Annotated in this window: 190 protein-coding genes, 3 tRNA genes and 1 pseudogene (2 of these 194 running past the window's edge); 70 read left to right on the forward strand and 124 right to left on the reverse strand. The window is 65.0% G+C overall.

What is annotated here, in order from left to right; translation table 11 throughout:
• Window positions 1-716, reverse strand: the 5' portion of a protein-coding gene (locus tag RQP53_RS01040) for a TRAP transporter substrate-binding protein (RefSeq protein WP_315648096.1). The gene continues 367 nt to the left of window position 1, outside the view; only the first 716 of its 1,083 coding nucleotides appear in the window; its start codon is at window positions 714-716; the stop codon falls past the left edge of the window.
• Window positions 717-917: 201 nt separating this feature from the next.
• Window positions 918-2,306, reverse strand: coding sequence for a metalloprotease PmbA (gene pmbA, locus RQP53_RS01045; RefSeq protein WP_315648097.1), 1,389 nt, complete (start codon window positions 2,304-2,306; stop codon window positions 918-920).
• A 131-nt stretch (window positions 2,307-2,437) separates the two neighbouring features.
• Between pmbA and yjgA the strand changes: the two genes are divergently transcribed.
• Both yjgA and mog read left to right on the forward strand, forming a co-directional pair.
• Complete coding sequence (yjgA, locus tag RQP53_RS01050; protein ID WP_315648099.1) at window positions 2,438-3,022, forward strand: ribosome biogenesis factor YjgA; 585 nt, start codon at window positions 2,438-2,440, stop codon at window positions 3,020-3,022.
• Window positions 3,015-3,632 carry a molybdopterin adenylyltransferase gene (mog, locus tag RQP53_RS01055; protein WP_315648102.1) on the forward strand — a complete coding sequence of 206 codons (618 nt, stop codon included), beginning with the start codon at window positions 3,015-3,017 and terminating at the stop codon, window positions 3,630-3,632. Before yjgA ends, mog begins: the two co-directional genes overlap by 8 nt.
• Window positions 3,633-3,640: 8 nt before the next feature.
• Here mog and cysE read toward each other — a convergent pair whose 3' ends face one another.
• Window positions 3,641-4,408, reverse strand: a complete 768-nt coding sequence (cysE, locus tag RQP53_RS01060; protein WP_315648103.1) for a serine O-acetyltransferase — start codon at window positions 4,406-4,408, stop codon at window positions 3,641-3,643.
• Between the two features lie 64 nt (window positions 4,409-4,472).
• A complete protein-coding gene (locus RQP53_RS01065; RefSeq protein WP_315648104.1) occupies window positions 4,473-5,210 on the reverse strand; it encodes an RNA methyltransferase in 738 nt (245 codons plus the stop codon).
• Window positions 5,211-5,331: 121 nt separating this feature from the next.
• Here RQP53_RS01065 and RQP53_RS01070 point away from each other — a divergent pair, with 121 nt between their 5' ends.
• From RQP53_RS01070 to RQP53_RS01135, 14 genes are all read left to right on the forward strand, one after another.
• Window positions 5,332-6,282 carry an inositol monophosphatase family protein gene (locus RQP53_RS01070; RefSeq protein WP_315648105.1) on the forward strand — a complete coding sequence of 317 codons (951 nt, stop codon included), beginning with the start codon at window positions 5,332-5,334 and terminating at the stop codon, window positions 6,280-6,282.
• A 455-nt stretch (window positions 6,283-6,737) separates the two neighbouring features.
• Window positions 6,738-6,926, forward strand: a complete 189-nt coding sequence (locus RQP53_RS01075; protein WP_315648106.1) for a DUF6229 family protein — start codon at window positions 6,738-6,740, stop codon at window positions 6,924-6,926.
• A 154-nt stretch (window positions 6,927-7,080) separates the two neighbouring features.
• On the forward strand, window positions 7,081-9,939 hold the full coding sequence (locus RQP53_RS01080) for a type 2 lanthipeptide synthetase LanM family protein (RefSeq protein ID WP_315648108.1): 2,859 nt from the start codon (window positions 7,081-7,083) through the stop codon (window positions 9,937-9,939).
• Between the two features lie 75 nt (window positions 9,940-10,014).
• Window positions 10,015-12,030 carry an ATP-binding cassette domain-containing protein gene (locus RQP53_RS01085; RefSeq protein ID WP_315648109.1) on the forward strand — a complete coding sequence of 672 codons (2,016 nt, stop codon included), beginning with the start codon at window positions 10,015-10,017 and terminating at the stop codon, window positions 12,028-12,030.
• A 99-nt stretch (window positions 12,031-12,129) separates the two neighbouring features.
• A complete protein-coding gene (gene mutS, locus RQP53_RS01090; RefSeq protein WP_315648110.1) occupies window positions 12,130-14,733 on the forward strand; it encodes a DNA mismatch repair protein MutS in 2,604 nt (867 codons plus the stop codon).
• Window positions 14,730-15,617, forward strand: a complete 888-nt coding sequence (locus RQP53_RS01095; protein WP_315648111.1) for an alpha/beta hydrolase — start codon at window positions 14,730-14,732, stop codon at window positions 15,615-15,617. The genes mutS and RQP53_RS01095 overlap by 4 nt, the downstream gene beginning before the upstream one ends.
• Window positions 15,618-15,701: 84 nt before the next feature.
• Window positions 15,702-17,348 carry a CTP synthase gene (pyrG, locus tag RQP53_RS01100; protein WP_315648112.1) on the forward strand — a complete coding sequence of 549 codons (1,647 nt, stop codon included), beginning with the start codon at window positions 15,702-15,704 and terminating at the stop codon, window positions 17,346-17,348.
• A gap of 34 nt (window positions 17,349-17,382) precedes the next feature.
• A complete protein-coding gene (gene kdsA / locus RQP53_RS01105) occupies window positions 17,383-18,240 on the forward strand; it encodes a 3-deoxy-8-phosphooctulonate synthase (protein WP_315648114.1) in 858 nt (285 codons plus the stop codon).
• A gap of 59 nt (window positions 18,241-18,299) precedes the next feature.
• A complete protein-coding gene (locus RQP53_RS01110; RefSeq protein WP_315648115.1) occupies window positions 18,300-18,590 on the forward strand; it encodes a DUF1330 domain-containing protein in 291 nt (96 codons plus the stop codon).
• Between the two features lie 100 nt (window positions 18,591-18,690).
• Window positions 18,691-19,977, forward strand: coding sequence for a phosphopyruvate hydratase (eno, locus tag RQP53_RS01115; protein WP_315648116.1), 1,287 nt, complete (start codon window positions 18,691-18,693; stop codon window positions 19,975-19,977).
• Between the two features lie 92 nt (window positions 19,978-20,069).
• Window positions 20,070-20,339 (forward strand): cell division protein FtsB, encoded by a 270-nt coding sequence (gene ftsB, locus RQP53_RS01120; RefSeq protein WP_315648118.1) that lies wholly within the window; start codon window positions 20,070-20,072, stop codon window positions 20,337-20,339.
• Between the two features lie 69 nt (window positions 20,340-20,408).
• Window positions 20,409-21,065 (forward strand): nicotinamide riboside transporter PnuC, encoded by a 657-nt coding sequence (gene pnuC, locus RQP53_RS01125; protein WP_315648119.1) that lies wholly within the window; start codon window positions 20,409-20,411, stop codon window positions 21,063-21,065.
• A 19-nt stretch (window positions 21,066-21,084) separates the two neighbouring features.
• On the forward strand, window positions 21,085-21,756 hold the full coding sequence (locus RQP53_RS01130) for an AAA family ATPase (RefSeq protein WP_315648120.1): 672 nt from the start codon (window positions 21,085-21,087) through the stop codon (window positions 21,754-21,756).
• A gap of 246 nt (window positions 21,757-22,002) precedes the next feature.
• Entirely contained in the window at window positions 22,003-23,730 is a 1,728-nt protein-coding gene (locus tag RQP53_RS01135) for a bifunctional metallophosphatase/5'-nucleotidase (RefSeq protein ID WP_315648121.1), read from the forward strand.
• Window position 23,731: 1 nt separating this feature from the next.
• Here RQP53_RS01135 and RQP53_RS01140 read toward each other — a convergent pair whose 3' ends face one another.
• From RQP53_RS01140 to RQP53_RS01155, 4 genes are all read right to left on the reverse strand, one after another.
• Window positions 23,732-27,274 carry a hypothetical protein gene (locus tag RQP53_RS01140; protein ID WP_315648122.1) on the reverse strand — a complete coding sequence of 1,181 codons (3,543 nt, stop codon included), beginning with the start codon at window positions 27,272-27,274 and terminating at the stop codon, window positions 23,732-23,734.
• 147 nt (window positions 27,275-27,421) lie between these two features.
• Window positions 27,422-28,384 (reverse strand): Hsp33 family molecular chaperone HslO, encoded by a 963-nt coding sequence (gene hslO, locus RQP53_RS01145; protein ID WP_315648123.1) that lies wholly within the window; start codon window positions 28,382-28,384, stop codon window positions 27,422-27,424.
• A complete protein-coding gene (locus RQP53_RS01150; protein ID WP_315648124.1) occupies window positions 28,384-28,908 on the reverse strand; it encodes a gamma carbonic anhydrase family protein in 525 nt (174 codons plus the stop codon). The genes hslO and RQP53_RS01150 overlap by 1 nt, the downstream gene beginning before the upstream one ends.
• A gap of 100 nt (window positions 28,909-29,008) precedes the next feature.
• Window positions 29,009-29,791, reverse strand: a complete 783-nt coding sequence (locus RQP53_RS01155) for a ferritin-like domain-containing protein (protein ID WP_315648126.1) — start codon at window positions 29,789-29,791, stop codon at window positions 29,009-29,011.
• Between the two features lie 109 nt (window positions 29,792-29,900).
• On the opposite strand from RQP53_RS01155, the gene RQP53_RS01160 reads away from it, so the two are divergent.
• Window positions 29,901-30,791, forward strand: coding sequence for a DMT family transporter (locus RQP53_RS01160; RefSeq protein WP_315648127.1), 891 nt, complete (start codon window positions 29,901-29,903; stop codon window positions 30,789-30,791).
• A 245-nt stretch (window positions 30,792-31,036) separates the two neighbouring features.
• A complete protein-coding gene (locus RQP53_RS01165; protein ID WP_315648128.1) occupies window positions 31,037-31,246 on the forward strand; it encodes a hypothetical protein in 210 nt (69 codons plus the stop codon).
• 15 nt (window positions 31,247-31,261) lie between these two features.
• Here RQP53_RS01165 and RQP53_RS01170 read toward each other — a convergent pair whose 3' ends face one another.
• Complete coding sequence (locus RQP53_RS01170; protein ID WP_315648129.1) at window positions 31,262-31,732, reverse strand: Lrp/AsnC family transcriptional regulator; 471 nt, start codon at window positions 31,730-31,732, stop codon at window positions 31,262-31,264.
• 171 nt (window positions 31,733-31,903) lie between these two features.
• Here RQP53_RS01170 and aptA point away from each other — a divergent pair, with 171 nt between their 5' ends.
• The 6 genes from aptA (at window position 31,904) to RQP53_RS01200 (ending at window position 37,831) form a co-directional block, all read left to right on the forward strand.
• Window positions 31,904-33,232 carry an omega-aminotransferase AptA gene (gene aptA, locus RQP53_RS01175; protein WP_315648130.1) on the forward strand — a complete coding sequence of 443 codons (1,329 nt, stop codon included), beginning with the start codon at window positions 31,904-31,906 and terminating at the stop codon, window positions 33,230-33,232.
• Window positions 33,233-33,234: 2 nt separating this feature from the next.
• Window positions 33,235-34,044, forward strand: a complete 810-nt coding sequence (locus tag RQP53_RS01180; protein ID WP_315648132.1) for a gamma-glutamyl-gamma-aminobutyrate hydrolase family protein — start codon at window positions 33,235-33,237, stop codon at window positions 34,042-34,044.
• Complete coding sequence (locus RQP53_RS01185) at window positions 34,041-34,967, forward strand: DMT family transporter (RefSeq protein WP_315648133.1); 927 nt, start codon at window positions 34,041-34,043, stop codon at window positions 34,965-34,967. The genes RQP53_RS01180 and RQP53_RS01185 overlap by 4 nt, the downstream gene beginning before the upstream one ends.
• Window positions 34,968-35,053: 86 nt before the next feature.
• Window positions 35,054-35,983 (forward strand): PIG-L deacetylase family protein, encoded by a 930-nt coding sequence (locus RQP53_RS01190; protein WP_315648135.1) that lies wholly within the window; start codon window positions 35,054-35,056, stop codon window positions 35,981-35,983.
• Window positions 35,984-36,076: 93 nt separating this feature from the next.
• Window positions 36,077-36,748 carry a DsbA family oxidoreductase gene (locus tag RQP53_RS01195; RefSeq protein WP_315648136.1) on the forward strand — a complete coding sequence of 224 codons (672 nt, stop codon included), beginning with the start codon at window positions 36,077-36,079 and terminating at the stop codon, window positions 36,746-36,748.
• An 84-nt stretch (window positions 36,749-36,832) separates the two neighbouring features.
• Complete coding sequence (locus RQP53_RS01200) at window positions 36,833-37,831, forward strand: recombination-associated protein RdgC (protein ID WP_315648138.1); 999 nt, start codon at window positions 36,833-36,835, stop codon at window positions 37,829-37,831.
• Between the two features lie 13 nt (window positions 37,832-37,844).
• On the opposite strand, the gene RQP53_RS01205 is transcribed toward RQP53_RS01200, so the two are convergent.
• The 8 genes from RQP53_RS01205 to dusA all read right to left on the reverse strand — a co-directional run bounded on the left by RQP53_RS01205 (window position 37,845) and on the right by dusA (window position 45,373).
• Window positions 37,845-38,282, reverse strand: a complete 438-nt coding sequence (locus RQP53_RS01205; protein ID WP_315648139.1) for a hypothetical protein — start codon at window positions 38,280-38,282, stop codon at window positions 37,845-37,847.
• Entirely contained in the window at window positions 38,279-39,049 is a 771-nt protein-coding gene (locus RQP53_RS01210) for an FAD:protein FMN transferase (RefSeq protein WP_315648140.1), read from the reverse strand. The genes RQP53_RS01205 and RQP53_RS01210 overlap by 4 nt, the downstream gene beginning before the upstream one ends.
• Before the next feature lie 10 nt (window positions 39,050-39,059).
• The gene (locus tag RQP53_RS01215; RefSeq protein WP_315648141.1) at window positions 39,060-39,617 is read right to left on the reverse strand and encodes an FMN-binding protein; all 558 of its coding nucleotides are present in this window, start codon (window positions 39,615-39,617) and stop codon (window positions 39,060-39,062) included.
• Window positions 39,617-40,912: a hypothetical protein gene (locus tag RQP53_RS01220; protein ID WP_315648142.1), complete on the reverse strand. Its 1,296-nt coding sequence runs from the start codon at window positions 40,910-40,912 to the stop codon at window positions 39,617-39,619. Before RQP53_RS01220 ends, RQP53_RS01215 begins: the two co-directional genes overlap by 1 nt.
• 120 nt (window positions 40,913-41,032) lie before the next feature.
• Window positions 41,033-42,184 carry a cytochrome-c peroxidase gene (locus RQP53_RS01225; protein ID WP_315648143.1) on the reverse strand — a complete coding sequence of 384 codons (1,152 nt, stop codon included), beginning with the start codon at window positions 42,182-42,184 and terminating at the stop codon, window positions 41,033-41,035.
• A gap of 261 nt (window positions 42,185-42,445) precedes the next feature.
• Entirely contained in the window at window positions 42,446-43,006 is a 561-nt protein-coding gene (locus tag RQP53_RS01230) for a methylated-DNA--[protein]-cysteine S-methyltransferase (RefSeq protein WP_315648145.1), read from the reverse strand.
• Between the two features lie 7 nt (window positions 43,007-43,013).
• On the reverse strand, window positions 43,014-44,015 hold the full coding sequence (locus RQP53_RS01235; protein ID WP_315648146.1) for an MBL fold metallo-hydrolase: 1,002 nt from the start codon (window positions 44,013-44,015) through the stop codon (window positions 43,014-43,016).
• A gap of 389 nt (window positions 44,016-44,404) precedes the next feature.
• Window positions 44,405-45,373 (reverse strand): tRNA dihydrouridine(20/20a) synthase DusA, encoded by a 969-nt coding sequence (dusA, locus tag RQP53_RS01240; protein WP_434064054.1) that lies wholly within the window; start codon window positions 45,371-45,373, stop codon window positions 44,405-44,407.
• Between the two features lie 551 nt (window positions 45,374-45,924).
• Between dusA and RQP53_RS01245 the strand changes: the two genes are divergently transcribed.
• The gene (locus RQP53_RS01245) at window positions 45,925-46,164 is read left to right on the forward strand and encodes a hypothetical protein (protein ID WP_315648149.1); all 240 of its coding nucleotides are present in this window, start codon (window positions 45,925-45,927) and stop codon (window positions 46,162-46,164) included.
• Window positions 46,165-46,252: 88 nt separating this feature from the next.
• Here RQP53_RS01245 and RQP53_RS01250 read toward each other — a convergent pair whose 3' ends face one another.
• The 4 genes from RQP53_RS01250 to RQP53_RS01265 form a co-directional block, all read right to left on the reverse strand.
• A complete protein-coding gene (locus RQP53_RS01250; RefSeq protein ID WP_315648151.1) occupies window positions 46,253-46,720 on the reverse strand; it encodes a hypothetical protein in 468 nt (155 codons plus the stop codon).
• Entirely contained in the window at window positions 46,717-47,001 is a 285-nt protein-coding gene (locus RQP53_RS01255; RefSeq protein WP_315648153.1) for a hypothetical protein, read from the reverse strand. The genes RQP53_RS01250 and RQP53_RS01255 overlap by 4 nt, the downstream gene beginning before the upstream one ends.
• A gap of 72 nt (window positions 47,002-47,073) precedes the next feature.
• On the reverse strand, window positions 47,074-47,325 hold the full coding sequence (locus tag RQP53_RS01260; protein ID WP_315648155.1) for a hypothetical protein: 252 nt from the start codon (window positions 47,323-47,325) through the stop codon (window positions 47,074-47,076).
• A gap of 608 nt (window positions 47,326-47,933) precedes the next feature.
• The gene (locus RQP53_RS01265) at window positions 47,934-48,590 is read right to left on the reverse strand and encodes a LuxR C-terminal-related transcriptional regulator (protein WP_315648157.1); all 657 of its coding nucleotides are present in this window, start codon (window positions 48,588-48,590) and stop codon (window positions 47,934-47,936) included.
• Between RQP53_RS01265 and RQP53_RS01270 the strand changes: the two genes are divergently transcribed.
• From RQP53_RS01270 to RQP53_RS01290, 5 genes are all read left to right on the forward strand, one after another.
• Window positions 48,589-50,508, forward strand: a complete 1,920-nt coding sequence (locus RQP53_RS01270; protein ID WP_315648158.1) for a sensor histidine kinase — start codon at window positions 48,589-48,591, stop codon at window positions 50,506-50,508. The genes RQP53_RS01265 and RQP53_RS01270 overlap by 2 nt on opposite strands.
• Before the next feature lie 143 nt (window positions 50,509-50,651).
• Window positions 50,652-51,833 carry an NAD(P)-binding domain-containing protein gene (locus tag RQP53_RS01275; RefSeq protein ID WP_315648159.1) on the forward strand — a complete coding sequence of 394 codons (1,182 nt, stop codon included), beginning with the start codon at window positions 50,652-50,654 and terminating at the stop codon, window positions 51,831-51,833.
• A gap of 39 nt (window positions 51,834-51,872) precedes the next feature.
• The gene (locus RQP53_RS01280; RefSeq protein WP_315648160.1) at window positions 51,873-54,467 is read left to right on the forward strand and encodes an RND transporter family protein; all 2,595 of its coding nucleotides are present in this window, start codon (window positions 51,873-51,875) and stop codon (window positions 54,465-54,467) included.
• Between the two features lie 3 nt (window positions 54,468-54,470).
• A complete protein-coding gene (locus tag RQP53_RS01285) occupies window positions 54,471-55,283 on the forward strand; it encodes an outer membrane lipoprotein-sorting protein (RefSeq protein WP_315648161.1) in 813 nt (270 codons plus the stop codon).
• The gene (locus RQP53_RS01290; RefSeq protein ID WP_315648163.1) at window positions 55,280-56,530 is read left to right on the forward strand and encodes a hypothetical protein; all 1,251 of its coding nucleotides are present in this window, start codon (window positions 55,280-55,282) and stop codon (window positions 56,528-56,530) included. Before RQP53_RS01285 ends, RQP53_RS01290 begins: the two co-directional genes overlap by 4 nt.
• Window positions 56,531-56,546: 16 nt before the next feature.
• Here the strand turns inward: RQP53_RS01290 and RQP53_RS01295 are convergent, their stop codons facing one another.
• From RQP53_RS01295 to rimP, 13 genes and pseudogenes are all read right to left on the reverse strand, one after another.
• Complete coding sequence (locus RQP53_RS01295; protein ID WP_315648164.1) at window positions 56,547-57,137, reverse strand: hypothetical protein; 591 nt, start codon at window positions 57,135-57,137, stop codon at window positions 56,547-56,549.
• Complete coding sequence (locus tag RQP53_RS01300; protein WP_315648165.1) at window positions 57,134-58,408, reverse strand: MFS transporter; 1,275 nt, start codon at window positions 58,406-58,408, stop codon at window positions 57,134-57,136. The genes RQP53_RS01295 and RQP53_RS01300 overlap by 4 nt, the downstream gene beginning before the upstream one ends.
• An 81-nt stretch (window positions 58,409-58,489) precedes the next feature.
• A complete protein-coding gene (locus RQP53_RS01305) occupies window positions 58,490-58,861 on the reverse strand; it encodes a hypothetical protein (protein WP_315648166.1) in 372 nt (123 codons plus the stop codon).
• A gap of 139 nt (window positions 58,862-59,000) precedes the next feature.
• Window positions 59,001-61,304, reverse strand: coding sequence for a M14 family zinc carboxypeptidase (locus tag RQP53_RS01310; protein WP_315648167.1), 2,304 nt, complete (start codon window positions 61,302-61,304; stop codon window positions 59,001-59,003).
• A 370-nt stretch (window positions 61,305-61,674) separates the two neighbouring features.
• Complete coding sequence (locus RQP53_RS01315) at window positions 61,675-63,342, reverse strand: formate--tetrahydrofolate ligase (RefSeq protein ID WP_315648168.1); 1,668 nt, start codon at window positions 63,340-63,342, stop codon at window positions 61,675-61,677.
• A 110-nt stretch (window positions 63,343-63,452) separates the two neighbouring features.
• Window positions 63,453-64,571, reverse strand: coding sequence for an enoyl-CoA hydratase/isomerase family protein (locus RQP53_RS01320; RefSeq protein WP_315648169.1), 1,119 nt, complete (start codon window positions 64,569-64,571; stop codon window positions 63,453-63,455).
• 28 nt (window positions 64,572-64,599) lie between these two features.
• Complete coding sequence (locus RQP53_RS01325) at window positions 64,600-65,496, reverse strand: DMT family transporter (protein ID WP_315648170.1); 897 nt, start codon at window positions 65,494-65,496, stop codon at window positions 64,600-64,602.
• A 159-nt stretch (window positions 65,497-65,655) separates the two neighbouring features.
• Complete coding sequence (gene typA / locus RQP53_RS01330) at window positions 65,656-67,488, reverse strand: translational GTPase TypA (RefSeq protein WP_315648171.1); 1,833 nt, start codon at window positions 67,486-67,488, stop codon at window positions 65,656-65,658.
• Between the two features lie 26 nt (window positions 67,489-67,514).
• Window positions 67,515-68,525, reverse strand: coding sequence for a tRNA pseudouridine(55) synthase TruB (truB, locus tag RQP53_RS01335; protein WP_434064055.1), 1,011 nt, complete (start codon window positions 68,523-68,525; stop codon window positions 67,515-67,517).
• Window positions 68,526-68,582: 57 nt separating this feature from the next.
• Window positions 68,583-68,966 (reverse strand): 30S ribosome-binding factor RbfA, encoded by a 384-nt coding sequence (gene rbfA, locus RQP53_RS01340; RefSeq protein ID WP_315648172.1) that lies wholly within the window; start codon window positions 68,964-68,966, stop codon window positions 68,583-68,585.
• 144 nt (window positions 68,967-69,110) lie between these two features.
• The gene (gene infB / locus RQP53_RS01345) at window positions 69,111-72,119 is read right to left on the reverse strand and encodes a translation initiation factor IF-2 (protein WP_315648173.1); all 3,009 of its coding nucleotides are present in this window, start codon (window positions 72,117-72,119) and stop codon (window positions 69,111-69,113) included.
• 57 nt (window positions 72,120-72,176) lie between these two features.
• Entirely contained in the window at window positions 72,177-73,655 is a 1,479-nt protein-coding gene (gene nusA / locus RQP53_RS01350) for a transcription termination factor NusA (protein WP_315648174.1), read from the reverse strand.
• A 173-nt stretch (window positions 73,656-73,828) separates the two neighbouring features.
• Window positions 73,829-74,335 (reverse strand): annotated as a pseudogene (rimP, locus tag RQP53_RS01355) (ribosome maturation factor RimP); the annotation flags it as partial.
• Between the two features lie 303 nt (window positions 74,336-74,638).
• Here rimP and fabI point away from each other — a divergent pair.
• Window positions 74,639-75,418, forward strand: a complete 780-nt coding sequence (gene fabI / locus RQP53_RS01360; RefSeq protein WP_315648175.1) for an enoyl-ACP reductase FabI — start codon at window positions 74,639-74,641, stop codon at window positions 75,416-75,418.
• 280 nt (window positions 75,419-75,698) lie between these two features.
• On the opposite strand, the gene RQP53_RS01365 is transcribed toward fabI, so the two are convergent.
• The gene (locus RQP53_RS01365; RefSeq protein WP_315648176.1) at window positions 75,699-77,957 is read right to left on the reverse strand and encodes an Orn/Lys/Arg family decarboxylase; all 2,259 of its coding nucleotides are present in this window, start codon (window positions 77,955-77,957) and stop codon (window positions 75,699-75,701) included.
• 176 nt (window positions 77,958-78,133) lie between these two features.
• Between RQP53_RS01365 and RQP53_RS01370 the strand changes: the two genes are divergently transcribed.
• The 3 genes from RQP53_RS01370 (at window position 78,134) to RQP53_RS01380 (ending at window position 79,727) form a co-directional block, all read left to right on the forward strand.
• Complete coding sequence (locus tag RQP53_RS01370) at window positions 78,134-78,568, forward strand: NfeD family protein (RefSeq protein WP_315648177.1); 435 nt, start codon at window positions 78,134-78,136, stop codon at window positions 78,566-78,568.
• A gap of 54 nt (window positions 78,569-78,622) precedes the next feature.
• Window positions 78,623-79,540, forward strand: a complete 918-nt coding sequence (locus RQP53_RS01375) for an SPFH domain-containing protein (protein WP_315648178.1) — start codon at window positions 78,623-78,625, stop codon at window positions 79,538-79,540.
• A 97-nt stretch (window positions 79,541-79,637) separates the two neighbouring features.
• A tRNA-Ser gene (locus RQP53_RS01380) sits at window positions 79,638-79,727 on the forward strand.
• A gap of 166 nt (window positions 79,728-79,893) precedes the next feature.
• Here RQP53_RS01380 and RQP53_RS01385 read toward each other — a convergent pair.
• A complete protein-coding gene (locus RQP53_RS01385; RefSeq protein ID WP_315648179.1) occupies window positions 79,894-81,150 on the reverse strand; it encodes a pyridoxal-dependent decarboxylase, exosortase A system-associated in 1,257 nt (418 codons plus the stop codon).
• Between the two features lie 77 nt (window positions 81,151-81,227).
• On the reverse strand, window positions 81,228-82,829 hold the full coding sequence (locus RQP53_RS01390) for an acyl-CoA ligase (AMP-forming), exosortase A system-associated (RefSeq protein WP_315648180.1): 1,602 nt from the start codon (window positions 82,827-82,829) through the stop codon (window positions 81,228-81,230).
• A 336-nt stretch (window positions 82,830-83,165) separates the two neighbouring features.
• On the opposite strand from RQP53_RS01390, the gene RQP53_RS01395 reads away from it, so the two are divergent.
• From RQP53_RS01395 to RQP53_RS01440, 10 genes are all read left to right on the forward strand, one after another.
• Window positions 83,166-83,417 carry an acyl carrier protein gene (locus RQP53_RS01395; protein ID WP_315648181.1) on the forward strand — a complete coding sequence of 84 codons (252 nt, stop codon included), beginning with the start codon at window positions 83,166-83,168 and terminating at the stop codon, window positions 83,415-83,417.
• A 23-nt stretch (window positions 83,418-83,440) separates the two neighbouring features.
• Window positions 83,441-84,304 carry a hydrolase 2, exosortase A system-associated gene (locus RQP53_RS01400; protein WP_315648182.1) on the forward strand — a complete coding sequence of 288 codons (864 nt, stop codon included), beginning with the start codon at window positions 83,441-83,443 and terminating at the stop codon, window positions 84,302-84,304.
• Complete coding sequence (locus RQP53_RS01405) at window positions 84,301-85,248, forward strand: hydrolase 1, exosortase A system-associated (RefSeq protein ID WP_315648183.1); 948 nt, start codon at window positions 84,301-84,303, stop codon at window positions 85,246-85,248. Before RQP53_RS01400 ends, RQP53_RS01405 begins: the two co-directional genes overlap by 4 nt.
• A complete protein-coding gene (locus tag RQP53_RS01410; protein WP_315648184.1) occupies window positions 85,245-85,961 on the forward strand; it encodes a tetratricopeptide repeat protein in 717 nt (238 codons plus the stop codon). The genes RQP53_RS01405 and RQP53_RS01410 overlap by 4 nt, the downstream gene beginning before the upstream one ends.
• A 64-nt stretch (window positions 85,962-86,025) precedes the next feature.
• Window positions 86,026-87,210, forward strand: a complete 1,185-nt coding sequence (locus tag RQP53_RS01415; protein WP_315648185.1) for a prenyltransferase/squalene oxidase repeat-containing protein — start codon at window positions 86,026-86,028, stop codon at window positions 87,208-87,210.
• Complete coding sequence (locus RQP53_RS01420) at window positions 87,203-88,168, forward strand: AAC(3) family N-acetyltransferase (protein ID WP_315648187.1); 966 nt, start codon at window positions 87,203-87,205, stop codon at window positions 88,166-88,168. The genes RQP53_RS01415 and RQP53_RS01420 overlap by 8 nt, the downstream gene beginning before the upstream one ends.
• The gene (locus RQP53_RS01425) at window positions 88,165-89,610 is read left to right on the forward strand and encodes a lipopolysaccharide biosynthesis protein (RefSeq protein WP_315648188.1); all 1,446 of its coding nucleotides are present in this window, start codon (window positions 88,165-88,167) and stop codon (window positions 89,608-89,610) included. Before RQP53_RS01420 ends, RQP53_RS01425 begins: the two co-directional genes overlap by 4 nt.
• Complete coding sequence (locus RQP53_RS01430; RefSeq protein ID WP_315648189.1) at window positions 89,607-90,932, forward strand: acyltransferase family protein; 1,326 nt, start codon at window positions 89,607-89,609, stop codon at window positions 90,930-90,932. Before RQP53_RS01425 ends, RQP53_RS01430 begins: the two co-directional genes overlap by 4 nt.
• Window positions 90,933-90,952: 20 nt before the next feature.
• Window positions 90,953-92,203, forward strand: coding sequence for a glycosyltransferase family protein (locus RQP53_RS01435; RefSeq protein ID WP_315648190.1), 1,251 nt, complete (start codon window positions 90,953-90,955; stop codon window positions 92,201-92,203).
• Window positions 92,204-92,573: 370 nt separating this feature from the next.
• Window positions 92,574-93,623, forward strand: a complete 1,050-nt coding sequence (locus tag RQP53_RS01440) for a M23 family metallopeptidase (protein WP_315648191.1) — start codon at window positions 92,574-92,576, stop codon at window positions 93,621-93,623.
• Window positions 93,624-93,929: 306 nt separating this feature from the next.
• On the opposite strand, the gene RQP53_RS01445 is transcribed toward RQP53_RS01440, so the two are convergent.
• From RQP53_RS01445 to RQP53_RS01545, 21 genes are all read right to left on the reverse strand, one after another.
• Window positions 93,930-95,597, reverse strand: coding sequence for an asparagine synthetase B family protein (locus RQP53_RS01445; protein WP_315648192.1), 1,668 nt, complete (start codon window positions 95,595-95,597; stop codon window positions 93,930-93,932).
• 53 nt (window positions 95,598-95,650) lie between these two features.
• Window positions 95,651-98,035, reverse strand: coding sequence for a GNAT family N-acetyltransferase (locus tag RQP53_RS01450; protein WP_315648193.1), 2,385 nt, complete (start codon window positions 98,033-98,035; stop codon window positions 95,651-95,653).
• Entirely contained in the window at window positions 98,032-99,210 is a 1,179-nt protein-coding gene (locus RQP53_RS01455; RefSeq protein WP_315648194.1) for a DegT/DnrJ/EryC1/StrS family aminotransferase, read from the reverse strand. Before RQP53_RS01455 ends, RQP53_RS01450 begins: the two co-directional genes overlap by 4 nt.
• Before the next feature lie 12 nt (window positions 99,211-99,222).
• Entirely contained in the window at window positions 99,223-100,173 is a 951-nt protein-coding gene (locus RQP53_RS01460; RefSeq protein WP_315648195.1) for a polysaccharide deacetylase family protein, read from the reverse strand.
• Window positions 100,170-101,519 (reverse strand): putative O-glycosylation ligase, exosortase A system-associated, encoded by a 1,350-nt coding sequence (locus RQP53_RS01465; RefSeq protein WP_315648196.1) that lies wholly within the window; start codon window positions 101,517-101,519, stop codon window positions 100,170-100,172. The genes RQP53_RS01460 and RQP53_RS01465 overlap by 4 nt, the downstream gene beginning before the upstream one ends.
• A gap of 42 nt (window positions 101,520-101,561) precedes the next feature.
• Window positions 101,562-102,911 carry a phenylacetate--CoA ligase family protein gene (locus RQP53_RS01470; RefSeq protein ID WP_315648197.1) on the reverse strand — a complete coding sequence of 450 codons (1,350 nt, stop codon included), beginning with the start codon at window positions 102,909-102,911 and terminating at the stop codon, window positions 101,562-101,564.
• A 49-nt stretch (window positions 102,912-102,960) separates the two neighbouring features.
• Entirely contained in the window at window positions 102,961-104,073 is a 1,113-nt protein-coding gene (locus RQP53_RS01475; protein ID WP_315648199.1) for a glycosyltransferase family 4 protein, read from the reverse strand.
• Window positions 104,070-105,296 (reverse strand): TIGR04063 family PEP-CTERM/XrtA system glycosyltransferase, encoded by a 1,227-nt coding sequence (locus tag RQP53_RS01480; RefSeq protein WP_315649174.1) that lies wholly within the window; start codon window positions 105,294-105,296, stop codon window positions 104,070-104,072. The genes RQP53_RS01475 and RQP53_RS01480 overlap by 4 nt, the downstream gene beginning before the upstream one ends.
• Window positions 105,297-105,298: 2 nt before the next feature.
• Complete coding sequence (locus RQP53_RS01485; RefSeq protein WP_315648200.1) at window positions 105,299-107,254, reverse strand: XrtA/PEP-CTERM system amidotransferase; 1,956 nt, start codon at window positions 107,252-107,254, stop codon at window positions 105,299-105,301.
• Window positions 107,255-107,259: 5 nt separating this feature from the next.
• Complete coding sequence (locus RQP53_RS01490; RefSeq protein WP_315648201.1) at window positions 107,260-108,444, reverse strand: TIGR03088 family PEP-CTERM/XrtA system glycosyltransferase; 1,185 nt, start codon at window positions 108,442-108,444, stop codon at window positions 107,260-107,262.
• Window positions 108,445-108,473: 29 nt separating this feature from the next.
• Window positions 108,474-109,754, reverse strand: coding sequence for a nucleotide sugar dehydrogenase (locus RQP53_RS01495; RefSeq protein WP_315648202.1), 1,281 nt, complete (start codon window positions 109,752-109,754; stop codon window positions 108,474-108,476).
• Between the two features lie 75 nt (window positions 109,755-109,829).
• On the reverse strand, window positions 109,830-111,404 hold the full coding sequence (xrtA, locus tag RQP53_RS01500; protein ID WP_315648204.1) for an exosortase A: 1,575 nt from the start codon (window positions 111,402-111,404) through the stop codon (window positions 109,830-109,832).
• The gene (locus tag RQP53_RS01505; RefSeq protein WP_315648205.1) at window positions 111,401-112,597 is read right to left on the reverse strand and encodes a TIGR03087 family PEP-CTERM/XrtA system glycosyltransferase; all 1,197 of its coding nucleotides are present in this window, start codon (window positions 112,595-112,597) and stop codon (window positions 111,401-111,403) included. Before RQP53_RS01505 ends, xrtA begins: the two co-directional genes overlap by 4 nt.
• 4 nt (window positions 112,598-112,601) lie before the next feature.
• Window positions 112,602-113,648 carry a FemAB family XrtA/PEP-CTERM system-associated protein gene (locus RQP53_RS01510; RefSeq protein WP_315648206.1) on the reverse strand — a complete coding sequence of 349 codons (1,047 nt, stop codon included), beginning with the start codon at window positions 113,646-113,648 and terminating at the stop codon, window positions 112,602-112,604.
• The gene (locus RQP53_RS01515) at window positions 113,649-114,545 is read right to left on the reverse strand and encodes an XrtA system polysaccharide deacetylase (RefSeq protein ID WP_315648208.1); all 897 of its coding nucleotides are present in this window, start codon (window positions 114,543-114,545) and stop codon (window positions 113,649-113,651) included. It abuts the gene before it with no gap.
• 2 nt (window positions 114,546-114,547) lie between these two features.
• Window positions 114,548-115,645 carry an XrtA/PEP-CTERM system-associated ATPase gene (locus RQP53_RS01520; RefSeq protein WP_315648209.1) on the reverse strand — a complete coding sequence of 366 codons (1,098 nt, stop codon included), beginning with the start codon at window positions 115,643-115,645 and terminating at the stop codon, window positions 114,548-114,550.
• A gap of 20 nt (window positions 115,646-115,665) precedes the next feature.
• Window positions 115,666-117,198 carry a TIGR03016 family PEP-CTERM system-associated outer membrane protein gene (locus RQP53_RS01525; protein ID WP_315648210.1) on the reverse strand — a complete coding sequence of 511 codons (1,533 nt, stop codon included), beginning with the start codon at window positions 117,196-117,198 and terminating at the stop codon, window positions 115,666-115,668.
• 4 nt (window positions 117,199-117,202) lie between these two features.
• Window positions 117,203-118,150 carry an XrtA-associated tyrosine autokinase gene (locus tag RQP53_RS01530; RefSeq protein ID WP_315648212.1) on the reverse strand — a complete coding sequence of 316 codons (948 nt, stop codon included), beginning with the start codon at window positions 118,148-118,150 and terminating at the stop codon, window positions 117,203-117,205.
• Window position 118,151: 1 nt separating this feature from the next.
• Window positions 118,152-119,732 (reverse strand): XrtA system polysaccharide chain length determinant, encoded by a 1,581-nt coding sequence (locus tag RQP53_RS01535; RefSeq protein WP_315648213.1) that lies wholly within the window; start codon window positions 119,730-119,732, stop codon window positions 118,152-118,154.
• A gap of 91 nt (window positions 119,733-119,823) precedes the next feature.
• Window positions 119,824-120,459, reverse strand: a complete 636-nt coding sequence (locus tag RQP53_RS01540) for an XrtA/PEP-CTERM system exopolysaccharide export protein (RefSeq protein ID WP_315648215.1) — start codon at window positions 120,457-120,459, stop codon at window positions 119,824-119,826.
• Window positions 120,460-120,923: 464 nt separating this feature from the next.
• Complete coding sequence (locus RQP53_RS01545; RefSeq protein ID WP_315648216.1) at window positions 120,924-121,802, reverse strand: ThiF family adenylyltransferase; 879 nt, start codon at window positions 121,800-121,802, stop codon at window positions 120,924-120,926.
• A gap of 146 nt (window positions 121,803-121,948) precedes the next feature.
• On the opposite strand from RQP53_RS01545, the gene RQP53_RS01550 reads away from it, so the two are divergent.
• Complete coding sequence (locus tag RQP53_RS01550) at window positions 121,949-123,040, forward strand: nitroreductase family protein (RefSeq protein WP_315648218.1); 1,092 nt, start codon at window positions 121,949-121,951, stop codon at window positions 123,038-123,040.
• Window positions 123,041-123,257: 217 nt separating this feature from the next.
• On the opposite strand, the gene RQP53_RS01555 is transcribed toward RQP53_RS01550, so the two are convergent.
• From RQP53_RS01555 to prsT, 4 genes are all read right to left on the reverse strand, one after another.
• A complete protein-coding gene (locus RQP53_RS01555) occupies window positions 123,258-124,079 on the reverse strand; it encodes a PEP-CTERM sorting domain-containing protein (protein ID WP_315648219.1) in 822 nt (273 codons plus the stop codon).
• A gap of 181 nt (window positions 124,080-124,260) precedes the next feature.
• The gene (locus tag RQP53_RS01560; protein WP_315649175.1) at window positions 124,261-125,040 is read right to left on the reverse strand and encodes a S1C family serine protease; all 780 of its coding nucleotides are present in this window, start codon (window positions 125,038-125,040) and stop codon (window positions 124,261-124,263) included.
• 2 nt (window positions 125,041-125,042) lie between these two features.
• Window positions 125,043-126,284: a GNAT family N-acetyltransferase gene (locus tag RQP53_RS01565; RefSeq protein ID WP_315648221.1), complete on the reverse strand. Its 1,242-nt coding sequence runs from the start codon at window positions 126,282-126,284 to the stop codon at window positions 125,043-125,045.
• 213 nt (window positions 126,285-126,497) lie between these two features.
• A complete protein-coding gene (gene prsT / locus RQP53_RS01570) occupies window positions 126,498-129,185 on the reverse strand; it encodes an XrtA/PEP-CTERM system TPR-repeat protein PrsT (protein ID WP_315649176.1) in 2,688 nt (895 codons plus the stop codon).
• Between prsT and RQP53_RS01575 the strand changes: the two genes are divergently transcribed.
• Window positions 129,105-129,305: a hypothetical protein gene (locus RQP53_RS01575; RefSeq protein ID WP_315649201.1), complete on the forward strand. Its 201-nt coding sequence runs from the start codon at window positions 129,105-129,107 to the stop codon at window positions 129,303-129,305. The two genes, prsT and RQP53_RS01575, sit on opposite strands and share 81 nt — an antisense overlap.
• Here RQP53_RS01575 and prsR read toward each other — a convergent pair.
• The 7 genes from prsR to RQP53_RS01610 form a co-directional block, all read right to left on the reverse strand.
• The gene (gene prsR, locus RQP53_RS01580; RefSeq protein WP_315648222.1) at window positions 129,298-130,662 is read right to left on the reverse strand and encodes a PEP-CTERM-box response regulator transcription factor; all 1,365 of its coding nucleotides are present in this window, start codon (window positions 130,660-130,662) and stop codon (window positions 129,298-129,300) included. The two genes, RQP53_RS01575 and prsR, sit on opposite strands and share 8 nt — an antisense overlap.
• Window positions 130,659-132,776 carry an XrtA/PEP-CTERM system histidine kinase PrsK gene (prsK, locus tag RQP53_RS01585; protein WP_315648224.1) on the reverse strand — a complete coding sequence of 706 codons (2,118 nt, stop codon included), beginning with the start codon at window positions 132,774-132,776 and terminating at the stop codon, window positions 130,659-130,661. The genes prsR and prsK overlap by 4 nt, the downstream gene beginning before the upstream one ends.
• Before the next feature lie 84 nt (window positions 132,777-132,860).
• Complete coding sequence (locus RQP53_RS01590) at window positions 132,861-134,177, reverse strand: TIGR03013 family XrtA/PEP-CTERM system glycosyltransferase (protein ID WP_315648225.1); 1,317 nt, start codon at window positions 134,175-134,177, stop codon at window positions 132,861-132,863.
• Between the two features lie 542 nt (window positions 134,178-134,719).
• Window positions 134,720-135,862, reverse strand: a complete 1,143-nt coding sequence (locus RQP53_RS01595) for a branched-chain amino acid ABC transporter substrate-binding protein (RefSeq protein WP_315648226.1) — start codon at window positions 135,860-135,862, stop codon at window positions 134,720-134,722.
• A 231-nt stretch (window positions 135,863-136,093) separates the two neighbouring features.
• Window positions 136,094-136,999: a hypothetical protein gene (locus tag RQP53_RS01600; protein WP_315648227.1), complete on the reverse strand. Its 906-nt coding sequence runs from the start codon at window positions 136,997-136,999 to the stop codon at window positions 136,094-136,096.
• Window positions 136,996-137,424 (reverse strand): DNA polymerase III subunit chi, encoded by a 429-nt coding sequence (locus tag RQP53_RS01605; RefSeq protein ID WP_315648229.1) that lies wholly within the window; start codon window positions 137,422-137,424, stop codon window positions 136,996-136,998. Before RQP53_RS01605 ends, RQP53_RS01600 begins: the two co-directional genes overlap by 4 nt.
• Before the next feature lie 49 nt (window positions 137,425-137,473).
• Window positions 137,474-138,934 (reverse strand): leucyl aminopeptidase, encoded by a 1,461-nt coding sequence (locus tag RQP53_RS01610; RefSeq protein ID WP_315648230.1) that lies wholly within the window; start codon window positions 138,932-138,934, stop codon window positions 137,474-137,476.
• A gap of 28 nt (window positions 138,935-138,962) precedes the next feature.
• Here RQP53_RS01610 and lptF point away from each other — a divergent pair, with 28 nt between their 5' ends.
• Genes lptF through RQP53_RS01635 form a run of 5 tightly spaced genes read left to right on the forward strand, consistent with a single transcriptional unit; the run spans window position 138,963 to window position 143,706 of the window.
• Complete coding sequence (gene lptF, locus RQP53_RS01615; protein ID WP_315648231.1) at window positions 138,963-140,075, forward strand: LPS export ABC transporter permease LptF; 1,113 nt, start codon at window positions 138,963-138,965, stop codon at window positions 140,073-140,075.
• On the forward strand, window positions 140,072-141,175 hold the full coding sequence (lptG, locus tag RQP53_RS01620; RefSeq protein ID WP_315648232.1) for an LPS export ABC transporter permease LptG: 1,104 nt from the start codon (window positions 140,072-140,074) through the stop codon (window positions 141,173-141,175). The genes lptF and lptG overlap by 4 nt, the downstream gene beginning before the upstream one ends.
• A 23-nt stretch (window positions 141,176-141,198) precedes the next feature.
• Window positions 141,199-141,582, forward strand: a complete 384-nt coding sequence (locus tag RQP53_RS01625; protein WP_315648233.1) for a sirohydrochlorin chelatase — start codon at window positions 141,199-141,201, stop codon at window positions 141,580-141,582.
• On the forward strand, window positions 141,579-142,523 hold the full coding sequence (locus tag RQP53_RS01630; protein ID WP_315648235.1) for a CysB family HTH-type transcriptional regulator: 945 nt from the start codon (window positions 141,579-141,581) through the stop codon (window positions 142,521-142,523). Before RQP53_RS01625 ends, RQP53_RS01630 begins: the two co-directional genes overlap by 4 nt.
• 13 nt (window positions 142,524-142,536) lie before the next feature.
• A complete protein-coding gene (locus RQP53_RS01635) occupies window positions 142,537-143,706 on the forward strand; it encodes a pyridoxal phosphate-dependent aminotransferase (protein ID WP_315648237.1) in 1,170 nt (389 codons plus the stop codon).
• 13 nt (window positions 143,707-143,719) lie between these two features.
• Here RQP53_RS01635 and RQP53_RS01640 read toward each other — a convergent pair whose 3' ends face one another.
• Window positions 143,720-145,807 (reverse strand): type IV pilus assembly protein FimV, encoded by a 2,088-nt coding sequence (locus RQP53_RS01640; RefSeq protein WP_315648238.1) that lies wholly within the window; start codon window positions 145,805-145,807, stop codon window positions 143,720-143,722.
• A 267-nt stretch (window positions 145,808-146,074) separates the two neighbouring features.
• On the opposite strand from RQP53_RS01640, the gene RQP53_RS01645 reads away from it, so the two are divergent.
• Window positions 146,075-146,779: a Crp/Fnr family transcriptional regulator gene (locus tag RQP53_RS01645; protein WP_315648239.1), complete on the forward strand. Its 705-nt coding sequence runs from the start codon at window positions 146,075-146,077 to the stop codon at window positions 146,777-146,779.
• A 42-nt stretch (window positions 146,780-146,821) separates the two neighbouring features.
• Entirely contained in the window at window positions 146,822-147,901 is a 1,080-nt protein-coding gene (locus RQP53_RS01650) for a phosphotransferase family protein (RefSeq protein ID WP_315648240.1), read from the forward strand.
• A 13-nt stretch (window positions 147,902-147,914) separates the two neighbouring features.
• Here the strand turns inward: RQP53_RS01650 and RQP53_RS01655 are convergent, their stop codons facing one another.
• A complete protein-coding gene (locus RQP53_RS01655; protein WP_315648241.1) occupies window positions 147,915-148,652 on the reverse strand; it encodes a hypothetical protein in 738 nt (245 codons plus the stop codon).
• Window positions 148,653-148,720: 68 nt separating this feature from the next.
• On the opposite strand from RQP53_RS01655, the gene RQP53_RS01660 reads away from it, so the two are divergent.
• On the forward strand, window positions 148,721-149,413 hold the full coding sequence (locus tag RQP53_RS01660) for a glutathione binding-like protein (RefSeq protein ID WP_315648242.1): 693 nt from the start codon (window positions 148,721-148,723) through the stop codon (window positions 149,411-149,413).
• A 20-nt stretch (window positions 149,414-149,433) separates the two neighbouring features.
• Here the strand turns inward: RQP53_RS01660 and RQP53_RS01665 are convergent.
• From RQP53_RS01665 to RQP53_RS01685, 5 genes are all read right to left on the reverse strand, one after another.
• Window positions 149,434-149,510: transfer RNA gene (locus RQP53_RS01665), tRNA-Arg, on the reverse strand.
• A 102-nt stretch (window positions 149,511-149,612) separates the two neighbouring features.
• On the reverse strand, window positions 149,613-151,604 hold the full coding sequence (locus RQP53_RS01670) for an OPT family oligopeptide transporter (protein ID WP_315648244.1): 1,992 nt from the start codon (window positions 151,602-151,604) through the stop codon (window positions 149,613-149,615).
• A gap of 256 nt (window positions 151,605-151,860) precedes the next feature.
• Window positions 151,861-151,937 (reverse strand) — tRNA-Pro (locus RQP53_RS01675).
• 52 nt (window positions 151,938-151,989) lie between these two features.
• Window positions 151,990-155,478 carry a UvrD-helicase domain-containing protein gene (locus tag RQP53_RS01680; RefSeq protein WP_315648245.1) on the reverse strand — a complete coding sequence of 1,163 codons (3,489 nt, stop codon included), beginning with the start codon at window positions 155,476-155,478 and terminating at the stop codon, window positions 151,990-151,992.
• The gene (locus tag RQP53_RS01685; protein WP_315648246.1) at window positions 155,475-158,153 is read right to left on the reverse strand and encodes a PD-(D/E)XK nuclease family protein; all 2,679 of its coding nucleotides are present in this window, start codon (window positions 158,151-158,153) and stop codon (window positions 155,475-155,477) included. Before RQP53_RS01685 ends, RQP53_RS01680 begins: the two co-directional genes overlap by 4 nt.
• Window positions 158,154-158,336: 183 nt before the next feature.
• On the opposite strand from RQP53_RS01685, the gene trxA reads away from it, so the two are divergent.
• From trxA to RQP53_RS01705, 4 genes are all read left to right on the forward strand, one after another.
• On the forward strand, window positions 158,337-158,666 hold the full coding sequence (trxA, locus tag RQP53_RS01690) for a thioredoxin TrxA (protein WP_315648248.1): 330 nt from the start codon (window positions 158,337-158,339) through the stop codon (window positions 158,664-158,666).
• A 241-nt stretch (window positions 158,667-158,907) separates the two neighbouring features.
• Window positions 158,908-160,170: a transcription termination factor Rho gene (rho, locus tag RQP53_RS01695; RefSeq protein ID WP_315648249.1), complete on the forward strand. Its 1,263-nt coding sequence runs from the start codon at window positions 158,908-158,910 to the stop codon at window positions 160,168-160,170.
• Window positions 160,171-160,347: 177 nt separating this feature from the next.
• On the forward strand, window positions 160,348-160,608 hold the full coding sequence (locus RQP53_RS01700; protein ID WP_315648251.1) for a type B 50S ribosomal protein L31: 261 nt from the start codon (window positions 160,348-160,350) through the stop codon (window positions 160,606-160,608).
• Window positions 160,609-160,786: 178 nt separating this feature from the next.
• Complete coding sequence (locus tag RQP53_RS01705; protein WP_315648253.1) at window positions 160,787-162,478, forward strand: hypothetical protein; 1,692 nt, start codon at window positions 160,787-160,789, stop codon at window positions 162,476-162,478.
• Here the strand turns inward: RQP53_RS01705 and phoR are convergent.
• The 7 genes from phoR to pstS all read right to left on the reverse strand — a co-directional run bounded on the left by phoR (window position 162,442) and on the right by pstS (window position 169,172).
• Window positions 162,442-163,815 (reverse strand): phosphate regulon sensor histidine kinase PhoR, encoded by a 1,374-nt coding sequence (phoR, locus tag RQP53_RS01710; protein ID WP_315648254.1) that lies wholly within the window; start codon window positions 163,813-163,815, stop codon window positions 162,442-162,444. The genes RQP53_RS01705 and phoR overlap by 37 nt on opposite strands.
• Before the next feature lie 16 nt (window positions 163,816-163,831).
• On the reverse strand, window positions 163,832-164,533 hold the full coding sequence (phoB, locus tag RQP53_RS01715; protein WP_315648255.1) for a phosphate regulon transcriptional regulator PhoB: 702 nt from the start codon (window positions 164,531-164,533) through the stop codon (window positions 163,832-163,834).
• A gap of 20 nt (window positions 164,534-164,553) precedes the next feature.
• Entirely contained in the window at window positions 164,554-165,264 is a 711-nt protein-coding gene (gene phoU / locus RQP53_RS01720; protein WP_315648256.1) for a phosphate signaling complex protein PhoU, read from the reverse strand.
• A 90-nt stretch (window positions 165,265-165,354) separates the two neighbouring features.
• Complete coding sequence (gene pstB, locus RQP53_RS01725; protein ID WP_315648257.1) at window positions 165,355-166,140, reverse strand: phosphate ABC transporter ATP-binding protein PstB; 786 nt, start codon at window positions 166,138-166,140, stop codon at window positions 165,355-165,357.
• A gap of 13 nt (window positions 166,141-166,153) precedes the next feature.
• Window positions 166,154-167,023 (reverse strand): phosphate ABC transporter permease PstA, encoded by an 870-nt coding sequence (gene pstA, locus RQP53_RS01730; RefSeq protein WP_315648258.1) that lies wholly within the window; start codon window positions 167,021-167,023, stop codon window positions 166,154-166,156.
• Window positions 167,020-167,985 (reverse strand): phosphate ABC transporter permease PstC, encoded by a 966-nt coding sequence (pstC, locus tag RQP53_RS01735; RefSeq protein ID WP_315649177.1) that lies wholly within the window; start codon window positions 167,983-167,985, stop codon window positions 167,020-167,022. The genes pstA and pstC overlap by 4 nt, the downstream gene beginning before the upstream one ends.
• Before the next feature lie 143 nt (window positions 167,986-168,128).
• Entirely contained in the window at window positions 168,129-169,172 is a 1,044-nt protein-coding gene (pstS, locus tag RQP53_RS01740) for a phosphate ABC transporter substrate-binding protein PstS (protein WP_315648259.1), read from the reverse strand.
• Window positions 169,173-169,647: 475 nt separating this feature from the next.
• Here pstS and RQP53_RS01745 point away from each other — a divergent pair, with 475 nt between their 5' ends.
• A complete protein-coding gene (locus tag RQP53_RS01745; RefSeq protein WP_315648260.1) occupies window positions 169,648-170,130 on the forward strand; it encodes a fasciclin domain-containing protein in 483 nt (160 codons plus the stop codon).
• A gap of 96 nt (window positions 170,131-170,226) precedes the next feature.
• Here RQP53_RS01745 and glmM read toward each other — a convergent pair whose 3' ends face one another.
• The 4 genes from glmM to RQP53_RS01765 form a co-directional block, all read right to left on the reverse strand.
• Window positions 170,227-171,561 (reverse strand): phosphoglucosamine mutase, encoded by a 1,335-nt coding sequence (glmM, locus tag RQP53_RS01750; protein ID WP_315648261.1) that lies wholly within the window; start codon window positions 171,559-171,561, stop codon window positions 170,227-170,229.
• Entirely contained in the window at window positions 171,558-172,439 is an 882-nt protein-coding gene (gene folP, locus RQP53_RS01755; RefSeq protein ID WP_315648262.1) for a dihydropteroate synthase, read from the reverse strand. Before folP ends, glmM begins: the two co-directional genes overlap by 4 nt.
• A gap of 124 nt (window positions 172,440-172,563) precedes the next feature.
• On the reverse strand, window positions 172,564-174,465 hold the full coding sequence (ftsH, locus tag RQP53_RS01760; protein WP_315648263.1) for an ATP-dependent zinc metalloprotease FtsH: 1,902 nt from the start codon (window positions 174,463-174,465) through the stop codon (window positions 172,564-172,566).
• 158 nt (window positions 174,466-174,623) lie between these two features.
• Window positions 174,624-175,292 (reverse strand): RlmE family RNA methyltransferase, encoded by a 669-nt coding sequence (locus tag RQP53_RS01765; RefSeq protein WP_315648264.1) that lies wholly within the window; start codon window positions 175,290-175,292, stop codon window positions 174,624-174,626.
• A gap of 31 nt (window positions 175,293-175,323) precedes the next feature.
• On the opposite strand from RQP53_RS01765, the gene RQP53_RS01770 reads away from it, so the two are divergent.
• Window positions 175,324-175,797, forward strand: coding sequence for a YhbY family RNA-binding protein (locus RQP53_RS01770; protein WP_315648265.1), 474 nt, complete (start codon window positions 175,324-175,326; stop codon window positions 175,795-175,797).
• On the opposite strand, the gene RQP53_RS01775 is transcribed toward RQP53_RS01770, so the two are convergent.
• The 5 genes from RQP53_RS01775 to RQP53_RS01795 all read right to left on the reverse strand — a co-directional run bounded on the left by RQP53_RS01775 (window position 175,775) and on the right by RQP53_RS01795 (window position 181,950).
• Window positions 175,775-176,251: a DUF4149 domain-containing protein gene (locus RQP53_RS01775; RefSeq protein WP_315648266.1), complete on the reverse strand. Its 477-nt coding sequence runs from the start codon at window positions 176,249-176,251 to the stop codon at window positions 175,775-175,777. The two genes, RQP53_RS01770 and RQP53_RS01775, sit on opposite strands and share 23 nt — an antisense overlap.
• 10 nt (window positions 176,252-176,261) lie before the next feature.
• Entirely contained in the window at window positions 176,262-176,738 is a 477-nt protein-coding gene (gene greA / locus RQP53_RS01780) for a transcription elongation factor GreA (RefSeq protein WP_315648268.1), read from the reverse strand.
• A gap of 86 nt (window positions 176,739-176,824) precedes the next feature.
• Complete coding sequence (gene carB / locus RQP53_RS01785) at window positions 176,825-180,091, reverse strand: carbamoyl-phosphate synthase large subunit (RefSeq protein WP_315648270.1); 3,267 nt, start codon at window positions 180,089-180,091, stop codon at window positions 176,825-176,827.
• 24 nt (window positions 180,092-180,115) lie between these two features.
• A complete protein-coding gene (gene carA, locus RQP53_RS01790) occupies window positions 180,116-181,288 on the reverse strand; it encodes a glutamine-hydrolyzing carbamoyl-phosphate synthase small subunit (RefSeq protein ID WP_315648271.1) in 1,173 nt (390 codons plus the stop codon).
• A gap of 257 nt (window positions 181,289-181,545) precedes the next feature.
• On the reverse strand, window positions 181,546-181,950 hold the full coding sequence (locus RQP53_RS01795; RefSeq protein WP_315648272.1) for a GlcG/HbpS family heme-binding protein: 405 nt from the start codon (window positions 181,948-181,950) through the stop codon (window positions 181,546-181,548).
• 168 nt (window positions 181,951-182,118) lie between these two features.
• Between RQP53_RS01795 and RQP53_RS01800 the strand changes: the two genes are divergently transcribed.
• Window positions 182,119-182,811, forward strand: coding sequence for a Bax inhibitor-1/YccA family protein (locus tag RQP53_RS01800; protein ID WP_315648273.1), 693 nt, complete (start codon window positions 182,119-182,121; stop codon window positions 182,809-182,811).
• Window positions 182,812-182,959: 148 nt separating this feature from the next.
• Here the strand turns inward: RQP53_RS01800 and rlmD are convergent, their stop codons facing one another.
• The 5 genes from rlmD to surE all read right to left on the reverse strand — a co-directional run bounded on the left by rlmD (window position 182,960) and on the right by surE (window position 187,995).
• Window positions 182,960-184,324 (reverse strand): 23S rRNA (uracil(1939)-C(5))-methyltransferase RlmD, encoded by a 1,365-nt coding sequence (rlmD, locus tag RQP53_RS01805; RefSeq protein WP_315648274.1) that lies wholly within the window; start codon window positions 184,322-184,324, stop codon window positions 182,960-182,962.
• Between the two features lie 86 nt (window positions 184,325-184,410).
• Window positions 184,411-185,388 (reverse strand): RNA polymerase sigma factor RpoS, encoded by a 978-nt coding sequence (gene rpoS / locus RQP53_RS01810; protein ID WP_434064036.1) that lies wholly within the window; start codon window positions 185,386-185,388, stop codon window positions 184,411-184,413.
• Between the two features lie 26 nt (window positions 185,389-185,414).
• Window positions 185,415-186,338, reverse strand: coding sequence for a peptidoglycan DD-metalloendopeptidase family protein (locus RQP53_RS01815; RefSeq protein WP_315648275.1), 924 nt, complete (start codon window positions 186,336-186,338; stop codon window positions 185,415-185,417).
• A gap of 59 nt (window positions 186,339-186,397) precedes the next feature.
• Entirely contained in the window at window positions 186,398-187,243 is an 846-nt protein-coding gene (locus tag RQP53_RS01820) for a protein-L-isoaspartate(D-aspartate) O-methyltransferase (RefSeq protein WP_315648277.1), read from the reverse strand.
• Window positions 187,240-187,995, reverse strand: a complete 756-nt coding sequence (gene surE, locus RQP53_RS01825) for a 5'/3'-nucleotidase SurE (RefSeq protein WP_315648278.1) — start codon at window positions 187,993-187,995, stop codon at window positions 187,240-187,242. The genes RQP53_RS01820 and surE overlap by 4 nt, the downstream gene beginning before the upstream one ends.
• A 140-nt stretch (window positions 187,996-188,135) precedes the next feature.
• Here surE and RQP53_RS01830 point away from each other — a divergent pair, with 140 nt between their 5' ends.
• Window positions 188,136-189,119, forward strand: coding sequence for an NADPH:quinone oxidoreductase family protein (locus RQP53_RS01830; protein WP_315648279.1), 984 nt, complete (start codon window positions 188,136-188,138; stop codon window positions 189,117-189,119).
• 209 nt (window positions 189,120-189,328) lie between these two features.
• Window positions 189,329-190,072: a LuxR C-terminal-related transcriptional regulator gene (locus RQP53_RS01835; protein WP_315648281.1), complete on the forward strand. Its 744-nt coding sequence runs from the start codon at window positions 189,329-189,331 to the stop codon at window positions 190,070-190,072.
• A 52-nt stretch (window positions 190,073-190,124) separates the two neighbouring features.
• On the opposite strand, the gene RQP53_RS01840 is transcribed toward RQP53_RS01835, so the two are convergent.
• The 9 genes from RQP53_RS01840 to RQP53_RS01880 form a co-directional block, all read right to left on the reverse strand.
• Window positions 190,125-190,343 carry a hypothetical protein gene (locus RQP53_RS01840; RefSeq protein WP_315648282.1) on the reverse strand — a complete coding sequence of 73 codons (219 nt, stop codon included), beginning with the start codon at window positions 190,341-190,343 and terminating at the stop codon, window positions 190,125-190,127.
• Window positions 190,344-190,621: 278 nt separating this feature from the next.
• A complete protein-coding gene (locus RQP53_RS01845) occupies window positions 190,622-191,317 on the reverse strand; it encodes a carbonic anhydrase (RefSeq protein ID WP_315648284.1) in 696 nt (231 codons plus the stop codon).
• Between the two features lie 13 nt (window positions 191,318-191,330).
• Entirely contained in the window at window positions 191,331-192,209 is an 879-nt protein-coding gene (locus RQP53_RS01850) for a peptidylprolyl isomerase (RefSeq protein WP_315648285.1), read from the reverse strand.
• A gap of 110 nt (window positions 192,210-192,319) precedes the next feature.
• Window positions 192,320-193,009 (reverse strand): respiratory nitrate reductase subunit gamma, encoded by a 690-nt coding sequence (narI, locus tag RQP53_RS01855; RefSeq protein WP_315648287.1) that lies wholly within the window; start codon window positions 193,007-193,009, stop codon window positions 192,320-192,322.
• The gene (gene narJ / locus RQP53_RS01860) at window positions 193,006-193,695 is read right to left on the reverse strand and encodes a nitrate reductase molybdenum cofactor assembly chaperone (protein ID WP_315648289.1); all 690 of its coding nucleotides are present in this window, start codon (window positions 193,693-193,695) and stop codon (window positions 193,006-193,008) included. Before narJ ends, narI begins: the two co-directional genes overlap by 4 nt.
• Before the next feature lie 14 nt (window positions 193,696-193,709).
• A complete protein-coding gene (gene narH / locus RQP53_RS01865) occupies window positions 193,710-195,233 on the reverse strand; it encodes a nitrate reductase subunit beta (RefSeq protein ID WP_315648290.1) in 1,524 nt (507 codons plus the stop codon).
• A 103-nt stretch (window positions 195,234-195,336) separates the two neighbouring features.
• A complete protein-coding gene (locus RQP53_RS01870; protein WP_315648292.1) occupies window positions 195,337-199,107 on the reverse strand; it encodes a nitrate reductase subunit alpha in 3,771 nt (1,256 codons plus the stop codon).
• 113 nt (window positions 199,108-199,220) lie between these two features.
• Window positions 199,221-200,870, reverse strand: coding sequence for an MFS transporter (locus RQP53_RS01875; protein WP_315648293.1), 1,650 nt, complete (start codon window positions 200,868-200,870; stop codon window positions 199,221-199,223).
• 115 nt (window positions 200,871-200,985) lie between these two features.
• Window positions 200,986-202,251: an MFS transporter gene (locus RQP53_RS01880; protein WP_315648294.1), complete on the reverse strand. Its 1,266-nt coding sequence runs from the start codon at window positions 202,249-202,251 to the stop codon at window positions 200,986-200,988.
• A 216-nt stretch (window positions 202,252-202,467) separates the two neighbouring features.
• On the opposite strand from RQP53_RS01880, the gene RQP53_RS01885 reads away from it, so the two are divergent.
• Window positions 202,468-203,328 (forward strand): Crp/Fnr family transcriptional regulator, encoded by an 861-nt coding sequence (locus RQP53_RS01885; protein WP_315648295.1) that lies wholly within the window; start codon window positions 202,468-202,470, stop codon window positions 203,326-203,328.
• Window positions 203,329-203,356: 28 nt separating this feature from the next.
• On the opposite strand, the gene RQP53_RS01890 is transcribed toward RQP53_RS01885, so the two are convergent.
• The 7 genes from RQP53_RS01890 to nosZ form a co-directional block, all read right to left on the reverse strand.
• A complete protein-coding gene (locus tag RQP53_RS01890; protein WP_315648296.1) occupies window positions 203,357-203,977 on the reverse strand; it encodes a nitrous oxide reductase accessory protein NosL in 621 nt (206 codons plus the stop codon).
• Between the two features lie 8 nt (window positions 203,978-203,985).
• Window positions 203,986-204,549, reverse strand: a complete 564-nt coding sequence (locus RQP53_RS01895) for a nitrous oxide reductase accessory protein NosL (protein ID WP_315648297.1) — start codon at window positions 204,547-204,549, stop codon at window positions 203,986-203,988.
• Window positions 204,546-205,385, reverse strand: coding sequence for an ABC transporter permease (locus tag RQP53_RS01900; protein ID WP_315648298.1), 840 nt, complete (start codon window positions 205,383-205,385; stop codon window positions 204,546-204,548). The genes RQP53_RS01895 and RQP53_RS01900 overlap by 4 nt, the downstream gene beginning before the upstream one ends.
• Entirely contained in the window at window positions 205,382-206,326 is a 945-nt protein-coding gene (locus tag RQP53_RS01905) for an ABC transporter ATP-binding protein (RefSeq protein WP_434064037.1), read from the reverse strand. Before RQP53_RS01905 ends, RQP53_RS01900 begins: the two co-directional genes overlap by 4 nt.
• The gene (locus RQP53_RS01910) at window positions 206,307-207,599 is read right to left on the reverse strand and encodes a nitrous oxide reductase family maturation protein NosD (RefSeq protein ID WP_434064038.1); all 1,293 of its coding nucleotides are present in this window, start codon (window positions 207,597-207,599) and stop codon (window positions 206,307-206,309) included. The genes RQP53_RS01905 and RQP53_RS01910 overlap by 20 nt, the downstream gene beginning before the upstream one ends.
• Window positions 207,596-210,256, reverse strand: coding sequence for a 4Fe-4S binding protein (locus RQP53_RS01915; protein WP_315648300.1), 2,661 nt, complete (start codon window positions 210,254-210,256; stop codon window positions 207,596-207,598). Before RQP53_RS01915 ends, RQP53_RS01910 begins: the two co-directional genes overlap by 4 nt.
• A gap of 169 nt (window positions 210,257-210,425) precedes the next feature.
• Window positions 210,426-212,351, reverse strand: coding sequence for a TAT-dependent nitrous-oxide reductase (gene nosZ, locus RQP53_RS01920; RefSeq protein WP_315648301.1), 1,926 nt, complete (start codon window positions 212,349-212,351; stop codon window positions 210,426-210,428).
• 260 nt (window positions 212,352-212,611) lie between these two features.
• Here nosZ and RQP53_RS01925 point away from each other — a divergent pair, with 260 nt between their 5' ends.
• Window positions 212,612-213,025 carry a c-type cytochrome gene (locus RQP53_RS01925; protein ID WP_315648302.1) on the forward strand — a complete coding sequence of 138 codons (414 nt, stop codon included), beginning with the start codon at window positions 212,612-212,614 and terminating at the stop codon, window positions 213,023-213,025.
• A gap of 8 nt (window positions 213,026-213,033) precedes the next feature.
• Window positions 213,034-214,095 carry an FAD:protein FMN transferase gene (locus tag RQP53_RS01930; RefSeq protein WP_315648303.1) on the forward strand — a complete coding sequence of 354 codons (1,062 nt, stop codon included), beginning with the start codon at window positions 213,034-213,036 and terminating at the stop codon, window positions 214,093-214,095.
• Here the strand turns inward: RQP53_RS01930 and RQP53_RS01935 are convergent.
• Genes RQP53_RS01935 through RQP53_RS01955 form a run of 5 tightly spaced genes read right to left on the reverse strand, consistent with a single transcriptional unit; the run spans window position 214,062 to window position 218,552 of the window.
• Complete coding sequence (locus RQP53_RS01935) at window positions 214,062-215,117, reverse strand: NnrS family protein (protein WP_315648304.1); 1,056 nt, start codon at window positions 215,115-215,117, stop codon at window positions 214,062-214,064. The genes RQP53_RS01930 and RQP53_RS01935 overlap by 34 nt on opposite strands.
• Window positions 215,118-215,126: 9 nt before the next feature.
• Entirely contained in the window at window positions 215,127-216,554 is a 1,428-nt protein-coding gene (ccoG, locus tag RQP53_RS01940; protein WP_315648305.1) for a cytochrome c oxidase accessory protein CcoG, read from the reverse strand.
• Between the two features lie 5 nt (window positions 216,555-216,559).
• Window positions 216,560-217,015: an RrF2 family transcriptional regulator gene (locus RQP53_RS01945; protein WP_315648306.1), complete on the reverse strand. Its 456-nt coding sequence runs from the start codon at window positions 217,013-217,015 to the stop codon at window positions 216,560-216,562.
• Window positions 217,016-217,025: 10 nt separating this feature from the next.
• Window positions 217,026-218,213, reverse strand: coding sequence for an NnrS family protein (locus tag RQP53_RS01950; RefSeq protein WP_315648308.1), 1,188 nt, complete (start codon window positions 218,211-218,213; stop codon window positions 217,026-217,028).
• 57 nt (window positions 218,214-218,270) lie between these two features.
• Window positions 218,271-218,552, reverse strand: a complete 282-nt coding sequence (locus RQP53_RS01955; protein ID WP_315648309.1) for a DUF2249 domain-containing protein — start codon at window positions 218,550-218,552, stop codon at window positions 218,271-218,273.
• A gap of 156 nt (window positions 218,553-218,708) precedes the next feature.
• Between RQP53_RS01955 and RQP53_RS01960 the strand changes: the two genes are divergently transcribed.
• Window positions 218,709-219,134: a putative zinc-binding protein gene (locus RQP53_RS01960; RefSeq protein ID WP_315648311.1), complete on the forward strand. Its 426-nt coding sequence runs from the start codon at window positions 218,709-218,711 to the stop codon at window positions 219,132-219,134.
• Window positions 219,135-219,230: 96 nt separating this feature from the next.
• Here RQP53_RS01960 and RQP53_RS01965 read toward each other — a convergent pair whose 3' ends face one another.
• The gene (locus RQP53_RS01965; RefSeq protein ID WP_315648312.1) at window positions 219,231-219,644 is read right to left on the reverse strand and encodes a SirB2 family protein; all 414 of its coding nucleotides are present in this window, start codon (window positions 219,642-219,644) and stop codon (window positions 219,231-219,233) included.
• A gap of 133 nt (window positions 219,645-219,777) precedes the next feature.
• Between RQP53_RS01965 and RQP53_RS01970 the strand changes: the two genes are divergently transcribed.
• The 3 genes from RQP53_RS01970 to RQP53_RS01980 all read left to right on the forward strand — a co-directional run bounded on the left by RQP53_RS01970 (window position 219,778) and on the right by RQP53_RS01980 (window position 226,034).
• The gene (locus RQP53_RS01970) at window positions 219,778-221,502 is read left to right on the forward strand and encodes a cytochrome D1 domain-containing protein (protein WP_491572047.1); all 1,725 of its coding nucleotides are present in this window, start codon (window positions 219,778-219,780) and stop codon (window positions 221,500-221,502) included.
• Window positions 221,503-221,633: 131 nt separating this feature from the next.
• The gene (locus RQP53_RS01975; protein WP_315648315.1) at window positions 221,634-221,948 is read left to right on the forward strand and encodes a c-type cytochrome; all 315 of its coding nucleotides are present in this window, start codon (window positions 221,634-221,636) and stop codon (window positions 221,946-221,948) included.
• Window positions 221,949-223,208: 1,260 nt separating this feature from the next.
• A complete protein-coding gene (locus tag RQP53_RS01980) occupies window positions 223,209-226,034 on the forward strand; it encodes a TonB-dependent receptor domain-containing protein (RefSeq protein WP_315648316.1) in 2,826 nt (941 codons plus the stop codon).
• Between the two features lie 68 nt (window positions 226,035-226,102).
• Here RQP53_RS01980 and RQP53_RS01985 read toward each other — a convergent pair whose 3' ends face one another.
• The 5 genes in view from RQP53_RS01985 to ahbB (RQP53_RS02005) are tightly spaced (at most 7 nt apart) and all read right to left on the reverse strand, a layout consistent with a single transcriptional unit that may run on beyond the window.
• Window positions 226,103-227,701 (reverse strand): cytochrome D1 domain-containing protein, encoded by a 1,599-nt coding sequence (locus RQP53_RS01985; protein ID WP_315648317.1) that lies wholly within the window; start codon window positions 227,699-227,701, stop codon window positions 226,103-226,105.
• A 1-nt stretch (window position 227,702) separates the two neighbouring features.
• Entirely contained in the window at window positions 227,703-228,950 is a 1,248-nt protein-coding gene (nirJ, locus tag RQP53_RS01990) for a heme d1 biosynthesis radical SAM protein NirJ (protein ID WP_315648318.1), read from the reverse strand.
• 7 nt (window positions 228,951-228,957) lie between these two features.
• Window positions 228,958-229,446, reverse strand: a complete 489-nt coding sequence (gene ahbB, locus RQP53_RS01995) for a siroheme decarboxylase subunit beta (protein WP_315648319.1) — start codon at window positions 229,444-229,446, stop codon at window positions 228,958-228,960.
• Window positions 229,439-229,942: an Lrp/AsnC family transcriptional regulator gene (locus RQP53_RS02000; RefSeq protein ID WP_315648320.1), complete on the reverse strand. Its 504-nt coding sequence runs from the start codon at window positions 229,940-229,942 to the stop codon at window positions 229,439-229,441. Before RQP53_RS02000 ends, ahbB (RQP53_RS01995) begins: the two co-directional genes overlap by 8 nt.
• Window positions 229,929-230,686 carry the 3' portion of a siroheme decarboxylase subunit beta gene (gene ahbB, locus RQP53_RS02005; protein ID WP_315648322.1) on the reverse strand. It continues 325 nt past the right edge of the window, so 758 of the gene's 1,083 nt are visible here — the last part of the coding sequence; its start codon lies off the right edge, out of view; its stop codon occupies window positions 229,929-229,931. Before ahbB (RQP53_RS02005) ends, RQP53_RS02000 begins: the two co-directional genes overlap by 14 nt.

The following is a 230,686-nucleotide window of genomic DNA, read 5'->3' on the forward strand; positions in this document are numbered from 1 at the left end:
TCCCACCAGGCCGGATAGGCGTAGAACGGTGCCACCTTGTTGAAGCCCAGCTTCTGATCGTCATATGGGCCGACCCACTCCGCCGCGTCGATGGTGCCCTTTTCCAGCGCCTGGTAGATCTCGCCACCAGGAATGTTTTGCGGCACCCCGCCAATGCGCTCCAGCACGCGACCAGCGAAACCGCCGATGCGCATCTTCTGACCCTTGATGTCGGCCAGGCTCTTCACTTCCTTGCGATACCAGCCGCCCATTTGCGCGCCGGTATTGCCGCCGAGGAAGTTGATGATGTTGTAGTTGCGATAGAACTCACGCATCAGCTTCAGGCCATTGCCTTCAACCATCCACGCCGTGTTTTGGCGACTGTTCAGGCCGAAGGGAATGGCGCAGCCGAGTGCAAAGGTCTCGTCCTTGCCGAAGAAGTAGTAAGGAGCCGTGTGGGCAATCTCAACCGTGCCTTCCTTGACGGCGTCGACGACGCCGAACGGTGGCATCAACTCGCCACCGGCATGCACCGAGATCTGGAACTTGCCGCCGGTCATCTCGCCAACCTTCTTGGCGAAGACATCAGCGGCACCGAAGATGGTGTCCAGCGACTTCGGGAAACTCGAGGCCAGGCGCCAGCGGATATTCGCCTGCGCGTGGACAACGGCCGGCGCAACGCCAGCGGCCAGAACGCCAGCCAGACCGGCCTGGCGAACGAAGGAACGACGTTCCATGTGGAGACTCCTTGGATGGTATTGCACAGAGAGGCAAAACGATTCTAGAAGTGCACCAAGCACGCGCTCCGAGTGAAAACCCGGCAGCCCATGCACCGACGAACCAGCATTCGCCCCATGCCAGGGTGCCGGCGTCGCCAAACTGTCTGCCAGCTTACAAAACCTGCCACCCGTGCTCGACACTGTGCACGGGCTAACGACTCAACTGCCCGCCAGCTTCATTCTGCCGATCAGCACCGATCCGACCGTTTTGCTGCCAAAGGTATAGCGGTCGGTGCCGATGCCGATGATGTCCTGAAACATCTGCGGCAGGGTGCCGGCAATGGTGACCTCATGGACCGGGTAAGCGATCTCGCCGTTCTCCACCCAGTAGCCACTGGCGCCACGCGAATAGTCGCCGGTCACGTAGTTGACGCCCTGCCCCATCAGCTCGGTCACGAAGAGGCCGGTGCCCAGGCGCTTGAGCATGGTGTTGAGATCGTCACCAGGTGCCGTCAGCCGGCTGCTCATATGCAGATTGTGCGAGCCGCCGGCATGGCCGGTGGTGCGCAGGCCAAGCTTGCGCGCCGAATAAGTCGACAGGAAATAGCCTTGCAGCACACCAGCCTCGACAACGCTGCGCGGTCGGGTCACAACACCCTCGTCATCAAACGGTGTGCTGCCCTTGCCCTTGAGCTCATGCGGGTCTTCGCGTACGTCGATGTGCGAAGCCAGCACCGGCTTGCCCAGGCTGTCGACCAGGAAGCTGGCCTTGCGGTACAGCGCACCACCGCTGGTGGCCTGCACCAGCGCGCCGAGCAGTCCGGCGGCCACCGTGCTTTCAAACAGCACCGGCACCTCGGCCGTCTTGACCTTGCGCGCCTTCAGGCGCGACAGCGCGCGCTCGGCGGCATAGCGGCCAATGCTCTCCGGCGAGGCCAGCTCGCCGGCATCGCGCATCGAGCTGTACCAGGCGTCGCGCTGCATGCCGGCGCCACGGCCGGCGATGGGTGCGACCGACACCGAATGACGCGAGCTGGCATAGCCGCCGATGAAGCCGCGTGTGTTGCCGGCGACGAAATGCGATTGCTGCGCCGACACGGCAGCACCCTCTGAATTGCTGATGCGCTTGTCTACCGCAAAAGCCGCCGCTTCGCAGCGCAGCGCCAGTTGGGCAGCGCCAGCGGCATCGAGATCCCAAGGGTGGAACAGGTCCAGCTCGGGCCGGCTGGCGGCGTCGAGGGACAGGTCTTGCTCATCGGGCAGGCCGGCCACCGGATCTTCGGCGGTGAAGCGTGCGATGTCGAAGGCAGCACGCACGGTGTCTTTCAGCGCTTGGGACGAGAAGTCCGAGGTACTTGCATTGCCGCGGCGCTGGCCGAGATAGACGGAGATGCCCAAGGACTTGTCGCGGTTGCGCTCGACGTTTTCCAGCTCGCCGCGGCGCACCGAGACCGACAGGCCGCAGCCCTCGGACACCTCGGCGCCGGCATCGCTGGCGCCCAGGCGCTTGGCCTCGGTCAGCACCTCGTCGACGAGCTGGCGGAAATGTTCCTGGCTGTAGGCGAAACCATGCACGGCGTTGTCGGACTGGCGGGGGCTTTGCGTCATGTCGGTGGGCTGCTCTAGCTGTTCAGCAAATTCGTCTGCCGGGCGAACCCGGGTCGGGCGACTATCATACGGGGCTGTGCATGTGCACAGCGCCCGCGTCGCGACATCAGGCCGATAAACGCTAGAACACCATGCCCTACCCCCAAGAAGAACCGTTTGGCGACGACGAATTCGACCGCCCCAGCAAGAGCCAGAAGAAGCGCGAGATGCACGATCTGCAATCGCTGGGCGAAGACCTGCTGACCCTGCCGGCCAGCCGCCTGAAGCCGCTGGATCTGCCCGAGATCCTGGCCGATGCGATTGCCGATGCGAAGAAGATCAGCAATTTCGAAGGCCGTCGCCGCCAGATGCAGTACATCGGCAAGCTGATGCGCAAGGTCGATCCCGAGCCGCTGCGCCAGGCAGTGGCCGATTTCAAGCTCGGCCGCGCCCAGGACAGCCTGACCCTGCATCAGAGCGAACGCTGGCGCGAGCGCTTGCTGGCCGAAGACGAGGCGCTGCAGGCCTTCATCGCCGAGCACCCCGGCGTCGATGTACAGCAGCTGCGCAGCCTCGTGCGCGCCGCGCGCAAGGATGCGGCAGCGGCGCCCGAGCAACGCAGCGGCCGGGCGTTTCGCGAGCTGTTCCAGTTCATCAAGGCCGAGGCCAAGCGCATCGAGGGCGAAGACGCCAGTGCTGTCACGAAAGACGCCGATGACGAGGGCGACGATGAGTGAGCCGGCCTTCGAGGCGGTGCGCATCGGCATCGTCTCGATCAGCGACCGCGCCTCTAGCGGCGTCTATGAGGACAAGGGCCTGCCGGCGCTGCAAGCCTGGCTGAGCGGAGCGCTGCACAACCCGATCCACTTTGAGTCGCGACTGATTCCCGATGAACGAGCCCTGATCGCCGCCACGCTGCGCGAACTGATCGACACGGCGGGCTGTCATCTCGTGCTGACCACCGGTGGCACCGGGCCGGCGCTGCGCGATGTCACCCCGGAAGCCACGCTCGACGTCGCTGATCGCGAGATGCCCGGTTTTGGCGAGCAGATGCGGCAGATCTCGCTGCGCTTTGTGCCCACCGCCATCCTGTCGCGGCAGGTCGCGGTGATCCGGGGTCAGGCCTTGATCATCAACCTGCCCGGCCAACCCAAGGCGATCGCCGAAACGCTGGAAGGCCTGAAGTCCGCGGACGGGGAGCTCCTGGTGCCCGGCATCTTTGCCGCCGTGCCTTACTGCATCGACCTGATCGGCGGCCCCTATCTGGAAACGCGTGACGAGGTGCTCAAGGCCTTCCGGCCAAAATCGGCCCAGCGGCCCTCGGCTGCCAAGCCAACAAGCGCCTGAGCACTCGGCTATTTGACCAGCCGGCTCAGCCTGGCGGCGTCGAAAGGCTCACCCTGCTGCGCGTCGTCGGGCACGCAGTCGCGGCGTTCGCCCTCGCTGAGCTTGGCCACCGCCTGCCACAGCAAGGCAATCTGGTGCTCGTGCAGGCTGGCGTTGTCGATCAAACCCTTCATCGCCAGCGCCACCGGGTCGTCGCCCTGGGTCACGCCGTAGGCCGAGAAGCCCATTCGCGCGGCAACTTGCTCGCGCTCGGCATCGGCCTGTGCCTCGATGACGCGCGCCGGGTTGCCGACTGCCGTGGCACCGGCCGGCACCGGCTTGGTCACCACCGCGCCTGAACCAATACGCGCGCCGGCGCCGACGGTAAAGCCGCCCAGCACACAGGCATTGGCGCCGACGATCACGCCAGCCTCCAGCGTCGGATGGCGCTTGGCGCCCTTGACCAGCGAGGTACCGCCCAGCGTCACACCCTGGTAGATCGTGCAGCCCTCGCCAATCTCGGCCATCTCGCCGATGACGATGCCCATGCCGTGGTCGATGAAAACCCGGCGGGCAATCGTTGCACCTGGGTGTATCTCGATGCCGGTGAGAAATCGAGCCCAGTGCGAGATGAAGCGACCCAGCCAGCGCAGGCCATGCCTCCAGCACCAGTGGGCCCAGCGATGCATCATCAAGGCATGCAGGCCCGGGTAACAGGTCAGCACCTCCCAGGCCGAGCGGGCGGCGGGGTCGCGCTCAAGAATCAGGGCAATGTCTTCGCGAAGGCGCAGGAACATGGGGCAAGCGATGGCCCAGCATGGGGCCAAGAGGCATAGGGGTCAGGCAGTTTAGCGGCGGCTTTCAATCTTCGCTGGCGGCGTGCTTGACCATGCTGCGCGCGATGCCACGCAGGATGTGCACCTCCTCCACGGTCAGCTGGGCGCGATTGAATAGCTGATTCAGGCGCGGCATCAGTTTCTTCGGCGCGGCCGGGTCCAGGTGGCCGATGGTCTCCAGCGAGGCCTGCAAATGCGTCAGCAGGCCTTGTACCGCTTGCGCGTCGGCCAGCCGTGGATCGGTCGTGCGCGCGGCGACCTCAAAGCCGCCCAGGGCCTGGCGCCAGTCATAGGCCAGCAGTTGCACGGCCTGGGCGAGGTTGAGCGATCCGTAATCGGGATGGGTGGGAATCGACAGCACCGCATGGCAGCGGTAGACGTCCTCGTTGGCCATGCCGTAGCGCTCAGAGCCGAACACCAGGGCCAGCTTGTGAGCTTGCCCCGCCAGCTCGGCGAAGAGCGCCCTGGGCTCGCGGGTGGGCGGGCCGAAATCGCGTGGCGTCATGGCGGTAGCGCAGGCAAAGGTCACGCCGTCCAGCGCTTCTTCCAGTGTTTCAACGATGCGGGCGCGGGCCAGGATGTCGGCGGCGCCGCTGGCCATGGCCACCGTTTCTTCCTGGCACAGCACATCGGCAAAGCGGGGCTTGACCAAGACCAAATCCGAGAAGCCCATCACCTTCATCGCCCTGGCAGTGGCGCCGACATTGCCCGGGTGGCTGGTCTGAATCAGAACAAAACGTGTGGAATCCACATTGGCGACCATGGGCGACTCGGTTAAAATGCTCGATTATCCGCGCTAGGCCCACGCTCACCCTGTGAGACACGGGCAGTGCCACCGCTCTTTACATCCGCCAGTCCACCTCTAACGTTTGCAGGTTCAACGCATGACGCAAGCTTCGCTCCATCCCATGCTCAACGTCGCCATCAAGGCGGCGCGCGCGGCAGGTTCCATCATCAACCGCGCCTCGCTGGACCTCGACATCCTGAAGATCAACACCAAGTCGCCCAATGACTTCGTGACCGAGGTGGACCAGGCCGCTGAGCAGGTGATCATCGAGACGCTGCTGCAGGCCTACCCCGACCACGCCATCCTGGCCGAAGAGTCGGGCCGCACGCACGGTGCCAAGCATTCCGAATTCCAATGGATCATCGACCCGCTCGATGGCACCACCAATTTCATCCACGGACTGCCGGTCTACTGCGTGTCGATCGCGCTGGCGCATCGCGGCATCGTGCAGCAGGCGGTCGTCTACGACCCGACCCGCAATGACCTGTTCTATGCCACCCGTGGCCGCGGCGCGTTCCTGAACGACCGCCGCCTGCGCGTGTCCAAGCGCACCCGGATGGGCGATGCATTGATCGGCACCGGCTTCCCCTTCCGCCGTGGCGACAATTTCAAGCGCTATATGAAGATCTTTGAAGAGGTCTCGCAGCAGTGCGCCGGCCTGCGTCGTCCCGGTGCCGCCGCGCTGGACCTCTGCTACGTGGCTGCAGGCTATTACGATGCCTTCTTCGAGACCGGTCTGAACCCCTGGGACATCGCTGCCGGCTCGCTGATCATCACCGAGGCTGGCGGATTGGTGGGCAACTTCACCGGTGAATCCGACTTCATGCACCAGCGTGAAATCGTCGCTGGCAGTCCGCGCATCTATGGCCAGCTGGTGCAGATTCTGGCTCCCTACACCCGCGTCATCAAGGCCGACGACGAAGCAGCCGCCGAAGCCCAGCCGGCCAAACCCAGCGCTGCCGATGTGCTGGCAGGCGCCGCTGAAGCCGCGCCCAAGAAACGTGCCGCGGTGCGTATCAAGAAGACAGCTGGCGACCAGCAGGTCTGAGCGCGGCACCATCGTCCGCCTCTTCGCGTACCAGACAGTCCCCTTTCGGGGGCTTTTTTTTTGCGCCTGCATGACGCACCATTTAAGCGTTAACAGATGCGCGGCCAGCGCAATTCGATGTAAGCGCTTGTATCTTCCCGGCCCGTTCCGTGCAAACGAGGCGCGTTGCTTTTGCGCGCTGCCCACCCTGTCAGGTCTTACAGGTTTTGTGCGCAGACCCGCCAATCCCCCATGCCGCCAGTCATGAGTCAAGGGATTGCCCCGAGTTCGGCCACACCCCTGGGCCATTAGCCTGCGGCCACCCTGTGACGAAAACCCGCCTACCCCGGCGCAAGAAGCAGGCTGTTATGCAGGTGCCACGGCACAGGTGTTCGGCTTGTCGATTGCATGCTCCATAGGGATGCAAGGTTGCACGCTCACAAGGTCATCAACCTCAACCTGTAAAGGAGTTTCGTATGACTGAAATCACCAGCGCCCTGCTGCAAGTCGAACAATGGCTGCAAGACGAATCCGCCGCCAACCCGGCCGGCCCGCTGTTCTCCGGTGGCGTCTACAGCGAAGCTGAAATCGCTGGCGATGTCTCGCGCGAAACCCGCGCCGGCTGCTCGAGCTGCTCCGGCTCGCGCACCATTCAGTGCTGCTAAGCCACTGAGAAGCCGCGGCGCCGCCCTTGCGGCGTGCACCGCGGCTTTTTGACTCGTCTGACGACGAGTGCCGTCAGACGGCCATCAGCGCCAAGCGCTGATTGATGCCCGCCATACGCTCCGCTGCGAGCCTGCCAGATACCGAGTCCTCCCCATGCAGCAAGCCCCCGACTTCGTGCCCTGTCTCGAGCGCTGGATCACGCCGGCCATCAGCCTCCTCGGCCAACGCTTGCAGGCCCAGAACGGCCTCGACGATCACGAGCGGCCGATCATCCTCGACGCGGCACGCCTGCACCTCGAACAGCAGTTGCACAGCAAGGTCGCGCGAACATTGGTGCTGGACATCAATGCGCTGCGCGTGCAGGGGCGCCTGCAGGCCGACGGCGCCGAGGCTCGCTGGGACGAATACCTGCAGATCGCCGCCAGCCCGGCCCACTGGCAGACGCTGGGCGCCCAGTACCCAACGCTGCTGGAACGGCTGCAATGGATCGTCGATCACAAGCTCGCCTTCATTGAACGTGTCGCGGCGCACTTTGCCACCGACCGTGAGCGGCTGGCCGATTTGCTGGGGCAAGCCAGCGGCGCACTGCTGGCAGTCGAATGGGCCAAGGGCGACAGCCACAACGGCGGCGCTGGCGTGGCCCTGATCCGCTGTACAGGTGGCACCGTGGTCTACAAGCCAAGGCCGCTGAATACCGATATCGCGCTGGCTGGGTTCCTTGATGTCGCGCTCGCCGAGGTGCCGGTACACCGCCGCGTACGCGTGCCTGCCGTGCTCGATCGTGGCAGCTACGGCTGGAGCGCCTTTGTCGAACACCGCCATGCCAATGGTGAGCAGGAGTTGAAGGACTTCTATCGCAATATGGGCCACTGGCTGGCCATCATGCGGCTGCTCGGCGGCACCGATTTCCACGGCGAGAACGTCATCGCCCAGGGCTGCCTGCCCATCATCGTCGACTGCGAAACACTGTTCTGCCCGCGCACCGAGCTGAAGCCTTCCGGCTTTGGCGAGGCCATCGATCGCGCCGACGAAGCGCTCTTTGCCTCACTGATGAAGACCGGCTTGCTGCCCGGTCGCGGCGCCTCGCTGGGCTGGCGCGGCGTTGACAACTCCGGCATGGGCAATATCCGCCAGCAACAGCCGCGTATCAGTGTGCCGACCTTGGTCGACGCCGGCCGCGACACCGTCAAGCTCGGTCAGGCCATGGTCGAGGTCGAGATCGCCAAAAACCATCCCTGCGAAGAACCGATGCTGGAGCGCTACTGGGGCCAGGTGCTGGAGGGCTACGACGAGATCACCGCACGGCTCCGAGCCATGCATCAAAGCGGCGGGCTCGCGCCACTGCTGGATGCGTTCAAGCCTTGCCATGTGCGCCTGGTGCCGCGCGCCACCGAGGTCTATGCTGAGCTGGTACGCATGCTCTGGCACCCGATTTCACTGGCCGACGAGGGCCAGGCGCGCGTCCGTGCCCGCGCTCTGCTGGGCCGCGCCGCCGCGGTCATTTCGACCGCGCCGTCCGACCCCAAGGTGATCGAGGCCGAAATCGACGACATGCTGCGCGGCGACATCCCCTATTTCCACAGCACCGCCGGGCACGGCCAGATGCAGGGCCCTGGTGGCACGCACTGGCTGCCCGTCTGCGATCTGGTCCAGCACTGCCTGGACGACTGGCTGAACTCAGACCAGGTGCTGGACCGTGACATCATCAAGGGCTCGCTGCTCAGTGCCTATCTGAACGATGGCTGGATGCCCAGCGAGATCTCCTTCCGAGTCGCCTCGCCGTCGAGCGACGATCTTGATGCCCGGCGGCGCCGCTGGGCCCGAGAGATCGTCGAGCGCTTCATCAGCACGGCGATTCGCGGCCGCGATGGCAGCGTGACCTGGATCGCGCCAACGCTCGGCGCCACCGGCTGGGGCATACAGGCGATCGACCAGAACCTCTACGGCGGCAATGCCGGCGTGGCCTTGTTCCTGGCTGCCTATCAGACGGAAGCCGCTGCGGGCCGCGCCGATGCGGTGCCCGGCGTCACGCCCCTGCTCGATGCCGTCTTGCAGACGATGAAGCAAGGCCTGTACCGCCAGGTCGAGCTGCAACGCGCCGCCGGCAAGGTGCGGCCACACCAGCCCGGCGCCTACCTCGGCATTGGCTCGCAGATTTGGGGCTGGCTGAAGCTGGAGGCGCTGGGCGTGGCCAAGCCCTATGCGCTGGAATGCGCGGCTCTGGTGGCCGAGTACATGCAGGGCTCGATCGAGGCCGACCAAACCTACGACATCCTGGCCGGCGCGGCCGGTGCCATTCCCGCGCTGCTCGCCTTGGCGCAGCGCAGCGGCCAGGCCGCCCATCTGGACCTGGCCCGTGCCGCCGGCGATCACCTGCTGGCCGCCGCACGGCGCAGCGAGGGCCGCGCCTGCTGGCCCACAGCGCCGGCGCCCGAGGGCATGGGCGGCTTTGGCCACGGCGCAGCCGGTATTGGCTGGGCACTGCTGAAACTGCACCAGGGCTGCGGCGAAGCACGATTCTTCGACGGCGCCCGCGAAGCGCTGGCCTTTGAGGAATCGCTGTTCGATCCGGCCGACGCCAACTGGCGCGACCTGCGCCATCTGGATGGCGTCAATTGCTCGACCGCCTGGTGCCACGGCGCCGTCGGCAACGGCCTGGCCTATCTGGATCTGGTGCCGCTGCTGGGCGAAGAACTGGTGCGCCAACGGGTACGCCAGGCCGCTGGCGTCAGTCACCGGCTGGGCCTGGGCTGGAACCATTGCGCCTGCCACGGCGACGCCAGCGTGCTGGAGCTGCTGCAGGAAGCGGCCGATCGCGGGCTGGCGCCCAGAGGCGTCAGCCGCGACAGTGCGCTGGCCGAGCTGCTGTCCAGCCTGGATGCACATGGCAGCCGCTGCGGCATCACCAACGAGGTATTCTCGCCCTCGCTGATGACCGGCCCGGGCGGCATTGCCTACCAGCTGCTGCGCGCCCACCCGGATGCCGAGCTGCCCTCCTTTGTTCGCCCCTAGTCACCCGGCGCATTCATTCAACCGGCCCGCTCAACGCGCCGTTCAACCCGTCTACCAACCGGCATCAAGCTGACCATGACTGCGCGCCCGGCCAACGCTGCTGACGCCAAGCCCGATGCCGGCGGCGACCCCTTCATCGCCACCGAGAACCCCTATTGGGAGCTGGGCCCCGACAGCGGCGGCCTCGACAGCTATCGCGCCTTTTTCCGCCGCGTCGGCCGCGCGCTGCCGGCCGTGTTGGCCCTGCTGCGGCGTGCCAGCGGGAGCCGCCTGCTGGCTTTGTTGGGCTGCCAACTGGCGGCCGGCTCGCTCTGGGCCTACAGCCTGGTGCTGGGAGCCCGGCTGATAGAAAGCCTGCTGCGCACACCTCAGGCACTGTCAGCACCGCTGCTGCCTCTCGATGGACAGGTGCCCCAGCCACTCGCACTGACGCTGCTGAGTCTGATCGCAGCCTATCTGGCCAAGCTCGGCATCGACGCGCTGGCCGAGCATTTGCGCGCCCGACTCAGCCCGACGCTGATCGCGCTGGCCGAGCAGGATTTTGTCGATGCGTGCCTGCGGGCACCGTTGCAGCGCTTCGACGATCCTGACTTCGTCGACCGGATGCACCGGGCCCGCGACCGCGGCCTGCACTATGTCGAGAGTGTTGTCGATCAGGCGGTGGCACTGTCGGCGGCATTGATGGGCTTGCTGTCCGGCGTCGCGGCACTGGCAATGCTGCATCTGGCGCTGCTGCCCGTGTTGCTGCTGTGCCTGCTGCCCCAGGCCTGGAGTTCGGCCCGGGCGCTGCTGTGCGTACAAAGCCATTGGGATCACAGCATGGCGCTGTCGCGGCAATCCTGGATGCTGCAGGAACTGGCCAGCCAGGCCGAGCCGGCAGCTGAATTGCGTTCGCTGCAGATGGAGGGCTTGCTCAGCCAGCGGCATCGCCAGGTCGGTGAGGCGTTGCGCACCAGCCTGAGCCGACTGAAAAGCGCTGTCGCCCGCACCCGCGCCTGGGGCGCCGTGCTCAGCGGCATCGCCCAAGGCCTGGCCTATCTCTGGCTGCTGCTGCTGGTGCAGCGCGGCGTGCTCGGCCCAGGTCTGGCTGGTGCCGCTGCCCTGGGCCTGCGCGCCAGCCTCGACGCCGTCGGCCGGCTCGTCCAGGCGCTCGATCAGATGGCCGAGAAAGCGCTTTACCTCGATGATTTCTTTGCCTTTGTTCAGCAGAGCCAGGCCGAGGCCAAGGCCCGCGGTCCAGCGCTGCCGCCGGCCCAAGCGCCGCAATGCATCAGCCTGCATGGGCTTGGCTTTGCCTATGCCGGTGCCCCAGAGCGGCCCGTGTTGCAAGACATCGAACTCAGCATTCGACGTGGCACGACGGTGGCACTGGTCGGTGAGAACGGCTCCGGCAAATCGACACTGGCCAAGCTGCTGGCCGGGCTCTATGTACCGAGCCAGGGCAGCATCTGCTGGGATGGCGTCGATTGCCAACTGCTCGACCTGCAGAGCCGGCTGGCGCAGACCATGATTGTTCAGCAGCATCCGCTGCGCTGGCCCTACAGCGCCGAGCAGAATGTGCGGCTCGGTCGCATCGACGCCGAAGCGCTGGATCCGGCAGAGGCTGACCAGCGGCTGCAGGCCGCCGCGGTTCGCGCCCAGGCCGACGCCGTCATCGCGCAGTTGCCGCAGCGCTGGCAGACGCTGCTGAACCGGCTGTTCAAGGGCGGCTTGGAGCTCTCGGCTGGCCAGTGGCAGCGTCTGGCGGTCGCGCGTGGCCTCTATCGCGATGCGCCGCTGATGATCTGGGACGAGCCCACGGCCCCATTGGATGCACGCGCCGAAGCCGCCGTCTACGAAAGCCTGGCCAGCCTGCGCCGCCAGCGCACCGTGGTGCTGATCAGCCACCGCCTGGCCAGTGTGCGTGGCGCCGACATGATCTTCTTCCTGCGTCAGGGCCGCATCACCGAGCGCGGCACCCATCAACAGCTGATGGCGCTGAATGGTGATTACGCCCAGCTCTACCAGTTGCAGCTGCGCCTGACGGAAGCCGCCGACGATGCCGGGCAGACGCCGGCACCTGCAGAGCCGGAGCAGCGCGCCGCTGCCTGAACCCGCTGGGCAATGCCCTTAAACTCGCCCCGTTCTCTCGAATCAACGACAAAGCCCTCTTGCCGAGGGCTTTGTCCTTCCCGCCCTCTCCGTCCTTCAATGAACGCTAGCCCTGCAGTGCCGGATTTCTCGGCCCATACCCCCGTGATGGCGCAATACCTGCGCATCAAGCACCAGCATCCGGACGATTTGGTGTTTTTCCGCATGGGCGACTTCTACGAGGTGTTCTTCGACGACGCCCGCAAGGCCAATGCGCTGCTGGACATCACGCTGACCACCCGCGGCCAAAGCGCCGGTGAGCCGGTGGTGATGGCCGGTGTGCCGGTGCATGCGCTGGAGTCTTACCTGGCCAAGCTGATCAAGCTGGGCGAGGCGGTGGCGATTGCCGAACAGGTGGGCGATGTGGCCACGGCCAAGGGCCCGGTCGAACGCAAGGTGGTGCGGGTCGTCACGCCCGGCACCGTCACCGATACCGAGTTGCTGGCCGACAAGCAGGACTCCATCCTGCTGGCCGTCGTCCATCAGGGCAAGACGCTGGGCCTGGCCTGGCTGTCGCTGACGCAGGGCCAGCTGGGCCTGGCCGAGTGCAGCGAGCGCGAGCTGCCGTCCTGGCTGGCACGGCTGTCGCCGGCCGAGGTGCTGGTCGACCGCGAACGCCAGCCCGCCGGTGTGCTGGCCGCCCGGCTGCCCATCACCAACCGCCCCGGCTGGCAGTTCGACAGCGCACTCGGTGCGCGCAAGCTTTGCGAACAGCTGGGTGTCGCCAGCCTGCAAGGCCTGAACGCGCAGGAGCTGAAGAGCGCCCATGCCGCCGCCGCCGCCCTGCTCAGCTATGCCGAGCACACCCAGGGTCGGGCGCTGGCTCATGTGAAGACCCTGCAGGTGCAGCGCAGCAGCGATCTGCTTGATCTGCCGCCGGCCACCCAGCGCAATCTGGAGCTGACGGTCACGCTGCGTGGCGAGACCGCTCCGACGCTGCTGTCGGTACTGGACAGCTGCCGCACCGGCATGGGCAGCCGGGCGCTGCGCCACTGGCTGCTGCACCCGCGCCGCGACCGCGCCGAAGCAACGGCCCGCCACGAGGCCATTGCCGCCCTGCTCGCTCACGGCGGCGAGGCCTTGCGCGATGGCCTGCGCCATGTGTCCGACGTCGAGCGCATCGCTGCCCGGGTCGCGCTGCGCCAGGTGCGCCCGCGCGAGCTGGCCGGCCTGCGCGCCACGCTGCAGATCCTGCCCCAGCTGCAGGCCACGCTGCCACGCGGGGCCTGCGTGCTGCTCGATCAGCTGGCCGCCGGGCTGCTGGCCTCGCCGCATCTGGAGGAACTGCTCAGCCGCGCCATTGCCGAAGAGCCGGCGGTGCTGTTGCGTGATGGCGGCGTGATTGCCAGCGGCTTCGATGCCGAGCTGGACGAACTGCGCGCGATCAGCCAGAACTGCGACACCTTCCTGCTTGATCTGGAGACCCGCGAGCGCGCGCGAACCGGCATTGCCAATCTGCGCGTGCAGTTCAACAAGGTGCATGGCTTCTACATCGAAGTCACCCAGGGCCAGGTCGACAAGGTGCCAATGGACTACCAGCGCCGCCAGACGCTGAAGAATGCCGAGCGCTACATCACGCCGGAGCTGAAGGCCTTTGAGGACAAGGCGCTGTCGGCCCAGGAGCGCTCGCTGGCGCGCGAGAAGCTGCTCTACGAGGCCGTCGTCGATCAGTTGATCGAGGACCTGCAAGCGCTGACGCAGCTCGGCCGCTCGCTGGCCAGCCTGGACGCGCTGGCCGCACTGGCCGAGCGCGCCGGCACGCTGAACTGGTGCCGCCCCGAGTTCGTGCCCCAACCCTGCATCGACATCACGGCGGGCCGGCATCCGGTGGTCGAGATGCGCTTGCGCGAGACCGGCGCCGGCGAGTTCATGGCCAATGATTGCCGGCTCGATGCGCGGACGCGGATGCAGGTCATCACCGGCCCGAATATGGGCGGCAAGAGCACCTTCATGCGCCAGGTGGCGCTGATCAGCCTGCTGGCGGCCATCGGCTCCTATGTGCCGGCCGGCGCCTGCCGGCTCGGGCCCATGGACGCCATCCACACCCGCATCGGCGCGGCCGACGATCTGGCCAATGCGCAGTCCACCTTCATGCTGGAGATGACCGAGGCCGCGGCCATCCTGCACGGCGCGACCGAGCAGTCGCTGGTGCTGATGGACGAGATCGGCCGCGGCACCTCGACCTTCGACGGCCTGGCGTTGGCCGGCGCCATCGCCAGCCATCTGCACGACAAGTGCCGCGCCTTCACGCTGTTTGCCACCCACTACTTCGAGCTGACCGAGTTCCCGAGCAAGCACAGCCAGGCCGTCAATATGCATGTGGCAGCGGCCGAGAGCGGCGACGACATCGTCTTCCTGCACGAGATCCAAGCCGGCCCGGCCAGCCGCAGCTATGGCGTGCAGGTGGCACGGCTGGCAGGCATGCCGGCCTCGCTGGTGCGCCAGGCCCGCGCCACGCTGGAAGCGCTGGAAGCCAAGGCCAGCGCCAGCGAGGCGCAGATCGACCTGTTCGCCGCGCCGCCCGAGCCCCAGCTTGTCGCCGAGGCGACCAGCCCGGCGCTGGATGCGCTGCATGATCTGGACCCGGATGCGCTGAGCCCACGCGAGGCGCTGGATGCGCTCTACAAGCTCAAGGCCATGGCCAAGATCAGCCGCCCTGCATGAACACCGCCCCGTCGCAGGCGAACGCCGCCCCATTCCCAACGCCGACGCCGACGCCAACCATCGTCTTCTCGCACGCCAACGGCTTTCCGGCCGGCTGCTACCGGCTGCATTTCGAGGCCTGGCGGCGTGCCGGCTGGCAGGTCCATGCGCTGCCGCGCATCGGCCATGACCCGCGTTATCCGGTCAGCAGCAACTGGCCCCATCTGCGCGACGAACTGATCGCCTTCATCACCGAACAGGTGCAGCCACAGATGGCGGTGCCGGGTCCGGTGATGCTGGTCGGCCATTCGCTGGGTGGCATGTTGAGCCTCTTGGTCGCCTGCCGCCGGCCCGAGCTGGTCAGCGGCCTGGTGCTGCTGGACTCGCCGGTGGTCAGCGGCTGGCGTGCTCACAGCGTGCAGGTGATGAAGAGCGCACGGCTGATCCATCGTTTCTCGCCCGGCAAGGTCTCCAGCCAGCGGCGCCACCAATGGCCCAACCGGGCGGCAGTGCTGGAACATTTCGCCAGCAAGCACAAGTTCGCTCGCTGGGACCCGCGTGTGCTGGCCGACTACGTGGACTGTGGCTTCGATGAGCGCGACGGCGCCGTCCAGCTCGGCTTCAAGCGCGAGGTCGAGACCCGCATCTACAACACCCTGCCCCACCATCTGGAGCGCCTGCTGAAGCGCCACCCGCCGCAATGCCCGCTGGCCTTTGTCGGCGGCACTCAGTCCGACGAGCTGCGCCAGGCCGGTGCGGCCGCCTCCAAGGCACTGGCCCGGCACAACTTCCACTGGATGGAAGGCAGCCACCTCTACCCCTTCGAGCGCCCCGACGACACCGCGGCCCTGGTGCTGCAACTGCTGCAAACGCTGCAGGCCGAAGCCGCACTGTCAGCGAGATAAAGCCAGCGAGCTGAAGCAGCCTCCACGGCATCGCTATAATCGCGCTTTACCATCACAGCGTTCTTGCACCGGACGCTGCAAGACATGACCAAGTTCGTCTTCGTCACAGGCGGTGTGGTGTCCTCACTCGGCAAGGGCATCGCATCGGCCTCACTGGCTGCCATCCTCGAATCGCGCGGCCTCAAAGTCACCCTCATCAAGCTGGATCCGTACATCAACGTCGATCCAGGCACGATGTCCCCCTTCCAGCACGGCGAGGTTTTCGTCACCGACGACGGTGCCGAGACCGATCTGGACCTGGGTCACTACGAGCGCTTCATCACCACGCGGATGAAGAAGAGCAACAACTTCACCACTGGCCAGATCTACAAGTCGGTGCTGGAGAAGGAGCGCCGTGGCGACTATCTGGGCAAGACCGTGCAGGTGATTCCGCACATCACCAACGAGATTCAGGATTTCGTCCGCCGCGGTGCCGGTGTCGGCACGCCGGAAGAAGTTGATGTGGCCATCGTTGAAATCGGCGGCACCGTTGGCGACATCGAATCGCTGCCCTTCCTGGAAGCGGCTCGCCAGATGAGCCTGCGCGCCGGCCCGACCAACACCGCCTTCGTGCACCTGACCTATGTGCCCTGGATCGCGGCTGCCGGCGAGCTGAAGACCAAGCCGACCCAGCACACGGTGCAGAAGCTGCGCGAGATCGGCGTTCAGCCGGACGCGCTGCTGTGCCGCGCCGACCGCCGCATTCCCGACGACGAGCGCGAGAAGATCTCGCTGTTCACCAATGTGCCCGAGTACGGTGTCATCTCGATGTGGGATGTGAACACCATCTACAAGGTGCCGCGCATGCTGCACGAGCAGGGTCTGGACCAGCTGATCTGCACCAAGCTGCAGCTCAACACCAAGTCCACCGATCTGAAGCGCTGGGACAGCCTGGTCTACGAGGTCGAGAACCCCAAGACCGAAGTCACCATCGCCATGTGCGGCAAGTACACCGATCTGTCAGACTCGTACAAGTCGCTCAACGAGGCGCTGCGCCACGCCGGCATCCACAACCATGCCCGCGTCAATATCGAGTACATCGATTCCGAGCTGCTGGAGCGCGAGAACATCTCGCAGCTGGCCAAGTTTGACGCCATCCTGGTGCCAGGCGGCTTCGGCAAGCGCGGTGTCGAAGGCAAGATCCTTGCCGCCCAATACGCCCGTGAGCACAAGCTGCCCTACCTGGGCATCTGCCTGGGCATGCAGGTCGCCACGATCGAGTACGCCCGCCACATGGCTGGCCTCGATGGTGCCAACTCGACCGAGTTTGATGCCGACGCACCGCACAAGGTGATCGCGCTGATCGACGAATGGCAGGACGCCGACGGCTCGATCCAGAAGCGCGACGAGAAGAGCGATCTGGGCGGCACCATGCGCCTGGGTGCGCAGAGCTCGGACGTCAAGCCCGGCACGTTGGCCCACGACATCTATGGACCGGTCGTCACCGAACGCCATCGCCACCGCTACGAAGCCAACGAGCACTACCTCGACCGCCTGCAGCAGGCCGGCCTGGTGATCTCGGCGATCACCCAGCGCGAAAAGCTGACCGAAATGGTCGAGCTGCCGCGCGAGGTGCACCCCTGGTATGTCGGCGTGCAGTTCCACCCCGAGTTCAAGTCGACACCCTGGGATGGTCATCCGCTGTTCACCGCCTTCATCAAGGCGGCACTGAACCATAAGCAAGCCGCCTGAACCCCGCTCTCGCGCCACTGAAGGAACCCAGTCCATGAAGCTCTGCGGCTTTGATGTCGGTCTCGACAAGCCTTTCTTTCTGATCGCGGGCACCTGCTCGATCGAAAGCCAGGAGCTCTCGATCGAGGTCGCGGGTCAGCTCAAGGAAGCTTGCCTTGCCCTCGGCATTCCGCTGATCTACAAGGGCTCGTTCGACAAGGCCAACCGCTCGTCTGGCGGCAGCAAGCGGGGCGTTGGCATTGACGCCGGGCTGAAGATCCTGGACGAAGTGCGTCGTCAGCTGCAGCTGCCCATCCTGACCGACGTCCATGACGAAGCCCAGGTTGAACCGGTGGCCAGCGTTGTTGATGTGCTGCAGACGCCGGCCTTCCTGTGCCGCCAGACCGATTTCATCCGTGCAGTGGCCAAGTCGGGCAAGCCGGTGAACATCAAGAAAGGCCAGTTCCTGGCGCCCTGGGACATGAAGAACGTCATCGACAAGGCCCGGGAAGCCGCGCGCGAGGCCGGCCTGTCCGAGGACCGCTTCCTGGCCTGCGAACGCGGCGTGAGCTTTGGCTACAACAACCTCGTTGCCGATATGTGCAGCCTGGCCGAGATGCGCAAGAGCGGCGCGCCGGTGGTGTTTGACGTCACCCACTCGGTGCAGAAGCCTGGTGGTCAAGGCGCCACCAGCGGCGGCGCCCGTGAGATGGTGCCGGTGCTGGCGCGTGCCGGCGTTGGCGTGGGTGTGGCGGGCCTCTTCATGGAAACCCACCCTCGCCCTGCCGAAGCCTGGTCCGATGGCCCGAACGCCGTTCCCCTAAACCGCATGCGGTCGCTGCTTGAGCAACTCGTGGCGCTGGACCGCGTGGTCAAGAGCCAGCCGCTGCTTGAGAACGACTTCTCCGCCTGAGCCAGAAAATACCGGCGCGGTCCTTCACAGGTCGCGCCGCTTCTTCATCAAGGATGCACATGCCCGCCGCCTACGTGATCGCCGACGTCACCGTCACCAATCCCGAGCAGATGGCCAAGTACCGCGAATGGAGCACCAAGGCGATGCAGGAGCATGGCGCCGAGATCCTGGTGCGCGGCGGGGCGATCGAAGTGCTGGAAGGCGACTGGCAGCCCACGCGCCTGGTGCTGCTGCGCTTTGCCGACCACGCGACGGCCCGTGCCTTCTACGATTCAGAGACCTACCAGCATGCCCGCAGCCTGCGTGAAAACGCCGGCGTGATGCGCATGCTGATTGTTGATGGGGTGTGAACACAGCCCCGTCGACGATTGTTCAGCGCGCGTAACTCTTTGCTGGCAACATGCGCGCCGAACGTAACAAAGTTACCAACTTCCTATCGGAGACTCCTCAATGAGCGCCATTGTTGACATCGTCGGACGCGAAATCCTGGACAGCCGCGGCAACCCCACCGTGGAATGTGATGTGCTGCTGGAATCGGGTGTGATGGGCCGCGCCGCTGTGCCCAGCGGCGCCTCGACCGGCTCGCGCGAAGCCATCGAACTGCGTGACGGCGACAAGAGCCGTTACCTGGGCAAGGGTGTGCTCAAGGCCGTTGAGCACATCAACACCGAGATTTCCGAGGCCGTGCTCGGCCTGGACGCCTCCGAGCAGGCCTTCCTGGACAAGACCCTGATCGACCTGGACGGCACCGAGAACAAGAGCCGCCTGGGCGCCAATGCGATGCTGGCCGTCTCGATGGCCGTGGCCCGCGCCGCTGCCGAAGAATCTGGCCTGCCGCTGTATCGCTACTTCGGTGGCATGGGCGGCCTGCAGCTGCCGGTGCCGATGATGAACGTCATCAACGGCGGCGCCCACGCCAACAACAGCCTTGACCTGCAAGAGCTGATGATCATCCCCGTGGGCGCACCGAGCTTCCGCGAAGCCCTGCGCTGGGGCGCCGAGGTCTTCCATGCGCTGAAGAAGATCCTGCACGACAAGGGCATCTCCACCGCCGTTGGTGACGAAGGCGGCTTCGCCCCCAGCGTCGAGAGCCACGAGGCTGCGATCCAGCTGATCCTGCAAGCGATCGACAAGGCTGGCTACACCGCCGGTGAACAGATCGCCCTGGGTCTGGACTGCGCTGCCAGCGAGTTCTACAAGGACGGCAAGTACGTGCTCGAAGGCGAAGGCGGCATCCAGCTGACGGCCCAGGAATGGACCTCGATGCTGGCCAGCTGGGTCGACAAGTACCCCATCATCTCGATCGAAGACGGCATGGCCGAAGGCGATTGGGACGGCTGGAAGCATCTGACCGAAGCGCTGGGCCAGAAGGTGCAGCTGGTGGGCGACGATCTGTTCGTCACCAACACCAAGATCCTGAAGGAAGGCATCGACAAGGGCATTGCCAACTCGATCCTGATCAAGATCAACCAGATCGGCACCTTGACCGAGACCTTCGCCGCCATCGAAATGGCCAAGCGCGCCGGCTACACCGCCGTGATCTCGCACCGCTCCGGCGAAACCGAAGACTCGACCATTTCTGATATCGCCGTCGGCCTGAACGCCGGCCAGATCAAGACCGGTTCGCTGTCGCGCTCGGACCGCATGGCCAAGTACAACCAGCTGCTGCGCATCGAAGAAGACCTGGGCGATGTCGCCTACTACCCCGGCCGTTCGGCGTTCTACAACCTGAAGTAAGGCCAGTGCGCCAGCCCGCTTGCGGGTTGGCCCCAGTGCCCGATGGCGAGGACGCCTTTCGACAGCATCCGCAAAGCCGCTAAACTGCGCGCGTGAAAGTCCTCGCCATCATCCTCAGCGCCTTCTTGATTGCCATTCAGGCACAGCTCTGGTTCGGCAAGGGCGGCCTGGCCCGTGGCGTTCAGCTGCGCGCCCAATTGCAGACTCAGCAGCAGGCCAATGCCGAAGCCAGCGCGCGCAATGCGCAGCTGCAGGCCGAGTTGCGCGATCTGCGTGAGGGCCTGGAGATGGTCGAAGAAAAGGCGCGGATGGAGCTCGGCATGATCAAGCCGGACGAGATCTACGTTCAGCTGCGCCACTGACCCCGCATGCGTTTCTTCCCGCCCGCTTGACGCCAGCGGCGCCTCTGCCTCCCAAGACCTCTCCCCACCATGGACGCGCTGCTGAGCTGGCTGCAACCGCTATTCCTGCCGGCCTTCGAGCTGCTTGGCAGCCCCATCACCTGGCTGGAAGTACTGGCCTTTGTGCTGGCCGTCTGGATGGTGATCTGCAATATGCGCGTGCAGGTCCTGGCCTGGCCGCTGGCGCTGATCAGCTCCCTGCTCTACTTCCTGCTGTTCTGGAGCGGCAAGCTTTATGGCGAAGCCTCGCTTCAACTCCTGTTTGCCGCGCTGGCGCTGTGGGGCTGGTGGCAGTGGTTGCGTGGGCGCACTGCCGAGGGTCAGGTCTTGCGCGTGCGCAGCCTGAGTCAACGTGGCCGCTGGCTGGCGGCCGCCGCCACGCTGGCTCTCTGGCCTGTGCTGGGCCTGTTTCTGCAGAAGGTCACGGATTCCACTCTGCCCTTCTGGGATGCCTTCCCCACCATCGCCAGCCTGCTGGGCCAATGGCTGCTGGGCCGCAAGTACCAGGAGAACTGGCCGGTCTGGATCATCGTCAACGTCGCCAGCGTGGCGCTGTTTGCGATCAAGGGCTACTGGCTGACGGTCTTGCTTTACGCCGTCTTTGTGCCGATGTCCATGGCCGGCTGGAGAGCCTGGCTGCAGCAGATGCGGGGCGGATTTGGCGCTGCCGCGGGCAACACCGCTTGAGCCTCGGCGTCGTGTGTCGATGAGCGCACTGCGCATCGCCCTGCTGGGCGCCGAGAGTACCGGCAAGAGCCACATGGCCCTGAGCCTGCAGCAGCATTTGCAAACCCAGACCGGGCTGCGGGTGGCTCGCGTCGATGAATGGCTGCGTGAATGGTGCGATCGTGAGCAACGCACACCGCGGCCGGACGAACAGGCCGCCATCGCGGCCGAGCAAGCCCGTCGCATCGATGCCGCCAGCCAGCAGGCGGATCTCGTGATCTGCGACACCACGCCCTTGATGACTGCCATCTACAGCGAGCTGTTGTTCAACGATATGTCGTTAAACGCCGCCGCCCTGGCGTTTCAGCAGCGCTGTAGCTTGACGTTGTTGATGGCGCTGGATTTGCCTTGGGTGGACGATGGGCTGCAGCGCGACGGCCCGCAGGTCCAGCAGCCGGTCGACGCCCTGCTTCGCCGCCATCTGCGCCAGGGCGGTCTGCAATGGAGTGTGGTCGCCGGCCAGGGAGAGGCACGCGTGAACGCGGCGCTGGACGCCATCACCCCATTGGTCCAGCCGCTGCAGCCGCCACGTGCGGGCCTGTTCTCGCGCTTGATGGAGCGGCAAAGCAGCCTCGGCGAGGCGCGGCTGATTTGCGAGTTCTGCGACGTGCCGGAATGCGAGCATGCCCTACGTCGATCCGGGGCAGCCTGAACAGCGCTTCTGCAGCCGAAATGTGCCGTCGCAGGCATCAGCGTGCAGCACAGACAAACTGAACTGCATCCTCTCGAGGGCTCTACAGGCCCAAGCCGTGCCCATCGCTGATCCTTCCTATTGACGCCAGCATCCACAGTCCTCAGACTTCGGCAAACAGCACGCAAACGTTTGGCAGTTCGCTGCGTGGGCTGCGACACGGGCACCCATTGACACACCGATTGCCGATCTCCACATAACCCAGCCATGACACCCACGCCCCAGCCTGAGCCTCAAGCCCGCCGATGCATCCGCACTGCATTCAGGCGTGCGCTGGCTGCCACACTCGCCCTGCCCTTGCTGGCCTGCAGCAGCCTGCCCGCCAGCGATGCCACAGGCGCCCGGCCAGCAGCGCCGCCGGTCTCGCTCAAGCTGCTGGCCATCAATGACTTCCACGGCAATCTGAAGCCGCCGTCCGGCGGCATCCAGATCCGCGATCCTCTGCACCCGGACAAGAACTTGACGGTGGACGCCGGCGGCGCCGAGTACCTGGCCACGGCCGCCCGCGAATTGCGCGCCGCCCATCCCAACCACGTGTTCGTGGCCGCCGGCGATCTGGTCGGCGGCAGCCCCTTGCTGTCCGCCATGTTCAATGACGAACCCAGCGTTGAATCGTTGAGCCTGATGGGCCTCGAACTGAGCGCCGTCGGCAATCACGAATTCGACCAAGGCCTGGCCGAGTTGCTGCGCAAGCAGCACGGCGGCTGTCATCCGAGCAAGGGATGCAGTGGCGCTCAGCCCTTCAAGGGCGCGGCCTACCAGTACCTGGCTGCCAGCACCTGGGACGAAAGCACCGGCAAGACCATTTTTCCGGCCTACAAGATTCGCCATTTTGAAGGCGTGCCGGTCGCCTTCATCGGCCTGGCCTTGAAGGGCACGCCGGACATCGTCATTCCGAGCGCCGTTCGCGGCCTGCGCTTTGATGACGAGGCCGAGACCGTCAACCGCCTGGTGCCGGAGTTGCGTGCCCAGGGCGTGAACACCATCGTGCTGCTGATCCATGAGGGCGGGTTTCCCGAGGGCGACTACAACGAGTGCCCCGGCATCTCCGGCCCCATCGTCGACATCGTCAAGCGGCTGGATCGCGCCGTGGGTGTCGTCGTCAGTGGCCATACGCATCGCGCCTACAACTGTGTGATCGACCAGCGCCTCGTCACCAGCGGCGACAAATATGGCACCGTAATCACCGACATCGATCTGCAACTGGACCGCCAGAGCGGCAAGCTGCTCTCGGCCCGTGCCAACAACACCCTGGTGCGCAATGACCGCTATGCGAAAGACGCGGCCCAGGCCGCGCTGATCGCCGGCTACGAGCAGCTGTCGCAAGTGCAGACCGGGCGCATTGTCGGCCATATCAGCGAGAGCTTCAGCCGCGATGAATGGGCCGGGCCCAGCGGTGCCACCACCATGGGTCAGTTGGTTGCCGATGCCCAGCTGGCGGCCACTGCCGACGACGCCCAGATCGCCATCACCAATATCGGCGGCATCCGCGCCGGCCTGCCCAAACAGGGCGACGGCGCGATCACCTTTGGTGAGGTGTTCACCGCACAGCCCTTCAGCAACCAGCTGGTGACGATCACGCTGAGCGGCAGCCAATTGCTGGCGGTACTGGAGCAGCAGTGGAGCGGCCAACCCAAGTTCAGGCCGCTGCAGTTCTCGCAAGGCTTCAGCTATGCCTGGGATGCCGCGCGCCCCGTGGGTCAGCGTGTCGTTGCCGAATCGGTGCGCATCCGGGGTCAGGTCTTGCGTCCGGAGGCGCGCTATCGGGTCACCATCAACAACTTCCTGTTCAACGGTGGCGATGGCTTCAAGGCCTTCAGCGCGGGCACCGAGCCGCGCATGGGCATGATGGACAGCGAGGCGTTGGTGCAGCTGCTGCAGTCACAACCGCTGACACGGCCCAGCGCGCTGGACCGCGTCGTGCGCCGCAACTGATTCAGATCGAGGCCAGGTACTCCAGCAGCTGCGCGCCGCCAGCGCTGCCCAGCGGTACCAGCAGGGCGCGCAGCAAAGGCTGCTCGAAGAAGCCGGCAAAGGCACCGGCGCGCATGTCTCGCACCTGCTCGATCAGCTTTTCGAACGGCTGTATCAAGTCCTTCCAATCGGCGCCGGCACCGCGCAGCCAGCGCAGATCGGCCTGCATGCTGGCCAGCGCCCGACTGCGCGCCTGCTCGACCACATGCTTGAGCAGCGCACTCATCAGCATCAACCAGAGTAAGAAAGCGCTGGCAGCCACGGCCACTGCAAGATTGATCGACCAGTTGTCAAACACCCGGCTGCGCGCCACCAGCAGAATGGCGAGCACCACGAAGGGCCCGATCACCAGCGGCGCCACTGTGGCCGTGCGGCGGGCGATCAGTTGCATGTCCAGCCAGTCATCCAAGAGGCTGTGATCGCCGGTGCGCCCCTTCTCCAGCCGCTGCTGCGGCAAGGCGGCAATGCCTTGCTGCCATTGCGGCGCCTGCGCCGCTCCGAGGCTCAGCGCAAAGCGCTTGATGCAAGTGGGCGGATAGACGCTGCGCCCCTTGTTCAGGTGCTGAACAAAGCGGCAGGCCAGCAGCGTGGCATCGGCAGCCGCCATGATCAGCATGGGTAACAGCAGCAACACCAGATACAGGCAGGCGCCAACCAGTTCGCGGTGCGTCGCCCCGCGGACGGGAATCGCCAGCGCGCTGCCTTGCGAGAAGAAATGGATCGCCGTCGCCCCCAAGACCAGACTGAGCAAAAAGCCGGCCAGGATGCGCAGCCCACGTGGCAAGGGAGCGCCGCGCAAGGCATATTCGGTCCAGAGACTTTGAAAGTCGCAGCTCAGTCCATCCGGCCGTGGCCAGCGCAGCACGCTGAGCCGGCGCAGGCCACCAGCCCATGAACGGGTCTGCTGGGCCGTGCATTGCGGCCGGACCTGCAGCCAGTCGCTGTCCTCGGCGAGCGAGTTCAGGCTGACATCCCAGATCAAGTCCCAACTCAGCACCAAGACCACCAGCGCAGCCAGCTGCAGCAGCAGCGACGGCCAGGCACTGACGCCTTCGAACCAGAGCAACGGTTCACAGTCGGTGCAGACCTTGCCGCCCAAGGGCAGCTGCACGAGCAGCAGTCCGCAAGCCAGCAATGCCAGTACGCCCACCCTCAGATGCATTCGCCTGAACCATTTCAGCGCCAGCGCCGAGCGCAGGATGGCAAAGCTCAACAGCGACAAGCCCAGTGCCATCACGCCCATCGCCAGTGGCGTCGCGGGACTTGCTGAAACGAAGCCGCGGAGGCTGCTGGCCACCAGACCCAGCACCCCGATATGCATGGCGCAGATGGCCGCAACACTGGCGCGCAGGCTGCCCTGCCCTTCCTTGCTCAGCGCCAGCCGCAGAGCGCGCAAGGCCGGTGTCGACGGCCAGACGAACAAGGCCGTCAAGAGCAGTCCGAACAAAAGCCCAGCCACGCGCCCCTGCCAACGCTCGGACCAGCTGTCCTCGGCAGTCTTGGACGCAGCGTCCAGGCCGACCGCGCGGCTGCGCCCCAGCTCATACAAGCGCGGCTGTTTCAGCATTGGCGCCACGGCACGGGCCTCGGCGTCGCGGCAGTTATCGTCGGCGCAGGCGGCGCTGCGAGCGGCCAGATACGAGGCCGTCTGGTACGAGTCGCGCAGCGGCGGCGTGCCCTGGCGCAGATCGGGCGTCCCGGCATCGCCGCCCAGCGGCAGCTCAAGCGGCAGGCTGCTGGCCACGATCAGATTGCGGGTGAAGGGCAAAGCGCGCGGATGCAGCAGACGGGCATCCATGTCGGTGGTGAAGAAGACCTTGTCACTGAAGCTGTCGTGCAGTGCCTGCAACACCAGCAGCTTGTCGTGCACATCAAAGCCGATCACGCCGATGGCACTGATGCGCCCATTGAAGCCCGAGCTTCGATCCATCTCGCTGCGCTGCAACTGCCCCGCCATCCGGCGCAGATAGTCGAGCTGATCACGCGCCTCCGGCCATTCGATGCGGCTGGCGTCATTGGCGTTGGGCGGTGCGGGCTTGTCGCCAGTGCCTCCGCCACTGTCCTTGCCGGTCACGCCATCGAGGCCGCGAAAGTAGTACATGACCTGAAGCTGCCAAAACTTTTCCTCGCCCGGCATGGCGGCGGTCAATTGGCTGCGTAACTCGGCAACCAGGGCCTGGGCATAGCGCGAGTCGCGCTCGGCCACCAGCACGATGCGCTGCCGATGTGTGGGCGACAGCCTCTGCTGCAACTCATTGACCAGGCGCTTGATCAGCAGATCGTCGGTCGCGATGGTGCGGGTGAAGCTGATCTTGGGCCGCTGGCGCTGGCCCTCCCGCATTGGCAGCAGCGGTTCCAGCACCTGGCCGAACTGCTCGGACAAAAAGTCGTCCACATCGGCCTTGGCCCCCAGTTCGCTCAGAAAGCGCGCTGGGGCTGTGGAAGCGGCGCTGAAGAAACGGGTGCGCGCCAGTTCGGCATAGCCCAGGCGCAAATCGTTGTGCCCCGCCGGCAAGTTCAGCCGGGTGGCCAGACATTGGCCACGCTCGCTCTTGTGCGGGTAGTCCTTGACGGTCAGGCTGGCTCGATCCAGATCGGCCAGCGCGGTGCGCAGCGCATCCGTCGACGAGGGGCCGATGACGGCGAAGTCCGCCAGTCGCTGCCGCTGGCAGGCTGGCTCGCCAGGCTGATCCTCGGACCGAACGCCAAGCAGGCGGACCGCCAGCAGGGCCAGGGCATTGAGCTTGGGCTGCGGCAGGGCACTCTCATCAATCCATAGCAGCAGAACACGTCGGTAGCGCTGATTGCCAGCCTTGGGCGCCCATTCGGCCGATAGCTCAAATTGCTCAAAAGGCAGCTGGAACAGTGCGGGCGCCCGCCCCTGATCGGCGTTGCCTGGCTTGCTGCGAATGGCCGTGCTGGCGATGGCCGCCGCTTCCGCGCCAGACAGCAGTTCGGCGCGCGGCACGCTGAGTAGCCCCAGGCGCTCGGCCTCGGTGGGCACATAGCCGACCGACTGCAGACCCGCCAAGATGGCATAGCGCGTGCGGCGCCGGCTCTCCTCAGCGCCGACAAAGGGATTGCCTGGTACCAATGCAGCCAGCACCAAAGTTTCGGGGCGGACCTCCGAGCCCCCACGCTTTTCAGGCGCGGCCAGGCTGGCGGGTGTGGCGGCTACCGCCGACGCGGCGCCTCTATCCCGCGGCGCCAGCAAGCGCAGCTGCTCATTCACCGTCTCCTGCCTGCAATCGAGCTGGTCCTGCGGCGCCTTGCTGCGCTTCTCGCAGCGCTCATTGCGCTCGCTCTCGTAGCGCCGGAGCGCCGCGAACGGGTCTTCCCACAGCCGTGCATCAATGGGGAACTGGCTCCCGATGGCGGCCTGGGCGCGCTCCTTCTCGGGCGGGCGAAGCGGCTCGAACACATGCGGCACCAGCTGAGTGCTCATCACAAAGGCGGCCAGCACCGCCAGGCTGGTCCAGGGCAGACCGGACTTCGCATCGCTCATTCAGGCTCCACGCCGCGTGGCTGCGGCACTGGAGGCTGACAGTCTCAGCTCTGCGCGCTCAGGTCAAGCGCAGATGTCCTTCGCCTTAGGGATGCCGCCACAACGCAGACTGCAACACAGCCATCGCGGCCCGCATGAGCGACAGGCTCAGTGCATCGCCCCGGCAGCCGGAGGCAGCTCGCCGCCGCCTTGCTGGCCGGCGAATAGACCGCCGACGTCCACTGCATCAAAGTGGTAGTGCAGGCCGCAGAAGTCGCAGGAGATCTCGACAATGCCGCGTTCGGCCAGCACGCCGTCGATCTCCTCGCGGCCGAGGCCCTTCAGCATATTGCCGACCCGCTCGCGTGAGCAGCTGCAGGCAAAGCGCGGGCTCAGCGGCTCGAAGCGGCGCACCGTTTCTTCCCAGAACAGCCGACGCAGAATGGTCTCGGCGTCCAGGCCGAGCAGCTCTTCGCTGGTCAGCGTGGCGGCCAGCATGCTGATGCGGTTGAAGGCGTCAGACAGGCCGATATCGTCCTCGTTGCGCGCCCCCAGATTGCCCTCGCCCTCGATGGGCAGGCGCTGGATCAGCAGGCCGGCAGCGATCTCATCGTTCGCGGCCAGCACCAGCTTGGTGTCCAGCTGCTCCGACTGCAGCATGTAGTGCTCCAGCACCTCGGAGAGCTTTTGCAAGGGTTCGCGCTGATCGCCGTGTAAGGGCACCACGCCCTGGTAAGGCTGCTGGCCGGGGAATTTGTCCTTGGGGTCCAGCGTGATGGCGCAGCGGCCCTGGCCCCCGACGTTGAGCATGGCCTCCAGCTGCGCACCGGCCGGCACCTCGCCAACCACCTTGGCGGTGCTGCGGAAGCTCAGGTCCGGCTGCACTTCGGCCACTGCCAGCTTGACCGGGCCGTCGCCCAGCACCTGCAGGATCAGCGAGCCATTGAACTTGATATTCGACTGCATCAGCACACCAGCGGCGGCCATCTCGCCCATCAACGCGCGCACCTCGGCCGGCGTCTGGGCCGAGGAATCGCGGCGGCGCAGCACTTCCTTCCAGCTGTCGGTCAGGCGCACCAGCATGCCGCGAACCGGCAGGCCTTCGAACAGAAACTTGTGCAGCTCACTCATCACTTCAACTTCTTCAGTTCGGCCGCATAACGCTGACCGTTGCGCACATAGTGCGCGGCACTGGCCGACAGGCCAGCAATCTGTTCGGGCGACAGCGGCCGCACGACCTTGGCCGGCACGCCCATGATCAGGCTGCCATCCGGGAATTCCTTGCCTTCGGTCACCAGCGAGCCGGCGCCGACCAGGCAGTTGCGTCCGATCCGCGCGCCATTGAGCACCACCGCGCCAATGCCGATCAGCGAGTTGTCGCCCACCGTGCAGCCATGCAGCATCACCTTGTGGCCCACGGTGACGTTTTCGCCCAGCTGCAGCGGATAGCCGGTGTCGGCATGCAGCACCGAGCCGTCCTGGATGTTGCTGCCGCGGCCAATCGTCAGGCTGTCGCTGTCACCGCGCAGCACGGCCTGGAACCAGATGCTGACGTCCTCCGCCAGACTGACACGGCCGATCACCTCGGCACTGTCGGCCACCCAGGCGCTGTCGGCCACGTCGGGGCAGTGTTCGCCCAGTTGGTAGATTGCCATCGCTGTACTCCCGGGCTCGCTGCCGCAAAGCCCACCATTTTAGAGAGAAGCGGCGCCGGCCGCTCGGGAACGCATGAGCACTGCAATCACTGTGCGGCGCTCAAGGCGCCGCCAGCCGTTCCAGTTCTTCCTCGCTGAATCCAGCGGCGCGGCGCGCCGCCAGATTGAAGGGCGCTCGCGGCCGCGGCGCCTCGTAACGCTGCACCAGCGCCTCATAGCTCAGCACCGGGTCCAGCCCGCGCTGGCTGCAGACCCAGCGATACCAACGATTGCCGGCCGCCACATGGCCAATCTCGTCTCGCAGGATCACATCCAGGATCTCGCCGGCCCGCAGATCGCCGGCGCCAACCAGCTTGCGCTTGACCGCCGGCGAGGCGTCCAAGCCACGCGCCTCCAGCGTGCGCGGCACCAGGGCAATCCGGGCCAGGATGTCGTCCTGCGTGCGCATCGCCATCTCCCACAGGGCGTTGTGGGCCTGGAAGTCGCCGTAGTCAAAGCCCAGCATCAGCAGATGCTCGCGCAGCAGCGTGAAGTGCTGGGCTTCCTCCTTGGCGATGGCAATCCAGTCGCGATAGAAGGCCTCGGGCAGATCCGGGAAACGCCAGACGATGTCCAGCGCCAGGTCGATCGCATTGAGCTCGATATGGGCGATCGAGTGAATCAGCGCGGCGCGGCCCTCGACGGTACGCAGCGAACGCTGGGCCAGCTGCACATGAGCCACCAATTCGGGGCGTGCCGGCCGCCCCGGAATGCCGGCGACCGCAGGCAGGACTTCCGCGGCGCCGACGGGCAGGCTGGCATCGAGAGCCAGGGTGAGCTGCGCCTTTTGCACCGCATCGGTGGCCAGCAGGGGCGCCAGAGCGGCGGTTCTGAGAGAGAGCATCTGCGCATTTTACGAAGCCCCGCCGGGCGACTTTCCCGCCCCGCCACCTATGATGCCGGGTTTTGCCCGCCAGCATTCCCGGCCGGCACCGCCTTGCGAAAGCCCTCTCGTGACCCGTGTCCAAGCCAATTTGCTGCTGCTCGTCATCGCTCTGATCTGGGGTTCGGCCTTCGTCGCTCAGGCCCAGGGCATGGGCGTGATCGGGCCGATGATGTTCACCGGCATTCGCTTCCTGGTCGGCGCGCTAGTTGTTGCCCCGCTGGCCTGGCGCGAGTGGCAGCAATTGAACGCCCAGCAGCGTGCGCCAGGCCGGCGCGAGGCCGGCAAGATCACCGCCTTGGGCGTTCTGATGCTGATGGGCGCGGCCATGCAGCAGATTGGCATCGTCCACACCTCGGTCACCAATGCCGGCTTTCTGACCGCGCTTTACGTGCCGCTGGTGCCGGTGCTGGGCATCTTCTTTCACCGCCACTGGCCGCATTGGTCGGTCTGGCCGGGCGGGCTGGCCTGCCTGGTGGGTGCCTTCCTGCTGTCCGGCGCCAGCTCGCTGCAGATCGGCGTGGGCGATGCCTGGGTGATTGCCAGCGCCCTGCCCTGGGCGGTTCATGTGCTGATGGTCGGCCGCGTGGCCGACAAGATGGCGGCCCCCTTCTGTGTCGCCAGCGGCCAGTTCTTCGTCACCGGCCTGATGGCGCTGCTGTGGGCGCTGGCCTTCGAGCCGGCCACGCTGCAAGCCGTGCAGGCCGCCGCCTGGCCGATCCTCTATACCGGTGTGATGTCGGTGGGCGTGGCCTTCACCGCGCAGGTGGTCGCGCAGCGCTATGCCCATGCAGCCGATGCCGCCATCATCCTGTCGTCGGAAACCGTCTTCGCCGCGCTGTTTGGCTACTGGATGATGGGCGAGCGGCTGAGCCCTTCGGGCCTGGCCGGCTGCTCGCTGATCTTCATCAGCATGACCTTGATTCAACTGATTCCGGTGCTCAAGCGGCGGTATTCGTGATGGTTATGCAAGAAAGTACGGGTTTACCCCACAACTTGTCATAGGGTTTTCACCAATCCCTGCGACACTTACGCCTGTGACGCCCTGGAGGGCATCACAAGGCCTGAGGCAGCAGACAGATCCTGCTGCCGACCGCCAAAACCGATCGGCATGAGGACGTGCCGCCCGGCTTGGTGAGGGTGCAGCCGCCAACGGCCACCCGCAAGGTCTTCTCAACCACAGTCCATCAGACCATGAGAAGCTCCATGTTTGCATTCAAGAATTTCATTGCCCCCGTCGCCACCCTGGCCCCGCTGCGCAGCAGCTTCGTTGCCACCACGCTGGTCGCCGGTACCGACATCCAGACCACGCCCGCCGAAGACGTCTTTGCCACCTCGCGCCTGGAAGAAGTCGGCCTGATGGCCGTCAACGGCCTGTTCGGCCTGACCCTGCTGATCGCGCTGATCGGCGGCTGAGCCCCGAGCCCCAGCTCACAACTCGAAGGCGGTCGTTTTCTTGATCGTGCGCAGCACCAGCATCGAGTTGGAGCGCGCCACTTCGGGCAGGTGCATCAACACCGCGGTGTGCATGCGCTCCAAGTCCTCCGAATCACGGTAGGCAAAACGGATCAGGTAGTCGTTGGTTCCCGCCACGTAGAAGCAGTCCAGGATGTCCGGACTGTCCTGAACCGCCTGCTCGAAAGCCGCCAGCGCCGCTGGCGACACGCGCTCCAGATTGATGATGGTGTAGCTGCTGCCCTGTTTGCCGACGGCCTTCGGGTTGACCAGCGCCACATACTGCGCAATCACCCCGCTCTCCTCCAGCTGCTTCACCCGCCTCAGGCAGGCCGAGGGCGACAGATGGACACGCTGCGCCAGCTCCACATTGGAGAGCCGGCCGTCACGCTGCAGCTCGTTCAGAATCGCGCGATCAATCGCATCCAGTTTCACTTCTGCCGCCATCGTTCGAATTTCCTGCGAAAACCAGCCAGAAGTATCGCAGCAAGTTGCAAACCCGCCCGTGACGCAGCGACGAAAGCGCAAGCACATTGCGCCGATTGCTGCATAGACTGTGGGACCGGCGGGCAGCGCAAGACCTGACCCCGCCTTGACCGACAGCGAGGAGCACAGGCGATGAGCGAAGACACAAAGACCGCGGGCCCGGCCATGGATGCCTATTGGATGCCGTTCACCGCGAACCGGCAGTTCAAGAAATCGCCCCGGCTGCTGACCCGCGCCGACGGCATGTATTTCGTCGACGACAAGGGCCGCCAGGTGCTCGACGGCATCGCCGGCCTGTGGTGCGTCAACGCCGGCCACAACCGGCCGCGCATCGTCTCGGCGATCCAGCAGCAGGCGGCCGAACTCGATTTCGCCCCGCCCTTCCAGATGGGCCATCCCAAGGCCTTTGAGCTGGCCGAGCGTCTGGCCGCGCTGACCCCAGCCGGCCTGAACAAGGTGTTTTTCACCAACTCCGGCTCCGAATCGGTGGACACGGCGCTGAAGATGGCCATCGCCTACCACCGTGTCCGCGGCGAGGGCGCGCGCACCCGTTTGATCGGCCGCGAGCGCGGCTATCACGGCGTGAATTTCGGTGGCATCTCGGTCGGTGGCATGGTCGCCAACCGCAAGATGTTCGGCACCATGCTGGGCGGCGTCGACCACATCCGCCACACCCACGATCCGGTGCGCAACAGCTACTCGGTCGGCCAGCCGGCCCATGGCGCCGAGTTTGCCGACGATCTGGAGCGCCTGGTCGCGCTGCACGATGCGTCGACGATTGCCGCCGTCATCGTCGAGCCGGTGGCTGGCTCAACCGGTGTGCTGATCCCGCCGCAAGGCTATCTGCAGCGCCTGCGCGAGATCTGCGACAAGCACGGCATCCTGCTGATCTTCGACGAGGTCATCACCGGTTTCGGCCGCACCGGCCATCCCTTTGCGGCCCAGACCTTTGGCGTCACGCCTGATCTGATGACCGTCGCCAAGGGCCTGACCAATGGCTGCGTGCCCATGGGCGCGGTGTTCGCCAAGCAGCAGATCCACGACACCTTCATGAACGGGCCCGAGCACCTGATCGAGTTCTTCCATGGCTACACCTACTCGGCCCATCCGCTGGCCTGCGCCGCTGCGCTGGGCACACTGGACACTTATGCCGAGGAAGGCCTGCTGACGCGCGCCGGCGAGATGCAGGCCTACTTCGCCGAATGCCTGCACAGCCTGAAGGGTGAGCCGCATGTGATCGATGTGCGCAATATCGGCCTGGTCGGCGGCGTCGAGCTCTCGCCGCTGCCGGGCGAGCCGGCCAAGCGGGCCTTCTCGATTTTCCTGGACTGCTGGGAGCAAGGCCTGTTGATCCGCACCACCGGCGACACCATTGCGCTGAGCCCGCCACTGATCATCGAACGCAGCCATATCGATCGCATCATCGACACGCTGCGCGCCGCGCTGCGCCGGGCCGCCTGACGATGGGGGCAGCATCAGCTCCCCCGGTGGTGCTGCTGCCGGCCGACCATAGGCGGCTTGGCGAGCAGCGGGTGCAGTTGGTCGTCACCCAGTATGTCGAGGCCGTGCGACTGGCCGGCTGTCTGCCCCTGGTCGTGCCGGCAGCACGGCCCGAGGAGCTGGAGGTGTTGCTTGAGATGGCCGACGGCGTGCTGCTGACTGGCTCGCCGTCCAATGTTCACCCCAGCCATTTCGGCGAGCCCGTCCATGACGAGAGCCTGCCGCTGGACCCGGCGCGCGACGCCTGGACCCTGCCGCTGATTCGCCTGGCGCTGCAGCGCGGCGTGCCGCTCTTGGGCATCTGCCGCGGTTTTCAGGAAGTCAATGTGGCGCTGGGTGGTTCGCTGCACCAGGCGGTGCAGGAGCAGCCGGGCCTGCAGGACCACCGCGCCAGGCCGGCGCCGGCGACCCTGGCCGAGCAGTACAGCCCGGCACACGAGATCGCCATTGCGCCTGATGGCCTGCTGGGGCAACTCCTGCCAGCTCCGCGCTTGTTGGTCAATTCGCTGCATGGTCAGGGCATCAAACGCCTGGCCGATGGTCTGCAGATCGAGGCACGGGCCGACGATGGCCTGATCGAGGCCTTCAGCGTGCCGGGCAGTGCCGGCTTTGCGCTCTGCCTGCAATGGCATCCGGAATGGCAGGCGGCTGACAACCCGGCCTCGATGCAGCTGCTCAGCGCTTTTGGCGCGGCCTGTCGCCAGCGACAGCGTGAACGTGAGCGTGAGCATCAGCGCCACGCCGCGACCCTGACCGATCGGCAAGCGCTGTGAGGGCCGGCCTGCCCTGGCTGGCCTATGGCTGCCTGGCGCTGTCGACCAGCCTGGTCGGCAGCTATGTGGGTCTGAGCAAGCTGCTGCTGCTCAGCTTCCCTGTCTTTTTGCTGGCCTGGCTGCGCTTCGGCCTGGCGGCGGTGCTGATGCTGGGCTGGCTGCGCCGTCGCGCGGATGAGCCGCCATTGGACGGGCGCACGCGTGGCCTGCTGTTTCTTGAATCGCTGCTCGGCAATTTTCTGTTTTCGATCTGCCTGCTCTACGGCCTGCGGCAGAGCAGCGCCGTCGTCGCCGCCATCGTGATGGCCGGCATCCCGGCCGCCGTGGCCTTGCTGAGTCGCATCTTTCTGGACGAGCAACTGCGGCCGCGCAGCCTCGCCGGTATTGCCCTGAGCGTGGCCGGCATTGCCTGGATCGGCCTCGCACGCGTCGACGCCGGCGCTGGCGCCGCACTGGCGCAGCCGCCAAGCAGCGGACTGGGCGTGCTGCTCTTGCTGGCTGCGGTGTTTTGCGAAGCCTGCTACGTCGTCATCGGCAAGCGCCTGACGCAAGACCTGCCCCCACGCCGCATCAGCGCGCTGATCAATCTCTGGGGCCTGCTGCTGGTCACGCCACTGGGCCTGAGGCAGGCGCTGGACTTTGATTTCGCTGCTGTCAGCACGAGCGCCTGGCTCTTGCTGCTCTTTTACGCGGCCGCTGCCAGCATGATCACCGTCTGGCTGTGGATGGCCGGGCTGCGCCGGGTGCCGGCCGCCCAGGCCGGTGTGTTCATGGTCTTTCTGCCGATGGCGACCACGGCCGTGGGCGTGCTGGTGCTGGGCGAGTCCTTGAGCGCGGGACTGCTACCCGCCATGCTGCTGGCCCTGGCCGGCGTGCTGCTGGCCACCTGGCCCGAAGCCCAACCGCAGCCGCGTTTGCCCTGACGTAGTTTTCCTACGCTTGCACTAATATCCGGCCTCAAGGCCTTGTGCAGCCGCGCACAACAGGCAGCAGACCTGAGAAGTATCTGATGTTGTCCCTTCCCCAGCAGCGCGCTGCGCACATTGACACCCTGACCGGCACCCTGACCGATGCCGCCAATGAGTTTCAGCACTGGCATGACTGGGTCTGCCAGTTCGCCCGGCTGATGCAAGTCAGCGATGCCGAGCCCCCGCTGCCTCAGGCCAAGAGCCAGGCCCCGGGCGGCCACTGCATGATTTTTTCTCCGCACCCCGACGACGAATGCATCGTCGGCGCCCTGCCGCTGCGCCTGCGTCAGGAGGGGCAATGGCGGGTCAGCAATATCGCCGTCACCTTGGGCAGCCGGCTTGATCGCCGTGCCGGCCGCTGGAGCGAATTGCAGCAGGCCTGCGAACTGCTGGGCTTTGACACCCGCAAACTGGGTGACGATGGCCTGGAGCAGGTCAAGCCCGAGACACAAGACCTGGCGCCCACGCTGTGGCGCTCGCATGTCGAGCGGGTTGCGCAGTTGATCGCCGACGAGCGCCCGGAGCTGATCCTGCTGCCCCATGCCGGCGATGGCATCGCCACCCATATGGGCGTGCACCACCTGGTCACCCAGGCGCTGGCACGCAGCAGCCATCGCTGCGTGCTCGGCCAGACGGAGTACTGGGCCACCCAATCCAGCCCGAACTGCATGATAGAAACCAGCTGCGCCGATACCGCCCGGCTGGTGCAGGCCCTGGCCCAACACCGCGGCGAGGTCGAGCGCAACCCCTACCACCTGCGCCTGCCGGCCTGGATGGCCGACAACGTGCGCCGCGGCGGCGAAATGATCGGCGGGGCCGGCTCAGCACCGCCCGATTTCGGCTTTGCCACGCTGTACCAGCTCAGCCTCTGGGGCGGCGGCGCCTGGCGCCAGGATCTCAGCCCCAGGCTCTGCCCGGCCAAGGAACGCTTGAACGGCAACTGGTTGCGCGCCACGGCGGTGGCACGCTGAGCCGATACAGCCGAGCCGCCTCCGCGGCTTCGCTCGATGCAGCGGCAAGACCTGGCCTGGGCAAGTGAATGCTGCATCGGCTAGAGTCCCGCCATGAAGATCGATTTTGTTTCCGACGTGTCCTGCCCCTGGTGCGTCATTGGCCTGAAGTCGCTGGAAAAGGCGATTGATCGCCTCGGCCCCGAGTTCAGCTACACGCTGCAATTCCAGCCCTTCGAGCTGAACCCGCGCATGGCCGACGAAGGTCAGGATCTCGAGGAGCATCTGCAGCAGAAATACGGCAGCACGCCTGCGCAGGGCGCCGCGGTGCGCGAGGCGATTCGAAAGCGCGGTGCCGAGCTCGGCTTCACCTTCGACCTGCAGGCGCGCAGCCGCATCTACAACACCTTCGACTGCCACCGCCTGCTGCACTGGGCGGGAACCCAAAGCGCCAGCGCTCAGCACGACCTGAAGCTGGCCCTGTTCAGCGCCTATTTCAGCGAAGGCAAGAAGCCAAGCGACCATGGCCTGATGCTGGAGAAAGTGGTGGCACTGGGCCTCGATGTGGCCGAGGCGCAAGCGGTGCTGAGCAGCGATCGCTACGCCGCCGAGGTGCGCGAGCAGGAAGACTTCTATCACGCCCAGGGCATTCACTCGGTGCCCTCCATCATCATCAACGACATGCACCTGATCCAGGGCGGTCAGGAGCCCGAGGTCTTCGAGCAGTTGCTGCGCCAGGTGGCCAGCGCCAGCGACCTGCCGTCCCAGGTTCCCCGCGAGGGTTGAGAGACAATAGCGCCAAGCGTTTTCAGAGCAACACAGACGCCCGCCACCGCGGGCGTCTTCTTTTTCCACAGAGCAGGATTGGCCGTGTTCAAGAACCTGATGGTGTATCGCTGCGGCGCCGGCTGGCAGCCGACGGCAGCGCAGATTGAAGAAGCCCTGGACCAGGGCCGTTTTGTCGAATGTGGCGCCACGCAGGCGATCTCGGTCGGTTGGGTCGAGCCGCGCGGCATCAAGCATGGGCCGCTGGTCGAGGACATCGGCGGCCATTGGCTGCTCAAGCTGGCGGTCGAGCAGCGGGTGCTGCCGGGCTCGGTGGTCAAGCGTCGGGTCGACGAACTGGCCGCGCGCATCGAGCAGGAAACCGGGCGCAAGCCGGGCAAGAAGGCCAGCAAGGAGCTGAAGGAGCAGGTCACCCAGGAACTGCTGCCGCAGGCTTTCACCAAGCAGAGCAGCATCCGCATCTGGATCAATCCCCAGCAAGGCCTGCTGATGATCGACGCCAGCTCGCCGGCCCGCGCCGACGAGGTCGTCACCCTGCTGATCAAGGCCTGCGAGGGCCTGTCCTTGCAGCTGGTGCAGACGGCAGAATCGCCGGCGGTCTGCATGGCCGCCTGGCTGATGGACGGCGTCGCACCCGAGGGCTTCAGCATCGATCGCGAATGCGAGTTGAAGAGCGAGGACGAGATGAAGTCGGTCGTCCGCTATGCCCGCCATGCGCTGGACATCGAGGAGGTGCGCCAGCACCTGCAATGCGGCAAGGCGCCAACCAAGCTGGCGCTGACCTGGCGTGATCGCGTGTCCTTCATGCTGACCGACACGCTGCAGATCAAGAAGATCAGCTTCCTCGATCTGGTCTTCGAGGGCCGCGACAAGGCCAGCAAGGACGAGGCCTTTGACGCCGACGCGGCCATCGCCACCATCGAGCTGGGCAAGCTGATTCCCGAGCTGATCGACGGCCTCGGCGGCGAGCACGATTTCGCCGCTGGCGGCGCCCTGCCGAGCGAGCTGCCCAGCAGCCTCGCACTCAGCCCCGCTGCCGACAGCACGGCTGAGGCAGCCCTCGAAAAGGCGCCTTGGGACTGAGCCGGCTAACGCTTCAGATCCTCTGGCGCCGCGGCCGGTGCAGCCACCAGCCCAGCAGTGCAAACACACCGAGGCCGGCGTGCAGCCCGCCCAGGCCAGCGTGCCAGGTCTCGGGCACGAGGTAGTACAGCGCATAGGCGCTGAGCACCGCAGCGCCCAACAGCGCCGACAGCAGCAGGCCCGTCGCGCGCTGGCGCGCTCGGCGATGGCGCCGGGCCAGCCGCCAGCCGGCCGGCACATGCTGACCGGCCAGCGCCCCCAGCACCAGCAGGGCCAGCATCGAGGCCAGGCCGTGCAGGCGCATCAGCCAGCCTTCGGCTGGCAGCGGCAGCTCGTCGTCAGCGCGACCGTAGTGCAGCAGCAGCCAGGCCAGGCCACTGAGCGTCAGCACGGCCAGGCAAAAATAGGCAGCACGCTTTTGCCAGCGCGGCAGGCGGAGCAAGGGATTCACGTCGTTTCTCCATGCAGCCAGGCCTGTGCCTGCAGCCGCGACAAGAGCGGATGGCTGGCATCACCGCTGGCCGCCACGATCTTGCACAGCGCATCGGCCCACAGGCAGCGCGGCGCCGCCACGCTGACATGCCGGGCCGGTGATCGCTGGCCAGCAGCGGCCTGAAACAAGCGGCTGCGGCTGTGTGGCAGGTAGCAGCTGGTGGCAAAGCTGCCGTTGCAAAGCTCGGCAAATGGTCGCACGGCGCCCTGCTCTTCATCGCGCAGCTGCAGCGCCACGGGCCGCGGGCCGGACACCCGCAGATCACCGCCGGCATTCACAGCCACCCAAGCCGCTCCACAGCGACGCAGCGCCGCCACCGCCCGATCAACGGCGTAGCCCTTGGCCAGGCCACCCAGGTCCAGCGCCACCTCGCTGGCCAGCTTGTGCAGACGCCCGCCTTGCAAACGCCAGCCCTGTGGCGCGCTGCCCTGGCTGATGTCGAACAGCCCCTCGCTCTGCGCTTGCAGCCAGGCGGCCGCGGCGAACACCCGCTGGCTGAGCGGCTGCAAGGCCAGCGATTCGCCAGTGGCGAGGGCGTGAAAGCGACTCAGCTCGCTGTCCGGCTCGAAGCGTGACAAGGCACCTTGCACCTGGCCAATGGCCGCAAAGGCTGCCTCAAAGCAGGCCGGCGAGACCTCGGCCGGCAAGCTGATCTCGACCAGGGTGCCGAGCAGCGGGCGGGCCCGCCTTTGCACATCCGCGCCCTGATCGTGCAGCTCGCTCATGCCGCTTCACTCATGCCAGCACAGCGCTGCGCCGGGCCAGCTCAATCACCTGCACGATGCGCTTCACGCCCTCGGTGACATGGCCGCAGCTGAGCGTCGCGCCGGAGATGTTGGCGATGTCATCGCCGAGCTTGATCGGTGCGGCGGCTGTCTTGCCGACGAACTGCTTGCGCCAGGCCGGCAGCCGGATTTCGCTGCCGTGGCTCTCGCGGTAGGCCAGGATTTCGACGCCCTTGAGCACCCCATCGGCGCCCACGCCGACCGCATAGCTGATCAGCTCGAACTTGCCGATCACCTCGTCGGCCACCAGCACGCCGAGCAGTTCCTTGCCGCGCCAGGCCAGTCGCAGCGTCCAGCGTGCGCTGCGCGGCTTGACGCCACTGGCGGCGAGCTTTTGCAGCTGCTCGGCATCCAGCTGCCAGTAGCGCTGCTCGAAGCGATCGGCCTCGGCAAACAGCAGCTTGCCGGCCTGCTCCACCGTCAGGTAATTGACGGCAAAGGCCGAGGCCGGCGCCAACGCCGCGCCGACCAGGGCCGGTGCCGCGAGCAGCACGCTCATCCGCGCCATCAGAAGCTCCAGCCCAGGCCGAGGTTGAAGCGGTCCAGATCACTGTTCTCGCGGAAGCGCTGCCAATCCGCCTTGAAGACCACGCCCGGCGTCAGCTGGAAGTTGGCGCCCAGGGTGATGACGCGCTCGGCAGGCGCCACCGCCGGGGTCAGGCCTTGCCCCAGATCGGCATAGCGGCTGGCCGTGTTGAACTGCTCCCAGCGCACAAACGGCGTCAGCGCATAGCTGCCCTGCTCCCACAGCTTGTAGCCGGCCTGCGCATACCAGCCTTCGAAGCGCGAGGGGATCAGCGTGACACCACCGACAAGCGGCAGGTTCAGCTGCGCCGTCTTGCTGATGCTGCCGCGTGTGTAGACACCGGACAGATCCCAGGCGCCGGGCGTCCAGCGGGCGTGCACGTCCCACAGCGTGATGCGCGAATCAACAGCCGTTTGCTTGTGCGTCGCCTGGCCGCTGAACAACGAGGCGCCCAGCAGCAGGCCCGGCACGCCACGCCAGTTGGCAGCGCCGAACAGCGCCAGATCGCGCGAGCGGGCCTGGGCCATTTCCTGGTGGATGGCACCCAGCGGCGACTCGCGGCCTTCGCTGCTACCGGCGTCCCATTTGTTCAGATCGAAGCTCGTCGAGATGCCGCCCTGCAGCGTCAGGCCGTTGTCCAGCGTGGCCACCAGCTGCAGCCCGCCTTCGCGCCAGGTGCTGGGGATGATGGCCGTCTCAACAAAATTGCGCTCGACGCCCAGATAGGCCGAGGGTTCGTGGTTCTCGTTCAAGAGGCCCATGGGCATCAGGAACAAGCCGCCATGCAGCGCCAGGCTGGGGCTCAGCTGGTGCTCGATATAGGCCTGTTCGATGGCGACTTCGCCGGCATCGTCGGCAGAAGCGACTGCATGCTCGACCTCGATCTCGGCCACCACCTTGGTCTTCTCGTCAAAGCGGTGCTGATAGCCCAGCACCAGGCGGCGCAGATCGGCGCTGGCGTCCTTGCTCGACTTGCTCGGGCGGTTGTAGTTCAGCTCGGCATAACCACTCAAGACAGTGGCCGGCTGGGCGGGCGGCAGCTCGGCGCTGCTCAGGGTCGCCGGCGGCGGCTGGACCGCTGCGGTGGCCACTTTGGCCTGCGCCGCTTGTGCAGCCTGGGCCTGCTGCAGCTGCCCCAGCTCGGCGCGCACCTTGTTCAGCTCGGTGGCCAGCTGGTCGAGCCGACGCATCAGCTCCTGTTCGGTGGCGCTTTGCGCCTGACTGCTCGCGGCTCCCAGGCTGAGCGCCAGGGCCAGGCTCAGGCGGGTCAGGGACAAGCGCGGAGAGGAGGTGTTCTTTGCAGACATAATCGATGGAATGATTTGAAGCTTGAAGAGGCTGATGAGCGGCGTCGTGCCGGCCGTGCCAATGAAGAGGAAGGCTGCGATGCGGGCGCCTCAGCGGCGATAGCCATCGCTGAGCGTGGCCAGGAAGGCCAGCACATCGTCGATCTCGGCCTCGCTGAGCGCCGGCGCCTGGCCGGGCACGCGGTTGTAGGGGCCTTCCGTGACGTTGACATTGGCCTTGAAGGCCTCGGGCAGATCGTCGAACTTGTTGACGCTGCCATCGGCATTGCGGCTGTACCAGCGCTCGGGATCAGTGTCGCGGCTGACGTAGAAGCTCAGCACCTCGCGCAGTGAGTCGAAGCGGCCGTTGTGGAAGAACACCTGGCGCAGCGCCACGTTGCGCAGCGAGGGCACCTTGAACTTGCCGCACAGATCGCTGCGCGCGGCCAAATCGCCGCCATCACGCGCGCACAGGCCCAGATCGAAGAAGCCGGCATCGGCGTTCTGCTGCAGCTTGGGGTTGCGCGGCACGCCCAGCGCGTCGTAGGTGAAATCGGTGAACAGCGGGAAGCTGCCATCAGTCCCCTTGGCCGAGGGGTGGCAGGCGGCGCAGTTGCCCTTGTCCTTGGCATTGAACAGCGCCAAGCCGCGCAGTTCCTGCGCGTTCAGGGCGGTTTCGCCGCGCAGGAAGGCATCGTATTTGCTGCTGTAGGCGCGGAACTCGCCGTCTTGCAGCTGATAGGCCTGCAAGAGCAGACCCAGGCGCTGCACGGCCTGCTCGGGCTGGTTCAGGATGTCGGCCCCGAACATGGCCTTGAACTCGGCCGCGTAAGGCGCCTTGGCCAGACGCGCCACCAGGTCTGCGGCGCTGGCATTGGCCATTTCCTTGGGATTGAAGAAGGGTTTGGTGGCCTGGTCCTGCAAGGAAGCGGCGCGTCCGTCCCAGAAGAAGCCGCCGGTGGGCGTGCCTTCCTTGTTGAAATGAAAGGGGGTATTGCTGGCCAGATAGCGGATGCCTGGGCTGGAACGCCCGCCCTGCTGATCCAGCCCGGCACCGCCCAACTGGGCCGACAGGCTGTTGGCGCCGGCATGGCCGGTGGCCGGCGCATGGCAGCTGATGCAGGCCTGCGCGCCGGAGGCCGACAGACTGACGTCCTTGAACACCTTCTCGCCCAGCGCTGCCTGCGCGCTCAGATCCGGCGTGGGCACTGCATTGCTGGCACCGCCGCCGCCGCAAGCGCTCAGGGCGAGCAGCAAGGCCATGGAAGCGGCAATAGAAGTGGCTGTAGAAAAGGCAAAGCTAGCGCTGCGGGCGCCACCTGCCGCCCGTGCGGGAACCAGACTGGGGAACATGGAAGAACTCGTTATCGAATATGCCAATGATAACGATTCGCATCTACATATTCCATCCGACAAGCGCCTGTAGTTGATGCAGCGCAATATTTTTTGGCGCAAGCGCGCTTCCGCCCGCGCAAGGCCCCCCGGCGACGTCGCCGCGCAAGCGGCTTCAGTGGCCCGCGCGATTCAAAACAGCGCGCCCTGCTCCCCCGCCAATTGCCCGCAGGCGCGGGCCTCAATGGCCAGCAGCCGGCGCTTGGTTTCGACCCCGCCATGGGCCGAGAACCCAACCGCCGCGCCGCCACTGCCCATCACCCGATGGCAAGGCACGATGGGCGCAAACGGGTTGGCCCCTTCGGCCTGACCGACCGCTCGCGCCGCGCCAGGCACGCCCAGCGCCACGGCCAGTTCACCGTAGCTGCGCGTCTGGCCGACGGGGATCTGCCGCGTCAGCGCATGAACGCGGCGATTGAACGGCGGCACCCGGCGTTCATCGAGGGGGATTTCCAGCAGATCACGCAACTCGCCGCTCAGCAGCGCCTGGATGCCCGCCACTGCTGCGCCCATCGCGGCGGGCAAGTCGGCCGTCTCGCAGGCTCCCGGGAATCGCGCCAGCATCCGCTGCCGGGTCGCCTCTGGCGAATCCTCTGGCAGCTGCGACCCGACCACACCAAGGGGCGTCCAGGCGATGGCGCAGCAGCCAAGCGCGGTGTCAAAGCAGTGAAAGTGCAGCGTCTCGATACTCATCGCGGTTTCAGTGTCGTTCAGGCAAGCCGGCAGATTCAGGCGCGCAAAAGCGAAGCCGCTGCTTTTCACTTCGCAGACTGTGCTCGAGATAGTAGGCGAGCATCTGCCGCGCCCGCGGCTGCTCTTCGGCAGCCACCAACGGCCCCAGGGCGGACAACCAGGCCTCGCCACACTGCGCAGCCGTCGACTCACTCGCAGCACAGCGCAGCAAACCAGCATAGGCTGCCCGGTAGCGATCGAAGTCCACCCGCGCCAGCACCGGGCCATGGCCGGGGATGACACGCTCGAACCGCTCTTCAGCCAGTGCGTCCAGCGCCCTCAGCCACCCCTCCGGGCAGGCGGTATCAAGGAACGGAACCGGCAGCGTCAGCAGATCCCCGCTGATCAAGGTGTTCGTCTCGAGATCAAGCACCCAGACATCGCCGCCACTGACCGCCGTGCCCAGCACGCCAACGCGCAAGCGCCGCCCGGCCAGTGTCAGCGGCTGCGGACCGCCCTCGATGAGGTGGTCCGGCCGCAAGGCCTGAGCCTGCTGCAGCAAAGCCAGATCAATGTCCGCGCTGGCGCGGCTGACCGGGTCGAGATCGCCGCTCGCCAGCAGGCCTTCGAGCTGCCGCTGGTAGTCAGCCAGCCAGCCCTGCAGCGCTTTGCCAAGCGCTGCACTGGCATAGGCTTGCAGCCCAGGGCGCGCGCGGCGCAACAAGGCATTGCCGCCCAAGTGGTCCAGATGCCAGTGGCTGTTGATGATGAAGAGCGGCTGCTCGCCATGCTCATCGCCTGTGCTGATGAAGTCCAGCAGCGCCTGCGTGTGCACGGCATGCCGGCCGCTATCAACGATCACCCAGCCACTGGCGCCACGCAGCAGCACGCTATTGCCGTCAGGCTGAGCCCCCGGCGCATGGTGGCCGGGCAGCCAGAACAGGCCCGGTGCCAGTGCCATCGTTTGCGCACCTAGGCCTGATGGCAGCATGGCGAACAGCAGCACGAACAGAGCAGCAATGATGCGCATGGCCCTGCTCCTCATTGGAATCAATGGCCTAGGGAAGGTCTGCATAAGTCGGCGTGGGCCGTGGTTGAGAGCAAAGGGGCGGCCCTACAGCAATGATTTACGGCGCGCTGCGAAGGTCGGGCTGGTGGCCCGACAGCCGAGCAGCGCAACGCCCGTGGGGGCCCCTTTTCTCTCAACCCGCAGGGCAAGCACCAGCCACGCCCTGCCGGTGTTGCGAGCCTTGCGCAGGCCACCAGCCTGAGCTGCGGCTCGCGCCTAGGCAGGCCCCGGCTGGTGCTTGCCACGGCCCACGCCGACTTATGCAGGCCTTCCCAAGCATGCCGGGCGCCCGCAAACGCAGCCAGTGCCGGCCGCCATGCCTGAGCTATGCCATACCGCCCTTCAAGGCCTCAGGCGGCGCGCGCTTGCTCCAGATGGGCTTGCACGCCCAGCCGCGCGGCCGTGGCCTGGGCCTGCACCTCGCGCGGCGGCAGCGTCTTCAGCTTGTGGTCGGACCACACCTGGCGCCAGCGTCGGGCGCCGGCCGCGCCATTCCACAGCCCCAGCGCATGGCGCATCGCCTGCGGCCAGCCACGGCCCTGAGCCTGCACGCGTTCCAGATAGTCCATCCAGGCAGCCTCGACCGCCTCACGACTCTCAGCCGGGCCGTTCTGCCCATAGAAGCGCTGATCCCAGCCGGCCATCTGCCAAGGCTCGTGATAGGCCTGACGGCCGACCATCACGCCATCGACATGCTGCAGCTGCTCGGCGATCTCATCGTCGCTCTTGATGCCGCCGTTCAGCACGATGGTCAGCGCCGGGAACTCACGCTTGAGCTGGTGCACCAGCTCATAGCGCAGCGGCGGCACCTCGCGGTTTTCCTTGGGCGACAGGCCCTGCAGCCAAGCATTGCGGGCATGAACGATGAAGACCTCGCATCCCGCCTCGGCGATCTGGCCGACGAAATCGCGGACGAAGTCATAGCTCTCGATGCGGTCGATGCCAATGCGGTGCTTGACCGTCACCGGAATGCCGCAGGCATCACGCATCGCCTTGACGCCATCGGCCACCAGGCCCGGCTCGGCCATCAGGCAGGCGCCGAAGGCACCGCGCTGCACCCGTTCGCTCGGGCAGCCGCAGTTCAGATTGACCTCGTCATAACCCCAGCGCTCGGCCAGCTTGGCACAGGCTGCCAGGTCGGCAGGCTCGGAGCCGCCCAGCTGCAGCGCCACCGGGTGCTCCTCAGCATTGAAGTCCAGATGCCGCGGCTGATCGCCATGCAGCAGCGCACCGGTGGTGACCATCTCGGTGTAGAGGCGCGTCTGGCGCGTCAGCAGGCGGTGGAAGTAGCGGCAATGCCGATCGGTCCAGTCCAACATGGGCGCGACCGAGAGGCGCCAGGGGTTCAGCGTTTCTTGCACCCGCCGATTATCTCTGAGCCCCAAAAGCGAACACCAGGCAAGGCATCACGGCGGTGGCATTCCGTCTCCAACTGATCAAACACCAATCGAAAGCAGCGAGCGCCATAAACGAACAGCAGGCGCGCGCCGAACTGCTTGCCCAGCAACTGAGCCCACGCCGGCCGCTCGCGAAGAACTAAAGATGAAGCTCATCCCTGCCCGCTGAAACGAGTTTCGCCAACCGACCATCCAGTCGATCGAAGACGGCTCCAAGCTGCGGATTCACTGCAATCAAGTGGCCCCACTGAATACCAACGTTCGTATGCCGTGGCCAATAGCCGTTTGTCGAGTGGAGCGTGACCCCAGGGGTTCCCGCGCTGGGTTCCTGTGTGCGGTGGCTGGCCTGCTCACCGCCGCGCCGTCGCTGGCCCGCGCTCGGGAAGCTGCCCTGAAGACCGTCGCACTGGCCAGTATCCCGAAGCTGAGGAGGCCGCCCGCGAGGCGCTGCGCATGAGCTTGGAGTTCAAGTGATGAGCGACGACCAGACCACTACCACCGCCCCGCGCACCGGCCCATGGTGGGTGCAGTCCTCGGTGTGGCACACAGGCAAGGACTCGGCCTTTGTGTTGACCACGCCCAACAGCCCCAAGGATCGCGGCGCACTGATGGCCCGCGTGTACGTCGCCCACCCGGACGGTGAATGCGATGCAGCCCGCGCCGTCTTCGCCACGCAGGCCGCCCAGGTCGCCGGTGCCCAGGTGTTGATCTAGGCACTGCGCTCGGCTGTCGGTAGCGGCTCGCTGCCCCCGGAGGTGGCCCAGGCGGTGCGGTATGCGCTGGCTGCGGCGGGCGGTTAGGTCAGTCGCCGATCAAGTCCGGGCGATGCTTGTAGACCCACTCGGCGAACAACAGCCGATTGCCAATGAACTCGTGACGCAACTTCACTGAGTTGCCGATGGCCCGCGTAATCATGTAGATCGCTTGCGTCTCAAGCGGCACCGAGAACTCCGCTTGATCGGACACCTTGCGGTCCTTCATCTTGTGCTTTAGCAGGTTCCGGGTGAAGTTGAAAACTTCGTCCTTGAGTTGCTTTTCGGACGCTCCTTGCGGCTCTGCGGCGCGAATCTGTGCAACGTGGTCATCGAGTGCCGTTGGATGCCCGGCTGTCTTTAGCATCTCACCCAGGATTCCGTCTGCTGCGCCAGCCAAAGTCAGGGCGCAGAGGTAGTCGCGCTCGTTGATGAAAAGCGCGATGGCCCGGTCAAGCTGATGCATGGCCGCTTCCTCTTGTCGGAAGACGATCTTGCTGTCGCCGATGCTTGTCATAGCGTGCAGTAAGCGATGCCGATCTGTGGCCCCGTGTCCTTGCGGCAGACCATAGCGCCCGGCGTGGACTTGCTATCGCAGAGCATGTCTGCCCAGTCCTTGTGACTTTGGCAACTGCCCATGTCTTTGAAGCGAGCGCCGACAAAGCAGTTCGTCACGCCTTGACCGCAGATGACGTAGCGAACAGGGGTGTCGCCCTTCGCGCCCTTGATCCCGCCGTCCGAACTGCCGCCGCAGCCCGACAGCGTGAGCGCCAAGCCCATGCAAATTAGTAGCCTCATGAATCGCCTCCCTGGCGCGAGTACTCGATCCGCTTCTGTAAGGGGCTGGGCCTCACATCGTGCTTGGCGAGCCTAGAAGATCGGCTGCGTTGCTGGTCCACATGTGCCGAAGTGAATCAAACCACCTTTGCCCACGCGGATGGTGGTTTGCAACTCTCCGGTGAATCTATTGATGGTCAGCGACTCTGCATACCGACTATTGCCGATCTCGTAACTCACATCAGCCGACAGCTCCGCTTCCGTCATGGTGCCCGTAAACTGGGCGCCGAGCCCCTGCTTTTGCACCGCGATTTTTGAGTCCCCAAGCCGCAGGACGGTAAACAACGCCTCACCACTCGTCGCACTCCGCTTCCCTTGGTCATCGATGGTGTGGGAATACTTGCAGACCAAACGGATGGGTTTCGTTTCTCCCGCTGCTGCACTGACGGCTGGTAGGCCAAAGTAGAGCGGAACGAACGAAAGCAAAGCTGGGAGTAGACGTCGCATGCAATTGCCCGGTAGCAGGGGGAGTGTTGTCAATGTTAGCGAGCAGAAAGATGCAGACGCTTGACCTAGCAACACGAGGCAAGGTCACCGGCACGCCAGGCACGCGCCTGGGCGCTGTTCGCCCGATTGGTCGGGGGTAGGTACGGGGCCCCGCTGGCGAACGCCGGTAGACCCGCCCTACCCCGATTTGCCGGTCACGCCCTGGCAGTCCAGAACTGCGTTGGACCGACTACGGGCAGGGCACACGGGCCATGTGTAGGGCATCGCAAGCGCACGGCCAACTACACACCAGTTACACACAGCTCCCCGCTAGGCCCCGTATTTCCTAGCTTTGCCGTCCAGTCGAGCATGGGCGCGACCGAGAGGCGCCAGGGGTTCGGGGTCGTTGTCGTTTCTTGCACCGACGGATTATCCCAAAGGAAGATCTGCCACCGCGCGGCAGCCCGTCACGGCGCCGGCGATTCCGTCTCCAGCAGCTTCAGCGCGTAGACCTTCTTGACCAGCTGCGTGACGTTGTTGACCTCCATCTTGCGCATCAGGTTCTCGCGGTGCTTGTCCACCGTCTTGGGCGAAAGGCTGAGGTTCACGGCGATCTCGCTATTGGACAGGCCGTCGTAGATCAGCTTCATCACCTGCAGCTCGCGTGGCGTCAAGGCCAGCGAGGCCTGCTCGATGCGCTGCTGCACCGCCTCGGTGACCACCTTGCCGCCCGCCAGCACCATGCGCAGGCTGGCCAGCAATTCCTCGCCGCTGCCCTGCTTGAGCAGCACCGCATCGGCGCCCAGATCAACCAGCTGGCGCAAGAGCAGCGGCGACTGCGCGCCGGTCAGCATGACGATCTTCAGCTCTGGATAGCGCTGGCGGAAATAGCCCAGCAGCGCGGCGGTATCGCCGCCAGGCATGTGGTAGTCCAGCAGCAAGAGCTCGGGCTGCAGGCTTTGCACCAGGCTTTTCAGCTCGGTCAGGCCATCAGTCTCGGCAACAATCTGCAGCTCGGGCAGGCTGGCCTGCAAGAGCAGCTTCAGCCCCTCGCGAAAGATCAGGTGATCATCGGCGAGAAGAACCTTGATCGGGGCCGTGCTTGTGGGTGTGTGGACTGCCATGGTGAAACTGCTGGGCCGGCTGCTGCCGGCGCTGCTGGCATTTTATGGGCTGGGCCCGATGGCCATGGCGCAGGCGCCGCTGGCTACCAACACCCCGGCGTGCGAGATCAGCGCCGAGCTCGAACGGCTGAGCCTGCGCGGCTGCAGCGAAGACAGCGTCGCCCCCCCGCTGCTCAAGCCCTTCACCGCCAACGCGACGCCGCATCGGTTGCTGATCCGGCTGCAGGTGCGCGGCAGCGCCGGGGCGGACACCGTCAACGGCCTGCTCAGCCTCGGGGTGCCCGACGCCTTCGAGCTGCGCGGTTGGTTGATTGACGCCGCCGGCCACCGCCAGGCGCTGCCCGAGCTGGACGAGCAATCGCACTACCGCGACCGACCGGTCGCCAGCCCGCGCCTCTACCTGCCGCTGGCTTTGCCCCCAGGCGCGCAAGCGATCGAGCTGCACTACCGCATCCAGGGTCAGGGCCGACTGCAACCGCAATGGCTGAGCCGCGCCGCGATGGAAGCCGATGGCACGGCCGACGATGTGATCAATGGCGCCATCACCGGCATCATGTTGACGCTGTTCGGCGTGGTGATGGTCTATCGCTATGTTGGCGGTTCCAGCGCCTACATCGCCTATGCCGCGCTGCTGCTCAGCGAGCTGCTGATCCTGGTGCAGGCCGAGGGCTATGGCTTTGCCTTTTTCTGGCCCGACGCGCCGCGCTGGAACGCGGCCGCCCCGCCCGCATTCACCACGCTGGTGATGGCGTTTCATGCGCTGTTCGCGGTCACCTTTCTGCAGCTTCGCCAGCGCTATCCGCGCCTCTACCGCGCCCATCAACTGGGCCTCGTGCTGCTGGCCCTGAACCTGCTGCAATGGGGCCATGAAAGCATGGCCGGCGCGCTGGTGCTGTGGACGCTGGCCTATTCGGCGCTGGCACTCAGCACCGGCTGGCGCGCCGCACTGGACCGCGTGCCCGGCGCCCCGCTCTATCTGCTTGGTGCCAGCGCGCTGATCGTCTTTGGCTTCCTGCTCTTCCTGCTGGGCGTGATCGGCCTCAACCCCTTCCCGGCGATCAATTTCTTCCACTACCCAAAGTTCGCCCTGCTGCTGGAGGCCGGCTTCTTCTCCGCAGCGCTGATCAACCGGGTGCGCCAGCATCAGGAGCAGCTGGCCGAGGCCCGCGTGCGCCGGCTGGCCGAGACCGAAGAGTTGCTGCGTGCAGAGGCCGAACGCCGCGCCGCGCTGGAGCAGGCGCAGCAGCAAAGCCTGCAGCTGGCCAGCGCCAGCCACGACATCTCGCAGCCGCTGGCCTCGCTGCGTTTTGCCATCACGGCGCTGAAGGCCAGCAGCGCCCCCGGGGGCGCGGCCCAGCCGATTGCGCTGCACCTGGATCGCACGCTGAGCTATGCCGAGACGCTGCTGAAAGACATCATCAGCGAAACCCGCGATACGCTGCCGGCGCAGCCGGAACGCGTGCCCCTCGGCGCGCTGTTCGAGCAGCTGGCGGCCGAGCACCGCGCGCAGGCCGAGGCCCGCGGCCTGCGGCTGCGCGTGGCGCGCTGCGGCGCCAGCGTCGACGGCTCGGCGCTGATCCTGGCCCGCATCCTCAACAACCTGCTCAGCAATGCGCTGCGCTACACGCCCAGCCATGGCGGGCGGGGTCAGGTCTTGCTGGGTGCAAGGCGGCGCGCTGGCGGCATCGAGCTGCAGGTGCTGGACACCGGCCCGGGCCTGCTGCCCACGCAGCTGCAAACGCTGATGCAGCCCTTCCGCCAGGGCGAGCAGGCGGCCAGCCAGGGCTTTGGCCTGGGGCTGTTCATCGTCAAGTCGCTGTGCGAGCAAGGCGGCTTTCGCTTCAGCGTGCGCTCAGAGCTGAATCGCGGCAGCTGCTTCGCGGTCTTCATTCCAAGCAACTCTCCAGTTGTGAACTAGTTCGCGAACCGCCCCCGCGCCTGCGGGGGCCGCCACGCCAACTACGGTGCTTACCGTATCGGCCGAATCGGCGCCGATTCCTAGCATGCGAAGCAGTTCAACCCATGGGCCGGTTCGCCGGCTCCAGCGAAGGAATCTGCCCCATGCTCGCAACCCTCTGGCGTGCTCTCCTGGCCGTCTGCGATGTTCGCCGCGCGCTGCGCCTCTTGACCGACAAGCCGCGTCTGGACGTCGTCTTCGTCACCAATATCCGCGACGAGGCCGAGCGCCGCCGCTTCTTCAGCGCCTCGGCCAACCGCATGCAACATGCCAGCGGCCCACGCATGCATCTGGGCGGCGTGGCGGCGCAGGTGCGCGGCATCAACTTCACCGCCGAGGAGATGGTCAGCCGGGAGGGCCGCAAGAAGGCCAAGCTGGTCTTCATCGAGGCGGTCAAGTGGGCCGAGGCGCAAGGCGCTCGAGTCGTCTTGCTGGCGGCTTCGACCAAACGGCTGTTCGGCCGCGATGGTGCCGAGCTGAAGGCGCTGTTTCCCAAGCTGGTCTTCACCATCGGTGACAACGGCACGGCGCAGCTGCTCTGCGCGGACATCGACCGCGCCATCGAACAAAGCGGCCTGAAGCGCCTGCGCCCGCGCATCCTGGTGATCGGCCCCTACGGCATCCTCGGCTCGGCGGTCTCGCGCCATCTGATGAAGGCCGGCCATGAGGTCGTCGGCTTCGGCAGCACGCCCAAGCTGCTGAACGACTTTGCCGCCGAGACTGGCATGAAGGTCTGCCACGAGCTGCGTGAGGCCGGCCATTTCGACATGGTCGTCGCCTGCACCCACAGCGCCGAGGCCAAGCTGACGCTGGAGCAAGTGCAATGGCTGCGCCGCGCACAGCGCAAGCTGCTCGTCGTCGACGTTGCCGAGCCGGCCAATCTGGACGCGCCGACCTACGCCCGCTGCCGCAGCGCCGTGCTGCGCCAGGACGCCGGCAACGGCCATTCGCCGCTGCTGCGCTATGTGGCCGGGCCGCTGAGCTGGAGCAAGCTGCAGCTCTCGCGCGGCACGGTGTTCGGCTGCTTTGCCGAAGCGATGGCGCTGTATCACGCGATCTATCGCGAACACAGCCCAGTGGCACTGACGCGCGACTGGTTCGTCGTTGACGAGCGCAACACCGCGCTGGTGCGCGAGGCCTTTGCCTCGCTGCAGATCGGCCTGCCGGCACCGCATTGCTTCGGTCGCCCGGTACACAGCTTTGACCTGAAACAGCAGCGGCCCGAGTTGCCGAAGCAACCGGCCTTGCTGGGCCAAGGCAGCAGCAGCTCGAACAGCAGTTTCTGACCGCGCCCCGCCCTGCGCAGACATCCCCCGAGAAGTCCCATGAATCGATCACTCAGCCACAACGCCGCACGCGCGATCTGCGTGCTGGCCCTGCTCATCACCGCCTGGTTTGCGCTCCTGAACCTGCGCGTGCCCAGCGCCGGCATCGTCCAGGACGCCCTGCTGGATCACAGCAATCGCTACGACCAGTGGCAACGCGATGCCGCCAGCATCAAGAGCATCAACAAAGGCGACACCCTGTCCTTTGTGCTCGCCTTCCCCGGCGGCATCGATGGCGCCGGCATGGCGCAGATCGTGCGCATGAGCGAGGAGGTTCGCGCCCTGTTTCCCGAAGCCACGGTCTGGAGCCTGTCCAGCAATGCGGTCGACTACCGCGTGCAGGACGGCCAGCTGCAGAGCAGCCCCTACCTCGGCAAGAGCCTGTTCAGCGGCGACGGCCAGCTGCGCAGCGACTTCACCTTGGCGCGCTGGAAGCAGGCCGTCAAGGACGACGCCAGCATCTACGGCACGCTGATCGGCCGCGAGTTCGACTACGCGCAGATCTTCGTCTTCCTGCCCGAGGACTACAGCGAGCAAGGAATCGTCGACCGCGTCGCTCAATACCTGGAGCAGCGCCCGATTTCGCAGCTGGAATGGCTGCTCTACAAGGGCGATATCAAACCGGCCAAGGCCTATGCCAATGTCAGCCTGGGCGGCTGGTCTGTGGCGCGCGGCCTGATGCATTACGCGCTGATCTCCGACGTGATGTTTTATTCGACCACCGGCCTTTTGATCGCCACGCTGGCCGCGGTGTTCTCGCTGGGCTCCTGGCGGCAGGCGTTGCAGGTCACCGGCGTGATCTTCGTCTCCTTTGTGCTGGTGCGCGGCAGCATCCCGCTGCTGGCCGATCTGGGCCTGAGCTTCTACGGTCAGCCGGTCTATGAGCGGGTGTACTTCCTGCTCGTGCTGTCGGCGCTGATCGTCTCCGGCATCTCCTTCAATGTTCGCGCCTTCGAGGCCTTCAACGATGTCTGGGCCGAACATCCCGAGCTCGATCGCGCCACGCTGTGGCGGCTGACCGCCCCGATTGCCGTCAAGCTCAATGTGGTGGCGGCGATTGCCGTCCTGAACTTCGCCACGCTGCCGCAGATTGGCATTCGCGGCATTCTGGAGGTCGGCGTGCTGTCGGCGCTGGGCATCGTCATCCAGCGCGTGCTGGTCGTCACCTTGCTGCCGGCCCTGCACATCTGCATCGGCGGCCTGCCCAGCGATGCCAGGCACTCGCGCCTGGCACCCTGGTTCGAGCGCTATAAGCGCCTGATCGACTGGCTGCCACAGCAGGCCTGCCGCCAGCTGCTGGCGATGAGCCCGCGCCGCAGCCTGGGCGTTTCGCTGGCCATCACCGCCAGCGCGCTCACGGCCGCCTTGATCGTTGTCGTGCACGACCTCAGCCAGCGCGACAAATGGATTCTGGTGCAGGAGCGGCCGATCGACTACCTGCCCCACACCATCGTTGATCGCGGCCGCGCGCTCTTGAACCAGCCCGGTGGCGCCGGCTTTGCGCGGCTGAGCTATCTGGTGCTGCCGCGCAGCGAAGGGCATGAACTGGCGGCCAGCGAGGACCCGGCATTCATCGCCCGCGTCCAGGCTTTTCAGCAGCGTGTGGCCGCCCTGCCGGGCGCGATGCCGGTGCGTTCCATCATCGACAAGCTGAGCCAGGTGTCCGCGCGCAGCCCCGATGTCGGCCAGCCCTTGCCAGCCACCCGCCAGCAGGCCCACGAGCTGCTGCAGCTGATGCGCTGGGATCTCGATGGCCCACGACTGGCCGACAATTTCTGGTCCAAGGACGGCTTTGTGATCTACGCCGCCCACGCCGCCGACAACTCGCGCAGCCTGCGTGAATTCGCTGACGCGACGATGCGCGTCGCCGCCGAAGATTTCCCCGATCTGCGTGTGCTGCCCTTCGGCCGCCTGCACACCTATCACCAGACCGACGAGTACATCAGCCAGGGCAAGCCGCTCAATGTGCTGAGCTCCTTCCCGCTGGTCATCGTCATCTGCGCCGGCTGGCTGTGCTGGCACAACCGCCGCCGTGCCAAGGCGCCGCCGCGCGCCCGGCTGCACCCGTTGTGGACGGCGCTGGCCATCAGCCTGCCCTTTCTGTTCGCCTATGCGCTGATCGTCGTGCTGATGGCCTTGCTGGCCATCCCGCTGGACCAGGCCACCGCCTGCGCCACGGCGCTGGGCATCAATGCCGCGATCGACTTCGACATCTATGTGGTGGACGACTTCATGCAAGCGCTGCAGCGCGACGCCAGCCCCGACGAGGCGCTCCACCAGGCGTTGCATGAGCGCGGCCGGGTGACGCTGATCGACGCCAAGCTCAATGCCATCTGCTTCAGCTTCCTGATGCTCTCGCCCTTTCTGCCCATTCAGCGCCTGGGCCTCTTGATGATCGTGATGCTGGCCGCCTGTGCCTTCGGCGCGCTGGTGCTGATGACCGGCGTGCTGCGCAGCTGTGTGCGCCCGCCGCGGCCGCGCCCGGTGCCCGTCGCGCGCGAACTGCCGGCTCCGACCGACAGCAGCTTCGCTGCAGCCGATGCGCAAACCAGCACCACCGCTACCGCCACCACCCTGGCCACCGAAAAGCTCTGAGCCATGAAGACGCCCTATCTCGCCCGCCGTCGGCACTTCCTCACCACGGCCACGGCCCTCGCCTTCACGCTCACTTTCGCCGCCCCCACAAGCCAGGCTGCGGAGCCCGACGCCAGCAGCCTGATCCAGGAGGCTTGGGCGCGCTACCGCCTGGGCGGCGGCACCGAGCAGGAAAGCATCAAGCTGCGCATGGAGCGCCCCAAGCAAGCCGCCGAGCTCAAGCAGCTGAGCCGCTGGACTCGCTTTCAAGCGCACGGCGAGCGGGTGCTGATCCGCTTCAAGGCGCCGCAGGAAGACCGCGGCCTGGCCCTGCTGATCAGCCGCGACAGCAGCGCCGAGCCCAGCCAGATGTGGTTGCGCATGCCGTCCTGGCCACAGGCGCGGCGCATCTCGGCCGATCGCGAGAACCGCTATTTCGGCGGCACCGACCTGAGCTTTGAAGACAACCGCCAGCTGCTCGGCGAGGCCATCGCCGGCTTCCAGTACAAGCTGCTCAAGAGCAGCCCAGAGGCCTGGCAGATCGAGGCCACGCCACGTGAAGGCACGTCCAGCGCCTATGCCAAACGGCGCATCACCGTCAGCGCGGGCAGCCTGGCCGTCACCGAGATCCTGTACTTCGATGCCGAGGGCAGCTTGTTGAAGACCCAGCGCCAGGAGGAGATCAAGCTCGAGCCCAGCGGCCGTTGGCGCGCCGGACGGGTCATTGTTGATAACCACAAGGAGGCGCGGCGCAGCGTGTTCGAGATCGAGCAGCGCCAGTTCGGCGCTGCCCTGCCCGAGCGTCTGTTCAGCCCGGCCGGCATGGTGGAGCCATGAGCTGCGGAGCATTCGCTGGCCCCAAGCCTTGGCTGCTGACGCTGTGCCTGTTGCTAATGGCCGGCCAGGCCTTCGCCGAGGCAGACCTCACCAACGAGACGGAACTGGAGACCGACTCGCTGCTGCAGCTGCGCTTTGGACCTGCCCTGCACGCTGACGCGGGCCAAGAGCAGCTGGCCAGCGCGCAGGCCGGGCTCAGCCTCAAGCGCGCCGCTGGGCATGAGACCTGGCGGTTGCGCCTGCAAGCCGAGGCGCGGCACAGCGATGCCGGCGACCAAGCGAGCGTCGGTGAGGCCTATCTGGCCCATCAGCAAGGCCGCTGGAGCTGGCGCCTGGGCCGCCAACGCTTTGAATGGGCCATCACGGACACCGTCTCGCCCAGTGACCTGCTGAACGCCCGTGATTGGCGCGACCTGAGCCGGCCTCAGAAGCTGGCGCGAACGGCATTCAGCCTGCGCCAGGACAGCGGCGACAGCAGCCTTGAATGGGTGCTGGCGCCCCGTGCCGCCCCGTCCGAACTCCCGGCAGGCGTGTGGGCGCAGCCACTGCCGCCCGGCTTGAGCCAAGCCCCGGTCGACGCCGGCAACTCGCGCTGGACCACGGCCCTGCGCTGGAGCGCCCGGCTGGATGAGCAGGAGTTCAGCCTGGTCGCCTTTCACGGCCAGTCTTACGCACCAATGGCCAGCCTGGCAGCAGCGGCGGACGGCAGGGGCTGGCTGCTGCAACCGCGCCAAGACGGTATGGACGCGCTGAGCCTGGGTCTGACCCGGCCGTTGTGGAGCGGCTCGCTGCTGCGCGCCGAGGCCGCCCTGCTGAACCATCAACGCAGCCAACGCTTTGCCCAATGGGTGATCAGCATCGACCACGAGCGCTTTGCCCCTTTCGCTGCCGACGACAGCCTCTACCTGCTGCTTCAGCTGCAGGGCGAACGGCTCATTGGTGAGCGCCGCGACGCGCCCGCGGGTTGGTGGGACTTTCGTCGTGTGTTTGCCAACAGCCTGATGACGCGGCTGCAGTACAAGCCCGGCGAGCAGTCACGCTGGCAATGGGCGCTGGAGGCCAACTGGCGGCCGCGCCAGGGTGGCACGGCCAGCGAGCACTTTGCCCGCATGAGCCTGACGCGCCAGCTCGGCGAGGGCCTGCAACTCGAACTCAGCGCCACCAGCATCGGCGGGCCGCCGGCCAGCTTCTGGGGCAGCTATGCGCGCCAGGACAGGCTGAGCCTCGCCTTGCAATGGCGGCGCTGATTCTTCTGCGTAGCGCTCACGGGCAGCGCTGCGCTGCGGCCAAACCACGCAGATAGCCACGCCGCACCCAGCCGGCACGCAGGGCGCTGGCGATTTCGCGGTCGCGCTTGTCGGCGCCGCTGAGCCGGCGCAGCCAGCCGCGAAACGGCAGAATGCCCTCGGCCGCGCCGCGCAGGCCGCTGATTGCCGCATCGCCCAGTGCATCGCCGCCGCGCTCCAGCAGGTCACGCTCGCCCTGCACCTCGGGGCTGTCCAGATCGGGGCCGAGCAGATCGTCCAAGACCTGGATGCTCAGCTGCAGCCCGGCGCAGCTGCCATCGCTGGGCGGCGCATAGGGGTGGCGGCGCGCCTCCTGCAGCAACTCAGGTAGCTTCTCGCCGACCAGGTTCAAATCGGACAGCGGCGACGTTGCCGCCTCGCCGATGCGGCTGCCGGCATCGCGCTTGACAGCCGGCCCTGCCGTGGCTGCGTGGCCAGCGCTGGGCGCGCTGGGCGCGCTGGCGGCGGCGCCAGCGGCCTGAGGCGCCGCAGCAGGCGGCTGGTTTGCCGCACAGGCCGACAGCAAGGCTGCGATCAGCACCGCCGCCAGGCCATGGCGCGGGCTCAAGCAAACAGGTGCGGATGCTGCTTTGCGTACCATTCCTTCACCTCCTCGTGATCCAGCGCGAGCATCTCGCGCAAGCCCGGCACCAACAAGAGCCCCAGCGCACTCACCGAGCCGGCCAGACCCAGGCCGATATAGACCGCATCGACCGACGCCCGGGCCAGACCGATGCCGGCCAAGGCCGGCCCCAGCGCGCTGGCGATTTGCAAGGACATCATGCTGACCGCATTCAGCCGCGAACGGAAGTGCGCCGGAATGGCCAGCATCCGGTGCGTCTGTCCAACCAGCACGCCGCAGGAGTTCGCGAAGCCCACGACAAACAGTGCCAGCACGATCACCACGCCCTGAGCGGTCCAACCGGCCAGCGCCAGACCCAGGCCCTGAATCACCGTCGACAAAAACCGTGTCTGGAATCGGCCCAGCCATTTGGCGACCCAGAGATTGCCGCCCAAGGCACCGCTGAGCATGCCCAGCGCCAGTCCGGTCTCAGCCGCGCCCAGCCAGCCGCTGGACAGACCCAGCGACTGCAGCTTCAGCGGCACCAGCATCGAAAAACCAGGCAGGAGGAACACCGTGCCGATCAGCCCCACCAGCGTCCAGCCGCGCTCGACCGGCACCGCCCAGGCCGCCCGAAGGCCCTGCGCCAGTTCGCGCCGCCAGGGGCCACGCGCCGGGCCGTCGGCATGGCCGCTGGCCGCGGGAATGGAACGCACCGCCCAGGCCGCACCCAGCAACAAGCCGCACTGCGCCCACAGCGCCACGCCGGTTCCCAGGCTGACCAGCGCACCGCCCAGCGCCGGGCCCAGCACCCGGCCCAGCGACTGCGCACTGCGCTGCAGGCTGAGCGCCTCGGGCAGCTGCGCGGCTGGCACCAGCTCGGCGGCGATGCTCATCGTCGCCGGCATCAGCACGCCGGAAGCGGCGGCGCCGAGCACGCCCAAGGCCATCACCAGCGCCAGCCGGTAGGCATCAAGCTGGATCATCAGCGCATAGCCGCAGGCGCCCAGTGAAAGCACCATCAGCGAAGCCATCATCAAGCGCTGCTTCGGCCAGCGATCGCCCAGCGGCGACAAGAGCGGCATCAGCAGAAAGGACGCAATGGCGACGACAACGCCATTGAGGGCCAGGTCTTGCCCGCCGCCATGCTGGGCCACCCACCAGGGCACGGCCACATAGCCGACCATCAGCGCCAGCACGGTGGCCACCTCGCTGGCCATCAGCCCCTGCATCGGTCGACCCAGGGCCGTCGCCCGGGCCCGCATCTTCTTGATCAATCCTGCCTCCGTCAGCGGTCGCCCGAGTGGGATGTTCGGCGAGCTCCTCTTGTCGGCGCAGCGTAGCACGAGCGCGCGTGGCTACTGGATCACCGACCAGGCCTCAGCCCAGCGGTCGAGCTCGGCCACCCGGCTCTTCTTGCCGGCAAAGTTCAGCGCCTGGCGGCTCTTGCCGTGCGGCTCCTTCAAGGGCTGCAGCGCCGGCGCCGGCAGCACATAGACGATGGGATAGCTGCGCGCCTCAGCGAAGCGCTTGTAGTTCAGGAGCACGTAGACCGCGTCCTCGCGTGCACTCTCGTCCTCGCTGTTGACCAGCCAGCGGCCGCTGTCAGCCACACCGCGAACAATCAACTCATAGCGGCGCCCGCTGGCGCTCTTGAGCATCAGCTCCGCCCCCTGCATGCCGCCCAGACAGGGCACGACCTCATGGCCCTGGCGGATCAGCTGACTCATGACAAAAAACTCTGCGGCGCGGCTGACCACGCGTTCGGTACTGCTTCGGGACAAACCAGACTCCTCGGCTGCTTGCGGCTCAAAACAAAAACGCCCCCGCCCATGTCCGGCACGGGCGGGGGCGCGATTGTGCAACAAATCAGGGCGTGTAATTCACAGTCAGCTGAGCGTTGCTATAGGCCGCGTAGCCATAGACGCCGATGTACAACCAGCCTGAGGGCGGATTGGCAATCGTGCAGGTCTCGGCATTGGTCGAGCCTTGCTTGCGGCAGCTGTAGCTGCTGCTGGTCGGCTGCGCGCCGGAGCGGGTGAAGAGGTCCAGATCGCCGCTGCCGCCGCTGGTGGCCACCGTCAGGCTGCTCGTGCCGGCCGGCACCGCGACCTTCCAGTAGCGCCAGCTGGCCCGGGCACCGGCGAGTCCCGTCAAGACCTGACCCTTGGCCAGCACGGGCACGCCGTCGTCGCTGAGTTGCAGCAGCTTCGAGGTGCTGGCGCTCTGCCCGTCGTTGTCGGTCACCGTCAGCTGCACCGTGTAGCTGCCGGCAGCGGCGTAGCTGTGGCTGGCGGGTGTACCGTTGCCACTGCTGCCGTCACCGAACTGCCATTGCCGGCCGACGATGCTGCCATCGTCGGTGCTGCGATCATTGAACTGCACGGCAAGGCCATTGACGGTCCAGTCAAAGGCGGCCTGCGGCGGCAGGCCTCCGCCACTGCCGATCTCCAGGAAAACCGCACTGAAGGCGCCCCAGTTGCCGGCGGCGTCGCGGCCGCGCACATAGACGATGTGCCGACCATTGCTCCAGCCGCTGGTATCGAGCTGGCCGCGCACCGCTTCGGCACTGCTGTTGAAGCTGCCATCGGTAGCCGCCAGGGCGATCGCCGTGGCGCCGGCCAGCCACGGTGGCGTGTCGACATAGGCTTCGGCCGCGGCAATGTTCTGGGTCGGCTCGGCACCATTGCTCTGTCTGTAGCGGGTGTCGTCGAGCTGCGCATTCAAGGTCACCGGCGTACCGGCCGTGACCTTGGCAGCAGACAGGCTCAGCTGCGTCACGTCCGGCCCTGCCGGCGTCTGGTATGGCGTGCGTACCACCTTGGCCGCATACATCAGGGCCGGCATATTGCCCGGCAGCAGCGTGTTCGTGTAATAGCTGCACTGTTCGAAGAAGGCCGTGCCCAGCTCGAAGGTGAAGGCCGCCACCCCGAGCTCGCCATAGCTCGGGCCATCGCTGGTGCCGTCGGTCTCATAGAGGTCCAGCGAGCGTTCGGGCGTATGGCCATTGAAGTAGGCGAACTTGCGGCCCAGCGTGGCCAGCTGCTTGTCGTTGCCGGCCACGCTGCCGTTCGTGCCCCAGGGCCAGAGCAGCAAGCGGCCGTGGCTGTGGATGTCCAGATGGATGCCGCTGGTATCGAGCGGTGCGGGGTCGGTGCGATTGGGGCCGCGACGGTCGGTCCACAGCGAGCGGATATAGGCCTCGACCGCACGGGTCTCGGGCTCGGAGGCGGCGCTGGCGCCGCGGTAGGTCTCGTCACAGCTGTTGCCGCTGGAGCCGCTGCCACCGGTGCTGTTCCAGCCGAAGCCGAAGTTGCGATTCAGGTCGGCACCTCGGCTGTTGCTCGTAGCGCCGCAGTAGGCGGTGTTGGTGTTCTTGCGCCACAGGAGGCCGGTCTCGGCCTTCTTGCGACCATCCGGGTTGGTGGCCAGCAGCAGGTGGATCTCGTGGTGATCTAGGATCCAGGTCGCATCGGCATCGACGCCATAGCCGTTGAACAGCTTGCGGGCGAATTCCAGCACCAGCGGCGTGGTCGCGTACTCGCGCGCATGGATGCCGGCGTTGACAAAGAGCTTGGGCTTGGCGCCGGTGATGGCGCTGTTGCTGAGCTTGAGCACACGCAGGTCATAGCCACCGCTGCCGCGGCTCTTTTCCCAGGAGTCGCCAATGTCGATCCAGCTGGCCAGCTGCGGCTTGGCCGTCACCATGGCCTGGGCGGCGCTGAATACCTCTTCGACGGTCGGGTAGCAGCTGTAGCTGGGTATGCCGGCCAGCGCCTGCAAGTCCCCACGCGCCTCGCTGAGCCGCCGCCGCTCGCCGCTCTCCATCCTGGCCTGTTCCAATTGCTGGCTTTCCCAGTGGGCATCGACTTCCAGCCGGAAACCCATGGCACGCAACTCACGCGCCTCGGCATCGTTCACCTGCACGATCAGATAGCCGAGCTCGTAGGGCGAGGCCAGTGTTTCGAAGCGGCTGTGGGCAATCGCCCGGGCCTTGCGAATGTCGTCGAAATGGGCGCGCATCGTTTGACGCGGCGCCGACTCGCGACCGGCGATGGTCGCGTTGCCGACGGCTGGCGGCGCCGTCTGCGCCGAAGCGACCGGCACTGCGCCTTGCAACAAGACGGCCAGCGCACTGGCCATCAGTGCTTGAGAAAAATGTGCTTGCTTCAACTCGATCTCCCGAGCATGAGCAAGCCGCATATCCGGCACCTCCGACACCACCCGGAACTGCAGCGGGGCCGGCCGCTGCACTGCGGCCCGCTCGCGGGCCGCACGCCCATTCGCATCCACGCGGCGAGGGCGGCCCAGGTTCATGAAAGATGCCGCACGGGCCACGCCTTGAGGCGAGGCACCGGGAGGCATCCCGGCAAGTTCCCCTGGTCCGCACGCCGCTGCGGGCGCCGACGCTACCTTGATCTGTTGTTCTGGCTTCGACGTGGCCTCTGTCGAGGCCGGCCGTCGCACTCGGCGCAAGCGCCGTGGCGACGGCGAAGTATCAAGCTTGTTGGCCGCGCTGGCGAGTGTGTGGCTGCAACAGCGTTCAGAACAGGCCGTGGATGCGGCCCTGATCGTCCAGGCCTATCCGTTCGGCCGCCGGCACCTTGGGCAGCCCCGGCATGGTCATGATGTCGCCGCAGATTGCCGTCACAAAGCCGGCGCCGGCATTGAGGCGCAGCTCGCGCACCCGCAGCACATGGCCGATGGGCGCGCCGAGCAGGCTGGCGTCGCTGCTGAACGAGTACTGCGTCTTGGCGATGCAGACCGGCAGATGACCCCAGCCCTGAGCATTCAAGTCCTTCAGCTGCTGCGCCGCGCGCGGCTCGAAGGCCACAGAATCGGCACGGTAGATCTTGCGCGCCACGGCGCTGATCTTGGCTTCCAATGGCTCGGCATCGTCATACAGAAAGCGCGGCGTGCCGGGAGCGTTCTCGCACTGCTGAACGACAGCCTCGGCCAGCGCGGCTGCACCGGCACCGCCCTCGGCCCAGTGGCTGGCCAGCACGCAGCGCACCCCCAAGTCGGTGCAGCAGGCCTCGATCAACGCTATTTCCTCGGCGCTGTCGCTGTCGAAGCGATTGATGGACACGATGGCCGGCAGGCCGTAGTGCTCTTGCACGTTCTCGATATGGCGGCGCAGATTCGCGAGGCCGGACTGCAGCGCCTGCAGTGCTGGCTGGGCAGCGCCACCGCCGTGATGCTTGAGCGCCCGCACGGTGGCCACGATGACGGCACAGGCGGGTTTCAAGCCGCCCTTGCGGCATTTGATATCGATGAACTTCTCGGCGCCCAGATCAGCGCCAAAGCCGGCCTCGGTGACCACATAGTCAGCCAGCTTCAACGCGGCACGCGTCGCCATCAGGCTGTTGCAGCCGTGGGCAATATTGGCAAAGGGCCCGCCGTGGACAAAGGCCGGCGTGCCTTCCAGCGTCTGCACGAGGTTCGGCGACATCGCATCCTTCAGCAGCGCCGCCATCGCGCCATCAGCCTTCAGATCGCGGGCAGTGATGGCCCGCTTGTCAGCGGTGTAGCCGACCACGATATTGCCCAGCCGCTGCTTCAGATCGGCCAGCGAGTCGGCCAGGCAAAGAATGGCCATCACCTCGGACGCGACGACGATGTCAAAACCATCCTCGCGTGGATAGCCATTGCCCGGCCCGCCCAGTGCCACGGTGATCTGGCGCAGGGCGCGGTCGTTCATGTCGACAACACGGCGCCAGCTGATGCGGCGCACGTCGAGGCCCAGCGCATTGCCGTGGTGGATGTGGTTGTCCAGCAGCGCGGCGAGCAGGTTGTTGGCCAGCGCGATCGCATGGAAGTCGCCGGTGAAGTGCAGATTGATGTCCTCCATCGGCACCACCTGGGCATAGCCGCCACCGGCCGCCCCGCCCTTCATGCCGAAGCAGGGACCCAGCGAGGGTTCGCGCAGGCAGATCATCGCCTTCTTGCCGATATGGCTGAGGCCGTCGCCCAGTCCCACCGTCGTCGTCGTCTTGCCTTCGCCAGGGGGCGTTGGCGATATCGCAGTGACCAGCACCAGATGGCCCTGCTGCGGGCGTTCGGCGAGCTGCTGCAGATGGGGCAGGCTGATCTTGGCCTTGTAGTGCCCATAGGGGACCAGGGCGTCTTCGGGGATGCCAAGCCGCTCGGCGGCCAGGGGCAAGATCTTGCGCAGCGTCGCCGCCTGGGCGATCTCGATATCGGTCGGCATTCAGACTCCTCGTGGGCTGCCCTCTTCTGGTGGGCGCACAAACAAAAACGCGGCTGGTCCGGTAGGACCTGCCGCGATTATCTGCCTGCCATGGCCCACTGGGGGTCAGGTCATGCCAGGGCTTTCAAGGGGTGCTGATCTGGCGCCCAGGGGCTCTTGAAAAAGGCCTGAACCAGCTCGGCGCTGACATCCTCGATGCGGGCCGGATTCCAGCGCGGGCTGTGGTCCTTGTCGACCGCCAGCGCGCGAATGCCTTCCACCGTTTCGCTGGCGGCACCGGGGCGCAGGTGGAAGCAGTGATGAACCAGATCGCGCTCCATGCGCAGATCTTCGGCCAGGCTCATGCCGCGAGCCCGGCGCAACTGCTCGAGCGTCACCGCCATCATCAGCGGCGAGCGCTTCAGCAGCGTGGCGTGGGTATGGCGCGACCATTCATCGTCGGCTGCCGCCAGCGAAGCCATGATGGCGGTGACGCTGACATGGCGGAAATGCTGGTCGATGCGGGAGCGCAGTTCCAGGTGATCGGCCGGCGGCGCCAGATCGGCATGTTCCATCACGGTCGCGACCACATGCTCTGCACTGCTTTGCTCGCCATGCCGGAAGGCCTCGATGATCGCCTTCATGGCCGACTGCTGCACGAACACATCGCCCAGTGCCAGTTCGATGGCATCGCCCGCGCCTATCGGCTGCCCGGTCAGCGCCAGCCATTCGCCGACATGGCCCGGGCACTGCGACAGGAACCAGCCGCCGCCCACATCGGGGAACAAGCCAATATTGGTCTCAGGCATCGCGAGCTTGGAGTGCTCGGTCAGCACGCGCAGCTTGGCACCCTGGCTGATGCCCATGCCGCCGCCCATCACCACGCCATCCATCAGCGCGATATAGGGCTTGGGGTAGTGGTGGATCAGGTGGTTGAGCGCGTATTCCTCGGTGAAGAAATCACCCAGCGCGCTGTCGCCGGCCAGTGCCGCCTGATGGAAGAATCGGATGTCGCCGCCGGCGCAGAAGGCAGCCGGCTTGCCTTCACGACCAGCCCCCAGCACCACCACGGCCTGCACGGCGGGTTGAGCCGCCCAGGCCTGCAGCAAGGCAGTCATGTCACGAATCATCGGCAGCGACAGCGCGTTCAAGGCCTGTGCGCGGTTCAGGGTGATCAGTCCGAGACAACCGTTCACCTCGGCCTGAATCAGTCCTTCGGCGCACAGCGGCGGAATCAATGCGGCAGTCATGCCTTCTTACTCCAACTTCTTGTTTGATTTACTCGCGACGGCTGACACCGCTGCGACGCAGGCCCAGCAACTCATTGCCGACGAGCGCGGTCAGCACCATAGCACCACCTGAGAGGGCCGCGGTAGACGGGGCTTCCCCAGCCCCCAGCCAGGCCCACAGCACACCGAACAGCACTTCGAGCAGACCCAGCAGCGCCAGTTCCGGCCCACTGAGCACCTGGCTGAGCCGCACCACCAACAAACAGGGCAGCGCCAGCTGAAACAGGCCCAGACCGGCCAACAAGCCGACGTCGTGCGCCGAAGCCTGCAGGGGCCAAGCCAGTGGCAGCGTGAGCAGCGCGGAGACCAGCGCGCCCAGCAACACGGCCAGCAGCATGTCGCTGCGTTCACCGCCCGCGCGGCTGTCGTGCTGCAGCAGCGTCCAGTTGCAGGCCGCGGCCAGCGGTACGCCCAGCGCCACGCCCATGCCGGCCAGGCTGCCCGGGCCGCCCTGCATCTCATGAGCAAACATCCAAGCAATGCCCGCGCTGCCCAAGGCAATGGCGAGCCAGGTCCGTGCCGGCAGCCGGTGATGAAGGAAGATCCGGGCGAACAAGGCCGTCAGCAGCGGCCCCAACGCCATCGTGACGAGCACATTGGCCACGCTGGTCATCGTCAGCGCCAGCATGAAGGCGGTGTACATCACCGCCCAGCACAACCCCGAGGCCCAGACCTTGCGCGGCGCGCGCAAGACCTGTCCCCACAGCGCCGGGCCACGCAGCACGAGCAAGGCGGCGAGCAGCGACAAGGCATTGAACGCACTGCGCCAGAACGTCACCTCAAAGCTGCGCGCCGCCTCTAGCTGCCGCGTCACCACGCCTGCGGAACTCCACATCAGCGTGACCAGCAGCATCAGAACAACAGCTTTGCGATGGGTCATGGCCATAGAAAAGCGCCCCGAAGGGCGCATCAGATCTTGTAGGCAGGGCCTCTGAATCTCGGGCCGAGCGCCGGGCCGCTCCCAAGCCGGCCCGCCATGGCTTGCGCGAGCAAGCCGTCCCCTCGGGGGACCGCCCAGCGTACCCGCTGGGCGAGGGGCCCACAATTAGGCGGCATTCTCGCGCGCAAACCGCTTGCGCTCATGCTCCGACAGATGGCGCTTGCGCAGACGGATGCTCTTGGGCGTGATCTCGACCAGCTCATCGTCATCGATGAAGTCGACACCGTACTCCAGCGTCAGATCGATGGGCGGCGTGATTTTGATGGCGTCTTCCTTGCCCGAGACGCGGAAGTTGGTCAGCTGCTTGGTTCGCGTGGCGTTGACGACCAGGTCGTTGTCGCGGCTGTGGATGCCGACGATCATGCCTTCATAGACCGGATCGTTCGGCTTCACGAACATGCGACCGCGATCATCCAGCTTGCCCAGCGCATAGGTGAAGATTTCGCCGTCGTCCATGGAGATCAGCACGCCGTTCTTGCGGCCGCCGATTTCGCCCTTGTGGGCTTCGTAGCCGTCGAAGATCGACGAGATCAGGCCCGAACCACGGGTCAGGTTCATGAACTCGTTGGAGAAGCCGATCAGGCCGCGGGCCGGGATGCGGTATTCCAGGCGCACACGGCCATGGCCGTCCGGCTCCATATTGACCAGATCGCCCTTGCGCAGGCCCAGGGCCTGCATCACGCCACCCTGGTGGGTTTCCTCGACGTCGGCGGTGACCAGCTCCATCGGCTCGCACTTGACGCCGTCGATGTCCTTGAACATCACGCGCGGCTTGGACACGGCCAGCTCATAGCCTTCACGGCGCATGTTTTCCAAGAGGATGGTCAGGTGCAGTTCACCACGGCCGCAGACTTCAAAGATACCGTCTTCGTCGGTCTCCTTGACGCGCAGCGCGACGTTGTGTTGCAGCTCTTTCTGCAGACGGTCCCAGATCTGACGGCTGGTGACGTACTTGCCTTCACGGCCGGCCAGCGGGCTGGTGTTGACGCAGAAGTTCATCGTCAGCGTCGGCTCGTCCACCTTCAGCATGGGCAGCGGAGCCGGGTTCAGCGGGTCGGTCACCGTGACGCCGATACCGATGTCCTCGATGCCGTTGATCAGCACGATATTGCCGGGGCCGGCTTCGGTCACTTGCACGCGGTCCAGGCCTTGGAAGGTCAGCACCTGGTTGATGCGGCCGGTGACGGTCTTGCCGTCCGGGCCTTCCATCACGGCCACGTTCATGCCGGGCTTGATCGTGCCCTGGCTGATGCGGCCCACGCCGATGCGGCCGACGAAGGTCGAGAAGTCCAGCGCCGAGATTTGCAGCTGCAGCGCTGCATCCGGATCACCCGATTGCGCCGGCACATGCTTGAGCACGGTGTTGAACAGGGCCGACATATCGGGACCCCATTGCTCGCCCGGCGCACCCTCTTCCAGCGAGGTCCAGCCATTGATGCCAGAGGCGTAGACAACCGGGAAGTCCAGCTGCTCGTCGGTAGCGCCGAGCTTGTCGAACAGGTCGAAGGCGGCGTTGATCACGGCATCGGGCTTGGCGCCGGGCTTGTCGACCTTGTTGACGACGACGATGGGCTTCAGACCCAGCGCCAGCGCCTTCTTGGTGACGAAGCGGGTCTGCGGCATCGGGCCTTCCTGGGCGTCGATCAGCAGCACCACGCCGTCGACCATGGACAGCGCGCGCTCGACCTCACCGCCGAAGTCCGCGTGGCCCGGGGTGTCGACGATGTTGATGTGCGTGCCTTCCCAGCTGACCGCACAGTTTTTGGCCAGGATGGTGATGCCGCGCTCGCGTTCGATGGCGTTGTTGTCCATCACGGTGTCGACGATCTTCTCGTGGTCGGCAAAGGTGCCCGACTGACGCAGCAGCTGGTCAACCATGGTGGTCTTGCCATGGTCCACGTGGGCAATGATGGCAATGTTTCGGATTTGGGTACTCATAACAATCTCGCTTCAGAACTTGTACTTCAGGCCGCCAGGCCAGGCGCGGGCGCCAACAATGACTGCACTTCCTGGGGGCTGAGCAGGCGGTCGGCGATCAACTCGCCGGCAGTGACATGACCGCTGCCCAGAAAGGCGCCCGGCTCGGGTCCGTAGACCCGCACATGGGGCAGATCCGTTGCCGGCCGTGGCAGCAAGCGCCGCCTCAAGCCGGTCAGGAACCGGGCCGCCTCGCTGGCCTCCAGGCGCAGCGCCGGCCACTCCTGCAGCAGCGAGTCGGGCGGCCGCAGCATGTCTTCTCGTTCGGCCTCGGTCATCGCTGCCAGCGCGTCCAAACTGATGGCCTCGCCGATCTGGCAGGGCCCGCTGGCGGTGCGCCGCAGCGCACTCAGATGCGCGCCGCAGCCCAGCAGGCGGCCAATGTCTTCCCCGAGGGTGCGGATATAAGTGCCCTTGCTGCAACGCACGGCAATGCGAAGCTCGTCAGCCTGCCAGGACAGCATGTCAATCGAATGAATCGTCACCTGCCGCGAGGGCCGTTCGATCTCGATGCCGGCGCGGGCATACTCGTACAGCGGTCGGCCTTCATGCTTGAGCGCCGAGTACATCGGCGGCTTCTGCTCGATCAGGCCAAGGAAGCCTGCCAGCACCTGGGCGATCTGCTCGGCTGTCACACTGACCGGCTGGGTGTCCAGCACCTCGCCTTCGGCATCGCCGGTGGTCGTGGTCTGGCCGAGCTTCAGGGTCGCCTCATAGGCCTTGTCGGCGTCCAGGCTGACCTGGCTGAACTTGGTGGCTGCACCAAAGCATAGCGGCAAAAGGCCGGTGGCCAGCGGGTCCAGCGTGCCGGTATGGCCGGCCTTCTCCGCCCGCAGCAGCCATTTGGCCTTCTGCAGCGCGTCGTTGCTGGACAGACCCAGCGGCTTGTCCAACAGCAGCACGCCATGCAGCGGCCGGCGCTGGATGCGCTGGCGCGGCGGGCGTGCGCCGGCCTTCGTCTCGGCTGGAGACGTGGCGGCGGTCGGCGTGCTGGTCAATGGGTCCACGATTTTGTGTTGCGGCTTGGGATGAGTTCAGGCGAGAAGGCCTAGCCTTCAGTCCTCGCGGCTGTCCTCGTCGTCCTTGGCGCGGACCGAATTGGCGCGTGCGATCAGGCTGCTCATCTCGGCCGCGCGCTCGATCGTGCGGTCGTAATGGAAATGCAGCGTCGGCACCGTGTGGATTTGCAGGCGCTTGAACAGACCATTGCGCAGGAAGCCGGCCGCCTCGTTCAGCGCCGCCTCGGATTCGACCGGATCGCCGACCAGCACCGAGAAGAACACCTTGGCGTGGGCGTAGTCCGGCGTCACTTCCACCGCATTGACGGTGGCCATGCCAACACGGGGATCCTTCAGATCACGGATCAACTCGGCCAGATCACGCTGGATCTGGTCGGAAATCCGGAAGGACCGGTTCGGTATCGCACGTTTATGTCGCATAAATCTTCCAAGCCTCCAAAGGCAAACCCCGCCTGAACTGCAAGGCGGGGTTCGTCTGTTGACGCTCCGCCTGGGTGTGGCCCTCGCGGCTGCCTGGGCAGCCTGGAGGGCATCGACCGCGTTGAAGCGACTGGGGAGCGCTGTTTAGAGCGTTCGGGCCACTTCCTTGATTTCGAAGAATTCGAGCTGATCGCCCTCGGCGATGTCGCTGTAGTTCTTGAGCTTGATACCGCACTCGAAGCCTTCCTTGACTTCCTTGACATCGTCCTTCTCGCGGCGGACCGAGTCGACCTCGCCGGTGTAGATGACGATGTTGTCGCGCAGCAGGCGGAACTTGGCACCACGGCGCACCAGGCCCGAGGTGACCATGGAACCGGCCACGGTACCGATCTTGGAAGCCACGAAGACAACGCGAATCTCGGCGGTGCCCAGCGCTTCTTCGCGCTGTTCCGGCGCCAGCATGCCGGCCATCGCAGACTTCACCTCATCCACGGCGTCATAGATGATGTTGTAGTAGCGCAGGTCGACCGAGTTGCCTTCGGCCAGCTTGCGCGCACCTGCATCGGCACGTGTGTTGAAGCCGATGATGACGGCCTTGGAAGCGATCGCCAGGTTGACGTCCGACTCGCTGATGCCACCAACGGCGGCGTGCACGATTTGCACCTTGACTTCGTCGGTCGACAGCTTGAGCAGCGAGGCCGCCAGTGCTTCCTGCGAGCCCTGCACGTCGGCCTTGATGATCAGCGGCAGGCTCTGCACATCGCCGGAAGCCATGTTCTCGAACATGTTTTCCAGCTTGGCGGCTTGCTGCTTGGCCAGCTTGACGTCGCGGTACTTGCCCGAGCGGAAGGTGGCGATTTCACGGGCGCGGCGTTCGTCGCCCAGCACCATGAATTCGTCACCGGCCTGCGGCACTTCGGTCAGACCCTGGATTTCCACCGGGATCGAAGGGCCGGCAGCCTGGGTCGGCTTGCCGTCTTCGTCCAGCATGGCACGCACGCGGCCATAGGTCGAGCCGGCCAGCACGATGTCGCCGCGCTTGAGCGTACCGCTCTGCACCAGCACCGTGGCCACCGGGCCGCGGCCCTTGTCCAGCTGCGCTTCGATGACCAGACCCTTGGCCATGGAATCCTTGGGCGCCTTCAGTTCCAGCACTTCGGCCTGCAGCAGCACCTGCTCCAGCAGCGCGTCAATGCCTTCACCGGTCTTTGCCGACACCGGCACGAACGGCGAATCACCACCGAATTCTTCCGGCACGACTTCTTCAGCCACCAGCTCGCTCTTCACGCGCTCGAGGTTGGAACCCGGCTTGTCGATCTTGTTGATCGCCACGACGATGGGCACACCCGCTGCCTTGGCATGGTGGATGGCTTCCTTGGTCTGCGGCATCACGCCGTCATCCGCCGCCACCACCAGGATGACGATGTCGGTGGCCTTGGCACCGCGAGCACGCATGGCCGTGAAGGCCTCGTGACCCGGGGTATCCAGGAAGCTGATCATGCCGCGCGGCGTATCGACGTGATAGGCGCCGATGTGCTGCGTGATGCCGCCAGCTTCGCCTGCGGCCACACGGGCACGGCGGATGTAGTCCAGCAGCGAGGTCTTGCCGTGGTCGACGTGACCCATGACGGTCACCACCGGTGCGCGCGGCAGCAGTTCATGCTGCTGCTCGGCGGCGGCGCCCTCTTCTTCCAGGAAGGCATCAGGATCGTCCAGCTTGGCGGCAAAGGCCTTGTGGCCCATTTCTTCCACCAGGATCATGGCGGTTTCCTGATCCAGCTGCTGGTTGATGGTGACCATCTGGCCCAGCTTCATCAGCTGCTTGATCAGCTCCGACGCCTTGATCGACATCTTGTGGGCCAGATCGGCCACCGAGATGGTCTCGGGCACATGGACTTCCTGCACCACCGGTTCGGTCGGCGCCACGAAGTTCGAGGACTGACCACCGCGGTCATTGCGATCACCGCGACGACCCGCCGGGCCACCCTTGGGCGCACGCCAGCCTGCCGGACGAGCGCCGGCCGGTGCATCGGTGCGGCCCTTGACCGCGCCGCGCTTCTTGGCGTCGTCGGCCCAGGAGGACGACAGCTTCTCGCTCTTGACGGACTTCTTCTCGCCCGGCTTGGCGGCCGTGGCCGAACCCGGCGCGGCGGGTGCGCCCGGCGTGCCCGGCTTCTTGTGGATGGTGCCCTTGATTTCCTTGGCAGGCTCGGGCTTGGGCTCTTCCTTCTTCGCGACCAGCACCTTCTTCGGTGCGTTCATCATCGCGCGAATGGCGGCGGCTTCAGCCTCGGCAGCCTTGCGGCGGCGCTCCAGATCAACCTGCTTTTGCTTCTCTTCGGCGCCAACATCGACGGCCTTGATCACACGCAGCTGCGGCTTGGGCGGTTCGACAGGCGCAGCCGGAGCGGCCGGTGCTGCAGGCGCCGCAGCCGGTGCTTCGACCGGTGCGGCAGCGACTGGAGCGGGCGCGGGGGCTGGCGCGGCCGCGACCTGCGGCTTACGCGAACCCTGGGCCAGCGCCTTGTTGGCAGCGTCGGCAGCGGCGCGCGAGGCGGCTTGCGAATCGGACTTGGCGGCGGCCTTGGCGGCGGCTTCGGCAGCAGCCTTGGCGGCAGCTTCAGCGGCAGCGGCTTCGGCAGCACGGGCTTCAGCAGCCAGACGTTCCTGACGGCGCTGTTCCTCGGCTTCACGAGCCAGGCGTTCCTGCTCTTCACGTTCGCGGACGCGGGCCGCCAGCTCGGCTTCCTGGGCGCGCAACGCCTCGGCCTGGGCCTGGGCTTCTTCTTCGCGACGCTGCAGTTCAGCTTCTTCAGCCGCTTGCGCGCTGGCCTCGTCGACACCGCTGGCATCGTCGCGCTTGACGAAGGTGCGCTTCTTGCGCACTTCAACCTGAATGGTGCGTGCCTTGCCGCTGGCATCGGCCTGCTTGATCTCGCTGGTCGACTTGCGGGTCAGCGTGATCTTCTTGCGGTCGGCGCCGCCGGTACCGTGCGCGGTACGCAGGTAGTCGAGCAGCTTTTCCTTGTCGGCCTCGTTGAGGGCGTCATCGGTAGACGCCTTCTTGACGCCCGCTGCTTGCAGCTGCTCAAGCAGTGTGCTTGCAGGCCTTTGGAGCTCTGCAGCGAACTGGGCGACGGTAGTCACAGCCATGTGTGGATCCTTAAATGCTTAATCTGCTGTGCGAATGAACTGGGGCTTTGCTACCGCTCAGGCGGTGAACCAGTGTTCGCGGGCCTTCATGATCATGGCGCGGGCATCTGCCTCGTCCATGCCGGCCAGTTCAACGAGTTCGTCGACGGCCAGATCGGCCAGGTCGTCGCGGGTATGGATATTGCCGTCGGCCAATTTGGCCACGAGTTCAGGCGTCATGCCTTCCAGATCGCGCAGATCCTGGGAGACCTCCTCGACCTTTTCCTCACGGGCAATTTCCATGGTCAGCAGCGCATCCTTGGCTCGGGTGCGCAACTCGTTGACCGTGTCCTCGTCGAAGGCCTCGATTTCCAGCATTTCCTGCATCGGCACATAGGCCACTTCTTCCAGGCTGGTGAACCCTTCGGCGATCAGGATGTCGGCCACTTCGGCATCGACGTCGAGCTTTTCGACGAAGAGCTTGCGGACCGACTCAGACTCCTGAGCCTGCTTCGCGGCCGATTCCTCAGCCGACATGATGTTGATGCGCCAGCCGGTCAGCTCGGAAGCGAGCCGCACGTTCTGGCCACCACGGCCAATCGCGATGGCGAGGTTTTCCTCGTCAACGACGACGTCCATGGCGTGGCGTTCCTCGTCAACGACGATGGATTGCACATTGGCCGGGGCCAACGCGCCGATGACGAACTGGGCCGGATCTTCCGACCACAGCACGATGTCCACGCGTTCGCCGGCGAGCTCATTGGTGACGCCGTTGACGCGCGAACCGCGTACGCCGACGCAGGTGCCGATCGGATCGACACGCTTGTCGTGTGACAGCACGGCGATCTTGGCGCGGCTGCCCGAATCGCGGGCGCAGCTCTTGATCTCCAGCAGGCCCTGCTCGATCTCAGGCACTTCCTGAGCGAACAGCTCCTTCATGAATTCCGGGCTGGAACGCGACAGCATGATCTGCGGGCCACGCTGGGTCGGATCGACGCCCAGGATCACGGCACGGACGCGGTCGCCGGTGCGCAGGTTTTCCTTGGCGATCATTTCGCTGCGCTTCAGGCGGCCTTCGACGCGACCGGATTCGGCAATGATGTCGCCCTTGTCCAGACGTTTGACGGTGCCGACGAAAATCCTCTCGCCGCGGGCCATGAAGTCGTTCAGCAGCTGCTCACGCTCGGCATCACGGATCTTCTGCAGGATGACCTGCTTGGCGGCCTGCGCACCAATGCGGCCGATGGGCACCGACTCGACCGGCTCCTCGATGTGATCCTCGACTTCGATGTCGGCAATCTGCTCCTGCGCTTCGAACAGCAGGATTTCAGCATCGGCGTTTTGCAGGCCGGCCTCATTGGGCACGACGTGCCAGCGGCGGAAAGTCTCGTACTCGCCGGAATCGCGGTCAATGGCGACGCGGATGTCGACCTCGCCGCCATACAACTTCTTGGTGGCCGAAGCCAGTGCCGCTTCGACGGCACCAAACACCACATCGCGCTCCACGCTCTTCTCGCGCGAGATGGCGTCCACCAGCATCAACAGTTCGCGGTTCATTGATCGAGACCTCCGTCAACCTTGTCATCCTCAGTGGCAGCCTCTACGGTCTGCCGGGCCTTGGCGTTGCTGCGCTTTTTCTTCGCTGTCGAAGTCTTGCCAGCTGCCTTGGCCGCCTTATCTATCGCATTCCCTGCTGCATTGCCTGCCACGCCGGCAGCTCGCTGCGCCAGAGCCGCCCGACCCTTGAAGGTCAGCGCCGGCACCAACTTGGCGCCGCGCACCTCGTCAAGCGTGAAATCCAATGCATGATCATTCTTGCCATCGCTGAAGATCAGGCGCCAGGCCGTGGCCTGCGCAGCCGCCTCGGCTACCGCGTCTTCAGCCGCGGCCAGCACGCCGCGATACTTCTTGCGCCCCTGGAAGGCCTCGCGCAGCGTCAGTTCGACTTCCTCACCGACAAAGCGGGCGTAGTCGCTGGGCTTGTTCAGCGGGCGATCGACGCCCGGCGACGAGACTTCCAGACGCTGGTAATCACAGCCCTCGACCTCCAGCACGTACTGCAACTGGCGCGTCACGCGCTCGCAGTCATCCACCGTGATCACCTCGCCGGCGAGCGCCTGCTCAGCCAGCTTGTCGATCGCCACGCGCAGCAAGCCCCCGGCGCTGCGTTCGCAGAGCACCAGCTCGTAACCCAGACCGGTCACGGTTTTTTCAACAGCGGCTTGCCAATTTGTCATGCGGGGCGTGTCTACCAATTCTCTGGAGGTTCTGCAGTGGATACGAAATCGTACAAAGAGCGTTCAAGCAAAAAAAATGGGCTGGATGAACCGCCCATTTTTACAACCCACCCCTACTGCAGCGCCGCGAGGCGCCTCGGCCTAAGCCGGAGCAGTGAGACAGATCGTCAGGTTGTTTTTCACTTTTCAGCGAAGCCAGGATTGTACTATGCAAGCACCATGCCCGCAAGAACCCGGCTTGCTCTTCAGACACAGCGTGCGAGAATCCGACGCTGATTTGAACACTGGTACCAAGGAGCAGACATGGGATTTCTCGCAGGCAAGCGATTGCTGATCACGGGCGTGCTGTCCAACCGATCCATCGCTTATGGCATTGCGAAGGCCTGCCATCGCGAAGGCGCCGAGCTGGCGTTCAGCTATGTGGGCGAGCGTTTCAAGGATCGCATCACCGAGTTTGCCGCCGAATTCAATTCGAAACTGGTATTTGACTGCGATGTTTCCGACGACGCGCAGATCGATGCCCTGTTCCAGCAATTGGGCGAGCACTGGCCGGAGTTTGACGGCTTCGTCCATTCGATCGGTTTTGCACCGCGCGAAGCGATTGCCGGTGATTTTCTTGACGGCCTGTCGCGTGAGAACTTCCGTATCGCTCACGATATCTCGGCCTACAGCTTCCCGGCCATGGCCAAGGCAGCTGCCCCGCGCCTGCGCACCGGCGCCTCGCTGGTGACACTGTCCTATCTGGGCGCCGAACGCTATGTGCCCAACTACAACACCATGGGCCTGGCCAAGGCCTCGCTGGAAGCCAGCGTGCGCTACCTGGCCTATTCGCTGGGCGCCCGCGGCGTGCGCGTGAACGGCATTTCGGCCGGCCCGATCAAGACCCTGGCCGCCTCCGGCATCAAGGACTTCGGCAAGCTGCTGACCCAGTTCGCCGCCAACACCCCGATCCGCCGCAACATCACCATCGATGACGTCGGCAACGTCGCCGCCTTTCTGCTGTCCGACCTGGCAGCCGGCGTCAGTGCCGAGATCACCTACGTCGACGGCGGCTTCAGCCACGTCGCCTTGGCCGGAGAGTAAGCCCCTCGGCCAGGCTTACCTGGGCGATCCCCCGAGGGGATGCAAGAAGGCGCCGGATTGACCGGCGCCTTTTTTCGTGGGAGTCGCCCTTGGGGCGGCCCGGCGGGCGACTCAAGGCCACAGCTCAATCACCGAAGACGTCAAGAGCTCTGCCTTCACCAGGAAAAACGGGACCTCAACGGTCCCGTTTTTTCATCCAGCAGAGTCCGAGGATCCGGCTCCGCCGGGCCTACGGACTCGCCCCATTGAGGGGGCGCGCGTCAGCGCGTAGGGGGTGGGTCTATTCAGCCACACAGTCAACGAAGTAGCGCGACTTGCCGTCCTCGCCCTTCTCTTCCACCAGCCCGTGCACATCGGTGGCAAAGCCCGGGAAGCGCTCGTTGAAGTCGCGGGTGAACTTCAGGTAGTCGACGATCTTCTTGTTGAAGCGTTCGCCCGGAATCAGCAGCGGAATGCCGGGCGGGTAAGGCGTTAGCAGCGAGGTCGTCACCCGGCCTTCGAGCTTGTCGATCGCCACACGTTCGGTGCGGCGATGGGCAATATGGGCGAAGGCATCGCTGGGCTTCATGGCCGGCTCGAGTTCAGACAGGTAAACGTCCGTCGTCAGCCGCGCAATATCGCCCTTGGCATAGGCCTCGTGGATGCTCTGGCAGAGGTCGCGCAGGCCCATGCGCTCATAGCGCGGCTGGGCGGCGCAGAACTCCGGCAGGATGCGCCACAGCGGCGCGTTCTTGTCGTAGTCGTCCTTGAACTGCTGTAGCGCCGTCAGCAGCGTGTTCCAGCGGCCCTTGGTGATGCCGATGGTGAAGAGGATGAAGAAGGAGTACAGGCCGGTCTTCTCGACCACCACACCATGCTCGGCCAGGAACTTGGTGACGATGCTGGCCGGAATGCCGGTCTTGGCGAACTTGCCGCTCATGTCCAGCCCCGGCGTGATGATGGTGGACTTGATCGGGTCCAGCATATTGAAGCCGGCCGCGATATTGCCGAAGCCATGCCACTTGGCATTGGCCTTGAGCATCCAGTCCGCCGGCTTGCCATAGCCCTCTTCGACCAGCTTGTCCGGCCCCCATACCTTGAACCACCAGTCCTGACCGTAGTCTTCGTCGACCTTGCGCATGGCACGGCGGAAGTCCATCGCCTCGGAGATGCTCTCCTCCACCAGCGCGGTGCCGCCGGGCGGCTCCATCATCGCGGCGGCCACATCGCAGCTGGCAATGATCGAGTACTGCGGGCTGGTCGAGGTGTGCATCAGATAGGCCTCGTTGAACAAATGCTTGTCCAGCTTGACCTTCTGGGAGTCCTGCACCAGCACCTGCGAAGCCTGCGACAGACCGGCCAGCAGCTTGTGGGTCGACTGCGTGGCATAGACCATGGCCGTTTCCGGACGCGGCCGGTTCTTGCCCATGGCGTGGTAGCTGCCATAGAAATTGTGGAAGGCGGCATGCGGCAGCCAGGCCTCGTCGAAATGCAGGGTATCGATCCAGCCGTCCAGCTTCTGCTTGATGGTCTCGGTGTTGTAGAGCACGCCGTCGTAGGTCGACTGCGTCAGCGTCATGATGCGCGGCTTGACCTTCTTGACGTCCACACCCTTCAACAGCGGGTTCTTGGCGATCTTCTTGCGGATGTTCTCCGGCGAGAACTCGCTCTCGGGTATCGGGCCGATGATGCCGTAGTGATTGCGCGTCGGCGTCATGAACACCGGCACCGCGCCGGTCATGATGATGGAGTGCAGGATGCTCTTGTGGCAGTTGCGGTCGACCACGACCACATCGCCGGGCGCCACCGTGTGGTGCCAGACCATCTTGTTGGAGGTCGAGGTGCCGTTGGTGACGAAGAAACAGTGGTCGGCATTGAAGATGCGCGCCGCATTCTTCTCCGACGCAGCCACCGGGCCAGTATGGTCCAGCAACTGGCCGAGTTCCTCGACCGCATTGCAGACGTCGGCGCGCAGCATGTTCTCGCCGAAGAACTGGTGGAACATCTGCCCCACCGGGCTCTTCAGGAAAGCCACACCGCCGGAGTGACCCGGGCAGTGCCAGCTGTACGAACCATCCTGCGCATAGTCCATCAGCGCCTTGAAGAACGGCGGCGCCAGGCCGTCGAGATAGCTCTTGGCTTCGCGGATGATGTGGCGGGCCACGAACTCCGGCGTATCCTCGAACATATGAATGAAGCCATGCAACTCGCGCAGCACGTCATTGGGCAGATGCTGCGAGGTGCGCGTTTCGCCATAGACGTAGATCGGGATGTCGGCGTTCTTGAAGCGGATCTCTTCAATGAACTTGCGCAGATTCAACACCGCCGGATCCAGCTCCGGCCCGGGCGTGAATTCCTCGTCGTCGATGGACAGGATGAAGGCACTCGCGCGGCTTTGCTGCTGGGCGAACTGGCTCAGATCGCCGTAGCTGGTCACACCCAGCACCTCGAAGCCCTCTTTCTGGATGGCGTCGGCAAGGGCGCGAATGCCCAAACCCGAGGTGTTCTCGGAGCGATAGTCCTCGTCGATGATGACGATGGGGAAGCGAAAGCGCAGCATGTAAATGCCTCCGGGAACAGGGCAAGAAATTGGAAAGGCGCGAAGTGTAGGGCTAGCGGCTGACAGTGCAAGCAGCAATTGCTGTTTGTCGCACAAACAGAACGGCTTGTGTACGACTAGCGTCACGAAGCTGAGCGATACACTCAAATCAAACAAAACAGCGAGGAGCGATCAAGATGGGATGGGGACTTTCAACACTCTGGTGGATGGGTTGCGGCGCGCTGGTCGCTGCTGAGCTATTGAGCGGCACCTTCTACCTGCTGATGCTGGCCCTGGGTGCCGCCGCCGGCGCGCTGGCCGCCCACCTGGGCTTGAGCTTCAGCCTGCAGATGCTGCTGGCTGCGCTGGTCGGCGGCTGCGCCACCAGCCTCTGGCATCTGAAGCGCATCAAGACCTTGCGGGCGCAGCCGCCCGCACAGGCCAATCCCGATGTCAATCTGGACATCGGCCAGATCGTCAGCGTCGACACTTGGTCGGCCGATGGCACCGCCCGGGTGCTCTATCGCGGCGCGCAATGGAATGTGCGTTTTACCGGCGAAGACAGCCCGGCACCGGGCCGCCACATCATTCGCGCCGTCGAGGGCAGCTGCCTGCTGCTGGCACCCGTCTGAGCGGCTGCAGCGCCGCCTATTCATTCAAAGATCAATCACAAAGAGGGAAGCTCCATGGAAATCATTGCCGCCGTGCTGGTGCTGATCGTCATCATCTTCATTGCCCGCTCGGTCAAGGTCGTGCCTCAGCAGCATGCCTGGGTGGTCGAGCGCCTGGGCAAGTTCCACGCCACGTTGACGCCGGGGCTGAACTTCCTGGTGCCTTTTGTCGACCGCCTCGCCTACCAACATTCCTTGAAGGAAATCCCGCTGGATGTGCCCAGCCAGGTCTGCATCACCAAGGACAACACCCAGCTCACCGTCGACGGCATCCTCTACTTCCAGGTCACCGACCCGATGCGCGCCAGCTATGGCTCATCGAATTACATCGTCGCCATCACCCAGCTGGCGCAAACGACGCTGCGCTCGGTGATCGGTCGCATGGAACTGGATCGCACCTTTGAGGAGCGCGCCATCATCAACACCTCGGTCGTCGAAGCGCTCGATGAAGCGGCACTGAACTGGGGCGTCAAGGTCTTGCGCTACGAAATCAAAGACCTGACCCCGCCGCCCGCCATCCTGCATTCCATGCAGGCCCAGATCACCGCCGAGCGCGAAAAGCGCGCGCTGATCGCCGCCTCCGAAGGCCGCCGCCAGGAACAGATCAATATCGCCACCGGCGAGCGCGAGGCAGCGATTGCCCGTTCCGAAGGCGAGAAGCAGGCCGAGATCAACAAAGCCCTCGGCGAGGCCGCTGCCATCACCGCGGTGGCCGACGCCACCAGCGATGCCATCCGCAAGATTGCCGCCGCCATCGAGCAACCCGGCGGCCAGCAGGCGGTGCAGCTGAAAGTCGCGGAGAAAGCCGTCGACGCCTATGCGCAGCTGGCACAGAAGAACAACACCATGATCGTGCCCGGCAATATGAGCGAAGTCTCAGGCCTGATCGGCACCGCCATGGCGCTGATGAAGGGCGGCGCCGGCAAGCCCTGATGGCACAGGGCTCTGCTCTCGACGCGCCGCGTTTCGCTGCAAAATTCTCAACACCTTTCCGGAAGCCAGAAAAAACTGGGTTATGATGGCGGGCTTCGGAGAGGTGGATGAGCGGTTTAAGTCGCACGCCTGGAAAGCGTGTGTGGGCTAACCCCCACCGCGGGTTCGAATCCCGCCCTCTCCGCCAGAAGCACACAGGCTGACACCATCCATGTCAGCACAAGCAAAGCCTCTTGCTCGCGCCAGAGGCTTTTTTGTTTTTTGGGCACCAAGCTCGCCACGCATCAGAGTGCCGAGACACAAAAAAGCCGCTGCTGCGGCGGCGGCTGGCTGGCTCGCCCTTTGAGCAGGGCTTAGACCAGCACCTCCACCACCGGCGCATGGCCCAAGAAGGCCTGCGGGCTGGCGCTGGCACCGTAGGCACCGCTCTGGAACACAACGGCCAGATCGCCGATCTCGGCACGCGGCAGATCCATCTTGTCGGCCAGCAGGTCCAGCGGCGTGCACAGCGGTCCCACCACCGACGCCTGCTCGCGCTCGGCGCTGGCGGCCTTGTTGCCTATGGTCACCGGGTAGTTCTTGCGCAGCACCTGGCCAAAGTTGCCCGAGGCTGACAGATGGTGATTCAAGCCCCCATCGCTGACGAGATAGACCTGACCGCGCGAGACCTTTTTGTCGACGATGCGCGTCACATAGACCCCGGCCTCGCCAACCAGATAGCGGCCCAGCTCGATGACGATGGAGGCCTCGGGCAGATCGGTCTTCAGCCGCTCGGCCAGCTGCGCCAGATTGGCCGAAATCGGCGCCAGGTCCAGTCGTGTCTCGCCGGGGAAATAGGGAATGCCGAAGCCGCCACCAAGATTTAGAAAGCGCACCGGCGATGGCGCATGAGCCGCCAGGCGCAACGCCAACTCGTAGGACTTCTGCTGTGCCTCGCAAATCGATTCGGCCTTGAGGTTCTGCGAGCCGGCAAACAGGTGGAAGCCTTCAAAGGCCAGGCCCAGCGCACCCATCTGCGCCAGCACCTCAGGCACCACCTCGACGTCGACGCCGAACTGCTTGGGCCCGCCGCCCATCTTCATGCCCGAGCCCTTGAGCTCGAAATCGGGATTGACGCGCAGCGCCACCCGCGCCTGACGGCCCAGCTCGGCCTGTGCCGCCGCCAGCACCGGCAGTTCGCGCGCCGACTCCACGTTCACCAGCACGCCCGCCGCCACCGATTGGCGCAGCTCGGCATCGCGCTTGCCCGGGCCGGCAAAGCTGATCTCGGCCGGATCGGCGCCGGCGTCCAGTGCCACCTTCAGCTCGCCGGCCGAGGCGACATCGATGCCATCAACCAGACCAGCCATCAGGCCGACGACGGCCGGCATCGGGTTGGCCTTCATCGCGTAGTGCAGCTTGACGCTCTTGGGCAGCGCCGCACGCAGCTGCGCCACCCGCTCGCGCAGCAGGCCGCGGTCGTAGGCATAGAACGGTGTCTGGCCGACCCGCGCCGCCAACAGCGAGAGGGGCTGACCGCCAACAGCCAGCTCGCCGTTGACCACGGGGAACTGCGACATGGCCTCATGCACCGGCAGGCGCTTGACGACGGGGGACTCGGAATCGGACATATCAGGCCTCTTGCCGGTGGATACACCAGCGCTTGGAAATCAGTGAGGATTTGGGGTCAGGTCTTGCCGCAGCCAGCTCAGCCGCGCGCTTCCAGCCAGGCCGTTGACAGCAGCTTGCGGTCGATCTTGCCATTCGGATTGCGCGGCAAGGGCCCGGCCTGCTGCTCGATGCCCGCCGGCACCATATAGGCCGGCATGCGCTGCTTGCACTCGGCCAGCAAGGCGGCCATGTCGATGGCCTCAGCACCGGCCGGCGGCGTGGCGATGACCTGGATGCTCTGGCCCAAGGTCGGATGGTCGGCGCCAAAAGCGACGCATTCGCCCACCAGCTTGGTCGCGTAGAGGATTTCCTCGACCTCGGTGGGACTGACCCGGTAGCCCGAGGTTTTCATCATCTCGTCGCGCCGGCCGATGAAGTACAGAAAGCCCTCAGCGTCCATGCGCACGTTGTCGCCGGAGAACACCGCGTACTCGGGCAGCTGCAGGCCGGCCTCGCGGCCCGGCGCGCCCGCAGGCAGCAGCTTGTAGCGTTCGGCAGTCTTTTCCGCATCGTTCCAGTAGCCCATGCCGACCAGGGCGCCGCGGTGCACCAGCTCGCCCGGCTCATCGGGCGCGCAGGGCGTGCCATCCTCGCGCAAGACCAAGATTTCGGCATTCGGGATCGCCTTGCCGATTGAATCGGGCCGGCGATCAACTTCAGAAGGCGGCAGATAGGTCGAGCGGAAGGCCTCGGTCAGGCCATACATCAGATAGGGCAAGGCGCTGGGCACACGCTGGCGCAGCGCGTCCAGCGTCTCGCGCGGCATGCGGCCGCCGGTGTTGGCGAAGTAGCGCAGATGCTCGCCGATGGCCGCCGGCCACTCCAGCTGCGAGAGCTGGATGTACAGCGGCGGCACGGCCGTCAGCCCGGTGACCTTCTCGCGCTCCATTGCCTTGAGCACATCGCGCGGCATCAGGTAGTTCAGCAGCACAACACGAGCGCCGGCGTGGAATGCCGTGGTCAACTGGCTGAAGCCGGCGTCAAAGGAGAGTGGCAAGGCCGCCAGCAGCGTATCGCTGGCGCGGTTCTCCAGGTAGCTGGCCACACTGCGTGCGCCGGCCACCATATTCCGGTGCGACAGCACCACGCCCTTGGGTTTGCCGGTGCTGCCCGAGGTGTAAAGGATGGCGACCATATCGGTGTCGATGACGCGATGACCGGGCACGGTCGGCGTCTGCAGCAGCGTGGCCCAATCGAGCTGGCCTTCAGCGGCGCCGCTGGTCAGCACGATATGGCGCAGTGAGGGGCAGTTTGGAAGCTGCTCCTGCAGCGTGGCCAGACGCTCGGGCGAGGTCACCAGCAGCTGCACATCGCAGTCGCGCATGATGAAAGCCACCTGCTCGGCCTTCAAAAGCGGATTCATGGGCACAAAAACACAGCCCGCCGCCGGTGCACCAAAACTGGCCACCACGGTTTCAAAACGTTTTTCGAGATAAATGCCGACACGCGCGCCGCGCGGCAATCCCAAAGCCATCAGCGCCGACGAAAAACCGCGCAGCTGGGCGGCCAATTCGCCATAGCTGAGGTTTTGCGCGCCATAGGTCAGCGCCACACGATCGGGATTGCGGTCGGCCGCGTCAAAAACGAGGGCGGGCAGCAGACTGGAATCACGCGGGGTTTGCTGAAGCGGAAATGACATGCTGGGTTTCTTTGCTGACTTTGTGGGGCCACGATGGCCGGTGCTCAAGGGCCAGTGCCAAGCGCCAAAAAGTATCGCATACCGCCTGTGCCAGACCGACCGTCAAACTGGGTGCGCCTACCCCGCATTCAGGCGGCGTGCCAACGCACGCGCCGCCACCCGCCAGACGCTGGGCGCATCCCCTCCGGACAAGGGGGCCGCGAACGGCGGCACGGTGATATTTGCCCTTAAGATCGCGCCCATCGCCGAGCCTCATCCGAGGCTCGCCTTGCTCTGGGCCAAAATGCCCGCGCCACCATCGCTGCGATGGTGCTCGCCACAGATTCAGCACACGCCATGGATACTTATAAGAACGTCGTTCGCATACTCGATGAAGTCCTGAGCCTGGAAGGCCGCAGCGCCAGTTTCAGCCGTGATACCGCCCTGCTTGGCGCGATTGCCGAGCTGGATTCCATGGCCGTGGTCAGCCTGATCACCGCGCTGGAGGAGCAGTTGGGTATCAGCATCGGCGACGATGAGATCGATGGCGACACCTTTGCCACCGTCGGTGCGCTGGTCGACTTCGTCGACGCCAAGCTGAAGGACTGAGCGCCTTCGCCTGAGCGCCGGCCATGCATGCCGCCACCTCGCACCTGCCACGCGCGCTGCCGCAGTTCCTGCCCAGTGCCCGCGACGGCCTGCAGCGCTTCGGTCTGCTACATCAGCCCGGCGCGGGCAGAGCGGTGCGCGGCCGTGTGCTCTTCGTTCATGCCTTTGCCGAGGAAATGAACAAGGCACGCCGGATGGCGGCGCTGCAGGCTCAGGCACTGGCGCGGGCCGGCTTCTGGGTGCTGCAGATCGATCTGCTCGGCTGTGGCGATAGCGACGGCGACTTTGGTGACGCCAGCTGGGCCGCCTGGCAGGACGATGTGCGCATTGGCGCCGAGCAACTGCGCCATTGCGGCAGTTCACCCTTGTGGCTCTGGGGCATGCGTGCCGGCGCCCTGCTCGCGGCCGAGGTGGCGTCACAGCTGCCTGAGCCCGCGCACTGCCTGTTCTGGCAGCCAGCCAGCAGCGGCAAGCAGCTGCTGCAGCAATTCCTGCGCCTGAAAACGGCCAGCGGCCTGATCAGCGGCCAGGGCAAGGGCGCCATGGCCGAGGTGCAGGCGCAGCTGGACGCCGGCGCCAGCGTCGAGGTGGCCGGCTATCAGCTGCCCGCCGCGCTGGCCAAGGGCCTTGAGAAATCCCGGCTCACGCCGCCGGCCCTGGCCGAGGCCAGCCCGCCCCGGCATCTGCTCTGGTTCGAGCTGAGCACTCAAGCCGAGGCCAGCTTCAGCCCGGTCGCCCAGCAGGCCCATGAGGCCTGGCGCGCCGCTGGCTGGCAGCTCGAAGCGGCCATGCTGCAAGGCCCGCAGTTTTGGCAAACGACCGAGATTGAGGAAGCGCCGGCCCTGCTGGCCGCCACGCTCGCCGCGATGGAGCGCCACGCCGGATGAATAGCAGCCCCCTCGCCTACCAGGAACGTGCGCTGGCCTTCGACTGCGAGGGTCAGGCCTTGCTGGGCATCGTCAGCGAGCCCAAGGCCGGCAGCGCCCGCGCCACCCTGGGCGTGCTGATCATCGTTGGCGGCCCGCAGTACCGCGCCGGCAGCCACCGCCAGTTTGTGCTGCAGGCGCGCCACTGGGCCTCAGCCGGTTACCCGGTGCTGCGCTTTGACTACCGCGGCATGGGCGACAGCGCCGGCATGCAGCGCGACTTTGAACGCGTCAGCAGCGATATCGGCGCGGCCATCAGCGCTTTCATGTCGGCCTGCCCGGATCTGGAGGGCGTCGTGCTCTGGGGGCTGTGCGATGCGGCCTCGGCCGCCCTGCTCTACGTCCACGAGCACCGTGAGGATCGTCGTGTCAAGGCCTTGGCGCTGGCCAATCCTTGGGTGCGTACCGCACAGGGCCTGGCGCGCGCGCAGGCCAAGCATTACTACCTGCAAAGGCTCAAGCAGCCCGAGTTCTGGCTCAAGCTGATCAAGGGCGGCGTGGGTCTGCAGGCGCTGCGCAGCCTGGGCAGCAATCTGGCGGCCTTGCTCGGCCGCCCGGCGGCTGCGGCCGACGCAGGCGCGCCAGCCAGCGAGCGAGCTTTGGGCTTTCAGGATCGCATGGCGCTGGGGCTGCGCCATTTCAAGGGCCGCAGCCTGCTCTTGCTCAGCGGCGAGGATCTGACCGCCCAGGAGTTTCTCGACCACAGCGCCGGCTCACCGGCCTGGAACGGTTTGCTGACGGCCAGCACGCTCAAGCGGGTTGACTTCAAAGACGCCGATCACACTTTTTCCGGCCCGGGCAGCTTGCAGGCCATGAACAGCGTTTGCCTGGACTGGCTGCTGAGCCTGGGCAGGCCCGGGGCTGCCGTGTCCGACCCACCCTCTCTCGCCAAGGCCACCCGATGAACGCTTTGACTCGCGCACGCACTGCTGCCTTGCCCCTGCTGCCGGCCCTGTTGGCTGCTGCGCTGCTGCCCAGTGCCGCACAAGCCCAGGTCAGCCCCGAGCTCTGCGGCCCGGTCTATGTGCAGGGCGACTTCGGGCCCTACGACTACCGCTATGACAAGGACAAGCTCGGCGTCGTCGAGCGCGCCCACTTCACCTCGGAGGTGGAGTTGCTGGTGCGCGGGCACAGCACGGCGCTGGTCGGCACCGATCTGAACTACACGCTGGCCAAGTTCCCCAATCACCATCGCGCGCTGCTGTCGATGCTCAATCTGGGCAAGAAGCTGAAGAGCGACCAGGTGCCGGGTGCGGCTCATCCGGTCGAGTGCTACTTCGAGCGCGCGCTGCGCTTCAAGCGAAACGACACCGTGGCGCGCATGCTCTACGTCCAGTACCTGATCGGCCGATCGCGCTTGGCCGAGGCGCAGGAGCAGGTGGACGAGGCCGCCCGCCACGCCGCCGGCAATGCGCTGACGCACTACAACATCGGGCTCAGCTATTTCGAGCTGAAGGCCTACGACAAGGCGCTGACCCACGCCCACGAGGCGCTGAAGATCGGCTACACGAACCAAGGCCTGGTCGAACGACTGAAGTCGGTGGGCCAGTGGCGCGAACCCGAGGCCGACAAGCCCACCGCTGCGGAACCCGCGGCATCAGCGGCCAGCGCGCCCTGAGCAAGCCCACGGCCGAGCGCCCCAGATATCAGAACCCCAAAAGAAACACGGAGCTAGACCCGATATGTTGAGTGCAGCCAAGCAGATGCTTCGCAACTGGCGTGAACAAGCCGCGCTGAGCCCCGCCGCCAAAGCCGAGCTGGCACGTGACAAGCAGGGACTGCCGGCCAGCGACCCGGGCATCGAGCCGGCGGTGCGTGCCGCTGTCCAGTGGCTCAAGCGCGCGCAGGATGAATCGGCCACGCACGACGGTGGTGTTGCCCGCGACTACTCGCTGAACGAGGGCTGGGGCCCGTCCTACCCCGAGACCACCGGCTACATCATCCCGACGATGATCGACTACGGCCAGCGCTATGGCGATCAGGATGCGATCGAGCGCGCCCGCCGCATGCTGGACTGGCTGGTGTCCATCCAGTTCCCCGAAGGCGGCTTCATGGGCGGCAAGGTCAATGCCACGCTGCGCGTGCCGGTGACCTTCAACACCGGCCAGATCCTGATCGGTCTGGCGGCCGGCGCCAGCACCTTTGGCGATGCCTATCTGCAGCCCATGCACAAGGCGGCCGTCTGGCTGCGCGACTCGCTGGACGCCGATGGCTGCTGGCGCAAGCACGCCACGCCTTTTGCCAAGGCCGGCGACAAGACCTACGAAACCCATGTGTCCTGGGGCCTGTTCGAGGCCGCCCGCGTGGCCCCCGGCAACGGCTATGCCGAGGCCGCGATGAAGCAGGTGCGCTGGGCGCTGACTCAGCAGCAGGCCAATGGCTGGCTGGCCAACTGCTGCCTGACCAACCCGGACACGCCGCTGACCCACACGCTGGGCTATGCGCTGCGCGGCTTCATGGAAGCCCACCGCTTCAGCGGCGACGCTGATGTGCTGGCCCGTGCGATCAAGACGGCCGATGGCCTGCTCTCGGCGCTGCGCCCCGACGGCTTCCTGCCCGGCATGCTCAAGCCGGACTGGAGCGCGGCGGTGAGCTGGTCCTGCCTGACCGGCGAGGTGCAGATCGCGCACAGCTGGCTGATGCTGTTCGAGCTGACCGGCGAGCGCAAGTACCTGGAAGCGGCGCAGAAGGCCAACCGCTATGTGCGCCGTACGATGCGCCTGGATGGCCCGGCGGACCAGCTCGGCGCCGTCAAGGGCTCCTTCCCCGTCGATGGCGCTTACGGCCGCTGGCAGTACCTGAACTGGGCACCGAAGTTCATGATCGACGCCAATCTGCTCGAACTGGACATCTCGCGCCGTGGCTGATTTCATCCAGGCGCTGAAGCGCGCCGTCAAGAAGGTTCTCGCCGCCCGCCATGCCAAGCAGCGTGAGGCCGCGTTGCGCGCCGAAGCGCCGCACATCGACCGAGCCACCATCGTGCAGGGACTGCGCGCCATGGGCATAGGGCCCGGCGACATCGTCATGCTGCATTCCTCGCTGAAGAGCCTGGGATTTGTCGAGGGTGGCCCGCGCGAGGTGCTGGAGGCCGTCTACGAGGCGATCAGCCCCGGCGGCACCCTGGTTGTGCCCACCTACTACCTGCCCGGCGGCACGATCTACAACACCTGCAAGATGACGGACTATGTGTTCGACCCGCGCGTGCACGGTTCGAACCTGGGCGCCCTGCCCGCGGCGTTCCTGACCCTGCCGGGCATCGAGCGCAGCATCCACCCGACCCACTCGGTCTCGGCCATCGGCCCGCGCGCCAAGGAGATCGTCGGCAGCCACCATCTGGCGCCCTCGGTGTTCGGCGAGGGCTCGCCCTGGGAACGCTGCCTGAGCCTGAACGCCAAGGTGCTGGGCCTGGGCATCAGCATGGGCCCGGTGACCTTCTACCATCTGCTCGAAGACCGGATGCTGGAGCGCTTCCCGCTGCCGGTGCGCATGAGCGAGACCTACCAGATGCCCTGCCGCGATTGGCAAGGCCATCTGGTCCAGGTACCGGTGACGCCGCTGGACCCGATCTATATGCCGCAGCGCATCGACCACAAATCGCGCGCCGACCTGCGCCAGTTCTACTACGAGGAATTCAGCCGTGCCGGCCTGCTCAAGGCCGGCAAGGTGGGCGAGGCGCGCTCCTGGTGGATTCCGGCGCAGGATTTCTACGCCCATCTCGAAACGCTGGCCGGCCGCGGCCTGACCATCTATGCCACGGCCGAGCAGCTGCAGGCGGCTGCTGCCGCGCACGCGACCACTGCTAACACGACGAGTACGCAGGCATGAGCGACGGCAGTCTGCGCACCCAGGTGCTGTCCGGCCTGCGCTGGACAGCGGGCGCCCGCCTGGTCAGCCAGCTCTTCACCTGGGCGATGACGCTGCTGGTCATCCGCCTGCTGGCGCCGGCCGATTACGGCCTGCTGGCGATGGCGAACGTGTTTGTCGCCTTCCTGATGCTGATGTCGGAAATCGGCCTGGGCCTGTCCATCGTGCAGGCCGACAAGGTCGACCGCCAGCAGCTGCGCCAGGTCTTCGGCCTGGTGATCTCGGCCAATGCCCTGCTCTTCGTGCTGCTGGTGGCCACAGCGCCGCTGATTGCCAGCTTCTTCGATGAACCGCGCCTGGCCAAGGTGATCTGGGCGCTGGCGCTGCAGTTCCCGCTGGTGGCACTGATCTCCTTGCCGCGCTCGCTGCTGGAACGGGCAATGAACTTCCGCACCGCCTCGGTGCTGGAAGCCGCCTCGGCGGTGGTCAGCGGTGTGGTCGTGCTCGTGCTGGCCTATACCGGGCATGGCGTCTGGTCACTGGTCTGGGGCAGCCTGGCCGGCACGGCGCTGCGTGCCGCCGGTTTCATGTGGCTGTCGCCGATGCACGTGAGCCCGAGCTTTTCGCTCGCCGGCATGCGCCACTTCGTCTCCTTCGGCGGCCAGGTCACGCTGGCGCGGATGCTGTGGTTCTTCTACTCGCAGATGGACACCTTTCTGGTCGGCAAGCTGCTGGGTAAGGAGCCGCTGGGCGTCTACTCGGTGTCCATGCATCTGGCCGGCCTGCCGGTGCAGCGCATCTCCTCGGTGTTGAACCAGGTGGCCATGCCGGCCTTCTCGCGCTTGCAAGGCGACCCGGACGCCGCCGGCGCCCACTTCATGACCGCCGCCCGGCTGATGGCGCTGCTGTCCTTCCCGATTTCGTTCGCGATGTCGGCGCTGGCGCCCGAGCTGGTCGCCATCCTGATGGGCGATCAGTGGCATAGCGCGGTGATGCCGCTGCAGCTGCTGTGCCTGCTGATGCCGCTGCGCATGCTGTCCAGCATGGTGCCGGCCGCCGTGCAGGGCATGGGCCACCCGAAGATCTCGGTGCTGAACCAGCTCTCGGCCTGCATCGTCATGCCCATTGCTTTCGTGATCGGCTCGCACTGGGGTCTGTTCGGCGTCAGCATGGCCTGGCTGATCGCCTTTCCGCTGGTGTTGCTGGGCAATCTGATCCGCGCCCTGCCGGTGCTGAATCTGCGCGTCTGGCAGTTGGCCAGCAGCCAGTTGCCGGCCACCGTCTGTGCCACCGCGCTATGGGTCGCCAGCACGGCGCTGCACCCCTTGATCGAGCAATGGCCGGCCTTTGTGCGCCTGTGCCTGCTGGGTGCAGCCGGCGTGGCCGTCTATCTGCTGGGCACCTTGCTGATCAACCGCGCCGGCGCCGTCGAGGCCTGGCAGATGCTGAGGAAGCGCAAGTGAGTGTGGCGCGCGATGCGGCGATGTTGCCGCCGAAGAAGCTCGATGCGGTCGAAGCCGCGCGCGGCCTGTGCGCCAGCTATGTGGTGCTGGCCCATGTCTTCCAGATCATCGGCTACCGCTACGACTGGAAGCCCGAGTGGCCGCTGCTGGTCAATCTGTGCTCGGGCTATGCCCACGAGGCGGTGCTGTTCTTCTTCCTGCTCTCGGGCTTCAGCATCCACTATGTGAATGTCGACCGTTCGCTGAGCCGCTGGGCTGAGGTGCGCCACTACCTCTATCTGCGCTGGCGGCGGGTTTATCCGATCTTTGCCGTCACCGTGCTGGGCATCCTCGGGCTGTACGGTCTGGGCCTGGCGCTGCAGTTGCCGCATTACGAAAAGATCTGGCGCACGCTGGACTGGCGCGAAGTCTGGGCGACACTGGGCTTTGTGGTCGACCGGGTCTATGTCTGCGGCCACTGGTTCGAGCCCATGCCGACCAATCCGCCCTTCTGGTCGCTCTCCTACGAGATGAGCTACTACCTGATCTACCCGCTGTTTCATGCGCTGCGCCGGCGCATCGGCATCGGGCGGGCCACGATCGCGGGCGTGGCGCTGAGCCTCTCCGCGGGGGCCTGGAATCTGCATGACTGCGGCCATGTCAGCAATGTGCTGTCGCTGTACGGCTACTGGTGCCTGGGCGCCTGGGTGGCCGAGCATGTGCGTCGCGGCCAGCTGATTCAGTACCCCCGCAGCCTGAGCTATCTGTCGCCCTTCATCGGCGTCGTCCTGGTCTGGACCTTCAGCGAATCGCGACTGTCCGACTACGACGGTCTGCCCTGGGTGTTTGTGCTGCTGCCGCTCTTGGCCTATCCGGTCACCGTCGGCCAACGCCAGCGGCTCAACGGGCGCCAACAGGGCTGGATCTGGGCCACGGGCACGGCCCTGGTGCTGGCCGTCCTGCTGCTGGGCCGCTACAAGGAACTGGCCGTGAACATGACCATGTTCAACCAGCGCCTGGTGCTGTTCTGGGCGGCGTGGACGCTGCTGCTCGGTGCCGACGGCAGCGCCTGGCTGAGCCGTTTCGCCGACACTGCGATCAAGCGCATTGCCTGGCTGGGCGGCATCTCCTACGCGCTCTACCTGGTGCATTACCCGCTGCTGGTGTTTGCGCGCGAGGCCGTCACCGGCATGGGTGCTGCCAAACACTGGGCGCTGCTGGTACTGCCATTGGTGCTGGGCTTGGCCTATCTGCTGGAGAAGCAGTTGCAGCCGCGCATCGTGACGCTGATGGAAACCCTGCTGGGCCGCCCGCGCGAGGCCACCCTGTCGATCAAGAACTAGAGCTCGAAAGTCTTTCGTCCATGAAACGCCTGCTGATGATTGCCTACCATTTCCCGCCGCTGGCAGGCAGCAGCGGGATTCAGCGCACGCTGCGCCTGGTGCAGCAGCTGCCGCAGTTCGGCTGGCAGCCGCTGGTGCTGACGGTGCGCCCCGAGGCCTATGAGCGCTGCAGCGACGATATGCTGGCCGATGTGCCGGCAGGCACCGTCGTCAAACGCTCCTTCGCGCTGGACGCCTCGCGTGACCTGGCCATCAAGGGCCGCTATATCGGCGCGCTGGCCCGGCCGGACCGCTGGATGAGCTGGCGCTGGTTTGGCGTTGGCGATGCAATGCGCCTGATCCGCGAACACAAGGCCGATGCGATCTGGTCGACCTACCCGATTGCCAGCGCCCACAGCATTGGCGCTGCGGTGCAGGCCCGCTCGGGTCTGCCCTGGGTGGCCGATTTCCGCGACCCAATGGCTCAGCCGGACTACCCGCCCGATCCGATCACCCGACAGAAATTCCTCGATATCGAGGCCCGCATCGCCGCGCAAGCCGCGCTGATGACCTTCACCACGCCCTCGGCGCTGCGCGACTATCAAGGCCGCTACAGCGCCGCCGCCTCGCGCATGGCCCTGCTGGAGAACGGCTACGACGAAGGCAGCTTTGCCGGCGCCGAGAACCAGCCCCGCCGCGCCTTGAACGACGACGCGCTGACGCTGCTGCACAGCGGCATCGTCTACCCCTGGGAACGCGATCCGACCCAGCTGATGGCGGCCATGCGCCTGCTGCTCGATCGCGGCGTGCTACAGCCGGGCAAGCCGGCGCGCAATATCAAGCTGCGTTTCCGCGCCTCGGTGCATGACGATTTGATTCAGCGGCTGGCCGCCGAACACGGCGTCAGTGCCCATGTCGAGACCCTGCCGCCTGTCGGCTACAAGGATGCCCTGGCCGAGATGCTCAATGCCGACGGCCTGATGCTGCTACAGGCCGACAACTGCAATGCGCAAATCCCTGCCAAGGCCTACGAATACCTGCGCGCCGGCCGACCCATCTTCTGCCTGACCGACCGCGCCGGCGACACCGCTGCCGTGCTGCGCAAGGCCGGCGTGCAAAGCCAGTTCCAGCTCAACGAGGCCGAAGACATCGCTCGCGGCCTGAGCCTGTTCCTCGATGAGCAGGCCCGCCAGCGCGAGCTCTGCGCTGATGCCGCTGGCGTTGCCCAAGCCTCCCGGCTGGCGCGCACGCGGGAATTTGCGGCCATGCTTGACGGCTTGGTGAAGCGCTGAGGTCACTCCGAGCCGGCCGGTGAACGGTGCTTCTCGCTGTACCGGTGACGACGACCAACAGATCGGTTAGCACAGGCCTTGCCATGCGACAAGCTGCCAGCCCCGACAGAAGACGATCAGCACCGGCCTACCTAGACTGGATTGGCCCGCCGAGCTTCATCGTGGCCCCAAGGTCTTCGAGTCAAAGAGCAAGACAGCAATAGGGGTATTGGGTGATCGGCGGCCCAATCGGTCAAAGCCTCTTTCGTGAAAGCCCGTCGCCATGAAAGCCTTCAAACCTGCCTTGCTGACCACTCTGGCCTGTGCGGCCGCTCTTGCGGCTCTGCCCGTCCGAGCGGCTGGCACATCAGCCACATCGAGCAACAACCCCTTGCTTTACAGCCATGCGGAGATGTTCAGCTTCGATACCGAAAGCTACCTCCTCGCGCACGCCCCGCAACTGGCCCAGTATGCGGAGACGATTTCTCACTGGGCCGGCTACAGCAGCATCAGCCCGCGCGTACTGCTGACCTTGATCGAGCAGCACAGTGGCTTGATCAGCCGCCCAGAGCAACGGGCCGCCCTCAACCGGCCCATGGGCAGTCTCTCCAAGCAGACCGGTTTCAACGCCCAGGTCCGTGATGTCGCGGATCAGCTGGCACGCCGGCTCTATGAGAGCGCGCCCCACGAGGCTGCCGCCGAGTTCGGCAACGAGTCAGCCCAGTTCACACCGCTGCGCGCACTGCTGACGAACTCCAACGGCAATGAACAGGAGTTCGCCGCCACCTATCAGCGCCTGTTCGGACGTGCCTTCGACACCGACGCTGCGCGCGCCCTGCATGAGCAGGCCGCCGCCAGCAGCGGCGATGCGCAAGCGACTACGTCCGGCACGCCAGACGCCAGCCTGGCCGGGCCGCCGGTCGGCTTTCTGCAGTTTCCGTTTCCGATTGGTGACTCCTGGCATGTCGGCGGCGCGCACACCAACACCGGCAGCGGCAGCTACCCCTTATCCTCGTTGGACATGAGCAAGGGCGGCGGCTGGGGCAGCAACCAATCGGCGGTGCGCGTATCTGCCTCGGCGGCTGGCACGTTCAAGCGCCACTCCAGCTGCTTCGCCGAAATCGTGCACAGCGGTGGCTGGTCCACGACTTACTACCACATGGATCAGCTGCAGTACAACACGGGCGCGGCCGTGGCCAAGAACGCCTTCATCGGGAACCCGGCCAATAACAAGGCGCAGGCCTTGTGCAACGGCGGTGCCTCAACCGGTCCGCACCAGCACTGGAGCCTCAAATCCAATGGCGCTTGGCAGCATCTGAACACCGTCAGTATTGCGGGCTGGCAGATCACCGCCACGGGCAGCAGCTACGACACCAACTGCAGCCGCTTCTACCTGAGCAAGAACGGTGTCAAGAAGTGCTCAGGCTACTTCAGTCAGTGAGTGCTGCTGCCGGTGCTGATGCCAGCAAGGCATGAGCATCGGCGGCGCACTGAGCTGTTTAGAGCGGTTTAGAGCTGTTTACTTGCCACGATCGCATGGCCGTTAGGCACGGTGCGGCGGCCGCTGGCGTTCTGCTTGGCGTCGATCTCGCCCCTGCCAGTTTCTTTTCACACCAGGCACCGGCATTCTGAAGGGCGGATTCATGCCATCGCGACGGGATGAGATCCACCGGAGATGCGCAGTAGACGCGGTTGGCGCAACACCCTAAGCCGGCCACTGCCATTGGCCGCTTGCCTCAGCCCACCCTCAGAGCTTGAAACCAGGTTTCTTGGCCTTGAGCCACAGTTCCAGCACGGTCAGGATCCACACCGCTTCGCCGTAATAGCCGGGGTGCTCTCGCAGCCGCTGCTCCAGCAACTGGGTGACGAAGTCGCGGCGCAGGATGCCGCGTTCGACCAGGCCGTAGAGGCTGTCGCGGGCCAGCGCGCCGAGATCGGCATTGCTGGCCAGCCAGACGCCGAAGGGCAGGCCGAAGCCGTGCTTCTTCTTGGTGATGATCTCGTCGGGCAGGAAACCGCGCAGCGCTTCCTTGAAGAACCAGCGCAGCTTCAAGCCGCGCAACTTGTAGTCCAGCGGCAGCTGCATGGAGAAGTCCAGCAGGCTGTCGGACAGCAGCGGGAAGCCCACCTGCACGCCGGCCAGCCCTGTGGTGCCGACGACCTTGGGCAGATCGCTCTCGCTGAGCGTGTAGCGCCAGTCAAAGGCCAGCGTGCGGTTCAGCTCGCTACCGGCCTCGCACTCGCGCCAGGTCTGCTGCTGGTGCGCGGCCGGCGCGCCACGGTCGACCTGGCGCAGCAGCTCGGGTGTGAACAGCGCATCGGGCCCCAGGCGCAGCAGCAGGTTGTACATCTGCAGCCGTTCGGGCATCGGCACGCGGGCCTGCTCGACATAGCTGCCGGCCTTGCGCGTCAGCGGAAAAGCCTTGGCCACACCGGTGGCCAGGATGGGTTCGAGCAGGTAGCGGCCCAGCGCACGCGGCACATGGTCGTACCAGCCGAAGATGCGTTGGGTGGCATAGCGCGAGTTGCCGCCGAACAGCTCGTCGCCGCCATCGCCGGCCAGCAGCTTGCTGACGCCGTCCTGCTGGGCAAAGCGGGCGCAGTAGTAGGCCGGCAGCGCCGAAGAGTTGCCAAAGGGTTGGTCGTAATGCGCGGCCACCATGGGCAGGCCGTCGACGATGTCCTGGGGCGTGACGTAGTACTCGTGGTGATCGCAGCCAAAGCGGCGCGCGGCCAGCCGTGCGTATTCCATCTCGTCGTAGCCCTGGGCCTCGAAGCCGATGGAATAACTCTGCGGTGCAGCGCCCGTGACCTCGCGCATCATGCCGGCCACGGTCGAGCTGTCGGTGCCGCCGCTGAGGAAGCAGGCCGGCTTGCTGCCGTCGAGCTGGTCGGCCACCGACTGCTTGACGATGGCGCGGAACTCGGCCGCCAACTGCTCGAAATTGCCGCCGCGCGGCTCCTGGAAGCTCGGTGTCCAGTAGCGCTGCACGCGGAACTCGCTGCCCTGCCCGATCAGGCAATGGCCGGGCGGCAGACGGAAGATGCTCTTGTAAATCGTCCGCGGCGAGGGGATGCAGTGGAAGTACAGATAGTCGTAGATCGCCTGCGGATCGATCTCGTCGCGTTCATCGGCGAGATCATCGGCACGCAGCGCGAAATCAATCTGGCCATCGCGCACCCGGTAGCAGAGGCTGAAGTTGGCGAAGCGATCAACGGCGAGAAAGGCCGCGCCGCTGGCATCGCGCAGGCCAACGCTGAAATTGCCGCGCACGGCCAACAGCTGCTGCAGCGCATCGGGGGCTGCCGCCAGTTGCTGCCAGGCGGCCAGCGCGTTGCCGGCTGCGGCCTGCTGCAGGGCGGTGCTGCCAAAGCGCGGTGTACCGCACACCAATGTCTTGGACTCTTGATTCACTTGTTCTTGCTCCATCGATGCTTGTCCCTGGTCCCTGCTGCCGCGTCGGCCGCTCAGGCGGCGTCTGCTGCCGGACTCTTCTTGAAGCGCCCCAACAGCCGCTTGACGCTGCGGCCCAGCAGTTCATAGATCAGCCCTGCCAGGCCGCGGATTGTGCCCGGGTTGTAGGCGACGATGCCCCAACGTTCGCGGCGGTGGCTGACCCAGGTGCGCTTGTAGTCGTCGTCGCCGATCAGATAGTCCAGCTCGGTGATAGCGTCCTTGCTCAGCACATGCTCGAACAGCGCGGCGCTCAGCAAGGTGCCGGCCGACAGCTCCTTGTAGGCCTCGTCGTAGGCCAGCTTGAAGATGCTGGCCTTGCCGCCGTTGACCAGCCAGATCTGCGCCGCGATGGCCTTGTCGTCCAGCCAGGCCACGCCCAGGCGCAGCCAGCCGCGCCGTGCGCCCAGCCGTATCAGGCCCGGCACGAAATGCGGGAATGGTTCAGGCCGCTTCCAGCTGCTGGCATAGACGGCCTCGTAGCCCGCAATGCCACGCTCGACCTCGGCCATGTCAGTGATGACCTCGAGCCGGCCGCCACGTTCGGCAAACTTCTTGCCGCGGCGCTTGACGGTGCTGCGCAGCTGGCTGTCGCGCGCGGCCCAGTAGCTCGGCCACTCCTGCTTGGGCATGTACCAGTTGCCGAAGCGGAAGTACGGCAGCGGTACCAGCCCCACCAGGCGCATCGCTTCCATCAGCAGCTGGTAGCTGGGCAGGCCCGGGTCCATCGGCGAGATGCTCCAGCGTGCCACCGCGCGATGATCCTTCTTGACGGCGCGCACCAGCGCTGCGAGCTGCAGCCGATCGACGCGAATGCCGTCCTGCAGGATGGGCGCGAACAGCGAGGTGTAGAAGTTGGTCAGGCCGCCGAGTTCAGGGCCCAATCGCTCGCCCTGGTTCAGCAGCACGGGCAGCATCGCATGCACACGGCCGTCAACACGCAGCACATAGAAGTGTGGCCGCTGATCTGGCGTCAAGGCGTGGTCGACCTGCAGGGCAAACCAGTCGGCGCCAAACTCCAGATTGCTGCCTTCGCAGCGCTCCATGAAGGCCAGCACATCGGCCGGGAATTGCGAGGGATGCGTGTAGTGCTCGACGTCGTTGCTCGGCCCAGCCTCGCTTTTATGCTTGTCACGCCCGAGCAGCAAGGAGAAGCGCCGCAGCAGATGAATCGCCGTGCGCGAACGCAGATCCCGGTAGACGCGCAGATGCGAAATCGGTCGCGATTCGCTGGCCCAGGCCAGCAGATCGGTGTCGGCATTGGTGAAGAACTCCAGACGCCGCCCTGGATAGTGGCGAAACAGATGCTCCATCACATGGTGAAGCATGAGGCGGCCCGGCGAATAGTCAGCAAAATTCTCGTCGTAGCTGGTCTTCAAAAAGACAATGCGGCTCGCGCCGACCAGCACCAGCCGCGATGCCACCAGGGTGTCGTCAAACCAGAGCTCAAACACCAGCGCGCGGCCATCGCCGGCGAAGTCCGACATCGTGTCGCGGTAGAAGCCGAACTGCTGCGACTCCGGGCTCAGCGCGGTGCCCGCCCGCCCCTTCCAGCCGCTGGCCTCCAAGGCTGCATAACGCTTCAAGCCCGCAGCAATGTCGACATCTTCGTGCAGCACCCTGAAGCTGGTCCGCACATTCGCCGCTGCCACCTTGCGCAGATAGCGGCGAATGTTCTGGCGCAGCTTGGAACTGCGCGATCCCCAGTAGGCATCGAAGCCGCCCTGCAGCGGCACGGCAATCGTCAGCGCATGGCCAATCAACTCAATGCGGCGCGGATCAAGATTATTTGTGTCGAGCAGCAGTGGGTCTTGGCACAGCAGGTCGATCGCGTGGCAAGCGCCTGGGAGCTTGTCAAACAGGCCCTGCAGCTGGCCGACACGGTGCAGCAGTGCCGCACCGAGCTGCGCTTGAACCGGCAGAAACAAGGCCCATTGCCCCAGGTGCGAGGGCACCGCAATCAAGGCAGCCTGCCATTGCCCATCGCGCTCCAGATAGCAGAGCTGCTCCTTGCCGCTCTTGAAATGCTTGAGCAGATTGGCGATGAACAGCCGGCTGAGCATCGGATGGTCGCCAAACATGCGCCGCTTGAGCTCATCCCAGCCTTGCATCAAGCTGGCATCCACGTCGGCCAGCTTGCGCACCTGCCAGGTCCCGGCGTCGGCCGCCGGGCCATCCAGTTCCGCCATCGTTTGCTCCGAGCTGGAATGCCTCGGCCCACGCGCCGGCACGGGCATGCCCGGGGGTGCAGAAGGATTGGCGGGCAGACGCTTTGGCGATGGCGCAGCCACGGCCAGGCCCAGCGCGTCGCCCTCGCCCATGCCGGCGCGCGCCGGCATCTGGGGCTCAAGTTCGGGGGCGACGCTGTCCGGGTTGTCCGGCTGGTCTTGAGAGTTCATGCGGACTCCACCACGGCTGCAAATGTGGCGCAAAGCCAATCCATGTCCGCTCCGGTAAGTTGTTGGTGACAAGGCAGATGGAACAAACCCAGGCGCATCGCTGCCGCGACCTCGCAGTCGCTACGCGCCAGGCTGTCCCAGCGACCGAGGGGAAAGCCGATGGCCTTGAGTGCCGCAAACGCCGAGGCCGGTTCATCGACAAGCACCGGCAGCATATAGGGCGCTGGCCCCAGTGCTTTGACATTCTCGACCCAGGGCCGAACGCGTAGCAGACGACTCAGGGCGTCGATCCACCGTGCCGCGTGCTCACGGCGGCGCTGCCCCAAGGCCTCGTGATCGGCCCGGCGCAGGCAGTGGCTGGACAGCCGCAAGCCGCTTCGCCCTTCGGCAGCGGGCGCCCAGCCGGCCGAGGACGCGTCCACCGCCGTCAAGTGACTCCCCTCGCCTTGCTGTGACGCGACGTGCTTGCGCTGCAAGAAACGCTGCGTCAGTGCTTGCCGTGCTGGAGGACGCATCAGGCTCAGGAAACCGCGCAGCTCCTGTCCCCATGAAGGCGACGGCAGTGCAGCGGGCAGTACGCGCTCCACGCCACGTCCAGCCCATAGCAAGCCACCGTCGAGCGCCGGCACAAACTTCGACGGGCTGGCCACGACCAGATCACCAAGCCGCCCGATGGACTCACGGCCTGGCATGGCCAACCATTCCACGCCGGCAGCATGCAAATGGGCGCAGTCTTCCAACAGCGGCAAGCCGTGTTCATCACAGAGTGCGCGCAGCGCGGCCAATTCGGCATCGCGGCCAAAGAAGTGGCTGGCCACCACGGTGCGCACTCCAGCTTGGCGACCAAGCACGTGCTTCACCGAGTCCATTCGCGGCCGCAGCTCGGCATCCAGCGCGTAAAACACCGGCCTGGCGCCCAGGTGCAACACCGGCGCCAACAGGCTCAGGCAGTGGTAAGACGGCAGCAGCACCGCGTCGCCGGGCGCAACACCGAACTGATGCAGCGCCGCCGCCATGGCGTAGCGAGCACGTGGGTAGAAGCGCAGTTCCTTTTCAGGGCGCGGCCAGCGCCGCGCCATCGCGCCCTGCCCCGTCCCCCAGGGCCTGTCGGCACGCACGGGCAGGCACGGCGCTGCAAAGCCGCCGGCAGGCTGTTGATAGCCCAGGATGTCCACGCCGCGCCGCTCTCAGGACCGCGCCATGGTCTGGGCCAGGCGCAGACCGAAACGCAGCTTATCGCTTTCCCACGGCGTGAAGCGCGGAATCTGGAACAGATCGGCCTTGGCACCGAACACGCCCGGATGGGTGGAGACCGCCGCGTCAAACCCGAGGCGCCGCACCAGTTCAACCGACTCGGCACTGTAGTCGCTGCCCAGCTTGCCATTCGGATAGGCGAAGAGACCGATCCGTTCGTCCAGCAAGCCTTGCAGCTGCTGGCGGCTGCCATCGATTTCAGCCGTCGCTGCGGCGGCATCCAGGCCGGCCAGGATCGGGTGGCTGAGCGTGTGGGCGCCAATCTGCATGCCACCCCGGCGCATCAGGCGAACCTGTTCGCTGCTCATCATCAGATCGCGCGGCAGCGCCACGCCGGCAGCGCGCAGCACGGCGTCGACGAGGTCCAGGCGCTTCTGCACCGGCAGGTATTTCGCCTTGCCGATGATGGCCTGAATCGCCGCGCGGCGGGCTTCAATGTTCTCCAAGGGGTAGACGCCCAGCAGCCCTTCGCTGAGCTCGCGCAGATCGAGGCTGGGCAGCTTGCTGCGCCGCACGGCCTCGATGACGCGGTCGTTCCACATGCAGCCGCCGTCAAGAAAGCCGCTGGCGATGAAGAAGCAGGCGCTGATGCCATGGCGCTGCAGGATGGGCATGGCGACGTCGTGGTTGTCGGCATAGCCATCGTCAAAGGTGATCGCCGCGGCACGTGCCGGCAAGGCGCCCTGCTTCTGCAGGCGCACTGCTTCGTCCAGCGGCAGCACATGGAACCAGCGGCGCAACCAGCCACACAGCTGGTCAAAACGCGCGGCATCGACTTCGCCCGGAAACAGAGGGTCAGGTCTTGCATGAACGCGGTGAAAAATCAGCACCGGCATGCGCGCCGCCACACCAGCCGGCGACAACCATCGATAAACGAGCTTCAAGCCGCAGTCCCCCAGGTCCAACGCAGACGCGAGGGCTTCTTCTTGACCGCGCCCTTGCCCGCCTTTTCAGCTTCCTTGGCCGCCAAGGCCGCAGCCTCGGCCTCTTCCTCGATCCAGCCCTTGCGGTCCAGCCAGGCGCGAGCCAGCACGATGACGATCATGGTGTTGTAAGGCAGGTCGAAATAGGCCAGGCTCAGGAAGGCGCCGCCGACGAAATAACCTGCCATGCTGACCTGGCACATCGCGCCCAGATCGGCCACCCACTGCGTCTGTGGCAGCTTGGCGCCGCGCTTGCGCAGATCATTGGCCGACAACCAGACGAAGAGCCACAGCAGCAGGTAGATGAAGAGCCCGATGAAGCCATGCTCACCGAGGATCTGGAAATAGATGCTGTGGGCGGCGTGGATGTCAGTGGGATCAGGCGCGTACTTGCCGAACATCACCGGGTTGTAGATATTGAAGCCGCCGCCGAAGAACTTGTCCTTGGCCAGGTTGTAGGCCATCCACCAGGCATTGATGCGGCCCATGGCCGAGCCGTCGGCCTGGTACTCACCGATGGTTTCCATCCGGTTGAACCAGTGCGAGGGCATGAAACTGTAGAAGGCGCCGCCAACGACCACGCCGATCAAGAGCGTGGTGAATTTGTTCTTTGAACGGACCCACAAGACGGCCGCCATCGCAGCCAGCGCCAGCAAGGCGCCGCGCGAGTGGCTGCCCAGCGCCGAGGCCACCGAGATCAGCATGCTGCCCAGCAGCGCCAGCTTCAGCCAGCGGCTCTGGCTGCGCATCTGCAGATAGCGCATGAAGGGAATGATCATGATGATGGCCAGGGCCAGCTCGTTATTCCCCTCAATGAAGGTGCTCTCCGGGCCCCAAACCCGGTCGTTGCCACCCGAGGTGATGGTGAAGATGCCGCCTTTGACACCATAGAAGCCGATCGAGATCGCCAGCATCCACACCAGCACCTCGATATGGTGCTTGGTGCGCAGCATGGCCAGGGCAATCAGGATCATGAAGTCGATCTTCATCACCTTCTTCCAGCCCTCGTAGCTGCCTTCTACGTCATAGGAAAACGGTAGCGTGATACAGAACCACAGCATCAGCATCATGAAGGTGGCCGTCTCTCGACAGACCGGGAACTTGCGCTTGTTGTCCCTGATCGCCAAGAAGGCGATCAGCGTGACCACGGCCACCACCATCGCGACCGGAAACGTCTTGATGCGGTGCCCGAACACGTGCGGGCTCATGATGCTGACGATGGTCCAGCTCATGATGCCTATCCAGGGCTGGCGCAGCGTGTAGATCATCGCCATCGCCAGCAGCGTGAAATAGAACAGGTCACGCATGGGCAGTCACCTCTGCGGGCATTGACGGACGCTGACGAGCACTCATTGCAGCTTGCTCACCACGTAGCGGTACTTGCCATTGCCCTGGGCCGGAATTTCGTCGAGCAGCTCCACCTGAATCTCAACCTCGCGGCCGAGGCGGAATTTCAGGCCATCGATCAGCTTTTGCCGCGTGGCTTGGTCGAGCCCACCGGGCCGCACCACTTCCAAGCGCGTCAGCAGCTGCGTTTCCTGGATGATCTTGTAGTTGGTGATGCCTTCGGTCTCGCGCATCAGGTAGGTGAACGCGCCGCAGGGCAGCATGGTGCCATCGGTGGCGCGCAGGAAATCGTTGGTGCGCCCCTGGATCTCGCGCAGCAGCGGCAGGCCGCGGCCACAAGCGCAGCGCCGTGTGTCGCGCACCGCCACGTCACCGGTGCGGTAGCGCAGGAAGGGGTAGTCGCGGGTACGCAGATGCGTCACGGTGACCTCGCCGGGCTGGCCGTCGGCCACTGGCTGGCCATCCTCGCCCAGCAGCTCGACGACGATGTCCTCGGCCGTGATGTGCATGCCGCCTTCGGGGCATTCATGGGCGATGAAGCCGGCGTCGCGCCCGCCATAGCCGTTGGCGACCTTGCAGCCGAAGACCTCGGAGATCAGCTCGCGCTGGTGATCGTGCAGGTACTCGGAGGTCACGAACACGACCTTCACGCCCAAATCATCGAGCCGCACGCCGCGCTTCTTGGCATGGGCGCTGATCAGTGCGATCGAATAGGGGTAGCCGAACACCATGGCCGGCCGAATCTCGCGCAGCCGCTGCACATAGTGATCGAGGTTCTTCTCGTTCATCGCGAAGGCATTGAGCAGCGTGCTGCGCATCAGCGCATCGCGGAACAGGCGCACCCGGTCCTGCGCGTGCAACTCGATCGGCGAAGCCCAGACCACCACCTCGCGGTCGCCGATATCCACATCCCACCAGCGCGTGGCGCGCCATTTGGCCGCCACATCGTGCGAGACACGCTCCAGGCTGATGAAGAACTGCAGCGGCGTGCCCGAGGAGCCGCCGGTCGAGCTGCGGCCCAGCGGCCCGGCATGCTCATGCTTGAGCGCCTCGGCATGATCGCGGATCAGCGGCTTGGTCAGCGTGGGCAGCTGCGCCAGATCGGCCAGGCTCTGCAGCGATTCGGGCTTGAAGCCGATGCGCGCAAAAGCCTCGCGGTAGTAAGGCACATGCAGGCCGATGTCGATCAGAAAGGTCTTCAGTTCGGCCAGCTGCTGGGCCGCGATCTGCTCCGGGCTCAGCCACTGGCTGCGCTCCAGCGAACGACGGGCGCGCACGGTGTCATGCTTCTTCAGCCGCTCCTGGAGCGGGAAGATGATCTTGGAGACCAGCTGGGTGTAGAGACGACTCATGCGGCGCGATTCAGGCAGACGTTTTGGGCAGATGTTTTGGGCAGACGATTCAGGCAGACTTCAATCCAGAGCGGGTGCTGCTGCCATTGCAAGCCTGTTGATAGCTCTGCAGCAGCAGCGGCGCCACGCGCGCCCAGGTGTAGCGTTCGACCTCGGCCAGGCCCTGCTCGACCAAGCGCTGGCGCAGTGCCGCATCGTCCAGCACCCGCAGCACTGCAGCGGCAAGTTCAGCCGGCTGAGCCGGCTTGACCAGCAGGCCGGTGCGCTCATGCTCAAGCAGATAAGGCACGCCGCCCACATCGGTGCTGACCACCGGCACACCGCTGGCCAGGGCCTCCAGTACTGAGTTGGGCATGTTGTCGGTCAGGCTGGGGTTGAGCATGACGCTGGCGCTTTGATACAGCCCCGCCATCGCCTCGCGTTCGAGCCGCCCGGCAAAGCGCACGACGTCGGCGAGGCCCAACTCGCCCGCCAGCGCCTGCAGCCGCGCCAGCTCCGGCCCGGTGCCGGCCAGCGTCAGCCGCGCCTGCGGATGGCGCTCGCGAACAATCGCCAGCGCGCGGATGGCGCTGGCGTTGTCGTAAAGGTCTTCCAGATTGCGGGTGACGATCAGGTGCGGCTCGCTCGCCGGCACCGCTTGCTGCGCCGGCTTGTAGCGGCTCAGATTGATGATGTTGGGCACCACGCTGGCACTGATGGCATGCTCGGCAAACACCTGTTTCAGAAAGCCCGAGGGCACGATCAGCCCGGCGCTGCGGCGCATCGTCGCCCGCACACTGGGGGCCGACTGCTGCAGGAAGCTGGCCGCCCCGCCGCCCCGGTAGTTCACCACCAGCGGCGTGCCGCGCACGCGCGCCATCCAGATCGCCGGTGCGGCAAACAGATGCCAGGACCAGCCGGAATTGGCCATCATGTGCATCACCGTGCTGCGCCCCGCTACCGTCCAAAGCTGCCAGAGATAGGGCAGCAGGCGGAACCAGGCACGAATCACCGGCAAGCGCCCAGCCCAGGCCGGTTGATAAGGCCGGTTGGTCTGCACGATCTCGACCTCGGCGCCCTCGCCGCGCAGCAGATCGGCCAGCTGTGCCGTCTGCAGCGCCATGCCGCCGGCCGGCGGCGCCAGCGGGCCAACCAGGCCGATGCGCATGCCCGCAAAGCTCATCCGCGCGGCCCCGCCAGCAAGGCCTTGTAGGGCTCGATATAGCCGGAGGCCGAACGCGTCCAGTTGCGCTCGGTTTCAACAAAGCGGCGGCCCTCGGCACGCATCGCGTCCCAATGCTCGCGGCCGGCGAGCGCGCGCAGCACGGTGGTCACCAGCGCATCGGCGTCGCCGGCCTTGAACAGATGGCCGGTCTTGCCGTCAGCGATCAGCTCGCGATGGCCGCCGACATCGGATGCCACCAGCAGATGGCCCTGCGCCATCGCCTCCAGCGGCTTCAAGGGCGTGACCAGCTCGGTCAGCCGCATCGGATGACGCGGATAGACCAGCAGATCGACCAGATCGTAATAACGGTTCACTTCCGCATGCGGCACGCGGCCGGTGAACACCACCTTGTCGGCAATGCCCAGCGCCTGGGCCTGCGCCTTGAGCGCCTGCTCCTGCGGCCCGCCGCCGACCAGCAGCACGCGCAGCTCGGGCCTTGCCGCCAGCAGCTTGGGGAAGGCGGCCAGCAGCAGATCCAGGCCTTCGTAGGCGTAGAAGCTGCCGATGAAGCCCAGCACGGTGGCGCCGGTCAAGCCCCACTTGGCCAGCAATTCGGCATCGGCCGGTTTGCCGAGCTCGAAGTCAGACAGATTGATCGCATTCGGGATCACGCTGACCTTACTCTTGGGCAAACCGCGGGCCACGATGTCGGCGCGCAAGCCCTCGCAGATGGTGAACACGTGGTCGACCCGCTTCAGCGCATAGGTCTCCATCGCGCGGGTCAGGCGGTAACGCAGGCTGCCTTCGGTGGTGGTGCCGTGGTCCACCGCGGCGTCCTCCCAAAAGGCACGCACCTCGTAGACGACCGGAATGCCGAGCCGCTTGCCCACGCGCAGCGCCGGCAGCGCATTGAGCACCGGCGAATGGGCATGGATCACCTGCGGCTTGATCTGCTCGGCCACCTGCTGCAGGCGCTGCTCCAGGGCCTTCATCAGGCGCAGCTCACCGAGGCCCGGCAGACCACCTGGCGCAGGCGGCGCGCTGCGATAGAAATGCCAGCCGTCCACGTCCTCTTCGGCGGCCGTGGTCGCGCCCTTGCCCTGCCCGGCCTGGTGCTTGGGACTGGTGATGTGGAAGGTGTCCCAACCAAGCTCGCGCTGCGCCTTCAGCAGCGACAGGGTTCGAAAGGTATAGCCGCTGTGCAGGGGGATCGAATGATCGAGCACATGCAGGACGCGCACGCTCATGTCGCCACCGCCGCTTCTTGTTGTTGGATGTGTTGCGTCAAACCCGGTTGCTCGAGGCCGGCGTCATAGACCTTGCGCAGGAAGGCTTCGAACATCAGCAAGGTCCACAGCGGTGCGCTGTAGTCGCGCGCGCCGCTTTGGTGTGCATCAACCAGATGCTCCAGGTACTCGCGGTTGAACCAGCCGGTCTCGGCCAGGCGTGGACCCAGCACCGCCTCGCGCACGCGCTGCTTCAGCGGGCCGCGGAACCACCGTGCCAGCGGCACAGCAAAACCCTGCTTGGGGCGGTAGAGGATGTCGTCGGACAACATCGGCTCCATCGCCTTCTTCAGCAGGTACTTGCCCTCGTTGCCGCGCACCTTCAGATCGGAGGGCAGCGTTCCCAGCCATTCGACCAGCTGATGGTCCATCAAGGGCTCGCGCACCTCCAGTGAATGGGCCATGCTGGCGCGGTCGACCTTGGTGTTGATATCGCCGACCAGATAGGTCTTGATATCCAGGTACTGGATCAGCGCCAGCGGATCATCGGTGCCGGCGCGGGCGGCGTGCTGCTCGAACACGTTCAGCGCCGAATAGCCGGCGCACTCGGCCTTGAAGCGCGGGCTGAACAGCTGCTCGCGCATCGGGCCACGCATGATGGAGATCGAGTGGAAATAGCCCTCGACGGAATCACGCGACATGCCTTCGAACGTCGTCTTGGCACGGAACATCCGCGGCGCCCAGTCGGCCTTGGGATAGACGCGGCCGAGGAAACCGAACAGCGGCTTGCGCAGACCATCGGGCAGCGCCGAACGCATCTTTTCTTCCATCAGATGTAGGCGGTAGCGGCGGTAGCCGCCAAAGGTCTCGTCGCCACCGTCTCCGGACAGCGCCACGGTGACATGCTTGCGGGCCAGCTGGCAGACCCGGTAGGTCGGGATCGCCGAGCTGTCGGCATAGGGCTCGTCGTAGAGCAGCGCCAGCGTGTCGATCAGATCGAAGTCGTCGCTCTTGACGATCTCCAGCCGGTGGTTGGTCTTGTAGCGATCGGCCACCGTCTTGGCGAACTCGCTCTCGTTGAAGGCCGGGTCGTCAAAGCCGATCGAGCAGGTGTTGACCGGCGTGTCGCTCAGGCCGGCCATGGTGGCGACCACCGCGCTGGAATCCACACCGCCGCTCAGAAAGGCACCCAGCGGCACCTCGGCAATCATGCGCAGGCGCACCGACTCACGCAGCTGGCGCTGCAGCTCTTCGCAGGCCTCCTCCGCGCTGATCTTGCTGTCCAGCGTGAAGCGCACATCCCAGAACTGCTTGGGCTCGCCGATCGGCTGGCCGCGGCGGATCAAGAGGCTGTGGCCCGGGGCCAGCTTGCGTGCCTGCTTGAAGATGCAGCGCGGCTCGGCCACATAGCCCAGCGCGAAATACTCTTCCAGCGCCAGCGGGTCGAGCTCGCGTTTCATGCCGCCATGGGCCAGCAGCGATTTCAGTTCCGAGCCGAACAACAGCTGGCCGTCGTCCAGCAGCGCGTAGTGCATGGGTTTGACACCCATGCGGTCGCGGGCCATGAAGAAGCACTGCTGGTTGCGATCCCACAGCGCAAAGGCAAACATGCCGCGCAGGCGCTGCACGCAGTCTTCGCCCCAGGCTTCCCAGGCATGGACGATGCACTCGGTGTCGCTCTTGGTGTGGAACACATGGCCCAGCGCCTGCAGCTCGGGGATCAGCGACTGGTAGTTGTAGATCTCGCCGTTGAAGACGATGGACACGGTGCCATCCTCATTGAACAGCGGCTGCTGGCCCGTCGCGATATCGATGATGGAGAGCCGGCGATGGCCGAATCCGACACCGGGCTCCAGATGGACCGAGCCCTCGTCCGGGCCGCGATGCCATTGCGAGTCGTTCATGCGCCTGAGGCGCTGCTCGTCGATCGCGCGCTCGCCCCGCGTGTCGAAGATGCCGGTGATTCCACACATGCTGTTCAGCTCTTGTTCGGTTGAGCGAGGCCCGGAGAGCCCCGCTGAATGCGCTCATTGTCGTAGAGCGACTGGTAGTTCGCCACCATGCTGTCCAGGCTGAAGCGGCGCAGCGCACGCTCTCGGCCCAGTCGGCCCATGCGCTCGCGCCGGGCTTCATCAGTGATCACCGTTTGCAGCGCGGTCGTGAGTCCGGCCACATCGCCCGCCTCGAACAGCAAGCCGGTCTCGCCCGCCTCCAGCAATTCGGCATTGCCCCCGACCCGGCTGGCCAGCACCGGCAGGCCGGCGGCCATCGCTTCCAGAATCGTGTTCGAGATGCCCTCGGCCAGCGAGGGCAGCACGAAGATGTCCATCGCCTGCATCAGCGTGGCCACATCACTGCGATCACCGGGCAGCCAGGCCAGATCGGCCAGGCCCTGCGCCTGCAGCCAGCCCTGCACGGTGGCGCGCATCGGCCCGTCGCCCACAATCACCAGCCGCAGCCGCTCACGAAGCGTCGGCTCGGCCTGCAGCAGCGCCGCAAAAGCCTTGGCCAGGCTCAGCTGGTCCTTGACCGCCTGCATGCGACCGACGGTGCCGATCAGCAGATGCCGGGCCGGATCGAAGGGGCAGTCGGGCAGCGCCGGCTTTTGCGCCCGTGCCGCAAAGCGAGCGGTGTCGACGCCGTTGTAGATCTGCACGATGCGCTCGGCCTTGATGCCGACCTTGTCGCGCAGATAGCCTTCCAGATCCTGCGACAGCGCCACATAGCGATGCACAAAGGGGCTGTAGAGCCGGCGCATGCGCTGGTAGCGGGTGTTGCTGCCATCCAGGTCGTCGACATCGCGGCCATGCTCGCCATGAATGCGCACCGGCACGCCTGCCGCCCAGGCCGGCACCGTGCATTCCAGTGCGGCCAGATTGCGGGTGTGGACGATGGCGGGCCGAAGCTGGCGGAACAGCCGGTACAGCTTGGGATAGAGCCAGATGCCGTGGCCCGGCGGCTTGTGCAACGCATGGAACTCGACGTCCTCGCGCAGCACCCGCGTCTTGAAGCCGGTCACCTCGGTCAGGGCCAGCACCGCATGGCGGTAGGCCGTGCCAGGCATGCGGTTGATCAGATTGACGACCCCGTTCTCCAGCCCGCCGGTATCGAATCGATAGACGACGTGCAGCACCAGGGGCCGTGAATCCGCTCGCTTCTCCATGCCTTGACCGTTGCGCTCCGGATCGATGCTTACAGACGCCAGACGCGCAGGCCTGCCGCTTCCAGCGCAGCCTGGTCGAACGCAGCCTTGACGTCGATGAAGGCGCCGCCGGCCACCAGCTTGTCGCTGATCTCGGCCACGCTCAGAGCCTTGTAGCCCTTGTGCGCCACCGCCGCGACGATGGCGTCGGCTTTGGGCAGCTCGGCCCAGCTGACGGTGCGCACGCCGTACTCGTGCACCGCCTCTTCCGGATCGGCATCGGGGTCGGTTACGGTCACTTCAACGCCATAGCTTTGCAGCTCGCGGATGATGTCGATCACCTTGGAGTTGCGCAGATCGGCGCAGTCTTCCTTGAAGGTCAGGCCCAGCACGTTGACGCGGGCGCCCTTGATCGCGCAGCCGGCGGCAATCATCTGCTTGATGGTCTGCTCGGCGACGAACTTGCCCATGCTGTCGTTGATACGGCGGCCGGCCAGGATGACTTGCGGGTGGTAGCCCAGCATGTCGGCCTTGTGGGTCAGGTAGTAGGGGTCGACGCCAATGCAGTGGCCGCCGACCAGACCCGGCTTGAACTTCAGGAAGTTCCACTTGGTGCCGGCGGCTTCCAGCACCTCGGAGGTGTCCAGGCCGATCTTGTCGAAGATGATGGCCAGCTCGTTCATCAGCGCGATGTTCAGATCGCGCTGGGTGTTCTCGATCACCTTGGCGGCCTCGGCCGTCTTGATGCTGGAGGCGCGGTGCACGCCGGGGACAATGATGCGCTCGTAGAGCTTGGCGACCGCGTCCAGCGTCTCGGGCGTGTCGCCGGAGACGATCTTCAGGATCTTGGTCAGCGTGTGTTCCTTGTCGCCCGGGTTGATGCGCTCGGGGCTGTAGCCGACGAAGAAGTCCTGCTTCCACTTCAGGCCCGATTCACGCTCCAGCACCGGGATGCAGACCTCTTCGGTGGCGCCGGGGTAGACGGTGCTCTCGTACACGACGATGGCGCCCTTCTTCATGTGGCGGCCGACGCTGGTGGAGGAGCCGATCAGCGGCTTGAAGTCGGGGATGTGGGCTTCGTCGACCGGCGTGGGCACGGCGACGATGATGATGTCGGCCTCGGCCAGCATCTTGGGGTCGGCGGTGTAGACGGCCTGCGTGGCAGCCTGCACCTGCTCATCGCTCAGTTCACGCGAAGGGTCGGTGCCGCGCTGGCAGGCTTCCACCTTGGACGTCGCGATATCGAAGCCGATGGTGCGCATCTGCTTGCCGAACTCCACCACCAGCGGCAGGCCCACATAGCCCAGGCCAATCACTGCTACCGTCGTCATTTCAGTTCCCTTTTCTTCGTTGATCGCTGTCATGTCATCGCAGCTGCCAGGCCTTTGTCGGCCAGGCAGCGGGCTTCACTTCATCGTGTTCGTGCCGGCCGCCTCGGCCCGCGCCTTGGTTTGGGCCAGTTGCCCGGCCCAGCCAGTCAGGTTGTTCTTCAAGAAGCCGTCCAGCAGCTGCTGGGTGTTCTCGCCCTGGCGCATGGGCATGAAGACCAGCAGCAGCGCGGCATCGTCGCCGCGGCCGAACAGCCGGTCGAGCGCGCCATAGAGCTTGCCGCGCGTTTCCGAACGCATCAGCCGGCCATTGACCCAGAAGGTTTGTGCCACCAGCAGCCGCGGCTGCTCCAGCGCCGCCCAATCGCGGGCACCGCGGATTTCACGCAGTTCCAGGCTGACGCCACTACCGGCCAGGTCGATCTCATGGGCGCGGCTGCCGAGCAGGGTCCAGGGCCCATGCTCGCCGCCGCCAGGGACGATGCTTTGCATGCCCAGCAGCCGGCGCTCGCCGGCCTGGTTGCGGTAATAGGCCAGGTAGAGGCAGGCGGATTGCTCGCCCTTGGCATAACACTGCAGCTGCTCGGCATTGGGCGATTCCGCCTTGGGCGTCCAGCCCAGGCTGTTGGCAACAGGCCGCCAACCTTGGGCCGCGAAATCGGCCGGCACCAGACTGACGTCGCCGCCGCTCAGCGGCCGCGCCGCAATGCGTTCGGACCATTGCTTCAGACCCGCCATGCCGCCCCCGACCAGCAGCGCGAGCAGCAAGGTGGCCACGCCAGGCATCTGGCGAGGCAGATCAGGCATGGGTCGAGGCGGCACCGGATCGGGCACCGGATCGGCGAAGCGAGCGCCAATGCTGAACATGCCCAGCATGATGATGCCGAAGAACACCCAGCCGTAAACGATGTGGTCCACGCCGGTGGCCAGCTGGTTGTTGGACAGATGGCCGATCATCACGATCAGATACGCGCGCACCCAGTTGGCCAGCAGCGGCAGAAAGGTCGCCACCGCGATGAAGACCATGCGGCGGCGCAGGCTGTTGAAGTTCAGGTACGCGAACAGCGTGCCGACCATCACCGAAGCGATCAGATAGCGAATGCCGCTGCAGGCCTCGACCACCGACCAGCTGCCCGAGGGAATGACAAAACTCAGCCCTTCGCGATAGACCGGAATGCCGGTGAAGCGCAGCGCGACGACGGTGAAATCGGCCGTCAAAGACATCAGCGTCGGCAGCATGAATTCGCCAGCCGGCACCGCAAAGAACAGAAAGCCCAGCGCAAAGGCAAACGCCTTGCACACCGCTGGCCCGAAGCTGGCCAGCAGCACGGCGATCAGCATGAAGACAAAGCTGAACTGCATCACCACATTGGCCGAACCCAGCCACGCGGCCATCCAGGCCAGCGCACCGGCGGCCAGCAGCAGCAGCCCCGGCCACCACAGGCGGGGCGCCTGCTGCAGCCATTCGGCACGATTGCGCCAGATCAGCCAGATCGAAATCGGCGGCACGACAAAGGCATGCGCAAAGGTCTCCGAGCGCATCCAGATCTCGAACATATCGACCGCCGAGCCACCAAACAGCAGCGACAACAGCGTCAGCAGGATCAGCGCCGCAACGACGCTGGGCTGCCAGGCGGCAGGCAGGCGCTTCATGCAGCTTGCTCCAGAAAGCGGTCCAGCCCGGACAGATGCGCGTCCCAGCTGTAGCTTTGCAGCACCCGCTGGCGCGCCGCCTGTCCGATGGCCTGGCTGCGGGCCGGATCGGCCAGCAGGCGCTCGACCTCGGCCACATAGTCTTCGGCCTCGGTGGCGCCGATCAGCTCACGACCAGCCTCGGCATCGATGGCGCCAACACAGCTCGACGCCGCCACCACCGCCTTGCCCATGGCCATGGCCTCCAGCACCTTGTTCTGGATACCACGGGCCAGGCGCAGCGGTGCCACCACCGCGGCCGCATGCTGCAGATAGGGGCGCACATCATCGACGGTGCCGGTCACCGTGACCGCCTCGCCGGCCAGCGCTTGCACGGCCGGCGTCGGGCTGCGGCCGACGATGTAGAAATGCAGCGCCGGGAAGCGCGCGCGCAGCGCCGGCAGGCTGCTTTGCACAAACCAGCTCACCGCGTCGACATTGGGCCAGTAGTCCATGGCGCCGGTGAAGACCAGCGGCAGCGTGCCGGCAGGGAAAGGCGAGGCCATCGCCGGATCAGGGCAGAAGAATTCGGCATCGACGCCATTGCACAGCGGATCGACCCGACCTGCCGCTTCAGGCGCCGCATCAAGAAAGAGCTGCACTTCCTTCGGCGTGACGAAGAAGGAGTGACGCGCCTGCGCCGCCACGGCGCGCTCAAAGCCCAGCAGCTTCTCGCCCTCGCGGGCATACAGCCATGACAGCGGCCAGCCATGCTTGGCGCCGTACTCGGTCCACTTGGCCGAATCCAGATCGACGAAATCGACCAGCACGGGCAGGCCGAGCCCCGTCGCGTATTGCGCCATCGTCGACGAAAACACCACCACCGCATCGATCTGCTCGCGCGCGCAGACCTGCTTGATCCAGGCCGACAGGCCGGCGTTGCGGTAGTAGGGCAGGCTCAGCGCTTCGCCGGTCAGCAGGCCGCGCAGGCTGGCCAGCTTGGCCTGGCGCGGATGCAGCGCAGCCAGATGCATATCGGCCACCAGGGGCTGCAGCCGCGGCAGATGCTGCCAGTCATCGGGGTCGTCGACAAAGCTGCCCAGCCAGACCTGGTGCCGCGCCGCCAAATGCTTGAGCAGATGGTAGGAACGCACCTTGTCGCCCTTGTTGGGCGGATAAGGAATGCGGTGAACCAGGTAGAGGATCTTGGCCATAGCCTCAACCGAGATTGCGCACGATGAAGGGGCCCAGCCAGGTTGCGACCGACAGCGGCAGCTTGCGCCAGGTGGCGATCAGCAACTTGTACTTGGCATTGCTCGGATTGTTCTGCGGCACGCTGTCGCGCTTGTAGAGGCGGTACTCGTAGTGCAGCGGCGTCGGCTCAAAGCCCCAGTTCTTCTTGAAAGCATAGGGGCCGGTGCCCTGCTTGCTGCGGCCGTAGTCAAACACCTTGAGGCCGCGGGCGCAGGAGCGGCGCATCAGTTCCCAGTACTTGAAATCGTTGGCGGCCAAGTCACGCGCTGCCGGGTAGTCGCCGGCGTAGTAAGGCAGCACCTCGTCGCGGAAATAGAAGCTCAGCACGCTGGACAGCACCTGCTGCTGGGCATCGGTGACGGTCAGGACCTCGCAGTCGGCACCGAACTCGTCCATCAAGGCCTGGAAGAAGGCCTTGGGCATGGCTGGGGTGCCATGGCGGTGAACGTTGTCGGCATAGACGGCAAAGAAGCGATCGACGTTGGTGTCGACATGGCTGATCAACCCATTCTTGATGCCCTTGCGCACCATCGCCCGCTGCTTGCGCGGGATGGCGTTCATATTGGCTTCTTCCTCGGGCAGGATTTCCTTGCGGAAGGTGACGTAGAGATCCTGCTTGGGCCAGTCCGCATGGTGCGGCTCGACATTGCGGTATTCGAGATGGGCCACGCCCAGGCGTTGGGCCAACTGATCAGCCTCGGCTTCCAGCGCCGTCGCGGCGGCTTCGTCCAGCGCCACAACGCCGCCATAGACGGCAAAGGGCAAGGCCGCCAGCGAGTTGCCGAACAGCCAGCTGTTCACATGGGCCAGCGGCAGCACTCCGACGATCTCGCCGCCACGCTCGGCATAGAGGTAATGGCAATCGTGCTTGAACACGCGCGAGATCACGCGCTGCCAACCGGCACGGTGGAAGAAGGTGGCCGCCGGCTGGGCCAGCACAAAAGCGTCCCAACGCGCAGCGGCGGTCGAGTCCTGCGCGGCGAGGCGCTTGACGGTCAGCGTAGCTTGCATTCAGTGTGCCGCCTGAGCCAGATGAACCGGATGGGCCGACGCGGGAGCCAGCGCCTGACGCTCGGGCAGGAAGATGTCGTCCATGCGCCCCCAGCGGAAATCGCGCAGCAGGTGTGCGATGCGGGCCTCGGTGCGGGCGAGGTTGACGTAGTGGCGGAAGCGCGTCTTTGCATCGATGCCGGCGATGCGCGGCTGTTCGACGTCAATCTCCCAGGGGTGGAAATAGAACACCGCCGACTGCTGATCCTGCGCATTCACGCGGCGCAGCATCCAGCGCGACAGCGCATACGGCAGCAGCCGGAAATAGCCACCGCCGCTGGACGGCAGATTGCGGTCCATCACACGCAGCGTGGTCACCGGAATCTCGATCAGCCCTGCCCTCACCTCGTGGGCAAAGCGTGGCGCATCGGGCATGCCGTAATGGTCGTGCTTGATCGGGTAGACGCTGGAGCTGTAGCGATAGCCAGCCGCGGCGAGCTCGTCAAACGCCCACAGATTGCCCTCGCCGATGGAGAAGCTGGGCGCCCGGTAGCCCAGCACCGGCTGGCCGCCAAGGTCTTCGAGGATGGCCTTGGCGTCGACGATGTCCTTGCGGAAGGCCTCGGGGCTCAGATCGCTGGCACGTTCGTGGCCATAGCCGTGGCTGGCCAGCTCATGCCCCTGGGCAACAATTTCGCGCACCAGTGCCGGAAAGCGCTCGGCCACCCAGCCCAGCGTGAAAAACGTGGCGCGGGTGTCATGCTTGGCCAGCAGATCCAGAATGCGGCCGACATTGCGTGGCACCCGGCATTCGCGGGCTTCCCAATCGCTGCGCTTGATATAGGGCGCGAAGGCCGAGACCTGGAAGTAGTCTTCCACGTCAATCGTCATCGCATTGATCGGCGTACTGCTCTTCATGTTCAAGACTCACCGCCATGGGACTTGGCCGCTTCCACCAGCCGTTGCAGCAGCGTCAGCGTCTGCAGATTGATGCGTTCCAGCCGCATCAGGCTGCGTTCCAGTCGCTGCAGACGGTCGGTGTGATGATCCTGGCTCAGGCTGCCCAACTGGGCCGAAATGGCATCGGCCTCGGCGGCGCGGATGCGCAGGCGCGAAACATCGATATCGACCCCGCCGCCGACGTCGCTGCCGCGGCCCAGCTCGGAATCGCTGTACAGCGGCGCCGGACGCGAGGCGGCAGGCACCTCGGACTCCTGCGCCATGTCCTTCAGCACCTCGTTGACATCGGCCAGCGTCAGGTGCGTCTTGCCGCCCATGAAGCCGAGCAGCAGCAGGCGGTCGCACAGCGAGTTGATGCGCCGTGGAATGCCGTTGCTGGCCTTGTGGATTGCCACAAAGGCCTCGGCATCAAAGGTTGGCTTGCCGCTGCCACCGGCGCACTTCAGCCGGTGCTCGATGTAGCGCTGCGTCTCTTCCTCGTCCAGCGGGCCGATATGGCAGGTCGCCGCCACACGCTGACGGAACTGTTCCATCTCCGGCCGCTGCAGGATGGCACGGAACTCGGGCTGGCCGACCAGAAAGGTCTGCAGCAGCGACTGGTTGCCGAACTGGAAGTTCGACAGCATGCGCAGCTCCTCGACCGCACGAGCGCTGAGGTTCTGGGCCTCGTCGACGATCAGCAGGCAGCGCTTGCCCTGCGTGGTCTGGTTGACGAAGAAGGCCTCGAGCGTCATCAGCAGCTCGGACTTCGGCAGGTCTTTGACGCGCACACCAAAGGCGGCGCCGACCATGCGCAGCGTGTCTTCCGCATCGAGCTGGGTGGTGACCAGATTGCCAATCACCACATTGCTGCGGTTCAGGCTGTCCAGCAGGCCGCGCAGCAGCGTCGTCTTGCCCGCGCCGACCTCGCCGGTGATGACGATGAAGCCATCATTGCGCAGCACGCCATAGTCCAGATAGGCCTTGGCACGACGGTGCTGCTTGCTACCGAAGTAGAAACTGGGATCTGGGCTGAGCTGGAAGGGCTTGCTGCTCAGCCCGTAAAACGCTTCATACATGGACGGCGCTCAATGCTCTGTCAAAACTGCTGCTGCAGCGTGCCGTACACCGAATTCTCGGTATAGGGGGCGGTCGTGCTGTCGAATTCGGCATGCCGAACACCCAGCGCCAAAGAGGTGCGATTGCCCAGGCGGCCGGTCCAGGCCGCGCTCAACGAACGCAGCGTGCTGGTGGCACTCGGCAGATCGGAGGTGGAACGCTGATACACCCACAGCAGGCTCAGCGAGGAGTCGGCAGCCAGTTTGTGGGCCAGATTCACATTCAAGCCCAGTTGGCGCACCACGGAGGCACCACCCAGTCCATCGTCCAGCAAGCTCAAGGCACCCAATCGGGTATTGCTGGTCCGCGAGCCCTGGACGGTCAGCGCATTGCGCAAACCTTCCAGCGCAAAGGAGAGTTCCTGCCGGCGTGCAATGGTCAGCGCCGCGGTGAGGAAGCCCGGCGTGGCAATCGCATCGGCGCTGAGGCCGTACTGCTGCAGCATCTCGTTGGTGCGCTTCTGGCGCGCCGCGGCATCCGGCTCGATGCTGGTCAACAGCGAATACAGCATGTCGAAATTGCTGCGCCCGCCCACACCCTGCTGGCCGCCGCCGTTGTCAACGCTGCGCGAGTCTGAATAGCGCCAGACCGAACGCGACATCCGGTGCTCGAAAGACAGGGAATGCGAATTGCCGTAGGCATGGTGATCCCAGCCCAGGCTGAACTTGGTGCGCAGCGTTGGCGTCCACTGCGCATCGGCGCCATAGGTCTTGCTCGACACTGGATCTGTGCTGGTGTAGTTGGTGCGCTCCTTGCCACCGCGCACCGAGAGGTTCACGTCGATATCCGGCTTGTAGAGCAGCGCGGCGTACAACCTGTCGTTCAGCGTTTCGCGCCCCGCCTTGGGCGCGACCTTTTGCGTGGCAACGGTGGCCGACCAGTTCAAGACCTTCTGGCCGCTGCCATTGACGACCAGGCTGGCACCTTTGCTGCTGCTGTCACCAAAAATCGTGTCCTTGGCCCGCGTCTCGCTGACGTTGACACGGGTCTCGAAATTGGCGACTTCGCCCAGGCGGCCGCGCGCATAGGGCGACAGCGCCAGGCTGCCGACTTCAGTGCGATTGCCGGTGGGATTGAGGTTGCTGCTGCTTTGCACGCCTTGGGCCGACACCGTCTGCTGAGAGATGGTGGCCGTGCCGTCAACGAAGAAGATGTTGTCGACCAACTCCGCCGTGGCCCGCGACGCCAGCTGCTGCTGGATCTGGCCGCTGCGATCAGTCTTGCCGTACATCAGCGCATTGATCGAGTAGTCCAGCGTCCCCTTCAGATGCGGGCTCTTGGCCTGCACACTGATGCCAGGCGCCACCTGCAGGATCACGGCGCCATCCTTCTCGGCATCGCGCAGCTTGAGGTTGTCCGTCACCGTGGTGGTGGCCGCCACATGAGGCGCCCAGGTGAAGGCACGCGCGGGCACGCCCTGAACCTGGGCTTGCGCAGCATGCGCCAGCAGCCCAGCCAAGCCGACCACAGTCACACGAAGCAGCACCGCGCTGCCGACACGCTTCCCATGCATCGACTTATTCCTTGGGCGCTTCATCTTCATGGCCGTAGCCGTAGCCGTAGCCATAGCTGTACCCATAGCCATAGGAGCCACCGGGTGACTCACGCACCTGGTTGAGCAGCATCATCTTGACCGGGCAAGCCTCGATGGTGGCCAAAGCCTGGGTTACCGCGCTCTGCGGCGTCTTTTCGGCATGGACAACGATGACGATCTGGCCCATATGCGAGGCCAGCACACGCGACTCGGTGGTCAGCAGCAGCGGCGGCGAATCGAAGATGATGATGCGATCCGAATAACGCTTCGCCGTATCGTCCAGCAACTGGCTCATGGCATCGCTGGCCAGCAATTCGGTGGCCCGTGCATGAGGCGTGCCGCTGGGCAGAATGGTCAGCTTGTCGATATTCGTGCGCAACAAGACATCGGACATTTCGGCCTGGTTTTCCAGCACATCGAGCAGGCCCGGGCCAGGGGGCAGTCCCAGCATGCGCAGCACCGAAGGGCGTGCCACATCGGCATCGACCAGCATCACCGTGTGATCCAGCTCGGCCGCAATGCTCATCGCCAGATTCAACGAAGTGAAGCTCTTGCCCTCACCGGCCAAGGCGCTGGTCACCATGATCAGGTTGGCGTGGTTGATCGTCTCGGCACCATGGCCGACGGCATTCTTGATCAGCGGGCGCTTGATGACACGGTACTGATCAGCGAACTGCGAGCGCGGTGCACTCGGTGTGATCAGGCCCATGGCCGCCAGCGCGTCGAGATCGAGTTCAACCCGCTTGGACACCGGCACCGGCTCGGCTGGCGCTTGCACCACAGGCTCGACTGGTGCTGCCGGCAGAGGTGCTGCCACCACAGGGATGACTGCCTCGGCCTGAGGGCGACCCAGATCTTCGGGCAGTTCAACACCAGCTTGGCGCAGCTGCGCCAATCGCTGGGCGGCTTGTTCGATAAGGCTGTCCGACATCTCAGGACGCTCCTTGATTGTTGAGCACAGCCATCACGCCCAGGCCGACGATGTACGCCAGCACCAGCACGGCAGAGCCGATCCAGAACCGGATCTTGTCGCGCCGCTCGCGGCGCAGGTCTTCCTCGCTGACCATCCGGGACACGACGCCCAGCACCGGCAATTCCGTCTTGTTGCGCAACTCGTTGGTGTCGAAAAACACCGGGCGCAGTTGGCTGGCCGCAAAGGACGCAAATACACCGGCGCCGATGGCTGCAGCCATGGCTGCCGCGAGCAGCATCAGGCGATTCGGCGCCACCGGCTGAGGTGCCACACGTGGTGGATCAATCAGGCGGAAGTCAGCGACGCCGGAGGCGACATCCAGCTCGCCCGAAATCGAGGCCGATTCACGCCGCGCGACCAGATCTTCGTAGTTCTTCTTGTGAATCGCGTAGTCGCGGTTCAGCTGGGCAGCCTCTGCTTCCAGTTGCGGTGCCGTCTTCATCGAGGTGAGCGCAGCCGAGTAACGGCCCTCATACTCACGCACGCGCGCCTTGAGCTGAGCCACCTGAACCTCTTGCATGGCCAGCATGCGGCTCATTTCCTGCTGCAGGAGGCTGGTCGGGCCGCCACGGCCGGCCGGTGCATTGAGCGCGGCCTTTTGCAATTCGGCGGCTTCCTTGCGCTTTTGCTCCTCGAGATCCTTGATCAGCTTGCGCGCGCTGATGATGTCGGGATGCTGTTCGGTATAGCGCTGCAGCAGCGCATCGAGATTACGCTTCTGTGCATCGATGCGCGCATCGATTTCGGGCGTGGCGCTGGACTGCGCCGACTCCTGCAGCAGGCTTTGCACAGTGCCCGAACCGAGGCGAGTCTTTTCGGCTTCCATCTGCGACTTGGCCGCATCACGCGCGTTCTCGGCCTCGCGCAATTCCAAGCGTGCGCGGTCGAGTTGCGCGCTCAACTCACTCAGGCGGCTGGCCGAATCCTTGCCCTCGCTCGCCGTCATTTGAATGTTGCGCAGACGGAATTCCTTCAGCCGTGACTCTGCCTCTTCCAGCTTGGCCTCGTAGTTCTTGATCTGTTCGTTGATGAAGGTGGTTGCAGTTGCTGTGTCCTTGCGGCTGGCACCGAGGCTTGATTCCACAAAGATCGACACCAGGGACTGCACGACGCGCTTGGCGGTTTCGGGCTCGGAATCACGATAGGCCAAGGTGTAGAGGTTGTCCCGCGCCGTGCTCTTGATCGACAACTCCTTGGTCAGCGTCTCGATCAACGCTTCCTGCTGCGCCTTGGTCTGGTTCTTCAAGTCCAGATCGGCCATGCGAACCAGCTTTTCGACATTGGGCCGGCTGATCAGTGTCCGACTCAGCATCACAACCTGCTGTTCAACATTGGGTTGCACCGCCAGGCCGGACATCAGCGGCTTCAGAATCGACTGGGTGTCGACATAAATCCGCGCACTGGCTTCATAGCGATTGGGCACTGTGAAGGTGATGATCGCCCCGACCAGGCCGGCAATCCACGCCACCAGCAATCCCGGCCAGCGGTATTTCCACATCCGCCGCAAAATCAGCAGTAACTGGGCAATGAGCAAATCCATGAGGACCTAGGCAGGTTGGAGCCACCGCGAGGGTGGCGAAGCGTTCGACAGCATCAGCACGCGAGGCCTGAAGACCAGACCCCAGCCCGACTCAGAAAAAGCTCTGCGGAATGATCAGGATGTCGCCCGGACGCATTTCGACATTGGCAGAAACATCGCCACGACGGATCAAGTCCTTGATGCGCACCGAGTACTGCTTGCCGCCCTCCGCCGTGCGCAGAATGCTGGCGTCATTGCCGGCGGCGAAGTCAGTCAGGCCACCCACGGCAATCATCACGTCCAGCAGTGTCATCTTCTGCTTGTAGGGCAGGAACTGAGGCTTGGCGGCTTCGCCAACGACACGAATTTGCTCACTGTAGGGACCGACGAAACCAGTCACGATCACGGTCACAACCGGATCGCGGACATATTTACCGAGCTGCTTTTCAATATCGCGAGCAATTTCTACGGGATTCTTGCCCTGCGCCATCAACTCATCGATCAGCGGCGTGGAAATCTTTCCGTCCGGGCGCACCGGCACGCTCATCGACAATTCCTGGTTGCGCCAAACAATGATGTTCAGTGTGTCGCCCGCACCAATCACATAGCTGTAATCCTGCACCGGAGCCGTTGCCGGAGCAGCCGGATACTTGCCCGCCTGGCTGGCGCAACCGGCGGCAAGCACCAATCCCAGACCAGCCAGCGCGAAAACCAGCCCGCGGGAGATTGAAGTGAAGAGCTTATTCAAGGCCAATCCTCTGCAATGAGTTAATCCAAACTGACGCCACTGCTGCCAGCGCAATCTCAGGCCGCACAGCAATACATCACCCCCAGCTCACCGACCCAATCGACACGCCGAGCGAAACGCTGATCATGCCATAGCGCCATGTCAGCTCATCCCAAGATGGGACACCAAGCCAGGCAAAAGCCCAGCAGCGTGTCCGATTTGACACCGCGCCACGCGGAATGTGCAGCGTCTGCAAACGTCCAACCGGAACGACGGCACAGACTGAATGGACGCGCAGCGAAGCCACACCCCTTCGGCACGGCAGCCGAAAAACCAAGCGGCAGATTTCACACCATAACGATCCCTGCACGCCACCCCTCGACTGAGGGCATCCGGAAGGTTTTTTGCTGCAGTGGTATCAGAGGGGTTTCAGGCCGATTAACGCTTTGCAACAAATTGCCGGGCCTCGGGTATTCCCGAGGCGCCTATTTCTTCATCTGACCGCGCAGCATTGGCCGTATCAGCATCATCAGCAGTTGCTGCAACGGATTCGAATTGCCACCCGGGCGCCAGGTAAAGCTGAGTTTCTGCCGATAGGCATCAAACTGCATGGCCCAGGGCGCCGGGCGTAATTCACCGCGCCCAAGCAAGACCTTCAACACCGATGTCCCCATCACCCCGGCGCAGAGGTCGCACGCCATCATCGTCGACGGGCCGCGCCGCTCGGCGAAGTTGACCGACTCAGGCGCCACCAGATAGCCACGCTGCAGCATGGCCGGCGAGAGCCCGGCGATGAAACGCGCGTATTGCTCCTGCTGCGGATGCCCCTCGACCTTGAAGTACTCCTCAAAGCTCATTGCGCCCGGCTTGAAATACAACATCGACACCCCCATGCCCAAGGGAGCTGCGGTCAGCGCCGGGATACCACGCCGCTCACACTCCGCAAACAGCAGTCGACGGGCCTCAATAGCAAAAAAGTCGATGCCATCGACGTAGACGTCAACGTCTTTCAGAAAGTCGCCCACGTTGTCTGGCGTCACGCCGCGCGGAAAGCTACGTATGTCGGCTTCAGGGTTGATCGAGGACGCCATTTCGGCCAGCACCTCCACCTTTGGCCGCCCAATCGTCTGCATGGAGGCACCGACCTGGCGATTGAAGTTATGAACTTCAAAACTGTCGAAGTCCGCAATATTGAAGGCCCCGATGCCCAAGCGCGCCAGCGTCAAAACATGCGCGCCACCAACACCCCCCTGACCCGCCACCGCCACCCTCGCCTTGCGCAATCGATCCTGCTCAGCGGTGGTCACCCATCCGATATTCCTGGAGAAGCCTTGGCTATAGTCGAAGTGTTTACTGCTGGTCATGGCTGCATCCTCGTGACGAGGCGTCCATTGTGCGCCAGCTGAGGTGTCGCGCGCGAGCATGAAATGCCCTCGATACACAGGCTTTTGGCGCTCAAGCCGAGCCTCAAATTGTCGATGACGGATCAGCGCCAACAAGGACAGGCCCAATGAGTACAAGCAAGCTGATGGAAGAGATCCTGGACTTGGCGCGCTGGGCCCCCAGTGGCGACAACACGCAGCCCTGGCGCTTTGAGCCACTGGCACCAGACCACCTGCGCATCCATGCCTTTGACACGCGGGATCACTGCGTTTATGACCTGGATGGACACCCGAGCCAGATCTCCATTGGCACGCTGATCGAAACCATTTCCATTGCCGCATCGCGCCACGGCCTACGACTGGAACACCAACGACGCGGCGATGCACCTGACGACCCGCGCCCGGTCTTTGACATTCGCTTCATTCAGGACCGCAGCGTCAAACCCGATCCCCTCGCCGACTTCATCAAAGAGCGCCGGGTCCAGCGTCGGCCCATGCAAAGGCGGCTGTTGAGCGAGGCAGAGAAAAGCTCACTGGAAGCCAGCGTCATGCCCCGGCATCGCGTGCACTGGATCAGCGGTCCGCAGGCACGCCTGCGCGTGGCCAAACTGCTCTTTCACTCCGCCCACCTAAGGCTGACGATTCCGGAGGCATATCAAGTCCATCGCGATGTGATCGAATGGCACGCTCAATTCAGCAAGGATCGGATCCCCGACCAGGCCTTGGGCGCCAGCCCGATGACAGTACTGATGATGCGACAGGTGATGAAGTCCTGGGAGCGCGTCCATTTCTTCAACCGATTTCTGGCGGGCACCTGGGCCGCCCGGATCGAACTGGACTTCATCCCATCACTGGCATGCGCCAGCCACTTCTTGCTGATACCACCACATCCCGCCACTTCGATTGAGGACTATGTCGAAGCCGGCCGATCTATTCAACGCTTCTGGCTGACGGCAGCGCAGTTGAATCTGCAACTTCAACCCGAGGTCACGCCTCTGGTTTTTGGACGTTACGCCCGAGAGCGGCGTGAATTCTCCGCCCGACCGGGCGCCACGGCGGAAGCGAGTGACATCCGTCGGCGCTTGCAGAAGCTCGTCGGCGAGGCCGCGGCAGATGCTGCCGTCTTCATGGGCCGCGTGGGGCAAGGCAAGCCCGCATCGGCACGATCCACCCGCAAGGACTTGGCCGATCTGATGATCAGCTCAAGCGCCAGACAGTAGCGACAAACACCCCATTGCGGCGCGGCAGCGGCCCGTCGCACACAAGCGGGCTGGCACCTCCGCCAACACGGCTTCACCCCACTGAGACAAAATCGAGTGAGCGTGCTGGCAGCAGCCCATACGCAAACGAAATGAAAAAAAGGGGCGAGATTTTCATCCCGCCCCTTTTACTGGATCAGCTGAGCTGGCAAAAGCCAGCTCAAGCGATACAGAGTGCTCAGCCCTTGTTGGACTTGCGACGACCGATGGCAGCCAGGCCCAGCAGGCTCAGGCCAGCCAAAGCCAGCGAACCCGGCTCAGGGATCGAGCGAACCAAGTAAGCATCGCCACCGGAGTTGGCAACGAAGCTGCGGCAGCTCTTGGACGCGTCGAACGAGCACTTGGCATTGCTCAGCGTCGCGCCAGTGATCGAGTTGTTGGTAGCGGCTTCGAACAGCACCTTGCCGCTCAGCAGATCAGCCTGCAGCGAAGTGCCGGTGTTGTCCTTCAGGTCGAACATCGGGTTCAGGATCGCGCCCAGCACGGTCAGAACGGTCGAGTCGCCGTTGGTGGCGCCGATGATGTTGGTCGAGTTGACGTTACCGCCCAGACCGACGATCGAGCCAGCAGCGTAGACACCGCCATCGCCTTCCATCAGGAAGTTGCCCGAGGTGAACTGGTACTTGAAGCCGCCACCGGGGTTCAGGCCAGTCACAACACCAGCCACATTGGAGAAGGTCAGTTGCAGACCATCAAACAGGGGCTTGGGAATGCCGACGTCGCCGGCACCAACCACGTTTTCCTTGGTGTAGGAAATGCTGAAGATTTGACCCGATTCGATGAACTTGGCGCCGACGAAAGCGTTGCCGCTGCCGTTGACTTCCTGCTCAACCGTAGCCGAACCGCTGACCAGGTTCAGACGGCCGATGTTGATCTGATTGCCTGTCGGGGTGAACAGCTGCCAGCCGTCCAGCACCTGATAGCCGGCCGAAGCGGGCAGAGCAACTGCCGCCAAGGTAGCTGCTGCGGCGACCGCGCGAATTGCATTCTTGATATTCATGACTCACTCCAATTGATTTGGGCTCTTACCTTGGCGACTCCTTGTTCAGGAGCTACCCCGCCACAACACCAAAAGCAACAGCCATGCCAAGTCAAACAACTTGTTTAAATTCAACAACTTACACAACACGCCAATCAAGCCAACCGGCACACTGTAAAACTTGCCGACAGGCAAAAGCCGCTCAGGGCAATAGCAAGCCCGCCTGCTTCAACAAACCCTGAACATACTGAACAGGTATGGCGTAGCTCACACCCGTGGGTGTCGAGATCGCCGATTCCTTGTCACGGCGCACCAGCACCATGTTCAGCACCCCAACAACCGCGCCTGAACTCAACTCCATCACCGGGCCGCCGCTGTTGCCTGGATACGCCGTCGCATCGAGTTGCAAGATATCGAAGCTGCCTTCGCGAAGACGTCGCACGGCCTGCTCGGACAGCGCATTCGCTGCAGGTGCTTGCATGGTGATTGCACTGATCGACGAGACGATCCCCCGATGGGTCACCAGAGAGAAGCCGAGCGCCCCGGCCAGTGGGAAGCCAAGCACGGCAATGCTCTGCCCCTCCCTGACTTGACCAGGCGTCGCCAGCGACAAGGCTGGAACCTTCGCGCCTTCGAGCTTCAGGAGTGCTAAATCGCGGGCTCGGTCCAAAGCCTGGACCTCGACAAAGCGTTGTTCATACCGCCCCCTCGCGAGTGGCACCTGCACGGCCAGACGCTTGTCCGCATTGACGCTGTCAGGCGGCGGCAAGACGTGGGCATTCGTCACCAGGTAATGGCCATCAGCAACGACAAAGCCTGTGCCATGAAAGGTGAATCGTGGCGTATCCAGCGGTGAATACGTACCAACAGGCAGGACAGACGGTCGGCTGGCGTCAATCAGGTCAGGAAGCGTTGGCTCGGCAGCCAGGGCCACCGACGAAGTGCCGAGCAGGGCCAGTAAAAAAGCACGCCTCAGCGCCATAGTCAAGTCAAGTCCTGGTGAGTCTGCCCCATTTCGAGCGCACTAACGCAGGCGCGCCACACGGCATCCGGCTCGTCGATCTTGAAGCCGTAAAACACACCGGTCTCGGTATCGCGCTGCCGCACCGCCGTCGCAGTGATGCACGAGCGTTCTTGCCCGCCCAGTTCAATCGTCGCCACCCCCGCCTTTTGCAAGGGCAAGTCAAGCTTGCATTGCGCTTGGAAGCCTGAGAACGAGATTTCGATCACCTCCAGCACAAACAGCTTGGCTTCAGTACCTTCGCCAAACTCAATCTGCCCAGGACAGCGGATCGAGTAGCGCTGGTGGCGACGCAGCGGATGGGTGTCCTGCGTCGGACCGGACAGCATCGGCAGCACCGAGCGGTATTCGTAGAGGTTGTAAATCGACCAGAGCAGGGCCTTCTTGCGATCATCCAGTCGCTCAAGCACCGGACTCTTCTTGTTGAAAAAATAGTCCAGCAACTCCGGCGTCATCACCGGATCGTTGGTGGTGAAGTAGCGACGCTTGGGCCACTTGATGTTCTCCAAGCGGAGCATGAAGAAGTATTTGTGCAGGTTCTTGCGTAGCGAGCGGCCGCCATAGCAGCGGCGAAAGATGTCGGCTGCGAACTTCAGGTCCAGCGTTGCACCCACTGCTGGAGCCCCATTGGCAAAGTCATACTTGTCGACCACATGGGCTTGCAGGCGATCGAAGAACAACAGCGCCTCATACAGCTCAATCTTCTCCGGATTGACTGCAATGACCAGATGGCGTGTATCGAAGTACTCGCTGCAGTATTCCCGCATGAATTTCATCAACGGGAACAGGATGGCCCCCCCTGTCTTGCGGAACTCAGGATGGACGGCCAGCGCCGAGATTTCAGCGATATTGCCTTCCTTGGCGCGCACCGCCGTCAGGTCAAAGATGCTCTGCAGGGGGAAGCCGAACACCCCCTCGCGAATCATCGAAATGGTGCCGACGACCCGTCCATCGTATTTCGCACAAAGTGTGGTCGTGGTGGGCAAGGCGTGGTAGATCGTGATCCGCATGCCGGATGGATCTGGTTCCATGAAGCCGCTGGCCACATAGGCATCGTGCAGGATGCTGAAGCAGGCCTCGAGTTCTTCCTTGGTTTCCGCGATTTTCAGTTCGAGCCGAAGATCTGGCTCCGGATCGCAGTCGACCATCCAGCGGTAGAAGGCAAACCTGCTGCTCTGAGGCAACGCAGAGAACATGCGCCGCATGCCTTGATGCAGCCTTTTGCGAAGGCTGGACCGCCGAATTCCCGTCATCTGCTGCCCCTGTTGAACGGGATCAGCCGACCACAAGCCTGTGTCGCACGCTGTCCCGCAAGATGAGCAAGGCAAACGTCCGGGTGGCTACACGCCAACCGGACGATGTCTTAACTCTCGTATGCAGCGAGACTAACAGTGACGCCTCAGCGCCACAAGCATGAACTACAGCTGAGTTTGCAGCTTCTTGACGGCTTCCTGATCGCTGAATTTGTCGCCGAGGGCCGCCAGCCGCTTCAGTTCAGCGGCGGCTGCCGCCTTATCGCCAGTCGCAAGCAATGCTTCGGCGAGCCGCAGCCGCGCATCGTTCATTTCAGGTGCCAGTGACACGGCTTTGCGCGCCGACTCCAGGGCTTTGCCCCCCTGCCCGGCCGCCAATTGCATTGCCGCCAAACTGTCCCAGTAATTACCGATGCTCGGTGCCAGTTTGACCGCCAACTCCGCATAGGCCAGTGCGCCAGACTTCTTTTGTTTCTGCAGCGCCCAAGCCAAGTTGTTCGCCGCGGCAGCATGCGCAGGCTGCAGCTTGAGCAGCTCCGAGAACAGTTGTTCCGCACGCGCAAAGTCGCTGTTGCGTAAGGCGCGCCCGCCCAAGTACTCGCGGAACAATGCATCCTTGCCGTGATCCTTCAGCCACAGGGTCTCAAGCCGCTTGGCATCGTCCGTCTGCTTCGCGAAGATCAGCGCCTCATACAGCTTGATGGCCAGGTTCGCATCAGCCGGTGACGCCTCCAGCGCCAGCTTGTACGCCGCCGCCGCCGCTGGCCAGCTGCCTTTGATTGATTCCAGCTCGCCTTCCAATGTGAAGCCAGCCGGACCTTTTTGCTGCCGCTGAATGGCCTTGACCTGTGACCTGGCATCAGCCTCTTGCTTGGCCATCAAATAGGCACGCATCAGCATGCCTTGGGCAGGCAGATTGGACGGCTGCAGATTGACAGCGCGCTTCAGACTCTGAATTGCCGCTGGCGCATCGTTGCGCAGCATGTGCAACTCGCCGAGCAGCATATGGGGCCCAGGCGCGTTGGGCGCCAAGCTCGTCAGCTTCGAGTAGTTGCTCAGCGCCTGGTTGAAGTCGCCCGACAGCGCCTGAACCTGTCCCAGCGCTTGCAAGAGCTCTGGGCTGTCCGGCATCGCACTCACGGCATCCTGCGCCACCGTCAGCGCCAGTTTTTGCTCACCCTGGCCCAGGTGGTGTTTGACCAGGGCCAAGCGTGGTGCCACCTCGCCGGAGTTTTGCTTGACGACGTCCGTCAGCATGGCCACCAGCGCTTCAGCCGAGGCACCAGCGCGCAGCTTGACTTCGACACGTGTCATCAACAGCGTAATATTCTTCGGGTCGTTTGCGAGCGCCTTGTCCAACCGGGCGAGCGCCTCATCAAACTTGTGCTCATCGCTGTCCAATCGGGTCAAGCTGGTCAGGGCCACCATGAAGTGCGGATCGATTTCCAGCGCCTTCGTAAATGCTGCCCGCGCGGCAGGCAGCCTGCCCCGCGCCATCTCGACACTGCCACGCAAAGCGGCGCCATTCGGCAGATCTGGACGTTTCTTTTCCAGCCGATCGATAGCCACCAGCGCACGATCAACCTCGCCACGATTCAGCAAGTTGCTGATCAAGGCCAGGTCGGCGACCATGGCCGAGTTATCCGTGCTCGCCAGGCGCTGCAAATCATCCAGCCCCTGCTCGACCTTGCCGCTTTGGATCTGCACCACGGCCAGCGCCGTGCGGCTGCGCGCATCCTTGGGATCAAGCTTGACCGCGCGCGAGAAAGCCGCCTCAGCCCGCTTGGCATCGCCCAGTTGGAGATAGGCCTCACCGGCCAAGGCAAGCGCGCTGTTGTTGTTGGCCTTTTCATCAATCAGCGGCTGCAGGCTCACCACCGCTTTGGCCGCTTCGCCAATGCGCAGTTGGGTCTGCGCTAGCATCATCCGCGCCGACGGATTGTCAGGACTTGCCTTGAGTGACTGGCCAAGGAATTTCTCGGCCTGCAGAAACGCGCCCGAGCGCATCGCAATCGCACCTGCCAGGTGCAGGAAGCGAGGATCCTCGGCCGACAGCTTGAGCACCCCCTGGGCCTGCTCACCGGCCTCCTTCAGGTCGTTCAGTTCGACCGCGACCAAGGCGGCGTAATAGCGGGTCAGGGTGCTGTTTGGGTATTGCGATTGAAGCGAGGCCAGCTGCTTTTTCGCCGCAGCGCCATCGTGCTTGGACAGCATCAAGGAGATGGTCCCCCCTTGAGCCCCCATCGATCGCGGATCCAGCTCCAGGGTCTTGCGATAGGCCTCCAGCGCTGCCTCGTCCTTGCCCAGTCCATAGCGCAGGAATTCAGCCTTCATCAACCAGGCGCGTACGCTGCGCGGTGCTTGGCCGATGACGGTGTCGACCACCTTCAGCGCGCCTTCCGCATCACCGCCGGCGCCAAGGTATTTGGCCAGCACCAGCTGCGCGTTTTCATTGCTCGAATTCGCCTGCAAAGCAGCATCGATTGCCTTCTTCGCCTCATCTCTGTGCTTGAGCGCCAGATGAGCGTCAGCGATGGTGGCCAGCACCTCTGCTTTGGCTGATGCCTGACTGAGCACCTGATCAGAAAGCTCGGTGGTGATCTTCTCGTAATCGCCTCTGGACAACATCACCTGCCCAAGCAGCGGCACCACCTCATCAGGCGCATAGCCCAACTCAACCGCCTTGCCCAGTTCAATCTGGGCACCCACCAAGTCATTGCTGGCCAGCAAGGCCTTGCCAAGCAGGAATCGCGCTTCGCCCATTGAGGGCTTTTGCTGCAAGGCATTCTTCAGCTCGACGATGGCGGTCTTGCGATCGTTTTTCTCGAGGTTCTGCTTGGCAGACACCAGCAACTGCTCGGGCGACTGGCTGAAACAGCCGGTGAGCAGAGCGGCCATGAGCGACAGGGCCAGCGCGGTGCGATTCATCGTGGTACTCAAACTCTTCTCCCTGACTGCAGCAGCATCACTTGATCTGCAAGCGATTCATCAAATCGTACAAAGTGGGTCGACTCACACCCAGCAATTCCGAGGCCTTGGCGATATTGCCATCGACGCGGGACAGCGCGGTCAGCACCGCCTGACGTTCGGCCTGCTCACGAACGCGGCGCAGATCCAAGTCTGCATCCGAACCCGCCAGATCGGCCGACGGTTCGCTCAAGCCCAGATCAGCCGCGGTAACACGCTCACCATCGGCCATGATCGCTGCCCGCTTGATGACGTTCTGCAATTCACGCACATTGCCGGGCCAACCATGGGCCTCGATGGCACGCACCCCGTCGTCGGACAGCGTCAGACCGTTGCGACGCAGATCGGCCGCATTGCGGCGCAGGAAGGCGTGTGCGAGCAGCACGGCATCGCCGGTGCGTTCGCGTAGCGGCGGTATGTCGACAACAATCTCGGCCAGCCGATAGAACAAGTCTTCGCGGAAGCGACCTTCGGCAATCAGGCCTTTCAGATCCTGATGAGTCGCGCCGACGATGCGCACGTCGACCGGGATTTCCTGCCGACCGCCCACGCGCTCAATCGTCCGCTCCTGAAGAAAGCGCAAGAGCTTGGCCTGCAAGGGCATCGGCAGATCACCGATTTCGTCGAGCATCAGGGTGCCACCATGAGCCGTCTCGATCTTGCCGACGGTGGTCTTCACCGCGCCGGTGAAGGCACCTTTCTCGTAGCCGAACAGTTCACTTTCCAAGAGGGCTTCTGGAATCGCCGCGCAGTTGATGGCGACAAAACGACCCTTGCGCTTGGAGGCCTCATGCAGGCCCTGGGCCAGCACCTCTTTGCCTGTACCGCTCTCGCCCAGCAGCAGCACCGTCACATCGCTGGGTGCCACTCGCTCGACCATGCGGCAGACCTTCTGCATCTGGGCCGAACGGTAGATCACGCCCCCCATGGCGCTGCTTTGCTGCTCGCGCTGCAGGCGTTGGTTCTCACGCTGGAGTTCATACAGCCTGAAGGCGCGCGCCACCGACAGCTCCAGCACATCGGGATCGACCGGCTTGGCGAGAAAGTCGTAAGCGCCGGTGCGCACGGCGCGCAGCGCATTGTTCTGGTCGTTCTGCCCGGTCAGCACAATGACCTTGACCAGCGGATCGAGCTCGAGCAACTTCTCCAGCAGCCGGAAGCCCTCGGCCACGCCATCTTGATCCGGCGGCAGGCCGAGATCCATCGTCACCACGGCCGGCGAATGGCGGCGGAACTGCAGGATGGCGCTGTCTGCATCACTGGCCACCACGGCTTCGTAGCGGTCCAGCGACCATTTGATCTGCTTCTGCAGCGCCAGATCGTCTTCAACGATCAGCAAAGGTTGTTGCCGCTCAATTGTCATTTGGCTCCCATCAGGCCCAGGTCTGAATTCTGCGAGGCGAAGAATAGCGGCAACAGGATGGTTACCCGCGTACCGACACCCAATTCGCTGCTCACCTCGATCTTGCCGCCGATTTCCTGCAGGTATTGGAAGCTCTCGTAGGCACCGATCCCCATGCCCGCCGACTTGGTCGTCTGAAAGGCCTTGAAGAGGCGTTGCTGGACGAATTCCTCGCTCATGCCACAGCCGGTATCGCCGACCTCCACCCGCGCATAGCTACCTGACTTGCTCAGCGTCAGCCAGACGCGGCCCTCAGGCGGCGTGGCATCAAAAGCATTCTGAACGACATGGCCGATGACGCGTTCCACACGCTCCTCATGGCCACGCGTACTCACCTCACCCTGCAACTGCAACTCCAGTTCACGCCCCTTGCTGCTCGAGGCCGCCGCCAGACGCTTGGCAATCGCCTGCAATTCGACACCATGCACCAGACCATGCGGACGCTCGCCTTCGCGCAGTTGCAGCATCAGCTGACGCATCTTCTCCAAGGAGTTCTCGACCGTGCTCAGCATGTCCTCCTGGAACTCAGGATTGTCACGCAGGCGCCGGGCGTTCTTCATCATCAGCGAGAGCTGGGTGACGATGTTCTTCAGGTCGTGAACGACGAAGGCCGACATCTTGTTGAAGGCCTCGAACTTGCGCGCCTCCAGCAATGCCTCAGTCGACTGCATCTGCGCCAGATAGCTGGAGGCCTGACTGCTCGCCGTCTTGAGCAGATCGCGCACCTCCCAGTTCACCTCCAGCGGCGTGCGCGGACGCTCCAGGACGACAAAGCCGATCAACTCATGGGCCGACAGCAGGGGCACCAGCAGCCAGTAGCGCGCCTCGGCGAGCAGCCATTCCGGCACTTCGCAATGGGCATAGCGACCTTCGTGCTGACGCACCTCATCAAGATCAAAGACCCAAGCCTTGTCTTGCAAAAAGCTGGCGAAGGCCGAACCAAGCGCTTCCTTGCTCAGGTTCAGTGGTGAGTTGAGTCGCGCTGACTGCGCCAACTCCTTGGCCGCCGCATTGCGCAGCCAGATCGCCCCGCCCGGACTCTCGACCAAATTGGCCAAGCCATTGATGACCGAGTTGCCCAACTCCTGCGGTGAGGCCTGTGAGGACAGCATCGCCGTGAAGCGCAACCATTCTTCCCGGTAGTCGTAGCGATAGCTGAAGAAGTTCTTGCTGATGTAGACACGCAGCTTGGCGCGCATCGCTCCTGAGAGGACCACCACGACGAGGCCGACCAAGGCGATCGCCATCAGGGCAATCTGCAGCGCGCGCCCCCAATTGCCGCCGGTATAGCGGACGTAGTAGCCAAGGCCGGAAACCAGCAGCAGGTAGGCGCCCGTCAGCAGCAGCGTGGCCGAATGGAATACAGCTTGACGCGAGACCTGCAGTTTGGCCAGCCAGTCGTTGTGGCGCTTCGACGCTAGATAAAGCAAAGGCACCGCCAGGCTGTGTACGCCGGCGCGGATGCTGAACGCGTCCGTATCCAATTGCTTGAACAATGCGGACTGCGAAAACACATAGAGATCAAAGACAAAGATCGCCGCCAGACCAAGGCACACCGGCTTGGCGTTCCAGCGCGAATCGTCTCGCACGTTCTGCAGCAATTGCTCGACCAGGATCAGGCCACAGATGGCCAAGGCCAGCGCGTCATACGCAACGGCGCGAGTCAGCAACTCAAGTGGCGCCAGGCGGTAGGCTCTGCAAAGAGCGAGCACCAAGGCTATCGTCAACGCCACCGCCGCGGCAGGCAGCAAGGCCGGCGACCCAATGCGCCAGGAACCACTGGCCGCCGGTCGAAGCAGAATGATGATGAAGGCAAACCAGCAGGCATAGCGCAGGGCATCTGCCACGGGTAGCAAGACATCGTCCAGCCAGGCTATGTCATTGAGCGCCGCCACCGCTCCGACACCAGCCCAGATCGCACTGGCAATCAGGGCTGACAAGAAGGCCAGGCTCGCGCCAGCCAGCTCATGCCCACCTCGCTTGGCCCGCCAGGCGAAACTGCCTGCGAACAGCGTGTACGAAAAAATGGCCAGCAAATAGCCGGCCAGACTCAGATCAAGCGCACCATCAAGCATGGCGGTAATTGAAGCATGTCAGGGGCGCCACCGCCAATCGGCGCAAACGCCATGCCGGCGCGGCACGGCGAACCTCATTCGCTATCAGCGTGCACCCTTGCCGGTCAGCACGACAGCCACGGTTTCCAGCAGGATCAACAGATCCAGGAACAGCGTGTGGTTCTTGACGTAGTAGAGGTCGTACTGCAGCTTCTCGACCGAGTCCTCGATCGTCGAACCGTACTCGTAGCGGACCTGCGCCCAACCGGTCACGCCGGGCTTGACGCTGTGGCGAACCGCGTAATAAGGAATCTTGCTGATCAGGTCGTCAACAAAGAACTGACGCTCGGGGCGCGGCCCCACCAGGCTCATCTCGCCGCGCAGCACATTCATCAGCTGCGGCAGTTCATCGATACGCACCTTGCGAATGAAGCGGCCGACGCGGGTGACGCGATCATCGTTCTTGGTGGCCCAAACCGGCTTGCCATCCTTCTCGGCATCGGTGCGCATGCTGCGGAACTTGATGACCTTGAACACCATGCCATTCAGGCCAACACGTTCCTGCGTGTAGAACACCGGGCCACGAGACTCCAGCACCACGGCAATCGCCGTCAGCAGCATGATGGGCGCGGTGGCAACCAGGATCAGCGATGAGAACAGCACGTCGAACACACGCTTCACAGCGGTGCGCACGACACCTTGATTGAAGCCGTCACCAAAAATCAGCCAGCCTGCGTTGACGTGACTGATCTTGATTTGCGCCAGGGTCTTCTCGAAGTAGGTGGCGATGTCAACAACACGCACACCATACAGCTTGCAATCGAGCAGCTGGCGCAGCGGCATGCTGCCACCGCGACGCTCGGACAGCGCAACAACGATCTCATCCACGCCGAGCTTCAGTGCCGTCTCGGTCAGGCTGACCGACGGCTCGATCAGCTCGGCACGCGGAACTTCCGGGTGTTCTTCATTCGGGCCGGGGAAATAACCGACGATATGAGCGTGCGGATCAGCGGCCTTCAGCGTTGTGCCGACGGTTTGAGCCACCGAGCCCGAGCCGAAGATCAGGATCTTGCTGCGAGTGCGCGAACTGGCCACCGAGTGGGCGGCATAAACACGATGCACCATCACGGCAGCCACTCCCACCATCGCGGCAAGAATCAGCATGTCGCGATTGCTGGCCGACGCAGGGATCAGGCTGAAGATACCGTAGGCCAGCGGCAGGCCGACCAACAGCGCCAGCAGTGCGCGTGCGCAGGACTCGGTCAGCGAGCGCTTGTGAGCATGCTGATAGAAGCCCGATGCGGAATTGATGACGAACATGCAACCAGCCAACGACAAGCCGTGCGATGCGGCAAACGGAATCACCTGCCCCGCGGCCTCGCCCTGGCTCAGCACCACTGCAAAGATGGCGATGATGATCAAGCCCAAGTCCAATGAGACCTGGAGCAATGTCCGCCGATGCAGGTAGTGGTTGAATATCCGAATCATGTTGTTCCCCAAATGCACATGTTCAGCGCCATGCGGCTACGCGAGCGCGACACCAGAAGTTCCACCGACAGTTCGGTAACCTTTTGTTTCCGAACAAACCCTCAAATGCCATTCGCTATGCGGGTGGATCATGCCCGTCCACCTGCCTCTTGAAAGCCCCCCGTTTGAAGGGGGCTGAGCGCCTTGAAACCGATGAAACGAGAGGTATTGCCGCCCTCTCGCCACCACGACTGCAGCCAGTGGCGCTTTCGCGCGGGTCCAGAGGCAAAAGACAGCGAAACAAACTGGCAGACGGGAGTAGAACTGATACTGCGGCGCTGTTCAGACACAATCCCGCCCGGACGCGTGCGTAATCCACACTTGTAGGTTTGAATCGCAGCGCTTCACGGCTGAGTTGATTTCTAGCGACAAATAAAAAACGCCCACCGAAGTGGGCGTTTTGGTTGCAGCGGTATCAGCTGCGATTCAGCAGCAGATCAGCGCACCACGGCGATCTGTTCGCGAGCGCCACCCTTGTAGGTGAACAGGGTCAACGCGCCATTCTTGATGTCGCCCTTGGCGTCAAAGGAGATCGTGCCCGTCACACCCTTATAGCCTTCGGTCTTGGCCAGAACAGGCAGGTACTTTGCGGGCTCGGCCGAGTTGGCCTTGACCATGGCAGCAACCAGCACGTTCACAGCGTCGTACACATAAGGTGCATAGATCTGCACATCAACCTTGTACTTTTCCTTGAACTTGGCCTTGAAGCTGTCCATCGACTTCTTCGATTCACCTTCGACACCACCAGCCTCAGCGCACACCACTTGGCCATCGCCCATGGTGCCAGCGGCCAGCTTGGGCAGTTCACCCGAGCAGATGCCATCGCCGCCAACGAACTTGGCTTCGATGCCCAACTGCTTCATCTGGCGCAGCATCGGGCCAGCCACAGCGTCCATGCCGCCGAAGAACACGACGTCAGGCTTCTTGGCCTTCAGCGAGGTCAGGATGGCGTTGAAGTCGGTGGCCTTGTCGTTGGTGAATTCGCGACCAACAATCTTGCCGCCAGAAGCCTTCACGCCCTTTTCGAACTCATCAGCCACGCCTTGGCCGTAAGCGGTACGGTCATCGATCACGGCGATCGATTGGCCCTTCAGCTCCTTGACCGAGTATTTGCCCAGCGTGCCACCCAGATGCACGTCGTCAGCCACGACACGGAAGGTTGTCTTGTAGCCGTTGCGGGTGAACTTGGGGTTGGTAGCCGACGGCGAGATTTGCGGCACGCCAGCGTCGCTGTAAACCTTGGAAGCAGGGATGGACGTACCGGAGTTCAGGTGGCCAATCACGCCATTGACCTTGGCGTCGACCAGCTTCTGTGCAGCAGCCGTGCCTTGCTTCGGATCGCCAGCGTCGTCTTCTGCCAGCAGTTCAAACTTGGCCTTCTTGCCGCCGATGGTGACGCCCTTGGCGTTCAGTTCATCGATGGCCAGACGGGCGCCCAACTCATTGTCCTTGCCCAGGTGAGCGATCTGACCGCTGGTCGGGCCAACGTGACCAATCTTGACAACCAGGTCTTGCGCCATTGCCGAGTTGCCCAGCAGCACAGCGACAGCACCCACGACCACATTCAACTTGACTTGCATGTAATACCTCCGAGTTGGAAGAAGGAAATCTGGTGATGTTGAGATATCAACCTTTCGGAACATACCCCAAAAGGCAGTGTGTCTCTATGGGGAAAGCATGGAAAACCGTTGCCGCATGCAAGGCGTTGTGTCGCACTCACCCGCATAAACCCTAGGCCACACCACTTCATCAGTGAAGGGCGATTTGCTGCGGTCGATCAAATCACCGATGGCCAGTCAGCACAAAGGCCATCAATCCTGAGGCTTTGCCCGCGGCTCGGCGAGCAGGCGAGCAAACTGGCTGCGCAAAGAGGTTCGCAGTTCATCGGCAATCAAGGGCGTCAAGCGCACAAGCGTTTCTTCCAATGCTGGCACCAAGGCCTGTGTCACCAGACGATCCAGCAATGCTGCATCGAAGGCTGCAGCTGCGCTGGCGTGCGGCTCAACCCCATCGACGACTCCCTGCAACGCCAGAGCCGGCTCTGGCGAAGCCATGCTTGCGGCCTGCTCGGACTCAGTGAGCTGCCCCTCCGTATCCGCACCGAGGCCCAAATCCAACTCAATCAACGGCGCATCAGGTGCTGCCGCGACGATCTCGCCGTGCAGCCCATCCAGGGCAGCAAGAAACTGATCACCACGTTCGGTGCCCGCGCCCGCCTGCAGCGTGTCGGTCGCATCCTGTGGGCGGCTGGCTGCGGGCAGCGGTGAGCCGGCGAGGTCCAATCCACTCAGCAGTTCATCGAGATGCTCGGCGAATGATGCCTCGGAGCCCCGCTGAGGCGATTCAAAAGCAAGCGCAGGCGCTGAGCTACTGGGCTGGCCGTCAGGGATAGAAGCATCTAGGCCTGCCCTCTCCGCGGGCAGTGCGAAGCTCTCATTGGCTTCATGCCCCGGCGTCTCAAGCAGTTCAGCCTCACCAGCAGATCCACCAAGTTCGGCCGACAAGTGCAGACCAGACGCGCTCCTGTCAGACGCATCAGCCACTTGCACTTCATGCTGCACCTCAGGTGACGGCGAAGCGACGACCAGCGCTTCGATGTCAAGAACTTCTGTCAGCACGGGCACCAGACGCTCGATCTGCGCCGCCTCAGCAGCACTGCTGCGACGGCGAGCGGCCCATCCTTCGGGCAAAAGATCAGGCCTTGTCTCTTGACTCATCCGGCGCCCACCACATGGTGTGAGACCGTGAAGCCTTGCGCTTTGTACTGCTTGAAGCGCTCGCGCCCCGCCTGCACCTGATCGGCATCGGTGGACACCACTTCCAGCACACGCTGGAACTGCTCTACAGCTGGCGGCAACCGGCTGTCCAGATTGAGCAGCACCTCGCGATGCGGCAGTTCATCCGGGTGTTTGACGAGCAGGATGGGCGTACGGGCCAGCAAATCGGCCGACTGGCCATTGACCATCAGATGCGGGATGAACTCCAGCGGTTCCTGGCTCCACAGCGCCGCATCCAGGCGACTCAGCAGCCGCTCGGGGCCCAGCACGCCGACCTTCGCCCCAGACTGCTGCGCCTTGCGCAGCAGTCGGCACAGATAGCTCAGTCGATCGGGCACATTGGTGTAGAAGCTCACCTCGGTCATGCACTGCTACCCGCCGTTAGCCCCAACACACCAAAAGCCCGAGCCAGCATCAACGCGCCTGCGACAGCAGGAAATGCGTCAGCAGGCCGACCGGGCGGCCCGTGCCCCCCTTGGCGGCGCCGCCCTTCCAGGCTGTGCCGGCGATGTCCAGATGGCCCCAGCGGTACTTGCTGGCAAAGCGCTGCAGGAAGATGGCCGCGGTGATCGAACCGCCAGCGCGCGAACCCACATTGGCCACATCGGCAAAATTGGTCTTCAGACCCTCGGCGTACTCTTCGTCCAGCGGCATGCGCCAGCAGGGGTCGAGCGCCGCTTCGCCGGCCGCGCTCAGCGAGGCGGCGAGTTCGTCATCACTGGCGTACATGCCCGAGCGAACGCCGCCCAGCGCGATCACGCAGGCACCGGTCAGCGTCGCGATGTCGACAACGATGGAGGGCTTGAAGCGCTCGGCATAGGTCAGCGCGTCGCACAGAATCAGGCGACCTTCGGCATCGGTATTCAGGATCTCGATGGTCTGGCCCGACATCGAGGTGACCACATCGCCCGGCTTCAGCGCGCGGCCACTGGGCATGTTTTCGCAGGCAGGAATCAGCGCCACGAGATTGAGCTTGGGCTTGAGTTCGCCGACGGCACGCAGCGTGCCCAGCACACTGGCCGCGCCACCCATATCGAACTTCATCTCGTCCATCTCGGCGCCCGGCTTCAGCGAGATGCCGCCGGAGTCAAAGGTGATGCCCTTGCCCACCAGCACCACCGGTGCGACCGACTTCGCCGCGCCGTCATAGCGCACGACGATGAACTTCAAGGGCTCGTCCGAACCCTGAGCCACCGACAGGAAGGAGCCCATGCCCAGCTTCTCGACGGCCTTTTTGTCCAGCACCTCGACCTTGAAGCCATACTGCTTGCCCAGGCCCTGGGCCTGCTCAGCCAGATAGGTGGGCGTGGCGTAGTTGCCGGGGCGATTGGCGCACTCGCGAGCCAGTTCGACGCCAGCGGCAATCGCCTCGCCACGGGCCAGCGCCGGCTTGACGTCCTTCAAGGCATCCTTGCCCACCAGCAGGCTCAGCTTGTTCAGCGCCGGTGCCGGAGCCGCGCTGGGCTTGGTATGGCGGTAGCCATAGACGGCATCGCTGGCAGCGACAGCGGTCTGTTCGGCCAGCGCCGCATCGAGGCCTTCGAAGCCCACATAGGCCAGCGCGATATGCGCGACACCGCGGCTCTTCAGCTGTGCCAGCGCCGCCTGCAGCGCATTGCGGCCACTCTTCAAGCTGGCAGCACCCGCAGCAGCCAGCACCAGGCGAGGCGCCTTGATGCCCGCAGCGCGCTGCAACACCAGGGTCTTGCCGGCCTTCAGCTCGAAGTCGCCCAGCTTGATGGCATCCTTGGCGGCGGCGGCCACCTGGGCATCCAGCGCCTTGGGCAGATCATCACCGGCAATCACCAGTACCAGGGCATCGGCATTGACAGCGGCCAGTGCGTCGACCGACGCAGATTGAATACGGAAGTCCATAATGTCGCGCTATAGATAAAGTGACCGGATGTTATTCGATTCCACCCTGCGCAAGGAGCTGGCACGCAGCTTCGGCGTGACGCTCGTGGTCATCCTGACCATCGTGCTGACGATTCTGCTGATCCAGACCCTCGGCCAGGCCGCGGGCGGCAGCATTGCGCCCCAAGACGTGCTGCTGTTGATGGGCTATGTGGCGCTCGGCCATCTGCCGACCATGCTCAGCCTCTCGCTGTTCATCGCCATCGTGGCCTGCCTCAGCCGCATGTACCGCGAATCAGAGATGACGATCTGGTTCGCCAGCGGCATCGGCCTTGCCCGCTTCATCAAGCCGGTGCTGCGCATGGCCTGGCCGGTGCTGCTGGTCATCCTGGTGCTGGAACTGCTGGTCTGGCCCTGGGGCAATCGCAATAGCACCCAGCTGCGCGAACGCTACGAAAAGCGCTCCGACCTGTCGCGCGTGGCCCCTGGCCAGTTCCAGACCTCACGCGATGGCTCGCGTGTGTTCTTCATAGACCGCGACAGCCAGGACGGTCGCATCGGCCGCAATGTCTTCATCCTCAGCGATGCCGGCGACAGTGAGTCCGTCACCACCTCGCACCGTGGCCAGATCGAGCTGCAGGACAGCGAAGGCATGCAAGAGCGCTTCCTGGTGCTGGACCAAGGCCAGCGCAATGAGCTGAACCGCAAGACCGGCGAGCGCAGCCTCTCGCGCTTCGAACAATACCGAGTGCTGGCCGACGCCCAGGTTGCTCGCTCGGCCGATGAGCTACCGCCCAAGGCCCGCGCCAGCCATGAGCTCTTGCAGCAGCCCACGCCCCGCAATCTTGGCGAGCTGACCTGGCGACTGGGCATGATCTTCGGCGCCATCAATCTAGTGCTGCTGGCCATCGGCCTGTCGGCCAGCAATCCGCGCCGCGCCAGCAACTGGAACCTGATGTTCGCGCTGCTCGGCTTCGTCGTCTATTACAACCTGATCAATCTGTCTCAGACCTGGGTGGCCGGCAGCCGCATGGGCATGGCACAGGCGCTGCTGGCCGTGCATGGGGTGGCGGCCGTGCTGGCACTGGGTTTGATTGCGCTGCGCGACCAAGGCAACCGGCTCTGCCTGCCGGGGCGCAAGCGCCAGGGAGCATCCGCATGAAGACCGTACGCCGCCTGCTCTATGGCGACATCCTGTCGGCCGTGCTCTTTGTGGCGCTGGCCTTTTTGTCGCTGTTCTATTTCATCGACTTTGTCGAAGAACTGGACCATATGTCGCGCCGCGGTGCCGGCGCAGCCGCGGCCGCCCTGCTCTCGCTGTTGAAGCTGCCCGGGCATTTCTATGAAATCTTCCCGATCGCCGTGCTGATCGGCAGCATCTTCTCGCTGGCGCGGATGGCGCAAAGCAGCGAGTTCACGATTCTGCGCACCGGCGGACTGGGTCCGGGCCGGGCGCTGGTGCTGCTGACACAGCTCGCCGTCGTGTTCGCCGCGCTGACCTTTGCCGTCGGCGACTTCGCTGCCCCCTGGAGCGAAAAGCAGGCCGAACTGATGCGCGATCGCATTGACGGCGGTGGTGGCGCCCGTGGCGGCGCCTGGCTGAAGGATCGCCAGCACGACGAGAGCGGCGAACGCAGCTACTCGGTCAATGTGAAACAGGCCCAGGTCAACGGCCAGCTGAGCGGCGTGCGCATCTACGAATTCGATGCCCAGGGTCGGCTGATTTCGCGCACCGAAGCCAAGCAGGCCCGCGTGGCGGCCGATGGACTGTGGACTTTGGAAGACGTGCAGCGCAGTGTCTGGGACAACAAGTCCGCGTTGCCCATGGTGCAGGACCAGCACCTGGAACAGTGGAGCTGGCGAAGCTCGCTGCACGCTGGCGTCATTCGCGCGGCCCTGCTGCCGGCCTGGACGATGTCGACCGCGGAGTTGTACCGTTATCGACAGCATCTGTCGGCCCAGGAGCAATCGGCGCAGCAGTACGACATCCAGTTCTGGCGCAAGGCACTCTACCCCTTTGCCTGCCTGGTGATGTTGGCCCTGGCCCTGCCCTTTGCCTATCTGCACGGGCGCTCCGGCGGCATCAGCCTCAAGGTCTTCGGCGGCATCATGTTGGGCATCAGCTTTGTGCTGCTGAACAATCTGGCCAGCCATCTGGGCCTGCTCAAGCTGTGGACGCCCTGGGCCGTGGCCGCCGCGCCCAGCCTGTTCTACCTCGCCATCTCGCTGACCGCCTTCACCTGGCTGGTGCGCTATCGCTGACCTGCCAGCAAACCCGAATCATCATGGATGGACTGCTACTCTTCGCCCACGGCGCACGCGATCCCAGTTGGGCGCAGCCCTTTCAGCGCATTGCTGAACGCATCGCCGTCAGTCGCCCGGGTGTGCCGCTGGCCCTGGCCTATCTGGAGCTGATGCAGCCTGGCATCGCCGAGGCCGCCGAGACCTTGATCGCCCAAGGCTGCCGCCACGTCCACATCGTGCCGATGTTTCTTGGTGCCAGCGGCCATGTGCGCCGCGACGTGCCGCCGCTGATCGAGCAGCTGCGCCTGCGCCATGGCGAGAGCATTGTCTGGACCCTGCATCCGGCCATTGGTGAGCAGGACAGTGTCGTCGCCGCGATGGCGGCGGCCAGCCTGCAAGCGCTTGAACGGACGGAGCAGCGATGAATCTGCACCAGTTCAGGTTTGTGCAAGAGGCGGTGCGCCGCAACCTCAATCTGACCGAAACGGCCAAGGCGCTCTTCACCTCGCAGCCCGGGGTGTCCAAGGCCATTCTGGAACTCGAGGAAGAGCTGGGCGTCGACATCTTCTCGCGCCACGGCAAGCGGCTGCGTCGCGTCACCGAGCCGGGCGAGCAGATCTTGAAATCGATCGAGATCATTCTGCGCGAGGTCAACAACCTCAAACGCATCGGCCAGGAGTACTCCAAGCAGGATGCCGGCACCTTCTCGATCGCCACCACACACACCCAGGCCCGCTATGTGCTGCCGGCGCCGGTGGCGCAGCTGCGCCGGCAGTTCCCGCAGGTCAATGTGAGCCTGCATCAGGGCAACCCGGAACAGGTGGCCCGGATGCTGATCGACGAGACCGCCGATCTTGGCCTGGCGACCGAATCGCTGGCCGAGTTCGAAGAACTGGTCACCCTGCCCTGCTATGAATGGCAGCACGTGCTGGTCGTGCCGGCGGGCCATCCGCTGGCCCAGGTCGAGCGGCCCAATCTGGAGCAGCTGGCTGCTGAGCCGCTGGTGTCCTACCACCCCAGTTTCACCGGCCGCACCCGCATCGACAAGGCCTTCGCTGCGCGCCGCCTGACGCCCAATATCGTGCTCGAGGCGATCGATTCGGATGTGATCAAGACCTATGTGAAGCTGGGCATGGGCGTGGGCATCGTGGCCGAGATGGCGGTGCGCGACGATCCTCCGGGCGGCGATCTGGTGTCGCGTCCGCTCGGCCATCTGTTCGGCCAGAACGTCGCCCGCATCGCCTTCAAGCGCGGCGCCTACCTGCGCAACTACGTGTACATTTTTGCCGAGCTGCTGTCCGAGCGGCTCAACCGCGTGCTGCTGCAGCGGGCCATGAGCGGCGAAGCCAGCAACTACGAACTCTGAAACCCGTCCATTGATGAGCACCGCGATCGAGCCGCGCAGCCGGCTGCCGCATGTCGGCACCACCATCTTCAGCACCATGTCCGCACTGGCCCAGCAGCATGGCGCCGTCAATCTGGGCCAGGGCTTCCCCGATTTTGATTGCGACCCGGCACTGATTGCCGCCGTCCACCAGGCCATGCTGGCCGGCATGAACCAGTACCCGCTGATGCCCGGTGTGCCGGCGCTGCGCGAAGCGGTGGCGGCCAAGATCGAGACCCTGCACGGCCGGCACTACGACGCCGGCAGCGAGATCACCATCACCGCCGGTGCCACGCAGGCCATCTTTACCGCGCTGCTGGCCATCGTTCACCCCGGCGACGAGGTCATCGTGCTGGAGCCCTGCTACGACAGCTATGCCGCCAACATCGAGCTGGCCGGCGGCCGGGTGGTGCGCGTGGCGCTGCGCGCCGAGGACTTCCGCCCCGACTTCGCCGCCATCGCCGCAGCGCTGACGCCGCGCACCCGCGCCATCGTCATCAACACCCCGCACAATCCCAGCGCGACGATCTGGAGCGCCGCCGAGATGGCACAGCTGCAGGCACTGCTGGCCAGCACCGAGGTGATGGTGATCAGCGACGAGGTCTACGAGCACATGGTGTTCGACCAGCAGCAGCACCAGAGCGTGGCTCGCTTTCCCGGCCTGGCCGAGCGCAGCTTCATCGTCTCCAGCTTCGGCAAGACCTATCACGTGACCGGCTGGAAAGTCGGCTATGTGGCCGCACCGGCGGCGCTGACGCGCGAATTCCGCAAGGTGCATCAGTACAACGTGTTCACCGTCAACCCGGCCGTGCAGCAGGGCCTGGCTCAGTACATGAGCGATCCGGCGCCTTATGTGCAGCTGCCTGATTTCTACCAGCGCAAACGCGATCTGTTCCGCCAGGGCCTCGCCGGCACAGGCCTGCGCCTGCTGCCCAGCGAGGGCAGCTACTTCCAGTGTGTGGACTACAGCGCGCTGCCCGCCCATGCCCAGCGCAGCGACACGGAGTTCAGCGAATGGCTGACGCGCGAGCTGCGCGTGGCGGCGATCCCGATCTCGGCCTTCCAGGCCCGTGGCGAACACAGCCGCGTGGTTCGCTTCTGCTTTGCCAAGAAGGACGAAACGTTACAGCTGGCCCTGCAGCGCCTGGCTGCGCTGGCTGGCTAGGCGCCTCCACGCCTCAGTGGCGGGTCAGCGGATCGTCCAGCGAAATGTCGACCTCGAGATGCGAGGGCGCCACTGGCGCGCCGGCCGGGGCCTGCCAGACCATGGTGGCCATCATGCCGGCCGCGGCGGCGGCGGGCGCCGAGGCACGCGCGGCGGCATCCAGTGGCAGAAAGAGATCAATCTCCTCGCCACGCACCTCATGCTCGGAACGATCACGCGCCACGGCGTAGAGCAGCAGCAAGTCCTTGTAGGCGGGCAGGTCGAAGCCATGGCCGGCTTCATCGCCCTGCGCCAGCAGCTTTTGCAGCAGTGCCATGCTGGCGCCTGCATCGGACCAATGAGACTCGATCTGCCCCATCGCGCCGGCGTAGTCGGCCACCTCGTGGCCCCGGCTGATGTCCTCGGACCAGTCCGGCGCTCGGGCTTGGAAGCGTGAGGAAAAGTCTGCCGCAATGCGCTCGAAACTGGCCCGGTCGCCCCGCTTGTGCAGCAGCTCCAGCAACTTCAGGTGAGGCAGCGCCGCGCCGCGTTGGCGCTCGCCAAGCCGCTCATTCAACAGATCTATCGCTGCCTGTTCCTGGCCCAGCACCAGGAAGAAGTCGACCTGCTGTTCCAGGTCGATCAACTCTTCAACACTGAAGGCCTCGGCCGCGGGCGCTGGCTGTGCCGCCATGGCCACGGGGCCAGCGTCGTCCAGCAATTGCACGCTCAAGGGTTCGCTATCACCCGTTGCAGCCTGGACTGCCTGCGCCGCATTCAACCAGTCGGGTTGCTCGTAGGAGGCTTCGATCAGCTCGGTCAGAAAAGCGCTGTGCGAGGCCTCGGCGGGCGGTGCTTCAGCCTCCTTTGGGTCCTGCGTCACCTCAAGCGTCGACTCGGCGGTGGCCAAGGCCGCGGCTGCAGCCACCATGGCTGCGGCGGGGCTGAGCGCATGTTTCTCAGCTGCCTCGGCATCAGGCGAGGTAGAAGATGAGCTGGCCTCGGCCTCTGCCACAGGCGCAGACACGGCCTCAGGCTCATTCTGCGCGGCCACGCTGCCCTGCTCCTGCTGCCACCAGGCCTCTGCATGGCGGCGCTGATCGTCACGGCGGGCGCGCCACAGATAAGCAGCCAGCCCGGCCAAAGAAAGGCTGAGCAAGCCCAGACCATAGAGCAGGCGTTCATCACCTGGACGCTGCTCGCGTGCTGCATTGAGTTGCTGGCGCAACTGCTGCAATTCCTGCTGCTGGCTCTGGCTGAGGCTCTGCAGCTTCTGCATGCCTGCTTCCATGCGGGCCACGCGATCCTCGGCGGCAGCGGCACGCGAGGCCGCGGCTGCGACGGTTTCCAACACCTCCGGCGCTTCAAGCTGCAAGCGGCCTGCGGCTTCCGTGCTGCCTGGCGCAGGTTTGACATCACGTGCAGACGCGAGGGCCGTTGCCGGCTCGGGCGCCGGCTTGCGTGACTTGACCTTGGGCTTGGCTGCTTGGGCTGGTTTGGCTGGCCTGGCCGCTGCGCTGGCTGAGGCTGCAGCCGATGCCGCATCGGCCGGCGGCGCAAGGAACACCGGGCGCGTCACGGCCTCACGCGCTGGTGCGGCCAGCAGCTGCGAGGGTCGCGCCTCCGAGGTGCTGAGCGCCGCGCGCAATGCGGGCGAAAGCTGCGGCGGCATCACGCTGGGTTCAACAAGAGCGGCACTGCGCGCATCGGGCGGATCGATGAAGGCGGTGAACTGACGCGTCAGGCGCACCGTACAGCCGACGGTGAGGTTGACCGTCACCACTGGCTCATCGATCTGCATGGTGCTGCGCACACGCACCGCCCGCACACTGGCCTCTGACTCGCCTTCGAGCTGTATCCAGACCTGTTGCGCCTGTAGCCGGTTGTCGCCGGCCATCACTTCGGCCTGCACGCATTCAGGATTCAGGCTTTCTTCGCTGCCCAGGCGCACCGGGAACAACAGATTCAATCCCTGGCCGAGGGCCGACTGCGTCTGCGGCCGGCCAATGCCCACGGCCTGCGCCTCAGCCTGCCAACTTCCCAGCACAAGCAGCAAGGCCAGGGCCGGCAGCGTACGGGGGCTGCGGCGCACAGGTCTTGGGGCGGGGGAGGTTCTATCCATGCGGGCGATGCAAATCCTGCCGTCGACGGGGCCTGGGGAATGCAAACGACTCTAGCACGCAGGATTGCCGGGCCAGGCGCCGAAATAGCGGGTCAGCCTGGGCCAGATCAGACCGTTGCCAGGCCTGCCAAGCCCTTCGCCGTCCCTGGATGGCCAGCGTCTGCCAGCTTCCATGAGGCATGTGGTCAGCCACAAGCGTGGCCCCTGGCAATCAGGCGACAATCGCCCAGCAACACCACTCTTTCCCTGTCACATCAGCGACTAAGCATGAACAGCACGGTTCTTACAATTTCTGAACGCAGCAATATCGAGTCAGGGTCGTGGTTCTCCAAGCTGTCTGCGCCCCTGCGCAGCGACATTCTTTCCCGTGCCATCGTGCGCCGACTGGCCGACGGCGCGCTGCTGACTTGCCGCGGCGAGCCCGCCGAGGAGTGGGTGGGCGTGGCCAAGGGCGCGGTGCGCGTGTCCTCGGTCTCCTTGTCGGGCAAACAGATCACGCTGACCTATGTCGAGCCGGGCACGTGGTTCGGCGACATTTCGCTGTTCGATGGCCTGCCGCGCACCCACGATGCCAGCGCCCATGGCGAGACCACATTGCTGGTCGTGCGCAAACCCGATTTCAAGGACTTGCTGCAACGCCATTCCGAGCTGTACGAAGCGCTGCTGCGCCTGAACTGCCGGCGACTGCGTCTGATGTTCGATGTGGTCGAGGACCTCAACACCCGGCCGCTGGCCTCGCGCCTGGCCAAGCAGATCCTGCTGCTGGCGCGCGCCTACGGTGTGCCGCAGGGCGAGGAAATCCGCATCGGGCTGCAACTGGCCCAGGAAGATCTGGCGCAGATGCTGGGCGCCTCGCGGCAGCGCGTCAACCAGGAATTGAAGGGCTTCGAACGCGACGGTGCCGTTCGCGTCGAGCCCACCCGTTTGGTGGTGCTGAGCAAGGACAAGCTGATGGCAATCGCCAGCCGCTGAGTGCCTCGCCGTCAGCGCCCTGAGATCCACCCAAGGAGACCCATGGACGCTTTCACCGGCACCCGCGCCCCCAGCCAGCCGCTCGATATCGAAGCCCTGTCACGCTGGCTGCAGCAGCATGTGCCCGGCTTTGCCGGGCCGCTGAGCATCGAGCAATTCAAGGGTGGCCAGTCCAATCCCACCTACAAGCTGATCACCCCCGGCGCTGCCTATGTGATGCGTGCCAAGCCCGGCCCGGTGGCCAAGCTGCTGCCCTCGGCCCATGCGATCGAACGCGAGTTCCGGGTGATGGCGGCACTGGCCGACACCGAAGTGCCCGTGCCCCGCATGCTCGCGCTGTGCGAGGACGAATCCATCATCGGCCGCGCCTTCTATGTGATGGAGTTCATCGCCGGCCGGGTGCTCTGGGATCAGTCGCTGCCAGGGCTGTCGAACGAGCAGCGCGCCGCGCACTATGAGGAGATGAATCGCGTCATCGCCGCGCTGCACAATGTTGACGTCCAAGCCATTGGCCTGGCCGACTACGGCAAACCCGGCAACTACTTCGAGCGGCAGATCGGTCGCTGGAGCAAGCAGTACCAGGCCTCGATCACCACACCGATTGCCGCCATGGATGCGCTGATCGCCTGGCTGCCCAGCCACATCCCCGATTCGGCGCGCGACGAGTCCGAGCTGAGCATCGTGCATGGCGATTTCCGGCTCGACAACCTGGTCTTCCATCCCGAAGAGCCGCGCGTGCTGGCGGTGCTGGACTGGGAACTCTCCACGCTGGGCCACCCGCTGGCTGACTTCAGCTATCACTGCATGTCCTGGCACATCAAGACCTCGGGCGCAGCCCGCGGCCTGGCCGGGCTGGATCTTGCAGCCTTGGGCATCCCTGATGAACACAGCTATGTACGCCGCTATTGCGAGCGCACCGGGCGGCAGAACGTCGACACGGTGATGCGCGACTGGGACTTCTATCTGGCCTACAACCTGTTCCGCATTGCGGCCATTCTGCAAGGCATCGCCAAACGGGTGGAGGACGGCACCGCGTCCAGCGCTCAGGCGCGCGAGGCCGCCGCAGGTGCCAGGCCGCTGGCCGAGTTGGGTTGGGAGTTCGCGCAGCGCGGGCGCGGCTGAGGCGCCCTGAGCACTAAAACGGCACGTCCGCCTCAGGCGGCCGGGTCTGCCAGGCCACCGAGGTGGTGGTGGGCCAGGGTCCGCCGTCCTGCAGCCGCACATTGACGCGCTGCGACTCCTGCACCGCCACCTCGGCCAGCTTGAGCAGCTGCTGGATATCGGCCAGCACCACCTGGTTCATCGCGCAGCGAAGGTAGACATTGCCGCGCTGGCACATCAGCACAAACGGACGCCCCTGGGCCAGCAAGTCCTGGCTGGCCTGTGCGAGCAGATCGCTCAACAGACCATCCAGCCAGATCGTTGGCAGCTCCTGATTGACGCCCAGAACACCAAAGTGCTGGCGTACCAGCTTACTGGCAATATGGCGCAGCTTGGGGAACATCACCAACCAGCGCATTTCCTCCGGCGTGTCGGTATCGACGCGGGTGCGCAGCGTGTCGGTATAGGCCTCAAAGACCTCTTTCTCAAGCCGCTCCATCAGCGTCTTGTCCAACACCAGCATCTGCAGCTCGCTGTTGAGCCTGGCCTCGGCACGGATGCGCAATTCATAGCCATCGATATAGCTGCGCTGTGACGGCCCCCACTCGATGCGCAGATTGCCCTGGTGGCGCTGATGCTCAACGACGAAGCCGCGCGCATCGCGGCTCAGCTTGAACTGGGCGCCGCGGTCATCCGCCCATTCGGCCACCGCCTTCCAGCGCGCCGCATTGGCCCGCGCCACAAACCATTGCTTGACTTGCTTAATTACCATGAGCTTGGACAATGCATCGCAGGCGCAATCGCCCTGATGCTATTGGCAGCGGCGAAGAGGAGAGGTCAATGATCGAAGTTTATTCGTGGGCCACACCGAACGGCCACAAGGTCCACATCATGTTGGAAGAGTGTGGCCTGCCCTATCGGGTCATCCCCGTGGATATCGGCAGCGGTGCGCAATTCTCAAGCGATTTTTTGGCCATCAGCCCGAACAACAAAATCCCCGCCATCGTCGACCCGATTGGCCCCGATGGGCAGCCGATCTCGCTGTTCGAGTCGGGTGCCATCCTGCTCTATCTGGCCGGCAAACGGGGTCAGTTCTTGCCTGCCGACACACGCGGCCGCTACGAAGTGCTGCAGTGGCTGATGTTCCAGATGGGCGGCGTCGGGCCGATGCTGGGCCAGGCCCATCACTTCCGCATCTATGCCCCGGAGAAGATTCCCTACGCCATCGAGCGCTACAGCAATGAAGCGCGGCGCCTCTACGGCGTCATCAACAAGCGCCTGGGCCAAAGTACCTACATCGCCGGCAAGCAGTACAGCATTGCCGACATCGCCATCTTTCCCTGGCTGCGCTCCTGGAAGAACCAGGGCGTGGAGTTGAAAGACTATCCGCACCTGAAGGGCTGGTTCGACGAAATCGCCTCACGCCCGGCCGTGCAGCGCGGCCTGGACGTGCTGAGCGCGGAACGCAAACCGTTGATGGACGAGAAGGCGCGCGAGGTGCTGTTCGGCGCCACGCAGTACAAGCGCCACTGAGGCCGGCATACAGGTGATGCTGGCCTGCCCGGAGGGACTCGAACCCCCGACCTGCTGCTTAGAAGGCAGCTGCTCTATCCAGTTGAGCTACGGGCAGAAATGAAGCGGCACCGGGCTTTGCAGGCCAGGTGCCTTGTTGCGGCTGAATTGTGCCATGGCGCCCAGGCGCCATGGACAGATCGCACTCAGGTGATCACGCTCAGATGATCACGTTCAGGATGGCGTTACCGATGCCCATCAGCGCGGCGCCCGAAATCAGCCCGGCGCAGATCGGCTCGGCACCCTCGACCCAGCGGCGGTGAGCCGGCGTGCCGGGCTTGCCTTCGTGGCGACGCGCCATGAACCAGAACAACAGCGCGCCCAGCCACATGGCCAGCACCGATTCGGGCGGCAGCACCACACCCAGGCCGATGGACACCGCCGACAGCGGGAACTTGCCACGGCTGCGGATGCGCAGCACTTCCAGCACCACGGCTGTCACCGCGGCAAAGCCCATGGCCACCAGGGCCGAGTACGGCAGGCCCTTGACGCCCTTGGCAATCAGCTCGGCCACGCCCTTCCACTGCAGCGCCGCCGGCATCGCGAACTGGTCGGACACCATGGTAGCCACCGAGCGCACGCCATTCGCATCAGGCGGCAGGAAGAGCAGATAGAACAGCGGCACACAGGCCAGCACGCCGGCCAGGATGCCGATCACATGGCCGATGGCCTGATGGCGCGGCTTGCCACCCAGCATATAGCCGGGTTTGATGTCGGACAGCAGATTGGCCGCATTGCTGGCCACGTCCGAGGTCATCGCCGCCGGCAGCAGGTTGCTGGCCGGATTGCTGCGGTCCAGCGCCCCCATGGTGAACTGGGTGATCTTGGCCAGCGCGCCGGTCGGCGTCCAGGAGGTCAGCGCCATCGAGTTGGTGCAGATCACCGTCAGCGCAAAAATCAGCGGCAGCGCCACCAGGGCGAGCAGCATGGGCACGCCAAAGAAGATATGGGTGGTCCAGGCGGCCAGCAGGCCCAGCACGGGCACGCCCACATAGGAGATCCACAGCGGCACCTCGATGTCCTTGAGCAGATCGGTACCGGCCGCCTCGGCGGCCTTGGCCGCGGCGCTCTTGCGCTTGAACAGGCCGGTGATCAGCTCCGGTCGGGCCAGCAGGCTGACCAGGGCGCCCACCACCATCATCGTGACCGCCCACCACAGCGACCATTGATTGACGATCTCGACCCGCGACAGCGGCACCAGCGCGCCACTGGGCGACACGCGTGGCGCGATATCGCCGGCCTGGATCATCAGCGGCGCCAGCACGGTGAAGTTGAACAGCGTGCCGATCAGGCAGCTGCTGGCCACGGCCATGCCCATCAGGCCACCCACGCCCAGCATCGCGGCGTCCAGCGTCAGGCGCAGGCCCAGCACGCGGAAATCGGTGCCCAGAATCTTGGGAATCCAGCCCTCAGCTTTGACGGCCCAGGCGTAGTAGTACTGATCCAGGCGTTCATGAAAGACCCAGGGCTCTTTCATGCCGGCCCATTGATCCATGCGCAGCAGCTTGAACTGGATCAGCTTCATCCAGCCATCGCTGATGATGGCTTGATAGGCCGCCGCAAGACCTGACACCTTGGCCAGCAGGCGGGCCTGGAACATGCCCTGCCCGCCCTCACCGCTGTAGAGCGAATCCAGCACCACGGCGCAGGCACGGCCCTCGGGGAAAGGCAATTGCTCCTCGTTGATGAAGCGCCGCTTCATCGGGAAGGCGACCAGCACGCCCAGCGTGGCCGAGATCGTGATCCAGATCATCAGCTGCCACCAGGGAATGATGTTGCCGGTGGTCAGCATATAGGCGGCCAGGCCGGCGAACAGCGGCGCCACCACATAGCCCGAGGCGGTGGCGATCGACTGCGTGCAGTTGTTCTCCAGCACCGTGTAGTCCTCGGCCCAGCCCATGCTGTGGAAGATGCGGAACATCGCGAACGCGAGGATCACCGAGGTCAGCCCGACGCCGACCGAGATGCCGGTCTTGGCGCCGATGTAAAGACCGGTGGCCGAGAGCACGGCACCGAGCAAAAATCCGGTCAGACCGGAACGCAGCGTCAGCTGCGCCATATCGCCGCGATAGACGTTCTTGAACCACCACTCGTCCTTCTGGGCGCGGGTCCAGGTACGGATCTGCTCGTCGGTCAATTGCTGGATGGCCATGCTCTTGTCGGATTGGGTGAATCGTTGAACGGGCAGCGCAAGCTGGCGGGTAGCCGCGATTGCGCAAAAGGTGCGGGATTGTCTCAGCGGCCTTGCAGGCTGACAGCCCGGGTTGACCCCAGCGCTGCGCTGCAGCTTCGGCCGGCCTGAACCGGCTCCAAACACAGATTGCAGGGCACTGCGCTGGAGGCGCGTGGAATGCATCTACCCAAAAGAAAAACCCGCCACAGCCAGAAGCTGTGACGGGTTTCCAATATGGTCGGGGCGGCGGGATTCGAACTCGCGACCCTCTGCTCCCAAAGCAGATGCGCTACCAGGCTGCGCTACGCCCCGAAGACCGCTATTGTAGCCCGGATTTGGAGCGCTTCCGACAAAGTTCTTGAATTCAGTCGTTCTCGCTCACTTCAATCAAGCGCCCCTGTCCGGTGATGAAGGCGGTGCGCACCGCCTCGCCGGGCTGCAGACGCCGCAGCGCCTGTTGATAACGCCGCAATTGCGCGCGATAGGCCGCGTCACGCTGCGGGGCGGGATGCAGTTTGTAGTCCAGCACCCACCAGCACAGCGAGCCATCAGCCTCGCGCTGCTGCACCAGGCGATCCACCCGCATGTCCTGCCCGTCCAGCGCCAGCGGCACCTCGTTGCCGGCCCACTGCAGACGCGTGGCATCAAACATGGCCGCACAGTCCGGGCTGTCCATGATGGCCTGCGTGGCAGCCAGCAGGCGTTCGCTGCGTTTTCCGTCCAGGCCATACATCTGCGCCGCGGCGCCGCACAACTGCGTCAGCGATTGCGCCTGGCCTAAAGGGCCGCTGATCCACTCCAGCACCCGGTGCATGGCCTCGCCGAGTGCGGCGCTGTCGTCCAGCTCTGCGCTGCGGGTCAACAGATCTTGGCTTGCCGGGGCCGCAGTTGTGGGCTGCTCAGGCGATGCCACGTCCGGCTGCGGGCGCGTCCGTGCGGGCAACAGCGGCAGCTCCAGCAGCCGGGCTGGCGCCTCCGCGTCGTGAGGTGCTGCTGCGTCAGCCTCTGGTCGCCAGCCCGTGGCGCCCTGCTCCAGGCGCGACCACCAGCTTGCCTGCGCCGTCTTGCGCAGTGCCGGTGTACGGCTGAGGACGAGCCGCGATCGCGCCCGTGTCATCGCCACATAGAGCGCGTTCAATTCCTCGCGTTCGCGCTGCTCGCGCTCGAAGTCCAGCAGAGGCTGCAAGGCCGGCGGCGCCTTGCTTTCGGAGGCAATGAAGGCCACCGTGCGCGGCCAGCTGGCGTCCACCGGCCAGTCCAGCGCCAGGGTGCTGGTCTCGGCACGGGCCGGTCCAGCCTCGCAGTCCAGCATGAAGACAACCCGCGCTTCCAGTCCCTTGGCGCCATGCACGGTCAGCAGCTGCACGGCATCGGCTTCGCTGGGCAGGCTCAGCTTCAGCGCGCCCTTCTTCAGCGAGCGCACAAAGCCATAAACGCTGGCATAACGACCACCATCCAGATCGAGCGCCAGTTGCAGCAAGGCGTCGACGGCCTGCAGCCGCGAGCGTCGCTCGCTCGGTGGCGCCACTGCCGCGATGCGCGCCAGCAGATCGCCCTGGTGCACGATGGCGTCCAGCAACTCATGCGGCGTGCGCTGCCCCAGCTGGGCCGACCAATCGCCCAGCAGCTGGCGCGCGCGCTGCAGCGCCGGGCTCAGGGCGGCTTCGTCCGCCTGCATCAAGGTCTGCCACCAGGAGCGTCGCGCAGCGCGCTCCGGCGCGGCCGGCGCCTCATCAGCAGTGTCAGCAGCTGCTGCAGGCGCCTGCTCAGCTGGTTCGATCAGCAAGCGCGACTGCGCCGCCAGCCACAGCAGATCCGCCTCTTCAGCACCAAACAGCGGGCTGCGCAAGGCATGGGCCAGCGACAGCTTGTGGCCGTTCGAGGCCAGCACATCCAAGAGCGCCAGCAAATCGCGCACATCGGGCGCGTCCAACAGTGCCTGCTCCTCAGGCGCTGCATGGGCAATGCCACGTGCCTTCAGCGTCTGCGCCAAGACCCGCAGCGGTTCGCGCTTGCGCGCCAGCACAAAGATTTCGCCGGGCTGCAGGCCCTGTCGCAACAGCTCTTCGATCGCCAGCGTGACGCGCTCGGCCTCGGCCGCTCGGCGGTGCAGCTCCAGCTCATGGCGGGCTTGCAGCAGGCTGGGGCGCCAGTGCAGCGGGTCGTGTTCAGGCGGCGCGGACTCTGGCTCGGCATCGCCCGCCTCCGGAGCGTCCAAGCCGGCCTTGCCGCCATCACGCAGCTTGAACAGGCCATCCAGCGCCTGCGCAGCGCCGGCCTCGGTGGTGTGGCGGCGAAAGCCGCTGTACTGCTCGGCCCGCAGGGCCGCGTCAAAGACCGCATTGACGGCGTCGAGCACCGCCGGCGCATTGCGCCTTGTGTGATCGCACTCCAGCACCACGCCGTCCAGCGCATCGCGAACAAAGTCCCGCGCCGCAGCGAACACCCGCGGCTCCGCGCGGCGGAAACGGTAGATGCTCTGCTTCGGGTCGCCGACGATGAACACCGCCGGGGCCTGTTGGCCGCTCTTGCCCCCGCCGGCGCCTGCGTAGGCGGCCAGCCAGTCGTGCAGTGCATGCCATTGCAAGGGGCTGGTGTCCTGAAATTCGTCGATCAGCAGATGGCGCAGCTGGGCATCCAGCCTTTGCTGCACCCAGCCCGACAGCTCGGCGTCGCCGAGCAGCGCCAGCGCGCCGCGTTCCAGATCGTTCATATCGACCAGGCCGCGCTCCAGCTTCAGCTGCTCGAAAGCATCGATCAGCTGCAGCGCCAGGCCGGCCATCTTGCGATGCGCCACCGCGGCCTGCTGCTGGGCGATGGCGCGTGCCAGCAAGTCCAGCTCATCGAGCATGGCCTGCAGCTCCAGGCTGTCGCCCAGGTTTTTGCGCGACCCGCCGGTCTTGGTGAACAAGGCCTCGCGCACGGCCTGATGGCAGTGCTGCAGGGCGTCGATATCGCCGGGATCGGTCAACGCGCTCAGGGCAGTTTCAAGCGCCACGGCCGCCGTCTGCTGGGTCTTGTTCTTGCCCTGGCCCAGCTGCCGGGCCAAGGCCTGCAACGGTGCGCACAGCGCGGCAAAGGCCTGCAAGGCTTGTTCAAGGCCGGCAAAGCGCGGCGCGATGGCGCCTGCGTCCGGCATGCTGGACAGCAGCACGCCATGCTGATGCGCCAACCGTATCTCCACCCGCTTGTCGAAGGCCGACTTCAGCCAGGCATCCAGCTGATGGCGGCCGCGCTCGGTGCTCAGGCTTCGGTAGTCGGCCAGCAGCGCTTCATCGGCCAGCACGCGGGCATGGAAACGGCGCCACAGATCGGGCAGCAGCTCGTCTTCATCCTCGAGCAGTTGCAACTCCGGCGCGATCGCCTGAGCCTGCAGGAACTCCAGTGGCGCGGCGCGCAAGAGCTGCGAAAACCATGCATGGAAGGTGCGGATCTCGACCGCGCGGCCGCAGGCCAGCAGCTGATGCTGCAGGCGCTGCAGCTGCGGCGCAGCTGCCTGCGCCTCGGCCCGGCCCATGCCGCGCTGGCACAGCGCCTCGATGCGCTCGACCTCCGAGCAGCTGGCAAAGTCGTGCAGCCATTCATGCAGGCGCTGGCGCATCTCGCCAGCGGCCTTGCGGGTGAAGGTGATGGCCAGCACCTCCTGCGGCTGCGCACCGTCCAGCAAGGCGCGCAGGATGCGCGAGACCAGCATCCAGGTCTTGCCCGCCCCGGCACAGGCCTCCACGACTACGCTGCGCCGCGGATCGCAGGCCAAGGCGTAGAACTGCTCGCGCGGCACCAGGCGGCCATCGACGGTGTAAGCCGCCTCCTGGCTCGCGGAAATGTGCGCCGACATCGCTGGGTCACTCATACGGCAGACTCCCGCCAATCATCGCGCCGGCACAGCCCGCGCATCTCACAAAAGCCACAGGCCAGCCCCTCGCCCAAAGCCGGCAGCGCCGTGCCGCCGTGGATGGCCAGCAGGTCCTCACCCAGGCCTTCAATCAGCAGCGCGGCGCTGTGCTGCACATGCTCATGCTCCAGGGCGACCAAGCCCTTGCTGTCGTCCAGCGCCAGATAGCGGGCCCGCAGCGCCGCCCCCTCCTGCCGCGCTGTCTCGTCCATCAGCGCGGCATAGACGGCCAGCTGGGTGTCCTCCAGCGGCTGCTCGACCTTGCTCTTCAGCGCCGCGGCGCTGCCAGTCTTGTAGTCAAGCATCAGCAAGACCTGACCCTCGCCCTGCGCGCCTTGATCCACACGGTCCAGGCGGCCGATCAACTTGATGCCGGCCAGTTCAGGCCGCTGCGGCCAGGGCTGACATTCACGCTCCAGCTCGCCTTGGCGGTAGCGCCAGCCCTCGCGCTCATGGGCGGCCAGCCAGTCCAGATAGCGTGGCACAAAGCGCTCGAAACTGGCCAGATAGGGCAGAAACTCGTCCTCGGCCAGCGCCATCTCGGCGCACTGCTGCTGCGCCAGCGCATGCAGGGTCGCGGCCTCGTCGCTGGCCGCTGCATCCCCGCTGCGCTGCTCGTGAAAGGCGTAGAGCACCGCATGCAGCCAGCTGCCGTAATCACGCTTGTCGATCTCGGCCTGCAACTCGGCCTCGTCGCGCAGGCCCAGCAGGCTGCGGGCAAAGAACTGATAGGGGCAGTTGCGCAGGCTGTCGACGGCACTGGCGCTGAGTCGCTCGGGCAGCGCACCGGTCGCGCGCACCGCAGCGCGGGACTGCGGTCGCAGTGCCTGAGCGCGCACGCGGCGGGGGTCCGTCCAGGCCGGCACGCGCGGCAGGCCGGCACGCTCACGCGCCAGTTGCAGGCGTTCGAGCAGCGGGCTGGGCGACAGCGGTTCACTGCCCTGCAGGCTGCGCCGCAGCAGCAAAAGCCTGGGTGAGCGCAGCAGCTGCACAAAGCTGCTGGCCAGCGCCTCACGCCTGGATTGGGCACTGCTCAGGCCCAGTTGGAGAGCCAGGCTGTCCGGCAGCAACGCTGGGCCGGCCGGCACCGGCCCCAGGCCGCCGGCATCGGCACCCGGCAAGACGACGGCGGCAAAGGGCCGCAGCATCGCGCGCGCCAGCGGTGTGATCACCACATCGACGTGTTCAGCCGCCTTGGGCACGAATTGATGAGCCTCCAGGCTGGCATCAACCCAGTCGACGAACTCACGGGCGCCGAGCTGTGACTGCTGCAACGCCCATTCATGCGCCGTCTCCGGCCAGGGCGAGCGGCGCAGCCACAGCGCGTCCAGCAGCGGACCACCAGCCTCACGCTGTTCCAGCAGGGGCACAGCGCCCAAGGCCTGCAGCACCTCGTTGAGCCGCTGCAGCCAGTCCGCCAGCAGGGCACGGCCGCTCGGCTGCAAGGGCGTCAAGGCTAGAGCAGCCAGCTGCCAGAGCCGCGCCGCGCCAGGCGCCAGCAGGGCCGGTCGTACCGCCGCCGGCCGTGACCAGCCGCGGGCACGGCACTGCGACTCGAGCGCAGCCAAGGCGGCGCTGCCGGCGCGCTCGCGCAACGTCGCGGCCAGATCGGTTTTCAGAAAGGCCAGCCAATCGTCCAGGCTGGATGAGGACGCAGCAGCGCGAAGCAACGCCAGCACCTGCGCGGCCTCGGGCGTGGTCGCCAAGGTCCAGCCGGTTTCGTCGGCCATGGCGATCTGCTGCCGGTCAAGCAGTGCGCGCACCCGGCGTATCAGCACGCGGTCCTGCGCGATCAAGGCAACCGGCGTGCGGCCCGCGGCCAGTTCGTCCAGCACCGCGGCGGCGGCGCATTGCGCCAGCGATTCGAAGTCGCTGCACTGGGCTTCCTGCACGTCGACAGCAGGCCTGCTCACGGCATCGGGGCCACCGTACACCTCATCCAGCAAGTGGTCGGCCATCAAGCGCAAGACTGGAACGCCAGCCGTCTCCGCATGCGACAGCAGCGCCAATGACAGGGCGTCTTCGCCACCGGCCTGCAGATAGATCCAGGCGCTGGGGCGCAGCTCAAACAAGGCATCGGTGGCCGGCGAGCGGGTGTCGGCCGCGGCCCATTCCAGCGCCACCAGGGCCAGGGCCCGCTCGGTGACACCACTGCCCTGCCCCTGCAGCAAGAGGCGGGCACGCTGCCAAAAGGGCTCGCGTTCGCCCGGGGCCAGGTGTTGCGCATGGCGAGCGAAAGCATGCGCCGCCTCCACCAAACGGCCCAGCGCGAGTTGGTAGGCCCGCTCATCGCTGCGCCGCAGGGCCTGTGCCCAGCTCTGCTGCGCCAGCAGGCGCTGAGCGCTGAGCGTGTCGATGGCGGCGTCCATGCTGAGCTGCAGACCGGCAGGCAGCGTCGATGGCCGCAAGGCCGAGGCCAGGCTGTGCGTGGTCTCGATGCGCGGCTGCCAGCTGTTCAGCCCCATCCAGGCGCGCCGCGCCGGCGCCAGGTGCTGGGCGAAAGGCAATAAAAGCACCGCGTCGCGCGAGGCCAGCCCACGCGCTTGCAGCCAGGCATGAGCGCGGCGCGCCAGCGCCGGCCAGAACTGTGGCCCCGCATGGGCGGCGTCCAGCGGCAGTGTGAGCGTGTCCAAAAGCCCTCCCCGGAATCAGAAAAAGCCTCGGTGCCGATGGGCGGCCGGGCTTTGTGTCAGAATCATTGTGCACTGATTTCCCGGCCCGGCCGGCGCCTCGACAAGAGGCACCGAACGCCAGGTGAACTTCCGGAATTCGGGTCAGCCCGGCGCAGGTCCGGTCTGTCCGTCCAAGGACCCTCCATGAGCAGCGAACTGATCAAACACATTTCCGACGCGTCTTTCGAAGCCGACGTCATCAAAGCCGAGAAGGCCGTTCTGGTCGACTACTGGGCCGAATGGTGCGGCCCCTGCAAGATGATTGCGCCCATCCTGGACGAAGTCTCCACGGCCTATGCCGACCGTCTGCAGATCACCAAGATGAACGTTGACGAGAACCGCGAAATCCCGGCCAAGTTCGGCATTCGCGGCATCCCGACGCTGATGTTGTTCAAGGACGGCCAACTCGCCGCGACCAAGGTCGGCGCGCTGTCCAAGGCCCAGTTGACGTCCTTCCTCGACGCTAACCTATAATCTCCTCACTGCGGGCTTCGGTTCCAAGAACTGAAGCCCGCAGCTGTAAACGCCAACACGCCCGAATCGGGGCCCGACAAGGCCCGTGAAACTGGCGCGTGGACTCGGCACCCAAGCTCCCGTTTTCTTCCGATGTGCTCGTCGCGCTGGTTCGCGAGCCTTTGAGCATGACGCTGCGGTTGTCGACGTTTTCTGTCCGCTCGCCTTGGCAGGCGCGGACGACACACCAGGGTGTTCACCCATGCATCTTTCCGAACTGAAAGCGCTCCACGTCTCTGCCCTGATCAAGATGGGCGAGGAGCTGGAGATTGACAACGTCGCTCGACTGCGCAAGCAGGAGCTGATGTTTGCGATCATGAAAAAGCGCGCCAAGGCCGGCGAACAAGTGTTCGGCGACGGTGTGCTCGAAGTGCTGCCCGACGGCTTCGGCTTCCTGCGCTCGATCGACACCAGCTATATGGCGTCGACCGACGACATCTACCTGAGCCCCAGCCAGATCCGCCGCTTCAATCTGCACACCGGCGACATGATCGAAGGCGAAGTGCGCGTGCCCAAGGATGGCGAGCGTTATTTCGCGCTGGTCAAGGTCGATCGCGTCAATGGCCTCTCTCCCGAGGAGAGCAAGCACAAGATCATGTTCGAGAACCTGACGCCGCTGTTCCCCAAGGAACAGTGGAAGCTCGAACGTGACATCAAGAGCGACGAGAACATCACCGGCCGCATCATCGACCTGATCGCGCCGATCGGCAAAGGTCAGCGCGCCCTGCTCGTTGCCCAGCCCAAGACCGGCAAGACGGTGATGATGCAGCAGCTCGCGCACGCCATCATCGCCAACCATCCGGACGCGCACCTGATCGTGCTGCTGGTCGATGAGCGCCCCGAGGAAGTGACCGAGATGCTGCGCACCGTGCGCGGCGAAGTCATCAGCTCGACCTTCGACGAGCCGGCGGCCCGCCATGTGCAAGTGGCCGAGATGGTGATCGAGCGCGCCAAGCGCCTGGTCGAGCTGAAGAAGGATGTGGTGATCCTGCTGGATTCGATCACCCGCCTGGCCCGCGCCTACAACAATGTGCTGCCCAGCTCCGGCAAGGTGCTGACCGGCGGTGTCGACGCCAACGCGCTGCAGCGCCCCAAGCGCTTCTTCGGTGCGGCCCGCAATGTCGAGGAAGGCGGCTCGCTGACCATCATCGGCACCGCGCTGATCGACACCGGCAGCCGCATGGACGAAGTGATCTACGAAGAGTTCAAGGGCACCGGCAACTGCGAAATCCACCTGGATCGCCGCATGGCCGAGAAGCGCGTCTACCCGTCTATCCTGATCAACAAGTCGGGCACCCGCCGCGAAGAGCTGCTGCTGAAGCCGGAAATCCTGCAAAAGACCTGGATTCTGCGCAAGCTGATCTATCCAATGGACGAGATCGAGGCGATGGAGTTCATCCTGGACAAGATGAAGGCCACCAAGAGCAATCTCGACTTCTTCGACATGATGCGAAGAGGCGGTTGAGCCCGTGGCCAGCCGAGGCGCCCCCAGCGCCTCAGAACGCCGGGTGGACTGCCAGAAATTGGGCGCTCCCGGCGCAAGACTCCAACAAAAATACTGCTATACTCTGCGGTTTTCCGCTGTCGGTAAGTGCATCACGTGGTGTGGTGTGGCTGTCGGCACTGCAGCGAGAGGTTCTCCATGAAAGACGGCATTCACCCCAACTACCGCGAAGTGGTCTTCGTGGATCAGTCCAACGGTTTCCAGTTCATCACGCGCTCGACCGTGCAGACCAAGGAATCGATCAAGCTGGACGACGGCCGCGAGCTGCCGCTGATGAAGCTGGAAACCACCAGCGAGTCGCACCCCTTCTACACCGGCACCCAAAAGAGCATCGACAACCTGGGTGGTCGCGTCGAGAAGTTCCGCAACAAGTTTGCGCGCATCGGCATCAAGAAGTAAGACCGAGAGGATTTGCAGCCCGCTGCGAATCTTCCTGTCGGCTGCAGCCGACCCTCGCGAAAGGCAGCCTTGGCTGCCTTTTTTCATGCCTGTTCCATACAGCGCGCAAAGCCATTTGCGGTGCTCGACTGATGCGGCATGATCGGGCCTCATCACCTCTCCAGCGGAATCACTTGCGTTGAACCTGCCCTCGCCTGCCATCGTTGCCGAACGCGGCGCTCAGCGCCTGCCACGCCTGGCCCTGCTGCTGTTCTGTGCCGCCTATGTGCTGCCTGGTGTTTTTGGCCGCGACCCCTGGCGCAATGCCGATCTCAGCGCCTTTGGTTTCATGTCCAGTCTGGCGCGGGGTCAGTCCACGTGGATGGAACCGTTGCTGGGTGGCTTGCGGCCTGATGGCGGCCTGCTGCCTTACTGGGTAGGCGCGCTGGCGATCAAGCTGCTGCCTTTTCTCGACCCGGCCCAGGCGGCCCGACTGCCCTTCGGCCTGCTGCTGGTGGCCGTACTGGCGCTGGTCTGGTACAGCAGCTTTCACCTCGCCCGCACCGATGCCGCCCAGCCGGTCGCCTTTGCCTTTGGCGGCGAAGCCCATGCGATCGACTACGCCCGCGCACTGGCAGATGGCGCCCTGCTGGCCCTGATCGGCAGCCTGGGTCTGCTGCGCTTGGGGCATGAAACAACGCCCGAGTTGCTGCAGTTGCTGGGCGCGGCTCTCTTTTTGTACGCCTTGGCTGTGGTGCCCTTTGATCCGCGCAAAGCACGGCTGAGTGTGGTCTTGGCCTTGCCCATCATGGCCGCTAGTGGCGCACCATTGGTGGCGCTGGCTTTGGGTCTGGGCGGCGCCTTGATCTGCCGACGCTCCAGCTACGACAGTGCCCGCCAATTCACACCCTGGGTGCTCACCGCCTCTATCCTTGCCCTCGTCTGCGCCCTACCCACCCACGGCTGGGCCTGGCGCCTGACGATAGACCTGGACACCGACTTCCCGCTGCGCCTGGCCAGCCTGCTGCTCTGGTTCGGCTGGCCGACCTGGCCACTGGCACTGTGGACGCTGTGGCGCTGGCGCAGTTACTGGGCGCGCCGGCATGTGGCCGTGCCGCTGCTGAGCATTGCGGTGCCGCTGTGCGCCTGTGTGCTGATGAACTGCTCCGATCGCGCGCTGATGCTGGGTCTGCCGGCGCTGGCCGTGCTGGCCAGCTTTGCCCTGCCCACGCTGAGCCGCGGCGTGGCCGCCATGCTGGACTGGTTCTCGGTGTTCTTCTTCACCGGCGTGGCCTTGTTCGCCTGGCTGTACTACATCTCCATGCACAGCAGCCTCTTCCCCATCCTGCTGGCCAATGTGAAGAAGCTGGCCGAAGGCTATCAGCCGCGCTTCACGCTGCTGGAGTTTCTGCCCGCGCTGCTGGGAAGCCTGGCATGGCTGGCCCTGGTGCGCTGGCGCACCGCCCGCCACCAGCATGCGCTGTGGAAGAGCCTGGTGCTGCCCGCCGGCGGCGTGGCGCTGGGCTGGCTGCTGCTGATGAGTTTGTGGCTGCAGCCGCTGGACTATGCGCGCAGCAACCGGCCACTGGTCGAACGGCTGCAAGCGCAGCTGCCGGGGCCTGTCGACTGCATTGCCGCGCCGCAGCAGGCCTTGCACCTGATCGCCGCCTTGGAGGTCCACGGGCAATGGCGAGTGGACGCCACATCGGCGCTGAGCGACACCCGCTGCAGCATTGCCGTCCGTCAGGTCAGCAGCACGACACCGATTCCGGTTCCCGAGGGCTGGGAGTTGCTCAGCCAGGTGCGCCGCCCGACCGAGCAGCGCATCATCTATCAGCTGCTGCAGCGCAGCGCTCAGCCAGCGAGCAAGGTGTCGCGCTCAGACGGCTGAGCAGCCTCGATGCCCAGAGCCGCCTGACCGGCATGGCGCAGGCGCACCGCCGGCAGCACGATGCGAAATCGCGAGCCTTTGCCCAGCTCACTCTGGATCTGCAGCTCACCGCCATGGCGCTGGGCCACATGCTTGACGATGGACAGGCCCAGACCCGTGCCACCGGTGTCGCGTGAGCGGCTGCCATCGACGCGATAGAAGCGCTCGGTCAGACGCGGCAGATGTTCCTTGGCAATGCCAGGACCGGTGTCGGCCACGGTGATCTCGCCACAGCCATCGGCCAGTTCGCGCCAGCACAATTCGATCTGGCCACCTTCCGGTGTGTAACGCACCGCATTGGAAGCCAGGTTGGCCACGGCACTGAACAGTTCCGCCTCGACGCCAGCCAACTCCATGCCTGTCTCAGGCGCTGCGGCTACAAAATGCTTGCCGGCAGAAAGTGCCGTCGCGTCCGCGACCACTCGGGCCAGGAGTGCGTCCAGCGCAACCCAATGGTCCGGCGCCGGCCGCGGGCTGCCTTCCAGCTGGGCCAGCGTCAGCAGGTCGCTGACCAGGGTCTGCATGCGCTGCGTTTGCTGAGTCATCAGGTGCAAGACCCGCTTGCGCTCGGCCTCGGTCAAGGGCAGCGAGCTCATCGTCTCGATGAAGCCGGACAGCACCGTCAACGGCGTGCGAATCTCATGCGACACATTGGCCACGAAATCGCGGCGCATGGCCTCGGCGCGCTCACGCTCGGTAACGTCCTGCGACAGCACCAGACGCATGCCCTCACCATAGGCGCGAACAATGACGGACAGTGTCGCCCGTCCGCGCGCATTCGACAGCATCAGCGGCTGCTCGTACTGCTGCGCCTGCAGATAGGCGACGAAGGCCGGATAGCGGACCAGATTGGTGATGCGCTGTTGCCGGTCGCGCTGCGGATCCAGCGAGAAATGATCGGCCGCGACCTGGTTGCACCACTGGATGTGGTCTTCCTCATCCAGCATCAAGACGCCGTTGGGCGAGGCCTGGATCGCCGACAGGAACTGCTGCAGCTCCAGCCGCTCGCGCTCCAGCGCCCGATCGCGCTCGCGCACGACACGCTCGATGCGGTAACCGAGCTCGCCCCACAGGCCCGCGTCCTTGGGTGCCGTGCCCATTTGCGCACCACGCAGCCACTGGATCAAGCGATGGCCGCGCAGCGAGTCGGCCAGCACCAGCATCGTCACCGCACTGGCCGCGCCCAACATCTCCGGCAGCATCGGCGTGGCCAGCCACTGCCCTCCAAAATATCCAACCAGTCCGCCCAGCAACGCCGCGGCGAAGGCGCCCACCACCCTAGACAACAGCCACTTCATGCGCGCGCTCCGGCCCTCAGGCCGTCAAGGCATTTTGCTGCTGTGTCAAGCGATAGCCGGCACCACGAACGGTTTCTATCATCCGCTGGCACTGCACCTTTTCCAATGCCTCGCGCAGACGCTTCACATGCACGTCAACGGTACGTTCTTCAATGAAGACATGGTCACCCCAGACGCGATCCAGCAGCTGCGAGCGGCTGTGCACCCGCTCGGGATGGGTCATGAAGAAATGCAGCAGACGGAACTCCGTCGGGCCCAGCTTGACTTCGACGCCTTCGCGGCTGACGCGACGCGTGCCCGGATCAAGGCTCAGACCACCGACCTCGACCACCGCGTCCAGTGCCTCTGGCGCCTTGCGACGCAGCACGGCACGAATGCGGGCCAGCAGCTCATTGGTCGAGAACGGCTTGGTCAAATAATCGTCAGCACCTGCGTCCAGGCCAGAGACCTTGTCGGTCTCCTCGGCACGCGCCGTCAGCATGATGATGGGCAGCTCCTTGGTGCGGGGCTGCGAACGCCACTGGCGCGCCAGGGCCAGGCCGGTCTGGCCCGGCAGCATCCAGTCCAACACGACCAGCTCGGGCAGGACCCGGTCCACTTCCAGCTGAGCCTGATCGGCACTGCTGGCCAGGGTGACTTCAAAACCGGCGTGGCGCAGATTGATGGAGATCAGTTCGGCGATTGCCGACTCGTCTTCGACCACCAGAATTCGACTCATTGTGTAGCTCCCTGCCCTGTTCAGGGCTTGACCATGGTGGCCACGGCCTCGGGCGTGTTGTGACGCACGTCCTGGCCCTTGACCACGTAGATGATGACTTCGGCGAGGTTCTTGGCGTGATCGCCAACGCGCTCGATCGCCTTGGCGACAAAGATCAGATCGATGCTGGCCGAGATGGTGCGCGGGTCTTCCATCATGTAGGTGATCAGCTTGCGCATCAGGCCGTCGAACTCCTTGTCGATGGCATCGTCTTGATGCAGCACTTCCAGCGCACGCTCGACATCCAGGCGCGCAAACGCATCGAGTGCCTTGCGCAGCTGGGCAACGGCCAGCTCGGCTTCAAAGGCCAGGTCAGCCATGGGCAGGCGCAGCCGGCTGGACACGCCCGAATTGATCAGGCGCTGCACGGTGCGGGCAATGCGAGCGGCCTCGTCACCGACGCGTTCCAGATTGGCAATCGTCTTGGACACGGCGATCAGCAGACGCAGGTCGCGAGCGGTAGGCTGACGCCGGGCAATGATGCTGGACAGATCGCGATCGATCTCGACTTCCATCGCATTGACCTGCTCCTCGGCCTTCAGGACGGTGCTGGCCAGATCGCCGCTGAAAGTGGTCAGCGCCTCGACCGACTGGGCCACCTGCGACTCGACCAGCCCGCCCATCTCCAGCACACGGGTGGAAATGCCGCTCAGCTCGGCGTCGAACTGGGTGGAGAGATGCTTGTCACTCATTCTTTGCTCCTTGTCGGGCTGCGCACTCTGCGCGCGGCCACACTGTCTGAATCGCCTGGCCGGACCAAGCGCACCACTACATCACCAAGATCAACCGAATCGGCCGGTGATGTAGTCCTCGGTGTCCTTGCGCTGCGGCTTCATGAACAGCTCGGCGGTGGGGCCAAACTCGATCAGGTCGCCCAAATACATATAAGCGGTGTAGTCCGAGCAACGTGCGGCCTGCTGCATGTTGTGCGTGACGATGGCGACCGTGTAGTCGTTCTTCAGCTCGTGGATCAGCTCTTCGATCTTGCCGGTCGAGATCGGGTCCAGTGCCGAGCAGGGCTCGTCCAGCAGCAGCACCTCGGGCTTGATGGCGATGCCACGGGCGATGCACAGACGTTGCTGCTGACCGCCGGAGAGACCCGAGCCACTCTGGTTCAGCTTGTCCTTGACTTCATTCCACAGCGCCGCCTTCTTCAGCGCCCATTCGACCCGCTCGTCCATCTCGATGCGCGACAGCGTCTCGAACAGCTTCACACCGAAGGCGATGTTGTCGTAGATGGACATCGGAAACGGCGTCGGCTTCTGGAACACCATGCCGACCTTGGCACGGATCAGCGAGACGTCCTCGCCGCTGGACAGGATGTCGCTGCCGTCCAGCAGGATCTGACCTTCGGCGCGTTGCTCGGGATAGAGCTCGAACATGCGATTCAGCGTGCGCAGCAGCGTCGACTTGCCGCAGCCCGAGGGGCCGATGAAGGCCGTCACCTTGTTCTCGGGAATGTCGAGATTGATGCCCTTCAGGGCATGGAAGTTGCCGTAGTAGAAGTTCAGGTTGCGCACCGACAGCTTGGCGCGTTCCTGGGTAGGCATATTGACTTTGGCGTCCATGACGTGTCTCGCTTCAGTGCTTGTTCTTGAACAGGACGCGCGCCGCGATATTCAGCAGCAGCACACCCATGGTGATGAGGAAGACGCCCGCCCAGGCCAGCTTCTGCCAGTTTTCGTAGGGGCTCATGGCGAACTTGAAAATCGTGACCGGCAGGCTGGCCATCGGCTGGCCCAGATTCGAGGTCCAGAACTGGTTGGACAGGGCCGTGAACAGCAGCGGTGCCGTTTCGCCGGAGATGCGAGCCAGGGCCAGCAGAACGCCGGTGATCACGCCAGCACGGGCGGACTTCAGCGTCACCGACAGGATCACCTTCCACTTCGGCGTGCCCAGCGCATAGGCCGCTTCGCGCAAGGCGTTCGGAATCAGCGTCAGCATGTTTTCCGTGGTGCGGATGACCACAGGAATAACAATCAAAGCCAGTGCCATCACGCCCGCGATGGCGGAGAAGGTCTTCATCCGCGACACCAGCACGGCATAGACGAACAGGCCAATGACGATGGACGGCGCGGACAGCAGGATGTCATTGATGAAACGCACCGCCGAGCCCAGCCGCGACTTCTGGCCATATTCAGCCAGATAGACGCCAGCGAGGATGCCGATCGGCGTGCCCACGAAGGTGGCCAGGCCCACCATCACGGCCGAGCCAAAGATCGCATTGGCCAGGCCACCGCCCTCAGCCTGCGGAGGCGGCGTCATTTCGGTGAAGGTGGCCAGATTCAAGCCGCCAATGCCCATGCGCACGGTCTCGAACAGAATCCAGATCAGCCAGAACACGCCGAAGGCCATGGCACCCAGCGACAGTGTCAGGGCGATGGCATTGACGCGCTTGCGCTTGTGGTGCATGCGCAGCCGCGATGCGGCGGTCGAGGTGGTGACGCTCATGCGCGTGCTCCTTCGTTCTTCTTCAGACGATTCAGCAGCAGCTTGGAGCAGGCCAGCACCACAAAGGTGATGAAGAACAGCACCAAGCCGAGATAGATCAGCGAGGCCTGATGCAGGCCTTCGCTGGCCTCAGCGAATTCATTGGCAAGTGCCGAGCTGATGCTGTTCGCGGCCTCGAAGACCGACAGCGAATTCAGCTGGTTCATATTGCCGATCACAAAGGTCACAGCCATGGTCTCGCCCAGGGCACGGCCCAGGCCCAGCATGATGCCGCCGACCACACCGGTCTTGGTGTAGGGCAGGACCACGCGCCAGACTACTTCCCAGGTCGTCGCGCCCAGGCCGTAGGCAGACTCCTTCAGCATCGGCGGCGTCACTTCGAAGACGTCGCGCATCACCGAGGCAATAAAGGGGATGATCATGATGGCCAGGATGATGGCCGCGCTCAGGATGCCGATGCCCACCGGCGGGCCGGACACCAGCACGCCGACAAAAGGCACGCCCGACAGCAGCGCCTGCAACGGCTGCTGCACATAGGTTGCCAGGATGGGGCCAAAAATCAGCAGGCCCCACATGCCATAGACGATGGAAGGCACAGCGGCCAACAGCTCCACCGCAATCCCGAGCGGCCGGCGCAGCCAGTTCGGCGACAGCTCGGTCAGGAACATCGCGATGCCAAAGCTCACCGGCACCGCGATCAGCAGCGCGATGAACGAGGTCATCAGCGTGCCGTAGATCATCACCAGGCCGCCGAACTTCTGCTGCACCGGATCCCATTCGCTGGTCCACAGAAAGCTGAGACCGAACTCCTGCAAGGCCGGCGAAGCGCCGATCAGCAGCGACAGCAGGATGCCAGCCAGCAGCGCCAGCGTCAGCCAGGCCGCCCCTTGCGCCAGGGCCGCAAACACGGCGTCAGCCCAGGGCGCCACCCGCTTACGCGCAGGCGGCCCACCCTGGGGCATTTCACGCTGTGCCTTAGCGGCATTCTTGGCTTGATTCATTCGTGAGGCGGGAAGGATGGCGGCCACGGGACCTCCGGATTGGGTTGAACGTCAGTCGGACAGGATCGCCGCCAGCCAGTGCCAGCGGCGCCCCATGAACCAACTTATTTGTAGGCGATGGCCTTGCCGGCTGCGTCCTTCAGCTGATCGGCCCACAGCTTGCGGACCAGATCCTTGACCGATGCCGGCAGCGGCACGTAGTCCAGATCGTCAGCCATCTTGTCGCCTTGACCATAGGCCCAGTCAAAGAACTTCAGCGTGTTGGCGCCGGAGGCCGGCTTGTCCTGCAGCTTGTGCATCAGGATGAAGGTGGCGCCGGTGATGGGCCAGCTGTCCTTGCCGGGCTGCTCGGTCAGCACCTGGTAGAAGCTCTTCTGCCATTCAGCACCGGCAGCTGCCGCCTTGAAGGCTGCATCGCTGGGGGCGACGTAATTGCCTGCCTGGTTACGCATCTGCACATACGCCATCTTGTTTTGCTTGGCGTAGGCGTATTCGACATAGCCAATCGAATTGGCCAGGCGTTGCACGAAGGACGACACGCCTTCATTGCCCTTGCCGGCCGAACCGACAGCCGGCCAGTTCACCGCCGTGCCCTCGCCGACCTTGCTCTTCCATTCGGCGTTGGTCTTGGACAGATAGTTGGTAAACAGGAAGCTGGTGCCCGAACCGTCAGCGCGGTGCAGCGGAGCGATCAGCGCGTCCGGCAATGTCAGGCCGGGGTTCAGTGCGACGACGGCCGGGTCGTTCCACTTGGTGATCTTGCCCAGGTAGATGTCGCCCAGCACCTGGCCGGTCAACTTCAGCTGGCCAGCCGCCACACCCTTGATATTCACCACCGGCACAACACCGCCGATGACGGTCGGGAACTGAACCAAGCCATCCTTGGCCAGCTCGTCATCCTTCAGCGGGGCATCAGACGCGCCAAAGTCCACCGTCTTGGCCTTGATCTGGCGAATGCCGGCGCCGGATCCGACGGACTGATAGTTGATGCGCGCGCCTGTGGCCTTGTTGTAGGCATCGGCCCACTTGGCGTAAACGGGCGCGGGGAACGACGCGCCGGCGCCGGTCACGTCCTGCGCCTGGACAGCAGAGAAGCTGGCAGTCAGGGCGGCCAGCAGCAGGCCGGAACGAAGCTGAGTCAAGGTCATGGCAATCCGATCACATAGAGAGTGGTTGGCGATGCTCGGCATGCTATGACCTCTGTGTGACATGCCCGTGACATACAAATTCTCCACTGACACATTTCAACTGTGGCGGCCAGATTGTGAAGGACTTGTCATATTCGATTCACTTCTCTGTCACAGAGTCCGCCTACGCTAGGGAAGGTCTGCATAAGTCGGCGTGGACCGTGGCAAACACCCGCCAGGCCCGGCCTAGGCGCGAGCCGCAGCTCAGGCTGGTGGCCTGCGCAAGGCTCGCAACACCGGCCGGGTTTGGCGGGTGCTTGCCCTGCGGGTTGAGAGAAAAGGGGCCCCCACGGGCGTTGCGCTGCTCGGCTGTCGGGCCACCAGCCCGACCTTCGCAGCGCGCCTACGTGGCCGCCCCTTTTCTCTCAACCACGGCCCGCGCCGACTTGTGCAGACCTTCCTTCGCAAGCCTATACCTTTTACATGGAGATCACGCATGTTTGCAGCCCTTCGCCGTCTGGCTCTAAGCGCCATCATCCTGGCTCTGGCCGCCTGTGCCACCCAGCCTGCCCCCGCCCCGCTGGCTGAAGCCCTGACGCGCGACGCGCAGCTGAGCACTTTCAATCGCCTGGTCGAACAAGCTGGCCTGAAGGATGAGCTGCGCGCCGCCGGCCCGCTGACCGTGTTTGCCCCCAGTGATGAGGCATTCAAGGCCGTGCCTGCCAAGACGCTGGAAAGCCTGAACGCCAACAAGGAACAGCTGAAGGCCGTGCTGCGTTTCCACATCGTTGCCGCCAAGCTGGCTGCAGCCGATATCAAGCCCGGCAACCAGACCACGCTGCAAGGCGCACCGCTGATGCTGGCACGCGCTGGCGACTTCGTGACCGTTGAGGAAGCCATGGTGCAACGCGCCGACCTGGGTGCCAGCAACGGCGTCGCCCATGTGATCGACCGTGTGCTGATGCCGCCGAAGAAGTAATCAAACGCGGACTTCGTCGCCGTCGACTCGCCCCAGGCGAATCGACCAAAGCAAAAGGCCACCGTTTCCGGTGGCCTTTTTGCCTTGCACAGCGACTCAGGCGGCGCGCACGGCGTCTGCCAGTCGCTCAGCGCTTTGCTTGGCCAGGGCTGCATCGCTGGCCTCGACCATCACGCGCAGCAGGGGCTCGGTCCCAGAAGCACGGATCAGCACGCGACCGCGATCACCGAGTTCGGCCGTCACCTCCGCCTGCACACGGGCCAGACCGGCATTGCCCTTCCAGTCCTGACCGGCCTGCAGGCGCACATTGATCAGCGTCTGTGGGAACAGACTCACATCGGCCAGTTGTGCCGCCAGGCTGCGGCCGCTGCGCGTCACCGCTTGCAGCACGAGCAGAGCGCTGACGATGCCGTCGCCGGTGGTGTGCTTGTCCAGCGCCAGCAGATGGCCTGAGCCCTCACCGCCCAGTTGCCAGTTGCGCGCCACCAGCTCTTCCATCACATAGCGGTCGCCGACCTTGGCGCGGACGAAGTCCACGTCGCGGCGCTTCAGCGCCAGCTCCACCGCCATATTCGTCATCAAGGTGCCGACGGCACCCGGCACGCGGTGGCCTTGATCGAGGCGGTCAGCCACCATCACATAGAGCAACTCGTCGCCGTTGTAGAGGCGCCCCTCGGCGTCGACCAATTGCAGGCGGTCGGCATCGCCATCGAGAGCAATGCCGTAGTGCGCGCCATGCTCCTTGACCGCCTTGACCAAGGCGCCCGGCGCGGTCGCGCCGCAGCCGTCATTGATGTTGAATCCATCGGGGCTGCAGCCGATCGAGATCACTTCGGCGCCGAGTTCATGCAGCACATCGGGGGCCACGTGATAGGCCGCGCCATTCGCGGCATCGACAACGATCTTCAAGCCTTTCAGCGTCAGGTCGGAACCAAAGCTGTTCTTGCAGAACTCGATGTAGCGGCCACGGGCATCCTGCAGGCGGCGAGCGCGGCCGAGATTGGCCGAGTCCACCCAGGCCGCCGGTTCTTCCAGCGCCTGCTCAACAGCGATTTCCCAGGCGTCCGGCAGCTTTTCGCCCTTGGATGAAAAGAACTTGATGCCGTTGTCGGCAAAGGGGTTGTGCGAGGCCGAAATCACCACCCCCAGGTCCTGGCGCAGGGCGCGGGTCAGATAGGCAACGCCCGGCGTGGGCAGCGGGCCGGTCAGAAGCACATCAACGCCGGCAGAGGCAAAACCAGCCTCCAGCGACGACTCCAGCATATAGCCGGAGATGCGGGTGTCCTTGCCAATCAAGACACTCGGGCGTGCCGATTGCTTGCGCAGCACCTTGCCGACCGCATGGCCCAACTTGAGCATGAAGTCTGGCGTGATCGGCGACTGCCCGACCGTGCCACGAATACCATCGGTTCCGAAATACGTACGGCTCATTGCGAGCATCCTCCTGAATGCGAGATGGCGGCATTCTCGCTGAAAGCAAAGCCAGGTCCGGCGGCGACTTGCCAGACTTTCAATGCATCGACGGTGGCTGCGACATCGTGCACGCGCAGCACCCTCGCCCCATGGGCCAATGCCGCCAGCGCGGCCGAGATGCTGGCCGGCATGCGCTCGTCGACCGGTCGACCAGTGATCACGCCCAAGGACGACTTGCGGGACCAGCCGACCAGCAGAGGGTAGCCGAGCCCAAGCAGTTCGCCCTGGCGCCGCAGCAGCTCAAAGTTCTGCTCCACCGTCTTGGCAAAGCCATAGCCAGGGTCCAGCGTGATTCGCGCCGCTGCAATGCCAGCAGTGACACAAGCGGCTGCACGATCAGCGAGAAAGTCGCTCACCGCCTGAGCCACATCGTCGTAATCAGTCAGTTGTTGCATGGTGCCCGGCTCACCGCGCATATGCATCAGGCAGACGCCCGCACTTGGGTGCTGTGCCAACACTTCAATCGCGCCATCTGCCCGCAGCGCCTGGATGTCATTGACGATGTCGACGCCAAGATCCAGTGCCCGCTGCATCAGGGTGGTCTTGCAGGTGTCGATGGAGACCGGCACACCCATGCCGATGGCGGCTTTGAGCACCGGGGCCACCCGCGCCCACTCGTCCTCATCGCTCAGCCGTGGCGCGCCCGGCCGGCTCGATTCACCGCCGATGTCGAGAATGTCGGCGCCCTCCTTGAGCAGCCGCTCGCAGTGCGCGATGGCCGTGGCTGCGTCCGCATGCTGACCACCATCCGAGAACGAATCTGGCGTGGTGTTGACAATGCCCATCACCCGGGGGCGATCAAGCTCAATCGTGAATCGGCTGGTCTGCCACTGCATGGCGTGCTCCATCACAAGGCTGGTCCGCGAGCCGCCCATAGCGACTCGGCAAAGAAATTGGGGCCGGTCCTTGCGGACGGGCCCCGTGCATCTGGGTATGGCGACTTAGCTTAAGCGCACTTGCTCAAGCCGCAGCCGCAGCGCTGGCGCTCACCGTGGCGGCACCCCCATCGGGCCGACCGCCGGCCGGCGGCGTCCAATCCTTGGGCGGACGCGGCGGGCGACCATCCATGATGTCGTCGATCTGGTCGGCGTCGATGGTTTCCCACTCGAGCAGGGCCTTGGCCATCGCATGCATCTTGTCCATGTTTTCCTCGATGTGCTTGCGGGCGATCGAGTACTGCTCATCGATGATGCGGCGAATCACAGAGTCCACCTTGCGCATGGTCTCTTCGGACATGCTGGTGGTCTTGGTCACCGAACGGCCAAGGAAGACCTCGCCCTCGTTCTCGGCGTAAACCATGGGACCCAGCTCATCGGTCATGCCATAGCGGGTGACCATATCGCGGGCAATCGCCGTGGCGCGCTCGAAGTCGTTGCTGGCGCCGGTGGTCATCTGGTTCATGAACACCTCTTCGGCGATGCGGCCACCAAACAGCACCGAGATGGTCGAGAGCATGCGCTCTTTGTCCATGCTGTAGCGATCGCCTTCAGGCAGCTGCATCGTCACGCCGAGTGCGCGGCCACGCGGAATCACCGTGACCTTGTGAACCGGGTCGGTCTTGGGCATCAGACGCGCGACCAGCGCATGGCCAGCCTCGTGATAGGCCGTGTTCTTGCGCTCTTCCTCGGGCATGACCATGGACTTGCGCTCGGGGCCCATCATGATCTTGTCCTTGGCCTTCTCGAAGTCGACCATCTCGACCACGCGGCCATTGCGGCGCGCGGCGAACAGGGCGGCTTCATTGACCAGATTGGCCAGATCGGCACCGGAGAAACCAGGCGTGCCACGGGCCAGGATGTCGGCACGGATGTCCTGCCCCACCGGCACCTTGCGCATATGGACGTTCAGGATCTGCTCGCGGCCACGCACATCGGGCAGGGTCACATAGACCTGGCGGTCGAAACGGCCCGGGCGCAGCAGTGCGGGGTCGAGAATGTCAGGCCGGTTGGTCGCTGCCATCACGATGACGCCGAGATTGGTCTCGAAGCCATCCATCTCGACCAGCATCTGGTTCAGCGTCTGCTCGCGTTCATCGTTGCCGCCACCCAGGCCGGCGCCACGATGGCGACCGACGGCGTCGATTTCGTCGACGAAGATGATGCAAGGCGCGCTCTTCTTGGCCTGTTCGAACATATCGCGAACACGAGCCGCGCCGACACCGACGAACATTTCGACAAAGTCAGAGCCGGAAATCGAGAAGAACGGCACCTTGGCCTCGCCGGCAATCGCCTTGGCCAGCAAGGTCTTGCCGGTACCCGGAGGGCCGACCAGCAGCACGCCACGAGGGATACGGCCGCCCAGCTTCTGGAATTTTTGCGGGTCCTTCAGGAAGTCAACCAACTCCTTGACCTCTTCCTTGGCTTCATCGCAGCCCGCGACATCGGCGAAGGTGGTCGAGTTATTGGCCTCATCCAGCATCCGGGCCTTGCTCTTGCCAAAACTGAAGGCACCGCCCTTTCCGCCGCCCTGCATCTGACGCATGAAGTACACCCAGACGCCAATCAGCAGCAGCATCGGGCCCCAGCTGACCAGCAGGCTCATCAGCAGTGACTGCTCTTCGCGCTGCTTGATGTCGAACTTGATGCCGTTGTTGCGCAGATCACCGACCAGACCGCGGTCCAGATAGGTGCCGGTGACGCGCAGGCGTTTGTCGTCATTGGTCAGCGCGATGATCTCGGTGCCACCGCTACCTTCCTGGATGGTGACCTGTTTGACGCGGCGCGCCTGAATTTCATCGAGAAACTCGGAGTACCCGATCTGGGTGCCCTGCACTGCGCCCCGATCGAACTGCTTGAAGACGGTGAACAGCACCAGGGCGATCACCATCCAAACAGCTACTTTCGAGAACCACTGATTGTTCACCGCGACTCCTTATTCCATTCGACATTCGCCGCATGAGCTGCGGCTGATGCACGGCATATGGGGTTGATTCTATTGCAGTCAAGCCCCCCCTACCGTTTGGCATTCCCTTGCGCAGCGATAGAGATTGCCAAACTCGGCACACGCTGGCGCGCGGCGCACTATTTCAGACCGATGCCTACCAAAAAGGTTTCGGCCGAGCGATCACGCGATGCCTTGGGTTTGACCGGCTTGACCTTCTTGAAACTCTGCCGAAACAGCTCGACCAGCTGGCTGTAGCCGCTGCCATGAAACACCTTGGCCACCAGCGCGCCCTCGGGCTTCAGATGCTGTTTGGAAAAGTCGATGGCCAGCTCGATCAGGTGTGAGATGCGGGCAGCATCGGTGCTGTCAATGCCGGACAGATTGGGCGCCATATCAGACACCACCACATCGACGGCACGACCAGCCAGCGCCGCTTCCAGCTGCTGCAGCACGGCCTCTTCGCGGAAGTCGCCCTGGATGAACTGGACGCCCTCGATGGGCTCGAATTCCAGCAGGTCGAGCGAGATGATGGTGCCATTGAGCTGTCCCACCGCCGCACCACCGGCACCCGCCTCCTTGGGTGCAAAGCGGCGGCGTAGGTACTGGCTCCAGGCCCCCGGCGACGCACCAAGATCAACGACGACCTGCCCCGGCTTGATCAGCTTGAGCTCCTCGTCGATTTCCTTCAACTTGTAGGCGGCGCGGGAGCGATAGCCTTCGCGCTGGGCCTGTTTCACATAGGGATCACTGACGTGATCGTGCAACCAGGCTTTGTTGATCTTCTTGCTTTTGCTATCGATTTTCATGTTTTACCGCTCAGGCGGCGATAATACCGCCATGCCTGCGATTCAATTGACCCCTGCCCAGCGCAAGGAAAAGCGTTCCGAAGCCCATCACCTGGACCCCGTGGTGATGATAGGTTCGGACGGACTCACGCCCGCCGTCGTGAAAGAAACCCATGCGGCCCTGAACGCCCATGGACTGATCAAGGTCCGCGTGATGTCGGACGACCGGGAAGGCCGCGAATCGATTTTCGCCGCCCTGGCCGATCAACTCGATGCCGCGCCGATTCAGCACATCGGCAAGCTGCTGGTGCTGTGGCGCCCGATGCCGCCCAAGGAAAAGGCCGAGCGTGAAGACGCCCGCCCCGGCCCCAAGGTGGTCAAGATCGTCAAGTTCTCCAAGAGCGGCAATCACCGCCCGCAGATCAAGAAGGTGCAGTTGCTGGGCAACCAGCGCGTCGCCCAGGGCGGCGAAATCAAGCGCGCCAAGCGCCGCACCACCAGCGTCAAGAAGACGCAGGCAGACTGATTGCAGCCATCGGCCTGGCAGCGCGCCAGGCCAGCATCAGCACCGCCGCGGTCTTGATGCCAAAGAACAGCAGCGATATGCCATGCAGGGCGGCGAACGACCAACTGCCTTGCCCCTCGCGTGCCGCCTGCATTGGCCCTTGCAGCGCGTAATAGCCGGCCACCACACAGACCATGGCCAGCAATGGCAGCAGCAACTCCGGATTGAACACGGCGCGCTGCTGCATGCCCTCGCGCTCCTGCCCATCGCGCTGCAAGCGCCGCTCCATCATCATCAGCAAGAGCCCGAGCAGCAAGCCGATCTGCGCATCGCGCTCGAACAATCGTGCCACGAGCTTGCCAGCCTGCGCTCGCTCCAGCACGGCAAAAGCCGCCGGCGCAGCAACGCCGGCAATGCAAAGCAGAAGGCCGCCCCAGAGGGCGGCCAGCAGGGCGCGCAGCCGATAGAGCGTCACAGCCCCGGCCTCAAACGTAGCGGACCTCGACGATCTCGTAGCGCTTGATGCCACCAGGCGCCTGCACCTCGGCCACATCGCCAGCTTCCTTGCCGATCAGCGCGCGCGCAATCGGCGAGCTGATCGAGATCAGGCCCAACTTCAGGTCGGCTTCGTCGTCACCGACGATCTGGTAGGTCACCTCGGCGCCGCTGGCTTCTTCTTCCAGATCGACGGTGGTGCCAAACACGATGCGGCCGCCGGCATCCACCGAGGCCGGATCGATGATCTGCGCCGCCGCCAGCTTGCCTTCGATCTCAAGAATGCGGCCTTCGATAAAGCCTTGCTTGTCCTTGGCGGCCTCGTACTCGGCGTTCTCGGACAGGTCGCCCTGAGCACGCGCTTCGGCAATGGCGTTGATCACGGCGTGGCGCTCAACCGACTTCAGTTGATGCAGTTCTTGTTTGAGCTTTTCAGCGCCGCGTACGGTCAATGGGATCGTGGCCATGGGTCAACCTTGAAAGACAAAATGAATCCGCCGCGGCCGCTCAGGAAACCTGAGCCGCGGCGGCGGACCGGAGAACGAGCGCGAGTTTAGTGCAGTTCGGCGTGCAATTCCTGGAGGGATTGCACCAAGAGGCCGTCCTTGTGCTTCATCCCTTCAACCGCCGCCTCGGAGCCTGCCATCGTCGTGTAGTAGGTCACCCGGTTGGCCAGCGCCGACTGGCGGATGTGCCGGCTGTCGGCAATCGCGGTACGGGTTTCGTCGACAGTGGTGAAGACCAGCTGAATGTCGCCGCCCTTGATCATGTCAACGATATGCGGCCGGCCGTCCTTGACCTTGTTGACCACCCGCACCGGCACGCCGGCTTCGGCGATGCTGGCCGCCGTGCCCTTGGTGGCGACGACGCCAAAGCCCAGCGCATGCAGATCGCGGGCCAGCGCCACGGCGCGGGCCTTGTCGGCGTTCTTCACCGTGATCAGCACATTGCCTTGGCGGGGCAGACGCGAGCCGGCGCCGAGCTGGCTCTTCAGCATCGCTTCGCCGAAGGTGCGCCCTGCCCCCATCACCTCACCGGTCGAGCGCATTTCGGGGCTCAGGATTGGATCGACGCCAGGGAACTTGTTGAAGGGGAACACCGCTTCCTTGACGCTGAAGTAAGGCGGCACGACCTCGGCCGGCACACGGCCCAGGCGATCCTTCTGATCGGCCAGCTTCTGGCCGGCCATGCAGCGCGCTGCGATCTTGGCCAGTTGCTGGCCCGTGGCCTTGGACACGAAGGGCACCGTGCGCGAGGCGCGCGGATTCACTTCCAGCACATAGACCTGGTTATCCGCCAGGCCCTTGCTGACATTGCCCTGGATGGCGAACTGCACATTCATCAGGCCAACGACCTTCAGCGCGCGAGCCATCGCAGCGGTCTGGCGGCGCAGTTCGTCTTGCAGCTCGGCCGACAAGGTGTAGGGCGGCAGCGAGCAGGCCGAGTCGCCCGAGTGGATGCCCGCAGCTTCCACGTGCTCCATGATGCCGCCGATCATCACATCGGTGCCATCGGAGATGCAGTCGACATCGACCTCGACGGCGTCTTGCAGGAAATGGTCCAGCAGCACCGGCGATTTGTCGGACACGCGCACCGCCTCGCGCATATAACGCTCAAGATCCTTGTCGCCGTGGACGATTTCCATCGCCCGGCCACCCAGCACATAGCTGGGGCGCACCACCAGCGGATAGCCGATCTCGTTGGCCAGTTGCACCGCTTCGTCTTCACGGCGCGCGGTACGGTTCGGCGGCTGCTTCAGACCCAGCTCGTGCAGCAGCTTCTGGAAGCGCTCGCGGTCTTCGGCGATGTCAATCGAATCCGGCGTCGTGCCGATGATGGGCACGCCATTGGCTTCCAGGTCGAGTGCCAGCTTCAGCGGCGTCTGGCCGCCGTACTGGACGATCACGCCGACCGGCTTTTCCTTGGCGACGATCTCGAGCACGTCCTCCAGCGTCACCGGTTCGAAGTACAGACGGTCGCTGGTGTCGTAGTCGGTCGACACGGTCTCAGGGTTGCAGTTGACCATGATGGTCTCGTAGCCGTCTTCGCGCATGGCGAGCGCGGCATGGACGCAACAGTAGTCGAACTCGATGCCCTGGCCGATGCGGTTCGGGCCACCGCCCAGCACCATGATCTTCTTCTTGTCGGTCGGCTCGGCCTCGCACTCCTCGTCATAGGTGGAGTACATATAGGCCGTCTCGGTCGCGAACTCGGCCGCGCAGGTGTCGACGCGCTTGTAGACCGGGCGCACACCCTGGGCGTGGCGGCTGCGGCGCACCTCGTGCTGGTTGGTGCCCAGCAGCTTGGCAATGCGCTTGTCGGAGAAGCCCTTCTTCTTCAGGAAGCGCAGCTCGTCGGTCGACAGGCTTTGCAGCGTGCGACCGGCCAGGCTCTTCTCGATCTGGATCAGCTGCTCGATCTGAGCCAGGAACCAGGGGTCCACGGCCGTCTCGTCGAACACTTCCTGCAAGCTCATGCCGACACGGAAGGCGTCGGCCAGGAAGAGGATGCGCTCGGGGCCGGCTTCGCCGATCTCTTGCACGATTTCCTCGCGATCGGTCGAGCGCTCGGTCAGGCCGTCGATGCCGGTTTCCAGGCCGCGCAGCGCCTTCTGGAACGACTCCTGGAAGCAGCGGCCCATGGCCATCACTTCGCCGACCGACTTCATCTGAGTCGTCAGGTGCGAGTCGGCCATCGGGAACTTCTCGAAGGCAAAACGTGGGATCTTGGTGACCACATAGTCGATCGAAGGCTCGAACGAGGCCGGCGTCACGCCGCCGGTGATGTCGTTGCGCAGCTCGTCCAGCGTGTAGCCAACAGCCAGCTTGGCAGCGATCTTGGCGATCGGGAAGCCGGTCGCCTTGGAGGCCAGCGCCGAGGAGCGCGAGACACGCGGGTTCATCTCGATCACCACCATGCGACCATCGCGCGGGTTGATCGAGAACTGCACATTGGAGCCGCCGGTGTCGACGCCGATCTCGCGCAGGATGGCGATCGAGGCATTGCGCAGCAGCTGGTATTCCTTGTCGGTCAGCGTCTGGGCCGGGGCGACGGTGATGGAGTCGCCGGTGTGAATGCCCATCGGGTCGAGGTTCTCGATCGAGCAGACGATGATGCAGTTGTCCGCCTTGTCGCGGACCACTTCCATCTCGTATTCCTTCCAGCCGATCAGCGATTCTTCAATCAGCAGTTCGTTGGTCGGCGACAGGTCCAGACCGCGCTTGCAGATTTCCTCGAATTCCTCGGGGTTGTAGGCAATGCCGCCACCGGTGCCGCCGAGCGTGAAGCTGGGCCGGATCACCATCGGGAAACCGCTGCCGCCGATCTCGGCGTGAATGCGCTTTTGCACGCCCCAGGCCTCTTCCAGCGAATGCGCGATGCCGGACTTGGCCGAGTCCAGGCCGATCTTGGTCATCGCGTCCTTGAACTTCAGCCGGTCTTCGGCCTTCTCGATCGCCTTCTCGTTGGCGCCGATCATCTCCACCTTGTACTTGGCCAGCACGCCGTGCTTGTGCAGATCCAGCGCGCAGTTCAGCGCGGTCTGACCGCCCATGGTGGGCAGCACCGCATCGGGCCGCTCCTTGGCGATGATCTTCTCGACCACCTGCCAGGTGATGGGCTCGATATAGGTGACGTCGGCCGTGTCCGGGTCGGTCATGATGGTCGCCGGATTGCTATTGACCAGGATGACCTTGTAGCCCTCTTCGCGCAGCGCCTTGCAGGCTTGAGCGCCGGAATAGTCGAACTCGCAGGCCTGGCCAATGATGATGGGGCCGGCGCCGATGATGAGGATGCTCTTGATGTCTGTGCGTTTTGCCATTTTCTCTACTCCATCCGTCCCGAATCAGGCCTTGGCCATCAGACCGATGAAGCGGTCGAACAGGTATGCAATATCGTGGGGGCCAGGGCTTGCCTCAGGGTGACCCTGGAAGCAGAAGGCCGGCTTGTCGGTGCGGGCCAGGCCCTGCAGCGTGCCGTCGAACAGGCTGATGTGGGTGGCGCGCAGATTGGCCGGCAGGCTGTCGGCATCGACGGCAAAGCCGTGGTTCTGGCTGGTGATCGACACGCGGCCGTTGTCCAGATCCTTGACCGGATGGTTGGCGCCGTGGTGGCCGAACTTCATCTTAAAGGTCTTGGCTCCGGAGGCCAGCGCCATGATCTGGTGACCCAGGCAGATGCCAAAGGTGGGGATGCCGGCCTCGATCAGCTGCGCGGCCGCCTTGATCGCATAGTCGCAAGGCTGGGGGTCACCAGGGCCGTTGGACAGGAAGACGCCATCGGGTTCGAGATCGAACACCTCAGAGGCCGGCGTCTGCGCCGGCACGATGGTGATCTTGCAGCCGCGCGAGGCCAGCATGCGCAGGATGTTGTGCTTGACGCCGAAGTCAAAGGCGACGACATGGAAGCGCGGCTGCGCCTGCTCGCCATAGCCCTTGCCCAGCTGCCACTCGGTTTGGGTCCAGCTCTCGCGCTCGCTGCGGCTGACTACCTTGGCCAGGTCCAGGCCGGCCATGCTCGGTGCTGCTTGTGCGCGGGCAATCGCGTCGGCGATGTGCGCATCGCTGATCTGCTCACCAGCGGCCAGGGCCAGGATGCAGCCGTTTTGTGCACCGGTGCGGCGCAGCACGCGGGTCAGGCGGCGGGTATCGATGTCGGCAATCGCCACCGTGCCCTCGTCCTTCAGGTACTGGGTCAGCGTGCGGGTCTTGCGGAAGTTGGAATCAAGGACGGGCGCTTCCTTGATGATCAGGCCAGCGGCATGGATCTTCGAAGCCTCGACGTCCTCGTCGTTGACACCGTAATTGCCGATGTGCGGATACGTCAGCGTGACGATCTGGCGGCAATAGCTGGGGTCGGTGAGGATTTCCTGGTAGCCGGTCAGCGAGGTGTTGAACACCACCTCGCCAATGGTGTGACCGGCTGCACCTATCGAGGTGCCTTTGAAGACCGTGCCGTCTGCCAGGGCGAGAATCGCGGCGGGCGCCGTGTTGAAAAAAGCAGGCAGATCGGGCAGCACGGGTAACTCCGTTATTGTGCGCGCGCCCAGCTCTGCTCTTTCGCTTGGCAGCATAGCGCGCGGGCGCGCTGAGCCGTCAGAGAGCCTGAATCCGGTGGTGGAAACGGGAGGAGTTTCGCTTGGGTGCGGTGGGTTGCGGGTAAACCTGCTGAGTATAACCCAGCAGGGTATTTACCGAGCCCTTTCGCGCACAAAAATGCACGGCCGCATCGAACTGAAACGGTCCGCCACCTGTCATGCAGCCTGCGGCCGCCCCCTCAAGCCAGGGCGGCGATACCTGCTCGACAAATCTGTGCGTCTTCGCTGGACTTCACGCCGCTGACACCGATGGCCCCGACGCAGAAGCCATCGACCATGACCGGCACGCCACCTTCCAGCAAACCATCCAGGCCAGGCGCGCTCAGGAAGGACACACGCCCCTGATTGATCATGTCCTCATAAACCTTGGACTCGCGCCGTCCCAGCGCTGCGGTATGCGCCTTGGCAGGGGCAATCTGCGCGGAGATGGCCGCGGCGCCATCCAGACGCTGCAGCCACAGCAGGTGCCCGCCATCGTCGACGATGGCGATGCTGACGGCCCATTGATTGGCCAGCGCCTCGGCTTCGGCCGCGGCGGCCATGCGCTTGACTTCATCCAGGCTCAGATAGGGTTTTTGCTTCATCGCGGCAACACTTGAAATTGGGAAAGGAGGCCGCACTTTAGCGCTGTCGGCGGCTGCATTCATGGTCACAAATGCAAAACAGACGCCGCATCTGAACACCATAGAATCGGTGTACCCCAGCGAGGGCCGGAAGGCTGTCGCGGGCTGAACTGAAGATCTGGAGGATTTATGTACGACGTTCAAGGCCAATACTCGAGCACCCTGGGCACCGGCCTGTCCGCCGAGCGGCAGCGCGTGCTGCGCAACACCTACTGGCTGCTGGCACTGTCCATGGTGCCAACGGTGCTGGGCGCCTGGATCGGCGTCAGCACCGGCATTCTCGCCACCCTGGGCACGGGCCCGAGCCTGATCCTGTTCCTGGTCGGCGCCTACGGACTGATGTTCGTCGTCGAGAAAACCAAGAACTCCAGCACCGGCGTCTACGCCCTGCTCGGCTTCACCTTCTTCATGGGGCTGATGCTGTCCAATCTGCTGACCTGGACGCTCGGATTCAAGAACGGTGCCTCGCTGATCATGACGGCCTTCGCCGGTACCGGCGCGATCTTCTTGGCCATGGCTTCGCTGGCTACGGTGATCAAGCGTGACCTGTCCGGCATGGGCAAGTTCCTCTTCGTCGGCGCGGTCATTCTGCTGGTCGCTGGCCTGGTCAATATCTTCCTGCAGTCGTCGGTCTTGATGCTGACCATGCTGGTGCTGTGCATGGGCATCTTCTCGGCCTTCATGCTCTATGACGTCAAGCGCGTCATCGACGGCGGCGAAACCAACTACATCAGCGCCACGCTGGCCATCTATCTGGACATCTACAACGTGTTCCAGAGCCTGCTGCAACTGCTGGGCATTTTTGGCGGGGACAGAGACTAACACCCCCTACCGGCTGCGCCGGCCCCCTCAAGGGGGCGAGCCCGATGGACCGGCAGAGCCGGATCCGCGCGCTCTGCTTGATGTAGCGCCTTGTGCGCGGCGCAAAAAGGGCTCCCAACGGGAGCCCTTTTACTTGGTGTCGCGTCAATCAGCGTTCGAAGACGGCGATGCTTTCGACGTGCGAGGTGTGCGGGAACATATTGACCGCACCGGCCGTGGTGCAACGGTAGCCTGCCAGATTCACCAGCAGGCCGGCGTCACGGGCCAAGGTCGCGGGATTGCAGCTGACGTAGACGATGCGCTTGGGCGGCGTCCAACCCGGCGCCAGCGACGGGTCTTGGGCAATATCGGCCAAGGCCTTGACCAAGGCGAAAGCACCTTCACGCGGCGGGTCCACCAGCCAGCGGTCGGACTGACCATCGGCCACCAGCACTTCCGGCGTCATTTCGAAGAGATTGCGGGCCACAAAGCTGGTCTTGGCCTGCAGGCCATTGCGCTTGGCGTTCTCGCGTGAGCGGGCCACCAGGGTCTCGCTGCCCTCGATGCCCAGCACCTCGCGGGCCTGGGTGGCCAGCGGCAAGGTGAAATTACCCAGGCCGCAGAACCAGTCGATCACACGCTCATCGGGCTGCACGTCCAGCAGGCGCAAGGCGCGCCCGACCAGCGCCGTGTTGATGTGGTGGTTGACCTGGGTGAAATCGGTCGGCTTGAAAGGCATCACGACGCCGAACTCGGGCAAGGTGTAGGCCAGCTCGCTGCCACCTTCATCGAGCAGATGCACGGTGTCCGGCCCCTTGGGCTGCAGCCACCATTGCACACCGTGCTCGGCAGCAAAGGCGCGCAACCGCGCCTTGTCGGCATCGCCAAGCGGCTGCAGATTGCGCAGCACCAGCGCGATCACCTGATCGCCGCCGCGATCGCCAATGGCCAGCTCGATCTGCGGCAGCCGATCACGCTCATCCATGCTGGCGATCAGCTGGCGCAATGGCATCAGCATGCCGCTGACCTTGGGCGGTAGCACCTTGCAGACCTGCATATCGGCCACATAGCGACTCTTGCGCTCATGGAAGCCGACCAGCACCTCGCCCTTCTTGGCCACATAGCGAACCGACAGACGCGCCCGGTAGCGGTAGCCCCAGGCCGGCCCTTCGATGGGCCGCGCCAGCATTTCGGCTTTGACCTTGCCCAGATGCCAGAGGTTGTCTTCCAGCACCCGCTGCTTGACGGCGACCTGGGCCGCCACATGCAGATGCTGCATCTTGCAGCCCCCGCAGGCGCCAGCGTGCAGACCGAAGTGCGGACAGCCAGGCTGCACCCGCTGCGAACTCTCGCGGCGCAGCGCCACCAGGCTGCCCTGCTCCCAGTTGTTCTTCTTGCGGCCGACCTGAACCTGGACTTCCTCACCGGGCAGCGCGCCCTCGATGAAGACCACCTTGCCTTCGGGATTGTGGGCGACGCCCTGCGCATCAAGGTCCAGGGATTCGACCTTGAGCCATTCAGAAACTTGAGTCATCCAGCGATTATCCCAGGCTTGGCGAGGGGCTCAGCGCTGGCCAGAACCCGCCCCGCAGCAACCGGCACCAAACGCAGGCATCAGCCTCAGAAAATCGCGTCCTTGTTGATGCCGTGACGCATCATGTTGCGCTTCAATTTGCTGATCGCCTCGATCTGGATCTGCCGAATCCGCTCCCGCGTCAGGCCCAGACGGTGGGCCAGCACATCCAGAGTTTCGGGCTCGCGGTCAGCCAGACCGTAGCGCCCGGCCAGCACTTCGCGCTCGCGCTCGTTCAGCGCTGCCAGGCCGTGGCTCAACAGGGCCTCAACCTCGTGAGACAGGCGCAGACCCATCGGGTCGATGGCGTGCTCGTCGGCAACCAGATCGACCATGGATTCGCCCCCTTCGCCATTGCGGTCGACCGGCGAATCCAGCGAGCTGGGCAGCTCGGCATAGGCCAAGAGCTCGGCCACTTCCTCCAGTGGACGCCCGAGTGCCGCGGCAACTTCGTCCGCGCGCACCTGGGCCTCGGCGCCATTCTGGCTGGCCACCGCCTCCAGCGCCCGTCTGGCCTTCAGCACCTGGTTCAGTTCGCGAACGATGTGCACAGGCAGCCGCACCAGCCGCGCCTGGTGCATCAAGGCACGCTCGATGCTCTGGCGTATCCACCAGCTCGCGTAGGTCGAGAAGCGGAAGCCGCGCTCGGGTTCGAACTTGCCGATCGCGTGCATCAGACCGAGATTGCCCTCCTCGATCAGGTCGCTCATCGGCAGACCACGACCCAGGTAGTTCTTGGCGATGCTGACCACCAGGCGCAGGTTGTGCTCGATCATCGACTGACGAGCCTTGAAGTCGCCAGCGCGGGCCTGAACGGCGGTGTCGTACTCTTCCTGCGGGGTCAGCAGCGGCGTGCGACGAATATCGCGCAGATAGGCCTGCAAGGCGTTGCCCAGCTCGACCTCGCCCTGCGGCAGCATCAGGCTGGCGCGTTCAGCGGAGACTTCGTCGTCAAGTGGCTCGGCAGCACCCTCACCTGGTGGCGCGGTGCCGTTCAAATCAGGGCGAGGGGCAAGATCTTTCATGGCATCAAGACCTGACCCCTGCGCACTCAGCGGGCAGGCAGCAGCTTGGCCGGATCCACCGGCTTGCCCTGCTTGCGCAGTTCAAAATGAAGCTTGACCTGATCAGCATCGCTGGATCCCATCTCGGCAATCTTCTGGCCCTTGCGTACCACCTGATCCTCTTTGACCAGCAAAGTCTGGTTGTGAGCGTAGGCGGTGAGGTAGTTGCTACCGTGCTTGATGATGACCGTGTTGCCGTAACCGCGCAAGCCCGATCCGACATACATCACACGCCCGTCGGCAGCAGCAAGCACCGGGTCTCCGGCCTTGCCGGTGAAGGAGATGCCCTTGTTGCGCTGCTCGTCAAATGCGCTGATGACATTGCCTGCGGCCGGCCAGCCCCAGGAGATGCCGTCATCATCGTTGCGCGCGGCGGCAGGTGCAGACGCGGGGCTGGAGGCCGCAACGCTTGCTGATGCGGCGCTGCCCGGCTGTTGCGCCGTGGCGCCAGGCTTGGCGTCGGTGGCCTTGCCGTCTGCTGCCTTACCATCCAAGGGCTTGCTTTCAAGCTTGGCCGCGGCAATCGGCTTGGTCGTCACGCCAGCGGCGTCCACGCCCGGCGGCAGCACGCGCAAGACCTGACCCACCTCGATCAGATTGGGGTTGTCCAGCGAGTTCCATCTGACCAACTCGCGCCAGTTCTGACCATGCTCCAGCGCGACGCGGATCAAGGTGTCGCCCGGCTTGACGGTGTAGTAGCCGGGCTTGCCAGCATTCTCTGAGCCAGCAGGCAGGGGCGTTGCGTCGGCCGCGGCAGGTGTCGATGGTGCCGGCACCGCGCCGGGCTTGGCCGCGACGACAGGCCGGTCCTCGACAGGCGCACGATGCTTGGGCAGCGAGCAGCCACACAAGACCAGCAACACACAGACCGACAGGCGGCCAAGGGGAAAACTCGAAAGGCTTGCTTGCATTCGCATCCGTCAGGGTTGACTCGCCGTGAGTATCAACCAGACCGCGCGCGAACTGGCACTCACATGACGCCGGATTTTAGGGGCACGAAGAGCACCGCCTCCTGCAGACTGCGCACAAACTGGCTGCCTTGCAGCCCTTGGACATGGTCAATCACGACCAGAACCTGGCCGCGCCCGCTGGGCGCCTGCATCGGCGCGACCAGTCGCCCGCCGGGCGCCAATTGCGCCAGCCAGGCCGGCGGGATGTCATCCCCACCGGCGGCGGCAATGATGCTGTCGAACGGGGCCATGGCCGGATCGCCCAGACGGCCATCGCCATACACCAGGCGCACGCCGCTCAGGCGCAAGCCTGCGAGATTGCTGCGCGCCTTCTCATGCAGCGGCAACAGGCGCTCGATCGAACTCAAGCGGCGCCCCAGCAAGGCCAGCACGGCCGCCTGGTAGCCGCAGCCGGTGCCAATCTCCAGCACGCGGCCCAGATGCCCGGACTGGCTGGCGCTGGCCCCGGCCATCAGCAAGGCAATCATCCGGCCAACGACCGATGGTTTGGAGATCGTCTGTTCGTGGCCAATTGGCAGGCTGGTGTCCTCATAGGCCTGGATGGCCAAGGCGGAATCCACGAACTCATGCCGCGGCACTCGCGACAGCGCGTCCAGCACCCGCTCGTCCTGCAAGCCCTCGGCACGCAGGCGTTGCACCATGCGCAGCCGCACCCCCGCCGAATCCAGCCCCAGGCCGCTCGGTGGCGTCTGCCGTGCTGCATCCTTGGCCGCCTGCTGCAGATGCAATTGTGGGCGCAGCAACTCGCGGCTGACTGCCGGCGCGCGGGCATCACGGGCCGGCGACGCCTGGAGCTTGTCCAGCGGCAAGGGGAAGCGCCGCGGCTTGTCCCTGCCCTGGTTCATTCGGCGACGCCCACGTTCAAACGAGCACGCCAGTGCGGCAGACTCGCATGCGCGGTCAGATCCACCTGCAAGGGCGTGATCGAGACTTGCTCCTGTGCGGCGGCATGGAAGTCGGTGCCCTCGCCGGCCTCGCGCGCATCGCCCGGCGGGCCAATCCAGTAAATCGTTTCGCCCCGCGGGCTGCTTTGCTGAATCACCGGCTCACTGGCATGGCGGCGGCCCAGGCGGGTGATGCGCCGCGGCAGCTGCAAGGCATCGGCCCGGTTGGGAATGTTGACATTCAGCAAAAAGGGTTCAGCGAGGCCGCCCGCCACAACCTGCTCGACCAACTCGCGGGCCAGCGCAGCCGCGGCATCCAGATGCTGCCAGCCCCGGTTCAGCTGCGAAAAGGCAATCGCTGGAATGCCGAAGAGATAGCCTTCGGTGGCCGCCGCCACGGTGCCGGAATACAGCGTGTCATCGCCCATATTGGCACCGTTGTTAATGCCCGACAGCACCAGATCCGGCCGGTAACCCAGCACACCGGTCAGTGCCAGATGGACACAGTCTGACGGCGTGCCATTGACATAACGAAACCCATTGGCGGCCGTGAACACCGACAGCGGCCGTGTCAGTGTCAGTGCATTCGACGTCCCACTGGCGTTCTGTTCCGGCGCAATGACGTCGATCTGCCCCAGGCCCTGGCAGGCATTCACCAGCGCCTGCAGGCCCGGCGCAAGGTAACCATCATCATTGGCAATCAAGATTCGCATACGGCATTGTAGGCAGCGCCCATGTGCCAAGCGGCCGATTCGAGCCCACCCCGTGTAAGCCCCAAGGTCGTCGCCAAAGCGACGCATGCTCACGCTGGCGCTGCCTATCATCGACGGCATACGTTTAGATGGAGCAAGCAATGTCTAAAGCCTGGCTGTGCGACAACCCCAGCGGTGTCTCGGCACTGAAGTGGCAAGAACTCGAACTGCCGGCCACCGGGCCGGGTCAGCTGCGTGTGGCGATCAAGGCCGCCAGCCTGAACTTCCCGGACTTGCTGATCATCGAAAACAAGTACCAGATCAAGCCACCGCTGCCCTTCGTACCCGGGACGGAATTTGCCGGCGTCGTCGAGGAAGTTGGTGAAGGCGTGAACGGCTTCAAGCCCGGCGATTCCGTCGCCGCCTTCACCGGTACCGGCGGCTTTGGCAGCCATGCCCTGGTGCCTGCCGCACTGGCCCTGCCCCTGCCCGCCGGCTTTGCGTTTGAAGACGCGGCCGCTTTCATCTGCACCTATGCAACCAGCCACCACGCCCTGATGGACCGCGCCACATTGCAAGCCGGCGAAACCGTGCTGGTGCTGGGCGCTGCGGGCGGTGTAGGCACCGCTGCAATTCAGATTGCCAAGGCGGCCGGTGCGCGTGTCATTGCCGCGGCATCGAGTGATGAAAAATGCCAGCGCTGCCTGGAACTTGGCGCCGATGCAGCGATCAACTATGGCCGCGACTCGCTACGCGATGCGCTCAAAACCTTGACCGATGGTCGCGGCCCCGACGTCATCTACGACCCCGTTGGCGGCGATCTCAGCGAGCAAGCCTTCCGCTCGATTGCCTGGCGTGGGCGGCATCTGGTGGTCGGCTTCGCCCAGGGCAACATCCCGTCGCTGCCGCTGAATCTGGCCCTGCTCAAGGGCGCGTCCTTGGTCGGCGTCTTCTGGGGCGAGTTCGCCAAGCGCGAGCCACAGCTCAATGCCGCGATGATGATGGCGCTGGCGCAGTGGTATGCCCAGGGCAAGGTGAAGCCGGTGCTCGACTGCGTGCTACCCATGAGTCAGTTGCCCGCGGCCTTTGCGCGCATGGCGAGCCGGCAGGTCGTTGGCAAGATCGTGTTGAGCAATCTGCTTTGAATTGCAGACTTCAGTCGGCGACGCGCGCCAGCGCGCTGTTACCGACTCGACGAAGTATTTCAGCAATGCGCAGTTGGCCGGGCGCGGGTGCGTCAGCCCTGCAACTGACACGAATGAAACATGCCGAGATGCCGTGTTGACCGGCCCGGGAGGCCGAAACCCTGGACTTGTGCGCTAGGATGCGCAGGGACTGGAGTTCCGTAAAAACCATGGCCGTCAAAGTACTGATCATCGAAGACAACCCTGTCGCCCGCAGCTTTCTGTGCCGTGTTGTGCGCGAAAGTTTCAGCGATGCCATGGAGATCGTTGAGGCCGGTGATCTCGAAGGCGCTCGCAGGCAGGTTGCCAGGCTCAGCGCTGAGGGCGATGACAGTGGCTTCAAGCTGATCCTGGTCGATCTCGAATTGCCGGACGGCAACGGCATGGAATTCCTCGCCGAACTGGCCGGCACCCCCTCGGTCAAGATCGTCACCACCTTGTACTCGGACGACGATCACCTCTTCCCGGCCTTGCAATGCGGCGCCGACGGCTATCTGCTCAAGGAAGATCGTTTTGAGGTGCTGGTCGAGGAGTTGCAGCGCATTGTGCGCGGCCAACCGCCGCTGTCGCCTGCCATCGCACGCCGCCTGCTGTCGCATTTCCGCCCCGGCTCGACCGGCGATAGTGGCCCCATGGGACTGAACTCCGGATTTGGCTCATTGTCGTCGTCGGCCGGCCCGACGACCGGCCGCGGCGTGGCGCTTGATCCGGCACCCGAGTGGGAGCGCCTGACGCCCCGCGAGAACGAGGTGCTCACCTACCTCAGCAAGGGCTTCACCATCAAGGAAATCGCCAACCTGATGGGCATCAAGTGGTTCACCGTGAACGACCACATCAAAAGCATCTACAAGAAGCTGAACGTGTCCAGCCGGGCCGAAGCAGCGGTGTTGGCCAGCAAGCAAGGCCTGGTCTGAACTTCTTGCCGCTCGTCTCGGGCTACGGCGCCCGGACTCTGACGCGAGCGCCTCAGCGCGCTGCCGATAGTTCCGACGGTCCCTCGCCGGAGGAGACCGACGCCACCAGCACCTGCTGCACGACCGCCCCAGCTCCTGCCTGGTGAACACCGGACTCTGCCGGCTCGAAGGCCCCCAGCATCAGGGCCAGCACCGAGCTGATGCCGATCAGATTGATCCAGTTCTGAGGTTCACGTGACAGATTCGTCAGTGCGAGCAATGTGCGCTTCATGAGGCAACTCTCCGAATAGGCTTGACAGGCTGCGGCTGCGATGCGGTACTTCATGGCCCGAGCGTGGCGGCGACGGGCTGCCCACTGCAGCGTTGGCGAATAATACTGTATGCCCATACAGTTGTTCAAGTACTGTCGGTCGCGCCCGGTGTCTGGTGAGATATTGCGGCCAAGACGCAGCAGGGCGCGCTCAAAGGCAGCCTGAGCCTCGGAATCCACTTGGCGTCGTGACAGCCGCCCTGTTGAAGCTTCAGGGCCCTGGTGAGGGGCACCGGCGCTTAAGCCCCCGGCGCCCAGGCCGCGTCCAACTCGTTGAAGATACCGCTGTCGTCAGCGTGCACATACGGTCCGGTGCCGCTGTTCTCGGCGCAGGAGGCGGGCACGAAGCCGCCGCGCTGGACATCGAAAACGTGGACTTCGCCGGCCTCAATGACGTAATGCCAGCCATGCAGCGCCAGCCGGCGCTGTTCAACGCGAGCGCGCACCATCGGATAGTCCATCAGCCGTTCCAGCTGCAGCACGACGGAGCGTTCCTCCGTACGGCGCAAGGCCTCGTCACTCAGCTGAACCGGCAAGCAGGCCTCGCGGCCCAGTTCCAGCCACACGCGCAGATTGTTGGCCTCGGCCGGTACCTCGCCATACAGCGCACGGATGCCGCCACAGTGGCTGTGGCCGCAAACGATGATGTGCTGCACATCAAGCGCCAGCACCGCATACTCGATCGCCGCAGCCGTGCCGTGGTGCCCGGCGGAGCCGTCGTACGGCGGCACAAAGGCGCCGACATTGCGGACCAGGAACAGCTCGCCCGGTCCGGCGCCGGTCAGCATATAGGGCACCAGCCTGGAGTCCGAGCAGCCAATGAACAGGATGCTGGGATGCTGACCCTGCTCGACCAATGCCTTGAACTGCGCCTGATACTGGGGAAAGAAGTCGGTGTTGAAGCGGCGCAGCCTGCTCAAGAGTTCGTCCGGCATGCCCCCACCTGCCCTATTGCACCAGCGGCGAGTCGGCGGCGTCCAGCACCAGCCCGTCCAGCCTGGCCGCAGCGACTTGCAGATTCAGATACTGGCGCAGCGCCGTCACATAGCTTTGCTGGCGCAGCAGCTGGGCAATCGACGCTTGTACCGTTTCATAGTGCTGCGGTTGGCCAGGGTCGCGGGCGTCGACACGGATGATATGAAAGCCAAAGCGGCTGCTGATCAAACGCGGTAGCACGCCGACGTGGGCACTGGCCTCGTCCTGGCCAAAGAGGGCGGCGCTGAATTCAGGCACGCAGTCCGTACGGCTCAGCCAGCCCAGCTCGCCACCATCTGCGCCGCTGGGGCAGTTCGAGCTCTGGGCCGCCGCCGCAGCGAAAGCGGCCTCGTCTTCACAGCGCAGCTGGACCAACAGGGCTTCGGCGCGCTGCCGCAGGGCATCAACATCGACGCCGGGCGTCACGGCAAACAGGATGTGCGCCGCCCGCACACGCTCGCCTGTGGCGAAGCGCGAGGCGTGCGCCTCGAAATAGCGCCGACAGGCTGCTGCATCGGGCTCCGGCACCTGGACCTCGCGCTCCAGCAGCGTTTCGATGGCCGCCGACGCGGCCTCGCTGAGCACACCATCCAGGCTGGGCAGATCGCCGATGGCCAGCAACCCCTGACGCTGCGCGGCCTGGCGCAGCAGTTCGCTATAGGCGCGCTGGCGAAGCAATTCCAGATCGGGACTTTCCCCTTCCCCGTGCAGCGGCACGCCATTGACGCTGGGCACGACGGCGCGCGGATCAGGCTTCAGATCCACGCCTTCTTCGACCGCTGAGCTGCCACCGCTGCCACCGCCGCCACAGCCGCAGCTGCCACCACCACATCCATGCATTTGCTGATTCATCGCATCACTCTCCGAAGTTCGGACTCCTGACCGCGCAAGCCGCGCCGATCCGGCTTTGCCGGGCGGACGTGGATGCCCCTTGAGGGGCGCGCACAGCTCAAAGGAGGTGGTCAATACAGGCGCCGGCTGCGCACCAGCTGGTAGGGACGCACCAAGTAGGCCAGCGTGCCGAAGCCGCTCCAGACATGCACGAGCCGGGTGAAGGGGAAGATCAGGAACAAGCTCATGCCGAGGAACATATGCAGCTTGAACACCCAGCTGGCATGGGCCAAGAGCTCGACCGCGCCGCCCTGGAAGGTGACGATGCGCTGCGCCCAGCCGGCCAGCTGCATCATCATGCCGCCGTCGAGATGCTGGGCCGACAGCGGAATCGTCGCCAGCCCCAGCGCCAGCTGTATCCACAGCAGCACCAGCAGCAGGATGTCGCTGAACTTGCTGTTCAGGCGAATGCGCTCGTCGCTCAGCCGCCGGTGCAGGAGGATGCTGACGCCGGCGAACCCCGCCAGTCCCGCCAGGCCACCGCTGACCATCGCCATCAGCTGCTTGTCGCCGGCACTGATGAAGTGCTCGTAGATGAAGTGCGGCGTCAGCATGCCCACCGTGTGGCCGAAGAACAGGAACAGCACGCCGATATGGAACAGATTGCTGCCCCAGCGCAGGCTGCCGGCGCGCAACAGCTGCGAAGAGTCGCTCTTCCAGCTGTACTGGTCGCGGTCAAAGCGCAAGAGGCTGCCGAGCAGGAACACGGCCAGGCAGATGTAGGGGTAGATGCCAAACAGGGCAAAGTCCAGCGAGCTCATAGCCGTGCTCCTTGTTGATACTTGTCGTTCTTGACGAGATGGATGGGCTGCGGCGCGCCGGGTTTGCTCTGCCCCTTGGACGAGCAGCCATCAAAGGCCGCTGGCTCCTGCCAGGCTTCATCAAGCGCCTCATCGGCGGTGATAGGCACGGCCTGCGGCCTTTCACCGGCCAGTTCGAGCACCGCGCCGATGGCCGCGGCGTAGCGGTTTTCACGCTTGATCAGGGCGGTGTGAATGGCATTCAGGATGTGCGCCATCTCGCCCAGGAACTCGCGCGCCAGCGCCGGTGGCTGGGTGGACGCGAATTCCAGCACCACCGGCAGGTAGTCGGGCAGCTCGCTGGCATCGAAGTACATGCCGCCAGCCAGATAGGTCTGCTGCAGATCGACCAGGGCCTGACCGCGCTCGCGCGAGTCGCCATGCACATGCTCGAACATATGCAGGCTGGTGGCGCGGCCGCGGTCAAAGCTCTCCACATACAAGGCCTGCACCGCGTAGGCGTCGGGGCGGCCGATCTGCCGCAGCAGTGCCTCAACTTCGGCCAATCGCGTGGGGCTCAAGGCCCCCTCCTCGCGCAAGGCCTGCAACAACTGGGGCAGCAAGGCGCGTGTCTCATCACTGGGATAGTCCAGCAGCTTGGCCAGCACCCGGCAGCTGAGCGTGATCGCCTGATCTTTTTTGTTCATGTTCTTGCACTCCCTCACAGGCCGGACTTGATCGGAATCGTGCGCTTCTTCTGCCCGCCAAACAGGCTGACATCGCTCTGCCCGTCCGAGCAGCCATTGCCAAAGCTGAAGCCGCAGCCGCCGCGCAGGTCGTAGGCGTTCTCGGCGTACTCGCGGTGCGTGGTCGGGATGACGAAGCGATCCTCGTAGTTGGCGATGGCCATGGTCTGGTACATGTCCTCGACCTCGCGCTTGAGCAGGCCCACCTGATCCAACACCGTCTTGTCCTCGACACCATCGACATGCTTGCCGCGCTGGTAAGCGCGCATCGCCAGCATGCGCTCCAGCGCGCGCTCCACCGGCTTGGTGTCACCGGCGGTCAACATATTGGCCAGGTATTGCACCGGAATGCGCAATTGCTTCACGTCGGGAATCTGCCCGTTCACGCCGATCTGCCCGGCGTTGGCCGCGGCGCTGATCGGTGACAGCGGCGGCACATACCAGACCATGGGCAAGGTGCGGTACTCGGGGTGCAGCGGCAGCGCCACCTTCCAGTCCACCGCCATCTTGTAGACCGGGCTCTTGCGTGCCGCCTCCAGCCAGGCCTCGGGGATGCCGTCCTTGCGCGCCTGGGCGATCACCGCCGGGTCATGCGGGTCGAGGAAGATGTCCAGCTGCGCCTGGTAGAGCTCCTTGTCTTCCTTGACGCTGGCGGCCTGCTCGATGCGGTCCGCGTCATAGAGCAGCACGCCCAGATAGCGGATGCGTCCCACGCAGGTCTCGGAGCACACGGTCGGCTGGCCCGCTTCGATGCGTGGGTAGCAGAAGATGCACTTCTCGGCCTTGCCACTCTGCCAGTTGTAATAGATCTTCTTGTAGGGGCAGCCCGACACACACATGCGCCAGCCGCGGCACTTGTCCTGGTCGATCAGCACGATGCCGTCTTCCTCGCGCTTGTAGATCGAGCCCGAGGGGCAGCTCGCCACGCAGGCCGGATTCAGGCAGTGCTCGCACAGCCGCGGCAGGTACATCATGAAGGTGTTCTCGAACTGGCCGTAGATGTCCTTCTGCACCTGATCAAAGTTCTTGTCGCGGGCCCGTTTGCTGAACTCGCCGCCGAGGATTTCTTCCCAGTTCGGGCCCCACTCGATCTTTTCCATGCGGCGGCCGGTGATCAGGCTGCGCGGCCTTGCCGTTGGCGCGGCCTTGGACTTGGGCGCCGACTGCAGATGCTCGTAATCGAAGGTGAAGGGCTCGTAGTAGTCGTCGATCTGCGGCAGGTTCGGGTTGGCGAAGATGCGCATCAGCAGCTTCCACTTGCCGCCCTGGCGCGGCTCGATCTCGCCATTGGGTTTGCGTATCCAGCCGCCATGCCATTTGTCCTGGTTCTCCCATTCCTTGGGATAGCCAATGCCGGGCTTCGATTCGACGTTGTTGAACCAGGCGTATTCCATGCCCGGACGATTCGTCCAGACGTTCTTGCAGGTGACCGAACAGGTGTGGCAACCAATGCACTTGTCCAGGTTCAGCACCATGCCGATTTGTGCGCGTACTTTCATGATGATGTTTACCCCTCGTTCGATGAGTACATCGACCGATCCCCCGAGGGGATGCGGGCCGGCTTGGGAGCGGCCCGGCGCTCGGCCCGCTGGTGATGGTTTCTCATGCCGTTGCTCCTTCTTCGTCCAGCCAATCCACCTTGGCCATCTTGCGTACCAACACGAACTCATCGCGGTTGGTGCCAATCGTTCCGTAGTAGTTGAAGCCGTAGCTCAGCTGCGCGTAGCCGCCGATCATGTGCGTGGGCTTGGTAACGATGCGGGTCACCGAGTTGTGGATGCCGCCACGGGTGCCGGTGATCTCCGATCCCGGGGTGTTGATGATCTTTTCCTGCGAGTGATACATCATCACCATGCCCGGATTGACACGCTGGCTGACCACCGCGCGGGCCGCGATGGCACCGTTGGCGTTGAACAGCTCGACCCAGTCGTTGTCAACAATGCCAGCCTTGGCCGCGTCGTCCTCGCTGAGCCAGATCACCGAGCCACCACGGTTCAGCGTCAGCATCATCAGGTTGTCGCTGTAGGTGCTGTGAATGCCCCACTTCTGGTGCGGCGTGATGAAGTTGAGCGCAATTTCCTTGTGCCCGTTGCTCTTGATGCCCTGCACCTCGGCCAGGGTCTTCAGGTCCACCGGCGGCCGGTAGCTTGAGAAGCCCTCGCCGAAGGCCTGCATCCAGGGATGGTCCTGATAGAACTGCTGGCGGCCGGTCAGCGTGCGCCATGGGATCAGCTCATGCACATTGGTGTAGCCGGCGTTGTAGCTGACCTTCTCGCTCTCAAGGCCGGACCAGGTCGGCGAGGAGATGATCTTGCGCGGTTGTGCCTGGATGTCGCGGAAGCGGATCTTTTCGTCCTCGCGGTGCAGCGCCAGATGCGCGTGTTCACGGCCGGTCTGCTTGGACAGCGCCTCCCAGGCCTTGACCGCCACATGGCCATTGGTTTCAGGCGCCAACTGCAGCACCACCTCGGTGGCATCGATATCGCTCTCGATACGCGGCATGCCCTGCGTGACGCCCTCCTCGCGCACCCGGCCGTTCAGCTCGCCGAGCTGCTCAACCTCGGTCTTGGTGTCCCAGGCAATGCCCTTGCCGCCATTGCCGACCTTGTTCATCAAGGGGCCCAGCGCGGTGAAACGCTTGTAGAGATTGGGATAGTCACGCTCGACGACAGCGATCTGCGGCGCCGTCTTGCCCGGGATCAGTTCGCACTCGCCCTTCTTCCATTCCGACACGCCGAAGGGCTGGGCAAGCTCGGCCGGGCTGTCGTGCATCAGCGGCGACAGCACCAGTTCCTTCTCGACGCCCAGATGGCCGACGCAGAGCTCGCTCAAGGTCTTGGCAAAGCCCTTGTAAATCTCCCAATCGCTGCGCGCCTGCCAGGCCGGGTCCACCGCGGTGGACAGCGGGTGGATGAAGGGATGCATATCGCTGGTGTTGAGGTCGTTCTTCTCGTACCAGGTTGCGGTGGGCAGCACGATGTCCGAGTACAGGCAGGTGGTGCTCATGCGGAAGTCCAGCGTCACCAGCAGATCGAGCTTGCCTTCGGGTGCCTTGTCGTGCCAGGCCACTTCCTGCGGCTTTGCATCATCCTTGCCAAGGTCCTTGCCTTGCACGCCATTGGTGGTGCCCAGCAGGTGTTTGAGGAAGTACTCATGGCCCTTGCCCGAGGAGCCGAGGATGTTGGAGCGCCACACAAACATATTGCGCGGCCAGTTGGCCGGGTGGTCGGGGTCCTCGCAGCTCATGCGCAGCGAGCCGTCCTTGAGGCTCTTGACCGCATAGTCCTTGGCGTCCATGCCGGCGGCCTGCGCGTCCTTGACGGCCTGGATCGGATTGGTCTGCAACTGCGGGGCGCTGGGTAGCCAGCCCATGCGCTCGGCGCGCACGTTGTAGTCGATCAGGCTGCCGCCGTACTGGGCCTTGTCGGCCAAGGGCGAGAGTACCTCTGACACATCGAGCTTCTCGTAGCGCCACTGGTCGGTGTGGGCGTAGAAGAAGCTGGTGCTGTTCATCTGGCGCGGCGGTCGAATCCAGTCCAGCGCGAAGGCCAGTGCGGTCCAGCCGGTCTGCGGGCGCAGCTTCTCCTGGCCCACGTAATGCGCCCAGCCGCCACCACTTTGGCCGATGCAGCCGCACATCATCAGCATATTGATGATGCCGCGGTAGTTCATATCGCAGTGGTACCAGTGGTTCATCGCCGCGCCGATGATGACCATGGACTTGCCCCGGGTCTTGTCGGCGTTGTCGGCGAACTGGCGCGCCACGGTGATGATCTGATCGCGCTTCACCCCGGTGATGGACTCGGCCCAGGCCGGTGTGTAGGGCTTGTTGTCGTCGTAGCTGGCCGGTGTGTCGTCACCCAGACCGCGGTTGATGCCGTATTGCGCGACCTGCAGGTCGAACACCGTGGCGACCAAGGCCTCCTCGGCGTCCTCGTGCTTGCCCAGCTTCAGGCGCACCAGAGGCACTCGGCGGCTCAGCACATCCTGCTGTTTGTTGGCCGTGAACTGCGGCGATTCAATGCCACCAAAGTATGGGAATCCCACCTCAGCAATTTCGTGCGCATTGGCCGCGTCCTCGAGCACGGAAAGCTTGAGCTTGACCTCGCTGTCGTGAATGGCTTCCTTGGACTCCAGGTTCCACTTGCCCAGATCGGGCCGCTCACCCGCACCCCAGCGGAAGCCGATCGAGCCATTGGGCAGCACGACCTTGCCGGCGGCATCGAAAGCCACGGTCTTCCACTCGGGGTTGTTGTCCTGCCCCAGCCTGCCGCCGAAGTCGCTGGCGCGCAGGTAGCGGTCGGGCACCAGCAGCTCGCGGCCATCGGCCGTGGTCTGCTTCTTCAGCTTCACCAGCAGCGGCAGATCGGTGTAGCGGCGCGCGTAATCATCGAAGTAGGTGGACCTTCGATCGAAATAGAACTCCTTCAGGATCACATGGCCCATGGCCATCGCAATGGCCGCATCGGTGCCCTGCTTGGGGTGCATCCAGATGTCGGCCAGCTTGGAGATTTCGGCGTAGTCCGGCGTGATCGCCACCGTCTTGGCGCCCTTGTAGCGCACCTCGGTGAAGAAGTGCGCGTCGGGCGTACGCGTCTGCGGCACGTTGGAGCCCCAGGCGATGATGTAGTTGCTGTTGTACCAGTCGGCGCTCTCGGGCACATCGGTCTGCTCGCCCCAGATCTGCGGGCTGGCCGGCGGCAGGTCGCAGTACCAGTCGTAGAAACTCATGCAGACGCCACCCAGCAGGCTCAGATAGCGGCTGCCGGCGGCATAGCTGATCATCGACATCGCCGGAATCGGCGAGAAGCCGATCACGCGGTCGGGGCCATGCTTCTTGATCGTGTGGATATTGGCGCTGGCGATGATCTCGTTGACCTCGTTCCAGGTGGAGCGCACAAAACCACCGAGGCCGCGATCCTGCTGCCATTCACGCCGCTGCTCGGTGTTCTCGACGATATTGGTCCAGGCGTCGACCGGGCTCTTGGCCACCGCGCGTGCGGCGCGCCAGTGCTTGAGCAGCGAGCCGCGCACCATCGGGTACTTGACCCGGTTGGCGCTGTACAAATACCAGCTGTAGCTGGCGCCACGGGCGCAACCGCGTGGCTCGTGATTGGGCAGATCGGGCCGTGTGCGCGGGTAATCGGTCTGCTGGGTTTCCCAGGTGACGATGCCGCCCTTCACATAGATCTTCCACGAGCAGGAGCCGGTGCAATTGGTGCCGTGGGTGGAACGCACGATCTTGTCGTGCTGCCAGCGGGCGCGGTAGGCATCCTCCCAGGTGCGGTCCTCGCCGGTGACACGGCCATGGCCGTCGGCGAAGTCTTCCTTGGGTTGAGCGAAGTAGCTCAGGCGGTCGAGAAAGTGACTCATTGATGACCTCTCATATGTCGCATTCAGAACAGACCACAGAGCCACGGAGCCACAGAGGAAATTGCTAGCGATCTCAGTGCTTCTCTGTGTCTCTGTGGTTGGCGTCTCGGGCTTCAGGGGTTCTTCACGTAGGCGTTGCGACGCAGGTAGAACCACCAGTTCAGTACCAGGCACACGGCATAGAAAACGGCAAAGCCGTAGAAGGCGTATTGCGGCGTGCCGGCCTTGATCTGCTGGCCGATCAGCACCGGGGCGATGAAGGCGCCATAGGCCGCCACCGCCGAGGTCCAGCCCAGCACCGGGCCGGCCTGCTGGCGATCGAAGATGAAGCCGACGCTGCGGAAGGTCGAACCATTGCCGATGCCGCTGGCGGCGAACAGCAGCACAAAGAGTCCCATGAAGGTGGCGAAATACTGCTCCGGCGTCGCCGACTGGTAGGCCTGCAGCATCACGTAGCCCACCGCAGCGGAGGCAATCACCATCACCGCCGAGATGATCTGCGTGACGATGGAGCCACCCACCTTGTCCGAGATCCAGCCGCCCACCGGCCGCACCGCGGCACCGACGAAGGGTCCGATCCAGGCATAGGTCAGCGCCGATGGGGCGTTGGGGTTCTTCAGCGTGTGCTGCAGCACGCCCGCAGCATCAGGCACATGCTGGAAGCCGAAGATCACCGTGATCGCCAGCGGCAAGGCCATCGAGAAACCGATGAAGCTGCCGAAGGTGACGACGTACAGCGCCGTCATCGCCCAGGTGTGCTTGTTCCTGAAGATCTCGAACTGCTTGGCGACGTTCTCCTTCATCGTGCCAAAGGCAGCCAGCTTCATCACCAGCAGCGCCGCGATGATGTCCAGCGGGATCGCCACCCACATATTCAGCAGGCCGAGGCCCGTCGGTGCCGGCAGGTAGAGGTAGAGCATCGCGATCGAGGGCACGAAGGCGAGCGAGTACAGGTAGATGATCTTGAAGAAGGCCGTCAGCGGCGAGCCTGCGGCCGGCGTCACCGTCTTCAAGTTGTTCATGCCGAACCAGCACAGGATGGACAGCGGCACCAGCGACAGCACCCAGGCAAAGCCGGCATTCTGGATATAGGTGGGCGTGCCCGCCTTGATCTTGCCGAAGATCCAGCCGCTGTCCTTGATCAGCGCCTTGGCCTCGCCGCCGAAATCCCCGAACAGGCTCAGCGTCATCACCAGCGGAATAACGATCTGCATCGTCGTCACGCCGAAGTTGCCGAGGCCGGCATTCAAGCCCAGCGCCGTGCCCTGCAAGCGCTTGGGGAAGAAGGTGCTGATATTGGACATCGAGGAGGCGAAATTGCCGCCGCCGACGCCCGACCACAACGCCATCAACTGGAAGGCCCACAGCGGCCAATCGGGATGCTGCAAAGCCATGCCGGTGCCGATGGCGGGAGCCAGCAGCATCGCGGTGGTCAGGAAGATGGTGTTGCGCCCGCCGGCCATGCGGATCAGGAAGGAGGCCGGGATGCGCATCGTCGCGCCGGAGATGCCGGCAATCGCCGTCAGCGTGAACAGCTCTGCCTGGCTGAAGGGAAAGCCGAGGTTCAGCATCTGCACGGTGATGATGCCCCACATGCCCCAGACCGCGAAGCCGCACAAGAGCGCGGGAATCGAGATCCAGAGATTGCGATAGGCAACACGCTTGCCCGTGCGTTCCCAGAACTGTTCTTCTTCGGGGCGCCAATCCTGGATGTCAGCGCCATCGGGCTCAGAGCGTACGCCCTGTCCAAGCATTGTGTTCATGTGTTTCTCCAAGTATTTCGGGCCGAGCGCCGGGCCGCTCCCAAGCCGGCCCGCGTCCCCTCGGGGGACCGCTCGGCATTGCCCACGTCCAGCGCGGCAAGGCCGGGCGAGGGGCTCACGCCAACGGCGACACCGGTGCGTTCTTGCCCATCATTTCGGTGCGGCGCACCTCGGTCCAGTACATCCAGATCAGCGAGACCCAGACGACCCCGTACATCAACATGAAGCAGCTGGAGCGGATGCCGGTCAGGTCCATCAGCGCGCCGAACATGATGGGCAACACAAAGCCGCCCAGGCCGCCGGCCAGGCCGACGATGCCGCTGATCGTGCCGATATTGGCGCCGTAGTCGTCGCTGATGTACTTGAATACGCTGGCCTTGCCGAAGGCCCAGGCGATGCCCAGCAGGAACATCAGCGCGGTGAAGGCGTAGACGTTCAGGCCGATGTGGAAAGTCTTCAGGCCGTTGATGGTCTGGATGCTGAAATCCGTCTGCGGATAGCTGAGGATGAAGAGCACGATCCAGCTCACCCACAACACCCACCAGGTGACGTTGTGGGCGCCATGCCGGTCCGACAACCAGCCGCCGATGGCGCGCAACACACCGCCGGGCAGCGAGAAGCAGGCCGCCAGCAGGGCCGCCACACGGATGTCCAGGCCGTACTCGCCGACGTAGTACTGCACCATCCACAAGCTCATCGCCACATAACCACCGAAGACGATGCTGTAGTACTGGCAGTACTTCAGCACCTTGGGATCCTTCAGCGCCTTCAGCTGGCTGCCGAAGCTGGCCTGGCTGACGACCAGATGCGAGTCATCGCTGGCGCTGAACAGCCAGAACAGGATGGCCGTGCCCAGCAGCACCGCGGCATAGACCTGCGGCACCATCACCCAGCCAAAGCCAACCACCAGCGCCGGTGCGACGAACTTGTTCACCGCAGCGCCCGAGTTGCCGGCACCAAACACCCCCATCGCGAAGCCCTGCCGGCTCTTTGGGAACCAGCGCGCCACATAGGGCGTGCCGACCGAGAACGAGCCACCGGCCAGGCCGACGAAGAGGCCGATGGTCAGGAAATGCCAGTAGGCAGTCGCATAGCTCATCAGCCAGATCGGCAGCACGCAGCTGAGCATCAGCGCGAAGAAGACGATGCGGCCGCCGTAGCGGTCGGTCCAGATGCCCAGCGGCACCCGGATCAGCGAGCCGGTCAGCACCGGCGTGGCGGTCAGCAGGCCGAACTCGGTGGCGTTCAGCCCGAGCTGCTTCTTGATCGGAATGCCGATCACGCCAAACATCATCCAGACCATGAAGCACACGGTGAAGGCCAGCGTGCTGACGATCAGCACCGACAGCGCCCTCCCCCTGGGCTGGGAACTTGCAGACATGGGCTTGCTCCTTGATTGCATGTGCTGCACTGTCCCGCAGCGCGGCGGCACTGCCCATCCTTCGCTAGCAGGGCAGCGAAGCGGCAGACGGACGAGGGGGCGACAGCTGACCATCGTTCGAAAGAACTACTGCCGCCGCTTTCACGGCTGAACTTGCACCAGATCAAATCCACAAAGTTGAGTGGAAAGGTCAACTTCAGGGCAGGAGGAAATTCCATGCGTCACACCGCCCATGCCGTCCCTGCGTTCCGGCTGCCCCCCACGGCCCTGCCCGGCGAGCTGCCAGCGCCCTGCGCTGGCGATCACAAGGCGGCCGCAACGATGCCGGCCGCGTTTCCCGCTTCACAACATCCCGCTTCACCACAGCCTGCGCACGCAGCCGCCCATCAAGCGCTGCGCCGGTCACTGACCAGTGCCAACGCCACACTGCCCGCCGAGGCCCTGCTGGCCGAGTTGGCCGGCGCAGGCCAGCTGCTTCGCTTTGTTGCGCGCCAGACGCTGTTCAGCGCGGGCGACGCCGATCCGGCGCTGTGGCTGCTGATCAGTGGCAAGGTCTCGCTGGGCAAGCATGATGCGCAGGGGCGGTGGTGGCAATCACGTGAATTCGGCCCGGGCGACTGGATCGATCTGCACAGCGCCTGGCTGGCGCAGGCCCATGCCGAAACGGCCCAGGCCCCGACCCCGGCCGTAGCCCTGGTGCTGCCCATCGATACCGTCGAGCGCTGCTGCGACCGCCACCCCGAGCTGGCCCTTGCGCTGCTGCGCTGCATGGCGCAGCGCGCCCGTGGCATCACGCTGGACCGCCAGGCGCTGCTGACCAAGGACATCAATGGCCGCCTGGCCGGCTGGCTGCTTGAACAATCGGCACAGGCCGGTCAAAGCGACGAGTTGCAGCTGCAGGTGCAGAAAAAGGACCTGGCTTCGCAGCTGGGCGTCACGCCGGAGACGATCTCGCGCTGCCTGCGTGCGCTGCATGAGCAGGGCATCACCAGCATGGACCGTTACCAGCTGCGCATCGTTGACCGGGCCGCCCTGCAGGCTCTGGCCGAGCGCCAGCCGAGTCGCTACTCGCGCTGAACACCAGGCGCCGCCTTGGCATAGGCACTCAATGCCGGTGCGGGGCCAGGCGTTGCAAGGCCTCGGGCAGGGCCTGGCGCAGCTCGGCGTAGCGCAGCGGCTGCCCGCCGACCTCCAGAACCAGTTGCTGCGCCGCCGCCTGGCTGGCCACGGCCGGCAGATTGCCGCCACGCATGGGCCCGTGCAGGGCGGAGCCGGCGATATAGAACGCCTGGCGAGCATCCAGCCAGCTGCCGGCTTGGTAGTCGCTCACGTAGAGCGCGGCGACATCGGCGCGGTGATAGCCTGGCGCATAGCGTTCCACCCTTTGGAGATAAAGGAACAGGCTCAGCGGCGAATCGAGAAAGTGCGCCCGCCCGTCGGCGAATATCAGCTGTGCCGCCCAGCGCGGCTGACGGGCCGGAAACATGCCGCAGACCGGGCAGCGTGCCTGCGCCGGAATCGGGCGTGCGGCCAGCAGCGGCAGACTGCTGCCGGGCTGCCAGGCCAGTGGCGGCGCCACGATGCAAACGTCGTCCGGCAGCGCCTCGGCGCCCGGCTCCGGGCTCGAATCATGCCCCGATCGCCAGGCCGCCGAGCCCAGCAATGGCAGGCCGGCCAGTGCAGGCAGCAGGCCCAGGCGACGCAGCAGCAATCGGCGCTCGTGCATGGCCCTGCTCACATGCGGCTGTCGTGCAGTGCGCCGCCGCTGAGGTCGACCATCTCCGTGCGCAGCTCAGCGAAGCGCAGCACCCGGCCGCCCCACTGCGTGGCAAAGGCCTGGGCCGCGGCCACGTCGGCAAAGCTGGCCGCCGTTGGCCCCATCGAGCCCTGTCGTTTGCTGCCCAACACATAGACCGCCTGGCGGGCATCGATCCAGTGGCCCTGCGGCCGCTCCCAGTCGGCCTTGGCCATGTCCTGCACATGGGCGCTCGCCACCGGCTTGAGCTGCTCGGGCTTGAGCAGCGTCGACAACAGCTCGACGCTGTCGCAGAACCAACTGGGCTGTGCGTCACCGCGGTAGCGGATCTGCCCCTTGGGGCCGGGGTAGTCACCCAGCAGCATGCCGTCCAGCGAACAGCTGCTCTGGCCATCGAAGTTGCCGGGCGCCGCTGACGTCGCGCTGTCGGCCGCCGGGCTGCAAGCACTCAGGCCGGCGAGACCGGCAAGACCGGCTGTGGCCAACGCGGCACAGGCACAAAAGAATTGACGGCGTCCCTGCCGCAGTGATGCTTCATTCATGGCTTGAACCTCCAGGCCGCCAGGGCCAAGGGCGCGACGATCCAGGCCAGCACAGCGCTGCCCATCAGCACTGGGCTGCCCAGGGCGGGCGGCACCACGCTGGCCAGGCCGTAGAGCCGGCGCACATCGTCGAGCGAGAACACATTGAGGATGCGGAACAGGTCCGCCGGATTGAGCAGCAGCAGATAGGCAAAACGATCGCCGCTGAGCCAGCTGCCGAGCTCACCGCCGCTGGCCACCAGCAGGCCCAGGAGCAGCAGATCAAACACCAGCACCATGAAGAACCACAGCGCAATCGCCTGGCCGGAGGCCCGGGTGCGGTCCTGCGCCAGCACCGAGATCAGCAGCGCCAGGCTGAGGAAGCTGAGTCCAAGCAGCACCGAGCTGAGCACGAAGCCGCCATAGTGATAGAGCCCCGCAGCGCCGAAGCTGTGGCCCAGCAAGGCGGCGACCAATGCAAAGCCCGCCAGCGTCGACAGGCTCAGCGCCGCGGCCAGGCCGAAATACTTGCCCAGCAGCAGCTCCAGCCGCGTGATCGGCAGCGCCAGCAGCAGATCCAGCGAGCCACGCTCGCGCTCGCCGACAATGGCGTCAAAGCCCAGCAGCAGCGCAATCAGCGGAATCAGATAGATGACCAGCGAGACCAGGCTGGCAATCGTCGCCTCGATCGAGCGCGGGCCGATCTGGCCCTGCGCCGCGGCGCCGAAATAGGTGATGGCCAGCGAGAACACGGTGAACACCAGCGCCACCGCCAGCACCCAGCGCTTGCGCAGCCTATCGCTGAACTCCTTGCCCGCTACGGCAAGAATCTGGCCCAGTTGCAAGGCGCTGCTCATGCGGCCTCCCGCAGTTCGAAATAGAGGTCTTCCAGCGTCGTCTCCTCGATCTGCAGATCAAGCAGCGCGAGGCCACCCAGCAGGCGCAGCAGCGGCATCTTCAAGCTGCGCGGGCAGTCCAGCGTCAGCTGTTGCGCAGCGTCACGCTGCCAGTGCAGCGTGGTGGCCTCGGCCAGCCCGGCCAGCTGCTGCGGCAGCGTGTCGAGCAGCGCCGCCTCGGCGCGCAGGCACAGGCGCAGCGGCCGGCTGGAGCGTTCACGCAGCCTACCTACCGTGCCCTGCGCGCACAAGCGGCCTTGCGAAAGCATGGCCAGTGCGTCAACCCGTTGCTCCAGCTCGGCCAGGATGTGCGAGCTGATCACCAGGGTGACGCCACGCTCTCGCAGTCGCTGCAGCTGCGCGTAAAAGTCCCGGATCGCGGTCGGGTCCAGCCCGGTGGTCGGCTCGTCCAGCAGCAGCAGCTGGGGCTCGCCGAGCAGCGCCTGGGCGAAGCCGAGGCGCTGGCGCATGCCCTTGGAGTATTCGCGCACCGGCCGCCGCCCAGCCTCGGCGAGGCCGACCTGCTCCAGCAGACCCGCGCATTGCGTCGCCGGGGCCCCCTTCAGCCGGGCGAAGAACTGCAGGGTCTCCAGGCCATCGAGGTTGTCGTAGAGCACCAGGTTCTCCGGCAGATAACCGACCCGACGCCTGGCCTCACGGAAGTCGGCCGCGCCGACCTCGCTGCCGGCCACCCACAGCCGGCCCTGGCTGGGCGAAATCAGGCCCAGCAGCAGCTTGAACAGCGTGCTCTTGCCAGCGCCGTTGTGGCCGATCAGGCCAAACAGCTGGCCTGCTGGCACGCTGAGGTCGATGCCGTCCAGCGCCTTCACCGGCGCCCGTGCTGACCCATAGTGCTTGGCCACGCCCTGCAGGCGCAGCGCCTCAGTGGAATTGCTTGCCACGCCATTCACTCCAATCCTTGTGTTGCGGCTGCATACGCGGCCGCGCATCGATCACGCTGGGCACACGCAGCACCGGAAATTGCTGGCCCAGCAGGCGCAGCGCCTGCACCGCCGGACTGCCCATCAGCAGACGCACGCTCGGGTAACGCCATTGCAGGCGATCAACGAGATCGTTGGCCTCGTAGGGCAAGTCGCCAAAGCCGTCGCCATCGCGGTCCCAACCGAGGTAGTTGCTCCAGTGGTTGCCACCCTCGTCGGCAGACGGTGCCACCGCGCCCGGCAGGCTGCCCCAGCGCTCATCGCGCGCACCGACGTAGCGCACCTGCTCGCGATTGGCAATGAAATCGTTGTGCTCTACGCGATTGCGGGTCGAGCCAGCCGAGAGATGGACGCCGACCTGGTTGTCGACGATGAGATTGCCGCGCAGCTGCGCGTACTCGACGTCGTAGATGAAGAAGCCGCGGCTGTTGCCGGCGACGATATTGTTTTCGATCACCGAGTCCTGCAGCGTGCGCAGCATGATGCCGAAGTCGCTATTGCCCCAGGTGCGATTGCCACGCACCGTCTGCTCACGCACCTCCATCAGCGCCAGCCCGCCGCGGTTGTGGTAGCTGTCGTTGTCCTCCCACAGGTTGTAGTAGGAGTTCATGTAGTGAGTGCCATAGCGGCTGTGGTGCAGTCGGTTGCGGCGGAACTCGGCGTGGTGCGAAACGTCGACATACAGCGCATCGCGGACAAAGCTGATGTTGTTGCCGATGATGCGGGCCTTCTGGCTGTTATAGAGCTGAATGCCGTTGCCCCGCTGCGAGCTGTTGATGTCGCGCAGGCCGGTGATGAGGTTGCCCTCGATCCGTACTTCGTCGGCCTTCTCTATCCACAGGCCGAACAGGTTGTAGGCCAGATCGCAGGCCTGGACCACGGCCCGATGCGCGCCCGGCTGCAGATAGATGCCAGCATGCTGGTCCTTCAGGCTGTGCCCACTGTCGCGGACGATCAGACCTTCGATGCGCACGTCGGCTGCAGCCACGCGGATGGTGTCGCCGCGCTGCCCGCCGCTGATCGTCGGGCGGTTCAGGCCACGCAGCGTCAGCGGCTTGGCAATGCGCAGCGACTCGTCGTAGAAACCGCGTGCAATCTCAACCACATCGCCAGGCTGCGCCTGATCCAGCACCGGCTGAATGCGTTCACCCGGCTTGACCGACCAGCTTGCGGCGCTCACGGCGCTACAGGCGCTGGCAATCAGCGCCAAGGCAAGGCGGCGCCAGCTGCTCACTGCAGACCTCCGAAGGACTTGAGCAGCAGGAACAGGCCTGCGCCGAGCAGCAGGTTCTTGAAACCGACATAGCTGAGCATGTCCATCACACTGGCAACGCGGTAGTTCGCCTGCCACCAGGGGCCGTCCTTCACGTAGCGCCGACCTTGCAGGCGGATCAACACCTCATAGGCGCTCCAGCCAAACCACCACAGGATCACTGCCAGGCCGGACAGCCGCCCGGTGGCCGCCAGCGCCCACACCACGCAGGCCGCCAACGCCAGCGCGATGCCGCCCAGCAGCAGCGCACGCGGGCCGCGCAGGCTTTGCGGGCTCCAGGGCCAGAGGTGGTCGCGCAGCTCCAGCAGCAGCCAGGCCAGGCCCCGCGCGTCGGCCTTGTGCGGCGGCGCATGCGGCTCGGTCGGCAGGCGCGGGTCCGGCCCCTGAGCCACCTTGGCCGGCAGCGCGGGCGCCACCGGCGTGATCGGGATGAAATAGCCGTCGCGGCCGATCGGCGTGATCAGGAGCCCATCGCGTTCGCGACGCTTGCGCTCTTTGGCCAGCGGCGGGCAGCCGGCGGCATCGGTATAGAGCACCATGCAATCGAGGCAGTGCAGGCATTCGCGGTGGTCGATGCGACCGGCGGCGTCGATGGCCTGCGCACCGCAGCCAACGGCGCAGGCCTTGCAGCTATTGCAATCCATCTTGCGGCGCAGGCCAAACCAGCGGAAGGTGCTGGGCATGGCCAGCGCCGCGCCCAGCGGGCAGATGTAATTGCAATAGGGCCGCTCGACGAAGAGCGAGAGCCCGAGCAGCGTGGCCACGAAGAGGCCATAGGGCCAGGCGCGGTTCAGTACACCGACCAGAAAGGTCGTCTTGAACGGTTCCACCTCAGCCAGCATCTCGGCCGTGCTCATCGACACCAAGGAGACCGCCAGCAGGCCGAAGAAGATGCCGTATTTGAGCCACTTGAGCCTGTCGTGCAGCGCCTGCGGCACGCGGCGCTGCCAGCGCTTCAGGCCCAGCTTACCGCCCAGTTTGTACAGCGCCTCCGACAGCGAGCCGAAGGGGCACATCCAGCCGCAGAACAGACCGCGCCCGAACAGGAAGACCGTCAGAATGATGAAGATCCAGAAGACGAAGATGAAGGGGTCGGACAGGAACAGCGACCAGGTCCACTGGAACAGCAGCGCGTGGAACCAGGTCAACACCTGCGTGATCGAGGGCTGGGCCATCACACCAAAGCCGACGAAGGCGATGGACAGCGCCCAGGCGCTGTACTTGAAGACGTTGACCGGCCACTTGTTGCGGTGCGTGGCGCGGCGGGTCAGCCGCTCGCGCAGGGCATAGACGACGGTAACGCCCAGCAGCAGCACGATGAAGGCAGCGATACCCGTCGCGCGGGCCTTCCAGACACGGCGCCAGGGCGCGTCGTCCTCTTCCACGGCGAGCCGGCCACCTTGCATCAGCTCGGCCGGCAGCCAGTACTTGGCCTCGAAGGTGGCGAAGCTGCGCTGACCAGTGGCGCGGTCGACACGATTGCCCAGGAAGGCCAGCTTCCAGGGATAGGCGGCCGAGAAGCTCGGGGCACGCACGATGAAGATGGCCGATTCCGAATAGCTCGGCGCACCAGCGGCGTCGAGGCCATAGAGGTTCAGGTAGTCCAGATCGCGGAAGGTGAAGGACTGGGCCCCCTGCCGCAGCTGCACCCGGTCGTAGATGCCGCCACGCACAAAGCCCGAGCCCTTGAACGACTCGGCACCTGCGGTACGGATGATGAAGAAGGCCTGCTCGTGGTCTTTCAACCGGCTGCGCAGGTTTTCATAGCCGCTGGCGCCCAGCAGGCTGCGGCCCAGATCGGGATGGTTGAGATCGCCGAACCAGAGTTCGATGAAGGGTTCGCTCGCGCGATCCAGCCCAACCTGCTCGGGGCGCACCTGCAGGCGCTGCACGGCGCCCAGCTTCACCAATTGCTCCCAGCTGTAGCGCGCGCCGGTCTCAACCGGCTTCAGTGGCTCGCGATGCACCGGCGCAATCAGCCCGACCTGGCGCGCCACCGCGCTGCCAGAGAGCTGCATCACCTGGTTCTGCGCAATCACCGTGACCGTGGCGCCGGAGATCGCATCGACGCCTAGCACCTGCTCCTCGGGCCGCGCCGGGCCGACCTCGATCCTGTCGCGCACCGACTTGCCGACGTACTGGTGGTTGAAATTCACCAGCGCCGCTTCGGGAATGCCCAGCAGCAGAATCGGCTCGGAATGCTTGAGCACCTTGACGCCCACATAGCGGCCTTCACGGTCCATGCCGATCAGGGTGACCACCGGCTTGCCCGAATAGGCCGGCGTGTCGGTGATGTCGGTGGACAGCATCACATAGCCCAGCAAGGGCCCATGCGCCTCGCCATTGGCGGCCGGTCCATAGGCCTCGACATAGGGTGGCTGCCCCATCCGGGCCGAAAAGCTCACCGCGCCGGGAAACACCGCCGCGCAATCAAGCTTTGCGCACAGCTCCGGCGCCGTCGCCAGATCGTCCGGCAGATGCGCCTCATAGGCCTGATGCGCGCCCCGCTCCTGCGCCCTGGCCCCAGACCCTTGATCCGCCGCAAGCGCCAGACCCACAAATCCGCCAAGAAAAAGCGCGGCCGCAAAGGCCGCGATCAAACGAAGAACTACCGGCATCTTCTCTTTCCCAACCTGCCGCATGGTCTCGAGTCACCCGGCAAGCACTCCCCCCGAAATGTGTCCGGCGCAGCCCGGACACCCCCAGCGACATCCGAGGATCCGGCTTTGCCGGTCCTACGGATGTGCCCCCTTGAGGGGGCGCGCGAAGCGCGTAGGGGGTGGTCCTTTACTCGACGATCATGCGGGTGCGCATCTCCAGGTGCAGCGCATGGCAGAAGTGCGTGCAGTAGCACCAGAACACGCCCGGCTTGTCGGCCACGAAGCTGACCGAGGCCGTCTCCTGCGGGTTGACGATGAAGTTGACGTTGTATTTGGGGATGGCGAAGCCGTGCGTCAGATCCTCGACCTTGTCCAGGTTCGTCAGGATCAGCGTCACCTCGTCGCCGCGCTTGAGCTTGAACTCGCGCATGCTGAAGGCCGGCGCCAGCGAAGTCAGGCGCACGGTGACCTTCTTGCCATTGCGCTCGACACCGGAGTCCTTCGGATCCTTCACCGCCAGCGGGAACTCATCCAGGGTGTAGACCTGCTTGGGCTTGAGCAGATCGCGCTTGAAGATGATGAAGTCATGCGGCTCGCCACGCACCGGGTGGTCGGCCATCAGCACCATCTTGTCGCCCGAGATGTCGATCATCTGCTCGTTCTCGGGGTGCAGCGGGCCCACCGGCAGGAAGCGGTCCTTGGAGAACTTGCAACCGACCGCCAGGTACTTGCCATCGGCCGCGCGCGTCTCCGACTGGCTGGCGTTCAGGTGGCCCGGCTGGTACTGCACATCGATGCGGTCGACCACGTACTTGGCGCTCTTGTCGCCACCATGGAACTTGATCGCGGCATCGACATTCCACTTCACGACCTGGCTGTCCAGGAACAGCGTCGTGTAGGCATTGCCGCGGCCGTCAAAGGCGGTGTGCAAGGGGCCCAGGCCCAGCTCGACCTCGGCGACGATGGCCTTGTCCGGCGCTTCCAGCTTGCCTTCGAAGTAGTCCAGCACCTTGGCCAGCTCGATCACCGTGGCGGTGGGCGAGAGCTTGCCGGCACAGATGAAGTACTTGGCGTCCGGACTGGCGTTCACGCCGTGCGGATTCTTGGGGACGCTGACATAGGCGGTCAGCGCGGTCTTCGGGTCCTTGTTGGCGTCGCGGGTGCCATCGACCACCGGCACCTTGGAGTCGCCATAGGTCTTGAACTTGCCGGCTTTGACGGCCGCCTCGATGCGCGCCACGTTGAAGAACAGGCAGGCGTCGCGCTCGGCGGACATCATGTCCTCGTACTTCGCGCCCATCTCGGTGTTGTACTGGTTGGTCGCGGCCAGCTTGCCGTCGTAGCTGGTGGCGACCAGATCGCAGTTGCCGTCGATCAGCACCTGCCAGCGCACGTCCATGGTCTCGGCGTCAACGCAGCTGAACAGCGAGCGGTACTTGCTGCCGTCCTCGGTGCCGGTGTTGGGCAGCGGAATCGCGAATTCGCCGCCGCAGAAGACGCGCGTCGTGTAGTTGATCTTCGGATCGACCGGATCGGCCTTGTCCGGGAAGATGCCGTGGAAGCCCTGCACATTGGGCAACTCGGTGATCTTGTCGCAGATGAAGTAGTCGAGCCGGATGCGCGCAATGCGGCTGTTGATCTTGTCGTTCACCCAGGCATAGCGGCCGTCGTAGTTGCCGTCCTTGTAGGAGGCGTGGACATGGTGGGTGTCGGCCACCGTATAGCGCAGGCTGCCGTCGGCCTTGGTGCCCATCACCTTTTTGGACTCATTGGTGATGCCCCAGCCGACCAGCGCGTCCGGGTTGAAGCAGGGAATGCGCAGGATCTCGCGGCCCGAGGGCAGACCCAGCACGCGCACGTCACCGGTATGGCCGCCGCTCCACAGGCCGTAGTAGCTGTCCAGCTCGCCCGGCTTCAGATGCGAGGGATTGGCCGCAGCACTGTGCTGGGCAGCGGCCGCCGAGGCCCCAGCCGCGGGCGCCGCGCCGTCGCCGGACTTCTTGTCGGAACAGGCCGCCACGCCGAGCGTCAACCCGGTCAATGCGGCGGTATTGATGAAGCGGCGTCGTGCCAGACCCGGGGCTTCGGCGCTGTTCTTCTTGTCTTCATTCATGCTCATACCTCGTCGGTGGATCAAAGGAAACGAAAACTTGGGCGCTTCGGGCCAGCAACCCGCAGCGCTCCCGGACTGCCCCTGGGTGGGGCCTGGCGGGGAAACTGCCGGCATCGTCGTCAGGAGCACAGCTGCCGACCTTGAAGCAGTTCAAGAAAAACAAGTTCTGCCAAAAGATGTATTGAAAATAGAACAATAGGTTGGCGCGCCGGCCAACTGGCGCTCAGAATGCGCGCATATTTCCCTGAAGGATGATGACGATGAAGACAGGCAAGACCCGCGGCGTGGCACTGCTGGCCCTGAGTGCGCTGATCGCCCTTGCGGCATGCAGCAAGACTGAGGACGCCACGGCGCCCGCACCGACAGCGACGACCGCAACAGCGGCCAGCAGCGCCGCGCCAGCCGCCGCCAGCGCCGACAACGCCTTGGGCAAATCGGTGTTCGGCAAGGTCTGCGCGATGTGCCATGCCGCTGGCGTGGCCGGCGCGCCCAAACCCGGCGACAAGGCCGACTGGGGCCCGCGTATCGCTCAGGGCAATGACACGCTGTACAAGCACGCGCTGGAAGGTTTCAACGGTGCCAAGGGCATGATGCCGGCGCGTGGCGGCGGCGCCTCACTCAGCGACGACGAGGTGCGCGCGGCGGTCGACTATATGGTTGCGCAGTCACGCTGAGCCTGATGATGCAGATGCAGCAAGGAAAGCCGGCGCTGACGCGCCGCCAGCTGGGCATGAGCTCGCTATTGCTGCTGCTGCCCGCCTGGGTGCAGGCCAGGAGCAGCCCCAGCTCGCCAGGCGCAGACAGCACAGCGGTACAGCGCGACAGCGCGCTGCTGATGGGCACGCGGGTAGACATCATCGCGGTACACGCCGATCCCGCCCAGCGTGAAAGCGCACTGACCGCGGCCTGGGACGAAATGCTGCGGCTCAGCGAAATGATGAGCCGCTACCGCAGCGCCAGCCAGATCAGCCTGCTGGCGCAGGCCGCCGGCGCGGCAGCGCTGCCGGTGGCACCGGAGCTGATGCAGATGCTGCAGCAGGCCGCGCGGCTGCACCGGCTGAGCGAAGGCCGCTTCGACATCAGCGTCGGCGCCTACAGCGACTGGCATTTCGAGGCCGGCCATCGGCCCAGCCTGCCCGACGCCGCGACACTGCGGCGCCAGCGTGGCCTGGTCGATGCCAGCCAGATCGAACTTGATGCCGCACACGGCACCGCCAGGCTGGCACGCGCCGGCATGAAGCTGGATCTGGGCGGCATCGCCAAGCTGCCGATTCTTGAAGCCGGCCTGCGCCAGCTGCAGGCTCACGGCATCGCCAATGCCCTGATCAACGGGGGCGGCGACGTGCTGTGCAGCGGCACCCTGCTCGGCCAACCCTGGCGCATCGGCCTGCGCGACCCGCGCGCACCGCAGCGCCTGCTGGGCGTGCTGCCGCTGCGCGGCGGTGTTGTCGCGGCATCAGGCGACTACGAGCGCGGCTTCGATCTGCGGGGGCGCCGCTACCACCACATCCTTGATCCGCGCCGCGGCCAGCCGAGCCAGGGCCTGCACGGCCTGGCCCTGGTCGCCGACGATGTCACCGCCGTCAACGGCTGGGGCGCGGCCATGATGGTGGCCGGCCCGCAGCTGGCCAGACAGTGGGCGGCCGCCCTGCCCGGTGTCGAGGCGATGCTGGCCGACAAGGAGCAGGTCTGGCTCTCAAGCGGGCTGCGTCAGCGGCTAGGGCCCAACATCATCGATCCATAGCGCAGCAGCCAACCCAAGCCCAGCGCGGCAAAGCCGCAGGCGGCCAGTGGCAGCCACGCAGCAGGCGCTGCCGGCCAGCAGGCGCTGAGCACGCGCACAAGGCAGACCAGCTGCAGCAGCCAATGCATGGCGCGCAGCGCCGGGTCGACCACCACCGTCCGCCCCGCGTGCACCGCCGCGACCCGGCTGACCATGGACAGCACGGTGCTGCACAGAAAGCCGAGGCTGTAGGCGTGCAGCGCCGCCAGCTCCCAGCCGGCTGCGGCCAGCAGCAGGCTGGCGATCAGCCAAAGCAGACCATGCAGCAGCTGGGCGACGAAGGGGGTTCGTCGAGCCGCGCGGCCAGCCGGGTCAAATGCACTGCGCAGCAGCATGGCGGCCACCAGCAGCTCGACCAGCACCACAGCCGGCCCCTGCAGCGCCGCAGCCCGCAGCAGCAGGGCCAGCAGCAGCGCGCCCAGCCAGAGCGCATCGCGCCGCCCGCCGACATGCAGAAACGGTGTCAGCCTTTGCAGCGCACAGGCGAAGACAGTCCCCAGCCCACCCCAGAGCGCAAGCCGGGTGGCCAGCGTGGGCTCACCCGCCAGCGCCAGCGCCATGGCGGCGCCGAGCAGCGCCATGCCGGCCAGCACGCCCAGGGCATGGCGGCGCTGAGCCCGCTCACTGCCGGTCAGACAGGCGGCCAGACGCAGCCAGAGCCAGCTCCAGCCCAGCAGCATGGCAATCAGCCCGGCGCCGCTGTCCAGCAGCATCAGCGCGAGCGCCAGGGTCAGCAAGCCCCAGGGCACCAGGTAGTCGCGCGGCCGCAGTGGCGGGCGCGCCAGCCAGCGCGGCAGCGCGGCCAGCGCGAAGCCGGCAATGAAGAGCGGCATGAAGCCAAGCGTGAAGCACAGACCATGAGCGGGCCAGGGCTGGCCCTGCAACAGGCGCCAGGCCCACAGACCGCCCAGCAGCGTCCAGCTGAACGCGGCGCTCAGGAAGAAGGGCCGATGCGGCGCCAGCAAGCTCGTTGCGCCGGCCATCGCAGCCGCTCAGCGTGGCAGGTAGAAGCTGGCCCGGCTCTCGGCCAGCAATGTGCTGCTGCCGGCCTCGCGGACGAGGAAGCGGATCGGGTGCGCCCCCGGAGTCAGCTGGGTCGCCGCGGCGGCGTCGAGCCGGAGCTGGATGACCTGGGCCTGAATCGCCGCGGGCTCGAGGCGCAGCTCGGTACTGGTGGCGCGATGCAGCCCTTCCAGGCCGTCGACCTCGATCTGAAGCTGTAGCCGTCGCTCGCTGCGGTTCATCAGCTGCAGCCGGTAGACGTTCTCGACCTCGCCCCCCTCAACCAGCCGGGCCAGGGTGTTGCGGTCCTTGAGCACATCAAACTGCACCTCGCTGCGCTGCCACAGGCTGGTGGCGAAGCCGATACACAGCGCCAGCAGCACCGTGCCGTAGATCAGCACGCGAGGCCGCAGCGCCCGGGCCAGCATCTGCCGCGCGCTCCAGTGCTGCTTGATGCCGTTCTCGGTCGCGTAGCGGATCAGCCCGCGCGGCGCACCGATCTTGTCCATCACCTGATCGCAGACATCGATGCACGCCGCGCAGCCTATGCATTCGTTTTGCAGGCCTTTGCGAATGTCGATGCCGGTCGGACAGACCTGCACGCACAGCGTGCAGTCGACACAGTCGCCGGGTGGTTGGCCCTGTGCGGCGAACTCGGCCTGGCGGGCGCGTGAGCCGCGCGGTTCGCCGCGCTGCTGGTCGTAGCTGATGATCAGCGAGTCGGCATCGATCAGCGCGCTCTGAAAGCGGGCATAGGGGCAGATGTACTTGCACATCTGCTCGCGCAGCCAGCCGGCGTTGCCATAGGTGGCACCGGCGTAGAACAACACCCAGAAGCTCTCCCAGCCCGTCAGCGACAGCATGGCCAGGCTAGCGGCGAGCTGGCGGATCGGCGTGAAATAGCCGACAAAGCTGAAGCCGGTGAGCAGGGCCAGCGCGACCCAGCTGCCATGTTTGGCACTCTTGCGCAGCAGCTTCTCGGCGCTCCAGGGCGCGCGATCCAACTTCATGCGCGCCTGGCGGTCGCCCTCGGTATGGCGCTCCAGCCACATGAACATCTCGGTGTAGACCGTCTGCGGGCAGGCATAGCCGCACCACAGCCTGCCGGCCAGCGCGGTGAAGAAGAACAGCGCCAGCGCGCTGATCACCAGCAGCGCGGCGAGGTAGATGAAGTCCTGCGGATAGAGCACCAGGCCCAGCACATAGAAGCGCCCGGCATCGATGTCGAACAGCAGCGCCTGGCGGCCCTGCCACTGCAGCCAGGGCATGCCGTAGAAGAAGGCCTGGGTGAGCGCCACCATGATCCAGCGCCAGCGTGCGAAGCGGCCGCTGACGGCGCGTGGGTAGACCTTGGCCTCGGCGACGTAGAGCGAGGTCTTGACGGGCTCGATAGCGATGACTTTGTGCGCAGAGGACAAGGGATTCAGTGCCGCGCCGGGGCGTGCCCGGGCAAGCTGATGCTGGCCAGGCGCTTGGCCGTGGCGGGTTTCAGGAGGTCTGCCAGGGTATGGCCATCGAGTTCGGCGAGAAAGGCGTCGCGCGCAGCCTTGAAGATGCCGGTCAGGCGGCAGGCGCCGGTCAGCGCGCAGGCATTGCCATCGCCCAGACACTCGACCAGTTGGAAGTCCGGTTCGACGGCGCGCACCAACTCGCCCAGGCCGAGCGCGCCGGGCTCGCGGGCCAGGCGCATGCCGCCGCCCTTGCCGCGCACCGTGGTGATGAAGCCCTGCTGCCCCAGCTGATGCGTGATCTTGGTCAGATGCGCCTCGGAGATCTGGTAGGCCTGCGCGATCTCGGCCGTGGTGCACAGCCGGTCCTGATGCTGGCCCAGGTACAGCAGCAGGCGCAGCGCGTAATCGGTCATCGTGGTCAGTCGCATGGCTTGATTCTCACCCGGGCTGGCCATCGGCACGTGGCCGCAGCAGCAGCGGCGTGTAGCGCCACAGGTAGAGCGCAAAACTCGCTGACCACAGCAGCGCCGAGGCCTGCACCGCCAGCATCAGGCTGGCCGGCAGCAGCAGCGGCAGCAACACGCGCAGCAGGGCGGCCAGCGCCATGAACAGATAGGCTGCCGTCTCGACAGGCCCGGCGCGCAGCGGTCGACCGGTGTGCCCAAGCGCGGTGCGGGTGATCATGCCCAGCGTGACCAGACCGATCACGCCCAGCGTCAGTGCATGCACGGCGGGGCCCGGTGCCATCCAGCCCAGCGCCGCCGCGGCGCGCAGCAGCAGATGCACCGGCAGCCAGGCATAGGCCAGGTGCAGCACCCAGACCAGCGGATTGGGCAGACTCTTCCACGGCTGCCACAGCGCCAGGCGCAGGCCGTGCGCGATCGCCGTGACCAGCAAACCGGCGGCCAGCACGGCGCCCTCCACAGCAAACAGATCAAGCGCCAGCAAGAGCAGCACCGTGCCCAGCGCGGCCCGCTCCAGCCATGGTAGCCGCGTGGCTTGCATGCCTGGCACGCCGTTGTTGGAGAACATCGGCACGACGCGGCCGGCCATCACGGCAATCATGAACACCAGCAGATCCAGCCCCACGCGCAGGCCGGGCAGTTCCAGCCAACCCGCCTGTTGCAGATGGACCGCGGCACTGGCCAGGCCCATCATCAGCAGCAGGGCCACGAAGAAATAGTTGCGCCGGTTGCCTGCCGCATGCAGCGCCCGCCACAGGCCCCAAGCCGCCAGCCAGGGTACGGCCAGATTGAGCAGCAGCGAGGCCCAGAGCCAGGGGCTCAGCACCAGCAGCCGCGCCGCCACCCAGAGCAGCGCCAGCGCCATCAGCGGACGTCCGGTCGGCGTCGGCTGGCCTGACCAGTTGCGACCGGCCGTGAACAGAAAGCCGATGACCACGGCCAGCGTATAGCCGAACACCATCTCATGGGCATGCCACATCGAGCTCGGCAGCCAGGCCGTGCGGATCAGCCCGCTGAACTGCAGCACCCACAGCGGCACCGACAACAGGGCCAGCCAGGCCGCCAGCAGGTAGAAGGGGCGAAATCCGAGGTCCCACAAAGCCAGCCGGCGTGGCGCGCGGCCGCGCGGCTCCTCGATGCGCATGAAAACGGTACTGCTCATGGCAGGCCTTTCAGATCTGAGTGAAGACGATGCTCGCCATCAGGCGAGCAGCCCCAATCAGCCGCCACAGCAGCCGCAGCAGCTCTTGCCCGCCGGCCGGCGGGCCAGCCGCACGCGCCACGGCGCCGCGCCGGGCGGCAGGCTCTCCCAGTCGAACTGCTTGGGCCACTGCTGGCCCAGTTGCTCGCGCAGCGTCGCCGGTTCAGCTTCGCCCTGCAAGTCGATAAAGCCGCCGACGGGCAGGCTTTGGAAGCTGCTGGCGATGCGCGCCAGCATGTGCTCGGGTGCGAACTGGCGCAGGTCGATCACTTCAGCAAGGGTCGGGGCGTCGGTGTGCATAAACGTTCCAGCGGGCTGGTTTATAAAGTTGCATATTGAATGCAGCTATTGTGAAGCGATGCCCGCCTTAAAGCAATATCCAATATGCAGCTTTAAGCGTCATACATTGACGAGGCTCAAAGCCAGCCAGGCCCTGAGACCGCAGCATGGCGCTCCATGAGTGAATCAGCCCAAGCCCCCCTCCCCTTGGTCTACAGCTGCTCGGGCTGCTCCGATGCAGCCCAGCTGGCCAACCACCTGGCCGTGCGGCTGGATCGCGCCGGGCTGGCTGAGATGTCCTGCATCGCCGGCGTCGGCGGTGGTGTGCCCAGCCTGGTGCGCAAGGCGCGGGAGGCGGCGGCGCAAGGACGGCCGCTGCTGGCCCTTGATGGCTGTGCGCTGGCCTGCAGCAAGGCCTGCCTGGCCGGCCAAGGGCTGAGACCGACGCACCATATCCGGCTGCACGAGATGGGTGTTCGCAAGCACTATCACGCCGACTTCGATGTCGAGCAGGCCGACAAGCTGTTCACCACACTGGCCGCGCTGGCGCGAGCGCAGGGCGAGATGGCGGCCGCCAGACCAGCAAATGGCGACGGCGCTTGACGCCGCGCCGATCATCGCCAGCGGCGAGCGCTGCACCGTAGCCCATCGCCAAGCACGAGCTCGTGGTGCTCAACGTCGACGGGCTGTGGGCCGCACTCAGCCGGCCAGCAGCCCAAGTGGGTGGTGGGCACGCGCCACCGTCACCATGAAGCCGAACACGGCCAGCGCGCCCAGCAGGCCGAGCAGACGCTGTGGCCGCGTCCGCCCGCGCTTCATCGCGATTGAGCCCAGCACGATATAGAGCAGCAGCAAGGCCAGCTTGGTGCCCAGCCACACATCGCGCAGCGGGTTCAAGCCCAGCAGCGTCCACAGGCTGGCACCGGCGGTCAGCAGGCCGACGTCTATCACCACGCTCAGCCGCCGTGCCCAGGCCTGCATTGGCCAGGCGGCGCCAGTCTGGACCGCCAGCGCCCGCAGCGCAAACAGCGCGCCGCTGGCACTGACCAGACCGATGTGCACGTTCTTGATCAGCGGATAGTGGGCTTGCAGCGATTCGATCAGGATGCTCATGGCCGCGCATCATCGCTGAATTGCGCGCAACACCGGCGCGGCGTCAAGACTTAAACCAGTTCAAGGACTTTGCCTGCGACGAGGACGAGGATGCCAGCCATCCCCTGATCCAACCGTAGAGGAGTTCCTGATGATGAAGCTGCCCACGACCCCGCTGCTGATGCTTGCAGCGACGCTTGCCGCACTGGCCCTGGCGCCGGCCCAGGCCCAGAGCAAGAAGGATCCCGATCCCAGCGATGTGAAGTACCACGCCGCGCCCTCGCCGCTGGCCGATGTACCGATGGTGCAAAGCACCAACCCCAAGGCCCCGCCGATGACGCAGGCCGAGTTCGACGTGGCACGCAAGATCTATTTCGAGCGCTGCGCCGGCTGCCATGGGGTGCTGCGCAAGGGCGCCACCGGCAAGCCGCTGACGCCCGACATCACGCTGGGCAAGGGTACCGACTATCTGAAGGTCTTCATCGCCTACGGCTCGCCGGCCGGCATGCCCAACTGGCAGACCTCGGGCGAGATGACCGAGCAGCAGGTCGACCTGATGGCGCGCTACATCCAGCATGAGGCGCCCACCCCGCCGGAGTTCGGCATGGCCGATATGAAGGGCACCTGGAAGGTCATCATTCCGCCCGAGCAGCGCCCGAGCAAGAAGATGAACAGCTACAACATCGAGAACATCTTCTCGACGACGCTGCGCGACACCGGCGAGGTGGCCCTGATCGACGGCGACACCAAGCAGATCATCAACATCGTCAAGACCGGCTATGCGGTGCACATTTCGCGCACCTCGGCTTCGGGTCGCTATCTGTTCGTGATCGGCCGCGATGCCAAGATCAATATGATCGATCTGTGGATGGAAAAGCCCGACAACGTGGCCGAGATCCGCGTTGGCCTGGAGGCCCGGTCGGTCGAGGCCAGCAAGTACAAGGGTTATGAGGACAAGCTGGTGATTGCCGGCTCCTACTGGCCACCGCAGTACGTGATCATGAAGGGCGACACGCTGGAGCCGCTGAAGATCGTCTCGACCCGCGGCAACACCGTCGACAAGCAGGAATACCACCCCGAGCCGCGCGTGGCCTCCATCGTCGCCAGCCACTTCCGGCCCGAGTTCATCGTCAACGTGAAGGAGACCGGCAAGACGCTGATGGTCGACTACACCGACCTGAACGCGCTGAAGACGACCGAGATCGGCACCGCCCGCTTCCTGCATGACGGCGGCTGGGACAGCTCCAAGCGCTACTTTATGGTCGCCGCCAATCAGAGCAACAAGATCGCCGTGGTTGACGCCAAGGAAGACAAGCTGGTGCAGCTGGTTGAGGTCAGCAAGATCCCCCACCCGGGACGCGGCGCCAACTTCATCCACCCGAAGTTCGGCCCGGTCTGGAGTACCGGCCACCTTGGCGACGAAGCAATCTCGCTGGTGGCCACCGACCCGGTCAAGCACAAGCAGTACGCCTTCAAGGAAGTGGCGCAGATCAAGGGCCAGGGCGGCGGCGCGCTGTTCATCAAGACCCACCCGAAGTCCACCCACCTGTACTCGGACACGCCGCTGAACCCGGATGCGGCAATTGCGCAGTCGGTGGCGGTGTTCGACATCAAGGCGCTGGACAAGGGCTACAAGGTGCTGCCGATCGCCGAATGGGCCGGCCTGAAGGACGACGGCGCCAAGCGCGTGGTGCAGCCCGAGTACAACAAGGCCGGCGACGAGGTCTGGTTCTCGGTCTGGTCGGCCAAGAACAAGGAGAGCGCCATCGTTGTCGTCGACGACAAGACGCTGAAGCTGAAGACGGTGATCAAGGACCCGCGCCTGATCACGCCCACCGGCAAGTTCAACGTCTACAACACCCAGCACGACATTTATTGATCCCCCCTACGCGCTTCGCGCGCCCCCTCAAGGGGGCAGGCCCGCAGGACCGGCAGAGCCGGATCCTCGGGCCTCGATGGAGGGGCCTGGGCTGCGCCCTCGGCCCATGAATACAAAAGGAGATTGGAACCATGCGTATTGCACTGACTCTCATTACGGGGCTCGGCTTGATGCTGGGCACGGCCGCACAGGCCGACGAAGCCGCGCTCAGCAAGGCGGGCTGCATGGCCTGCCATGCCAAGGACAAGAAGCTGGTTGGGCCCTCGTTCAAGGACGTGGCCAACAAGTACAAGGGGCAGGACGTCACGGCCGCGCTGGCGGCCAAGGTGCGCGCCGGTGGCAAGGGTGTCTATGGTCCGATTCCAATGCCAGCCAATGGCCCGGAAAAGATCAGCGACGCGGAATTGAACAGCGGTATGGCCTGGATTCTCAAGCAGGGCGGCTGATCGCGACCTTGCCGCTTTACCAGCACAAAGGCGCCCATGGCGCCTGTCTTTTTGGTTCTATGCGCGCTTGTTGGTGCTCGGCCACTGGCGCTCGAAACGCAACCACAGAGGCACGGAGACACAGAGGAACTCACAGCGAAGTCCAGAGTTCGATGAGTCTTTCTCCGTGACTCAGTGCCTCTGTGGTTGCCTTTGCCTGTTTCGAGAGCCTCCACGACTAGCGCCAAAAGAGCCTTCACTTTTGCGATCTTCTTGCTCGTTTCGCGTTCGCTGCTGCTCGCCAGACCACAACGCACGTGCAAGCACAGTGCCTCAGCGGCCTGAAGAAATGGCGTCACCCCGCTGCGGCCGCTGTACCGCTGTGACGCGCTTTCCTGCCTCCCTCGCACTAGCACAGCCAGGCCTTTTGCTTGCGCTTGCACTTCGCGTGGCCAGGACTTCGGCCATGCCGGTGCTGAGCGCATCGGCGGCTGTGCTGGCTGGTTGGCGCGGCAGCTGCACGGCGTTCGCTCGCCTGCCCCCGACAACCATCCCGCGCCGGTGACCGCTGCGCACGCCGGGCAGGCTGGTTCGGCGCCCGGATGTCGGCCTTTGCCCTCGTCTCTGCCCTCGTCTCTGCCCCTACTCCTTCTCGCTGCCCGTTCTCTCTGCCCCTGACTCCGAACTTCTCGCCGCGGGCCCTGTTGCCGCGCAAGCTGACTGCACTTGAGCCCGATGGCCGGCGGTGTGAGGTGCGGCGCCAGCGCCTGGCTCGGCGCCATCAGGCGGCCTCGTCAGCAAGCCCCGCCCAGGTCGACGCGCCCCCGCCCGTCAGGTGGCCTCCACCATTGCTCGCTGCCGCAGTTTGGCTGCACGGCAGCCCCTGGCACGTGGCGCCCCAGTGCGCTGGCACTGCCCGGCCGCCTTGCCTACACAAGCAGAGGTGATGCAGGCCCGGCACGCCGGGCCGTCGCTACCGCCGTATCGATCGCACAGCCGAACACGTCGGCCGCTGGTTTGTACTATGTTTATCACAATATATTTATGACATATTTGATCATCGATCAATGGCAGGCTGGCCCCAAAGGCAAAGAAGCAGCCCAGCAAACCGCTTGGCAAGACGCTTTGAGAAGGCGCGCAGCCATGCAAAGGGCTGGGAGTTCAAACAACACGCCGTGCCGAACGCCCTGCCCGGCTGCCGCCTGGCGCCATTGACCCCGGGCACCGTATTCCGATGCAGCAAGCAACCGCAATCCCTTTGGAGGGCATAGAGAAATGATGATGAAAACCCGTATCTGCCTGGCCGCCCTTGCGGCGATGGGCGCCGTCAGCCCGGTGCTGGCCCAACAACAGGCGCTGGAGCGCGTCGAAGTGACCGGCTCCTCGATCAAGCGCATTGCCAGTCAGGGCGCCCTGCCCGTGCAGACGCTGACGCGCGCCGACATTGACCGCAGCGGCGCCAAGAGTGTCGAAGACCTGATCCAGAGCCTGCCGTCGATGCAGGGCTTCACCACCGCCTCGGAGTCAGTCAACGGCTCGGGCGGCGGCGTGCAAACCGCGTCCATCCACTCGATGGGCGCCGGCTACACGCTGGTCCTGCTGAACGGCCGCCGCCTGGCACCGTTCAACTCGGGGGCCGCGGTGAACCTGTCCAGCATTCCGCTGTCCGTCGTCGAGCGCGTCGAGGTCCTGACCGACGGGGCCTCTGCGCTGTATGGTTCGGATGCCGTCGCCGGCGTCGTCAACTTCATCCTCCGCAAGGACCAGACCGCCTTGGCGCTGGACTTCAGCCACAACCAACCGCAGAAGTCGGGTGGCGCCAACACGGCCTTTTCGGTCTCGAAAGGCTTTGGTGAGCTGCAGAAGAACGGCTTCAACATCCTGGCCTCCTATGCCCACGAGGAACAGAAGGAGCTGAACGCAGCAGATCGCGATTTCGCCAAGTCCGGCGTGCTGTTCTTCAGCCATGAAGGCAAGCCCTATCGCTTGGCCGCGACGGCGGCCAACACGGCGCCGGTCTCGGTGACCCTGAATCTGTCCAAGCCGCTGGTCAAACCTGGCGGCAGCTTCGACAACATCACCTTCTCGCCCGACTACCTGAAGGATGGCAAGTGCCCGCAGAACACCGTGCTGTCGACGGTGAAGGCCGACCAAGCCTGCCCGTTCGACTATGCGGCCACCGTCCAACTGGTGCCCAGCAGCAAGCGCGACAGCCTGTTCCTGTCCGGCAACCTGCAGCTCGATGCCAACACCAACCTCTTCATGGAAGCGGTGAGCACGCGCTTCCAGTTAAAGGAGCGGCATGCCCCGGTGGCCCAGGCCCTGGATCTGCCGCTGACCGATGCCTTGTATGGCCAGTATGTGCAGCCCTATCTGGCCAAGCTGGGCATTGCGCCGGCTGACGTCGTCGACGCGACGACCAACAACCGCTTCGTCGATGCCGGCGGCCGCAGCGACCTCTTCAAGACGCAGGCGCAGCACTTGGCCCTGGGCGTCGAGGGCACGATCCGCGATATCGACTACACGGCCTCGTTCATCCACTCGACGAACAAGCTGGATACCTATTACGACGGCGGCTATATGCGCAAGAGCTGCTACAGCAAGCTGTTGGCCTCGGGCAAGTTCAACCCCTTCGCCCCGCCGGGCGGCAATACCGAGCTGCTGGCCCCCTGCGTGCTGAGCGAGATCAACGAGTCGACCCAGACCAAGCTCGATGTGCTGAGCCTGCGCGCCTCGGGGGAAGTGTTCAAGGCCGGTGGCGGCGCTGCCATGCTGGGCAGCGGGCTGGACTACACCCGGCTGAACTATGACTACGATCCATCGGCGCTGGCCATGGGCCCGAACAGCCTGCACAGCGGCACCGATGTGCCGTTTGGCCGCGGCAACGGTGCACTGCCGGCCAAGGCCTTGCGCAAGAACTGGGGTGCCTTCACCGAGCTGGTGGTGCCGCTGCACAAGCGGGTCGAAGCGACGGCGGCGCTGCGCTACGACAGCTACTCCAAGGTCCACAACGATTTCGTGCTCGACCTGGACAAGAAGCTGACGGCGCCGGCCGATCAGGGCAACGCTTACAGCAAGGCGACCTACAAGCTGGCCCTGCGCCTGCGCCCGATCGACGCCGTGATGCTGCGCGCCTCCTACGGCACCGGCTTCAAAGCGCCCAGCATGACGGACATCACCGCCAACATCACCGGTGGCAGCAATACCTCGGGCCAGTACGACTGCCCGGTGCAAGCGCCGGACCCGCGCGCCGCCTATTGCAAAGGCCTGACGAACTACGACCTGCTGAGTGGCGGCAACCCCTTGTCCGGTGCGGCCGGCCTGAAGCCGGAAGAGTCGAAGAATCTGACTGCTGGTGTGCGCTTCGAACCCTCGCGTGACGTCTCGGTTGGCCTCGACTATTGGTCAGTAAAGATGAACAACCAGATCAGCACCTTGGCGGAATCGACGGTATTCAGGAACCCGGGCGCCTACAGCGATCTGATCAGCGTGGTCTACGATGCGGCCGTTGGCAAGAAGGTGCTGAAGGTGCTGCTGCCCACCTCCAACATCGCCAGCTCAGCCTATGGAGGCATCGATTGGGACGCCAGCTACAGCACCGGCACGCCCTACGGCCGCTTGGCGCTGAACTGGGCCGGCACCTATATGCTGAAGTCCGAGTACTTCAACGGCCAGGATCTGGTCCAGAGCATCGGCCGCTTCGATGAGGGCTTGAACGCTGTCTCGCGTGTCGTTCAGCATCTGTCGGCGCACCTGAACACCGGCGGCATGTTCAGTCACACGCTGGCCTGGCACTGGCGCTCGGGCTATGCCGACCAGGTGCAGACGGCCGACGCTGGCCTGGTCAGCGCGATCAATGCCGACGGCAGTCTGGGTGCCTATGCGACGGTGGCCCGTCGTGTTGCCGCCTACTCGACCTTGGACTGGCAGACCCGGGCTGAGCTGAGCAAGAGCCTGTCGCTGACCTTGGGCGTCAAGAACCTGGCCAACCAGGCACCGCCCCTGTCGATCCGCAATGCCGGGGGCGGCAACCAGATCGGCTACGACGGGCGCTACGCCAGCCCGCTGGGCCGGCAGTTCTACTTGGGCGGCAACTTCCGCTACTGACGCAGTGACATGCCCGACAGCGGCTATGCAGCGCTGTCGGGAACGTCAGCGTGGGCGGCGGCGCTTGCCTAGTGCGAGGTACCCTCGTCGCGGCTGATCTTGTTCCAGACGTTGTACTTGCCGACCGGCTTGCTCATCGGAACTCGCTTGACTTCCTTGAAGTTGGCCGCGTCGTAGACGATCAAGGCACCGTCCATCTCCCAGAGGCTGGCCAGCACATGGCGACCATCTTTGGTGAACTCGACATGGGCCAGCGTCTTGCCCGGCTCCCTGACCTGGGCGACCACCTCGAGCGTCTGCTTGTCGATGATGCTCAGCGTGTCCTTGGCGCCGGCGCTCATCATCGAATCGGCCCAGGCGTAGCGACTCCTGGCATGGCTGCGCATGAAGAAGCCCGGGCCCGGCGTCGCAATCTCACGCACTGCGCTCCAGTCCTTCATGTCGACGACGCTGATGCGCCCGTCCTTCAGGTTCGGGCTGGCCATCACGCGCCGGCCCTGCCAGTTGAAGCTGATGCCCGAGCCCAGATGCGGCATGCCGGCAATCGGCAGCGTCGCGATCTTGCGGCGCACATCGAGATTGACGACCTGGCCCAGCATCGCTTCCCCGTCGCCACGCGGACGCGCCGCACCCAGCACATGGCGGTAGCTGTCGTCAAAGAAGAAGTCATCCAGCGCCTCCTCCAGCGGCGTGCGACGTGGATTCAGGTAGCCGGGCTTGGCCAATGCCTCACCCATTCGGTAGTCGTGCACCAGACCGTCATGAATGGGCGCGGCGCCTTCGTCGTAGGAAATCTCCCACAGCTCGGCCACATCCTTCAGCGCCACGACGAAGCTGTGCCGCGGCGCGGCGTCATAGACCGCCGAGACCCGCGAACTCTGCTGGCCGTCCAGGCTCTTGGCGTCGAAGCGCTTGACCAGGTTCAGATCGGCATCGAAGAGCACCGCCGTGTGCGGCAAGTAGTTGGCCGCCATCACCCAGCGCCCGTCGGCGCTGACCGCGACATTGCGCATATTCAGTCCGGCGCGCACCTCCGCCACCAGCTTCAGGTTCCAGAGGTCGTACTTGCTGATCCAGCCGTCGCGCGAGCCGAAATAGACGTAGCGCCCGTCGGGGCTGAACTTGGGCCCACCGTGCAAGGCAAAACGACTGGCAAAGCGGTGGATGGGCTCGAACTTGTCGCCGTCCACCAGGCTGACATGATGATCGCCGCCCTCCACCACGACAAAGAGATTCATCGGATCGGCGCGCCATTGTGGCCGCGCCGGCCACGTGCTGCTGCTGACATCGAAGCGACGCGAGGCGCTGATGTCGGCATCGCTCCACTGCGGCGCCGGCGTGACGGGCTGATAGATGTAGGCGGCCAGCGCCTTGATCTCTGCCTCCTGCAGCCGCTCGGCAAAGCCCTGCATCTGCGTCGCCGCCCGCCCCTGGCTGATCACCTTCAGCGCCTCGGGCTTGCGCAGCCGCTCCAGGCTTTCCGGCAGCAGCGCCGGCCCCATGCCACCGAGGCGTTGAGCGCCATGGCAGGACGCGCAATATTGCTGATAGAGGCCAGAGGCATCGATGGCCGCGCCCGGCTCGGCGCGCGCATAGTCCAGCCCCAGGCTGGCAATGGCGGCAGCCAAAGCCAGCTTCAGCGGGGTCTTCAACAAGATCGTCTTCATTTCAAACCTCGGTCCGGATCGGAATGCTGCTGGCGCGGTGGCTGAAGGGCCGCAGCGGCACGCGCGCGCTGAGGCGCTCGGCCGCTTCGGCCGACAGGCCGATCTCGGCGTCGTCCAGGTAGCAGCCCGGGTCTTCGGCCCACAGATCACCGGTGATCTGCTGGGCCCGCACCCGCGTGTTGCCGCCACACAGGGCGAAGTACTGGCATTCGGCGCAGCGCCCTTGCACCGGGCGGGGGCGGGTCTTGAGCCCGTCCATCAGCGGATCACTGCGGTCGCTCCAGATCTGCGAGAACGGCCGCTCCCGCACGCTGCCCAGCGGGTAGTGCCACCACATGGTGTCGGGGTGGACGACACCGAGATTGTCGATATTGGCCACGCCAACGCCGGAGGCATTGCCGCCCCAGGCAACCAGTCGCTGGCGCAGCGGCGCCACCCATTGCGGCAGCCGTTCACCGACCCAGCGCAGCAGATAGGCAGCATCGGCATCATTGTTGCCGGTCACGTAGTCCCGGCTGCTGCCGGCCAGCGCGTCCTGCCAGGCCGTCTCGAACAACAGGTCCAGTGCCTGGCGCGTTGCCTCGAAATGGGCATCTCGGCCGCGATGGATATTGCCGCGACCGGCGTAGTTCAGGTGCGAGAAGTAGAACTTGTCGACCGCCTCGTCCTTCATCAGCCGCAGCAAGGCCGGGAAGTCCTGGCCGTTCAGATCGGTGAAGGTGTAGCGCAGGCCGGTCTTGACGCCCTGCGCATGCAGCAGGCGGATGGCCTGCAGTGAAGCGTCGTAGGCGCCGGGGAGCCGACGGAACTTGTCGTGCGTGTCGCGGGTGCCGTCGATGCTGATGCCCACATAGTCGAACTGCTGGGCCGCGATGCGCGCGGCCATCGCCGCGTCGATCAGCGTGCCGTTGGTGGACAGCGCGGTATAGAAGCCCAGCGTCTGCGCACGCGCGGCAATGTCGAACAGATCGGCACGCAGCAGCGGCTCGCCGCCGGACAGGATGAGCACCGGCACGCCGTAGGCACGCAGATCCTGCATCACGGTCTCGACCTCGGCAAAGCTCAGCTCGCCCGGGTAGTCGTGATCGGCCGACAAGGCGTAGCAGTGCTTGCAGGTCAGATTGCAACGCCGGGTCAGGTTCCAGATCACCACCGGACCGCTGTTGCCACCGCCTCGTCGCGACTGCGGGTAAACGCCATCGCGTTCGGCCTGCGCCACCTCGCGCAGGTACTGGCTGATTCTCAACATGATGTGCTCACTCCCTGAGGCGCAGGCCGGTCTTTTTCAGGATCGCCGTGCTGTAAAGAATGTCGCTGGCCCGGCAGGCGCTGCCGAGCATCAGGCGCAGCTGCCCGACCTCGTGTTCAACAGCCTCGCGGCTGCGGCCGTGCAGCATCGCGAACAGGTTGTAGGGCCAGTCGGGCAGATGGCGAGGCCGGCGGTAGCAGTGGCTGACGCCGGGATGGGCCGCGATCTGCGCGCCCAGCGTCTCGACCTGGGCGTCGTCAACATCCCAGACCGTCATGCCATTGGCCAGGTAGCCAAGGCGGTAGTGATTCGGCACGGCGGCAATGCGTCGGATCAGGCCGCGCTCGCGCATGCGGGCCAGCTCGGCAATCACCTCATCCTCGCTCAGGCCGAGCAGAGCTCCAACCGCCTCGAAGGGCCGCTCCAGCAGCGGCAGACCGTGCTGGGTGGCGGCAATCAGCTGGCGCTCCAGCGGGCTGAGCCGTACATCAGTCATCGCCGCCCTCCTGCGCCCGCGCCGTCAGATAGAGGCCCACGTGGTATTCCTGCTGCTTGGGGAAGCACAACACCGGCAGACCGCAATCCGCCTCGATGGCGCGGCAGACCGATTCGATCTCGCTGGCGCTTTCGGTGGCAAGCACAAACCACATGTTCAGCCGGTGTTCACGACGGTAGTTGTGGGCCACCTCGGGTCGGCGGTTGACCAGCGTCGCCACCACGTCAAAGCGTTCCTCGGGGACGGCCATCGCCGCCAGCACAAAGCGGCCACCGGCACGCTCGATCTGGAACATCGGCCCGAAGCGGCTCAGCGTGCCTTGTGCCAACAGGCGCTGCAAGCGCGCGATCAGCTGTGTCTCGCCGCAGCCCAGCTCTACGGCCAGCCGCGCAAAAGGCCGCGGGCACAGTGGCAGATCGCGCTGCAGGCGATTGATCAGCGCGGCATCCAGGGCATCGAGCCGGGCCAGCGGCTCGGCCAGCTCAGGCAAGGACATGAGGGGCCTCCTGCGCGGCCAGGCCGTCCTGGCGGGGCGCTGCATCGTGCGCGCGAAAGTAGCTCGCACCGCACTGCTTGAAGCGTCGGCGGCTGAACAGCACGGCGGCCGAACGGGCATCCAGGCCGGCCGCGCTGATCGCCCGACCCAGGGCCTGCAGCACCTGCTCGCGTTCGCGGCCGTGCATCATGCAGTAGAGGTTGTAGGGCCAGCCCGGCCCGCGGGCACGCCGGTAGCACAGCGTCACGCCGGGCTGGCGGGCCAGCGCGGCGGCGCGCTCGTCGACCAGCTCATCGGCGACATCGAACACGCACATCGCATTGGCGCGGTAGCCGAGCTCGTGATGGCGCACGATCAGCCCGAAGCGGCGCAGGCTGCCGTCGTCGAGCCAGCGCTGCAGCCTTGAAAGGACCTGCGCCTCGGTCCAGCCCAGCGCCTCGGCCCACACGGCATAGGGGCGTTCCCGCAGGGGCAGCCCTTGCTCCAGCAGGGCTGCCAGGCCGCGATCTTCAGCGCAGACGGGCCGTACCACGTTACGGGTGCGGCCCTCGCCGGCGTCGTGCGCCACGGCGCCGGCAGAGCGCAAGTCAAAGCCGAGGTTGATGCGATAGGCGCGCTGCATCGGCAGGCGTAGCACATGGAGACCGGACTGCTGCTCCAGCGCCTGCACGCCCCGCTCGACTGCTTCGGCGTCAACGCCGGTCATCACAAACCAGAGGTTGTAGGCATGCTCGCGTTCGTAGT

Origin of the sequence: Roseateles aquae, from assembly GCF_032337115.1 — a bacterium.
GTDB classification, from domain to species: domain Bacteria; phylum Pseudomonadota; class Gammaproteobacteria; order Burkholderiales; family Burkholderiaceae_C; genus Roseateles_C; species Roseateles_C aquae.

What these genes read in the sequence shown, in the direction of transcription:
- RQP53_RS01960 (WP_315648311.1), top strand. Translation starts at nt 218,709, where the DNA reads ATGAGTGAATCAGCCCAAGCCCCCCTCCCCTTGGTCTACAGCTGCTCG.
- RQP53_RS01410 (WP_315648184.1), top strand. Translation starts at nt 85,245, where the DNA reads ATGAACGCTTTGACTCGCGCACGCACTGCTGCCTTGCCCCTGCTGCCG.
- RQP53_RS01885 (WP_315648295.1), top strand. Translation starts at nt 202,468, where the DNA reads ATGCGTCACACCGCCCATGCCGTCCCTGCGTTCCGGCTGCCCCCCACG.
- RQP53_RS01095 (WP_315648111.1), top strand. Translation starts at nt 14,730, where the DNA reads ATGAACACCGCCCCGTCGCAGGCGAACGCCGCCCCATTCCCAACGCCG.
- RQP53_RS01530 (WP_315648212.1), bottom strand. Translation starts at nt 118,150, where the DNA reads ATGTCGGACAGCCTTATCGAACAAGCCGCCCAGCGATTGGCGCAGCTG.
- fabI (WP_315648175.1), top strand. Translation starts at nt 74,639, where the DNA reads ATGGGATTTCTCGCAGGCAAGCGATTGCTGATCACGGGCGTGCTGTCC.
- RQP53_RS01605 (WP_315648229.1), bottom strand. Translation starts at nt 137,424, where the DNA reads ATGACCGAGGTGAGCTTCTACACCAATGTGCCCGATCGACTGAGCTAT.
- RQP53_RS01520 (WP_315648209.1), bottom strand. Translation starts at nt 115,645, where the DNA reads ATGTATGAAGCGTTTTACGGGCTGAGCAGCAAGCCCTTCCAGCTCAGC.
- RQP53_RS01880 (WP_315648294.1), bottom strand. Translation starts at nt 202,251, where the DNA reads ATGTCTGCAAGTTCCCAGCCCAGGGGGAGGGCGCTGTCGGTGCTGATC.
- RQP53_RS01070 (WP_315648105.1), top strand. Translation starts at nt 5,332, where the DNA reads ATGACGCAAGCTTCGCTCCATCCCATGCTCAACGTCGCCATCAAGGCG.
- RQP53_RS01815 (WP_315648275.1), bottom strand. Translation starts at nt 186,338, where the DNA reads ATGCAAGCAAGCCTTTCGAGTTTTCCCCTTGGCCGCCTGTCGGTCTGT.
- greA (WP_315648268.1), bottom strand. Translation starts at nt 176,738, where the DNA reads ATGGCCACGATCCCATTGACCGTACGCGGCGCTGAAAAGCTCAAACAA.
- RQP53_RS01475 (WP_315648199.1), bottom strand. Translation starts at nt 104,073, where the DNA reads ATGAGCTTTGCGGGCATGCGCATCGGCCTGGTTGGCCCGCTGGCGCCG.
- RQP53_RS01235 (WP_315648146.1), bottom strand. Translation starts at nt 44,015, where the DNA reads ATGCGCATCATTGCTGCTCTGTTCGTGCTGCTGTTCGCCATGCTGCCA.
- RQP53_RS01950 (WP_315648308.1), bottom strand. Translation starts at nt 218,213, where the DNA reads ATGAGCAGTACCGTTTTCATGCGCATCGAGGAGCCGCGCGGCCGCGCG.
- RQP53_RS01195 (WP_315648136.1), top strand. Translation starts at nt 36,077, where the DNA reads ATGAAGATCGATTTTGTTTCCGACGTGTCCTGCCCCTGGTGCGTCATT.
- RQP53_RS01150 (WP_315648124.1), bottom strand. Translation starts at nt 28,908, where the DNA reads ATGGCAATCTACCAACTGGGCGAACACTGCCCCGACGTGGCCGACAGC.
- narH (WP_315648290.1), bottom strand. Translation starts at nt 195,233, where the DNA reads ATGAAAGTACGCGCACAAATCGGCATGGTGCTGAACCTGGACAAGTGC.
- RQP53_RS01770 (WP_315648265.1), top strand. Translation starts at nt 175,324, where the DNA reads ATGCCTGCGATTCAATTGACCCCTGCCCAGCGCAAGGAAAAGCGTTCC.
- RQP53_RS01405 (WP_315648183.1), top strand. Translation starts at nt 84,301, where the DNA reads ATGAATAGCAGCCCCCTCGCCTACCAGGAACGTGCGCTGGCCTTCGAC.
- RQP53_RS01965 (WP_315648312.1), bottom strand. Translation starts at nt 219,644, where the DNA reads ATGAGCATCCTGATCGAATCGCTGCAAGCCCACTATCCGCTGATCAAG.
- pstB (WP_315648257.1), bottom strand. Translation starts at nt 166,140, where the DNA reads ATGGACGCCAAAGTCAATATGCCTACCCAGGAACGCGCCAAGCTGTCG.
- trxA (WP_315648248.1), top strand. Translation starts at nt 158,337, where the DNA reads ATGAGCAGCGAACTGATCAAACACATTTCCGACGCGTCTTTCGAAGCC.
- narJ (WP_315648289.1), bottom strand. Translation starts at nt 193,695, where the DNA reads ATGAACAAAAAAGATCAGGCGATCACGCTCAGCTGCCGGGTGCTGGCC.
- RQP53_RS01400 (WP_315648182.1), top strand. Translation starts at nt 83,441, where the DNA reads ATGCATGCCGCCACCTCGCACCTGCCACGCGCGCTGCCGCAGTTCCTG.
- narI (WP_315648287.1), bottom strand. Translation starts at nt 193,009, where the DNA reads ATGAGCTCGCTGGACTTTGCCCTGTTTGGCATCTACCCCTACATCTGC.
- surE (WP_315648278.1), bottom strand. Translation starts at nt 187,995, where the DNA reads ATGCGAATCTTGATTGCCAATGATGATGGTTACCTTGCGCCGGGCCTG.
- RQP53_RS01800 (WP_315648273.1), top strand. Translation starts at nt 182,119, where the DNA reads ATGTACGACGTTCAAGGCCAATACTCGAGCACCCTGGGCACCGGCCTG.
- RQP53_RS01165 (WP_315648128.1), top strand. Translation starts at nt 31,037, where the DNA reads ATGTTTGCATTCAAGAATTTCATTGCCCCCGTCGCCACCCTGGCCCCG.
- RQP53_RS01970 (WP_491572047.1), top strand. Translation starts at nt 219,778, where the DNA reads ATGAAGCTGCCCACGACCCCGCTGCTGATGCTTGCAGCGACGCTTGCC.
- lptG (WP_315648232.1), top strand. Translation starts at nt 140,072, where the DNA reads ATGAAGACCGTACGCCGCCTGCTCTATGGCGACATCCTGTCGGCCGTG.
- RQP53_RS01670 (WP_315648244.1), bottom strand. Translation starts at nt 151,604, where the DNA reads ATGGCCATCCAGCAATTGACCGACGAGCAGATCCGTACCTGGACCCGC.
- RQP53_RS01925 (WP_315648302.1), top strand. Translation starts at nt 212,612, where the DNA reads ATGAAGACAGGCAAGACCCGCGGCGTGGCACTGCTGGCCCTGAGTGCG.
- pstC (WP_315649177.1), bottom strand. Translation starts at nt 167,985, where the DNA reads ATGCCCCAGGGTGGGCCGCCTGCGCGTAAGCGGGTGGCGCCCTGGGCT.
- RQP53_RS01470 (WP_315648197.1), bottom strand. Translation starts at nt 102,911, where the DNA reads ATGAGTCGTCTCTACACCCAGCTGGTCTCCAAGATCATCTTCCCGCTC.
- RQP53_RS01275 (WP_315648159.1), top strand. Translation starts at nt 50,652, where the DNA reads ATGCTCGCAACCCTCTGGCGTGCTCTCCTGGCCGTCTGCGATGTTCGC.
- RQP53_RS01840 (WP_315648282.1), bottom strand. Translation starts at nt 190,343, where the DNA reads ATGAAGCGCACATTGCTCGCACTGACGAATCTGTCACGTGAACCTCAG.
- RQP53_RS01625 (WP_315648233.1), top strand. Translation starts at nt 141,199, where the DNA reads ATGGATGGACTGCTACTCTTCGCCCACGGCGCACGCGATCCCAGTTGG.
- RQP53_RS01640 (WP_315648238.1), bottom strand. Translation starts at nt 145,807, where the DNA reads ATGGATAGAACCTCCCCCGCCCCAAGACCTGTGCGCCGCAGCCCCCGT.
- RQP53_RS01390 (WP_315648180.1), bottom strand. Translation starts at nt 82,829, where the DNA reads ATGTCATTTCCGCTTCAGCAAACCCCGCGTGATTCCAGTCTGCTGCCC.
- RQP53_RS01935 (WP_315648304.1), bottom strand. Translation starts at nt 215,117, where the DNA reads ATGGCCGGCGCAACGAGCTTGCTGGCGCCGCATCGGCCCTTCTTCCTG.
- dusA (WP_434064054.1), bottom strand. Translation starts at nt 45,373, where the DNA reads ATGTTGGACTGGACCGATCGGCATTGCCGCTACTTCCACCGCCTGCTG.
- RQP53_RS01180 (WP_315648132.1), top strand. Translation starts at nt 33,235, where the DNA reads ATGGGGGCAGCATCAGCTCCCCCGGTGGTGCTGCTGCCGGCCGACCAT.
- RQP53_RS01845 (WP_315648284.1), bottom strand. Translation starts at nt 191,317, where the DNA reads ATGCCGGACGAACTCTTGAGCAGGCTGCGCCGCTTCAACACCGACTTC.
- RQP53_RS01700 (WP_315648251.1), top strand. Translation starts at nt 160,348, where the DNA reads ATGAAAGACGGCATTCACCCCAACTACCGCGAAGTGGTCTTCGTGGAT.
- RQP53_RS01215 (WP_315648141.1), bottom strand. Translation starts at nt 39,617, where the DNA reads ATGGCGCGGATGAGCGTGCTGCTCGCGGCACCGGCCCTGGTCGGCGCG.
- RQP53_RS01525 (WP_315648210.1), bottom strand. Translation starts at nt 117,198, where the DNA reads ATGCATGGGAAGCGTGTCGGCAGCGCGGTGCTGCTTCGTGTGACTGTG.
- RQP53_RS01080 (WP_315648108.1), top strand. Translation starts at nt 7,081, where the DNA reads ATGCAGCAAGCCCCCGACTTCGTGCCCTGTCTCGAGCGCTGGATCACG.
- RQP53_RS01945 (WP_315648306.1), bottom strand. Translation starts at nt 217,015, where the DNA reads ATGCGACTGACCACGATGACCGATTACGCGCTGCGCCTGCTGCTGTAC.
- RQP53_RS01255 (WP_315648153.1), bottom strand. Translation starts at nt 47,001, where the DNA reads ATGAGGCTACTAATTTGCATGGGCTTGGCGCTCACGCTGTCGGGCTGC.
- RQP53_RS01875 (WP_315648293.1), bottom strand. Translation starts at nt 200,870, where the DNA reads ATGAACACAATGCTTGGACAGGGCGTACGCTCTGAGCCCGATGGCGCT.
- RQP53_RS01515 (WP_315648208.1), bottom strand. Translation starts at nt 114,545, where the DNA reads ATGAAGAGCAGTACGCCGATCAATGCGATGACGATTGACGTGGAAGAC.
- RQP53_RS01370 (WP_315648177.1), top strand. Translation starts at nt 78,134, where the DNA reads ATGGGATGGGGACTTTCAACACTCTGGTGGATGGGTTGCGGCGCGCTG.
- RQP53_RS01140 (WP_315648122.1), bottom strand. Translation starts at nt 27,274, where the DNA reads ATGAGCGATGCGAAGTCCGGTCTGCCCTGGACCAGCCTGGCGGTGCTG.
- nosZ (WP_315648301.1), bottom strand. Translation starts at nt 212,351, where the DNA reads ATGAATGAAGACAAGAAGAACAGCGCCGAAGCCCCGGGTCTGGCACGA.
- mog (WP_315648102.1), top strand. Translation starts at nt 3,015, where the DNA reads ATGAGTGAGCCGGCCTTCGAGGCGGTGCGCATCGGCATCGTCTCGATC.
- RQP53_RS01315 (WP_315648168.1), bottom strand. Translation starts at nt 63,342, where the DNA reads ATGCCGACCGATATCGAGATCGCCCAGGCGGCGACGCTGCGCAAGATC.
- RQP53_RS01535 (WP_315648213.1), bottom strand. Translation starts at nt 119,732, where the DNA reads ATGGATTTGCTCATTGCCCAGTTACTGCTGATTTTGCGGCGGATGTGG.
- RQP53_RS01085 (WP_315648109.1), top strand. Translation starts at nt 10,015, where the DNA reads ATGACTGCGCGCCCGGCCAACGCTGCTGACGCCAAGCCCGATGCCGGC.
- ahbB (WP_315648319.1), bottom strand. Translation starts at nt 229,446, where the DNA reads ATGACTGATGTACGGCTCAGCCCGCTGGAGCGCCAGCTGATTGCCGCC.
- RQP53_RS01850 (WP_315648285.1), bottom strand. Translation starts at nt 192,209, where the DNA reads ATGAATCAGCAAATGCATGGATGTGGTGGTGGCAGCTGCGGCTGTGGC.
- RQP53_RS01465 (WP_315648196.1), bottom strand. Translation starts at nt 101,519, where the DNA reads ATGCGTGACCTGTTCTATTTCACGCTGCTGGCGATGGCGATGATCTAC.
- xrtA (WP_315648204.1), bottom strand. Translation starts at nt 111,404, where the DNA reads ATGAAGCGCCTGCCTGCCGCCTGGCAGCCCAGCGTCGTTGCGGCGCTG.
- RQP53_RS01795 (WP_315648272.1), bottom strand. Translation starts at nt 181,950, where the DNA reads ATGAAGCAAAAACCCTATCTGAGCCTGGATGAAGTCAAGCGCATGGCC.
- RQP53_RS01510 (WP_315648206.1), bottom strand. Translation starts at nt 113,648, where the DNA reads ATGCAAGCTACGCTGACCGTCAAGCGCCTCGCCGCGCAGGACTCGACC.
- nusA (WP_315648174.1), bottom strand. Translation starts at nt 73,655, where the DNA reads ATGAACCGCGAACTGTTGATGCTGGTGGACGCCATCTCGCGCGAGAAG.
- eno (WP_315648116.1), top strand. Translation starts at nt 18,691, where the DNA reads ATGAGCGCCATTGTTGACATCGTCGGACGCGAAATCCTGGACAGCCGC.
- RQP53_RS01320 (WP_315648169.1), bottom strand. Translation starts at nt 64,571, where the DNA reads ATGACTGCCGCATTGATTCCGCCGCTGTGCGCCGAAGGACTGATTCAG.
- RQP53_RS01305 (WP_315648166.1), bottom strand. Translation starts at nt 58,861, where the DNA reads ATGAGTCAGCTGATCCGCCAGGGCCATGAGGTCGTGCCCTGTCTGGGC.
- RQP53_RS01980 (WP_315648316.1), top strand. Translation starts at nt 223,209, where the DNA reads ATGAAAACCCGTATCTGCCTGGCCGCCCTTGCGGCGATGGGCGCCGTC.
- kdsA (WP_315648114.1), top strand. Translation starts at nt 17,383, where the DNA reads ATGAAGCTCTGCGGCTTTGATGTCGGTCTCGACAAGCCTTTCTTTCTG.
- RQP53_RS01210 (WP_315648140.1), bottom strand. Translation starts at nt 39,049, where the DNA reads ATGAGCGAGCTGCACGATCAGGGCGCGGATGTGCAAAGGCGGGCCCGC.
- RQP53_RS01745 (WP_315648260.1), top strand. Translation starts at nt 169,648, where the DNA reads ATGTTTGCAGCCCTTCGCCGTCTGGCTCTAAGCGCCATCATCCTGGCT.
- RQP53_RS01490 (WP_315648201.1), bottom strand. Translation starts at nt 108,444, where the DNA reads ATGGAGAAGCGAGCGGATTCACGGCCCCTGGTGCTGCACGTCGTCTAT.
- RQP53_RS01265 (WP_315648157.1), bottom strand. Translation starts at nt 48,590, where the DNA reads ATGGCAGTCCACACACCCACAAGCACGGCCCCGATCAAGGTTCTTCTC.
- pstA (WP_315648258.1), bottom strand. Translation starts at nt 167,023, where the DNA reads ATGAGCGTCACCACCTCGACCGCCGCATCGCGGCTGCGCATGCACCAC.
- RQP53_RS01550 (WP_315648218.1), top strand. Translation starts at nt 121,949, where the DNA reads ATGAGTACAAGCAAGCTGATGGAAGAGATCCTGGACTTGGCGCGCTGG.
- RQP53_RS01245 (WP_315648149.1), top strand. Translation starts at nt 45,925, where the DNA reads ATGAGCGACGACCAGACCACTACCACCGCCCCGCGCACCGGCCCATGG.
- RQP53_RS01650 (WP_315648240.1), top strand. Translation starts at nt 146,822, where the DNA reads ATGGACGCTTTCACCGGCACCCGCGCCCCCAGCCAGCCGCTCGATATC.
- pyrG (WP_315648112.1), top strand. Translation starts at nt 15,702, where the DNA reads ATGACCAAGTTCGTCTTCGTCACAGGCGGTGTGGTGTCCTCACTCGGC.
- RQP53_RS01450 (WP_315648193.1), bottom strand. Translation starts at nt 98,035, where the DNA reads ATGAACTCTCAAGACCAGCCGGACAACCCGGACAGCGTCGCCCCCGAA.
- RQP53_RS01680 (WP_315648245.1), bottom strand. Translation starts at nt 155,478, where the DNA reads ATGAGTGACCCAGCGATGTCGGCGCACATTTCCGCGAGCCAGGAGGCG.
- phoR (WP_315648254.1), bottom strand. Translation starts at nt 163,815, where the DNA reads ATGAAGTGGCTGTTGTCTAGGGTGGTGGGCGCCTTCGCCGCGGCGTTG.
- RQP53_RS01655 (WP_315648241.1), bottom strand. Translation starts at nt 148,652, where the DNA reads ATGGTAATTAAGCAAGTCAAGCAATGGTTTGTGGCGCGGGCCAATGCG.
- RQP53_RS01915 (WP_315648300.1), bottom strand. Translation starts at nt 210,256, where the DNA reads ATGCCGGTAGTTCTTCGTTTGATCGCGGCCTTTGCGGCCGCGCTTTTT.
- phoB (WP_315648255.1), bottom strand. Translation starts at nt 164,533, where the DNA reads ATGAGTCGAATTCTGGTGGTCGAAGACGAGTCGGCAATCGCCGAACTG.
- RQP53_RS01505 (WP_315648205.1), bottom strand. Translation starts at nt 112,597, where the DNA reads ATGGCCAAGATCCTCTACCTGGTTCACCGCATTCCTTATCCGCCCAAC.
- RQP53_RS01900 (WP_315648298.1), bottom strand. Translation starts at nt 205,385, where the DNA reads ATGAGCAGCGCCTTGCAACTGGGCCAGATTCTTGCCGTAGCGGGCAAG.
- RQP53_RS01385 (WP_315648179.1), bottom strand. Translation starts at nt 81,150, where the DNA reads ATGTCCGATTCCGAGTCCCCCGTCGTCAAGCGCCTGCCGGTGCATGAG.
- RQP53_RS01290 (WP_315648163.1), top strand. Translation starts at nt 55,280, where the DNA reads ATGAGCTGCGGAGCATTCGCTGGCCCCAAGCCTTGGCTGCTGACGCTG.
- RQP53_RS01375 (WP_315648178.1), top strand. Translation starts at nt 78,623, where the DNA reads ATGGAAATCATTGCCGCCGTGCTGGTGCTGATCGTCATCATCTTCATT.
- RQP53_RS01635 (WP_315648237.1), top strand. Translation starts at nt 142,537, where the DNA reads ATGAGCACCGCGATCGAGCCGCGCAGCCGGCTGCCGCATGTCGGCACC.
- RQP53_RS01485 (WP_315648200.1), bottom strand. Translation starts at nt 107,254, where the DNA reads ATGTGTGGAATCACCGGCATCTTCGACACGCGGGGCGAGCGCGCGATC.
- rho (WP_315648249.1), top strand. Translation starts at nt 158,908, where the DNA reads ATGCATCTTTCCGAACTGAAAGCGCTCCACGTCTCTGCCCTGATCAAG.
- RQP53_RS01975 (WP_315648315.1), top strand. Translation starts at nt 221,634, where the DNA reads ATGCGTATTGCACTGACTCTCATTACGGGGCTCGGCTTGATGCTGGGC.
- RQP53_RS01155 (WP_315648126.1), bottom strand. Translation starts at nt 29,791, where the DNA reads ATGCTCTCTCTCAGAACCGCCGCTCTGGCGCCCCTGCTGGCCACCGAT.
- rpoS (WP_434064036.1), bottom strand. Translation starts at nt 185,388, where the DNA reads ATGAAAGATCTTGCCCCTCGCCCTGATTTGAACGGCACCGCGCCACCA.
- typA (WP_315648171.1), bottom strand. Translation starts at nt 67,488, where the DNA reads ATGAGTACCCAAATCCGAAACATTGCCATCATTGCCCACGTGGACCAT.
- RQP53_RS01270 (WP_315648158.1), top strand. Translation starts at nt 48,589, where the DNA reads ATGGTGAAACTGCTGGGCCGGCTGCTGCCGGCGCTGCTGGCATTTTAT.
- carB (WP_315648270.1), bottom strand. Translation starts at nt 180,091, where the DNA reads ATGGCAAAACGCACAGACATCAAGAGCATCCTCATCATCGGCGCCGGC.
- RQP53_RS01820 (WP_315648277.1), bottom strand. Translation starts at nt 187,243, where the DNA reads ATGAACCAGGGCAGGGACAAGCCGCGGCGCTTCCCCTTGCCGCTGGAC.
- rbfA (WP_315648172.1), bottom strand. Translation starts at nt 68,966, where the DNA reads ATGCGACATAAACGTGCGATACCGAACCGGTCCTTCCGGATTTCCGAC.
- nirJ (WP_315648318.1), bottom strand. Translation starts at nt 228,950, where the DNA reads ATGTTGAGAATCAGCCAGTACCTGCGCGAGGTGGCGCAGGCCGAACGC.
- RQP53_RS01545 (WP_315648216.1), bottom strand. Translation starts at nt 121,802, where the DNA reads ATGACCAGCAGTAAACACTTCGACTATAGCCAAGGCTTCTCCAGGAAT.
- RQP53_RS01415 (WP_315648185.1), top strand. Translation starts at nt 86,026, where the DNA reads ATGTTGAGTGCAGCCAAGCAGATGCTTCGCAACTGGCGTGAACAAGCC.
- RQP53_RS01930 (WP_315648303.1), top strand. Translation starts at nt 213,034, where the DNA reads ATGCAGATGCAGCAAGGAAAGCCGGCGCTGACGCGCCGCCAGCTGGGC.
- RQP53_RS01065 (WP_315648104.1), bottom strand. Translation starts at nt 5,210, where the DNA reads ATGGTCGCCAATGTGGATTCCACACGTTTTGTTCTGATTCAGACCAGC.
- RQP53_RS01835 (WP_315648281.1), top strand. Translation starts at nt 189,329, where the DNA reads ATGGCCGTCAAAGTACTGATCATCGAAGACAACCCTGTCGCCCGCAGC.
- phoU (WP_315648256.1), bottom strand. Translation starts at nt 165,264, where the DNA reads ATGAGTGACAAGCATCTCTCCACCCAGTTCGACGCCGAGCTGAGCGGC.
- pnuC (WP_315648119.1), top strand. Translation starts at nt 20,409, where the DNA reads ATGGACGCGCTGCTGAGCTGGCTGCAACCGCTATTCCTGCCGGCCTTC.
- RQP53_RS01365 (WP_315648176.1), bottom strand. Translation starts at nt 77,957, where the DNA reads ATGCTGCGCTTTCGCTTCCCCATCGTCATCATCGACGAGGACTATCGC.
- RQP53_RS01595 (WP_315648226.1), bottom strand. Translation starts at nt 135,862, where the DNA reads ATGCAAGTCAAGTTGAATGTGGTCGTGGGTGCTGTCGCTGTGCTGCTG.
- RQP53_RS01395 (WP_315648181.1), top strand. Translation starts at nt 83,166, where the DNA reads ATGGATACTTATAAGAACGTCGTTCGCATACTCGATGAAGTCCTGAGC.
- RQP53_RS01955 (WP_315648309.1), bottom strand. Translation starts at nt 218,552, where the DNA reads ATGCACACCGACGCCCCGACCCTTGCTGAAGTGATCGACCTGCGCCAG.
- infB (WP_315648173.1), bottom strand. Translation starts at nt 72,119, where the DNA reads ATGGCTGTGACTACCGTCGCCCAGTTCGCTGCAGAGCTCCAAAGGCCT.
- glmM (WP_315648261.1), bottom strand. Translation starts at nt 171,561, where the DNA reads ATGAGCCGTACGTATTTCGGAACCGATGGTATTCGTGGCACGGTCGGG.
- RQP53_RS01870 (WP_315648292.1), bottom strand. Translation starts at nt 199,107, where the DNA reads ATGAGTCACTTTCTCGACCGCCTGAGCTACTTCGCTCAACCCAAGGAA.
- RQP53_RS01280 (WP_315648160.1), top strand. Translation starts at nt 51,873, where the DNA reads ATGAATCGATCACTCAGCCACAACGCCGCACGCGCGATCTGCGTGCTG.
- RQP53_RS01225 (WP_315648143.1), bottom strand. Translation starts at nt 42,184, where the DNA reads ATGGCCTTGCTGCTCGCCCTGAGCGCTTGCGGCGGCGGCGGTGCCAGC.
- RQP53_RS01170 (WP_315648129.1), bottom strand. Translation starts at nt 31,732, where the DNA reads ATGGCGGCAGAAGTGAAACTGGATGCGATTGATCGCGCGATTCTGAAC.
- RQP53_RS01565 (WP_315648221.1), bottom strand. Translation starts at nt 126,284, where the DNA reads ATGCGGCGCATGTTCTCTGCGTTGCCTCAGAGCAGCAGGTTTGCCTTC.
- RQP53_RS01130 (WP_315648120.1), top strand. Translation starts at nt 21,085, where the DNA reads ATGAGCGCACTGCGCATCGCCCTGCTGGGCGCCGAGAGTACCGGCAAG.
- pstS (WP_315648259.1), bottom strand. Translation starts at nt 169,172, where the DNA reads ATGACCTTGACTCAGCTTCGTTCCGGCCTGCTGCTGGCCGCCCTGACT.
- RQP53_RS01425 (WP_315648188.1), top strand. Translation starts at nt 88,165, where the DNA reads ATGAGCGACGGCAGTCTGCGCACCCAGGTGCTGTCCGGCCTGCGCTGG.
- RQP53_RS01285 (WP_315648161.1), top strand. Translation starts at nt 54,471, where the DNA reads ATGAAGACGCCCTATCTCGCCCGCCGTCGGCACTTCCTCACCACGGCC.
- RQP53_RS01890 (WP_315648296.1), bottom strand. Translation starts at nt 203,977, where the DNA reads ATGCACGAGCGCCGATTGCTGCTGCGTCGCCTGGGCCTGCTGCCTGCA.
- RQP53_RS02000 (WP_315648320.1), bottom strand. Translation starts at nt 229,942, where the DNA reads ATGTCCTTGCCTGAGCTGGCCGAGCCGCTGGCCCGGCTCGATGCCCTG.
- pmbA (WP_315648097.1), bottom strand. Translation starts at nt 2,306, where the DNA reads ATGACGCAAAGCCCCCGCCAGTCCGACAACGCCGTGCATGGTTTCGCC.
- cysE (WP_315648103.1), bottom strand. Translation starts at nt 4,408, where the DNA reads ATGTTCCTGCGCCTTCGCGAAGACATTGCCCTGATTCTTGAGCGCGAC.
- RQP53_RS01765 (WP_315648264.1), bottom strand. Translation starts at nt 175,292, where the DNA reads ATGAAAATCGATAGCAAAAGCAAGAAGATCAACAAAGCCTGGTTGCAC.
- folP (WP_315648262.1), bottom strand. Translation starts at nt 172,439, where the DNA reads ATGCAGTGGCAGACCAGCCGATTCACGATTGAGCTTGATCGCCCCCGG.
- RQP53_RS01230 (WP_315648145.1), bottom strand. Translation starts at nt 43,006, where the DNA reads ATGAGTATCGAGACGCTGCACTTTCACTGCTTTGACACCGCGCTTGGC.
- RQP53_RS01495 (WP_315648202.1), bottom strand. Translation starts at nt 109,754, where the DNA reads ATGACGACGGTAGCAGTGATTGGCCTGGGCTATGTGGGCCTGCCGCTG.
- RQP53_RS01600 (WP_315648227.1), bottom strand. Translation starts at nt 136,999, where the DNA reads ATGAGTCAAGAGACAAGGCCTGATCTTTTGCCCGAAGGATGGGCCGCT.
- RQP53_RS01895 (WP_315648297.1), bottom strand. Translation starts at nt 204,549, where the DNA reads ATGAATGAAGCATCACTGCGGCAGGGACGCCGTCAATTCTTTTGTGCC.
- RQP53_RS01560 (WP_315649175.1), bottom strand. Translation starts at nt 125,040, where the DNA reads ATGGCGCTGAGGCGTGCTTTTTTACTGGCCCTGCTCGGCACTTCGTCG.
- RQP53_RS01135 (WP_315648121.1), top strand. Translation starts at nt 22,003, where the DNA reads ATGACACCCACGCCCCAGCCTGAGCCTCAAGCCCGCCGATGCATCCGC.
- prsK (WP_315648224.1), bottom strand. Translation starts at nt 132,776, where the DNA reads ATGCTTGATGGTGCGCTTGATCTGAGTCTGGCCGGCTATTTGCTGGCC.
- RQP53_RS01645 (WP_315648239.1), top strand. Translation starts at nt 146,075, where the DNA reads ATGAACAGCACGGTTCTTACAATTTCTGAACGCAGCAATATCGAGTCA.
- aptA (WP_315648130.1), top strand. Translation starts at nt 31,904, where the DNA reads ATGAGCGAAGACACAAAGACCGCGGGCCCGGCCATGGATGCCTATTGG.
- mutS (WP_315648110.1), top strand. Translation starts at nt 12,130, where the DNA reads ATGAACGCTAGCCCTGCAGTGCCGGATTTCTCGGCCCATACCCCCGTG.
- RQP53_RS01435 (WP_315648190.1), top strand. Translation starts at nt 90,953, where the DNA reads ATGAAACGCCTGCTGATGATTGCCTACCATTTCCCGCCGCTGGCAGGC.
- RQP53_RS01630 (WP_315648235.1), top strand. Translation starts at nt 141,579, where the DNA reads ATGAATCTGCACCAGTTCAGGTTTGTGCAAGAGGCGGTGCGCCGCAAC.
- RQP53_RS01985 (WP_315648317.1), bottom strand. Translation starts at nt 227,701, where the DNA reads ATGAAGACGATCTTGTTGAAGACCCCGCTGAAGCTGGCTTTGGCTGCC.
- RQP53_RS01075 (WP_315648106.1), top strand. Translation starts at nt 6,738, where the DNA reads ATGACTGAAATCACCAGCGCCCTGCTGCAAGTCGAACAATGGCTGCAA.
- lptF (WP_315648231.1), top strand. Translation starts at nt 138,963, where the DNA reads ATGTTATTCGATTCCACCCTGCGCAAGGAGCTGGCACGCAGCTTCGGC.
- RQP53_RS01325 (WP_315648170.1), bottom strand. Translation starts at nt 65,496, where the DNA reads ATGGCCATGACCCATCGCAAAGCTGTTGTTCTGATGCTGCTGGTCACG.
- RQP53_RS01250 (WP_315648151.1), bottom strand. Translation starts at nt 46,720, where the DNA reads ATGACAAGCATCGGCGACAGCAAGATCGTCTTCCGACAAGAGGAAGCG.
- RQP53_RS01555 (WP_315648219.1), bottom strand. Translation starts at nt 124,079, where the DNA reads ATGAATATCAAGAATGCAATTCGCGCGGTCGCCGCAGCAGCTACCTTG.
- rlmD (WP_315648274.1), bottom strand. Translation starts at nt 184,324, where the DNA reads ATGACTCAAGTTTCTGAATGGCTCAAGGTCGAATCCCTGGACCTTGAT.
- RQP53_RS01660 (WP_315648242.1), top strand. Translation starts at nt 148,721, where the DNA reads ATGATCGAAGTTTATTCGTGGGCCACACCGAACGGCCACAAGGTCCAC.
- yjgA (WP_315648099.1), top strand. Translation starts at nt 2,438, where the DNA reads ATGCCCTACCCCCAAGAAGAACCGTTTGGCGACGACGAATTCGACCGC.
- RQP53_RS01610 (WP_315648230.1), bottom strand. Translation starts at nt 138,934, where the DNA reads ATGGACTTCCGTATTCAATCTGCGTCGGTCGACGCACTGGCCGCTGTC.
- RQP53_RS01110 (WP_315648115.1), top strand. Translation starts at nt 18,300, where the DNA reads ATGCCCGCCGCCTACGTGATCGCCGACGTCACCGTCACCAATCCCGAG.
- hslO (WP_315648123.1), bottom strand. Translation starts at nt 28,384, where the DNA reads ATGAGTGAGCTGCACAAGTTTCTGTTCGAAGGCCTGCCGGTTCGCGGC.
- RQP53_RS01830 (WP_315648279.1), top strand. Translation starts at nt 188,136, where the DNA reads ATGTCTAAAGCCTGGCTGTGCGACAACCCCAGCGGTGTCTCGGCACTG.
- RQP53_RS01190 (WP_315648135.1), top strand. Translation starts at nt 35,054, where the DNA reads ATGTTGTCCCTTCCCCAGCAGCGCGCTGCGCACATTGACACCCTGACC.
- prsR (WP_315648222.1), bottom strand. Translation starts at nt 130,662, where the DNA reads ATGACAATTGAGCGGCAACAACCTTTGCTGATCGTTGAAGACGATCTG.